The sequence below is a fragment of the Arthrobacter sp. ASL1 genome (assembly GCF_056680475.1).
Window position 1 is genome coordinate 2,369,138 of the sequence record NZ_CM155284.1, and the last position, 225,565, is coordinate 2,594,702.

The 225,565-nt window shown below is 67.0% G+C and carries 214 protein-coding genes, 2 tRNA genes, 4 pseudogenes and 1 riboswitch; of the genes and pseudogenes, 121 read left to right on the forward strand and 99 right to left on the reverse strand.

The genetic code is table 11. The features are described from left to right. Positions 1–41: 41 nt before the first annotated feature. Positions 42–587 carry a peptidylprolyl isomerase gene (locus tag AC1MEQ_RS11210; RefSeq protein ID WP_479790768.1) on the reverse strand — a complete coding sequence of 182 codons (546 nt, stop codon included), beginning with the start codon at positions 585–587 and terminating at the stop codon, positions 42–44. Between the two features lie 170 nt (positions 588–757). On the opposite strand from AC1MEQ_RS11210, the gene AC1MEQ_RS11215 reads away from it, so the two are divergent. Then, positions 758–1,651 carry a hypothetical protein gene (locus AC1MEQ_RS11215; protein ID WP_479790770.1) on the forward strand — a complete coding sequence of 298 codons (894 nt, stop codon included), beginning with the start codon at positions 758–760 and terminating at the stop codon, positions 1,649–1,651. Between the two features lie 57 nt (positions 1,652–1,708). On the opposite strand, the gene AC1MEQ_RS11220 is transcribed toward AC1MEQ_RS11215, so the two are convergent. The 12 genes from AC1MEQ_RS11220 to dnaA all read right to left on the reverse strand — a co-directional run bounded on the left by AC1MEQ_RS11220 (position 1,709) and on the right by dnaA (position 14,544). Continuing rightward, complete coding sequence (locus AC1MEQ_RS11220; RefSeq protein WP_479790771.1) at positions 1,709–2,371, reverse strand: DMT family transporter; 663 nt, start codon at positions 2,369–2,371, stop codon at positions 1,709–1,711. Positions 2,372–2,720: 349 nt separating this feature from the next. Continuing rightward, positions 2,721–2,793: transfer RNA gene (locus tag AC1MEQ_RS11225), tRNA-Ala, on the reverse strand. 10 nt (positions 2,794–2,803) lie between these two features. After that, the gene (locus tag AC1MEQ_RS11230) at positions 2,804–2,920 is read right to left on the reverse strand and encodes a DLW-39 family protein (protein WP_479790772.1); all 117 of its coding nucleotides are present in this window, start codon (positions 2,918–2,920) and stop codon (positions 2,804–2,806) included. 37 nt (positions 2,921–2,957) lie between these two features. Continuing rightward, a tRNA-Ile gene (locus AC1MEQ_RS11235) sits at positions 2,958–3,031 on the reverse strand. Between the two features lie 113 nt (positions 3,032–3,144). Further along, positions 3,145–3,702, reverse strand: coding sequence for a DUF3566 domain-containing protein (locus AC1MEQ_RS11240; RefSeq protein WP_479790775.1), 558 nt, complete (start codon positions 3,700–3,702; stop codon positions 3,145–3,147). Continuing rightward, positions 3,699–6,389 (reverse strand): DNA gyrase subunit A, encoded by a 2,691-nt coding sequence (gyrA, locus tag AC1MEQ_RS11245; RefSeq protein WP_479790777.1) that lies wholly within the window; start codon positions 6,387–6,389, stop codon positions 3,699–3,701. The genes AC1MEQ_RS11240 and gyrA overlap by 4 nt, the downstream gene beginning before the upstream one ends. Positions 6,390–6,439: 50 nt before the next feature. Continuing rightward, positions 6,440–8,590 carry a DNA topoisomerase (ATP-hydrolyzing) subunit B gene (gene gyrB / locus AC1MEQ_RS11250; protein WP_479796112.1) on the reverse strand — a complete coding sequence of 717 codons (2,151 nt, stop codon included), beginning with the start codon at positions 8,588–8,590 and terminating at the stop codon, positions 6,440–6,442. A 317-nt stretch (positions 8,591–8,907) separates the two neighbouring features. Continuing rightward, positions 8,908–9,465, reverse strand: a complete 558-nt coding sequence (locus AC1MEQ_RS11255; RefSeq protein WP_479790779.1) for a DciA family protein — start codon at positions 9,463–9,465, stop codon at positions 8,908–8,910. Next, a complete protein-coding gene (gene recF / locus AC1MEQ_RS11260) occupies positions 9,462–10,655 on the reverse strand; it encodes a DNA replication/repair protein RecF (RefSeq protein WP_479790781.1) in 1,194 nt (397 codons plus the stop codon). Before recF ends, AC1MEQ_RS11255 begins: the two co-directional genes overlap by 4 nt. 16 nt (positions 10,656–10,671) lie before the next feature. Then, positions 10,672–11,559 (reverse strand): phosphogluconate dehydrogenase (NAD(+)-dependent, decarboxylating), encoded by an 888-nt coding sequence (gene gnd / locus AC1MEQ_RS11265; protein ID WP_479790784.1) that lies wholly within the window; start codon positions 11,557–11,559, stop codon positions 10,672–10,674. A 43-nt stretch (positions 11,560–11,602) separates the two neighbouring features. Further along, entirely contained in the window at positions 11,603–12,724 is a 1,122-nt protein-coding gene (dnaN, locus tag AC1MEQ_RS11270; RefSeq protein WP_479790787.1) for a DNA polymerase III subunit beta, read from the reverse strand. Positions 12,725–13,128: 404 nt separating this feature from the next. Further along, complete coding sequence (dnaA, locus tag AC1MEQ_RS11275; protein WP_479790790.1) at positions 13,129–14,544, reverse strand: chromosomal replication initiator protein DnaA; 1,416 nt, start codon at positions 14,542–14,544, stop codon at positions 13,129–13,131. 517 nt (positions 14,545–15,061) lie between these two features. On the opposite strand from dnaA, the gene rpmH reads away from it, so the two are divergent. The 8 genes from rpmH (at position 15,062) to AC1MEQ_RS11315 (ending at position 21,035) form a co-directional block, all read left to right on the forward strand. Beyond that, positions 15,062–15,199, forward strand: a complete 138-nt coding sequence (gene rpmH, locus AC1MEQ_RS11280) for a 50S ribosomal protein L34 (RefSeq protein ID WP_055854070.1) — start codon at positions 15,062–15,064, stop codon at positions 15,197–15,199. 72 nt (positions 15,200–15,271) lie between these two features. Further along, positions 15,272–15,667, forward strand: a complete 396-nt coding sequence (gene rnpA, locus AC1MEQ_RS11285) for a ribonuclease P protein component (RefSeq protein ID WP_479790793.1) — start codon at positions 15,272–15,274, stop codon at positions 15,665–15,667. Then, positions 15,660–16,025, forward strand: a complete 366-nt coding sequence (yidD, locus tag AC1MEQ_RS11290; RefSeq protein ID WP_479790795.1) for a membrane protein insertion efficiency factor YidD — start codon at positions 15,660–15,662, stop codon at positions 16,023–16,025. Before rnpA ends, yidD begins: the two co-directional genes overlap by 8 nt. A 6-nt stretch (positions 16,026–16,031) precedes the next feature. Continuing rightward, complete coding sequence (gene yidC / locus AC1MEQ_RS11295; protein ID WP_479790797.1) at positions 16,032–16,991, forward strand: membrane protein insertase YidC; 960 nt, start codon at positions 16,032–16,034, stop codon at positions 16,989–16,991. A 3-nt stretch (positions 16,992–16,994) separates the two neighbouring features. After that, complete coding sequence (locus AC1MEQ_RS11300) at positions 16,995–17,567, forward strand: Jag family protein (protein WP_479790799.1); 573 nt, start codon at positions 16,995–16,997, stop codon at positions 17,565–17,567. A 49-nt stretch (positions 17,568–17,616) separates the two neighbouring features. Beyond that, entirely contained in the window at positions 17,617–18,267 is a 651-nt protein-coding gene (rsmG, locus tag AC1MEQ_RS11305) for a 16S rRNA (guanine(527)-N(7))-methyltransferase RsmG (RefSeq protein WP_479790803.1), read from the forward strand. 213 nt (positions 18,268–18,480) lie between these two features. Continuing rightward, on the forward strand, positions 18,481–19,437 hold the full coding sequence (locus AC1MEQ_RS11310; RefSeq protein WP_479796113.1) for a ParA family protein: 957 nt from the start codon (positions 18,481–18,483) through the stop codon (positions 19,435–19,437). A 212-nt stretch (positions 19,438–19,649) separates the two neighbouring features. Further along, a complete protein-coding gene (locus tag AC1MEQ_RS11315) occupies positions 19,650–21,035 on the forward strand; it encodes a ParB/RepB/Spo0J family partition protein (RefSeq protein WP_479790805.1) in 1,386 nt (461 codons plus the stop codon). A gap of 983 nt (positions 21,036–22,018) precedes the next feature. Here the strand turns inward: AC1MEQ_RS11315 and AC1MEQ_RS11320 are convergent. The 7 genes and pseudogenes from AC1MEQ_RS11320 to AC1MEQ_RS11350 form a co-directional block, all read right to left on the reverse strand. Beyond that, positions 22,019–22,120, reverse strand: a pseudogene (locus AC1MEQ_RS11320) (ATP-binding protein); the annotation flags it as partial. A gap of 59 nt (positions 22,121–22,179) precedes the next feature. Next, a complete protein-coding gene (locus AC1MEQ_RS11325) occupies positions 22,180–23,427 on the reverse strand; it encodes an IS256 family transposase (protein WP_479790807.1) in 1,248 nt (415 codons plus the stop codon). Positions 23,428–24,165: 738 nt separating this feature from the next. Continuing rightward, positions 24,166–24,489, reverse strand: coding sequence for a thioredoxin (gene trxA, locus AC1MEQ_RS11330; protein ID WP_479790809.1), 324 nt, complete (start codon positions 24,487–24,489; stop codon positions 24,166–24,168). Positions 24,490–24,514: 25 nt separating this feature from the next. Beyond that, a complete protein-coding gene (gene trxB, locus AC1MEQ_RS11335) occupies positions 24,515–25,495 on the reverse strand; it encodes a thioredoxin-disulfide reductase (protein WP_479790811.1) in 981 nt (326 codons plus the stop codon). 115 nt (positions 25,496–25,610) lie between these two features. Continuing rightward, complete coding sequence (locus AC1MEQ_RS11340) at positions 25,611–27,284, reverse strand: ABC transporter substrate-binding protein (RefSeq protein ID WP_479790813.1); 1,674 nt, start codon at positions 27,282–27,284, stop codon at positions 25,611–25,613. Between the two features lie 98 nt (positions 27,285–27,382). After that, positions 27,383–29,026, reverse strand: coding sequence for a murein biosynthesis integral membrane protein MurJ (gene murJ, locus AC1MEQ_RS11345; RefSeq protein ID WP_479790815.1), 1,644 nt, complete (start codon positions 29,024–29,026; stop codon positions 27,383–27,385). A gap of 49 nt (positions 29,027–29,075) precedes the next feature. Continuing rightward, a complete protein-coding gene (locus tag AC1MEQ_RS11350) occupies positions 29,076–29,603 on the reverse strand; it encodes an NUDIX hydrolase (protein WP_479790817.1) in 528 nt (175 codons plus the stop codon). Positions 29,604–29,700: 97 nt separating this feature from the next. On the opposite strand from AC1MEQ_RS11350, the gene AC1MEQ_RS11355 reads away from it, so the two are divergent. The 4 genes from AC1MEQ_RS11355 (at position 29,701) to AC1MEQ_RS11370 (ending at position 34,370) form a co-directional block, all read left to right on the forward strand. Continuing rightward, positions 29,701–31,209 (forward strand): CCA tRNA nucleotidyltransferase, encoded by a 1,509-nt coding sequence (locus tag AC1MEQ_RS11355; RefSeq protein ID WP_479790819.1) that lies wholly within the window; start codon positions 29,701–29,703, stop codon positions 31,207–31,209. Beyond that, positions 31,202–31,792, forward strand: a complete 591-nt coding sequence (locus AC1MEQ_RS11360; RefSeq protein ID WP_479790821.1) for a histidine phosphatase family protein — start codon at positions 31,202–31,204, stop codon at positions 31,790–31,792. The genes AC1MEQ_RS11355 and AC1MEQ_RS11360 overlap by 8 nt, the downstream gene beginning before the upstream one ends. A gap of 362 nt (positions 31,793–32,154) precedes the next feature. After that, positions 32,155–32,307, forward strand: a complete 153-nt coding sequence (locus AC1MEQ_RS11365) for a hypothetical protein (protein ID WP_479790823.1) — start codon at positions 32,155–32,157, stop codon at positions 32,305–32,307. Between the two features lie 401 nt (positions 32,308–32,708). Next, on the forward strand, positions 32,709–34,370 hold the full coding sequence (locus tag AC1MEQ_RS11370) for a formate--tetrahydrofolate ligase (RefSeq protein WP_479796114.1): 1,662 nt from the start codon (positions 32,709–32,711) through the stop codon (positions 34,368–34,370). 58 nt (positions 34,371–34,428) lie between these two features. Here AC1MEQ_RS11370 and AC1MEQ_RS11375 read toward each other — a convergent pair whose 3' ends face one another. The 7 genes from AC1MEQ_RS11375 to AC1MEQ_RS11405 form a co-directional block, all read right to left on the reverse strand. Then, positions 34,429–35,514 carry an inositol-3-phosphate synthase gene (locus AC1MEQ_RS11375; RefSeq protein ID WP_479790825.1) on the reverse strand — a complete coding sequence of 362 codons (1,086 nt, stop codon included), beginning with the start codon at positions 35,512–35,514 and terminating at the stop codon, positions 34,429–34,431. Positions 35,515–35,624: 110 nt separating this feature from the next. After that, positions 35,625–36,995: a DUF6716 putative glycosyltransferase gene (locus AC1MEQ_RS11380; protein ID WP_479790828.1), complete on the reverse strand. Its 1,371-nt coding sequence runs from the start codon at positions 36,993–36,995 to the stop codon at positions 35,625–35,627. Next, positions 36,992–38,026 carry a hypothetical protein gene (locus AC1MEQ_RS11385; protein ID WP_479790831.1) on the reverse strand — a complete coding sequence of 345 codons (1,035 nt, stop codon included), beginning with the start codon at positions 38,024–38,026 and terminating at the stop codon, positions 36,992–36,994. The genes AC1MEQ_RS11380 and AC1MEQ_RS11385 overlap by 4 nt, the downstream gene beginning before the upstream one ends. Positions 38,027–38,044: 18 nt before the next feature. Next, complete coding sequence (locus tag AC1MEQ_RS11390; RefSeq protein ID WP_479790835.1) at positions 38,045–39,448, reverse strand: polysialyltransferase family glycosyltransferase; 1,404 nt, start codon at positions 39,446–39,448, stop codon at positions 38,045–38,047. Further along, on the reverse strand, positions 39,445–40,467 hold the full coding sequence (locus tag AC1MEQ_RS11395; protein ID WP_479790838.1) for a glycosyltransferase family 2 protein: 1,023 nt from the start codon (positions 40,465–40,467) through the stop codon (positions 39,445–39,447). Before AC1MEQ_RS11395 ends, AC1MEQ_RS11390 begins: the two co-directional genes overlap by 4 nt. Before the next feature lie 15 nt (positions 40,468–40,482). Further along, positions 40,483–41,379 (reverse strand): N-acetylneuraminate synthase family protein, encoded by an 897-nt coding sequence (locus AC1MEQ_RS11400; RefSeq protein WP_479790840.1) that lies wholly within the window; start codon positions 41,377–41,379, stop codon positions 40,483–40,485. Positions 41,380–41,406: 27 nt separating this feature from the next. After that, positions 41,407–42,618 carry a cytidylyltransferase domain-containing protein gene (locus AC1MEQ_RS11405; protein WP_479790842.1) on the reverse strand — a complete coding sequence of 404 codons (1,212 nt, stop codon included), beginning with the start codon at positions 42,616–42,618 and terminating at the stop codon, positions 41,407–41,409. 119 nt (positions 42,619–42,737) lie between these two features. Between AC1MEQ_RS11405 and AC1MEQ_RS11410 the strand changes: the two genes are divergently transcribed. From AC1MEQ_RS11410 to AC1MEQ_RS11480, 15 genes are all read left to right on the forward strand, one after another. Further along, positions 42,738–44,291, forward strand: coding sequence for a glycosyltransferase family 87 protein (locus AC1MEQ_RS11410; RefSeq protein WP_479790844.1), 1,554 nt, complete (start codon positions 42,738–42,740; stop codon positions 44,289–44,291). Positions 44,292–44,301: 10 nt separating this feature from the next. Continuing rightward, positions 44,302–45,594: a sensor histidine kinase gene (locus AC1MEQ_RS11415; protein WP_479790846.1), complete on the forward strand. Its 1,293-nt coding sequence runs from the start codon at positions 44,302–44,304 to the stop codon at positions 45,592–45,594. Next, positions 45,587–46,222 (forward strand): response regulator, encoded by a 636-nt coding sequence (locus tag AC1MEQ_RS11420; protein ID WP_479790849.1) that lies wholly within the window; start codon positions 45,587–45,589, stop codon positions 46,220–46,222. The genes AC1MEQ_RS11415 and AC1MEQ_RS11420 overlap by 8 nt, the downstream gene beginning before the upstream one ends. A 95-nt stretch (positions 46,223–46,317) precedes the next feature. Beyond that, a complete protein-coding gene (locus AC1MEQ_RS11425) occupies positions 46,318–47,271 on the forward strand; it encodes an ABC transporter ATP-binding protein (protein ID WP_479790853.1) in 954 nt (317 codons plus the stop codon). Then, positions 47,268–48,128 (forward strand): ABC transporter permease, encoded by an 861-nt coding sequence (locus AC1MEQ_RS11430; protein WP_479790858.1) that lies wholly within the window; start codon positions 47,268–47,270, stop codon positions 48,126–48,128. The genes AC1MEQ_RS11425 and AC1MEQ_RS11430 overlap by 4 nt, the downstream gene beginning before the upstream one ends. A 132-nt stretch (positions 48,129–48,260) precedes the next feature. Continuing rightward, positions 48,261–49,565 carry a sensor histidine kinase gene (locus tag AC1MEQ_RS11435; RefSeq protein ID WP_479790863.1) on the forward strand — a complete coding sequence of 435 codons (1,305 nt, stop codon included), beginning with the start codon at positions 48,261–48,263 and terminating at the stop codon, positions 49,563–49,565. Continuing rightward, the gene (locus tag AC1MEQ_RS11440) at positions 49,562–50,344 is read left to right on the forward strand and encodes a response regulator (protein WP_479790865.1); all 783 of its coding nucleotides are present in this window, start codon (positions 49,562–49,564) and stop codon (positions 50,342–50,344) included. The genes AC1MEQ_RS11435 and AC1MEQ_RS11440 overlap by 4 nt, the downstream gene beginning before the upstream one ends. 6 nt (positions 50,345–50,350) lie before the next feature. Then, positions 50,351–50,536 carry a hypothetical protein gene (locus AC1MEQ_RS11445; protein WP_479790869.1) on the forward strand — a complete coding sequence of 62 codons (186 nt, stop codon included), beginning with the start codon at positions 50,351–50,353 and terminating at the stop codon, positions 50,534–50,536. 34 nt (positions 50,537–50,570) lie between these two features. Beyond that, positions 50,571–51,884: a M18 family aminopeptidase gene (locus AC1MEQ_RS11450; RefSeq protein ID WP_479790873.1), complete on the forward strand. Its 1,314-nt coding sequence runs from the start codon at positions 50,571–50,573 to the stop codon at positions 51,882–51,884. Between the two features lie 103 nt (positions 51,885–51,987). Beyond that, complete coding sequence (locus AC1MEQ_RS11455; RefSeq protein WP_479790874.1) at positions 51,988–54,120, forward strand: acyltransferase family protein; 2,133 nt, start codon at positions 51,988–51,990, stop codon at positions 54,118–54,120. A gap of 224 nt (positions 54,121–54,344) precedes the next feature. Continuing rightward, the gene (gene rpsF / locus AC1MEQ_RS11460) at positions 54,345–54,650 is read left to right on the forward strand and encodes a 30S ribosomal protein S6 (RefSeq protein WP_444554431.1); all 306 of its coding nucleotides are present in this window, start codon (positions 54,345–54,347) and stop codon (positions 54,648–54,650) included. A gap of 41 nt (positions 54,651–54,691) precedes the next feature. After that, a complete protein-coding gene (locus AC1MEQ_RS11465) occupies positions 54,692–55,282 on the forward strand; it encodes a single-stranded DNA-binding protein (protein ID WP_479790875.1) in 591 nt (196 codons plus the stop codon). Positions 55,283–55,350: 68 nt separating this feature from the next. Then, entirely contained in the window at positions 55,351–55,590 is a 240-nt protein-coding gene (rpsR, locus tag AC1MEQ_RS11470) for a 30S ribosomal protein S18 (RefSeq protein WP_007269381.1), read from the forward strand. Positions 55,591–55,605: 15 nt separating this feature from the next. Then, positions 55,606–56,061, forward strand: a complete 456-nt coding sequence (gene rplI, locus AC1MEQ_RS11475; RefSeq protein ID WP_479790876.1) for a 50S ribosomal protein L9 — start codon at positions 55,606–55,608, stop codon at positions 56,059–56,061. 204 nt (positions 56,062–56,265) lie between these two features. Continuing rightward, positions 56,266–56,380: riboswitch (SAM riboswitch) on the forward strand. A 52-nt stretch (positions 56,381–56,432) separates the two neighbouring features. Continuing rightward, positions 56,433–56,939, forward strand: a complete 507-nt coding sequence (locus AC1MEQ_RS11480) for a flavin reductase family protein (RefSeq protein WP_479790877.1) — start codon at positions 56,433–56,435, stop codon at positions 56,937–56,939. A gap of 12 nt (positions 56,940–56,951) precedes the next feature. On the opposite strand, the gene AC1MEQ_RS11485 is transcribed toward AC1MEQ_RS11480, so the two are convergent. Continuing rightward, positions 56,952–57,398 carry a hypothetical protein gene (locus AC1MEQ_RS11485; RefSeq protein WP_479790878.1) on the reverse strand — a complete coding sequence of 149 codons (447 nt, stop codon included), beginning with the start codon at positions 57,396–57,398 and terminating at the stop codon, positions 56,952–56,954. Positions 57,399–57,478: 80 nt separating this feature from the next. Continuing rightward, complete coding sequence (locus AC1MEQ_RS11490; protein ID WP_479790879.1) at positions 57,479–57,901, reverse strand: DUF1801 domain-containing protein; 423 nt, start codon at positions 57,899–57,901, stop codon at positions 57,479–57,481. Between the two features lie 523 nt (positions 57,902–58,424). Here AC1MEQ_RS11490 and dnaB point away from each other — a divergent pair. After that, a complete protein-coding gene (gene dnaB, locus AC1MEQ_RS11495; protein WP_479790880.1) occupies positions 58,425–59,801 on the forward strand; it encodes a replicative DNA helicase in 1,377 nt (458 codons plus the stop codon). Positions 59,802–59,881: 80 nt separating this feature from the next. On the opposite strand, the gene AC1MEQ_RS11500 is transcribed toward dnaB, so the two are convergent. The 4 genes from AC1MEQ_RS11500 to AC1MEQ_RS11515 are packed head-to-tail and all read right to left on the reverse strand — an operon-like array spanning position 59,882 to position 63,495. Continuing rightward, complete coding sequence (locus tag AC1MEQ_RS11500) at positions 59,882–60,931, reverse strand: pirin family protein (RefSeq protein ID WP_479790881.1); 1,050 nt, start codon at positions 60,929–60,931, stop codon at positions 59,882–59,884. A 9-nt stretch (positions 60,932–60,940) separates the two neighbouring features. Beyond that, complete coding sequence (locus AC1MEQ_RS11505) at positions 60,941–62,053, reverse strand: tellurite resistance/C4-dicarboxylate transporter family protein (protein ID WP_479790882.1); 1,113 nt, start codon at positions 62,051–62,053, stop codon at positions 60,941–60,943. Positions 62,054–62,110: 57 nt separating this feature from the next. Continuing rightward, positions 62,111–62,398, reverse strand: coding sequence for a MoaD/ThiS family protein (locus AC1MEQ_RS11510; protein ID WP_479796115.1), 288 nt, complete (start codon positions 62,396–62,398; stop codon positions 62,111–62,113). A gap of 5 nt (positions 62,399–62,403) precedes the next feature. Further along, entirely contained in the window at positions 62,404–63,495 is a 1,092-nt protein-coding gene (locus AC1MEQ_RS11515) for a WD40/YVTN/BNR-like repeat-containing protein (protein ID WP_479790883.1), read from the reverse strand. A 199-nt stretch (positions 63,496–63,694) separates the two neighbouring features. On the opposite strand from AC1MEQ_RS11515, the gene aceE reads away from it, so the two are divergent. After that, positions 63,695–66,388 carry a pyruvate dehydrogenase (acetyl-transferring), homodimeric type gene (aceE, locus tag AC1MEQ_RS11520; protein ID WP_479790884.1) on the forward strand — a complete coding sequence of 898 codons (2,694 nt, stop codon included), beginning with the start codon at positions 63,695–63,697 and terminating at the stop codon, positions 66,386–66,388. 47 nt (positions 66,389–66,435) lie between these two features. On the opposite strand, the gene AC1MEQ_RS11525 is transcribed toward aceE, so the two are convergent. The 3 genes from AC1MEQ_RS11525 to AC1MEQ_RS11535 all read right to left on the reverse strand — a co-directional run bounded on the left by AC1MEQ_RS11525 (position 66,436) and on the right by AC1MEQ_RS11535 (position 68,413). After that, positions 66,436–67,785: a permease prefix domain 1-containing protein gene (locus AC1MEQ_RS11525; protein WP_479790885.1), complete on the reverse strand. Its 1,350-nt coding sequence runs from the start codon at positions 67,783–67,785 to the stop codon at positions 66,436–66,438. Then, entirely contained in the window at positions 67,785–68,147 is a 363-nt protein-coding gene (locus AC1MEQ_RS11530; RefSeq protein ID WP_479790886.1) for a PadR family transcriptional regulator, read from the reverse strand. Before AC1MEQ_RS11530 ends, AC1MEQ_RS11525 begins: the two co-directional genes overlap by 1 nt. A 74-nt stretch (positions 68,148–68,221) precedes the next feature. Next, positions 68,222–68,413, reverse strand: coding sequence for a hypothetical protein (locus AC1MEQ_RS11535; RefSeq protein ID WP_479790887.1), 192 nt, complete (start codon positions 68,411–68,413; stop codon positions 68,222–68,224). Positions 68,414–68,683: 270 nt separating this feature from the next. Between AC1MEQ_RS11535 and uraD the strand changes: the two genes are divergently transcribed. From uraD to AC1MEQ_RS11555, 4 genes are all read left to right on the forward strand, one after another. Further along, positions 68,684–69,181 (forward strand): 2-oxo-4-hydroxy-4-carboxy-5-ureidoimidazoline decarboxylase, encoded by a 498-nt coding sequence (gene uraD, locus AC1MEQ_RS11540; protein ID WP_479790888.1) that lies wholly within the window; start codon positions 68,684–68,686, stop codon positions 69,179–69,181. Positions 69,182–69,255: 74 nt separating this feature from the next. Next, entirely contained in the window at positions 69,256–69,609 is a 354-nt protein-coding gene (gene uraH, locus AC1MEQ_RS11545) for a hydroxyisourate hydrolase (protein ID WP_479790889.1), read from the forward strand. A gap of 4 nt (positions 69,610–69,613) precedes the next feature. Then, a complete protein-coding gene (pucL, locus tag AC1MEQ_RS11550; protein WP_479790890.1) occupies positions 69,614–70,552 on the forward strand; it encodes a factor-independent urate hydroxylase in 939 nt (312 codons plus the stop codon). Between the two features lie 74 nt (positions 70,553–70,626). Further along, on the forward strand, positions 70,627–72,243 hold the full coding sequence (locus AC1MEQ_RS11555) for a nucleobase:cation symporter-2 family protein (RefSeq protein ID WP_479790891.1): 1,617 nt from the start codon (positions 70,627–70,629) through the stop codon (positions 72,241–72,243). Between the two features lie 98 nt (positions 72,244–72,341). Here AC1MEQ_RS11555 and AC1MEQ_RS11560 read toward each other — a convergent pair whose 3' ends face one another. After that, positions 72,342–73,103, reverse strand: coding sequence for an IclR family transcriptional regulator (locus AC1MEQ_RS11560; RefSeq protein ID WP_479790892.1), 762 nt, complete (start codon positions 73,101–73,103; stop codon positions 72,342–72,344). 240 nt (positions 73,104–73,343) lie between these two features. Between AC1MEQ_RS11560 and AC1MEQ_RS11565 the strand changes: the two genes are divergently transcribed. The 4 genes from AC1MEQ_RS11565 to AC1MEQ_RS11580 are packed head-to-tail and all read left to right on the forward strand — an operon-like array spanning position 73,344 to position 78,478. After that, positions 73,344–74,735: an NAD-dependent malic enzyme gene (locus AC1MEQ_RS11565; RefSeq protein ID WP_479790893.1), complete on the forward strand. Its 1,392-nt coding sequence runs from the start codon at positions 73,344–73,346 to the stop codon at positions 74,733–74,735. Between the two features lie 11 nt (positions 74,736–74,746). Next, complete coding sequence (gene aceB, locus AC1MEQ_RS11570) at positions 74,747–76,372, forward strand: malate synthase A (protein ID WP_479790894.1); 1,626 nt, start codon at positions 74,747–74,749, stop codon at positions 76,370–76,372. After that, complete coding sequence (locus AC1MEQ_RS11575) at positions 76,369–77,640, forward strand: DUF6986 family protein (protein WP_479790895.1); 1,272 nt, start codon at positions 76,369–76,371, stop codon at positions 77,638–77,640. Before aceB ends, AC1MEQ_RS11575 begins: the two co-directional genes overlap by 4 nt. Continuing rightward, complete coding sequence (locus tag AC1MEQ_RS11580; RefSeq protein WP_479790897.1) at positions 77,633–78,478, forward strand: bifunctional allantoicase/(S)-ureidoglycine aminohydrolase; 846 nt, start codon at positions 77,633–77,635, stop codon at positions 78,476–78,478. Before AC1MEQ_RS11575 ends, AC1MEQ_RS11580 begins: the two co-directional genes overlap by 8 nt. Positions 78,479–78,558: 80 nt before the next feature. Here the strand turns inward: AC1MEQ_RS11580 and AC1MEQ_RS11585 are convergent, their stop codons facing one another. From AC1MEQ_RS11585 to AC1MEQ_RS11595, 3 genes are all read right to left on the reverse strand, one after another. After that, positions 78,559–78,897, reverse strand: a complete 339-nt coding sequence (locus AC1MEQ_RS11585) for a hypothetical protein (RefSeq protein ID WP_479790899.1) — start codon at positions 78,895–78,897, stop codon at positions 78,559–78,561. Next, positions 78,894–79,274 carry a type II toxin-antitoxin system Phd/YefM family antitoxin gene (locus AC1MEQ_RS11590; RefSeq protein WP_479790901.1) on the reverse strand — a complete coding sequence of 127 codons (381 nt, stop codon included), beginning with the start codon at positions 79,272–79,274 and terminating at the stop codon, positions 78,894–78,896. Before AC1MEQ_RS11590 ends, AC1MEQ_RS11585 begins: the two co-directional genes overlap by 4 nt. 181 nt (positions 79,275–79,455) lie before the next feature. After that, on the reverse strand, positions 79,456–80,145 hold the full coding sequence (locus AC1MEQ_RS11595) for a maleylpyruvate isomerase family mycothiol-dependent enzyme (RefSeq protein ID WP_479790903.1): 690 nt from the start codon (positions 80,143–80,145) through the stop codon (positions 79,456–79,458). 220 nt (positions 80,146–80,365) lie between these two features. On the opposite strand from AC1MEQ_RS11595, the pseudogene AC1MEQ_RS11600 reads away from it, so the two are divergent. Next, positions 80,366–80,560 (forward strand): annotated as a pseudogene (locus tag AC1MEQ_RS11600) ((S)-ureidoglycine aminohydrolase); the annotation flags it as partial. A gap of 153 nt (positions 80,561–80,713) precedes the next feature. On the opposite strand, the gene AC1MEQ_RS11605 reads toward AC1MEQ_RS11600, so the two are convergent. Both AC1MEQ_RS11605 and AC1MEQ_RS11610 read right to left on the reverse strand, forming a co-directional pair. Beyond that, positions 80,714–81,412, reverse strand: a complete 699-nt coding sequence (locus tag AC1MEQ_RS11605; RefSeq protein WP_479790905.1) for a maleylpyruvate isomerase family mycothiol-dependent enzyme — start codon at positions 81,410–81,412, stop codon at positions 80,714–80,716. A gap of 107 nt (positions 81,413–81,519) precedes the next feature. Beyond that, positions 81,520–82,701: an MFS transporter gene (locus tag AC1MEQ_RS11610; protein ID WP_479790907.1), complete on the reverse strand. Its 1,182-nt coding sequence runs from the start codon at positions 82,699–82,701 to the stop codon at positions 81,520–81,522. A 37-nt stretch (positions 82,702–82,738) separates the two neighbouring features. Between AC1MEQ_RS11610 and AC1MEQ_RS11615 the strand changes: the two genes are divergently transcribed. Then, positions 82,739–83,338, forward strand: a complete 600-nt coding sequence (locus AC1MEQ_RS11615) for a TetR/AcrR family transcriptional regulator (protein ID WP_479790909.1) — start codon at positions 82,739–82,741, stop codon at positions 83,336–83,338. A gap of 45 nt (positions 83,339–83,383) precedes the next feature. Here AC1MEQ_RS11615 and AC1MEQ_RS11620 read toward each other — a convergent pair whose 3' ends face one another. The 4 genes from AC1MEQ_RS11620 to AC1MEQ_RS11635 all read right to left on the reverse strand — a co-directional run bounded on the left by AC1MEQ_RS11620 (position 83,384) and on the right by AC1MEQ_RS11635 (position 86,593). Then, complete coding sequence (locus AC1MEQ_RS11620) at positions 83,384–83,788, reverse strand: VOC family protein (RefSeq protein WP_479790911.1); 405 nt, start codon at positions 83,786–83,788, stop codon at positions 83,384–83,386. Between the two features lie 107 nt (positions 83,789–83,895). After that, positions 83,896–84,267 (reverse strand): maleylpyruvate isomerase family mycothiol-dependent enzyme, encoded by a 372-nt coding sequence (locus AC1MEQ_RS11625; protein WP_479790913.1) that lies wholly within the window; start codon positions 84,265–84,267, stop codon positions 83,896–83,898. A gap of 48 nt (positions 84,268–84,315) precedes the next feature. Beyond that, a complete protein-coding gene (locus AC1MEQ_RS11630; RefSeq protein WP_479790915.1) occupies positions 84,316–85,041 on the reverse strand; it encodes an aspartate/glutamate racemase family protein in 726 nt (241 codons plus the stop codon). A 28-nt stretch (positions 85,042–85,069) separates the two neighbouring features. Further along, on the reverse strand, positions 85,070–86,593 hold the full coding sequence (locus AC1MEQ_RS11635; protein ID WP_479790917.1) for an NCS1 family nucleobase:cation symporter-1: 1,524 nt from the start codon (positions 86,591–86,593) through the stop codon (positions 85,070–85,072). A 304-nt stretch (positions 86,594–86,897) separates the two neighbouring features. On the opposite strand from AC1MEQ_RS11635, the gene AC1MEQ_RS11640 reads away from it, so the two are divergent. From AC1MEQ_RS11640 to allB, 4 genes are all read left to right on the forward strand, one after another. After that, positions 86,898–87,689: a hydroxypyruvate isomerase family protein gene (locus AC1MEQ_RS11640; protein ID WP_479790919.1), complete on the forward strand. Its 792-nt coding sequence runs from the start codon at positions 86,898–86,900 to the stop codon at positions 87,687–87,689. A 37-nt stretch (positions 87,690–87,726) separates the two neighbouring features. After that, complete coding sequence (locus AC1MEQ_RS11645) at positions 87,727–88,644, forward strand: 2-hydroxy-3-oxopropionate reductase (protein WP_479790921.1); 918 nt, start codon at positions 87,727–87,729, stop codon at positions 88,642–88,644. 136 nt (positions 88,645–88,780) lie between these two features. After that, on the forward strand, positions 88,781–90,592 hold the full coding sequence (gcl, locus tag AC1MEQ_RS11650; RefSeq protein ID WP_479790923.1) for a glyoxylate carboligase: 1,812 nt from the start codon (positions 88,781–88,783) through the stop codon (positions 90,590–90,592). Between the two features lie 34 nt (positions 90,593–90,626). Then, on the forward strand, positions 90,627–92,012 hold the full coding sequence (gene allB, locus AC1MEQ_RS11655) for an allantoinase AllB (protein WP_479790925.1): 1,386 nt from the start codon (positions 90,627–90,629) through the stop codon (positions 92,010–92,012). A gap of 48 nt (positions 92,013–92,060) precedes the next feature. Here allB and AC1MEQ_RS11660 read toward each other — a convergent pair whose 3' ends face one another. After that, complete coding sequence (locus AC1MEQ_RS11660) at positions 92,061–92,651, reverse strand: CGNR zinc finger domain-containing protein (RefSeq protein WP_479790927.1); 591 nt, start codon at positions 92,649–92,651, stop codon at positions 92,061–92,063. Between the two features lie 84 nt (positions 92,652–92,735). Here AC1MEQ_RS11660 and AC1MEQ_RS11665 point away from each other — a divergent pair, with 84 nt between their 5' ends. Both AC1MEQ_RS11665 and AC1MEQ_RS11670 read left to right on the forward strand, forming a co-directional pair. Next, the gene (locus AC1MEQ_RS11665) at positions 92,736–93,803 is read left to right on the forward strand and encodes an LLM class flavin-dependent oxidoreductase (RefSeq protein WP_479790929.1); all 1,068 of its coding nucleotides are present in this window, start codon (positions 92,736–92,738) and stop codon (positions 93,801–93,803) included. 139 nt (positions 93,804–93,942) lie between these two features. After that, entirely contained in the window at positions 93,943–94,497 is a 555-nt protein-coding gene (locus tag AC1MEQ_RS11670; RefSeq protein ID WP_479796116.1) for an isochorismatase family protein, read from the forward strand. 209 nt (positions 94,498–94,706) lie between these two features. Here AC1MEQ_RS11670 and AC1MEQ_RS11675 read toward each other — a convergent pair whose 3' ends face one another. From AC1MEQ_RS11675 to AC1MEQ_RS11685, 3 genes are all read right to left on the reverse strand, one after another. Continuing rightward, positions 94,707–96,461: an IS1634 family transposase gene (locus AC1MEQ_RS11675; RefSeq protein WP_479790931.1), complete on the reverse strand. Its 1,755-nt coding sequence runs from the start codon at positions 96,459–96,461 to the stop codon at positions 94,707–94,709. A 136-nt stretch (positions 96,462–96,597) separates the two neighbouring features. Continuing rightward, the gene (locus tag AC1MEQ_RS11680) at positions 96,598–96,984 is read right to left on the reverse strand and encodes a DUF1304 domain-containing protein (protein ID WP_479790933.1); all 387 of its coding nucleotides are present in this window, start codon (positions 96,982–96,984) and stop codon (positions 96,598–96,600) included. Positions 96,985–97,587: 603 nt separating this feature from the next. Then, entirely contained in the window at positions 97,588–98,064 is a 477-nt protein-coding gene (locus AC1MEQ_RS11685; protein ID WP_479790935.1) for a peroxiredoxin, read from the reverse strand. Between the two features lie 219 nt (positions 98,065–98,283). On the opposite strand from AC1MEQ_RS11685, the gene AC1MEQ_RS11690 reads away from it, so the two are divergent. The 8 genes from AC1MEQ_RS11690 (at position 98,284) to AC1MEQ_RS11725 (ending at position 107,249) form a co-directional block, all read left to right on the forward strand. Then, complete coding sequence (locus AC1MEQ_RS11690; RefSeq protein ID WP_479790937.1) at positions 98,284–100,017, forward strand: ABC transporter ATP-binding protein; 1,734 nt, start codon at positions 98,284–98,286, stop codon at positions 100,015–100,017. A gap of 144 nt (positions 100,018–100,161) precedes the next feature. Continuing rightward, complete coding sequence (locus AC1MEQ_RS11695; protein WP_479796117.1) at positions 100,162–102,201, forward strand: ABC transporter ATP-binding protein; 2,040 nt, start codon at positions 100,162–100,164, stop codon at positions 102,199–102,201. A 58-nt stretch (positions 102,202–102,259) separates the two neighbouring features. Then, a complete protein-coding gene (locus tag AC1MEQ_RS11700; protein ID WP_479790939.1) occupies positions 102,260–102,922 on the forward strand; it encodes a pentapeptide repeat-containing protein in 663 nt (220 codons plus the stop codon). A gap of 19 nt (positions 102,923–102,941) precedes the next feature. Continuing rightward, positions 102,942–103,721: a CPBP family intramembrane glutamic endopeptidase gene (locus AC1MEQ_RS11705; RefSeq protein WP_479790941.1), complete on the forward strand. Its 780-nt coding sequence runs from the start codon at positions 102,942–102,944 to the stop codon at positions 103,719–103,721. Then, on the forward strand, positions 103,718–104,962 hold the full coding sequence (locus AC1MEQ_RS11710; RefSeq protein WP_479790943.1) for an MFS transporter: 1,245 nt from the start codon (positions 103,718–103,720) through the stop codon (positions 104,960–104,962). Before AC1MEQ_RS11705 ends, AC1MEQ_RS11710 begins: the two co-directional genes overlap by 4 nt. Beyond that, on the forward strand, positions 104,952–106,307 hold the full coding sequence (locus AC1MEQ_RS11715) for an MATE family efflux transporter (protein ID WP_479790945.1): 1,356 nt from the start codon (positions 104,952–104,954) through the stop codon (positions 106,305–106,307). The genes AC1MEQ_RS11710 and AC1MEQ_RS11715 overlap by 11 nt, the downstream gene beginning before the upstream one ends. A gap of 35 nt (positions 106,308–106,342) precedes the next feature. Beyond that, positions 106,343–106,909: a DUF308 domain-containing protein gene (locus AC1MEQ_RS11720; RefSeq protein WP_479790947.1), complete on the forward strand. Its 567-nt coding sequence runs from the start codon at positions 106,343–106,345 to the stop codon at positions 106,907–106,909. 37 nt (positions 106,910–106,946) lie between these two features. Further along, complete coding sequence (locus tag AC1MEQ_RS11725; protein WP_479790949.1) at positions 106,947–107,249, forward strand: hypothetical protein; 303 nt, start codon at positions 106,947–106,949, stop codon at positions 107,247–107,249. A gap of 19 nt (positions 107,250–107,268) precedes the next feature. On the opposite strand, the gene AC1MEQ_RS11730 is transcribed toward AC1MEQ_RS11725, so the two are convergent. Both AC1MEQ_RS11730 and AC1MEQ_RS11735 read right to left on the reverse strand, forming a co-directional pair. After that, positions 107,269–107,598 carry a hypothetical protein gene (locus AC1MEQ_RS11730; protein WP_479790951.1) on the reverse strand — a complete coding sequence of 110 codons (330 nt, stop codon included), beginning with the start codon at positions 107,596–107,598 and terminating at the stop codon, positions 107,269–107,271. Between the two features lie 50 nt (positions 107,599–107,648). Next, positions 107,649–108,197, reverse strand: coding sequence for a CGNR zinc finger domain-containing protein (locus AC1MEQ_RS11735; RefSeq protein ID WP_479790953.1), 549 nt, complete (start codon positions 108,195–108,197; stop codon positions 107,649–107,651). 141 nt (positions 108,198–108,338) lie between these two features. Between AC1MEQ_RS11735 and AC1MEQ_RS11740 the strand changes: the two genes are divergently transcribed. The 4 genes from AC1MEQ_RS11740 (at position 108,339) to AC1MEQ_RS11755 (ending at position 114,079) form a co-directional block, all read left to right on the forward strand. Beyond that, positions 108,339–109,283, forward strand: a complete 945-nt coding sequence (locus AC1MEQ_RS11740; protein WP_479790955.1) for an EamA family transporter — start codon at positions 108,339–108,341, stop codon at positions 109,281–109,283. A 185-nt stretch (positions 109,284–109,468) separates the two neighbouring features. Further along, the gene (locus AC1MEQ_RS11745; protein WP_479790957.1) at positions 109,469–110,689 is read left to right on the forward strand and encodes a glycine cleavage T C-terminal barrel domain-containing protein; all 1,221 of its coding nucleotides are present in this window, start codon (positions 109,469–109,471) and stop codon (positions 110,687–110,689) included. Positions 110,690–110,717: 28 nt separating this feature from the next. Next, positions 110,718–113,261 (forward strand): GcvT family protein, encoded by a 2,544-nt coding sequence (locus AC1MEQ_RS11750; RefSeq protein ID WP_479790959.1) that lies wholly within the window; start codon positions 110,718–110,720, stop codon positions 113,259–113,261. 56 nt (positions 113,262–113,317) lie between these two features. Next, positions 113,318–114,079: an IclR family transcriptional regulator gene (locus tag AC1MEQ_RS11755; protein ID WP_479790962.1), complete on the forward strand. Its 762-nt coding sequence runs from the start codon at positions 113,318–113,320 to the stop codon at positions 114,077–114,079. Positions 114,080–114,412: 333 nt separating this feature from the next. Here AC1MEQ_RS11755 and AC1MEQ_RS11760 read toward each other — a convergent pair whose 3' ends face one another. The 4 genes from AC1MEQ_RS11760 to AC1MEQ_RS11775 form a co-directional block, all read right to left on the reverse strand. Continuing rightward, a complete protein-coding gene (locus AC1MEQ_RS11760) occupies positions 114,413–116,701 on the reverse strand; it encodes a heavy metal translocating P-type ATPase (protein ID WP_479790964.1) in 2,289 nt (762 codons plus the stop codon). A 69-nt stretch (positions 116,702–116,770) separates the two neighbouring features. Further along, a complete protein-coding gene (locus tag AC1MEQ_RS11765) occupies positions 116,771–116,992 on the reverse strand; it encodes a heavy-metal-associated domain-containing protein (RefSeq protein ID WP_479790966.1) in 222 nt (73 codons plus the stop codon). A 43-nt stretch (positions 116,993–117,035) separates the two neighbouring features. After that, positions 117,036–117,365 (reverse strand): metal-sensitive transcriptional regulator, encoded by a 330-nt coding sequence (locus AC1MEQ_RS11770; RefSeq protein WP_479790968.1) that lies wholly within the window; start codon positions 117,363–117,365, stop codon positions 117,036–117,038. A gap of 369 nt (positions 117,366–117,734) precedes the next feature. Further along, the gene (locus AC1MEQ_RS11775; RefSeq protein ID WP_479790970.1) at positions 117,735–118,733 is read right to left on the reverse strand and encodes a zinc-binding dehydrogenase; all 999 of its coding nucleotides are present in this window, start codon (positions 118,731–118,733) and stop codon (positions 117,735–117,737) included. A gap of 511 nt (positions 118,734–119,244) precedes the next feature. Between AC1MEQ_RS11775 and AC1MEQ_RS11780 the strand changes: the two genes are divergently transcribed. Beyond that, positions 119,245–120,393, forward strand: coding sequence for a lipid II:glycine glycyltransferase FemX (locus AC1MEQ_RS11780; RefSeq protein WP_479790972.1), 1,149 nt, complete (start codon positions 119,245–119,247; stop codon positions 120,391–120,393). A 70-nt stretch (positions 120,394–120,463) separates the two neighbouring features. Further along, positions 120,464–120,631: a hypothetical protein gene (locus tag AC1MEQ_RS11785; RefSeq protein WP_479790974.1), complete on the forward strand. Its 168-nt coding sequence runs from the start codon at positions 120,464–120,466 to the stop codon at positions 120,629–120,631. An 8-nt stretch (positions 120,632–120,639) separates the two neighbouring features. On the opposite strand, the gene AC1MEQ_RS11790 is transcribed toward AC1MEQ_RS11785, so the two are convergent. After that, on the reverse strand, positions 120,640–121,044 hold the full coding sequence (locus AC1MEQ_RS11790; protein ID WP_479790976.1) for a VOC family protein: 405 nt from the start codon (positions 121,042–121,044) through the stop codon (positions 120,640–120,642). Between the two features lie 237 nt (positions 121,045–121,281). On the opposite strand from AC1MEQ_RS11790, the gene AC1MEQ_RS11795 reads away from it, so the two are divergent. The 12 genes from AC1MEQ_RS11795 to AC1MEQ_RS11850 all read left to right on the forward strand — a co-directional run bounded on the left by AC1MEQ_RS11795 (position 121,282) and on the right by AC1MEQ_RS11850 (position 133,588). After that, a complete protein-coding gene (locus AC1MEQ_RS11795) occupies positions 121,282–122,586 on the forward strand; it encodes a GAF domain-containing protein (protein ID WP_479790978.1) in 1,305 nt (434 codons plus the stop codon). A gap of 135 nt (positions 122,587–122,721) precedes the next feature. Then, a complete protein-coding gene (gene exaC, locus AC1MEQ_RS11800; protein ID WP_479790980.1) occupies positions 122,722–124,245 on the forward strand; it encodes an acetaldehyde dehydrogenase ExaC in 1,524 nt (507 codons plus the stop codon). An 88-nt stretch (positions 124,246–124,333) separates the two neighbouring features. Beyond that, positions 124,334–125,365, forward strand: a complete 1,032-nt coding sequence (gene adhP / locus AC1MEQ_RS11805; protein ID WP_479790982.1) for an alcohol dehydrogenase AdhP — start codon at positions 124,334–124,336, stop codon at positions 125,363–125,365. Between the two features lie 91 nt (positions 125,366–125,456). After that, positions 125,457–125,861, forward strand: coding sequence for a DUF779 domain-containing protein (locus tag AC1MEQ_RS11810; protein ID WP_479790984.1), 405 nt, complete (start codon positions 125,457–125,459; stop codon positions 125,859–125,861). Positions 125,862–126,118: 257 nt separating this feature from the next. Beyond that, entirely contained in the window at positions 126,119–127,054 is a 936-nt protein-coding gene (locus tag AC1MEQ_RS11815; RefSeq protein ID WP_479790986.1) for an SGNH/GDSL hydrolase family protein, read from the forward strand. Positions 127,055–127,207: 153 nt separating this feature from the next. Further along, positions 127,208–128,668, forward strand: a complete 1,461-nt coding sequence (locus tag AC1MEQ_RS11820; RefSeq protein WP_479790988.1) for an aldehyde dehydrogenase family protein — start codon at positions 127,208–127,210, stop codon at positions 128,666–128,668. 85 nt (positions 128,669–128,753) lie between these two features. Continuing rightward, complete coding sequence (locus AC1MEQ_RS11825; protein WP_479790990.1) at positions 128,754–129,959, forward strand: hypothetical protein; 1,206 nt, start codon at positions 128,754–128,756, stop codon at positions 129,957–129,959. A 241-nt stretch (positions 129,960–130,200) separates the two neighbouring features. Continuing rightward, positions 130,201–130,677, forward strand: coding sequence for a diaminobutyrate acetyltransferase (ectA, locus tag AC1MEQ_RS11830; protein WP_479790992.1), 477 nt, complete (start codon positions 130,201–130,203; stop codon positions 130,675–130,677). Positions 130,678–130,760: 83 nt separating this feature from the next. Next, the gene (ectB, locus tag AC1MEQ_RS11835; protein ID WP_479790994.1) at positions 130,761–132,029 is read left to right on the forward strand and encodes a diaminobutyrate--2-oxoglutarate transaminase; all 1,269 of its coding nucleotides are present in this window, start codon (positions 130,761–130,763) and stop codon (positions 132,027–132,029) included. Positions 132,030–132,138: 109 nt separating this feature from the next. Beyond that, the gene (locus AC1MEQ_RS11840) at positions 132,139–132,540 is read left to right on the forward strand and encodes an ectoine synthase (RefSeq protein ID WP_479790996.1); all 402 of its coding nucleotides are present in this window, start codon (positions 132,139–132,141) and stop codon (positions 132,538–132,540) included. 148 nt (positions 132,541–132,688) lie between these two features. Then, positions 132,689–132,967 (forward strand): hypothetical protein, encoded by a 279-nt coding sequence (locus AC1MEQ_RS11845; protein ID WP_479790998.1) that lies wholly within the window; start codon positions 132,689–132,691, stop codon positions 132,965–132,967. A gap of 3 nt (positions 132,968–132,970) precedes the next feature. Further along, positions 132,971–133,588, forward strand: a complete 618-nt coding sequence (locus AC1MEQ_RS11850) for a phytanoyl-CoA dioxygenase family protein (protein ID WP_479791000.1) — start codon at positions 132,971–132,973, stop codon at positions 133,586–133,588. Between the two features lie 69 nt (positions 133,589–133,657). Here AC1MEQ_RS11850 and AC1MEQ_RS11855 read toward each other — a convergent pair whose 3' ends face one another. The 12 genes from AC1MEQ_RS11855 to AC1MEQ_RS11910 form a co-directional block, all read right to left on the reverse strand. Beyond that, positions 133,658–134,107 carry a pyrimidine dimer DNA glycosylase/endonuclease V gene (locus AC1MEQ_RS11855; protein WP_479791001.1) on the reverse strand — a complete coding sequence of 150 codons (450 nt, stop codon included), beginning with the start codon at positions 134,105–134,107 and terminating at the stop codon, positions 133,658–133,660. Positions 134,108–134,166: 59 nt separating this feature from the next. Next, complete coding sequence (locus AC1MEQ_RS11860; RefSeq protein WP_479791002.1) at positions 134,167–134,763, reverse strand: VanZ family protein; 597 nt, start codon at positions 134,761–134,763, stop codon at positions 134,167–134,169. 78 nt (positions 134,764–134,841) lie between these two features. After that, positions 134,842–136,350 carry an aldehyde dehydrogenase family protein gene (locus AC1MEQ_RS11865; protein WP_479791003.1) on the reverse strand — a complete coding sequence of 503 codons (1,509 nt, stop codon included), beginning with the start codon at positions 136,348–136,350 and terminating at the stop codon, positions 134,842–134,844. Next, positions 136,347–137,105, reverse strand: a complete 759-nt coding sequence (locus AC1MEQ_RS11870) for an HD domain-containing protein (protein ID WP_479791004.1) — start codon at positions 137,103–137,105, stop codon at positions 136,347–136,349. Before AC1MEQ_RS11870 ends, AC1MEQ_RS11865 begins: the two co-directional genes overlap by 4 nt. After that, complete coding sequence (locus AC1MEQ_RS11875) at positions 137,102–138,409, reverse strand: NAD(P)/FAD-dependent oxidoreductase (protein WP_479791005.1); 1,308 nt, start codon at positions 138,407–138,409, stop codon at positions 137,102–137,104. The genes AC1MEQ_RS11870 and AC1MEQ_RS11875 overlap by 4 nt, the downstream gene beginning before the upstream one ends. Before the next feature lie 2 nt (positions 138,410–138,411). After that, a complete protein-coding gene (locus AC1MEQ_RS11880; protein WP_479791006.1) occupies positions 138,412–138,732 on the reverse strand; it encodes a 2Fe-2S iron-sulfur cluster-binding protein in 321 nt (106 codons plus the stop codon). A gap of 33 nt (positions 138,733–138,765) precedes the next feature. Beyond that, complete coding sequence (locus tag AC1MEQ_RS11885) at positions 138,766–139,551, reverse strand: SDR family NAD(P)-dependent oxidoreductase (protein WP_479791007.1); 786 nt, start codon at positions 139,549–139,551, stop codon at positions 138,766–138,768. Further along, positions 139,544–141,448, reverse strand: coding sequence for a PEP-utilizing enzyme (locus AC1MEQ_RS11890; RefSeq protein WP_479791008.1), 1,905 nt, complete (start codon positions 141,446–141,448; stop codon positions 139,544–139,546). The genes AC1MEQ_RS11885 and AC1MEQ_RS11890 overlap by 8 nt, the downstream gene beginning before the upstream one ends. Positions 141,449–141,535: 87 nt before the next feature. Further along, positions 141,536–142,615, reverse strand: a complete 1,080-nt coding sequence (locus AC1MEQ_RS11895) for a PEP/pyruvate-binding domain-containing protein (protein WP_479791009.1) — start codon at positions 142,613–142,615, stop codon at positions 141,536–141,538. Positions 142,616–142,619: 4 nt separating this feature from the next. Beyond that, positions 142,620–143,900, reverse strand: a complete 1,281-nt coding sequence (locus tag AC1MEQ_RS11900; protein ID WP_479791010.1) for a cytochrome P450 — start codon at positions 143,898–143,900, stop codon at positions 142,620–142,622. 142 nt (positions 143,901–144,042) lie between these two features. Continuing rightward, positions 144,043–144,867 carry an IclR family transcriptional regulator gene (locus AC1MEQ_RS11905; RefSeq protein WP_479791011.1) on the reverse strand — a complete coding sequence of 275 codons (825 nt, stop codon included), beginning with the start codon at positions 144,865–144,867 and terminating at the stop codon, positions 144,043–144,045. An 841-nt stretch (positions 144,868–145,708) separates the two neighbouring features. Then, a complete protein-coding gene (locus AC1MEQ_RS11910; protein ID WP_479791012.1) occupies positions 145,709–147,592 on the reverse strand; it encodes an FAD-dependent monooxygenase in 1,884 nt (627 codons plus the stop codon). 293 nt (positions 147,593–147,885) lie between these two features. On the opposite strand from AC1MEQ_RS11910, the gene AC1MEQ_RS11915 reads away from it, so the two are divergent. After that, complete coding sequence (locus AC1MEQ_RS11915) at positions 147,886–148,011, forward strand: hypothetical protein (RefSeq protein WP_479791013.1); 126 nt, start codon at positions 147,886–147,888, stop codon at positions 148,009–148,011. Between the two features lie 103 nt (positions 148,012–148,114). Continuing rightward, the gene (locus AC1MEQ_RS11920; RefSeq protein ID WP_479791014.1) at positions 148,115–148,285 is read left to right on the forward strand and encodes a hypothetical protein; all 171 of its coding nucleotides are present in this window, start codon (positions 148,115–148,117) and stop codon (positions 148,283–148,285) included. Here AC1MEQ_RS11920 and AC1MEQ_RS11925 read toward each other — a convergent pair. Beyond that, complete coding sequence (locus tag AC1MEQ_RS11925) at positions 148,282–148,965, reverse strand: HD domain-containing protein (protein WP_479791015.1); 684 nt, start codon at positions 148,963–148,965, stop codon at positions 148,282–148,284. The two genes, AC1MEQ_RS11920 and AC1MEQ_RS11925, sit on opposite strands and share 4 nt — an antisense overlap. Before the next feature lie 142 nt (positions 148,966–149,107). On the opposite strand from AC1MEQ_RS11925, the gene AC1MEQ_RS11930 reads away from it, so the two are divergent. Next, entirely contained in the window at positions 149,108–149,839 is a 732-nt protein-coding gene (locus tag AC1MEQ_RS11930; RefSeq protein ID WP_479791016.1) for a DedA family protein, read from the forward strand. Between the two features lie 67 nt (positions 149,840–149,906). Further along, complete coding sequence (gene rlmN, locus AC1MEQ_RS11935; protein ID WP_479791017.1) at positions 149,907–151,241, forward strand: dual-specificity RNA methyltransferase RlmN; 1,335 nt, start codon at positions 149,907–149,909, stop codon at positions 151,239–151,241. Positions 151,242–151,256: 15 nt separating this feature from the next. Here the strand turns inward: rlmN and AC1MEQ_RS11940 are convergent, their stop codons facing one another. Next, positions 151,257–151,745 (reverse strand): septum formation family protein, encoded by a 489-nt coding sequence (locus AC1MEQ_RS11940; protein ID WP_479791018.1) that lies wholly within the window; start codon positions 151,743–151,745, stop codon positions 151,257–151,259. Positions 151,746–151,852: 107 nt separating this feature from the next. Between AC1MEQ_RS11940 and AC1MEQ_RS11945 the strand changes: the two genes are divergently transcribed. The 3 genes from AC1MEQ_RS11945 (at position 151,853) to AC1MEQ_RS11955 (ending at position 154,514) form a co-directional block, all read left to right on the forward strand. Continuing rightward, positions 151,853–152,662 carry an oxygenase MpaB family protein gene (locus AC1MEQ_RS11945; protein ID WP_479791019.1) on the forward strand — a complete coding sequence of 270 codons (810 nt, stop codon included), beginning with the start codon at positions 151,853–151,855 and terminating at the stop codon, positions 152,660–152,662. A 181-nt stretch (positions 152,663–152,843) separates the two neighbouring features. Then, positions 152,844–153,215, forward strand: coding sequence for a hypothetical protein (locus tag AC1MEQ_RS11950; RefSeq protein WP_479791020.1), 372 nt, complete (start codon positions 152,844–152,846; stop codon positions 153,213–153,215). 66 nt (positions 153,216–153,281) lie between these two features. Next, a complete protein-coding gene (locus AC1MEQ_RS11955; RefSeq protein WP_479791021.1) occupies positions 153,282–154,514 on the forward strand; it encodes an aminotransferase class I/II-fold pyridoxal phosphate-dependent enzyme in 1,233 nt (410 codons plus the stop codon). A 43-nt stretch (positions 154,515–154,557) separates the two neighbouring features. On the opposite strand, the gene AC1MEQ_RS11960 is transcribed toward AC1MEQ_RS11955, so the two are convergent. Next, positions 154,558–154,959, reverse strand: a complete 402-nt coding sequence (locus AC1MEQ_RS11960; protein WP_479791022.1) for a hypothetical protein — start codon at positions 154,957–154,959, stop codon at positions 154,558–154,560. Positions 154,960–155,097: 138 nt separating this feature from the next. On the opposite strand from AC1MEQ_RS11960, the gene AC1MEQ_RS11965 reads away from it, so the two are divergent. The 9 genes from AC1MEQ_RS11965 to AC1MEQ_RS12005 all read left to right on the forward strand — a co-directional run bounded on the left by AC1MEQ_RS11965 (position 155,098) and on the right by AC1MEQ_RS12005 (position 163,413). Beyond that, the gene (locus AC1MEQ_RS11965) at positions 155,098–155,694 is read left to right on the forward strand and encodes a MerR family transcriptional regulator (protein ID WP_479791023.1); all 597 of its coding nucleotides are present in this window, start codon (positions 155,098–155,100) and stop codon (positions 155,692–155,694) included. A 68-nt stretch (positions 155,695–155,762) separates the two neighbouring features. Beyond that, positions 155,763–156,719 carry an ABC transporter ATP-binding protein gene (locus AC1MEQ_RS11970; RefSeq protein ID WP_479791024.1) on the forward strand — a complete coding sequence of 319 codons (957 nt, stop codon included), beginning with the start codon at positions 155,763–155,765 and terminating at the stop codon, positions 156,717–156,719. A 30-nt stretch (positions 156,720–156,749) separates the two neighbouring features. Further along, positions 156,750–157,502 (forward strand): ABC transporter permease, encoded by a 753-nt coding sequence (locus AC1MEQ_RS11975; protein WP_479791025.1) that lies wholly within the window; start codon positions 156,750–156,752, stop codon positions 157,500–157,502. Between the two features lie 11 nt (positions 157,503–157,513). Continuing rightward, the gene (locus AC1MEQ_RS11980; RefSeq protein WP_479791026.1) at positions 157,514–158,623 is read left to right on the forward strand and encodes a sensor histidine kinase; all 1,110 of its coding nucleotides are present in this window, start codon (positions 157,514–157,516) and stop codon (positions 158,621–158,623) included. Beyond that, the gene (locus tag AC1MEQ_RS11985) at positions 158,617–159,228 is read left to right on the forward strand and encodes a response regulator transcription factor (RefSeq protein ID WP_479796118.1); all 612 of its coding nucleotides are present in this window, start codon (positions 158,617–158,619) and stop codon (positions 159,226–159,228) included. The genes AC1MEQ_RS11980 and AC1MEQ_RS11985 overlap by 7 nt, the downstream gene beginning before the upstream one ends. Before the next feature lie 139 nt (positions 159,229–159,367). Further along, positions 159,368–160,405: an iron-siderophore ABC transporter substrate-binding protein gene (locus AC1MEQ_RS11990; protein ID WP_479791027.1), complete on the forward strand. Its 1,038-nt coding sequence runs from the start codon at positions 159,368–159,370 to the stop codon at positions 160,403–160,405. A gap of 70 nt (positions 160,406–160,475) precedes the next feature. Beyond that, positions 160,476–161,462, forward strand: coding sequence for a FecCD family ABC transporter permease (locus AC1MEQ_RS11995; protein WP_479791028.1), 987 nt, complete (start codon positions 160,476–160,478; stop codon positions 161,460–161,462). Beyond that, positions 161,459–162,616: a FecCD family ABC transporter permease gene (locus tag AC1MEQ_RS12000; RefSeq protein ID WP_479791029.1), complete on the forward strand. Its 1,158-nt coding sequence runs from the start codon at positions 161,459–161,461 to the stop codon at positions 162,614–162,616. The genes AC1MEQ_RS11995 and AC1MEQ_RS12000 overlap by 4 nt, the downstream gene beginning before the upstream one ends. Then, a complete protein-coding gene (locus AC1MEQ_RS12005) occupies positions 162,613–163,413 on the forward strand; it encodes an ABC transporter ATP-binding protein (protein ID WP_479791030.1) in 801 nt (266 codons plus the stop codon). The genes AC1MEQ_RS12000 and AC1MEQ_RS12005 overlap by 4 nt, the downstream gene beginning before the upstream one ends. Positions 163,414–163,518: 105 nt before the next feature. Here AC1MEQ_RS12005 and AC1MEQ_RS12010 read toward each other — a convergent pair whose 3' ends face one another. From AC1MEQ_RS12010 to purB, 3 genes are all read right to left on the reverse strand, one after another. Further along, positions 163,519–164,916: an MFS transporter gene (locus tag AC1MEQ_RS12010; RefSeq protein ID WP_479791031.1), complete on the reverse strand. Its 1,398-nt coding sequence runs from the start codon at positions 164,914–164,916 to the stop codon at positions 163,519–163,521. A 159-nt stretch (positions 164,917–165,075) separates the two neighbouring features. Then, positions 165,076–166,473 carry an MFS transporter gene (locus AC1MEQ_RS12015; protein WP_479791032.1) on the reverse strand — a complete coding sequence of 466 codons (1,398 nt, stop codon included), beginning with the start codon at positions 166,471–166,473 and terminating at the stop codon, positions 165,076–165,078. 10 nt (positions 166,474–166,483) lie between these two features. Beyond that, positions 166,484–167,890, reverse strand: coding sequence for an adenylosuccinate lyase (gene purB, locus AC1MEQ_RS12020; RefSeq protein ID WP_479791033.1), 1,407 nt, complete (start codon positions 167,888–167,890; stop codon positions 166,484–166,486). A gap of 169 nt (positions 167,891–168,059) precedes the next feature. Here purB and AC1MEQ_RS12025 point away from each other — a divergent pair, with 169 nt between their 5' ends. Both AC1MEQ_RS12025 and AC1MEQ_RS12030 read left to right on the forward strand, forming a co-directional pair. After that, positions 168,060–168,296, forward strand: coding sequence for a hypothetical protein (locus AC1MEQ_RS12025; protein WP_479791034.1), 237 nt, complete (start codon positions 168,060–168,062; stop codon positions 168,294–168,296). Then, positions 168,293–169,750, forward strand: a complete 1,458-nt coding sequence (locus tag AC1MEQ_RS12030) for a hypothetical protein (RefSeq protein WP_479791035.1) — start codon at positions 168,293–168,295, stop codon at positions 169,748–169,750. The genes AC1MEQ_RS12025 and AC1MEQ_RS12030 overlap by 4 nt, the downstream gene beginning before the upstream one ends. 35 nt (positions 169,751–169,785) lie before the next feature. Here AC1MEQ_RS12030 and AC1MEQ_RS12035 read toward each other — a convergent pair whose 3' ends face one another. Then, positions 169,786–170,193 (reverse strand): phage holin family protein, encoded by a 408-nt coding sequence (locus AC1MEQ_RS12035; protein ID WP_479791036.1) that lies wholly within the window; start codon positions 170,191–170,193, stop codon positions 169,786–169,788. 66 nt (positions 170,194–170,259) lie between these two features. Here AC1MEQ_RS12035 and AC1MEQ_RS12040 point away from each other — a divergent pair, with 66 nt between their 5' ends. The 4 genes from AC1MEQ_RS12040 to AC1MEQ_RS12055 all read left to right on the forward strand — a co-directional run bounded on the left by AC1MEQ_RS12040 (position 170,260) and on the right by AC1MEQ_RS12055 (position 175,162). Further along, positions 170,260–171,381, forward strand: a complete 1,122-nt coding sequence (locus AC1MEQ_RS12040; RefSeq protein ID WP_479791037.1) for a histidinol-phosphate transaminase — start codon at positions 170,260–170,262, stop codon at positions 171,379–171,381. Between the two features lie 122 nt (positions 171,382–171,503). Then, positions 171,504–172,667, forward strand: coding sequence for a pyruvate dehydrogenase (acetyl-transferring) E1 component subunit alpha (gene pdhA, locus AC1MEQ_RS12045; protein ID WP_479791038.1), 1,164 nt, complete (start codon positions 171,504–171,506; stop codon positions 172,665–172,667). Then, positions 172,664–173,638 (forward strand): alpha-ketoacid dehydrogenase subunit beta, encoded by a 975-nt coding sequence (locus AC1MEQ_RS12050; RefSeq protein ID WP_479791039.1) that lies wholly within the window; start codon positions 172,664–172,666, stop codon positions 173,636–173,638. Before pdhA ends, AC1MEQ_RS12050 begins: the two co-directional genes overlap by 4 nt. A gap of 42 nt (positions 173,639–173,680) precedes the next feature. Continuing rightward, on the forward strand, positions 173,681–175,162 hold the full coding sequence (locus tag AC1MEQ_RS12055) for a dihydrolipoamide acetyltransferase family protein (protein ID WP_479791040.1): 1,482 nt from the start codon (positions 173,681–173,683) through the stop codon (positions 175,160–175,162). Positions 175,163–175,461: 299 nt separating this feature from the next. On the opposite strand, the gene AC1MEQ_RS12060 is transcribed toward AC1MEQ_RS12055, so the two are convergent. The 3 genes from AC1MEQ_RS12060 to AC1MEQ_RS12070 are packed head-to-tail and all read right to left on the reverse strand — an operon-like array spanning position 175,462 to position 179,012. After that, positions 175,462–176,247, reverse strand: coding sequence for an IclR family transcriptional regulator domain-containing protein (locus tag AC1MEQ_RS12060; protein ID WP_479791041.1), 786 nt, complete (start codon positions 176,245–176,247; stop codon positions 175,462–175,464). A gap of 27 nt (positions 176,248–176,274) precedes the next feature. After that, positions 176,275–178,137 (reverse strand): bifunctional sugar phosphate isomerase/epimerase/4-hydroxyphenylpyruvate dioxygenase family protein, encoded by a 1,863-nt coding sequence (locus AC1MEQ_RS12065; RefSeq protein ID WP_479791042.1) that lies wholly within the window; start codon positions 178,135–178,137, stop codon positions 176,275–176,277. Positions 178,138–178,139: 2 nt separating this feature from the next. Next, entirely contained in the window at positions 178,140–179,012 is an 873-nt protein-coding gene (locus AC1MEQ_RS12070) for a shikimate dehydrogenase (protein ID WP_479791043.1), read from the reverse strand. Between the two features lie 173 nt (positions 179,013–179,185). On the opposite strand from AC1MEQ_RS12070, the gene AC1MEQ_RS12075 reads away from it, so the two are divergent. Continuing rightward, the gene (locus AC1MEQ_RS12075; protein WP_479791044.1) at positions 179,186–179,329 is read left to right on the forward strand and encodes a hypothetical protein; all 144 of its coding nucleotides are present in this window, start codon (positions 179,186–179,188) and stop codon (positions 179,327–179,329) included. Positions 179,330–179,468: 139 nt separating this feature from the next. Then, the gene (gene idi, locus AC1MEQ_RS12080; protein WP_479796119.1) at positions 179,469–180,026 is read left to right on the forward strand and encodes an isopentenyl-diphosphate Delta-isomerase; all 558 of its coding nucleotides are present in this window, start codon (positions 179,469–179,471) and stop codon (positions 180,024–180,026) included. 37 nt (positions 180,027–180,063) lie between these two features. On the opposite strand, the gene AC1MEQ_RS12085 is transcribed toward idi, so the two are convergent. After that, positions 180,064–181,617, reverse strand: coding sequence for an SLC13 family permease (locus AC1MEQ_RS12085; RefSeq protein ID WP_479791045.1), 1,554 nt, complete (start codon positions 181,615–181,617; stop codon positions 180,064–180,066). Positions 181,618–181,761: 144 nt separating this feature from the next. Next, positions 181,762–182,364 carry an NAD(P)-dependent oxidoreductase gene (locus AC1MEQ_RS12090; protein ID WP_479791046.1) on the reverse strand — a complete coding sequence of 201 codons (603 nt, stop codon included), beginning with the start codon at positions 182,362–182,364 and terminating at the stop codon, positions 181,762–181,764. Positions 182,365–182,444: 80 nt separating this feature from the next. Here AC1MEQ_RS12090 and AC1MEQ_RS12095 point away from each other — a divergent pair, with 80 nt between their 5' ends. From AC1MEQ_RS12095 to AC1MEQ_RS12115, 5 genes are all read left to right on the forward strand, one after another. After that, the gene (locus AC1MEQ_RS12095) at positions 182,445–182,831 is read left to right on the forward strand and encodes a winged helix-turn-helix transcriptional regulator (protein ID WP_479791047.1); all 387 of its coding nucleotides are present in this window, start codon (positions 182,445–182,447) and stop codon (positions 182,829–182,831) included. Then, a complete protein-coding gene (locus tag AC1MEQ_RS12100) occupies positions 182,824–183,555 on the forward strand; it encodes an NUDIX hydrolase (RefSeq protein WP_479791048.1) in 732 nt (243 codons plus the stop codon). The genes AC1MEQ_RS12095 and AC1MEQ_RS12100 overlap by 8 nt, the downstream gene beginning before the upstream one ends. A 147-nt stretch (positions 183,556–183,702) precedes the next feature. Further along, complete coding sequence (locus tag AC1MEQ_RS12105) at positions 183,703–184,545, forward strand: ABC transporter ATP-binding protein (RefSeq protein WP_479791049.1); 843 nt, start codon at positions 183,703–183,705, stop codon at positions 184,543–184,545. Further along, positions 184,542–185,378 carry an ABC transporter permease gene (locus tag AC1MEQ_RS12110; protein ID WP_479791050.1) on the forward strand — a complete coding sequence of 279 codons (837 nt, stop codon included), beginning with the start codon at positions 184,542–184,544 and terminating at the stop codon, positions 185,376–185,378. The genes AC1MEQ_RS12105 and AC1MEQ_RS12110 overlap by 4 nt, the downstream gene beginning before the upstream one ends. Before the next feature lie 42 nt (positions 185,379–185,420). Next, the gene (locus AC1MEQ_RS12115) at positions 185,421–186,500 is read left to right on the forward strand and encodes an ABC transporter substrate-binding protein (protein WP_479791051.1); all 1,080 of its coding nucleotides are present in this window, start codon (positions 185,421–185,423) and stop codon (positions 186,498–186,500) included. Between the two features lie 86 nt (positions 186,501–186,586). Here AC1MEQ_RS12115 and AC1MEQ_RS12120 read toward each other — a convergent pair whose 3' ends face one another. Both AC1MEQ_RS12120 and AC1MEQ_RS12125 read right to left on the reverse strand, forming a co-directional pair. Further along, a complete protein-coding gene (locus tag AC1MEQ_RS12120; RefSeq protein ID WP_479791052.1) occupies positions 186,587–187,882 on the reverse strand; it encodes an aminotransferase-like domain-containing protein in 1,296 nt (431 codons plus the stop codon). A gap of 59 nt (positions 187,883–187,941) precedes the next feature. Next, the gene (locus AC1MEQ_RS12125; protein WP_479791053.1) at positions 187,942–188,352 is read right to left on the reverse strand and encodes a helix-turn-helix domain-containing protein; all 411 of its coding nucleotides are present in this window, start codon (positions 188,350–188,352) and stop codon (positions 187,942–187,944) included. Between the two features lie 67 nt (positions 188,353–188,419). On the opposite strand from AC1MEQ_RS12125, the gene AC1MEQ_RS12130 reads away from it, so the two are divergent. Both AC1MEQ_RS12130 and AC1MEQ_RS12135 read left to right on the forward strand, forming a co-directional pair. Beyond that, positions 188,420–189,262, forward strand: coding sequence for a carbon-nitrogen hydrolase family protein (locus AC1MEQ_RS12130; protein WP_479796120.1), 843 nt, complete (start codon positions 188,420–188,422; stop codon positions 189,260–189,262). Positions 189,263–189,491: 229 nt separating this feature from the next. Then, positions 189,492–190,673 (forward strand): NAD(P)-dependent malic enzyme, encoded by a 1,182-nt coding sequence (locus tag AC1MEQ_RS12135; RefSeq protein ID WP_479791054.1) that lies wholly within the window; start codon positions 189,492–189,494, stop codon positions 190,671–190,673. Positions 190,674–190,722: 49 nt separating this feature from the next. On the opposite strand, the gene AC1MEQ_RS12140 is transcribed toward AC1MEQ_RS12135, so the two are convergent. Continuing rightward, entirely contained in the window at positions 190,723–191,019 is a 297-nt protein-coding gene (locus tag AC1MEQ_RS12140) for a DUF503 domain-containing protein (RefSeq protein ID WP_479791055.1), read from the reverse strand. Between the two features lie 92 nt (positions 191,020–191,111). On the opposite strand from AC1MEQ_RS12140, the gene AC1MEQ_RS12145 reads away from it, so the two are divergent. The 8 genes and pseudogenes from AC1MEQ_RS12145 to AC1MEQ_RS12180 all read left to right on the forward strand — a co-directional run bounded on the left by AC1MEQ_RS12145 (position 191,112) and on the right by AC1MEQ_RS12180 (position 201,617). Continuing rightward, entirely contained in the window at positions 191,112–191,726 is a 615-nt protein-coding gene (locus AC1MEQ_RS12145) for a flavodoxin family protein (protein WP_479791056.1), read from the forward strand. A gap of 115 nt (positions 191,727–191,841) precedes the next feature. After that, a complete protein-coding gene (gene betT / locus AC1MEQ_RS12150; RefSeq protein ID WP_479791057.1) occupies positions 191,842–194,112 on the forward strand; it encodes a choline BCCT transporter BetT in 2,271 nt (756 codons plus the stop codon). Between the two features lie 2 nt (positions 194,113–194,114). After that, positions 194,115–195,632 (forward strand): aldehyde dehydrogenase family protein, encoded by a 1,518-nt coding sequence (locus AC1MEQ_RS12155; RefSeq protein ID WP_479791058.1) that lies wholly within the window; start codon positions 194,115–194,117, stop codon positions 195,630–195,632. Between the two features lie 39 nt (positions 195,633–195,671). After that, a complete protein-coding gene (locus AC1MEQ_RS12160) occupies positions 195,672–197,267 on the forward strand; it encodes a GMC family oxidoreductase (protein WP_479791059.1) in 1,596 nt (531 codons plus the stop codon). A gap of 202 nt (positions 197,268–197,469) precedes the next feature. Further along, entirely contained in the window at positions 197,470–198,453 is a 984-nt protein-coding gene (locus tag AC1MEQ_RS12165; protein WP_479796121.1) for a formylglycine-generating enzyme family protein, read from the forward strand. 82 nt (positions 198,454–198,535) lie between these two features. Continuing rightward, complete coding sequence (gene betC, locus AC1MEQ_RS12170) at positions 198,536–200,071, forward strand: choline-sulfatase (RefSeq protein ID WP_479791060.1); 1,536 nt, start codon at positions 198,536–198,538, stop codon at positions 200,069–200,071. Between the two features lie 154 nt (positions 200,072–200,225). After that, positions 200,226–200,396 (forward strand): annotated as a pseudogene (locus tag AC1MEQ_RS12175) (GMC oxidoreductase); the annotation flags it as partial. A 45-nt stretch (positions 200,397–200,441) separates the two neighbouring features. Continuing rightward, a complete protein-coding gene (locus AC1MEQ_RS12180; RefSeq protein WP_479791061.1) occupies positions 200,442–201,617 on the forward strand; it encodes a DUF4232 domain-containing protein in 1,176 nt (391 codons plus the stop codon). Here the strand turns inward: AC1MEQ_RS12180 and AC1MEQ_RS12185 are convergent. After that, positions 201,614–202,063 carry a LapA family protein gene (locus AC1MEQ_RS12185; RefSeq protein WP_479791062.1) on the reverse strand — a complete coding sequence of 150 codons (450 nt, stop codon included), beginning with the start codon at positions 202,061–202,063 and terminating at the stop codon, positions 201,614–201,616. The genes AC1MEQ_RS12180 and AC1MEQ_RS12185 overlap by 4 nt on opposite strands. Before the next feature lie 125 nt (positions 202,064–202,188). On the opposite strand from AC1MEQ_RS12185, the gene AC1MEQ_RS12190 reads away from it, so the two are divergent. Then, positions 202,189–203,247 carry a Gfo/Idh/MocA family protein gene (locus AC1MEQ_RS12190; protein ID WP_479791063.1) on the forward strand — a complete coding sequence of 353 codons (1,059 nt, stop codon included), beginning with the start codon at positions 202,189–202,191 and terminating at the stop codon, positions 203,245–203,247. On the opposite strand, the gene AC1MEQ_RS12195 is transcribed toward AC1MEQ_RS12190, so the two are convergent. Genes AC1MEQ_RS12195 through AC1MEQ_RS12205 form a run of 3 tightly spaced genes read right to left on the reverse strand, consistent with a single transcriptional unit; the run spans position 203,244 to position 205,904 of the window. Further along, the gene (locus AC1MEQ_RS12195; protein ID WP_479791064.1) at positions 203,244–204,011 is read right to left on the reverse strand and encodes an amino acid ABC transporter ATP-binding protein; all 768 of its coding nucleotides are present in this window, start codon (positions 204,009–204,011) and stop codon (positions 203,244–203,246) included. The genes AC1MEQ_RS12190 and AC1MEQ_RS12195 overlap by 4 nt on opposite strands. Beyond that, positions 204,008–204,991, reverse strand: coding sequence for an amino acid ABC transporter permease (locus tag AC1MEQ_RS12200; RefSeq protein ID WP_479791065.1), 984 nt, complete (start codon positions 204,989–204,991; stop codon positions 204,008–204,010). Before AC1MEQ_RS12200 ends, AC1MEQ_RS12195 begins: the two co-directional genes overlap by 4 nt. A 7-nt stretch (positions 204,992–204,998) precedes the next feature. Further along, a complete protein-coding gene (locus AC1MEQ_RS12205) occupies positions 204,999–205,904 on the reverse strand; it encodes an ABC transporter substrate-binding protein (RefSeq protein WP_479791066.1) in 906 nt (301 codons plus the stop codon). 385 nt (positions 205,905–206,289) lie between these two features. Between AC1MEQ_RS12205 and AC1MEQ_RS12210 the strand changes: the two genes are divergently transcribed. Further along, positions 206,290–207,546, forward strand: a complete 1,257-nt coding sequence (locus tag AC1MEQ_RS12210) for an NAD(P)/FAD-dependent oxidoreductase (RefSeq protein ID WP_479791067.1) — start codon at positions 206,290–206,292, stop codon at positions 207,544–207,546. Here AC1MEQ_RS12210 and AC1MEQ_RS12215 read toward each other — a convergent pair. Next, complete coding sequence (locus tag AC1MEQ_RS12215; protein ID WP_479791068.1) at positions 207,543–208,655, reverse strand: YihY/virulence factor BrkB family protein; 1,113 nt, start codon at positions 208,653–208,655, stop codon at positions 207,543–207,545. The two genes, AC1MEQ_RS12210 and AC1MEQ_RS12215, sit on opposite strands and share 4 nt — an antisense overlap. A 362-nt stretch (positions 208,656–209,017) precedes the next feature. Here AC1MEQ_RS12215 and AC1MEQ_RS12220 point away from each other — a divergent pair, with 362 nt between their 5' ends. After that, positions 209,018–209,557, forward strand: a complete 540-nt coding sequence (locus tag AC1MEQ_RS12220; RefSeq protein ID WP_479791069.1) for a hypothetical protein — start codon at positions 209,018–209,020, stop codon at positions 209,555–209,557. Continuing rightward, a pseudogene (locus tag AC1MEQ_RS12225) lies at positions 209,554–210,942 on the forward strand (NtaA/DmoA family FMN-dependent monooxygenase). Before AC1MEQ_RS12220 ends, AC1MEQ_RS12225 begins: the two are co-directional and overlap by 4 nt. A 92-nt stretch (positions 210,943–211,034) precedes the next feature. Here AC1MEQ_RS12225 and cycA read toward each other — a convergent pair. Next, entirely contained in the window at positions 211,035–212,510 is a 1,476-nt protein-coding gene (gene cycA, locus AC1MEQ_RS12230; RefSeq protein WP_479791070.1) for a D-serine/D-alanine/glycine transporter, read from the reverse strand. A gap of 199 nt (positions 212,511–212,709) precedes the next feature. On the opposite strand from cycA, the gene AC1MEQ_RS12235 reads away from it, so the two are divergent. Then, positions 212,710–213,555: an HpcH/HpaI aldolase/citrate lyase family protein gene (locus AC1MEQ_RS12235; protein WP_479791071.1), complete on the forward strand. Its 846-nt coding sequence runs from the start codon at positions 212,710–212,712 to the stop codon at positions 213,553–213,555. A 6-nt stretch (positions 213,556–213,561) separates the two neighbouring features. On the opposite strand, the gene AC1MEQ_RS12240 is transcribed toward AC1MEQ_RS12235, so the two are convergent. From AC1MEQ_RS12240 to rraA, 4 genes are all read right to left on the reverse strand, one after another. Then, entirely contained in the window at positions 213,562–214,125 is a 564-nt protein-coding gene (locus AC1MEQ_RS12240; protein ID WP_479791072.1) for a copper resistance CopC family protein, read from the reverse strand. Positions 214,126–214,153: 28 nt separating this feature from the next. Continuing rightward, complete coding sequence (locus AC1MEQ_RS12245) at positions 214,154–214,894, reverse strand: YcnI family copper-binding membrane protein (protein WP_479791073.1); 741 nt, start codon at positions 214,892–214,894, stop codon at positions 214,154–214,156. 104 nt (positions 214,895–214,998) lie between these two features. Continuing rightward, positions 214,999–215,640 (reverse strand): hypothetical protein, encoded by a 642-nt coding sequence (locus AC1MEQ_RS12250; protein WP_479791074.1) that lies wholly within the window; start codon positions 215,638–215,640, stop codon positions 214,999–215,001. A gap of 103 nt (positions 215,641–215,743) precedes the next feature. Beyond that, entirely contained in the window at positions 215,744–216,208 is a 465-nt protein-coding gene (gene rraA, locus AC1MEQ_RS12255) for a ribonuclease E activity regulator RraA (RefSeq protein ID WP_479791075.1), read from the reverse strand. A 72-nt stretch (positions 216,209–216,280) separates the two neighbouring features. Here rraA and AC1MEQ_RS12260 point away from each other — a divergent pair, with 72 nt between their 5' ends. After that, positions 216,281–217,555 (forward strand): MFS transporter, encoded by a 1,275-nt coding sequence (locus AC1MEQ_RS12260; protein ID WP_479791076.1) that lies wholly within the window; start codon positions 216,281–216,283, stop codon positions 217,553–217,555. Continuing rightward, positions 217,552–218,229 carry a FadR/GntR family transcriptional regulator gene (locus AC1MEQ_RS12265; protein ID WP_479791077.1) on the forward strand — a complete coding sequence of 226 codons (678 nt, stop codon included), beginning with the start codon at positions 217,552–217,554 and terminating at the stop codon, positions 218,227–218,229. Before AC1MEQ_RS12260 ends, AC1MEQ_RS12265 begins: the two co-directional genes overlap by 4 nt. 6 nt (positions 218,230–218,235) lie before the next feature. Here AC1MEQ_RS12265 and AC1MEQ_RS12270 read toward each other — a convergent pair whose 3' ends face one another. From AC1MEQ_RS12270 to uriH, 4 genes are read right to left on the reverse strand one after another with little or no spacing between them, the layout of a single operon-like run. Then, positions 218,236–219,090 (reverse strand): fumarylacetoacetate hydrolase family protein, encoded by an 855-nt coding sequence (locus tag AC1MEQ_RS12270; RefSeq protein WP_479791078.1) that lies wholly within the window; start codon positions 219,088–219,090, stop codon positions 218,236–218,238. Positions 219,091–219,132: 42 nt separating this feature from the next. Then, positions 219,133–220,131, reverse strand: a complete 999-nt coding sequence (locus AC1MEQ_RS12275) for a ribokinase (protein ID WP_479791079.1) — start codon at positions 220,129–220,131, stop codon at positions 219,133–219,135. Next, the gene (gene uriT / locus AC1MEQ_RS12280; RefSeq protein WP_479791080.1) at positions 220,128–221,552 is read right to left on the reverse strand and encodes a uridine transporter UriT; all 1,425 of its coding nucleotides are present in this window, start codon (positions 221,550–221,552) and stop codon (positions 220,128–220,130) included. The genes AC1MEQ_RS12275 and uriT overlap by 4 nt, the downstream gene beginning before the upstream one ends. Continuing rightward, entirely contained in the window at positions 221,549–222,547 is a 999-nt protein-coding gene (uriH, locus tag AC1MEQ_RS12285; RefSeq protein ID WP_479791081.1) for a uridine-preferring nucleoside hydrolase UriH, read from the reverse strand. The genes uriT and uriH overlap by 4 nt, the downstream gene beginning before the upstream one ends. A 176-nt stretch (positions 222,548–222,723) precedes the next feature. Here uriH and AC1MEQ_RS12290 point away from each other — a divergent pair, with 176 nt between their 5' ends. Together AC1MEQ_RS12290 and AC1MEQ_RS12295 are read left to right on the forward strand one after the other, a co-directional pair. Then, positions 222,724–223,776 (forward strand): LacI family DNA-binding transcriptional regulator, encoded by a 1,053-nt coding sequence (locus AC1MEQ_RS12290; RefSeq protein WP_479791082.1) that lies wholly within the window; start codon positions 222,724–222,726, stop codon positions 223,774–223,776. Between the two features lie 57 nt (positions 223,777–223,833). After that, positions 223,834–224,814, forward strand: coding sequence for a prenyltransferase/squalene oxidase repeat-containing protein (locus tag AC1MEQ_RS12295; RefSeq protein ID WP_479791083.1), 981 nt, complete (start codon positions 223,834–223,836; stop codon positions 224,812–224,814). Here AC1MEQ_RS12295 and AC1MEQ_RS12300 read toward each other — a convergent pair. After that, positions 224,811–224,999, reverse strand: a complete 189-nt coding sequence (locus AC1MEQ_RS12300) for a hypothetical protein (RefSeq protein ID WP_479791084.1) — start codon at positions 224,997–224,999, stop codon at positions 224,811–224,813. The genes AC1MEQ_RS12295 and AC1MEQ_RS12300 overlap by 4 nt on opposite strands. Before the next feature lie 149 nt (positions 225,000–225,148). Between AC1MEQ_RS12300 and AC1MEQ_RS12305 the strand changes: the two genes are divergently transcribed. Then, a complete protein-coding gene (locus tag AC1MEQ_RS12305) occupies positions 225,149–225,541 on the forward strand; it encodes a hypothetical protein (protein ID WP_479791085.1) in 393 nt (130 codons plus the stop codon). Positions 225,542–225,565 lie beyond the last annotated feature (24 nt).

Consider the following 225,565-nt stretch of genomic DNA (forward strand, 5'->3'; position numbering starts at 1 on the left):
CCCTCACTGCGCAGGGATGGGCCCTGCGACATCTTCAGGTGTCAGAGCGACTCGACGTCGATGCTCGAAATCACGACATCTTCGAGTGGCTTGTCACGGCCGTCGGTAGGGACATTGTTCAATGCCGAAACGATCTCTCGCGACTTCTCGTCGGTGACGTCGCCGAATACGGTGTGCTTGCCCTGCAACCACGTGGTGGGGATCGTGGTGATGAAGAACTGCGAACCGTTCGTACCGCGCCCCATCTGTAGACCGGCGTTGGCCATGGCCAACTTGTAGGGCTCGGTGAAGTCCAGGTCGGGATTGATCTCGTCGTCGAAGCGGTAGCCGGGACCGCCGACGCCCTGACCCAGCGGATCGCCGCCCTGGATCATGAAGTCGGAGATGATGCGGTGGAAGATGGTCCCGTCGTACAACGGTGCGCCCGTCTTCTCCTCGCCGGACTCGGGGTGGGTCCAAGCCTGTTCGCCAGTCGCCAGACCGACGAAGTTCTTGACCGTCTTCGGCGCATGGTTGCCGAACAGGTTGACCACGATGTCGCCGTGGTTCGTGTGGATGGTGGCCTTGTGCGTGGGGATTGCAGTCATGCGTCCATTCTTCCACCTTGGGCAACTCCTCAGCAGGCCCCCGAGCCCTGTGGACTACGCGGACAGTGAACATCCGGGGATCGCAGTAACGTGGCTCACATAGCGAATGGCTCGGGCACAGTCCAACGCGTAGGCTAGGCGGGGATACTCCAACTACTTGGGAGGAACGTGTGAAAAAGAAGAAGCGAATTGCCCGCGATTTAAGTGGAACTGTTAATGCCGGAGTCGAATCGGCCCGCGATTGGGCGGGACCGCGTGTCGACGCAGCCGTGAATTGGGCGGTCCCGCGTTTCGAAAAAGGCATGGAAACGGCCTCCCCCAGAATCCAGGAGGGGTTGCATCGTGCGGCCTCCGAGATTGCCGGCGGAGTCACCGAGGTAACGCCAAAGATCCAGGGCGGCCTCGACAAGGTAGCTCCGCGTATCTCACAGGTCGTTGATGACGCCTCCCCCCGAATTCAGCAAACACTCGATAAGGCTGCGCCCGCACTGCAACATGCACGCGATGTCGTGGTCAATGAGTACATCCCGACAGCCAGCGCCCGTCTCGGGAGTGCGGCCGACTACGCGGCCCGCCGCCTGGACGGCGTCCGGGTGCCGGCACAAGTGGAGAAGGCAGTCGCCAGAGTATCCGGTGACAAGAAGGCCCTGAAGCGCGCGCAGCAGGCCGCCGTCTCCGCTGCCAAGGAGGCCAGCAAGCAGCTTAAGCGAGAGAAGGCCCGTCAGGGACGCAAACGCGGTCTTCTGGTGTTCGGCATCATCGCGGCCGTTGTGACCGCCGGGGTGGCCGCGTGGCGCGCGTCAAAGCCAGTCGAGGACCCTTGGAAGACCCCGGTCGAGCCAGCACCGGTACCGGCTCCCAAGCCCGAAACCGAGGCCAAGGTCGAAGACGTGCGTGCACACATCGCCGCAGCTGAGTCGGAGACGGTTGCTCCGGCACCAGTCTCCGCGGACCCTGATCTGCGGTCACCGGAGGCAGCCGAGGAAGGCACCGACCACGATGCACCCAAGCCGGGTCCTCGGGGTGCCGCCCGTCGTCGTGCCGACGATGCGGACGCGAACTAGGAGCTAATCCGGCTGAGGTGCCTACCGAAGCCGGACGGGGCGGTGATCCACACAGGGTCACCGCCCCTTGCGTGTCCCCGGGCGGGTGCTGCCGTCGCGGTCTCGCGGTCGTACAAGTGGTTGACGGCTTTGTCCGCGGATGACGGCGAGCAGCCCGCCCAGGATCAACGCCACCCCCAAATAGGTCCAGACCGGGGGCGTTTGGCCGAGAAAGATGCCAGCAAGGATCGCGGCCCCGGGAATTTCCAGCAAGATGATCATCGAAACCACCAGCGGCCCCAGGGCCACCACCAGGTGGTTGAAAATCGTGTGGCCCAACAACTGCGAGGCCACTGTCAGCGCGACGATGCCGGCCCACCCGACGACCGGGAACCCGATGATGGGTTCATCCGCCAACCACACCATGGCGAGCAGGATCGTCGCTGTCATCGCGTAGCACAGTGTCGTGTAGCTGCCGGTATCCATGGTCGCGCGGGCCTTGCTCCCCGCCAGTGTGTAGGCTCCGGCCATGGCTCCACCTGCCAGTGCCAGCAAGTCACCCACAAGGGCCTCAGGAGACCGGCCAATGTCGAATCCCGTGATCAGTAGCGCCCCAGCCAGCGCCAAGCCCATGCCTCCAATCACCATCCGCCCGATGATGGCACCTCGTAGACGCTGGAAGCCGGCAATCCATACCGATTGCAGGCACACCAGGGCTGTCGCCGCAGCCACCGTAGTCATTCGGACGGAGACCATGAAGCAGGCGAAGTGGAGGGCCAGCGCGACCGATGCCGTAACGCAGTATCTCCATTCAGCCGGTGCTGGCCAGCGACGAATTCCCCGCGCCCGGATGACTGCCCCGGTCCCTATCGTGACCGCTCCCAGTCCGTTCCGCCAGAAGGCCATCACCAGCGGCGGAACGCTCGGTGTCGCAGCAACGATCGGACCCGAGGCAGATACCCCGAGGACGCCCACCAGGGCCAATAGGACGATCATGGGAACACCGTGGCTCCGCGACCATCTGCACTCGGAAGGGGAACGCACATGACAGAGTCCCGAACCGATGGTCCGGGACTCTGTACTGATTGGGTGGAGGTAAGGGGACTCGAACCCCTAACCCCCTGCTTGCAAAGCAGGTGCGCTACCAATTGCGCCATACCCCCGTGTTGAGGATCAGTCGAGATGATCCGTCGACGCCTTCCATACGGATTTCTCCGTTTCGGAGGCCTTCCACTTACGGTATGCCAGGAACGACACGGCGGCCATGGCTGCTACCAGCAATTTTCGCATGTGTTCCCCGATCTACCGTGAAGGTGGAGGGATTCCGTGGGCGTACCAGGACTTGAACCTGGGACCTCTTCGTTATCAGCGAAGCGCTCTAACCGCCTGAGCTATACGCCCTCAGTGTCCCTTCAGGACGAGATATGACTTTACCCGACCGTCCACTGGGAAACCAAATCGGGTCTCCGGCGAGTGGTACACGCCACTTTCCGGAGACCCGAAACGGTTGGGGTTCAGTCGTCCGTCAGGGTGACTCCGATGCCGCCGACAAGAGTCGACGAAATGTTGTAGAGCACGGCTGCGAGCATCGACAGCGCCGTCAACAGGACGACGTTGACGACCGCGATGATCGTGGCGAAAGAAGCCACCTGCCCAAGGGAAATGAGCTCCTTGAGATTGAAGCCTGATTCCGTGCCGATGACCTGGCCGAGCAGGTCATTCACGCGGTCGAAGATACCCGTCAGATCAAGGACGGTCCACAATACGACGGCGGCGACCACGGTGACGATGCCAAGTGCCACCGAAAGTAGGAATGCCATCTTCAGCACGGACCACGGATCGACTTTGCTAACGAGCAGCCGTGCCTTGCGGACCTTCGCCTTTGGCGCCGGACGGACGAGCTGCTGGGGGCGCTGTCCCGCCCGCTGCTGGCCTTGGTTCTTGCCCTGCGTGGCCTGGCCGGAAGACCGTGGAGAACCCGATGCCGGGCGCTGCGCCGAAGCAGTGGGCCGCCCCTGTCCACTCGGTTTCTGGCGCGGCGCCGCAGGGCGCGGATTATTCGGGGTGCTCACGCATTACCTCCGTCAGTATCGGTCTCGTCAGGGGCCGGGACGGCGTCCACGTCATCGGTGGATACCACTTCGGCCCCGCCATCGGCGGGCAAGTCGGCCGCTACCGGTGCGCTTTCCTGAGAATCGTCAGAATCCAACGGTACTGCATCACCATCTTCATCAGTTCCCAGCCCACGCTCAGTATTTTTGGCCACGGCGATGATCCGGTCCTTCTTGTCCGGCTTGGCGAAGATCACCCCCATGGTGTCGCGCCCCTTCGCAGGAACCTGCGAGACCTGGGAACGTACGACCTTTCCACCCTGCATGACGACAAGGACCTCGTCGCTTTCCTGAACGATGAGTGCACCGGCGAGGTTGCCGCGTTCGTCCGCGAGCTTGGCTACCTTGATGCCGATGCCACCACGTGACTGCACCCTGTATTCCTGGGCAGAAGTCCGCTTGGCGTACCCGCCTTCGGTGACGACAAACACATACGAATCCTCGCCGACGACCTCGGCTGCCAGCAGTTCGTCGTCCTCACGGAACTTCATACCGGTGACGCCGGACGTGTTGCGGCCCATAGGGCGAAGGGCCTGGTCGGTGGCCGTAAAACGCACCGACTGGCCCTTCCGGGAAACCAACATCATGTCGTCGGTTTCGGACACCAGTTGCGCCGAAACCAATTCGTCGCCGTCGCGCAGGTTGAGGGCGATGACTCCTGCCGACCGGTTCGTGTCGTAGTCGGTGAGGCGCGTCTTCTTGACCAACCCGCGACGGGTGGCCAGGACAAGGTACGGTGCCTGTTCATAGTCGCGGAGGTCCAGGACCTGGGCGATGTGTTCGTCCGGCTGGAACGCCATCAGGTTCGCGACGTGCTGGCCCTTTGCATCGCGCCCACCCTCGGCCAGTTCGTAGCACTTGGCCCGGTAGACACGTCCGTGGTTGGTGAAGAAGAGCAGCCAATTGTGCGTGGTGGTGACGAAGAAGTGCTCAACGACGTCGTCCCCCCGCAGCTGGGCTCCCCGAATGCCCTTGCCCCCGCGGTTTTGCGACCTGTAGTTGTCGCTGCGCGTGCGCTTGACGTAGCCGCCACGGGTAATGGTGACGACCATTTCCTCTTCGGGAATGAGGTCTTCCATGGACATGTCGCCGTCGTAACCGGCGACGATCTGTGTCCGGCGGTCATCACCGTGGCGCTGAACGATGTCGGCAAGCTCCTCGGAGATGATCTGCCGCTGTCGCACGGGGTCACCCAAGATGATCTTGTATTCGGCGATTTCCGCCTCGAGTTTGGCATGCTGGTCCTGGATCTTCTGGCGTTCCAGAGCGGCGAGCCTGCGCAGCTGCATGTCCAGGATGGCCTGGGCCTGGAGATCATCGATCTCGAGCAGATCCTTCAGGCCATTGCGTGCGTCCTCGACAGTCGACGATCGCCGGATGAGCGCGATAACCTCATCCAGTGCATCAAGCGCCTTGAGTAGACCTCGCAGGATATGTGCCTGTTCTTCTGCCTTGCGCAGCCGGAACTGTGTGCGCCGCACGATGACGTCGATCTGGTGTGTCACCCAGTGACGAATGAAGGCGTCCAAGGAAAGGGTTCGTGGCACGCCATCGACGATCGCAAGCATGTTGGCCGAGAAGTTGCTCTGCAACTCCGTGTGCTTGTAGAGGTTGTTCAGCACCACCTTTGCGACGGCATCGCGTTTGAGCACGATGACCAGTCGCTGCCCCGTACGACCTGAGGTCTCGTCACGCAGGTCCGCGATCCCCTGCATCTTGCCGTCCTTGACCAGTTCGGCAATTTTGATGGACAGGTTGTCGGGGTTGGCCTGATAGGGCAGTTCGGTGACGACGAGGCAGGTGCGGCCTTGCAGCTCCTCGACATTGACCACTGCGCGCATCGTTACGGATCCGCGGCCCGTCCGGTAGGCATCCTCAATGCCGCGGCGTCCCAGGATGAGTGCCCCGGTCGGGAAGTCCGGTCCCTTGACATGCAGCAGGAGTTCCTCAAGGAGCTCCTCCTTGGTGGCTGTCGGGTTTTCCAGATACCACTGGACTCCCGAGGCAACTTCCCGCAGATTGTGCGGCGGAATATTCGTGGCCATACCGACTGCAATGCCCGATGAGCCGTTGACCAGCAGGTTCGGGAACCGTGCCGGCAGGATCGTCGGTTCTTGGTTCTTTCCGTCGTAGTTGTCCTGGAAGTCGACGGTTTCCTCGTCGATATCCCTGACCATTTCCATGGCCAGCGGAGCCATCTTGGTCTCGGTGTAACGCGGGGCGGCCGCGCCATCGTTGCCGGGCGAACCGAAGTTCCCTTGCCCCAGTGCCAGCGGGTAGCGCATGGTCCAGTCCTGGATCAGGCGTACCAGGGCATCATAGATCGCGGAATCCCCATGGGGGTGGTACTGCCCCATGACTTCGCCCACGACGCGGGCGCATTTGTTGTATGAGCGCTCGGGACGATAGCCGCCGTCGAACATCGCGTAGAGAACGCGGCGGTGCACCGGCTTCAGTCCGTCGCGGACATCCGGCAATGCGCGGCCGACGATCACGGCCATGGCGTAGTCCAGATAGGACCGCTGCATCTCGGTTTGCAGGTCGATTGGTTCGATCCTGTCGATAGTCGCCGCTGCCATCGGCTGCTCCGGGAGGATGTCTTCTCCGTTCTCCGGATCCTGGGGGTTTTCGGGCGTTTCGTCGCTCATCGGGTTTTTCCTCTACTCAAAGCTGCTGGGAACGAAAGGGGCGGTGTCTCTCAGATATCGAGGAAGCGCACGTCCTTGGCGTTCTGCTGAATGAAGTTGCGGCGGGATTCGACGTCCTCGCCCATGAGGACCGCGAATATCTGATCGGCTGCAGCTGCGTCCTCCATGGTGATCTGGCGTAGCGTGCGTCGGTCCGGATCCATCGTGGTGTCCCACAACTCCGAATAGTCCATTTCTCCCAGGCCCTTGTAGCGCTGGATGCCGTTGTCCTTGGGCAGCCGCTTGTTGGAAGCTGCGCCGGCGGTCAGGGCGGCGTCGCGTTCGGCATCCGAGAAGACGTAGTCATGCGCCGAGTTGGACCACTTGATCCGGTACAGCGGAGGCTGTGCCAGGTAGACGTAGCCGTTCTCAATCAGCGGGCGCATGTATCGGAAAAGCAGGGTGAGCAGCAAGGTGGTGATGTGCTGACCGTCGACGTCTGCATCGGCCATGAGCACGATCTTGTGGTAGCGGAGTTTGGCCAGATCGAATTCCTCGCCGATTCCACTACCGAAGGCGGTGATCATGGATTGGACCTCGGCGTTGCCCAGGGCCCGGTCCAGACGTGCCCGCTCGACGTTGAGGATTTTGCCGCGCAGGGGGAGGATCGCTTGGGTTCGTGGATCGCGGCCACGCTTGGCAGAGCCCCCGGCTGAATCACCCTCCACGATGTAGACCTCGCATTCGGCGGGGTTCTTCGAGGAGCAATCCGAGAGCTTTCCCGGCATCCCGAAGGATTCCAGCGGCGACTTTCGCCGGGCGTTGTCCCGGGCCTTACGTGCAGCCATCCGGGCTTGCGCAGCAAAAAGCGACTTTCGGATGATGTCCTTGGCGGTCACGGGGTTCCGCTCTAGCCAGTCGCCGAGTTCGTCGTTGACGACTCCCTGGACGAAGCCCTTGGCCATGGAGTTGCCCAACTTGGTCTTCGTTTGTCCCTCGAACTGCGGTTCGCCCAACTTGATGGAAATGACCGCGGTGAGGCCTTCGCGGATGTCATCACCGGTGAGGTTGTCATCCTTGTCCTTGAGGATGCCCTTTTCCTTGGCGTAGCGGTTGATCAGCGACGTCATGGCCGCACGGAATCCTTCTTCGTGCGTGCCACCCTCGTGGGTGTTAATCGTATTCGCGTAAGTGTGGACCGACTCCGAGTAAGCGGTGGTCCACTGCATCGCGATTTCGACAGATATCATGCGGTCGGGATCTTCGCTCTCGAACGCGATGACATCCGGGTGCACCAAGTCGACCTTTTTGGAGGCGTTCAGGTACTTGACGTAGTCGAGCAGGCCATCCCGGTAGCAGTAGTCGACGAACCGGTGTTTGGGTTCCGCTGCTTCATCAGCACGCTCCTGGCTGGAGTCCTCGGCGATCTCGTCGGCCGAATCATCCAGCGTGCGCTCATCAGTCAGCGTGATGCGCAGGCCCTTGTTCAGGAAGGCCATCTGCTGGAAACGCGCGCGGAGGGTTTCGAAATCGAATTCAACGGTATCGAATATCTCGGGGTCCGGGTAAAAGGTCTGTGTGGTTCCGGTTTCCGATGTTTCCTCGCCCTTAACCAACCCCGTCTGCGGCTTGCCGCCGTCGGCGAATGTCATCCGGTAGACGTTCCCTTGCTGGCGGATCTCGGTGTCCACTCGCCGCGACAGGGCGTTCACAACAGAGATCCCGACTCCGTGCAAACCGCCGGAGACGGCATAAGCTCCTCCGCCGAATTTGCCGCCTGCGTGCAGGATGGTCATGACGACCTCGACGGTGGGCTTTCCCTCAGTCGGGTGCACATCCACTGGAATGCCACGGCCGTTGTCCTGGACCCGGACGCCGCCATCTTCACGGAGGGCCACGCTGATGGTGTCGCAATACCCGGCCAGCGCCTCGTCAACGGAGTTGTCAACCACCTCGTAGACCAGGTGGTGCAAGCCGCGGGGGCCGGTGGAACCGATATACATACCGGGACGCTTACGGACAGCTTCGAGTCCTTCGAGCACGGTGATGTCGTTGGCACCATAGGCATGTTCTACACGGTGGGGATTTTCTTGCGGTTGATGCTCCACAACCGGTACCAACGCCGGATCTTGAACGGAAGCGGTCTCCTGTGGGGCTTCGGAATTCTCTTCCTCGGGGGTGGTGTTCTCAGTATCCACAGGCGGTGCAGGCTCCTTGTGCATTCTCGGCGGAAACCAATCAGATTGACCGGCCTTCCATGAAACGGTGCCTTGGCTATCGCCGGGTGGACACCATGTCCTCAATTCTACCGCGAATCTTCGGATCGGTGGGGCAAATCGGGTGCCAAATGCCTCTCATTGGCAAAATAACCGCCCTAGAACGTCCTCCATGGGCACCGGGTGATCCCCTATGTGCCGACGGGCCCAGCAGAGCGCCTGCAGGCAGTTCCCTGTCGGTAACTTCGGTTCGTGTAGACGACTACCCATGCTGAAGAACCCGGCCGGCACGCCCCTGCCAGTGTGGTGATCGTCCGGAAGTTCTACCCGTACGTGTCCCGTGGGCCTCGTCCAGCTACACGGCGCATCCCCTTTTTCCAGCTCGGAGCGGCAGGTCCCAGAACTTGGATGGTGGTGACGACTCCGACGCCGAGCTTCTCATCGAAGGTCTTGAGCAAACTGTGACTGAGCAAACGCACCTGTGTCGCCCAGGCCGTGGAATCGCACCGAACGACGACGGTGGTGTCCTCAAAGCTCTCTGCGGTGCAATGGGCACTGATCTGCGGTCCAACCAATTCAGTCCATCTGGACATGACCGAGCCCACGGCGACCGGGGAGGTCCATCCCCGGTCGCGGACCATGCGTCCGAACACGGTTCCAATGCCTTGTGGATCACGTCCGTCGTCGTATGCCGGCCCCGCCGAAGAGCGGCGCCGCATCTCCCGAGCCTGGGCGCCGCGTTCACCGGCGCGCCGGGCCTTGGCCGCATCGATTCGAACCTCCCCGCGTGCAATCGCCGATTGTCGCATCCTGTTCAGCATGGCCCGCGCCGCGTCGAGCTCGTCCGCGCCCTCCTGCGGCCCGCCCAGCCCTGTACTCATGCTGAGACCGTTCCGGGACCAACGGTGAGAATCCTTCCGTTGAGCTCGTCGGGGACATCCTCGACAACTGCCGCAGTCACGATCACCTGTTCGGCATCCGACACAACGGCGGCCAGTTTCCGTCGTCGGGAAACATCGAGCTCGGCGAACACATCGTCGAGTATGAGTATCGGTTTGGAACCAGGACGTGAGTCGTCCTCGCACAAGGCGCGGTAGACGGCCAGCCGCAGGGACAGGGCCAATGACCACGTCTCTCCGTGCGAGGCATAGCCCTTGGCAGGGGCGTTTCCGAGACCGAGAACCAATTCATCCCGATGCGGTCCGACCAGCGTCAATCCACGGTCCAGCTCCTTCCTCCTTTGAAGGGCGAGCGCCTCGAGAAATGCCTCATGCATTCCTTCCTCGTCGAGTCCCATCAGCTGGCTCCGTGGAGTCCCGGACGTCTCGTTGCCCTGAATCCCCGGGTCCCCCCCGTCGCCAATTCCACCGCCCACAGTCGACATGTATCTCGCCGTGGCGGGTTTCGATCCGTCAGTCAGCCCGTCATACGCATCGGCAATATGCCCCTCGAGTGCACCGAGGACTTCAAGCCTTCCGCGCAGTAGCTTCGAGCCCGCTGTTGCAAGGTGCTCGTCCCATACCGACAGGGTCGCCTCGTGGGATGAAGAGAGCCGTCCGGCTGCACGGGCAGATTTCAACAAGGCATTGCGCTGTTTCAGGACTCGGTCGTAGTCGGACCGCGTGGCCGCGTGGTGAGGTTGCAAAGCAACGAGTACATCGTCAAGGTAACGACGTCGTTCTGAGGGATCCCCCTTGACGAGAGCCAGGTCCTCAGGTGCGAAGAGCACCGTTCGCACGATGCCCAAAATGTCGCGTGCCCGGACGGGATTGGCGCGGTTGATCCTGGCGCGGTTGGCTTTTCCGGCAGCGATCTCCAACTCGAGTCCAACGCCTTGGTCCCCACGGTGGACGCGTGCCCTCACCAACGCCTGGTCGGCTCCGAAATAGATGAGGGGTGCGTCATTGGAAACACGATGCGACGACAGCGAGGCCAGATATCCCAATGCCTCCGCGATGTTTGTCTTACCTATGCCATTGGGGCCGGTAAAGACAGTTGTCCCCGGAACCAATTCGAGATCGACCTGCCGATATGAACGAAAGTCGGTCAGCGATACATGCGATATGTACAACTGTGGGTGATCCTAGCTATTCGCCCGGCCGGCGCACCGCATGCCCGCCGAACTGATTGCGCAGGGCTGCGACCATTTTCATGGCCGGGGCGTCATCCTGGCGCGAAGCAAAGCGCGCGAAGACCGACGCAGTAATGGCAGGAGCGGGGACCGCATTGGCGATAGCCTCCTCCACAGTCCAACGGCCTTCGCCGGAATCTTCCACATAACCGGCAACTGCACTCAGGTTCGGGTCTTCCTTCAGGGCCTTGACCAGCAGGTCGAGCAACCACGACCTGATGACCGTCCCTTCTTGCCAGGCGCCAAAAGTTCCCGGGACGTCCTTGATGATTCCCTTGGCCGCGAGGAGCTCGTATCCCTCTGCGTAGGACTGCATGATGCCGTATTCAATGCCGTTGTGAACCATCTTGGCGTAGTGTCCGGCACCGATTTCGCCCACGTGGACGAAACTCTGTGCTCGATCCCCTTCGGGACGGAGCGCATCGAAAACCGGCAGAAGCTCCTCGATGTCCTCTTCCGTGCCACCGGCCATCAGCCCATAGCCATTCTCCAATCCCCAGACTCCACCGGAAACACCGCAGTCAACAAAACGAATCCCCGCCTTGGCCAGGTCAACGCCGTGCCGGATGTCATCGCTGAATCGGGTGTTGCCACCGTCTACGAGTAGGTCGCCCTGGCCCAGCTTTCCAGCGAGTTCGTAGACGAGCGCATCGGTAATCGGGCCAGCCGGCACCATGATCCAAACGATTTTGCGCGGTGGGAGGGCCGTCAAGAGTGCGTCCACCGACGCGACATCGGAGACCTCAGGATTGCGGTCGTAGCCGGTGACTTCGATGCCACCCTGACGCAATCGGGCACGCATGTTGGACCCCATCTTGCCCAGGCCGATCAATCCGATATGCATGGATTCCTCCTACTGTAGTCGCGGCCCAGCAACCGAAAGCTTGTCAGTTGGGCAAGCGAACGGGCATGACCAGGTAGCGGTAATCGTCCTCGTCGTTTCCGTCGAGAGCCTTCTGTGCCGTCATCATCGCGGGCTTTGGCGCGGTGGTGAACGAGAAGCGAACGAATTCGCTGCTGAAAGCGTTCAAGCCCTCGGAAAGGTAGGCAGGGTTGAAGGCAACTGTGATGTCCTCGCCATCGAGTTGGGCCTCGATGGCCTCCTCGGCCTGGGCGTCCTCGCCGGTGCCCGCGTCAAGGGCAAGCTGGGAATCGGTAAACGTCAATCGGACCGGCGTATTGCGCTCGGCAACAACGGCTACACGGCGAACTGCCTCAACCAGCTCGTGGGTGCGTACGGTCGCGTGAATTGGCGTGTTCTCCGGAAACAGCGACCGAATCTTGGGGTAGTCGCCATCGACAAGAAGCGACGTCGTCCGTCGGCTTCCGCTCTCGAAGCCGATCAGGTCGCTGCTTTCTCCGAGGGCAATCCTCAGTTCGCCAGCGCCTCCCAGGGTCTTGGCCACTTCGCTCAGCGTCTTGGCCTTTACCAGTGTGGAGGTGGAAATACCTGGGGTGGTCGGCTTCCAATGGACTTCACGCATGGCAAGCCGGTAACGGTCGGTTGCGAGAAAGGTGATGAGGTCGTCTTCGATCTCCATTTTGACGCCGGTGAGGATCGGCAGTGTGTCGTCCTTGGATGCGGCGACGATGACTTGGCTAACCGCCTCCGAAAAGGCTGCACCGTCCACGGTTCCGGCGATTTCTGGCAAAACAGGAAGATCCGGGTAGTCCGCCACGGGCATCGTGGCCAAATGGAACCGGCTTCGCCCACAAGTGACGGTGACCTTCGAGGCCTCCGTTTCGATAGTCACGTTGGCTTGGGGCAGGTTTCGGCAAATTTCGGCCAGAAGCTTCCCGGAAACAAGGATTGTGCCCTGGTCGATGACTTCGGCGGCGATTTCAAGATGCGCCGAGATCTCATAGTCGAATCCCGCCAGCGAAACGACGGAGTCCCCGGCGGTAATTAGGATTCCGGAAAGGACGGGAGAGGGCGGTCGCTGTGACAGCGAACGGGCAGTCCAGGACACGGCATCTGCCAGGACGTCCCTTTCGACACTGAACTTCACGTAGTGATCCGCCTTTCACAGCTTTTGGTGACAACTTTCCGGTGCAAGCTTAGCCCGAGTGCTGAAGCTGGGGATACCGGAGTGTTCTTGGAACATCATGTGGTGGAACAGGGATCCGGTTAGGGAACTTGTTATTTGGATTCTTCTAGAAATGGGGATTCGTAGTGTTAATAAGTGCTGTGGATACTGTGGATAACCGAGTCTGATGATGCATCCGGCGGTTTTGGACTGTGTACAACCTGTGTGTTCAGTTCCGGTGAATCTCAACAGGGCGGTGGACAACTTTTTTGAGAATTTTGGGGATCCACAGGGCACCCCGGACTTATCCGCAGGGAAACCGACTCGTCCACTTAACTATCCACAGATTTATCCACAGGCGTGCATATCGGCGTGATTCCGGGAAACTAGCCTTCGCGTTGCTGCTGTTTGATCCTGTTGGTGAGCTCAGTCACCTGGTTGAATATCGCTCGACGTTCGGCCATGAGTTCTCTAATTTTCCGGTCCGCGTGGATCACCGTGGTGTGGTCGCGGCCGCCTAGTACGGCCCCGATCTTCGGAAGTGACATGTCCGTGAGCTCCCGCAGGAGGTACATGGCAATCTGCCGGGCTGTCACCAAGGTCCGCGTCCGCGACTTGCTATTCAATTCCTCGATACTGAGATTGAAGTAGTCCGCGGTCTGGGCGATGATCGCCGCCGGTGTGATCTCCTGGGCACCTTCGTCGGTTATTAAGTCCTTCAACACCTGCTCTGCCAAAGTGAGATCAACCGTTTGGTTATTCAAGGAGGCAAACGCGGTGACTCTAATGAGCGCGCCCTCGAGTTCCCGAATGTTTGTCGAGATCTTCGAGGCGATGTATTCCATGACGTCGTCCGGTGCGGAGAGACCCTCCGCTGTGGCCTTTTTGCGCAGGATGGCAATGCGTGTTTCCAGCTCTGGTGGCTGGATATCCGTGAGGAGTCCCCACTCAAATCGGGAGCGCATCCGATCCTCGAAGCCGGCCAATTGCTTGGGAGGAAGATCGGATGTGATGACCACTTGCTTGTTGTGGTTATGCAACGCATTGAAAGTGTGGAAGAACTCCTCCTGCGTCGCATCCTTGTTCGCCAAGAATTGGATGTCATCGATCAGGAGAATATCGACGTTGCGGTAGGTCTGCTTGAAACTGGCGCCCTCGTCGTCTCGGATCGAGTTGATGAAGTCGTTGGTGAACTCCTCGGAGTTGACGTAGCGCACCCGTATGCCGTTGTAGAGGTGCCGGGCATAGTGGCCAATTGCATGTAGAAGGTGCGTCTTTCCCAAACCGGAATCGCCATATATGAAGAGCGGGTTATATGCCTTGGCAGGCGCTTCGGCGACGGCCACAGCTGCAGCGTGGGCGAATCTGTTGGAGGAACCGATCACAAAGGTATCGAAGATATATTTGGGATTTAGACGGCCAAATTCCTGGGAGTTTGAAGGAGGAGAGGGCTGCGGGCGATTATCGCTGATCCGCTCCTTTGGCACTGGGGCCGGCTCCGGTTGAGCGGGCTCGGGTTCGGTCGCGGGAACCAAATCGGCATCGATACTGAAGGCGCAGAGAATGTCATCCTGGAACACGTGACGCAGCGCGGCATCAAGGGAATTCTTGAGTTGGGTCTGTAGGACTTCCCGAGTCAGCTCATTGGGGACCGCGAGCAGCAACGTGGTGCCGATCAGCCCGAGTGGCCGGGCAAGGACGACGAAACCGCGCTGGCGCGGGGTAACGCGATCGTCCTGCTCGAGAATACGAACTACCTGGCGCCACGCGCTCCCGACACTGTTTGATTCGTCCGTGCTCACTGCCGACTCCCCCTTCAAGGTCTCATCGTTCGGCGACAAGTTCCGCTGGTCCGCGCCGTAGGGAAAACGACCAACAGGTATTGATTCTAGCGGTCATCCACAATGTTATTCACAGACCGTGGATAACTCGGGTGCGCTGGCATCGATCAAGCGAATCCCTTGAAAATGCCGCTGGAGACCGCCACGAGCGCGATCGAGCGGCCCGACACACCCCCGCGAAAGATAGGAATTCCTTGCACGTTGTCCACAACTGTGGATTAATGAATACGAAGTTATTCACAGCCCTCGACCCTCAGGTGCGTGCCTCGGTGGGCGTGCCGGTTTGACCTGCCTCCCGCACGTCGCCTATCGTTGTTTAGTCCTGTGTGTGTGCTTTGGAACCAGGGAGTAGAACTGCTACGGCTAGTTCGCGCTCTGGAAATCCACATGCGCCGCATGAAATACGAGCGTCAGCCTGTTCTTCCCCCTTGTAGCAACGGGTTAAGGCGCATCCTTTGATCGTCTTGGAGTTACTACTGTGAGCAAGCGGACTTTTCAGCCGAATAACCGCCGTCGTGCCAAGAAGCACGGCTTCCGTCTTCGTATGCGCACCCGTGCGGGTCGCGCCATACTTTCAGCTCGTCGGTCCAAGGGCCGTACCGAGCTGTCTGCATAGCACCGAGCAATTCCCACGGACCGCGCGCGTTGTTGACGTGAACATGGCCTCCGGCATCGCCGGGTACTGATCATGTTGCCTAAGAAACATCGCCTGCGTTCCGCTGCGGAATTCTCCGCCACCGTACGTTCCGGCGCCCGTTCTGGGCGCCGGAACGTCGTGCTATATGCAGTCATTCGTCCTGACGCGGCATTTAGGAACCCCTCGAGGTACGGATTCATCGTTTCGAAGGCCGTCGGGAACGCAGTGACCCGAAATCTCGTTAAACGGAGACTAAGGGCGATTGCGGCGGAACATCTGGCCAAATCGGACACCGGATTCGACATAGTGCTGCGGGCACTTCCGGCCTCGGCGCATGCGTCGTGGTCGGATTTGTCTATGGACACCCGCCATGCCCTCGACAATGCCTGCGCGCTGGCTTCGAAGAATAGCGCCGCGGCAGGGCGAAAGGGATACCGCGATGCATGAGTCAACGGGGACGGGCCGTATTGTCTGGTGGCTAGTCGATATCCCGCGGAAACTGCTGATCGGACTGATCATCGGATACCGAAAGGCTGTTTCGCCTCTGTACGGTGATGTCTGCCGGTATTTTCCAAGCTGTTCCGCCTACGGTCTTGAAGCGGTGACAGTGCATGGTGCAGTCAAAGGAAGCGGACTCGCTGTCTGGAGGATACTCCGCTGCAATCCGTGGAGCCATGGAGGTATCGACCATGTGCCAGCCGGGCGACGGATTTGGCCGGAAGGCAAGGCCCCAAAGATCATGGTGTTGAATCATCCGCCGATTCCCGCCGACGACGATGCCGCTGACGTGGCACGAGGAGCATAACCGGTAATGAATTTCCTAGACACAATCCTGTGGCCATTCACGCAGGTAGTCTCGTGGATCCTTCGGGCATTTCACGCAGTCTTCACCTTCGTGGGTATGGATCCGGATTCGGGATGGACCTGGACGCTGTCCATCATCTTCCTGGTATTGCTCATTCGTACTGCGCTTATCCCTGTTTTTGTGAAGCAAATCAAAGCCCAACGGGCTATGCAGGTTCTGCAGCCAGACCTTCGAAAGCTCCAAGCCAAGTACAAGGGCAAGAAGGACCAGCTCTCTCAGCAGGCCATGATCGCGGAACAACGGGAGCTGTTCAAGAAGCACAAGACGAATCCGTTGGCCTCCTGCCTACCGATTCTCGTACAGATGCCTTTCTTCTTCGCCCTCTTCCGGGTCCTGAATAACGCCTCTCGGGCCAGCGCCGAGGGCCACTCAGTCGGTGCGCTGTCAGTGGACCACGTCCGGAGCTTCGACGCCTCGACGATTTTTGGGGCCGGTCTTTCGGAGACGTTCCTGGGCACCATCAATTCCGGCGATCCGAAGATTGCCGTCATCATCACCGCTGTCGTCATGATCGTTGCGATGTCTGCAAGCCAGTTCATTACCCAGCGCCAGATCATGACGAAGAACATGACTAAGGAGGCCCTGGAAGGTCCCTTCATGCAGCAACAGAAAATGATGATGTACATCCTCCCGCTCGTGTTCGGCATCGGCGGTATCAACTTCCCCATTGGCGTACTCATCTACTGGACTGCCACCAACGTTTGGACGCTTGGACAGCAGTTCTATGTCATTCGTAACAACCCGACGCCGGGTTCGCAGGCGGAACGTGAACTCAACGCAAGGCGTGCTGCCAAGGGACTGCCACCCGTGGGGCACAAGAAGAATGATGAAGTGGCTGAACCCGAGGTCATTGAACCCAAGAGCCAGCGTGAGCAGCCGCAGCGTAAGAACAGGAAAAGGAAGTAGACGATGAGCACCGTCGATGCGAATGCCAATGGGATTGCCCAGACACTTGGCGGCCCGGTAGAGGAGGCACCGGAGTCCACCTCGTTGCCCCATGAGACCGCCAGCCGTGTGGAGGAAGAGGGGGACATCGCTGCAGATTACCTCGAGGAACTCCTCGATATTGCTGATCTCGACGGTGATATCGATATAGAAATCCGCAGCGGGCGCACATATATCTCGATTGTCAGCGAGACTGGCGACGACGCTGCGCTGAAGGACCTTCTCGGGCGTGATGGCGAAGGCCTCGAAGCATTGCAGGAATTGGCACGCCTTGCGGTCCTATCCGCGACAGGTAATCGTTCACGTCTTGTTCTGGACATCGCTGGTTATCGGGATGGCCGCGCAGGCGAGCTAAAGAAGATTGCCGAGGACGCGGTAGCCACGGTAAAAGCCAATGGTGAGGAAGTTGCGTTACAACCTATGAGTGCGTACGAGCGCAAGCTTGTTCACGACACGGTCGCGGACCTGGGATTGCACAGCGAGTCCGAAGGCGAAGGTGGAGGGCGGCATATCGTCGTCTCTGACCAACCTTCCTAATTCCGCGGGACCGAGATTGAATTAGCTGCTAGCTAGAACCGGGAGCAATGTGAGCCAGGAAGTACTGCCGACCGATGCCGAGAACAATGCAGCCCAAGCGGTGTTTGGGCAACGATTGTCGGTGGCTAGGCGCTACGTAGAACACCTGGCTACCTCGGGCATGGAAAGGGGCCTGCTTGGGCCACGAGAGGTTCCGCGCCTATGGAGCCGTCACGTTCTCAATTGCGCCGTCGTAGCCGATTTGATTCCGCAGGATGCCGAAGTCGCTGACGTTGGTAGCGGGGCCGGTCTGCCGGGGCTTACCTTTGCCATTGCCCGACCCGACCTGACGTTGACGCTCATCGAACCATTAGAGCGGCGCTGCATTTGGCTGAATGAAGTAGTTGAGGATCTCGAACTCGAAAACGTCACCGTATACCGGTCACGGGCCGAACAGGCTGTTGGTCATGTCAATGCGGATGTGGTCACTGCCCGTGCGGTTTCCGCATTAGGCAACTTGGCTCGGCTTACGATTCCGCTCCTGCACGGCAAAGGGGAGGTCTTGGCAATCAAAGGACGAAGTGCCGCAGAAGAAGTCCAGAAGGCATCGAAAGTACTCCGGAGTTTGGGCGCAAGCCATACCGAGGTAGTTAACGCTGGAGCCGACATTCTGGAAGAGCCGACTACTGTCGTGCGTATCAGCGTCGGCCGGCGAAGCTAAACGGTAGGCTGTACGGGGGGCAATAACCGCAAGCGAAGTGGTCAGGAGCGTGTGGGGTGAACAGGAAGGTGATCTGTATTTCGGCACCTAACGTCATCTGTCGTGCGCAGCCGCACTTGTCGCTCTCAATGCAACTTAAAGAAGTTGATCTCCACGTTTCACGTGAAACGCCAGGGGGCCTCCACCGCAGGAAGACCCCGTGATCACAGTTTTCTGGAGGACGACACCATCAAGCACCAAGAAACAGTTCAGTCTGAAGCGAAGGCACCGGTCCGGGACATGATGGACAGCATCGATGAAAGCACACCGCTGGCAAGCCAGTTGGCCGATGAAAACAATCGTCGCGAACGGCTGAACGGACGGTTATTGCCCAAGCCGGAGACGACCCGGTTCCTCACCGTTAGCAATCAAAAGGGCGGTGTCGGGAAGACAACCACTACCGTCAACATCGCCGCAGCGTTGGCGAAGGCCGGCATGAATGTACTCGTGGTCGACATCGACCCCCAGGGGAACGCGTCCACCGCCCTGGGAATCGAGCACCACGCCGAGGTCGAAAGCATCTACGATGTCCTGATTAATGATGTTCCATTGGCCGATGTCCTGGCTCCGTGCCCCCAATTCGCGAATCTTTTGGTTGCCCCGGCTACCATTCATTTGGCTGGCGCGGAGATCGAACTGGTATCCCTCGTAGCACGCGAACAGCGCCTCCGGAGAGCTTTAGATGTCTATCGGAAGAATCGGGAGGAGGTTGGCCTGGAGCGGATCGACTACGTCTTCATCGATTGCCCGCCCAGTCTCGGCCTTTTGACGGTCAACGCTTTCGTAGCAGCGCGGGAGGTGTTGATTCCCATCCAGTGCGAGTACTACGCGCTGGAAGGGCTTAGCCAGCTGCTGAGCAACATTGAATTGATTCAGAAGCACCTGAACTCTGATTTGGTTGTTTCAACTATTCTGCTCACCATGTACGACGGTCGAACAAACTTGGCCTCGCAAGTCGCAGCCGAAGTCCGAGAACATTTCCCCAACCAAGTCCTGGGTGCGTTGATTCCGCGTAGTGTGAGGATCTCCGAGGCTCCGAGTTACCAGCAGACTGTGGTTACGTACGATCCGAGTTCCACGGGCGCACTGTCGTACCTCGAAGCGGCCGCAGAGATCGCGGAACGCGCGTAGCTGTCGACACCGGAGGCATTTCTTGCCAGTAGACTCTTGACTGAGCAATGGACGCCTAACGTGGCGGACTGGGACAGTCGAGAGGACAAGAGATGGCGGAGAAGCGACGCGGATTGGGGCGAGGGCTTGGCGCTCTCATTTCGGGTAGTCCGACAGCAGGCGATGGAGTAGAGGCAGAGCAGACAGAGACAGCTGGAACTGTCTCATCATTGGTGAGTGACCGTGTCGCCCAGGATGATGTGCTGTCGAGCGCGGGACCGCAGTCCACGACCGTCGATGTTTCACGTGAAACGGATGTCGACTCGTCCATGGCCGAGGTTTCACGTGAAACCCGGAAGGGCCCGTCCAAGGGTGACGCCAAGCAAACCACAGGCAATCCGACTGTCACGGATAACGGAAGCAAGACGCCTACTATGCGTGCGAATTCCGTCGAGTCAAGTGTCAGCGGGAAGGCCTCGCCGGCTCGCGGTAAAGAGCAGGAGCGGAAGTCCCGCCCCGTGGACATGTTCTTTGCCCCGGGGCGTCCAGAAGCGGACGCGTCGGGAGAACAGGGGGACGACAGCAGCGTCACGAAGAGACCTTCGTCCAGCAGCCGTAACCGAAGAGTTGCTGTACCGGACGTTCTGGCGCAGGTCATGCAGCAAAAGGATGACAAAGAAGCCAAGAGTAGCTCTGCACTTGAAACTGCGACGCAAACAGGTGAGTCCCCTATATCCGCTTCCTCGCCCACGGATGCCACCGCGACCTCTGATGATGTTCCACGTGAAACGCTCGTAGCTGTGCCTGGTGCGACCTTTGCAGAAGTCTCGGTTGGTGACATCCACCCGAATCGAAAGCAGCCAAGGAGCACTTTCGACGAGGACGAGATGGCCGAGCTTGTCCACTCGATTCGCGAGGTAGGACTACTTCAGCCGATCGTCGTGCGCCCATCCGACGAAGGGGGCGCCGAACAATATGAGCTGGTTATGGGCGAGCGCCGCTGGCGGGCAGTCCAGGCTGCAGGGCTAGCCTCCATCCCGGCGATCATCCGAATTACCTCAGACACGGATCTTCTTCGCGACGCGCTCCTTGAGAACCTGCACCGGGCACAGTTGAATCCCCTGGAGGAGGCAGCCGCATACCAGCAGCTCATGCAAGAGTTCGATTGCACGCAAGACGAGCTATCAGCACGGATTGGCCGTTCGCGGCCGCAAATTTCCAATACCATTCGCCTCATGAAACTACCGGCGTTGATTCAGCGTCGCGTAGCTGCCGGTGTACTCTCCGCGGGGCACGCGCGGGCCCTTCTTGGTCTTGTAGACACAGCGGAGATGGAGCGGCTGGCACAAAGAATTGTTAATGAGGGTCTATCAGTCCGTGCTACAGAAGAAGTCGTCGCCATGAATGATGGCCTGCGACGCCCTGGACGTGAAAAGGCACCGCGTGTCACCGCTCGTCATGAACGATTGGACTACTTGGCCAACTCTCTGTCCGATCAATTGGACACAAGCGTCAAGATCACCCTTGGTGCAAAGAAAGGCCGCGTGAGCATCGAATTCGGTAGTGTCGATGATTTGAATAGGATCATGAGCGTTATTTCGCCGACGTCGGACAAGTAGTCGGCCATGTCCCCTGCGTTTCACGTGAAACGGTGGAGACAAGAAGATTTGCATTCGTAATGATGTCGAGGATTCTGTTTAAGCCGCAATTCCAGCCGTTGTCCGTATCGATCTTTCGCTACACCTATCCCTTTTGACGGGCACATGATCTGTGTTCATCAAGTACGGGATGGCCGAGGACTCGTCGGCATTCGGCTTGTCGACCAAATGGGAACTTTGAGGTATCCATCATTGAACGTCCCCCATGACAGAACATTCCAAGGCGCAGAGCCTCTCCAAATGTGGTCGATCGGTCTCCACGAGCCGACGCTGGCTTCCAGAGGAGCGTAGTTGGGCAACCAAGTACCCAAATGTTCCACGTGAAACCTAGCCAATGACCACTTGAGAGGCTTTCTACAGCGGGCCAGGGATGACGGGGCATCGAGGTGGTGCAGAACTGGTTTGGGTACCCGACGTAGGGGCATCGCCCCTGAGTCCTCGTGGGCGCGGATTCGTTCAGCGACACATGATGGACGTCGCAGTTTCTCGTAGTGTCGCCTGCCCCTCGGACGACACTACGCCATGGAGTGGTAGGGGTTGGCGCGGGCCATGAGGTAGGAGTTCCGTGGGCGTTTCGCCGGGGCAATACGTGTTGATCACGGCTGCTCATGAGAGCCGGCTCCGGTGAACCAGAACACGCGTAAGTACCGCGGACTTGGGTGTACAGAACAGGAAGTCGTCGCGACTGAATTCGCCAATGGCTTGACCTCACGAGCCATTACCAGATTTTTCGACTGATATAAGTTGGGAATCCGTTGGACTCTTAAGAACGGACAGTAAGCAGTGTCCCTTCGGGGAGTGGGTATTTGTTGGTTTGGGGGCCCCTCGAAATTGCCTTTCGAGTCCAGTGATATTGCCGGTGGGGCCAGTTACCGCGGTGATGGGGGCCACCGGCTTCCACCGGCACTTTCTCACTGCTTCATTGTGGCGTGTTCGCGCATATTCTAAACACCGGTCTCAACCCAGATGGTGTTGCGCACGATCCGGTCCATGATCGCGTCGACATGGACCCCGGAACCCAGGCCCTGGTGCCGGTCCGTCTTGGCGGGTCACGTCCCGTGGAGTGGTGGAGTTTACCTCGACACCGTGCGGGTCAGTGATCTGATTATGCGGCAGTGAGTTCGGGGATCAAAATCGCCTCCTCGACCTCTGCCGCGGGCGCCGCCTCGACGGTCTGGAGCGCGGCCATGGACGCCTCCGAGAGATAGCGGCGGTCCCCGGCTTCCCACTCGTCGTGCTGCTCCACCAGGACCGCGCCGGCGAGCCGGAGCAGGGCCGCGGGGTTGGGGAATACCCCGACGACATCGGTCCGTCTCTTGATCTCCTTATTGACCCGCTCCATGGGATTCGTGCTCCAGATCTGGCGCCAATGCCGGTTCGGGAATCCGGTGAACGCGAGCACGTCGTCGCGGGCATCGCCGAGCATCCCGGCAACCTTCGGATGGGACTTGGCAAGCATCCGGATGACCTCGTCGAACTGGGTGTTCACGTGCTCGGCGTCGGGCTGGGCGAAGGCGGTGCGGATGATCGAGGCGACCATCTCCTGGGAGCCCTTCGGCACGATCGAGAGCACGTTTCGCATGAAATGGACCCGGCAACGCTGCCACGCCGCCCCTTGGAACACGGTCGCAATGGCCTTCTTAAGCCCCGTGTGCGCGTCGGAGATGGCGAGCTTGACCCCGTCCAGGCCGCGGGCCTTCAGGTGCCGCAGGAACGCCGTCCAAAAGCCCTCGTTCTCACTGTCCCCGACGTCGAAGCCCAGGACCTCGCGGCGACCGTCGGCGGCGACGCCGAAGGCGACCACGATCGCCTGGGAGACGACGCGGTGCCCGACGCGGGCCTTGCAGTACGTGGCATCGAGGAAGACGTACGGGTAGCCCAGAGCGGAGAGGTCGCGGTCCCGGAAGGCGGCGACCTCGTGGTCCAGGTCCTGGCAGATCCGCGAGACCTCGGACTTCGAGACCCCGGTATCGGCGCCCAGGGCCTTGACCAGGTCATCGACCTTGCGGGTGGAGACGCCGTGCAGGTAGGCCTCCATCACCACGGCGTAGAGGGCCTGGTCCACGCGGCGTCGGCGTTCGAGCAGGGCCGGGAAGAACGAGCCGTTGCGCAGCTTGGGGATCTTCAGGTTCAGGTCCCCGGCGGTGGTGCTCAGCGTCCTGGGCCGGGAGCCGTTTCGCTGATTGGTGCGGCCCTCGGAGCGCTCGAAGGGGGCGGCGCCGATGAACGCGGTCGCCTCCGCCTCGATGAGCTGCTGGTATAGGGTTTCGGTCGCGGTGCGGATCCGGTCGGGGACATCGGTGAGCTTGAGTTGTCCGAGGAGTTCGAGAAGGGCAGACTGGTCTAGAGCCATCGTGTGTTTGTGTCTTTCCGTGAGTTCTTTGATCGGTACTCACTGACCATCGCACGATGGCTCGCTACTTTAAGCGTGCAACTCGCTGACTAGGGAAATTACACCACTCCAGGGGACGCAACCTCTTGGCGTACCGGGTGCAGTCCGCGGTCGCGGGAGTGTCATCGCGGCGCTCGAGCAGCTCCAGCACCGCCGTGATTTTCTTGAGCGACATGCCCTGCGACGCAGAGACTGCCTGGCCGGACAAGCTCTCGGGGCGTAGATGCATGATGAGCTTTGACCTGATCTTTCGGGCCATTGATGGTTGCTCCTTCCGTCGTGCGCCCTTTACACGCGATGGAAGGAGCCTAAGGACAGTGGTCCCCGAGTACGCCAGTACCGGCCCCGAGGTCCGCTAACGCGCGTGGAGCGTACTGGCCTCCTAACGCTCGACCGGTGGACCCCAACGTAGCGACTATTTAGGGAGGAAGGAACACCGAGGTCGGTGCGTCCACACTGGGCAATCGGGCGCGGACCCACGACTTGATCCGCCGGCGCCCACTGGTGCATCCCTGTTGGCAGCGCCGAGTTCGATGCCCGCATCGGGACGACAATAGACGCGGCAGATACTTCTGCAGGATGAGACCTGGCACCATCACGGCGGCCGCTGACGCAGAAGGGACCGCCACCGCTCGAAAGCGGCAGCGGTCCCCTCACGCCACGGGGACGTCGCTCATGGACGACCGCAGGCAAACCGACTTACAGGTAGGCGGAAAATTCCTGTTCGAGGGCCTGTTTGGGTTTGGCACCGATCGAAGTCGCGACGTGATCCCCGTTTTCGAAGACGTACACTGCTGGGATGCTGGTGATGCCGTACTTGGCGGCGATCCCCGGATTTTCGTCGACGTTGACCTTCACCACGTCAATCTTTTCGGCATGCTCGGCGGCGATCTGATCGAGAATCGGTGAGAGCATGCGGCATGGCCCGCACCATTCGGCCCAGAAGTCCACCATGACTGGCTTCGACGAATCCAGCACATCGGCTTGGAAGGAACTATCGGTAACGTCCTTTGCCTGACTCATGTTTATACTCCCTTTCTTGAGGAGACTAGTTGGCTACTGCTGCGCCGTTCTCGGCCGGCACAGGAAGATTCGAGAGGTAGTGCTCAACGTCGAGCGCTGCGACACAACCGGACCCGGCGGCGGTGACTGCCTGCCTGTAAGTCGGATCGATGACATCCCCAGCTGCGAACACCCCGGGCAGATTAGTCCTCGACGTCCTGCCCTGCACGGCAATGGTCCCCTCCGGTGTCAATTCCAGATGATCCTTCACCAATTCCGTACGCGGGTCATTTCCGATCGCCACGAAAACGCCGGTTACGGGCAGCTCCGAAGCATGGCCGTCAACCAAATTCATGAGTTGCAGAGCAGAAACCTTGTCCGTACCGACCACATCGGCCACTGCCGTGTTCCAGATAAATTCAATTTTGGGGTGTGCCAGGGCGCGGTCCGCCATGATCTTGGATGCACGAAGCTCGTCGCGTCGGTGAACAACGGTTACCTTTGAAGCGAATTTTGTCAGGAAGAGTGCCTCTTCCATGGCCGAGTCCCCACCGCCGATCACGGCGATTTCTTGCTGACGGAAGAAGAAGCCGTCACAAGTGGCGCACCACGAGACTCCATGACCGGACAGCCTCTTCTCGTTGGGCAGGCCAAGCTCCCGGTAGGCGGATCCCGTCGAAATGATGACCGCACGTGATCTGTACACCGTTCCATCGGCGAGAACGACGGTTTTCACCTCGTCCGAGAAATCGACGGAGGCAACGTCTTCATATTGGATCTCGGCACCGAATCGTTCGGCCTGCGCCTGCATGTTGTCCATCAGGTCAGGCCCAAGGATGCCTTCGCGGAACCCGGGGAAGTTTTCTACGTCCGTCGTGTTCATCAGCTCCCCGCCTGCCGTGACTGAACCGGCGATCACGAGGGGCTCAAGGTTGGCACGGGCCGTGTACACGGCCGCCGTGTAGCCCGCGGGGCCCGAACCGATGATGATGACATTGCGAATGGCATCGGATGTTTCTGTGGCCACGCTGCGTGTACCTCCGGGTTTGGGCCGTGCAGGGTGTCGATGCCCCGCACGGGGATGTTCGTATTCTCTTGACCAGCACAACGGCGTCGTACTGGTCTGTATTCCCTGCCTGGTATCAGGACACCTTGATCTCGGCAATCTGTAGTCCGTAGGGACGCGAGCTATTGGAGGTCGAAGCCAGCCGCGGGAGTTCCGTCACGTTGATGAAAACGTACTTTCCCTTCACACCCTCGTCTCCGTTACCCGAGACTGGCACCGATACCGTCGGACCCGTGAAGGAACCCGACGCTACTTCCTGGGCGGAGCCGAGGTCCTCGCTATCGCCGACACTGACCTGGAAGGAGCCCCCGGTTGCATTGAGGCCGGTCAGTTGGACCTCGGAGACGGTTGCCTCCTCCTTGAGCTCGACCACGAGCACCATGTTCGAGGCGAACCCGCCGAACTCGGGAGTCGTGTAGGAGTATGACCGGTACATGCTTCCCTGGCTGCCATCGATGGCCTTGGCCAAGGTCGAGTCGGTTTCGGCGTTCAGCGATTGGTCCCCGGGGACCACGCGTGTGAGACCGGTGATTTCCGGCTTCACCGTGGGCGCGCTGGACGCCGGTTTCGAAGCGTCCGACGTGTTAGCTCCGCCCGCGGAGCTAGGGCCTTGGCTGGACGCCCCGGCAACAGGTGGGGCGTCGTTCTTGCCCAAGGTATTGAAGGCGAAAATCACCGCGACCACGAGGACTACGACGAGCAGGGCCCCGACGAGAAGACGGGTCAACTTGCCCCCGCCGGCGGGCTCGTCGTCCTCGGGATAGTCATCGGCATACTCCGGCTCCTCGTGGGAACCGGAAAAGTTGCGTGCGGCCGCCGGGAAAACGGCCGCCGGACGTTCGTAGGACGCATCCTGTCGGGGCTCCGCCGACTGATTGGAGACCTCGGCACCCGTAGCCGTCACCGCAGCAGGGCCCACGATGTCGCCGTTGGCGGTGTCTACGTCAAGGTGCGACGGGCCGGTCTCAGTGGCTTCAGTCTCGGCGGCGCCCCAGTGGGTCACCGCATTCGGACCCGTCGCCTCGTCGGTGTTCGCCGGCGTGACGGGATGAGCAGTGGTTGTCGGTGTCGCCGGTGGTACTTGTGGCCGATCCGGAATACCTGGTGCAGCTGCAGTGGGCGGATTTGTATCGGCAACCCGCTCGCTCCGATCCGGCGATTCGGAGTCGGGACCGGTGCCGCCAGCGCCGTTGAGAGCCGCCGCCGAGCCGGCACCGGCTGCGCCTTCCTCCGCGCCCCCATCCTTCTTGCCTCGTCCCAAGCGATTGGTGAGGCCCGTCAGACGCTTGGCTACCCTCCCCCCGACATTGCGGTCCTCATTGGCCTGCAGCTCTTCCCAGTATTCGTCCTCGTCCTCGTAGACTTCGGGCTCGGCGCTGCGGGTCACCCCGAAGATCTCTGATCCGAGGGTGTCGGTGTAGAACGGCTCGACAAACGGGGCATCACGCTGGATCACGAGATCGAGCAGGTCGGCTGAACTGGCCGTGTTGGTGATGAGGTAGGTGCTGCCATCGGAGATTCCCAGGTCCAGGACCTGCATCGTTCCGAACCGTTCACCTGTGGCGATTTCACGGGCGCTGGTGGCTACCTGGCTCGCGTTTTCGGGAGCGGCAACGAGGATGCTCACCGGGCGGTTTAGTACCTGATCCATCCCGCCCAAGACGGCGTCGCCGTCGGCGGAGGTCAAAACCAGTTCGGTGACCTTGTAACGGCCTCCAAGGATGGTTCCGACATCGATGGGCTGCGACACTATTGACTCCCGGGATTGATGGTGGGTACCTGGGCACCCTCGTACTTTGCTGTGTCCATGCTACCGGTGACCGCACTTGCGCCGTATGTCATCGGCCTCTATCGGTGCAACCTTCTGCCTAAATCCGGGATGCGTCGCGCGACGGGTCCCATGAAATTCTCCAGCTCGGGGACGCGGGCCGCCTTCAGCAGGAGCAGGAAGACGATGGACATGATGCTGCCGACGACGGCGATGGTCCCCAGTGCCGTCATGATCGATTGCCAGGCAAAACCGTTCGTGAATCCGCCCATGGCCCAGAGCACGACGGTACCTACGGCACCGGATACCACCGAGAGCCACCCGATGCGGATATAGCTGTCGAGGACATCGCGTGCACCGTAGTCCCCGTAGCGACGCACCACCAGGACATGGGCAAGAGCTGCGGATGCGATGTTGGTGACCCCGAAGAGTAGCGCGATTCCCAAGGCGATCTTTGTGGCCGGCAGCACCGCAGCCAGTCCGTAGGCAAGCACGACGCCGATGACGGCGATGCTGGTTTGGATCACCATCGGTGTCCTGGTGTCTTCTTCAGCGAAGAAGACACGAATGAGGAAGAAGTGGATGCTCTTGAAGGGCAGCCCCAGCACCGTTAGCAAGAGCAGTTGTCCAATGGCCGCTCCGGCGATGGCCGCGTTCGGCCCCGACCCGGCGAACAATCGTCCCAGCTGTCCAGCCAGGACAATGAAGGCCACGGTAGCGAACACGACCGGGATCGCAGTGGTGCGCAATCCGAGTGAGAGGGTTGGGGCGACTTTTTCGGGCTTGCCTTCGGCAAATGCGCGCGAGAGCTCATTGAAGAGGACCGTGGCCAGGGACAGGGCGAAGATCGAGTGGGGCAGGACCGTCACCAGCTGCATCGCATTGAGTGCCTGTTCGCCAGGGACGGCAGCGGCTTCGGCACGCGGGAGTGCATCGCGGGCGCCGACGGTACTAGATACCAGCCGGGCATACACCAGCGACGCGACGTTGCCCACCGTCATCGAGACCAGGGTCCAGGTGGCCAGCTTTCCCACGTGGCGCAGGCCCATGCCGCGCCAGTTGAACTTGGGGCGGATGCGTAGGCCGGAGCGTGCCAGGGGGATGAACAAGACGATTGCCTGGATCGCAATTCCCAGGGTCGAACCGCCGGCGAGCCAAACCGTCTGTCCCGTCGTCCAGTTCCCAACGGTGTGCGGATTGCTGCCGTTGGCTCCAAACGAGGCCATGAACAGAATGATGACCAGGATCTGCACGACGTTGTTGGCTACGGGCGCCCACATGTAGGAACCGAAACGACCATGGGCGTTCAGTGCCTGGCCGACCACCGCGTAGACACCATAGAAGAAGACCTGTGGCAGGCACCAGTACGCGAAGGCAGTGCCCAGTTCGATCGCGGCAGGCGACCAGCCCTTGGTGAGGACCGTGATGATGGGCGCGGCCCCCAAGGTCAGCAGGACCGTGAAGGCACCCATCACCAAGATCGTCAAGGTGATGAGCCGGCTGGTGTAGTCGGAGCCCCTGTCCGCTGCCCGTGAGGCCTTGATCAGTTGGGGGACGAGGACGACATTGAAAATGCCGCCCGCCAACAGCATGAAAATGATGTTCGGGATGACATTGGCTTTTTCGAAGATGTCGGCGACGTTGGCGTTCGAGCCGATGGCAATGGCCAGCAGGGCGGTCCGCACGAAGCCCAGGACACGGGAAACCATGGTCCCGGATGCCATGAGGGCATACGCCTTCGCATGCGAACCACTATTCTGGTCCGTGGCGGTCTCAGTTGCCATGTTGCGGGAGGACTTCACGGGCCAATTCCGCGATGCGACGCTCGTTGGGGAAGGAGAGTTTCCTGCCCAGTTCGGCGATCGGGATCCACGCGACATCGACTGCTTCGTGGTCGGGGTCGTTTTCGATGGTCAGTTCGCCGCCGGTGGCCTCCAGCAGGAAGTGGTGGACCGTTTTGTGCACCCGGTAGTTCGACACGGTGAACCAGTAGTCGATGCTGCCCAGCGGTGCGAGGATCCTGCCGGCAATGCCGGTTTCCTCGTCGACCTCGCGGACAGCTGCCTCCTCGTTGGTTTCCTCGCCCTCGGGATGCCCTTTGGGCAGGCACCACTCGAGCCGTCCGCCACGGTTGTACCGGGCGATGATGGCCACGGGCAGAACGGGCAGCGAGGTATCAACGATCACTCCACCGGAGGAAACCTCCTCCACGGTGGGCAACGCGTGATGGCCCGGCTGCGCAGACGCCATGGAGGCGTTCAGCGGAGTGCGCTTCGGGGCGCGGGGAACTGGATGGGCCATGGAAGCCACTCTATCCATCTTTGGTACGCACATGCTTCCGCCCCGCACATGACGCGCGTCAGGCACGCCCCGAAAAATCTGACAAGCTTAATGGACTATGCAGCAGTTACCCGCACCAACCGCCCTCAGAGCGCTCCTCCCCGCCGTCGTCTTCGAGCTCACCGACCGTTTCACGGCAGCCGGCCATGAGATTTCGCTCGTCGGGGGCCCGGTGCGCGATTTGTTCCTGGGTCGCGTGTCGCCGGATCTCGATTTCACCACGGATGCGGATCCCGACCAGACGCTGGCCGTGGTCGCCGGCTGGGCGGATGCCACCTGGGAGGTCGGCCGGGCGTTCGGCACCATCGCATTGCGTCGTGGGGAGCACACCATCGAGGTCACGACCTATCGGGCCGATGCCTACGATCCAGATTCCCGAAAGCCCGCCGTCGCGTTTGGCACATCGCTGCACGAGGACCTCCGGCGCCGCGATTTCACGATGAACTCGATGGCCTTGCGGCTCCCGGACCTCGAGTTGGTTGACCCCTATGGGGGGTTTGCCGATCTGGAGCAGGGCCTGATCCGCACTCCGGGCACCCCGGCGTCGTCTTTCTCCGATGACCCCTTACGGATGATGCGCGCCGCCCGATTTGCCTCCCAGCTCGGTGTCACGGTCGCCCCGGAGGTCGAGGAGGCGATGGCCGACATGGCGGGTCGGATCGACATCATCTCCGCCGAACGCGTCCGGGACGAACTGGTGAAGCTGATCCTGGGCGCGGAGCCACGGGCCGGCGTAGACCTGCTCGTGTCCACCGGATTGGCGGACCACGTGCTGCCCGAGGTCTCCGCCCTGCGTCTGGAGGTCGACGAGCACCACCGGCACAAGGACGTCTACCAGCATTCCCTGCAGGTGCTCGAACAGGCTGCCGCACTGGAGACCGGACCGGACGGGGAGGTGCCCGGCCCTGATTTCGCGCTGCGCTTCGCCGCCTTGCTGCATGACATCGGCAAACCGGCCACCCGGCGGTTTGAACCCAACGGGGCCGTGAGCTTCCGCCACCACGATGCCGTCGGCGCGAAGTTGGCCAAGAAGCGCATGCGCGCCCTGCGCTTCGACAACGACACCATCAAGGCCGTCGCCCGCCTCGTCGAACTCCACATGCGCTTCTACGGCTACGGTGAAGCGGGGTGGACCGACTCGGCTGTGCGCCGCTATGTCACGGACGCGGGCCCGGTCCTGGAACGGCTGCTGCGGTTGACCCGCTCGGATGTGACCACCCGCAACCGCCGCAAGGCCGAACACCTGGCCTTCGCCTGCGACGACCTGGAACGACGCATGGCCGAGCTGGCCGAGCAGGAGGAGATGCAGGCCATGCGGCCCGATCTCGATGGCGGCCAGATCATGGAGCTGCTGGGGATCGGCCCGGGGCCGGCCGTGGGACGTGCCTACAAGTTCCTGTTGGAATTGCGCCTGGACCAGGGACAACTGGGACCCGAAGCGGCGTCGAAGGCCCTCTTGGAGTGGTGGGCCGGACAGGACCACGACGACGCCCGTGTTTCAGGAACACGCGATGCCGCCCGGGCCGCAGCGCAATCCACGGATGAGATGAGGAACCACGATGAATGATCTGCCCCGCCTGTGGTTGGTGCGTCACGGCGAGACCGAATGGTCGCGCAGCGGCCAGTACACCGGCCTGACCGACCTGCCGCTGACGCCGCGGGGTGAAGCCCAGGCCCGGAAGGCCGGGGAAACCCTGGCGTCCGTCCGGGACGCGGGAACGGAGTTCTCCCTGGTCATGACCAGTCCGCTGCGCCGCGCGCGGCACACCGCCGAACTCGCGGGATTTCCGGACGCCGAACCCGTTGGTGACGCCCATGAGTGGGACTACGGCGACTACGAGGGCATCCGGTCAGCCGACATCCGGGTGAAGAACCCGGACTACCTGATCTGGGACCAGGGCGTCCCCGGTGGCGAAACCATCGAGCAGGTCGGCGCCCGGGCCGAGCGGATCGTCCAGCGCGTCCGTACCGAGTTGGCCGATGGCGGGAACGCCATCCTCTTCTCCCACGGCCACTTCAGCCGCATCCTTGCGGCGACCTGGTTGGGCCTCGGTGCGGGCCAGGGCCGCCACTTCCTCCTCGGAACCGCGGAGGTCTGCCGACTCGGCTGGGACAAGAAGACGCCCGCCATCGAAGTCTGGGGCCTGTAGGAAACGGCCCGGCACGGCGTGTCGGGCCGGACGCACCGCGCGCTGCAAAGAATTCAAAGAATTTCCGGGCCAGGACTGGCGCCCCGGCCCAACCTGGGTTAGTTTTAACCTTGTGATTGAGACATCTCAATGAGAATGTTTCGATCCGCGGACCTATAAGCCGCCGGTTTGCCGGCCTGTTCACCGAAGGAGGTGGGAATTGTGATGATCATCCAGAACACGAATGCAGTGGCTACCACTGCGCACGTTGGCGGATTCCGTGATCGTGCCTATGTCCCCGCCTCCGGAACGGCGAACCGCTAGAAACCAGCGCCGCTGTTCCAGACCTCCCCATCCCGAGGTTTTCGAACGAAAGAACAGCGATGTCCGCGCAATCCAGCAACACCCGCTCCTCCGGCCTCCGTTCCGCCGAGCTCTTCCTCACCGGCCCCGACGTCCTCCGCGCCAGGCCCCTGGTGAACGAGCCGGTTGTCCGGGCGTCCTCCCACCCCGATACGCACAGGGGAGGTGAATGACATGCAAAAGAAGCGCAGCAAGCTCAACAGCCCGCAATGGTTGGCCACCCGGTACAACCCGCAGCCGAAGAGCCGCTACGAGTCCCAGCTTCCTCCGGAAATGCTCTTCCGCCTTCGGTAGTCAGGTACGCCGCCGGTCCAACCGGCCAGTTCAGCGACCGACCGCCAGGAGGATGAGCATGATTGACATATCCCGCCCCACCGCAAAGCCCGCCGGCTTCACCGGCGGGCTTTGCCGCTTAAATCGGCGGCCGGGATCCCGGGACGACGGCGGTCCATCGCTGGTAGCTTGGGGAAGAACGGCGTGACAACGTGGTTCGCCGGTGGCACAACGGCCCTTGGCCGGAAAGGTCCGTGGGCAGATGACCAACAGCAGTGGACAGCAGGATGACGTCGAGACCATGAATGACCTGGTCATTTCGCAACGCGCGACGTTGAAGCCCATCGAGGCCATCGCCGCGACGGCAGGAATCCCCGCCGAAGCCCTCGAGAACTACGGCCGCTACAAGGCCAAGATCAACCTGGCGGACCTGCCGCCGGCCACCGGGGCGCCAGGACGCGTGGTGCTGGTCAGCGGAATGTCGCCGACCCCGGCCGGCGAGGGGAAGTCGACGGTGACCGTCGGACTTGGGGACGCGCTGGCCGCGACGGGCACACGCACCATGATCGCGTTGCGGGAACCGTCCCTGGGGCCGATCTTCGGGATGAAGGGCGGGGCCGCCGGGGGCGGCTACTCGCAGGTCCTGCCCATGGAGGACATCAATACGCACTTCACCGGGGACTTCCACGCCATCACCAGCGCGAACAACCTGTTGATGGCCCTGGTCGACAACCACATCCAGCAGGGCAACGAATTGGGCATCGACCCACGACGAGTGACGTTCAAACGCGTCATGGACATCAACGACCGCGCGCTGCGCAGCATCGTCATCGGTTTGGGCGGACCGTCCGAGGGCACACCCCGTCAGGACGGGTTCGACATTACCGTCGCGTCGGAGGTCATGGCCGTGTTCTGCCTGGCCACCGACCTGGCGGATCTGCGCGAGCGGTTGGGGCGGATGACCGTCGGGTACACCTTTGACCGCAGCCCCGTGACGGTGGCGGACCTCGGCGTCCAGGGGGCCCTGACGCTGTTGCTCAAGGACGCGATCAAGCCCAACCTGGTGCAGACCATCGCCGGGACGCCCGCGTTGGTGCACGGGGGGCCGTTCGCCAACATCGCCCACGGCTGCAATTCGGCCATCGCCACCAATACCGGGCGCCGGCTGGCCGACATCGTGGTCACCGAGGCAGGCTTCGGCGCCGACCTCGGGGCCGAGAAGTTCATGGACATCAAGGCGCGCTACGCGCAGTGCCAGCCCTCCGCCGTCGTCCTCGTGGCCACCATCCGAGCCTTGAAGATGCACGGGGGCGTGCCCAAGGACGGGCTGGGCCCCGAGAACGTCGGGGCGGTGCGCGCCGGGTTGCCGAACCTGGCCCGGCATGTGCGCAACATCGGGCGGTTCGGGCTCTCGCCCGTCGTCGCGATCAACCGGTTCAGCGGCGACACGCCGGCGGAACTGGACGCAGTGCTTCAATGGTGCGCCGACGAGGGGGTCGAGGCGGCGGTGGCCGACGTGTGGGCGCGCGGCGGCGGGGGGGCGACCGAACTGGCGGCCAAGGTGCTCGAGGCGGTGGATCGCGGCCACGGGTTCCACCACCTGTACGAGCTGGACCTGCCCGTCAAGGAGAAGATCCGCAAGATCGTGCGGGAAATCTATGGTGGCGCCGACGTCGAGTTCTCCGCAGCGGCCCGCAAGCGGCTGGCCGAGATCGTCGAAAACGGGTGGGATGACCTGCCCGTCTGCATGGCCAAGACCCAGTACTCGTTCTCCGACGACGCGACCCTGCTGGGGGCACCCGAGGGGTTCACCCTGCAGGTGCGCGACCTCATCCCGAAGACCGGGGCCGGCTTCATCGTGGCGCTGACCGGGGCGGTCATGACCATGCCCGGCCTGCCCAAGGTCCCGGCGGCGATGCGCATGGACGTGGACTCCGAGGGGAACGCCGTGGGGCTGTTCTAGGCACAACGGCGGCCCGCCCGAGGGGGCGGACCGCCGTTCCGCGGGGGAATTGGGGCTTCTAGCGCTCGAGGTCGCCGCGGATGAACGCCTCGACGTTCTCGTGGGCTGCCTCGTCGTTGAACTGCTGCGGCGGGGACTTCATGAAGTAGGAGGAGGCCGACAGCAGCGGCCCGCCGATGCCGCGGTCCAGGGCGACCTTCGCGGCGCGGATGGCGTCGATGATCACGCCTGCGGAGTTCGGGGAGTCCCAGACCTCGAGCTTGTACTCCAGGGAGACCGGGGCATCGCCGAAGTTGCGGCCCTCAAGGCGGACGAAGGCCCACTTGCGGTCATCAAGCCAGGCCACGTAGTCCGACGGGCCGATGTGGACGTCGTCCGCGCCGAGCTTCGCCGAGGTGTTCGACGTGACAGCCTGCGTCTTGGAGACCTTCTTGGATTCGAGCCGGTCGCGCTCGAGCATGTTCTTGAAGTCCATGTTGCCGCCGACGTTGAGCTGGTACGTGCGGTCCAGCGTGACGCCGCGGTCCTCGAACAGCTTGGCCATGACGCGGTGCGTGATGGTCGCCCCGATCTGGCTCTTGATGTCGTCGCCGACGATGGGGACGCCCGCGGCGGTGAACTTGTCGGCCCACTCCTGGGTGCCGGCGATGAAGACGGGCAGGGCGTTGACGAACGCGACACCGGCGTCGATGGCGCACTGGGCGTAGAACTTCGCGGCCGCCTCGGACCCGACCGGGAGGTAGCAGACGAGGACATCGGCGCGTGAGTCCTTCAGGGCGGCGACCATGTCCACCGGTTCGGCGGCGGACTCGGTGATCGTCTCGCGGTAGTACTTGCCCAGGCCGTCCAGGGTGTGTCCGCGCTGCACGGTGATGCCGGTGGTGGGGACGTCGGCGATCTTGATGGTGTTGTTCTCGCTGGCGGTGATGGCCTCGGCCAGGTCCAGGCCGACCTTCTTGTCATCGACGTCGAAGGCCGCGACGAACTCGACGTCGTTGACGTGGTACGGGCCGAACTTCACGTGCATCAGGCCGGGAATCTTCGTCTCCGCGTCCGCATCCTTGTAGTACTCGACGCCCTGGATGAGCGACGTGGCGCAGTTTCCCACGCCAATGATTGCGACCCGAATGGGGTTTCCCGACACAGTGTCTCCTACAGCAGAAAGTTTCTTGGGTGGCCAAGGGCCATAAAGAGTCTAAGTGACGCGCGGCCCGTCGTATTCCCGGCACCCACCCGGTGACGCCGTCGCGGGCGTCAGCGGCGCAGCGCCCGGACCAGTCGCAGGGCGGGCGCGGGCAAGGCGGTGCGCAGCCGATTGCGCAGCGCCAGGCCCCGCGCCGTGGCCACCGCATCCGGCGAGGTGGACAGCCGGCCCGCACGGCCGAGCCCGGCCAGGTGGAGCAGTCCGGCCGTCGATGCCGGCGACGACGGGTGGAAGTAATGGTCCTGCAGCCATTCGGCCACCGGGTGCCGGACGGTGAGCGCCTCGACATCACCCAGGCTCCCGATCAGCCCGCTTCCGGCGAAGACCCCGTTGTACAGCGCCGGGCCGACCCCGAAGTCGCCGAGCACGACGGCCGGCAAACCACGGTCGATGGCCTCCAGCACCGCCGTGGAGGAGACGGTCACCACCAGGGTGCCCGGCCGCAGCACGGCGGCCATCGGGCCGGTGGCGAATCGCACGTCGCCGGATCCCACGCGTCCCCGGGCCACCAGGTCATCCCACAAGCGGTCGTAGGGGAATTCCTCGCGGTGGGTCTGCGGTTCGCCGGCCCTGGCCCGCAGCTTCACGATGACCTCGACGCCGGGATGGGCTCGGCGCGTGCGGGCCAACGCCTCCAGCACCTGCTCGCGCTGCGCGCGCTCGAGGGGGAACTTGGCCTGCGCGGCGAAGACCACCGTGTGCACCCCCGTCGCATCCCGCACCGGTTCGCCCACCGACTCCAGGAACGGCAGCCGTGCGGTGAGAACGGTCTGGGGGCTGCCCAGGGAGGTGAGCACCCCGGTGAAATCCCGGGCCTCGGCGTGGCTGTGCGTGAGGAACGCGTCGCCCAGGGCGCGGAAACGCATTGCCTTCTCGGTCGCCGGGTAGGCGACGCCGGGCAGCGCCGAAACCAGCGCCGTCGTGCGTCCGCCGGCCGCCGCGACCGGGCGCGGCGTGGGGGACGACGACGGCGTCAACGGTTCGCTGGACCGTCGCCGGAGGCGGGAGATGGCCCAGGCCAGCGGGTATGCCGACGGTCCCAGGTGGCGCGCCGCGACCCGGTGGAAGACCTGTTGGACGACGGGTCCCGTGGCTGCAGCCAGGACCACATCGGCTCCGTCGAGGAGGGGCCCGAGCGAGGCGACCGGCAGCACCCGGACCGGTGGTCCGTCGTGCAGGAATGTCCCGGCCACGGCCGTCTCCCGCTGCTCGGCCGTGGGCAGGATCGGGGTGCGGGCCAGGACCACCCGGCGGTCCCAGCCGGGTCCCAACGCGTCCAGGGTGGCGCAGGCGAACTTGAAGTACGAGTCGCTGTCGGCCACGGCGACGATGCGCGGGCGGCCCGGTGTGGGCGCGCCGGTTCCGGTGGTGGAGCGGGGGGTGCGCACGTCCGCCGGGGTTGCTGGCAGGTGCGCGTTCACGAGGTGGGGTCCTCCAGCGAGCTGCTCAGGTGCGCGCGCAGTGCGGGGGAAGCGGCAGTGGTCCACCAGCCCTCCGGGACCGGCTGGCCGATGATCCGCACCCGGTTGGGGCCCAGGAGCAACCGCAGGGACGGCAGGACCGTGGAGGGCAGGGCGCGCACGCTCTGGCCGTGGCGCAGCCCGCGCAGCCGCATTTCCACGGGAATCGTATTCGGGTGGACCGTGATCAGCGGATGTTCGGCCAGCCGCGCCAGGAAGCCGGGTTGCTCGCGCCGGTGCGGAAAATACCCGACCGGGCCGTCCTCGGCCTGCCCGACCACCCAGTCCAGGTAGGGTTGCTCGCCGATCAGGCCGTCGGCGGCCATGGCGGATCCGATGACCATCGTGGGTTCGGAGAACTGCTCATCGACGGGCTGGGTGCTCAGCCATTCGAACCGGTGGTGCTCCAGGTGCCCGCCGAGGTCCCGGAATGCCTCCTCGACCCCGAGGTGGATCGGCAGGGCGGTCAGGGCCATGAGCCGGCCCTGGCGCGCGAGTGAGCGCAGCCGGTACCAGGCCGCCAGGCCCAGGGCGGTGCGGGTGGTGCTGCGGGGCGCCCGTGGCCGGACCAGCGGCGTCGGCCGGTCGCTGACCAGGGTGTCCAGCAGTTTCACGGTGGCCAGGCCGTCGTCGATGATGACGACCTCGTCGGCCCGGATGGGGCCCATGAGCTCGCGCTGGATGCGGCCGGAGAACGCATCGCCGGTCACCCAGCGGTTGGTGCCCCGGGCGCGGGCCGGCGGAACCTGCAGACCCGTTTCCCCGAACCTGACGCCCAACGGTGCCTGGCCCATGAGGGTGCGCAGGGTGGTGTCCATGCCGGCGGTGCCGCCGCGGGGGTGGATCGTGGTCCGCCGCCCCAGCAATCCGGCCCCGTGGGCCTCGATCGCGCTGAGCATTTGCAGGGGTGATTCGACCCACACCTGGGCGGTGCCGAATCGGGGGCGTTGCACCTGGGGCACCAGGCGCGTCCTGCGGGGACGGGAGGTCATGGTCGAGGGGTGCATGGGTCAGGAACGGCCAACTCGGGTTGCCCCCTGGATGAAACGGCGGGGGATGCGCCGCATCGTGCGTCGCAGGGGCCGGTGGAGGGGTGCCGGCAGATGCCGCTTCAGCCGGAGGGCGAAACCCAACGCCCCGGTGCGCGGCGGCAGGCCGCCGGGCAGTGCCAGCCGGGTCAACCGGCGGCGCTTGAAGTATTCCGCGTACCGCAGGTAGTCGGTCGCCAGGAATTGGCGGGCCGTTTCCCCGTCGGCGGCGAGACGCAGCGGCTGCATGCAGTATCCGACGGTGGTGACCAGCTGGGTCAGGACGCCGGCACTTCCGGCCGGGTCGTCGACGGGAAGCGGGACGCCGCGACGGAAGAGGGCGTCAATGAGGGTGACCGGGATGCGGTTCGAGTTCTCGTAGGGGGCCAGCCGCTCGAGCATCGTCTCGGTGCCCACCGCCGCACAGTCGATCCCGAACAGGGCACGGATGGACAGCAAGGCGGTCGAGAAGCAGCTGATCACGACGCCGGGGCGCACGATGGCGACTGCCACCTCCGCCAACACGGGATCCCGCAGCACGGTGAACCCCATGCCCAGTTCGACGGCGTCGCGTTCCATCTCGCGGCCGGAGGCCGGCCCCGCCGAGGGGTGGGGTTTGAAGACGATCCGGGTTGCGCCGCGGCGGTGCGCCTCATGCACCATGTCGCGGTGCAGGGCGCTCTCCTCCTGGTCGTCCATGAGTCCCAGGTGGGCCAGGTACTGGCCGAGGATCATGGCCGTCGATGAACGGTTCGTGCCCGCCGGACGCTCATGGGGGGCGGGCCATGACAGGGGGGTCGAGCGGGCGAGGTCGTCGATGATGTCGGCCAGCGGCTGGGTGGGGACCGGGACCAGCCGGGGGGCGAACTCGCGCAACAGCAGGGGCTCCAGGCCGGGAACCAGCTCGACGTAGAGCAGTCCGTCCAACCGCTGGCGCAGGGCGGGCGGCAAGAGGTTCCGGGTGGGGCCGTAGGACATGAGTCCGTCCGAATGGACCATGAACGGCGCATCGTGGAAAATCCGCAGTATGGCCCGGGTCGGGTTGACCTGGATGGAATCGACGAACAACATCAGGCGCTCGTCGCCGAGGTCGAAGTAGCGGCGCAGTAGCCGTTCCCACAGGTAGAGGTCCTCCTCCCGGGGGTTGAATTGCGTCGGACGCCGCGGGAAGAGCAGTTGCCCGAGGTCCACGACGCGGTCGAACCGCCGGGCCAGGTCGGTGAATCCCGGGGAATCCTGGATGCGGCCCGTCAGTTCGGGTTGCTGGGAGCCGTCGACCAGGAGCAGGACCCGTTCACCGTCGGTGGCGGGAAGCGCGTCGGCGTCGACCATGGCGGCCAGCGAGGCGACCTGGAACAAGGTGGAAGCCGTGAGCAGCTGGATCATCGGGCTCCTTCCAGCGCGGTGGTCGGTGGGGTGGTACGTGCGGCGGAGACCCGGCCCGTCGGCCGCAGGGGAAGCAGCACCCGCCGGCGCTTGGCATCGAGTGCCGCAAAAGCGTCGGTGAGCATCGGCCCGGGTACGGACGCCATCGTATCGGTGATGGCCCGATCCAGCGCCGTCTTCACCTCGGGGGTCATCTGCTTGCTGCGGGAGAGATGGTGGCACGAGACCGCCAGGAATTGGCGGATCACCTTGGGCCAGTATCTTTCCGCTTCGGGGTCCGCGGCGACCACCTGGAAGGAGAGGGCGAAGGCGCGGGCGAAGTCGAGTTGGCGCCGATCGTAGATCTGCGTCAGGGACGTCGCGACTCCGCGCCGGTACATGATGCCCAGCGAACTCAGGACCGCGTACGAACGGGCCTGCAAATGCAGTTTCCAGATCCAGGGACGGTCTTCGGCCGTGAAGAGGCCGTCGGGAAAATGGAGCAGGCCGGCATCGGCCAGACGGCGGTGGAAGAGTCCCGCCCAGGCGAACGGGTAGTCGATCATCGTGGTCTCGGTGTGCGGGAGAACGGACTCGCGCGGATCGAGGACCGTGTTGCGCCGGGCCTGCGGTGCCCGGTGGATGGCGCGCCGCCCTGTGGTCACGCGGACGTGGTCGACGCGGACGAAGTCGACGTCCAGCCGGGTCAACTCGGCCAGGCAATACGCCAGGTGCCCCGGCGCCAGCCAGTCGTCTCCGTCAAGGAACGCGATGGTCGTCCCGGTGGCCTGGTCCAGACCCTGGTTGCGGGCCGTTGCCAGGCCACGGGCCTCGTCGTTGCGCAGGGTCTTCAGGCCGGGGAGCCGGCCGGCGAATGCCTCGACCAGCTCCCCGGTGCCGTCGCTCGACCCGTCGTCGACGAAGATCACCTCCAGTGCCGTCGGATCATCGAACTGGTCCAGGAGGCTCGTCATCGTGTCGCGGATGAATGGAGCCTGGTCCTTCGCCGGAATGATGATGCTGAGCAGGGGGGTGTCCATACGTGTCCTTCGTGGCTAGGCGTCGACGCGGCGCAGGCGGGACAGCGGTGCCAACTCGCCCGGGAAGACCTTCTTGACGCCGTCGCCCATGGCCTCCTGCAGGATGCGGATGTCACGGATGAGGGACTCGAAGCCCTTCGGCTCCAGCGAGGAGGCCTGGTCGGAACCCCACATGGTGCGGTCCAGGGTGATGTGCCGCTCGACGGTGACGGCGCCCAGGGCGACGGCGGCCAGCGAGATCTGCAGGCCGCGCTCGTGGCCCGAGTAGCCGACCGGGACGCCGTAGCGCTCCCGCAGCGTCGGGATCATGCGCAGGTTGGCCTCTTCGGGGGGCAGCGGGTAGGTGGACGTGGCGTGCATGATCACCAGGTTGTCGGTGCCCAGCGTCTCGACCGCGGTGTCGATCTGCTCGATCGTGGACATGCCGGTGGAGAGGAGGACCGGTTTGCCCGTCTCGCGCAGCGCACGCAGCAGCTCGAGGTCGGTGACCGATGCCGAGGCGACCTTGTGGGTCGCCGCGCCCTGCTCCTCCATGAACTCGACCGAGGGCACGTCCCACGGCGAGGCGAAGGCCTCCAGGCCCTGGCTGCGGGCGTAGGAGATGATGTCGCGGTACTGCTCGGCACCGAACTCGACCTTGTAGCGGTAGTCCAGGTAGGTCATCTCGCCCCACGGGGTGGAGCGCATCTTGTCGCGCATGTCCTTCGGGGTGGAGATCTCCGGGGTGCGCTTCTGGAACTTCACGGCGTTGGCGCCGGCGGCTGCGGAGATGTCGATGAGCTGCTTCGCCACGTCGACGTCACCGTTGTGGTTGATGCCGATCTCGCCGATGACGTAGACGGGCTGGCCGGTGCCGACCTGGGCGTCGCCGATCCGGACGGGGGATGCCTGCTGGGTGGCTTCGATGGTCATGATGGGTCCCTTTCGTTGGAATTGGGTTCAGGGGGTTGTGGCCAGCAGCTGGGATGCCGCCGGTCGGGTCTGTGATGCGAGGATGCGTTCGCATGCCTCGCGGACGGCGCCTTGGCCGCCGGGTTTGTGGAGCACGACGCGTGCCGCGGCCAGGGCCTCCGGCCGCGCATCGGCAACGGCAATCGGCCATCCGACCGAGTCCATGGCCCCGACGTCGTTCACGTCGTTGCCGACGTAGGCGACGCGTGCCGGGTCGAGGCCCTGCTCGGCCATCCAGGACGTGAGGCGGGCGGCCTTGTCATCGACACCGTGGATGACCTGCACGCCGAGCTTGGCGGCGCGGACAGCGACCACGGTGTTGGTCTCGGTGGAGAGGATCAGCACCGGCACGCCCGCCCGGCGCAGCCGGGAGACGCCCATGCCGTCGGAGCGGGACACCGTCACGAACTCGCTGCCGTCCTGCGCGAGGAGCGCGAGGTCGTTGGTGTGGACGCCGTCGAAGTCGGTGACCAGGGCATCGGCGTCGATCCCCGGTACCGGAGGGGAGACCGGTCCGGCCTCGCGGCGTAGTGCCTGGGCGGAGACGAGCGCCAGGTCATCGAATGAATCGACCTCGGGGGCGTCCGCCGGTGGGACGACCTGGAACTTCAAGGTGCCGAAGAAGCGGTGGCCAGCCGCCCGGAACCCGGCGGTGCGCATCGCGTAGAAGGCCCCCGTCTCGCGGTACTGCGGCTCGCGGTCCTGCCGGCGCGGGCGGTGCGCCGCGCTGTGGCCGACGGCTTCCACGGAGCCCTCCGGGGCAGTCCACAGGAACGAGTGGTCATCGGTGACGCTGAAACAGACGTCCGCTTCGCCGTCGAGCACCGCGCGGATGGAGGCCTCCAGGTGGACCGGGTCGATGAAGGGCGAGGTGCACTGCAGGAGCACGACGACGTCGGGCTCGGTCTCGAGGGTGCCGAGGGCATGCTGCACCGCCGATTCGCTGCTGGCCTGGTCGGAGGCCAGGGCGGCGGGTCGGTCGATGACGCGGGCGCCGTGGGCGGAGGCCTCATTGCGGATCTGCGAGTGGTCGGTGCTCACGACCACGTCGGTGACCGAGGGGGCAGCCCAGGCCGCGTCGACACCGCGGGCCAGCAGCGAGCGGCCACCCACCGGGCGGAGGTTCTTCAGGGGGATGCCCTTCGAACCGCCGCGGGCGGGAATGACCACCAGCACGTGGTGACTCTGTGTCGTTTTCATTCAATTGACAGTAGGGAGGCGATGTAAAGCACGAACCACCTGCGGGTTAACGGCGGGTGATGGGATCGGGGCCATCCGGTGCCCCCGGTGGGACCGCGCTGGCGGATAGGCTGAATCCCATGAGCGAGAAGCCGCAGGACCCGCCCCGGCACCTCACCGGCCAGCACGCCCGGCCCGGGCCGCGGCGCGGCCCCCTGCGCATCACGGTGCCCAGCCGGAACGATCCGCTGCTGCGCCGCCTCACCGAGGTGATCGGCGGACCACTGGGCCGCTTCACCGCCCCCGGTCGCGTCGATCCGGGTTTCCTGACGGTCGAGCGGGTGCTGGTGGTCCTCACCGTGGTCGCCGCCATCGTGGCCGTGTTGGCCAAGAACATGTGCCGGACCCTCGGGTGGGGTGGCTCCAACGGATACCTCTGGGCCTGCTACTCGGACTGGTCGGCCCTATTCCACGCCCGCGGGTTCGACGCCAACGCCTTCGCCCCCTTCGCCGACGGGGCGCAGTTCGAGTACCCCGTGCTCATGTCGGCGGTCGCGTCGTTCGCTGCACTGCTCGTGGTCCCCGGCGACTACAACCGGACCCTGGCCTTCTTCGACGTGAACCTGCTGCTGGTGGTCATCCTGTGGTTCGTCATCGTCATCGCCACGGCCCGGACCGCGGGCCGGCGGCCCTGGGATGCCGCGATGGTGGCGTTGGCCCCGGGCATCATCCTCGCCTCGACCATCAACTGGGATATGTGGGCGGTGATGTTCCTGGCGTTGGCCCTGTTGGCCTTCGCCCGGAACCGGCCGGTGCTGGCCGGGATCCTGATCGGGTTGGGCGCCTCGATGAAGGTCTATCCGGTCCTGTTCCTGGGCGTGGTGCTCGTGTTGGCGCTGCGGACCGGGCGGTGGCGGCCGCTGCTGCAGGTTGCCGGGGGAACGGCCGGCGCCTGGCTGGTGGTGAACCTGCCGTTCATGATCACGAATTACGCCTCGTGGAGCTATTTCCTGGAGTTCACCCGCGACCGTGGGGCCGGATTGTCCTCCCTTTGGCACGCCTGGAACGTCACGGCAGGTGTGCTGCCCGGTGCCCCCGAATTCACCCCGGACGTCATCAACGCCGCCGGATTCTGGCTGTTCGCGGCCAGCTGCGCCGGGATCTGCGCGCTCGGCCTGTTCGCCCCGCGGCGGCCCCGGGTCGCCTCGCTGCTCTTCCTCGTGGTGGCGGCCTTCGTGCTGTTCAACAAGGTCTATTCCCCGCAGTTCGTCGTCTGGCTCGTCCCGTTGGCCGCCCTGGCGTGGCCGCGGTGGCGGGATTTCCTGATCTGGCAGCTCGTCGAGGCCCTGCACTTCTGGGCCATCTGGATGTACCTCTACTCGGGCAGCACCGACATCAAGGCGCAGAACACGTTCCCCGAGGCGTTCTACGTGCTGGCCGTCGTCGGGCACATGGTCGCCACCGCCTACCTGATGTTCCGGGTGGCGCGCAGTGCCTGGGATCCGGATACCGACCCGGTCCGCCGGGTGGGCCAGGACGATCCGCAGGCGGGCCCCTATGCCGGGACCGAGCGTGATCCGCTGCCACGGTTGCCGTGGATCGGCCGCCCGGTCGTCGGCGGGCACGGCGGTCTGGAGGGCCGGGGGACCGATATCCACCGAACGGTTGAACCGCCGTCCTCCGGTGCGACCTAGGCTGGGACCCATGGAGGCGATGACGACGCCGGCACCGGCAGCCGGGGAACACGCCGGGACCACCGCTGGCGACGTGGTGCTGCGCGTGCTGCGGGTGTCCCTGCACGTGGGGTTCGCGCTGCTGCTCGCCGTCGGCATCGTCCGGGTGCTCGTCACCGACACGACCGCCGCCACCCGCATCTGCTCGGTGGCCCTGGCCGGGGTGCTGGCCGCCGTCTACCTGCTGGGCACCGGCTGGGAAAACCGGCACGCCCGCCGGCTGGCACCCGATCCCAGCCGCTACGCGCGCGCCTGGCTGCTCATCGTCGTCGTGCTCTGGCTGGCGTTGATGTGGCTGCACCCCGACTTCAGCTGGCTCGCCTTCCCGCTCTTCTTTTTGCAATTGCACCTGCTGCGGACCCAGACGGCACTGGTCGCCATCGTCGGATCGACCATCGTGGTCATCGCCGCCCAATGGACCCACGCCGGGACCGTGTCGGTGGCCGCCGTCATCGGGCCGCTGTTCGGTGCCGCGTTCGCGGTGGTCATGGGGTTCGCCTACCAGGCCCTGTATACCGAGGGCGTCAACCAGCGCCGCGCCCTGGACGAACTGCGCCGCACCCGGACCGCCCTGGCCGGTGAGCAGCACCGCGCCGGGGTGCTGGCCGAACGCGAACGGCTCGCCCGCGACATCCACGACACGCTCGCCCAGGGATTCTCCAGCATCGTGCTGGTCGCCCGTTCGGCCCGTGCCGCGCTCGACGCCGGCGACACCGACCTGGCCGCCCAACGCCTGGACACGGTGGCCACCACCGCCTCCGACAACCTCGGGGAGGCTCGTGACTTCGTGCGCGGCCTCCCGGCGGGCAACCTGGAGGCGGCCGCCGGGGCGCTGGCCGGGCGATTCACCCGCCTGTGCGCCGCCACCGAGCGCACCGCGCGGGCCGCCGGGACGGACCTGGAATGCCGCTTCCGCGAGGACGGCGAGCCGCTCGCGGTGCCCACCGACGTCTCCGGTGCCCTGCTGCGCACCGCCCAGTCCTGCCTGGCCAACGTGCTGGCCCACGCCGCCGCCACCCGGGCGGTGCTCAGCCTGGGGTACCTGGCCGGGGAGGTCACCCTGGATGTGTACGACGACGGCGCCGGACTTGATCCGGCGGCGCTGCCCACCGAGGCCAGGCCCGACGGGACGGGGTCCGGGCTGCTGGGCCTCCGGGCACGGATCGCGGCCCTGGGTGGCAGCGTCGACGTCGAGTCCGCGCCCGGCGAGGGCACCGTCGTTGCCGTGAGGATCCCGTTGCAGATGGAGGATGGACATGGATGAGCTGAACCTGCTGCTGGTGGATGACCACCCCGTGGTCCGGGCGGGCCTGAAGGCGGTGCTGACCGAGCAGGCCGGGCTGCACGTGGTCGCCGAAGCCGCCGACGGGGCGGCGGCGATCGCCCAGCTGCACCGCCTGCAGACCCTCGGCGAACGCGTCGACGTGGTGCTGATGGACCTGCAGATGGACGGCATGGATGGTGTCGAGGCCACCGGCAGGATCCGCGCCGCCGGTGGCCCACCGGTTCTGATCCTCACGACCTACGACTCGGACACCGACATCCGGGCCGCCCTCGACGCCGGGGCGGCCGGGTACCTGCTCAAGGATGCGCCGCTGGACCGGCTGACCGCGGCCGTGGGCGATGCAGCCCGGGGCCGCCGGGTCCTCTCCGACGAGGTGGCGGCCCGCATCGACCCCGCGGGACGCAATGCCGCCACCGAGCTGAGCCCCCGCGAGCTCGAACTCGTGGGACTGCTGGCCCGCGGACTGGTCAACCGGCAGATTGCCCGCGAATTGTTCATCTCGGAATCGACGGTGAAGACCCACCTCATCCACATCTACTCCAAGCTCGGCGTCGAGACCCGGACCGCGGCCATCGACCGCGCACGCTCGCTGCGCCTCATCCGTTAGGGGGCCGGCGTCGTCCTGAAGTCGTACGGCGGCGGTGGCGAAGATCATCCGCAGGGGCGGCGACAGGACCGCCGGTGGTCCGTAGCGTTGGACGCATGATCCAGGCAACCTCTCTCGCCAAGAACTATGGCTCCAAACGCGCGGTGGACGACGTGTCCTTCACCGTCCAACCCGGGAAGGTCACCGGGTTCCTGGGGCCGAACGGCGCCGGTAAATCCACCACCATGCGCATGATCATGGGGCTCGACCGCCCCAGCTCCGGTGACGTCACCGTCAACGGGAAACGCTATGCGGAGCACGGCGCACCGATCCGCGAGGTCGGCGCCCTGCTGGAGGCCAAGGCCGTCCACAAGTCGCGCTCGGCCCGCAACCACCTGCGCGTGCTGGCCGCCACCCACGGCATCCCCAACAGCCGGGTCGACGAGGTCATCGAGATCACCGGCCTGGCGCCGGTGGCCCGCAAACGCGTCGGCGGCTTCTCCCTCGGCATGGGCCAGCGGCTCGGCATCGCCGCAGCCCTGCTCGGGGACCCGCACACCCTGATCCTCGATGAACCCGTCAACGGCCTCGATCCGGAGGGCGTCCTCTGGGTGCGCAACATGGCCAAGGGCCTCGCCGCCGAGGGCCGCACGGTCTTCCTCTCCTCGCACCTGATGAGCGAGATGTCGCTGACCGCCGACCACCTGATCGTCATCGGCCGCGGCCGCCTGCTGGCCGACGCCCCGATGGCCGACGTCCTCTCCGGCGCCGGGGCCGCCCGCACCCGCGTGCGTACCGATACCCCGGATGAACTGGTCAGGGCGCTGGCGGCACCGGACGTCACCACGACGACGACGGGGCCCGACACCCTGGAAATCCAGGGTGCCTCACCACGGGACATCGCCCGGCGGGCGCTCGACGCCCGGGTCCTGGTGTTTGAGCTGACCCCTCTGCAGGCCTCCCTCGAGGACGTCTACATGGACATGACCCGCGACGAGGTCGAGTACCACTCCGGCCCCGTGGCCGGCGCCGAAGCACCCCTGGAATCCGGAAGGCGGGCCAGCAAATGAGCACCGAGACCCAGCAGGCGACCACGCCGCAACGTCCACGCACCACCTCCGGCAAGGGGACGTCCTTCGGGCGGGCCCTGGGCGCCGAGATGCGCAAGTTCACCACCGTCCCCTCATCGTTGATCCTGCTGCTGACGACCCTCGTGGTCATGGTCGGCATCGGGGCGCTGGCCGCCTGGGGCATCGGGTCGATGACCGAGGTCATGGCCGATGACCCAGAAGCCGCCGCGGCGATGGGCGGGGACCCCTCCAGCCTGGCCAACACGATTGCCCCTTCCGGCATCATGCTCGCCCAGCTGATCGTTGGTTCCCTGGCCGTGCTGGTGATGAGTTCCGAATTCACCACGGGCATGGCCCGGGCGACCTTCGCCGCCGTCCCGAAGCGGTTCCCCGTCGTGTTGGCCAAGGCGGTGCTCGTGGCCGTCATGGCGATCGTGGTCACCGTGGTCTCGACGCTGGTCTCCGCAGTGGTCATCATGCCGATCTTGTCGAACTACTCGATGGAGCAGGACTTCGCATCCGAGATCTTCCAGCGCAACCTCTGGTTCGGGGCGGCGTACGTGGCAGTGGTGGCGCTGATCGGCATGGCCCTGGGCGGTCTGCTCCGCAACTCCGCGGGAGCCATTGTCACCCTGGTGGGGCTCATCTTCGTCCTGCCGATGGTGTTGAGCTTTTTCGCCAACGACTTCATCACCGACATCAAGCGGTTCCTGCCGGATGCGGCCTACTCCAACCTGATCGCCGCCACGCCACCGGACGGCGGGCTGGAGCACTGGCAGGCCGGCCTGACGCTGGGCCTGTGGGCGGTCATCCCGCTGGTGGTCACCGTGTTCGTGGTCCAGCGCCGCGACGTCTGAGCAGAATCCGGGTCCGCCGGCCATCCGGTCGGCGGACCACACCAAACCACCGCGGGTGGTGGCGGAACGAACGGCCGCCACCACCCGCGGTTTGCCCGGGGCGGCCGTGGATCTGAAAGATAAGCTGGACTCATGAGCACAGAACCGCAGGGGGAGGGCCCGGAGGCACCGGCGCCGACCTTTGCCGAGCTCACCGAGAAGCGCCGCGGGCCGGTGCGCCGTTTCATGCGCTCGCACCGCACGATCGTGGACGTGCTGCTGGCCCTGGCCTACTTCCTCATCTCGACCCCTGCCGGGCTCGAATCGGCGACCAATGGGCGGGGCGCTCCGTGGGCCGGCGTCGTCGTCATCTCGCTCCTGCTGACCGTACGACATCGCTGGCCCATGGTGGTTTTGGGGTTGGTGTTCCTCTGCGAGATCGGGATGCAGCTGTTCGACCCCTACTTCTCGGCCACCTCGATCGCGGTCTGGCTGGTGTTGTATACGACCGCAACGTTATATGCCAGCAAGCGCATGTTCATGATGGCCGGCCTGATCAGCGCCATGCAGCTGCTGGTGCAGTTCGTCGTCGTCCTTCCCGCCTTCCGGGCGCCCGAAGCCGCCGGGCGGCTATTGCTCGAGGATGTCCCGGAAGCGAATATCTTCATCTGGATGATGGCGGCCCTGACCGTGCTCTCGAACTTCGCGGTCGTCGGGATCGGGGCGGCCGTGCGCAACAACCGGCTCCACGAGGCCGAGCTGGCCAACTGGGGGGCGCGGGTCCAGGGGCTGGCCCAGGTCGCCGAACGCAACCGCATCGCCCGGGAGATGCACGATGTCGTCGCCCATTCACTGTCGGTGATGATCGCGCTCTCCGATGGGGCCCAGGTGGCCATGGCACGCGACCCCGGCAAGGCCGCGGGCGTGCTGGGCGAGCTCTCCTCCACCGGCCGCAGCGCCCTGGCCGACATGCGACGGGTGATCGGGGTCCTGCGCGATGGCAGCGACGCGCCCCTGGCACCCCAACCCGCCTCGTCCTCGCTGGCCGAGATGCTCGAGGGCTTCCGGGTTGCCGGGCTGCCGCTGCAGGTCACCCACACCGGGCCGGCCCTGCCCGGCGACGCGGCCTTCCAGCTCACCGTGTACCGGATCGTGCAGGAATCGTTGACGAACGTGCTGCGCTACGGCCGGGCCGTCACCCGCGTCCACGTGGAGCTCTCCCGCGACGAGGACACCGTCAGGATCAAGGTCACCGACAACGGCCAGCTCCCCGACGCGAAACGCGACGCCATTGGCAGCGGCCAGGGCATCAGGGGGATGGGCGAGCGCGCTGCCATCTATGAGGGGTTCGTCTACGCCGGGCCGGGCCCGCGCGGTGGATGGGTCGTCCACGCGATCCTCACCGTCCCGCAGCAGGCAGCTCAACACCAGCAAATCCAGGGGGAAACCACATCATGAACCACCCAGCAGCCACCGCCTTGCACGAACGCCAGCCCGGGGACCCGATCAGCATCCTGCTGGTCGATGACCAGCCCCTGCTGCGCATGGGGTTCCGCCTCATCCTTGAGGGCGAGGACGACCTGACCATCGTCGGGGAGGCCTCCGACGGCCAGGAGGGTGTTGCCCTGGCGGTCGAATCCGCCCCCGACGTCGTGCTCATGGACGTGCGCATGCCCAAGATGGATGGGATCGAGGCCACCCGCCGCATCGCCGAGGCCGTCCCGTGCGCCAAGATCATCATCCTGACCACCTTCGACCTGGATGAGTACGCGTTCGCGGGCCTGCAGGCCGGCGCCTCGGCGTTCCTGCTCAAGGACGTCGCGCCCGCCGAACTGGTCAACGCCGTCCGCCTCGTTGCCAGCGGCGATGCGGTCGTGGCCCCGCGGATCACCGCCCGCCTGCTGGAAACCTATGTGCGTCGACCCGGCCCGGCGGCGGACGGCACCCGAAGCAGCCCGGGCGGGGCACCCGCCCAGGCACCGGCGTCGAACCCCGCGGCCCCGGAGCGCGACCCCCTCCTGCAGGACCTGACCCCCCGGGAACTGGAGGTCCTCGGGGCAATGTCCGAGGGGCTCTCCAACGCCGAGATCGCCCACCGGTTCTTCCTTTCGGAGGCCACGGTCAAGACCCATGTGCGCCGGATCCTGACCAAGCTGCACCTGCGCGACCGCGTGCAGGCCGTGGTCTACGCGTACGAGACCGGCCTGGTCGTGCCCAGCCAGGGACTGGACTACTAGGGCCCCATGAACATCGAATTCCTGCGCAACCCCTGGTTCCTGCTCGCCGTGGTGCTCATCGGATCCGGGGCGTTCCTGGCCGTCGTGCTGCACCAGACGGTGGCCGGGCCGGTGCTGATGGGACTCGGGGTGGTGGCGGTGGCATTTGCCGTTTACCGCCACGGCGGGTGGAATGGCAGAAGCCGCGGCTGAACCGCGGACCGCAGACGCACACACGAGGATGGGCATGACCACGCCGACAGCACGCGAATTCGTCACCGACCTGGGCAGCTTCGTCACGGCATCGCCCTCCAGCTTCCACGCCGCCGCCGAGGTCGCCCGCCGGCTGGACGCCGCGGGGTTCTCCGGGCAGGTCGAGGCCGACGCCTGGGACACGGCGGCGGGAGGCCACTACATCGTGCGCGACGGCGCGGTGATCGCCTGGCATGTCCCCGTCGGGGCGACGGCAACGACCGGATTCCACATCCTCGGCTCCCACACCGATTCCCCCGGATTCAAGCTCAAGCCCCAGCCGACCACCGGCCGCGAGGGGTGGCTGCAGGCCGGGGTGGAGGTCTACGGGGGGCCGCTGCTGAACTCCTGGCTCGACCGCGAACTCATCCTCTCCGGCCGTCTGGTCACCGAAGATGGGGCCGAGCACCTGGTGCGCACCGGCCCGTTGCTGCGCTTCCCCCAGCTGGCCATCCACCTGGACCGTGCGGTCAACGACGGCCTGACGCTGGACAAGCAGCAGCACATGCATCCAGTGTGGGGCCTGGGCGACCCGTCCGAAGCCGACCTGTTGGCCGTGCTCGCCGCGGACGCCGGCATCGATCCGGCGCACATCACCGGTTACGACATCGTCACCACCATCGCCCAGGAGCCCGAGGTCTTTGGCGCCAACGGCGAATTCCTTGCCTCCCCGCGGCTGGACAACCTCACCTCGGTGCACGCCTCGGTGAGCGCACTCATCGCGCACGCCCAGCGTCTTTCCGGCGCCGACACCGACACCGGGAACGACGACGGCGCGGGCCACATCGCGGTCATGGCGGCCTTCGACCACGAGGAGGTGGGATCCGCCTCCCGCTCCGGCGCCTCCGGGCCCTTCCTGCAGGACGTGCTCGAACGCATCGTCGACGCCGCCGGTGGCGGGATCCAGGAGCGGGCCCGTGCCTATGCCGCATCCGTCTGCGTCTCGGCCGATGCCGGTCATGCCGTGCACCCGAACTACCCCGAACGCCACGACCCGGCCAACCGCCCGGTCCTCGGCGGCGGCCCGTTGCTGAAGATCAACGCCAACCAGCGCTACACCACCGATGCCGTCGGTGCCGGGCTCTGGGCGCGGCTGTGTGCCGTGGCCGGCGTCCCCTACCAGGAGTTCGTCTCCAACAACGTCATGCCCTGCGGTTCGACGATCGGCCCGTTGACGGCGACGCGGCTGGGGATCCGCACCGTGGACGTGGGCATCGCCCTGCTCTCGATGCACTCCGCCCGGGAAATGTGCGCCGTGGAGGACCCGCTGCGCCTGTCCCGTGTCGCCGAGGGGTTCTTCGCCGCCTGACACGCCGGGAGATGCGACGGACGCAGACCTGCACAGCGGATCGCCGCACGACATCCACCCGCCCGTAACCGTCGATTCACCTGGGCGTGGTGTGCTCTCGGGCATGAGTTCGCAGCAGGCCGCACCCCGCAAGTTCCTCCCGGAAGTCCAGGCTCTCCGCGCCCTGGCCGTCCTGGTCGTCGTCGCCTACCACCTCGAACCGCGGGTGGTGCCCGGCGGCTTCGTGGGAGTCGACGTGTTCTTCGTGATCTCGGGTTTTTTGATTACCGGCCACCTGGTCCGCGAGGCCCGGCGGGAGGGGCGCATCAGCCTGCCCGGGTTCTGGGCGGGCCGGGTCCGGCGCATCCTTCCGGCGGCCCTGGTGGCCATCGCCGCCGTCGTCGCCGGCACGTTGGCCTTCGCCCCGGTCACCCAGTGGGGGACCATCGGCAAACAGGCCCTTGCCTCCGTCTTCTCCGTGCAGAACTGGGTGTTGGCATCCGACTCGGTGGACTACCTCGCGGCGGAGAACCCGCCCACCGCGCTGCAACACTTCTGGTCCCTCGGCGTCGAGGAGCAGTTCTACCTCATCTGGCCGCTGCTCGTCGTGGCCGCGCTGCTCCTGGGCCGCGCCGCGGTCCGCGGGGGCCGGAGGATGTCGGGCACCCGGAACCTGCGGCCGACGCTGCTGGCCTTCTTCGGCGTCGTCACCCTCGTCTCCCTGGCCGCCAGCATGTGGATGACCGCCGCCGGGGATCCCGCGGCCTATTTCGTCACCCCCACGCGCATGTGGGAACTCGGCATCGGCGGCCTGCTCGCCGTCGCCATGGCCGGACGCGCTGACGGCCGGCCCGAACGCGTACCGCGCGTGCTGGCCTCCCCGGGAGCCCGCTCACTGCTGGTGCTGGCCGGGCTGGCGGCCATCGGCTATTCGGTGATCAGGTACGACGGCGCCACCCCCTTCCCGGGGTATGCCGCCGCGCTGCCGGTGCTGGGCACCGCAGCGGTGATCCTGGCCGGGCGGACCTCCGGGCCGCTGAGCCTGAACTGGCTCGGCGACCACCCCGCGATCCAATGGGTCGGCAACGCCTCGTATTCCCTCTACCTCTGGCACTGGCCCATCCTCACGTTCTTCATCCTCATCGGCGACCGGGAACCCCGACCGGTGGAGAGCATCGGGCTGCTGGGCATCAGCCTTGTCGCCGCCTGGCTGAGCCTGCGGTTCATCGAAACCCCGGCCAGGACCTGGCGTCCGCTGGCCCACAGCAATGTCCGAGCCCTGGCCCTGGGTGCAGCGGCAGTGGTCCTGGCCGCCGCCATCGCCCTGGTCCCCAGCCTGGGACAGCAGCAGGTCGTCGCCGCGGAGAAGGGGGCGGTCCAGCAGCTCATGACCTCGCCGCCCGAGGGACTCGGGGCGGCCTCCATCGCCACCGGGGCGGCGTTCACGTCGAACAACCACCAGATCATCCCCACCCCGGCGACCGCGAACAAGGACTACCCGGATCTGGGCACGTGCGTCGCCAGCGGCGGTGCGAAGTCGTCGCACATGTGCGAATTCGGTGCGAAGAAGGCCGACGCCGACTTCACCATCGCGCTCGTCGGGGACTCCCATGCCACCCAATGGTGGGAGGCCCTGGAGCCCCTGGCCACCAAGCACAACTGGAGGATCGTCACCCACCTGAAGAACTCCTGCGCCTTCACCGGAGCCGTGCGGGAGGCACAGAAGGCCGGTCACATCGACTGCGTCGATGCAAACAAGGGACGACTCGACGACCTGGTCAAGGCGCCGGACATCGACGCGGTGTTCATCGCCGGCTGGACCGGAGCCGCGTTCAAGGGCGGCGGCAAGGCCGCGGCACGTGGTGCCGTCGACTACTGGAGCAAGGTGCAGGACTCCGGCAAGCAGGTCATCCTCGTCCGCGACACCCCCAATCCCAGCCAGGACCCCCTGGCGCGCGACTGCGTGGCCAAACACCCCGACAAGCTACGCCAGTGCGGAAAGGACCGGGACGAGGCCCTGTCCAACGACGACTGGATCGCCGCAGCCCACGACATCGACCCCCGGCTGGCCCTGATGGATTTCACCGACCAATTCTGCACGGAGAAGCTCTGCCCGGCAGTCGTCGGGAACGTGCTGGTCTATCGCGACCAGAACCATATTTCGGACACCTACATGGCCACCGTGGCCCCGGAATTCGAGAAGCAGATGTCCGAGGCGCTGCGGGACCACGGGCTGGCCCGGCAGGCAGGTCTCTAGACGGGTGAACGTGCGGCGCCGACGCCGCCGCGTGGGGAGGTCCACAGTCTGCCGTGACCCCTCGGCACCCGCGCCGGAGCCGGTTAGGGTGGGGGAACCGGCATCGGGTAGGATGGCTCAGGCTGTTTGTGTCGTTTCTGATCCCTGAAGCGGCCGCAACCAACGCACAGAACCTCCTGTTACGGAAAGACCGTGACCGTTTAGCCCAAAGGAGGTGGGTTCACATGCGTGCATACGAACTGATGGTACTGATCGACCCCGAGGTCGACGAGCGTACCGTGGAACCGACTCTTGGCAAGTTCCTCGATGTCGTCCGCAACGACGGTGGCACCGTCGACAACGTTGATATCTGGGGCCGCCGTCGGCTGGCCTACGAAATCAAGAAGAAGGCAGAAGCCATCTACGCGGTAGTCACCTTCACCGCTACCCCGGCCACTTCCGCGGAACTTGACCGCCAGCTGTCGCTCAATGAGACGATCCTGCGCACCAAGATCACCCGCCCGGAAGACCAGAAGGTCGTAGCAGAGTAATCTGCCGCGATCATTCGTAGAAACCGACCCTAGGAGGCACCATGGCAGGCGAAACCGTCATCACGGTCATCGGAAATCTCACCGCTGATCCGGAACTGCGTTTCACCCCGTCGGGTTCGGCGGTGGCGAACTTCACCATCGCCTCGACCCCTCGGACCTTCGACCGCCAGACCAACGAGTGGAAGGACGGCGAAACGCTGTTCCTCCGTGCATCGGTGTGGCGTGAGGCTGCCGAAAATGTCGCCGAAACGCTGACCAAGGGCATGCGAGTCGTCGCCCAGGGTCGGCTGAAGTCGCGTTCCTTCGAAACCAAGGAAGGCGAGAAGCGCACCGTCATGGAGCTGGAGGCCGACGAAATCGGCCCCTCGCTGCGTTACGCTTCCGCCAAGGTCACCCGTACCCAGCGCAACAACGCGGGTGGCGGTGGATTCGGCGGCGGCGCCTCCGGGGGAAACTTCGGCGGTGCTGGCAACCAGGGCGGCAACGGTGGATTCGGCGGAGGCAACTCCGGTGGAAACAGCGGCGGCTCCTGGAACGCTCCGGCCGAGGACCCCTGGTCCTCGTCGTCCTCTTCCTCCTCCAATAGCGGGGGATGGGGCAACTCCGGCGGATCAGACGAACCGCCTTTCTAAAGCACCACCATTTATTCACCATCCCGCAGAAGAATTCTGCGGGCTCCACTAGATAAAGGAGCTCCACGATGGCTAAGGCTGAACTCCGTAAGCCCAAACCAAAGTCCAATCCCTTGAAGGCCGCTGACATCACCGTCATCGACTACAAGGACGTCGCATTGCTGCGCAAGTTCATTTCCGATCGCGGAAAGATCCGTGCCCGTCGCGTGACCGGCGTCTCCGTCCAGGAGCAGCGCAAGATCGCCCAGGCCATCAAGAACGCGCGCGAAGTTGCCCTGCTGCCTTACTCCGGCGCTGGCCGCGGCTAAGGAAGGGATAACACCATGGCAAAGCTCATTCTGACCCACGAAGTAACCGGTCTCGGCACCGCCGGCCAAGTTGTCGAGGTGAAGGACGGTTACGCACGTAACTACCTGCTGCCCCGCGGCTTCGCACTGACCTGGTCCAAGGGGGGCGAGAAGCAGGTCGAGTCCATCAAGGCCGCCCGCACCGCCCGCGCCGTCGCATCCCTCGAGGATGCCCAGGCGCTGGCCAACAAGCTGGCCTCCCAGCCGGTCAAGATCACGGTCAAGGCGGGCCAGGGCGGACGCCTGTTCGGCACCGTCAAGACCGTTGACATCGCCAACGCCGTCGAGGCCGCAGGCCTCGGTTCGATCGACAAGCGCACGGTGGAAATCCCCGAGCACATCAAGTCGACGGGCAACTACCAGGCAACGGTCCGTCTGCACGAGGACGTCTCCGCGACCATCGACCTGCAGGTCGTCGCCGCGAAGAAGTAGCCGCCACGCATCACCGGCGGCCGCCCCTTGGGCGGCTACCGGTGATGCGTGCACCCGAGGGGCCCCGCGCTGAAAAAGCGCGGGGCCCCTCGGCGCTTTAACGGGAACTGCGGATCGGCGCTGGCGCGCGAGATGGACGACACCTTGCGAAATGTTGCGTTGACCTTTGACGGGTGCGGACCGGCACGCATAGCGTAGTTGGTGAATCAAGAGCGTCAACATACAAGCCCTGGCTCGTTGGCCGGCAACCCTCTCACGGTAGTGGGGTGCTCCAGGTGATGATTCGGCCCTCCGGGTCCCCGGGGGGCAAGTACCGCACACCCAGCGTGGCCCCGGCCCGGGTGGTGTGCCCTACGCCGGAGGTAGACCAGATGACACTGTCCACCGATCTTCAGCCCGACGCCCTACGCAAGGCCTTTGCCCTGCACCCCTCGGGGATTGCCGCGCTCTGCGCCATCATCGACGGGGAGCCTCAAGGCATTGTCGCCTCGTCGTTCACTGTCGGGGTCTCCATGGACCCGCCCTTGGTGATGTTCGCGGTGCAGAACACGTCGCGTACCTGGCCGGTCGTCCGCCAGGCAGGCAGGATTGGAGTCTCCGTCCTGGGCGAAGCCCACGACGGCGTCTGCCGGCAGATCGCATCGAAATCCGGAGACCGATTCGCCGGATTGCGGCTCGATTCCACCGACGATGGCGCATTGTTCCTCCACGAAGCCGCACTATGGCTCGATTGCAGCGTCGAACAGGAGATCCCCGCGGGCGACCACCACGTGGTCCTGCTACGCGTTCACGGGCATGCCACCCACGACGGCGTGCACGCGCCGCTGGTCTTCCACGGCTCGGCGTTCCGCACTTTGAAGGCCGAGGCGTTCGCCTGAGTTCCCGGGGAGCTACTTCCCGCGCAGCGACTCCACATACCGCTTGGCCTCGGCCAGGCCGATCCCGGTGTCCTGCCTGACCTTCTTCATGGCCGCGATCGGATTGCCGCTGCGTACCAGTTGCAGGACCCGTTCATAGTCGGGGTTCCCCGGGCCGGCAGGCATGCCCGCCAGTTCGGGGTGGCTGACCCCGGTGCTTTGTCCGGTGCGCCCCGGTGAACTGCTCGCGGCCCTGGCGGCCCGGGCGGTGGTAGCGGCCCTGATCTTCTCTGCCTTTTGCGCTTCGAGCTGCTGGTGGCGTGCGGCGTCGGCGTTGAGCCGGGCGATATAGAGGTCGGCCTCGTTCACCTGGTGGCCGGGCCGTGTTGTAAACACCCACGACAGCGCACCGAACACCGCGAGGATCGCCACAACTGCAATAACGAGGACGAGCAGCGTCTCGCCGTTGAAGTCCAACATGTCCACTCCTGGGGTCCCGGCCGCCGCGGTACGGCGGGCTGGTCTCCATCATGCCACCGGTCCGCCCTGTAGGAGCGGGATCAGGGCTGGTGGAGCTCCGTGGTGATGTGGTGGTAGCCCGAAGCCATGAGCTGCCCGAGGATGTCCAGGTCGACATCGGCGAGCTTGTTGACGTAGAGGCAGGCAGCTCCCATCCTGTGCTTGCCGAGCCGGATGAGCAGCTCTGCAGACCCGGGACCGGCGGTCATGCCGTAGAGCGAGAGGGATGCCTTGCGAGGGGAAAATCCGATGGCGGCGGCGTCACCCTCGCGCCCAGTCGGGTAGCGGTAGTGGTAGCTGCCGAAACCGACGATCGTCGGGCCCCACATCACCGGGGGCTGGCCGCTCGTTTCCTGCATCATCTCCAGGAGCACCAGGCCGTCGGCCCGCCGGACGGGATGCTCGAGGGCCTCGATGAAATCGAGTGGTTTCAGGCCCGTTGGCCGGGTTTTCGCCTCTGACATGGCGACAGTATCGCAGCGCGCACAAGAGGCGGCAAGATGGCACCGCGTCCTGCCGCGGGAGCAAGATGTCAAAGTCCTCCACCGACGGCGGCGTGTCTGTGGATAACACTGTTCGGGTTGTGGATAAAAGTGGTGTACACGCTCTTGGGCTGGTTGGCAACCTCCAAGTAGGGGCTGAATGTTGGGGGTAGAAGATTTTTTGCCAATTCTTATACACACATATAAGCCCTAGTCAGCATTATGTTTACTGATTTTCTTGAGAGTAATCCACAGGTTCATCCCCAGTCTGTGCACACAACACGCCGCGTCGCCCACAGGTTCTCCACACCACCTGTGGATAACTCTCTTTGGTTCTGTGGGTATTGGGCATAGGGTGACAGGGTCCCCGGCTCCATCCGGGCCGATCACCCAGTGGGCCACCGCCCCTCACCGCCTCGTCCGTGAGCCGTTTCCACTGCGATACTGGAGGGACTCCGCGATGCAAGCAGCTCATGCAACGCGCTGAAGAGGGAAGGAACCTAACGTGACGCTCACGCACGCCGATTCAAGGTCGTCGAATTCATCGGACATGGCCAGGACGCCGCCCCAGGACCTGGTGGCGGAGCAGAGTGTGCTCGGTGGCATGATGCTCTCCAAGGACGCCATCGCGGACTGCGTCGAGGTCCTTCGGGGCGTCGATTTCTATCGCCCGGCCCATGAGGCGATCTTTGAGGCGATCATCGACCTCTATGGACGGGGAGAGCCCGCGGATGCCGTGACGGTATCGGACCTGCTCACCAAACGTGGCGAGATCTCCCGTGTGGGCGGGCCCGCCTACCTGCACACCCTCATCCAGTCGGTGCCGACGGCCGCGAACGCGGGCTTCTATGCGGAAATCGTCCGTGAACGTGCCGTACTGCGCCGGCTGGTCGAGGCCGGCACCAAGATCGTGCAGATGGGCTACAGCCAAGACGGCGAAGTCGATGCCATCGTCAACGATGCGCAGGCCCAGATCTACGCCGTGGCAGAACGTCGCACCGCCGAGGACTACGTTCCGCTGCGGGACATCATCGAGGGCACCGTCGACGAGATCGAGTCGGCGGGCCAACGCGGCGAGGGCATGATCGGCGTCCCGACAGGCTTGTACGAACTGGACGAACTCACGCAGGGCCTGCATGGCGGCCAGATGATCGTGGTGGCGGCACGGCCGGCCGTCGGCAAATCGGTGTTCGCCCTGGACATCGCCCGGTCGGCGTCGATCAAGAACAACATGACCACCGTCGTCTTCTCGTTGGAAATGGGCCGCAACGAGATCGCCATGCGCCTGCTCTCCGCCGAGGCGAGCATCGGACTGCAGGACCTGCGCAAGGGGTCCATCAAGGACGAGCAGTGGGGCAAGATCGCCACCACCATGGGACGGCTGAACGAGGCGCCGCTGTTCATCGACGACTCGCCCAACATGTCCCTGATGGAGATCCGCGCCAAATGCCGGCGGCTCAAGCAACGCCATGACCTCAAGCTGGTTGTCTTGGACTACCTGCAGCTGATGAGCTCGGGCAAGCGCGTGGAGTCACGACAGCAGGAGGTCTCCGAATTCTCGCGTGCCCTGAAGCTGCTGGCCAAGGAGCTCGACGTCCCCGTCGTCGCGCTTTCGCAGCTCAACCGTGGATCCGAACAACGCACCGACAAGAAGCCCATGGTCTCGGACCTGCGCGAGTCCGGCTCGATCGAGCAGGACGCCGACCTGGTCATCTTGCTGCACCGCGAGGACATCTACGACAAGGAATCGGCCCGCGCCGGCGAAGCCGACATCATCGTGGCCAAGAACCGTAATGGTCCCACCAAAACGATCGTCGTGGCGTTCCAGGGCCATTACCAGCGGTTCAACAACATGGCCACCGAGGGTGGCGGCGGGTTCTGACCCGCGGGCGGGAATTCCCCGCCGTGCGCACCGGCCGGCCCTGAACTGGGCGCGGGCCGGGCGGGTCGGCGTGGCTGGGCTCAGCCGCGTGGCCGCATGCGCGCATTCGGCAGGGCCGGCGCGGGCAGGGCCGCCGGTTGGCCCGGGGGAAACGGGCCGAAGTGGGGGCGGTGCCCTGCGGCCTTCGATGCGGCTGCCGCGCCCTCCTCGGCCGGCGGCCGCTCCTCGCCCGCCGAGGCGCCGATCTCCTCCTGCCAGATCCTGCGGTATTCGACGATCTCCTCGTGTGAACGGCCCACGAAGTTCCACCACATGACAATCTGCTCGTCCATCGGCGGCCCCCCGATGAGCAGCAGGCGTGTGCCGCCGTCGTGAGCCGTCATGGTCAGCGGGCGTCCGCCGGGGGGCAGGTAGGCCAGGTGGCCAGCCGGAACGTCCTGGCCGTTGAGGAGCAGGGACCCGGTGTCGAGCAGGACGCCGTGCTCGAAGCCGGCGTCGGGCTCGACCGTGAGCGAGGCGCCGTCGTCCAGGAGGATCTCGACGCCGAGCAGCGGGGTATGCGAGGCCACCGGTGAGGTGCTGCCCAGCAGTGTTCCGAGGAAGACACGGGCGGTCCAGCCATCGCCGACGACGGGCTCGGGGCGGTAGTGCTCGAATCCGGGGGTGGAGCCGCGGGTGGCGTCGGGCAGGGCGACCCACAACTGGGCCCCGTGCAGGATGGTGGTTTCCGGGGTGGAGAACTCGGAGTGGCTGATGCCGCTGCCGGCGGTCATGAGGTTCAGTTCCCCGGGCCTGACCATGGCGTGCGCACCGGTGGAGTCGCGGTGCTCGATCTCGCCGGTGAACAGCCAGCTGACGGTCTGCAGCCCGGTGTGCGGATGGCGGGGCACGTTCATGCCGGCCCGGCCCGAGATGTCCTGGGGACCGTAGTGGTCCAGGAAGCACCACGCTCCGATGAGGCTGCGGCGGCGTTGGGGCAGGGTGCGGCGCACGTTCATCGCCCGTGGCCCCCCGAGTGGAACGTCGCGTGGAACCAGAAGTTCCAGTGGTTCCAGGGGTTCGGCACTCTTCGGGGCATCGGGATCCCCGGTGCAGACGACCTCTTGCGGCCGGAATTCGAGGTTGCTCATGGGGTCAGCCTAGGCCGTGGCTGTCTGGCCGTCATCAGCCCGGCGACGCATCCACCCTGCGGCGGCCGCGAGCATGAGGACCACGACAACGGCCCAAGCCGGAACCGCCACCCAGACCGCGGCCTGGCCGATGGCCTCGACGACCGGCATCCCCTGCACCTTGCCGAATGCCATGGACGACGTGGCGAGCATGCCCAGGGGGAAGACGATCGACCAGAGGGCCGTTTCGTAGCGGAAATGGTGGCGGTGGACGACATGGCGCCAGATGCCGAAGATGATGAGCAGCGGGACCCACCACAATCCCGTGGACCAGAGGATGAGGCCCGCCCCGGTGAGGAAGCCGCGCATCGCGGCAACTGCCGGAAAGGCGTCCGGAAGCTCCAGTAGGCTGCTGCAGGCCAACACGGAGATCGCCGTGGCTCCCATGAAGATCCAGTAGGTGGGGCTCAGGTCCTCGGGCCGGTTCGCCCGGGTGATCAACCGCAAGGTGACGAGCGTCCCGACCAACAGATACAGCACCACGCCCACGCTCCACAGGGCGGCAGCCACCGCAGCGTAGGCGGAGCTGTGGTGCACCCCGGCGGCGGATGCGGCGGCGGCAGCCATTGACTGGGTCGCCACGACCCACAGGAACCAGCTGCCGTTGGCATCTGAGAGGACGGGCCGCTCATGCGGCCGGAGCAACAGGATGCACGGGATGAGGTAGTTGAGCACCAGCCAGGCGATCGCGGCGATGACCGCCAGCACGAGTCCTGCGGTGGGGCGGCCGGTCATGTCGAAATGCAGGCCGATGACGTTCATGCCCGCGACGAAGCTGAAGAAGCCGAACGTGGTTGCCGGTGACAAGGCGTCCGCCGCGAACCGGCCGGGGGACGTGGCCGCCCGCCAAAGGGTCGCCACCAGCAAGATGCCGAATGCCGACAGGGCCACCCAGAACAGGATTTCGGCCGGGACCGGACGCCCGGACGCCAGCAACGCGGTGGAGACGATCCCCGTGGCCATCACGAAGGCGAAGCACGACGGCGGCAACCCGGCCACCGCGGTCCTGATCCTCCCGCCTCCGCCACGGGCGGCTTTGCCCGGGGCATGTGGCCCGTGCGGCGGTGTGGGGGCTGCGGGCATGTGGCTGGTTCCTTCGGGACGCTGGCGGGGTTTCCAGCTTATCGCCGGTCGCGGAGCTCAGCCTCCGGCGACGGATTGGATGACCATGACGCGTGCTCCGTCCGGCACCACGGTGTCCAGGCCGGCCATGGCCCGGATGTTCTCGCCGTCGACGAAGACGTTGACGTACCTGCGCACGGCACCGGTCTCGTCACGGATGCGCCTGCCAAAACGCGGGTGGTCCGCACCGGCCACATCCAGGAACGTCGCCACGGAGGAGCCGGCGGAGTAGTCGATCACGGCGCTGCGGCGATCTCCCCAGACCGGGGCAAGGGTTCCCGGAATCTCGAGGACAGCGGTGGCCACGGTGCTCAACCCACGGATGCTGCGCGCACGCTGAGCACGTCGGGCAGCCGGTCGGCAACCTGCAGGAACGTTTCCCCCTCGTCGTTGCTGGCGTACACCTCGCCACCGCGGGTCCCGAAGTAGAGCCCTGCGGTGCCCTCGGGGCCGGGAAGGTCGATGTCGGCGGCATCGCGCAGGACGACGTTGAACTCGTTGCCGGGCAGGCCCGTGTGCTGCTCGGTCCAGTTGGCGCCGGCGTCGGAGGTGCGGTAGAGGCTGAGACGGCCATCGGGCGGGATGCGCTGGGAGTCGGCCTGCAGCGGGAGGGTCCAGGCGGTGTCCGCGGTGCGCGGGTGCGCGAGGAACGTGAACCCGAAGTCCGCGGGCAGCCCGCTGCCGATGTCGACCCACCGGTCCCCGCCGTCGTCGCTACGGTAGACGCCCCCGTGGTTCTGCGCATAGAGCCGTTCGGGATTGGCCGCGTCGGCGGTGATGCGGTGGACACACTGGCCGAACTCCGGCTCCTCGCCCGGCAGGAAGCCCGCAGAGATGCCCCGGTTCTTTGCCTCCCACGTCGTTCCGCCGTCGCGGGTACGGTACACCCCTCCCGTGCTCATGGCGATGTGCACCGTCTGGTCATCGAGGGGATTCGGCAGGATGGTGTGGGCCGCTGCGCCGCCGAAACCCTCGCCCCATTCGGGGCGGTGCGGGTGGTCCCAGAGGCCACGGTTCAACTCGAAGTTCTCTCCGCCGTCGGTCGACTTCCAGACCGAGATGGGTTCACAGCCTGCCCACACGACGCCGGGACGGTCGGCGGTGTCCGGATGCAGGTGCCACACGCGTCCCAGCGCGGCTCCGGTGTCCTCGGGGAATTTGATGGCCCCATGCTCCGGTTCGGACCAGGTGGCACCGAGGTCGTCGGAGTAGACGACGGTGGGCCCCCAATGCCAGTCGTTGACGCCGGCGAGGATCCGCGGGGTCGGCCCGCGGGTATCGATGGCGACCGAGGGCACTTCCAGGTTCAGGAAGTGGGGCTCGCTCAGAGTGTAGGTGCGGCGGTCCTGGCTCGTGGCGAGCCAGAGGCCCTTCTTCGTTCCAATGGCGATGACGGTGGTCATGGGAAACAGTGCAGCACCCCGCCGGGACGTGGGCAAGAGTTGTTTGGGAAATGCTTTCCGGCGGGCAGGGATTTTTCCGGAGAAGACCGGGGAACGTCACCTGATATTGTCAGATGAGATTTTTATTCCACATCGTGATAGTTTACGTCATGTTGACCGTGGACCCTCGACGGGCCCCCGCCGCTGCAGAGAGGCACGCATGAGCATCATCGACGATTCCCCCACCCTGGCCGCCCCCGACCCCGAGGAGACCGCCGAATGGATCGAATCCCTTGACGGGCTCGTCCGCCACCGGGGGACGCGACAGGCCGGCGAGATCCTGCGCAGCCTCTGGGACCGTGCCTCCACCCACAGCGTCGATGTCCCGCGACCCCAGACCACTGATTATGTGAATACGATTCCGGTGGACCAGGAACCCGAGTTCCCGGGCAACGAGGAGATCGAGCGCCGGTACCGGGCCTGGATGCGCTGGAACGCGGCGATCATGGTCCACCGCGGCCAGCACCCTGACATCGGGGTCGGCGGACACATCTCCACCTACGCCGGTGCCGCGACGTTGTACGAGGTCGGGTTCAACCACTTCTTCCGCGGCAAGGACCACCCCGGCGGCGGTGACCAGGTCTTCTTCCAGGGCCACGCCTCCCCCGGCATGTACGCCCGCGCCTTCATGGAAGGCCGCCTGAGCGAGATCGACCTCGACGGGTTCCGGCAGGAGAAGTCCAAGGCCGGCCACGCCCTGCCGTCCTACCCACACCCGCGCTCGATGCCCGACTTCTGGGAATTCCCCACCGTGTCCATGGGCATCGGACCGGCCAACGCGATCTACCAGGCCCAGCTCAACCGCTACCTGGACAACCGCGGGATCAAGGACACCTCCGACCAGCACGTCTGGGCGTTCCTCGGCGACGGTGAAATGGACGAACCCGACTCGCGCGGCTTCCTGCAGCTGGCCGCGAACGAGCAGCTGGACAACCTCACCTTCGTGATCAACTGCAACCTCCAGCGCCTCGACGGGCCGGTGCGTGGCAACGGGAAGATCATGCAGGAACTCGAGGCCTTCTTCCGCGGTGCCGGTTGGAACGTGATCAAGGTCGTCTGGGGCCGGGAGTGGGATGAGCTGCTGGACAAGGACGACGACGGGTCCCTGGTGGACATCATGAACCAGACCCCCGACGGGGACTACCAGACCTACAAGGCCGAATCCGGTGGGTTCGTGCGCGAGCACTTCTTCGGCAAGTCCCCGCAGACCAAGGAAATGGTCGCTGACCTGAATGACGCGCAGATCTGGAACCTCAAGCGCGGCGGGCATGACTACCACAAGATGTATGCCGCCTACAAGGCTGCCACCGAGTTCAAGGGCAAGCCCACGGTCATCCTGACCAAGACCGTCAAGGGCTACGGGCTGGGCCCGCACTTCGAGGGCCGCAACGCGACCCACCAGATGAAGAAGCTGACCCTGGAGGACCTCAAGGCCTTCCGCGACCACCTGCGCATCCCGATCAGCGACGAACAGCTCGAGGCCGACCCGTATTCCCCGCCGTACTACCACCCCGGTGCCGATGCCCCGGAGATCAAGTACATGATGGAACGCCGTGCCGCCCTGGGCGGGTCGGTTCCGGAACGCCGGACGAAGCACCAACCGCTGCACCTGCCCGACGACAAGGCCTACGAGGTCGCCAAACGTGGATCCGGCAAGCAACAAGCCGCGACCACCATGGCCTTCGTCCGCCTGCTCAAGGACCTCATGCGCGACAAGGAATTCGGCCGGAGGATCGTGCCCATCGTCCCGGATGAATCCAGGACGTTCGGGATGGATGCCTTCTTCCCGAGCGCCAAGATCTACAACCCCGGCGGCCAGTCGTATTTGTCCGTCGACCGGGAGCTGGTGCTCGCCTACAAGGAGTCGGCGCAGGGCCAACTCATCCATCCGGGGATCAATGAAGCGGGCGCCGTTTCGATGTTCACCGCGGCCGGGACGGCCTATGCGACCCAGGGCGAACCGCTCATCCCCGTCTATGTCTTCTATTCGATGTTCGGGTTCCAGCGCACCGGCGACTATTTCTGGGCGGCGGGGGACCAGATGGCCCGCGGGTTCGTCATCGGCGCCACCGCCGGGCGCACCACGCTCACCGGCGAGGGCCTGCAGCACGCCGACGGCCACTCCCCGATGCTCGCGGCGACGAACCCGGCAGTGGTCACCTACGACCCTGCCTACGGGTACGAGATCGGCCACATCATCAAGGACGGCCTGCGGCGCATGTATGGGGGCGAACACGCCGACCCCAACGTCATGTACTACATCACCGTCTACAACGAGCCGATCCTCCAGCCCGCCGAACCGGCGGACCTGGACGTCGAGGGCCTGCTCAAGGGCATCTACCTTCTTGCCCCGGCTACCGTCGACGGACCGCGCACCCAGCTGCTGGCCTCCGGCGTCTCAGTCCCCTGGGCCCTGGAAGCCCAGAGGATCCTCGCCGAGGAATGGGGCGTCTCGGCCGACGTGTGGTCCGTCACCAGCTGGAACGAACTACGCCGCGACGGCGTCGCCGCCGAGCGCGAGGCCTTCCTGAACCCCGATGTGTCCGCGCGTCGTGCCTATGTCACCGAGAAGCTGGCCGGCGCCACCGGCCCGGTCGTCGCGGTGAGCGACTATGCCAGCCAGGTCCCGGACCAGATCCGGCAGTTCGTACCGAACGATTTCGCGACCCTGGGCGCCGACGGTTTCGGCTTCTCCGACACGCGCGCAGCAGCCCGCCGGTACTTCGCGATCGACGCGCACTCCGTCGTCGTGCGTGCCTTGCAGATGCTGGCCGCCCGTGGCGAGGTCGACGCGGAGGCGCCCCGTCAGGCCTTCGAAAGGTACCAGCTGGCGGACGTCAACGCGGTGCGGTGAGCGGTCCGGGGGTGCCGACCTGGCGCCCCCGCCCGCTGTCTTGCGTGTTAGGTGAAGGCGAAGACGGGTGGGAAGACGGCAACCACGAGCAGCGCCCACGCGCCGTAGGCCGGCAGGTACCTGGTCTGCCAGCGTTCCAGTTCTGGGAATGCGCGCCGCCGACGCAGGAATCCAAAGCCAAGCCAGGCCGACCGGAGCAGGTGGACCAGCAGCAACAGGTTCAGGCCCACGGCGGCGATCTTGTTCGGGCTGGTGCCGAATTCGGCGATGCGGGTGAGCATGGCAACCAACATCACCGCGTCGACGGCAACGGCGGTCAGGACCAACACCAGCTGGAGCGCGTCGAACAGGCCCGGCGGTGCCAGGGAATCCCGCGCGGAGACCGCGTAGAGCAGCAGGCACAGGACCAGCACCAGGATGGCGTTCATCAGGATGAGCAGCTCGCGGTCGACGTCCACGAGTCCCCCGGAGACCGTGAGGGCCGCGAGCAGGGACAGCAGCATGAGCAGCGTCAGGGGCGTGAACACCTTGGTGAGCACCGGGGCGATGTTCTCCACGACATTCTGCTTGGCTTCCACGAGCCACGCAGCCACCACCAGCGCCCCCGGAACGGCAAAGGGCAGGATCCAGGCCTCCATGGCCGGTTCGAGGTCCACGTCCACCAATTGCAGGACCGCGAACGTAAGCCCGATCAGGACGGCGCCGCCCAGTGCCAGCAAAACGAAGTAGATCGCGAGTTCCCCGGTAAACCTCACGAAGTCCATTCGCCGCGCGTCGGAGCGCCACCGGCCGCCGGCGTAGACGGCCCCGGCCAGCATCCACAGGACCACCGGGGCGTGCAGAATGACCAACAGCTCGGTGGAACCACCGGCGACCACCGGATAGGCATTGAGTAGGACGGCCAGGGTGGCGAAGGCCAGCGCGATGATTCCCACGCTGCGCGCGCTCAGACGGCGCTTCCAGGCGAAGTAGGCGGCCGGGAACGGGACGACCAGCAGCCCGATGTTCCGGGCCAGCACCGATTCCTGGTCGAACAAGGAAGCCCCCGTCTTCACGGCAAGTCCGGCTCCGACCGCGAGCCCCAGGACCACGGCGAGCTCCCGCCAGGCCGGCGTGCTGGCGGATCCACGGTCCGCCGGTACGAGGACGAGCTGCTTCCACAGCCGGTCGGAGTGCTCGCGGGCGAATTCGCGGGAGACGGCATCCAGGTTGCCCATCCGCTTGATCGCGACGAGGAAGGACTCGTCATCGTCGAGCCCGCTGGATCGCCGGTCGGCGATTTCGCCGCGGAGATGGTCCTCGAGCTCGTCGAGGTCGGCCGGGGCAATGGCCTGGCGCCGCTGCACATAGGTGCGCCAGCGCTCGATCTGCGCCTCCAGCGGGGCGTGGGCGTCCATCAGGCCCATCCCGTGGCGGGGGCGGTTGATTGCCCTGTGGATCGCCAGGCTTGGCGCAGGGTACCGGCGACCACGGCCCACTGATGCTGCCGCTCGGCCAGTGCGGCCTCGCCGCTGCTGGTGATGGAGTAGTGCTTGCGGCGTCGGCCGGCGTCGGAGGTGCCCCACGACGCGGAGAGGTATCCGAGGCGTTCGAGTCGGTGGAGCAACGGGTAGAGCATGCCGTCGGTCCACTGCATGTCCCCCTCCGAGAGCTCACCGACGCGCTTGATGATCGCGTAGCCGTGCAGCTCCCCTTCCGAGAGGATCCCCAGAACCAGCGGGGTGGCCGCCGCGGCGACCAGGTCCTTGTCGATGTGCATGACGCCTCCATACCTAGAACTACTAGGTAGTGAAGCATAGCGGTGCTAGGTATGGCAATGCCGAGCGGGCGGGACTACCTCCGGCGGCCGGGGGTGAAGATCCGTGCCCAGATCCCGGGGTGCCGGGCGTCGCGGCGTGGGGGGAGCGCGAAATCGGGGTCGGCGCCGCCGACGGCGTAGAACGGCACGGTCGGATCGTGGGCCGGCCGGGGAGTCGGGGGCTGGCCTCCGGCCTCCGGGCGGGTGGCCTTGTCGAGAGTCGTCACGGTGCACATCCTGTCTCATTTTCTCGAAGTGCGGAAAAAGATTTTTGAGGTATGGAAACAGTGTGAGGCCTTGGTGTCGGCTAATCAAGGGGTCAGGCCCGAATGCATGAATCCTCCGGCGACCCTTGACAGCCGGGGTGTGAACTGGCTTACAGTATTCGCGGAAGCAAAATTCCACGATACAGAAGCATCGAATCAAGTTGGCGTCCGCGCCAATGGTCAAGGGTGTTCAGTGCCGCGACGACGCGGTCCGACTGAAAGAGCACCCCGATGGACCTGATGGACTTCAACCAGACGACCGCCGAGCAGGCCTCGGCCACAGTGCGCCCCTGCGTGGACATTGACCGGTGGGTCGACGCCGTCGTCTCCTGTCGCCCCTACGCAAGCGTGGACGAGCTGCTGGCTACCGCGCATTCCGCGGCCGCACCCTTCGAGCCCCACGAGGTCGACGCCGCGCTGGCGCACCATCCACGCATCGGCGAGCGTGCCGCCGGAAACACGGCCGAGGCCACGCTGAGCCACGGCGAGCAGTCGGGGCTGGGCATCGACGCCGACATCACCGAACGTCTCGCCGCAGCCAATGCCGCCTATGAATCCCGCTTCAACCGCGTCTTCCTCATCCGTGCGGCCGGCAGGACCTCGGCCGAGATCCTCGCGGAGATCGACCGGCGCCTGGAGAACACTCCGGAGCGCGAAACGCAGGAAGCCGCCACCCAGCTACGCGAAATCGCCCTGCTGCGCCTGCGAGGCCTCCTCTCGCCCGGCTGAGCAGCACCGCCGTCGTGCCTTGTTCTTCCCCGCGGCGGGCGCCGCGACCCACGCCACCACCCCAGGAGCAGCAGATGAATGCACCGCAGCATCGCAGCCACATCACCACCCATGTACTCGACACCGGGACCGGGAGGCCCGCCTCCGGTGTCAGGACCACGCTGGAGGCCAAGACGGCCACCGGCTGGCAGGAACTCGGATCAGGCACCACCGACGGCGATGGCCGGATCGGCGGCCTGGGCCCGACACAGGTTGAACCAGGCCACTACCGGATCACCTTCGACACCGGGGCCTATTTCGGGAAGAAGGGCACGGAAACCTTCTTCCCCGAGGTCGTACTCGGCTTCAGCGTCGCCGATCCCACCGAGCACTACCACGTACCTCTGCTCATCAGCCCGTTTGCATATTCCACCTACCGAGGGAGCTAGAACCATGACCGCCACCGCAGCCGATACCGGCACGACCACGAACCAGGGAACCAAGATCGTGTTGGCCAAGAACCAGTACGGCAAGGCCGAGGTCCGCCTGGTGAAGATCACCCGCGACACCGCACGCCACCAGATCGAGGACCTCAACGTCACCTCGCAACTACACGGCGACTTCGAGGCCGCCCACACCGAGGGCGACAACGCCCACGTGGTGGCCACCGACACCCAGAAGAACACCGTCTACGGACTCGCCCGCGACGGCGTCGGTTCCCCCGAGGAGTTCCTGGTCCGCCTGGGCAAGCACTTCACCGGCAACTTCGACTGGGTCACCGGTGGCCGCTGGGCCGCCGAGCAATACACCTGGGACCGCATCGAGGACCACGACCATGCCTTCTCACGCAACATGAGCGAGGTCCGCACCGCGGTCCTGGAGATCGCCGACGGGCGCCAGGAGATCCTCGGCGGCCTCAGCGGGCTGACCGTGCTGAAGTCCACCGGCAGCGAGTTCCACGGCTTCCCGCGTGACCAGTACACGACCCTGCAGGAGACCTCCGAGCGGATCCTGGCCACCGACGTCAACGCCCGCTGGCGCTACAACGCCAACGCCGTCGCCGCCGGGGACCTGGACTACAACGCGCTCTACGCCTCGGTGCGCACCCAGCTGCTCCGCGGATTCGCGCAGACCCACTCGCTGGCCCTGCAGCAGACGATGTTCGAGATGGGCCGGCTGGTCCTGGAGGCGCATCCGGAGATCGAGGAGATCCGGATGTCCCTTCCGAACAAGCACCACTTCCTGGTGGACCTGGAGCCGTTCGGGCAGGACAACCCGCATGAGGTGTTCTTCGCCGCCGACCGCCCCTACGGACTGATCGAGGCGACCATCCAGCGCGAGGGCGTAGCGCCGACCCATCCGATCTGGGAGAACGCCGCAGGCTTCTGCTAGGCAGGACCCCCGGGGCGCCCGCGCGAGAGCGCGGGCGCCCCCTTTCCCCCCACCGTCCCTTGAGGAGGTCTGCCGTGAAGGCTGCACAACGTCGAACCCGTCGAACCACCGGCACCCCGCCACGTCCCGAGGACGAGCGCCTCCCGTGGGGCAAGACCCTGGCCTACGGGTTCCAGCATGTCCTGACCATGTATGGCGGCATCATCGCCCCGCCGCTGATCATCGGAGCCGCGGCGGGCCTGGACACTGCAGACCAGGCGATGCTGGTGGCCTGTTGCCTGTTTGTCGGAGGGCTGGCCACCATCCTGCAAACGCTGGGGATCCCGTTCTTCGGTGCCCAGCTCCCGCTGATCCAGGGGACCTCGTTCGCCTCGGTGGCCACCCTGGTGGCCATCGTCAACGGCGACGGCGGAATCCAGGCCGTGTTCGGCTCCGTCCTGGCCGCCGCCGTCATCGGATTCCTGCTCGCCCCGTTCTTCGCCCGGATCGTCCGCTTCTTCCCGCCGGTGGTCACCGGGATCGTCATCACCATGATCGGCCTGTCCCTGACCCCGGTGGCCGCCAGCTGGGCCATGGGCGGTGACGAAAAGGCCGACGGGTACGGGGGACTGGCGAACATCGGGCTGGCCGCCTTCACGCTCGTGCTGGTGCTGCTGCTGAGCAAGGTCGGCAACGCCGCGATCTCCCGCCTGTCCATCCTGCTGGCGATCGTCATCGGGACGCTCGTCGCCTGGGCTTTGGGCACGGCCGACTTCTCCGCCGTGGGCCACGGTCCAATCTTCGCCCTGCCCCAACCGCTGGCGTTCGGGGCGCCCGTCTTCGAGATTGGCGGCATCATCTCCATGACGATCGTCGTGATGGTCATCCTCACCGAGACGACTGCCGACATCCTGGCCATCGGCGAGATCACGGGAAGCAAGGTCGACAAGAAGCGCATTGCCAACGGATTGCGCGCCGACATGGTCTCCAGCATCGCCGCACCGTTCCTGAACACGTTCACGCAGAGCGCCTTTGCCCAGAATGTGGGCCTGGTGGCCATCACCGGCATCAAGAGCCGCTTCGTGGTCACCGCGGGCGGCGGCATCCTCGTGGTGTTGGGCCTGCTGCCGATCCTGGGCAGGGTCGTCGCCGCCGTGCCGACGCCAGTGCTCGGGGGCGCAGGCATCGTGTTGTTCGGCACCGTCGCGGCCAGCGGCATCCGCACCCTGTCCAAGGTCAAGTACGACCAGGGCATGAACATGATCATCGTTTCCGCGTCGTTGGCCTTCGGCATGGTCCCGATCGTCATGCCCGAGTTCTACTCCGGGTTCCCCGGGTGGCTCTCGACGATCCTGCACTCCGGCATCAGCTCCGCCGCCATCATGGCCGTTGCCCTGAACCTGCTCTTCAATGAACTGAAATTCGGCAATCCGAAGAAGGACGCCTCGGTTTTCGTGGCCTCGCCGCCACGGATGGTGCGCCGGGACCAGCTGTTGGGGTTGCGCGACGGGGACCGTCTCGACGACGGCAAGGTCGTCGACGTCGATGGCGAGGAGGTCCCGGTGGTCACCTCCGAGCAGTACACCGTGGCCCTGGCCGAACACGTCAAGGCCTGCGAGGCGGCAGGCGTCCGTGCCGAACTGCCCGATGGCCTCGAGCCCGCCGGCGTCTTGCGGGCGGCGGAATCGGTCCCGCCTGCCCCGAGGGGCTGAACGGCACTCCCGCGGCCCCGAGGGGCTCCCGGATGCAGCGACCGGCTCCCCGGACTACCGGGGAGCCGTTCGCGTCGCCTGAACCAGCGCGGCGGCCTCTACTCCTGGGCTCCGGTCAGCGCCTCGGAGATGCTGCGGGTCGCCGCGGTCAGTGCGGGGATCGCCCGCTCGGCCAACGAGTCGTCCACCCGGGTGACGGGGCCGGAAATGGAGACCGCCATCGGAGTCGGGGCGCCGGGGACCGCCATGGCGAAGCACCGCACGCCCACTTCCTGTTCCTCCTCGTCCACGGCGAAGCCCACGCTGCGGATCTTCTCGATTTCATCGTGCAGGGCAGGCAACGAGGTGATCGCATTCGGGGTCGGTCCGGGCATGCCGGCCTGTCCGACGAGCCGATCGATGCGTGCATCGTCCAAGACCGAGAGGATGGCCTTGCCGGCTCCCGTGTTGTGTAGACCGGCCCGGCGCCCGACCTCGGTGAACATGCGCATGCTGTGGGGGGAGGGAGCCTGGCTGACGTAGGTGATCCTGTCGCCGTCGAGCACCGCCAGGTTGGCCGACTCGCCGAGTTGCTGCACCAGCTGGCGCAGCAACGGCGAAGCCACCGCACCGAGCTGGCGGTTCGCCACCTCGCCCAGGCGGATCAGGCGCGGCCCGAGGGCGTAGCGGCGGTTCGGCAGTTGGCGGACGTAGCCAATACCCACGAGCGTGCGCAGCAATCGATGGATTGTCGGCAACGGCAGTGGCGTCTCCTGGGACAGCTCGCTCAGGGTGCATTCCCCACCGGCCCGTGCAATGAGTTCAAGCAGCTCGAAGGCGCGCTCGACGGACTGGACGCCGTTGGCGGGTTTGGCAGGCATGGGGTCTCCTGGGTTTGGACGACGACGGCGATCGTCGGCGGTTGGTGAAGAGGCAATTGCTCGCCACACTACCGGAATCGGGGAAGGCTTTTCCGTCAGGCGAGAAGACCGGACGGAAAATAGTCCCAATTTCTTGTCTGGAATGGTTGCATTTCCATTCCTCAAATAATAATGTCCACTATACGGAAACAAATTTTCACGACGACGGTCTGTCGTTCATCGAGCAACAGGAGGAATCGCATGGCGAGTCCCAGCCCCGGGTATTCACTCACACTTCGCGTCGAGACGCCGGCGACATTCACGGCGACCAGCGAACTCGCCGCGGCCGTCGGCGCGGCCGGCGGATCCATCACGGCCCTGGATGTCACCGAATCGACCCACCTTTCCATGGTCGTGGACGTCAGCTGCAACACCACCGACGCAGCCCATGGGGAACGCGTCCGCGCCGCGCTTGATGCCCTCGAGGACGTCACGGTCCGCCAGGTCAGTGACCGCACCTTCCTGATGCATCTCGGCGGCAAACTCGAGGTCACCCCCAAGGTCCCGCTGCGCAACCGCGACGACCTCTCCCGTGCCTACACCCCCGGGGTCGCCCGGGTGTGCATGGCCATCGCCGAGAACCCCGCCGATGCCCGCCGCCTGACCATCAAGCGCAACACCATCGCCGTTGTCACCGACGGCTCCGCCGTCCTGGGCCTGGGCAACATCGGGCCCGAGGCGGCTCTGCCGGTCATGGAGGGCAAGGCCGCGCTGTTCAAGCAATTCGCCGGCGTCGACGCCTGGCCCGTCTGCCTGGCCACCCAGGACACCGACGAGATCGTGAACATCGTCAAGGCGATCGCCCCCGTCTACGGCGGCGTCAACCTGGAGGACATCGCCGCGCCCCGTTGCTTCGAAATCGAGGCCAGGCTGCGCGAGGAACTGGACATCCCCGTTTTCCACGACGACCAGCACGGCACGGCCATCGTGACCCTGGCCGCCCTGGAGAACGCGCTGAAGGTCGTGGGCAAGACCATGGACCAGGTCCGCATCGTCGTCTCCGGCGTCGGGGCCGCCGGCAACGCGATCATCCAGCTGCTGCTGGCCCGCGGTGCCACCCAGATCATCGCGTGCGGACGCAACGGTGCGATCTCCCGTGCCGACGCGCACGCCGAAGGCCACCGCGCCTGGCTCGCCGAGAACACCAACCCCGAGAACTTCAGCGGCACCCTCCACGAGGCCCTCGTCGGAAGCGACGTCTTCATCGGCGTCTCGGCCCCGGGGATCATCACCGGAGAGCACGTCGCCACCATGGCCGACGACGCCATCGTCTTCGCCATGGCCAACCCCGACCCCGAGGTCGATCCGGTCGAAGCCGGGCGCCATGCGGCCGTCGTGGCCACGGGCCGCAGCGACTTCCCCAACCAGATCAACAACGTCCTGGCGTTCCCGGGGTTCTTCCGCGGCCTGCTCGACGCAGGAGCCGTGGACATCATCCCGGAGATGCTGGTGGCCGCCGCCGAGGCCATCGCAGCCCGCGTCTCCCCGGAGGAACTGAACCCCGGATACATCATCCCGAGTGTCTTCGACCCGCACGTCGCCGCCGACGTCGCCGAGGCCGTTGCCACCGCCGCCCGTACCAGCACGAAGTAAGGACAGCCACCATGAGCATCAGCCTGACCCACACACCCCACGTCGCCGGAGCCGATGACATTCTTACCGACGAGGCGCTGGCCTTCGTGGAAAAGCTGCACCAGCGCTTCACCGGGACCCGTGACGCACTGCTGGCCGCCCGGGCCTCCAGCCGCCGGGCAGCCTCGGCCAGCGGGACCATGGACTTCCTCCCCGACACCGCCGACGTGCGCGCCGGGGACTGGAGGGTCGCCGAGGCCCCGGAGCAGCTGCGCGACCGCCGCGTGGAGATCACCGGCCCGGCCAGCCCGGCCAAGATGGCGATCAACGCCTTGAACTCCGGCGCCAAGGTCTGGCTGGCCGACCTCGAGGACGCTTCCACGCCCACTTGGCACAACGTGGTCGATGCGCTGGCCAACCTGGGGGCTGCCGCACGCGGCACGCTGTCGTTCCGGTCCCCGGAGGGCAAGGAATACACGCTGCGCCAGGACGCGCCGCTGGCCACCGTCGTCGTGCGGCCCCGCGGCTGGCACCTGCCCGAGGCTAACCTGATCATTGACGGCAAACCCGCCGTCGGCGCACTGGTGGACTTCGGCCTGCATTTCTTCCACAACGCCGCCCACCTGGCCGCCTCCGGCGACGGCCCCTTCTACTACCTGCCAAAGATGGAATCCCACCTCGAGGCCCGGTTGTGGAACGACGTGTTCACCTTCGCGCAGAACGAACTGGGCATCCCGCACGGCACGGTCCGTGCGACGGTGCTCATCGAGACCATTCCGGCCGCCTTCGAGATGGATGAGATCCTTTACGAACTGCGCGATCACGCTTCCGGCCTCAATGCGGGCCGCTGGGACTACCTGTTCAGCATGATCAAGTACTTCCGTGAGGCCGGGCCGAAGTTCATCATGCCCGACCGCGCCGACGTGGCCATGACCGCCCCCATGATGCGCGCCTACACCGACCTGCTGGTCGCCACCTGCCATAAGCGGGGGGCGTTCGCCATGGGCGGCATGGCCGCGGTCATCCCCAACCGACGCGAACCCGAGGTCACCGCCGCGGCTTTCGCGAAGGTCCACGCCGACAAGGCCCGCGAGGCCGGCGACGGATTCGACGGCTCCTGGGTCGCCCACCCGGACCTGGTTGAGGTCTGCGAGGAGGAATTCAACGCGGTGCTGGGCGAGAAGCCCAACCAGCTGGAGAGGCAGCGCCCCGGGGTCGAGGTCACCTCGGCGATGCTGCTGGACGTCGAGTCGGCGCCCGGTGCGGTCACGGAGGCCGGGGTGCACGCCAACCTGTACGTCGCCGTCGCCTACACCGCAGTGTGGCTCTCCGGCAACGGCGCGGTGGCCATCCACAACCTGATGGAGGACGCGGCCACGGCGGAGATATCCCGCTCCCAGGTGTGGCAGCAAATCCGCAACCAGGTCGTCGCCGAGGACACCGGCAACACGATCACCGCCGAGCTGGCCGCCTCCATCCTGGCCGAGGAGGTCGAGCGGCTGCGCGGCGAGGTCGACAACGCGGAGACCTTCTCCAGCTACTACCAGCCCGCCGCCGAGCTCATCGGCCGGCTGGTCAGCGGCCGCGAGGAGGACTTTGAGGACTTCCTGACGCTGCCGGCCTATCGACTGCTCTCCACCGAACTGGCAAAGAAATGAGTACCGGGACCGTGCTCGACGAGGGGGCCCGCTCCGCCGTGGAGGTTCGGCTGGCCGCCACCGACCGGCTGCTCGCCCGCGCCTACCCCGGCCCATCCCCGGCCCGCCAGCCGATCCACACCGCCTACGTCCCCGCCGACGTCTTCACCGCGGACCTGGCCGCCGACTGGGGGCGGCAGGCACTGGCCGCGGCCGAGGCTACCGGCGGTATTTCCGCCCTGGCCCGCGAGATCGGCGTCGAGGTCTCCGCGGACCTTGTGGAGGCCAAACTCGCCGCCGAACCCATCGAGGACCTCCGCCTGGATTTCGAGGACGGATACGGCAACCGCCCCGACGCCGAGGAGGACGCCGACGCCGCCCGCGCCGCCCACGCGGTCAACCAGGCCGTCGCCGCCGGAACCGCACCACCCTTCATCGGCATCCGCTTCAAGTGCTTGGAGGCCTCGACCCGGGCCCGCGGCCTGCGCACCCTGGACCTGTTCCTCGGCGCCCTGATGGAAAGCGGTGGACTGCCCGACGGGTTGGTCCTGACGCTGCCCAAGGTCAGCACCGTCGCCCAGGTCGAGGCCATGGTCTACGTCTGCGAACGCCTTGAGGCCGCCCACCAGCTCCCGCCCCGGCGGCTGCGCTTCGAGGTGCAAATGGAGACACCGCAGCTGATCCTCGGGGCCGACGGGACGGTGCCCTGCGCGCAGGTCATCCATGCCGGCGCCGGACGCGTGAGCTCCCTGCACTACGGGACCTACGACTACTCGGCCTCCCTGGGGATCGCCGCTGCCTACCAGTCCATGGAGCACCCGGCGGCCGACTATGCCAAGTCCGTCATGCAGGTCGCCGTCGCCGGTACCGGCGTCCACCTCTCCGACGGGTCCACGAACATCCTGCCGGTCGGCGACCCGGAGCACGCGCTGGAGGCCTGGAAGCTGCACGCACGGCTGGTGCGCCGGCACCTTGAACGCGGGATCTACCAGGGCTGGGACCTTCATCCGGCCCAGCTGCCAACCCGCTACCTGGCGACCTATGCGTTCTACCGTGACGGGTTCGCCGCCGCCGCGGCGCGCCTGCGCAACTACGTGCACCGGATCGAGTCCTCGATCATGGACGAGCCGGCGACCGCGAAGGCGCTCGCCGGCTTCATCCACCGCGGGCTGGCCTGTGGCGCCCTGACGGCGGCCGAGGTCGAGTCCGCCGTGGAGATCGGCAGCGAGCAGCTGCGTACCCTGGCCCTCGGCCGCCCCACGCAACCAGCAAAGGAATCCCATGTCTGAGACCAGCATTGCCCGCGCCACCACCGCGTCGCCGTCGTACTCCGGAGCCCAGGGCGGGCATCCGCCGCAGACGGACCTGCTCACCGACCGGGCCGTTGTCACCGAGGCCTACACCGTCATCCCGCGCGGGGTCCTGCGCGACATCGTCACCTCGGTGCTGCCCGAATGGACCGGAACCCGCGCCTGGGTGCTCAACCGCCCGGTTGCCGGCGGCGCCACCACGTTCTCCCAGACGATCATGGAGGTCGCAGCGGGCGGCGGCTCCGAACACCCCGAACCACAGCCGGAGGTCGAGGGCTTCGTCTTCGTCATGGAGGGCGAGCTCAAGCTCGTCATCGACGGCGAACGGCACGTCCTCACCCCGGGCGGCTTCGCCTTCGTTCCCGCGGGCACCCTGTGGAGTGCGCAGAACGACGGCGTCGATCCCACCCAGTTCCACTGGATCCGCAAGCGCTACCAGCCGCTCGCCGGGCACACCGCCCGCCCGGTGGTCGGCAACGAACGCGACCTCGCCCCCGGGGCCATGCCCGGTACCGACAACAAATGGCGCACCACCCGCATGCTGGACCCGCAGGACCTGGCGTTCGACATGCACGTCAACATCGTCACATTCGAACCCGGCGCCTCGATCCCGTTCGCCGAGACCCACGTGATGGAACACGGGCTCTACGTGCTCGAGGGCAAGGCGGTCTACCGCCTCAATGCCGACTGGGTCGAGGTCCAGGCCGGAGACTACATGTCACTGCGCGCCTTCTGCCCGCAGGCCTGCTATGCCGGCGGGCCGTCCAACTTCCGCTACCTGCTCTACAAGGACGTCAACCGCCAGGTCGTCCTCTAGGCGCTCCTCCGGACACTGCACATCGGCGGAACTGAAGCAGCCGGGCCACCTCCTGTCGGGGGTGCCCGGCTGTCTTGCTGCTATTTTGTCGCGTTCGGGTGATGAGTGTGAATGTCGATGAGGACGACCTCGCGCGCTTCGACGTAGAACCAGGTCCTCGCCCCGTTGCGCAACTCATACTGCCGACGACGGTGAGCCGAGCCCTGGTGCATGACCCATTCGAGGTCGCCCTTCAGCCCGTGGCAGGTGGTGTCGTCGGCCAGGGGACTCGATGCCAGCCGCTCCCATGCCTCCACTATCGCGTTGCGTTGAACGGCGAGCAGGTCCCGCCAGGCCTTGTTGGCGTTGGAGGTCCCAAAGAATATCTTGTATTCGTTTTTCCTGAGCGGCCGCGGGACGGCATCGCCCTTGGGGGTCACGCGACGTCCCGGGGATCCTGGACGGTTACGGGGGTGTCGAGCCAGTCGAGGTCCTCGTCGGGCGTATAGCCGGCAGCCAGCGCTTCCGCCGTGGCCTTCCATTCAGACAGGACAACGAAGAGCCGGTCGTAGTTCGCGATGGACGCGCAGGCGCGGGATATTTGGACGAGCTCCCGGGCAAAGGCCTCGCGTTGGTCATCCGGCAGGAAAGTGGACCACGGGAAGGGGTCGATCAGGCGCTCGGAGAAACTGGTGTCACTGGAGGCGATGGAAACCGAAACCAGTCGAGATACGAGTTCAAGCGCCTCGTGCTCACGTTCCACGAGGCTGGAACGCAGGAGTGTCAGGGATTCTCCGTCCCGGCGGGTGATGGTCACGGGACCGTCGTCAGCCGCACGGAAGACCTCGGCAGGGTTCCGTGACAGGTCAGACGAGCTCGCCGACCGGTCGCCTAATGCGTGGGTTATCATTCACTCATTATTCTGAATGTGTTCAGAAAATACAAGAGGATGGGTGTCGCCGCACCGTGACCTGAGGTTTCCGGGTGCGCGTCTGAGCTCACCAGGACGGCAGCTGGGGCAATTCACCCTCGGTTTGCACGTGGTCGGCCTGGCTTCGGGCCAGCCAGGCGAGCAGGCCGTCGCGGTCGGACTCCACGCGGACCGCATCGTCGCCGATGACCCATTCGTCGCCTTCTTCGCTCACCAGGGTCATGCCCGGGGCCTTCTTGGCCCGCATGGTCCGCACTGCTGCCTCGACGCCTGAGAGCTGGGCGTCCAGGTCGGCCTCCTCGAGGGTCCATGCGGTGTCCGGGTCGTGGTGGTGCGCGATGACCTCGGAGATGCGCAGGGCCAGGATGGAGGTGGCGGGGATCTGCATTCCGTGCAGGTGCACCTCGTCGACGGCGAGGTCGCCGGTCAGTCGCCGGGCCTGTTCGGCGAAGTATGCCGCGGAGGCCCGGAACCGGTCGACCAGCTGCTGGCGCGGAAGGCCTGCGATCTCTTCATCGCGGGCTTCCGGGGACGCGAAGAGCTGCTGCTTCTCGCAGGGGGCGGCCCAGCCGACGAGCCTGACCCAGGCGCGGTCGTTGGAGGACAAGTGGGCGAGGATGTCGGCCCGTATCCAGCCCTCGCAGAGGGTGGCAGCGGTCATTTCATCACCGGACAGGGACGCGACCGTCGCCAGCATCATGCCGGTTTCGCGGCTGAGGAGGGCCAGGTCCGAGTGGAGGCGGGCGGTATTGATCATGACGCCGCCTCATCCGGAGGCCGGCTGGCCCATGCCCCCTGACGGATCGATATCGAACGGGTACCGACCCATAGGCGGCGGGTTCCCGTGGGCGAACACTGCCTGCACCGGGCTCAGGTGCCACTGCGTCCATTCGGCGTCGCTGCGGAGGATTCAGAACCTGTTGCTCTCGTGGGCGGCGAGGAACACCACCCCGATCCGTCGGGCATCGACCGTGTGAACCCACGTGATGGAACACGGCCTCTACGTGCTGGAGGGCAAGGCCGTGTACCGCCTCAATGCCGACTGGGTCGAGGTCCAGGCCGGCGACTACATGTCACTGCGCGCCTTCTGCCCGCAGGCCTGCTATGCCGGCGGGCCGTCCAACTTCCGCTACCTGCTCTACAAGGACGTCAACCGCCAAGTCGTCCTGTAGGAACGCCCACGCACCATCCTCCGGACACTGCACGACGGCGGATCCAGGCTGCCGGGCACCTCCCGTGGGGAAGTGCCCGGCTGCCGCGCCATCTGCTCGTCTGGGGCCGTATAAGGAATTTCTTATACGAGGTTATCGGCCCTTATGCGCGCGTCACCACGACGGCAACACCGGCAATGGGCCGTCGGCGTCGACATGGTCGGCGTTGCCGCGGGCCAGCCAGGCGAGCAGGCCCTCGCGGTCGGAGTCCACGCGTACCGCGCCGTCGCCGATGACCCATTCATCCCCTTCCTCGGTCACCAGGGTCATTCCCGGTGCGTTCTTGGCCCGCATGGTCCGCACCGCGGCCTCGACGCCGTAGAGCTGCGCGTCCAAATCCGCTTCGTCGAGGGTCCAGGTGGTGTCCAGGTCGTGGTGGTGGATGACGACCTCGGCAATGCGCAGGGCCACGATGGAGGTGGCAGGGATCTGCTTGCCGTGCAGGTGCACCTCGTCGACCGCGAGTTCCCCGGTCAGCCGCTGGGCCTGCTCGGCGAAATACGTGGCGTTGTCCCGGAAGAGGTCGACCAGTTCCTTGCGGGGCAAGGCGGCGAGCTCGGAGATCTCCGCGTCGCGCGCCTCCCGGGAGGCATAGAGCTGCTGCTCCTCGCCGGTGGTCGCCCAGTCGACGAGCTTGACGAGGGCGCGCCCGTTGGAGGCCAGATGCGCGATGACATCCGCCCGGGTCCAGCCCTCGCACAACGAGGCAGCGGTCATTTCGTCGTCGGAGAGGGACTCGACCGTGGCCAGCATCATGCCGGTTTCGCGGCCGAGGAGCGATAGATCGGAACGGAGGCGGGCGGTGTTGATCATGGGGTCACACTACCGGGCGGCGGGGTGGCGTGGGCCACTGCGACGCATACATATCGAACGGGTACCAACCCAGACGCAGGGGGTCCGGAGCCCTCCGGGAAGCTGCTTCAGCGGCGGCCCAGCAGGGCCACCAGGCCACCCAGGACACACCATCCAGCGGCAACTGCAGCCAGCAGCACCGGGTCCAGGGCTTCCCGAACGACGCCGAAACCGGCTGAGCCCGCGGCCTGACCGGTCGCCACGGCGATGAACAGGACCGAGGTTCCGGCACCCGGATGACGCGGCCACACCCGTCGCGCCCACAGGATGAGCACTCCGGTCAGACCCATGTAGCCGGCACCGAAGAGGGCCATGGCGGCGTAGGCCACCCAGGTGCCGCCCGGACCGACGGACCACGCCACCCCGGCACTGGCGAGGGCCAGCGCGCCCGCACAGGTGCCCCACGCGCCGCGGAGCCCGGCGCGTTCGACCAGCCTCCCGGTGAAGGCCCCGAGGAAGCCGCCCAGACCCAGTGCAATCCACAACCACCCGACCTGCTCGGGGTCCACGGTCCCTGATGTGGTGACCAGCAGGGGGCCGAAGGTCCAGGTCAATGCCGAACCGACCCCGGTGACGACTGCGGCTGCACCGGGGATGGCCACCGCCCTCCAGGCTCCGGCCGGCGGCGCGGGGGACGTCCCTGCCTCTGGTATCGGCCGGAGATCGCCGCGCGCCCGGAGCTGGAACCAGATGGCGGCCCAGGCCGCCGCGCACACCAGCGCCATGAACAGCCAGGCCGGGCCGATGGCGCTGGCCCCGAAGGCCACCAATCCCGCGCCGATGACGCCGATGGCGGTGCCCGTATTCACCAGCGATTGCGCGGTGGCTGCTGACTCGGGTGCGACCATGGCGTCCAGGACCGGCACCAGCGCCGGGGAGGCGAAACCGCCGCCGAGCCCGGCAACGAGGACGGAGGCGATGTAGGCGGCCGGATCCGTTGCCGCCGCGATCCCCACGCAGCCCAGCGTCGCGGTGGCCCCGGCGAGGGCCAGTCCCCGCCGGGGGTGGTGGTCCGCCCAGCGGATGGACAGTGCTGCAGCCAGCGAATACGAGGTGAACTGGGCGGCAGCCGCCCAACCGAGCACCCCCACGAGTTCAGGCCGCTCCGCCGCCAGATACGGGGCAAACAGGCCGACCCCGAACCGGGCCATGCCATAGGTGGCGGCGATCAGGAGCATTCCGGCGACCGCCACGCCGAGCCCACTCCCCTTGGGCCGTGCCGCCGTTGGGGCGATCGTATCGCGTTGCATAACGACCGTTATACCATAACGTGCGTTATCCTTGAGCATGGCCAGCGCTCAGAACACCCGCGAACGCCTTCTTGACGCAGCCGAGGGGCTGTTCTTCCGGGAGGGCATCGCCGTCACCGGCGTGGACCGGGTCGCCGAAGCGGCCGGCGTGGCCATCGTGACGCTGTACAAGCACTTCGGTTCCAAGGACAACCTCCTGCATGAGGTGCTCGCCCGTCGTTTGGAGGCATGGACCCGGCACTGGGATGCAGCGCTCGCCGCTGCCGCCACTCCCGGCGAACGCCTGCTGTCGGTCTTCGATGCCATCAAGTCGTTCCGGGCAGTGGCCGGCGAAACCCAGTGGTGCTGCTTCCTGGCCACCGCCTCCGAGCGGGCGGTCCCCGATGCCGGGGCCGGCGATCCGGTGTTCGCGCTCATCCAACAGGACACCCGGCTGGTGGCCGGGCGGCTCGGGAACCTGGCCCGTGAAGCACTTTGCGCCGATCCGGAGGGTGTCGCCGCGTCGATCCTGCTGCTCTACAACGGGGTGCTCAGCAGCCTGCTGCGGGGGGAGCCGGCTGAGCCCGTGGCCCATGCCCGCGCCGTGGCGCGGGCCGTCATCGACGCCTCGCCCATGGAACCCGCGTCCGGCGCGTAGCCCACGGTCCACGCAGGTGGCACCGGTAGCGGAAAGGTTGAAGGCCTAGATGGGGTGCGGCTGCCCCTGGACCCGTTCGGCGGCGCTGCGTAGGATGCAGAACTCGTTCCCCTCTGGATCGGCGAGGACGACCCACCCCGTTCCGTTGGCCATCCTCCGGTCGTCGACCGTGCGGGCGCCCAGTTCGTGCAAGCGCGCCAGCTCCTGGTCCCGGGTGCCCTCGGCGGGGACGAGGTCCAGGTGCAGACGGTTCTTGACCAGTTTCGGTTCGGGGACCTCGATGAACAGCAGCCGCTGCGTGCCGTCGGGGGAGAAGATCATGCACTCCTCGTCGCCCGGCCCGTCGGGGTTGTCGGCGTCGGGGGCGAAGCCGAGGACCTCCGCCCAGAAGAGGGACAACGAGTAGGCGTCACGGCAGTCGAACGATGTATGCGATATCAGGGAGGTCATGCCGGTCATGCTGCAGCGCCGGGGCTGGCTGGTCAACCGCGCCAGTCGATCGGGTCCGCCGGCCTACGGCTTGAGCCGCTCCTGGAGGATCCGGGCGCCGGGACCCGTCAGGTCCGCGGCAGCCGGATGTCCTGCTGGTGGATCAGGCCGCCGACCAGACCGACTCGGCCCCCGAAACGTGCCGTGGATCCCCGCGGATCGAGGTGGTCGCGGAGGAACGCCAGCAGCGCGTCGGGGCTCATATCCCGGTATTCCGCCAGAGCGGCGTCGTTAAGCCGCTGCGGGCGGAAGCGGGCGTGGCCCAACCGGTTCAGCAGATCGGCCGGGCCGTGCTCCTCGTAGCTGACGATGTGGGCGACCACCTCGCGCACGTTCCAGCCGGCGCACAGGCTGGGGGACTCCCACTGTTCTGGCCGCAGTGTGGCGAGGAATCGGGCCAATTCCGATCGCTCGGCCCGGGCCATGGCCATGACGTCCATGCCTGCTCCTTCATCGAACGATTCGGGGCGGAACCGACCGCGGTCCGGCTAATCTACCGTGAACGGCCACCCGGTGACCTGCTTGGGCCGTGGCGGGGCGTAGGTGCGGACCTTGGAGGTCTTCAGGCCCATCCGCACCAGCGATTCGGTGATGCCGACTGCGGAGCGGACCCCGTCGACGATCGGCACCCCGGTGGCCGCGGCGACGGCCTCCTCGAGTTCGGCCATGCCACCGCAGCCCAGGCAGATGACCTCGGCCTTGTCCTGCTCGACGGCGAGGCGCGATTGCTCGGCGATGGCCGTGACGGCCCGCTCGGGATCGGACTCCAACTCCAGCACGCCCAGGCCGCTGGCCCGCACCGACGCGCAGCGGTCGTCGAGCCCGGCCAGCTTGAGCCGATCCTCGATTAAGGGCACGGTCCGGTCCAGCGTGGTCACCACCGAGTAGCGGTGGCCCAGGAACATGGCGGTGGTGGCGGCGGCCTCGGTGATGTCCACGACCGGGACCTCGAGCAGTTCCTGCAGGCCCTCGCGGCCGTGTTCGCCGTAGCCGGCCTGGATGACGGCGTCGTACTCGCCCTCGTACCGCTGGACGGCGTCCATCACCCCCAGGGCCGCGAGATAGCTCTCGAAGTTCCCCTCGCAGCTCTCGGCACCGAACCGCGGGGTCAGTTCCACGATCTCGGTCCCCGCGGAGGCCGCCGAGCGGGCGGAATCGCCGATCGCACGGGTCATGGAGGCGGTGGTGTTCACGTTGACGACGAGGATGCGCATGAGTGCCTGCCTTTCGGTACGAGTGGATTCAGTGCGAGGGGGTGATGGCGATGTCCTCGCCGCTGACGTCGTCGTACTCTTTTCCGCGGGGAGCCACCAGCAGGTAGACCACCGAACCGACGGCGGCACCGATGAACCAGGAAAAGTGCGAGACCACGGCGAACGCGGGGACGAATGCGAAGACCAGTGCCAGCACCGCCGCCGGGACCAGGGCGGCGATGGCCCGGCGGTTGAAGCCGCCGGTGAAGTAGTAGGTGGAGTGCCCGTGGTCGCGGTACAGGTCCGGGACGTTGATGCGGGTGCGGCGGATCAGCCAGTAGTCGGCCATGATGATGCCGAACAGCGGGCCCAGCAGTGCGCCGAGGCCGCCGAGGAAGTACGTGATGACCACCGGGTTGTTGTAGAGGTTCCAGGGCAGGATCACCAGGCCGATGACCCCGGAGATCAGCCCGGCCCGGCGGAAGTTCAGCACCTTCGGGAAGAGGTTGTTCAGCGCGTAGATCGGGGCCACGAAGTTCGCCATGAGGTTCACCGCAATGGTCAGCACCAGCAGCGCCAGGCAGGCGGCGGAGAGCAGGAACGTGTTCGGGATGGCCTGCACGATGTCAGCGGGGCTCTCGATCACGCGGCCGTCGATGCGGAACTGGGCTCCGGCGAGCACGACGACGATGCCCCCGAAGAGGAGCATGTTCAGCGGGATGCCGAAGAAGTTGCCGCGCACGATGGAGCCCTTGGAGCGGGCGCTGCGGGTGAAGTCGCAGAAGTTCAGCACGAACGTCGAGTAGATGGCCACCCAGAGGGCGCCGCCGCCGAGGATGGTCAGCCACATGTCCAGGCCGGTCTTCGATTCCGGGGTGGTCCAGGCGATCGCCCCACCGGCGCGGGCGAACATCCAGATGGCCAGCGCCGCCATGGTGACCAGGATGACCGGTCCGGCGAACGCCTCGTACTTGCGGATCATCTCCATGCCGTAGCTGACGATGACCAGCTGCAGGGCCCACAGGGCGACGAAGCTGATCCAACCCAACGTGGACAGGCCCAGAAACGAGTTGTTGTCCAGCCCGGCGGCGCCGGGGGCGATCGCGATGATCATGATGCGCAGCACCACGGAGGCCAGGTAGGTCTGGACGCCGAACCAGGCGACGGCGACGGACCCGCGGATCAGCGCCGGGATCTGGGCACCGCGGATGCCGAAGGCGATCCGGCTCATCACCGGGAACGGGACGCCGGTCTTCTCACCCATGAACCCGGAAAGATTCAGCAGCAGGAAGAGCAGGGCGGCGCCGACGGCGAGGGCGGTGAGGATCTGCCAGCCTCCGAGGCCGAGCGAGAACAGGCCGATGGCGAACGCGTAGTTGCCCAGGCTGTGCACATCGTTGGCCCAGAGGGTGAAGATGCTGTACGCGCTCCAGGTCCGACCCGTGCGGGTCGTCGGGGCGAGGTCCTCGTTGTAGAGGCCGGCGCTGAGATCGTGCGGATTGGAGGACTGCAGGTCGTGGCGGACCGGGGTGGACACAGGTGGTCCGGGGATTTCATCGCGCAGTGCGCTCATGGGGGTTGACCCTTCTATTCATGCCGGGAGCAGGGTGGAACGGCTGAGAGGGAGCGGCGTCGAAGATGGTGAGCGAGCGTCGTTGCTTCTCGTATGGCGGAAAAAAGATTTCAGAACGATGTGTTCGAGATAACACCTCCGGAACCGCTGCTGTCAATGGTTATCCAGTTCGTGACCGAAAAAACCCTGTCGCGAAGCCGGTTCTGCGCAACTCTTGACAGCGTCGTGTGACACTTCTAATGTTTTCAGTGTGCAGAAGAAAACTTCCACGATTCGGAATCAATCGTTTCGAAAGGACCATGCGATGTCGTACACCGTGAACTGCTCCATCCTGTTGACCGAGCTGCCGTTGCTCGAGCGTCCGGCCGCGGCCAAGAACGCGGGCTTCGACAACGTCGAGTTCTGGTGGCCCTTCGCCGAGGCCGTGCCGGCCGACGCCGACGTCCAGGCCTTCACCTCCGCCCTGGCCGACGCCGGGGTCCAGCTCACCGGGCTGAACTTCCTCGCAGGCGACATGCCGGCCGGGGATCGCGGCCTGGTTTCGTGGACCGGCCGCGAGGCCGAGTTCCGCGACAACGTCGACGTCGTCACCGCCATCGGCGAGGTGACGGGCTGCCGCGGATTCAATGCCCTCTACGGCAACCGCCTCGCCGGCGTCGAGGCAGCAGCGCAGGACGAGCTCGCCGTCGAGAACCTCGTCGCCGCAGCCCGCGGGATCGCCCGCATCGGCGGGACCGTCCTGCTCGAACCCGTCTCCGGCACTCCGGCCTACCCGCTGAAGACCGCCGCCGACACCCTGGATGTCATCACCGCGACCCGCACTGCCGGGGTGGAGAACGTCAAGCTGCTCGCCGATTTCTACCACCTGGCCGTCAACGGCGACGACGTCGACGCCGTCATCGAGGCCCACGCCCACGAATTCGGGCACATCCAGATCGCTGATAACCCCGGTCGCGGCGCCCCCGGAAGCGGGGAGCTGCCGTTGGGCGAATGGATCACCCGCAGCCGCGAACGCGGCTACCACGGCCCCATCGGGCTCGAATACAAGGCAGCAGCCGCCACGGCCTTCGACTGGCTCATCCGCCAGCCCGTGTAGTACCGGCTCACCACCCCAACTTCCCCAGGAGCACCACATGAGCACCACGAACATCGCCTTCATCGGCCTCGGCATCATGGGCCTGCCCATGGCCAAGAACCTCGCGGCCGCCGGCTTCCACGTCACCGGCTACAACCGCAGCCCGGAAAAAGCCGCCGACCTGGCGGCGCACGGCGGGCACGCCGCGGCGAACATCGCCGAGGCCGTCGCCGACGCCGACGTCATCATCACCATGGTCCCCGATTCGCCCGATGTCGAGGGCGTCGTGACCGGCGAGAGCGGCGTCTTCGCCCACGCGAAGGACGGCGCCCTGTGGATCGACAACTCCACCATCCGCCCCGACGTCGCCGTCGCGCTCGCCGAGGAGGCCCGTGCCGCCGGCCTTCGCCCGCTGGACGGACCCGTCTCCGGCGGTGAGCAGGGGGCCATCGACGCCGCGCTGTCGATCATGGTCGGAGGCGACAAGGCCGACTTCGACGATGCCTCACCGGTCCTCGCCGCCATCGGCAAGACGATCGTCCACGTCGGACCCTCCGGCTCCGGACAGACCGTCAAGGCCGCCAACCAGCTCATCGTCGCCGCCAACATCCAGGCGCTCTCGGAGGCCGTCGTCTTCCTCGAGGCGTACGGCGTCGATACGAGCGCGGCCCTGCAGGTCCTGGGCGGCGGACTGGCCGGTTCCAAGGTGCTGGACCAGAAGGGCCAGAAGATCCTGGACCGCAACTTCGACCCCGGCTTCCGCCTCGCCCTGCACCACAAGGACATGGGCATCGTCACCGCCGCCGCCCGCGAAGCCGGCGTCGTCCTGCCCCTCGGGGCGCTGGTCGCCCAGCTGGTGGCCTCCACCGTCGCCACCGGTGACGGCTCCCTGGACCACTCCGGGCTCTTCCGCGGCGTCGAACGTCTCTCCGGTGCCCCCAGCACGACGCCGGAACCGGCTCCCGCCGCCGGCTGACCCCACCTGCCTACCCCCTCGGCGGGTCCAGCCCCACCAGACCCGGCCGCCGGTACCTGTATTCGGCCCGTACCGGCGGCCGTACCACTTCACACCCTTTTCCAGCCCGCACCGCGGGCCTCCCAAGGAGATCACCATGACCACCATGCGCACCGTGGACGCCGTCGTCCTCATCCTCGAGAAGGAACGTGCCACCGAGGCCTTCGGCCTGCCCGGTGCCGCCATCAACCCGCTCTACTCCGCGATGAAGGCCCATGGTGGCATCCGCCACACGCTGGCCCGCCACGTCGAGGGCGCTTCCCATATGGCCGACGGGTACTCCCGTGCCGCCGCCGGGAACATCGGCGTCTGCCTGGGCACGTCCGGCCCCGCCGGCACCGACATGATCACCGGCCTCTACGCCGCCTGGGCCGACTCCGTGCCGATCCTGTGCATCACCGGCCAGGCGCCGGTGGCGAAGCTGCACAAGGAGGACTTCCAGGCCGTCGACATCGAGACGATCGCCCGCCCGCTGACCAAGCTGGCCTCCACTGTGCTCGAACCCGGGCAGGTCCCGGGGACCTTCCAGAAGGCGTTCCAGCTGATGCGCACCGGGCGCCCCGGACCCGTGCTGATCGACCTGCCGATCGACGTGCAGATGGCGCAGATCGAATTCGACATCGACGCCTACGAGCCGCTCGAGGTCTCCAAACCACGGGCCAGCCGCGCCCAGGCCAACAAGATCCTGGACCTGCTCACCGCGTCGGCGCACCCGCTGATCGTCGCCGGCGGTGGCATCGTCAATGCCGACGCCTCCGACGACCTGGTCCGCCTCGCCGAACTGCTCAATGTCCCCGTCGTCCCGACCCTGATGGGCTGGGGCGCCATCCCCGACGACCACCGCCTGATGGCCGGCATGGTCGGGCTGCAGACCCACCACCGATACGGCAACGCCAATTTCCTGGACTCCGACTTCGTCCTGGGCATCGGCAACCGCTGGGCCAACCGCCACACCGGCGGACTGGACACCTACCGTGCGGGCCGAAAGTTCGTGCACGTGGACGTCGAGCCGACCCAGATCGGCCGCGTCTTCTCACCGGACCTCGGGGTCGTCTCCGACGCCGGGGCAGCCCTCCAGGTCCTGCTCGAGGTCGCCGGGGAGCGCAAGGCTGCCGGCACGCTGCCCGACTACACCGTCTGGGCCGACACGACGACGGCCCGCAAGGGCGAGGGCCACCGCAAGACCAACTTCGACAACGTGCCGATCAAGCCGCAGCGCGTCTACCAGGAGATGAACACCGCCTTCGGCCGGGACACCACCTACGTCTCCACGATCGGCCTGAGCCAGATCGCCGGAGCCCAGATGCTGCATGTCTTCGGGCCGCGCCGCTGGATCAACGCCGGCCAGGCCGGGCCATTGGGCTGGACCGGCCCCGCCGCCCTGGGCGTGGTGCGTGGCAAGCCCGGCCAGCGGGTCGTCGCCCTGTCCGGGGACTACGACTTCCAGTTCATGATCGAGGAACTCGCAGTCGGCGCCCAGTTCAAGCTCCCCTACATCCACGTGGTGGTGAACAACTCCTACCTGGGCCTGATCCGCCAGTCGCAGCGCGGCTTCGAGATGGACTACCACGTGTCCTTGGCCTTCGACAATGTGAACTCCCCGGAGACCGAGGGGTATGGTGTGGATCACGTCAAGGTGGCCGAGGGATTGGGCTGCAAGGCGGTCCGCGTCACGGACCCGGAGAAGTTGGCCGATGGTTTCGCGGAAGCGGGGCGGCTGGCCGAGGAGTTCTCCGTGCCCGTCGTCGTCGAGGTCATCCTGGAGCGCATCACCAACATCTCCATGGGCACCGAACTGGACAACGTCAACGAGTTCGAGGACCTGGCGGTGGACGCAGCGGATGCCCCCACGTCCCTGGTCCCGCTGGCCGCGTCACCGACCCAGGTGCCCGTCGGCGCCACCGCCTAGCACCGTCCGCAGCGCACACGAAGGAGTGGAAGCCATGGGAAGCAGCCCCAGCAACACGACCACGGCCGGCACCGCCGAAGCCACCGGGACCTACGATCTGGTCGTGCGCGGCGAGCGCGTCGCGCTACCGGAGGGCATCGGCCCGGCAGAGGTGGGCATCAGTGGCGGGAGGATCACCGCCGTGGTGCCCCTCGGCGAGGCATTGGCCGGGGGGGACGTCATCGACCTGGCCCCCGGCCAGGTCCTGATCCCCGGGCTCGTCGACACGCACGTGCACGTCAACGAGCCGGGCCGCACCGAGTGGGAGGGCTTCGACTCCGCCACCCGGGCCGCCGCCGCCGGCGGGGTGACGACGCTGATCGACATGCCGCTGAACTCCATCCCGCCCACAGTTGACGTCGAGGCGCTCGGGCTCAAGCGCGAGGTCGCGGCGGGCCAGGCCCACATCGACGTCGGCTTCTGGGGCGGCGCCATCCCGGGAAACCGCGGCCAGCTGCGCAAGCTCCACGACGAGGGCGTCTACGGATTCAAGTGCTTCCTGCTGCACTCCGGCGTCGACGAGTTCCCCGCGTTGGAGCCCGAGGAGATGGAAGCGGACATGGCCGAGTTGGCCGGGTTCGACGGGCTGATGATTGTCCACGCCGAGGACGCCCACACCATCGACGCCGCCCCGCACCAGGGCGGCCGCGCCTACTCGGACTTCCTGGCCTCCCGGCCGCGTGACGCCGAGAACCGGGCCATCCAGCGGGTCATCGACGCCGCCCGGCGCACCGGGGCCCGCGCGCACATCCTGCACCTGTCCTCCTCCGACTCGCTGCCGGTGATCGCCGCCGCCAAGGCCGAGGGCATCCGCCTGACGGTGGAGACCTGCCCGCACTACCTCACGCTGCTCTCCGAGGAGATCGCGGATGGGGCGACCGCGTTCAAGTGCTGCCCGCCGATCCGTGAGGACGCCAACCGCGAACTGCTGTGGCAGGGGCTCATCGACGGGACGATCGACTTCATTGTCTCGGACCATTCGCCCTCCACGGTGGACCTCAAGGAGGTTGAATCCGGGGATTTCGGCACCGCCTGGGGTGGGGTGGCCTCGCTGCAGCTGGGCCTGTCGCTGATCTGGACCGAGGCACGACGGCGGGGCGTCACCCTGGAGACCGTGCTGGGCTGGATGTCCCGCAACCCCGCGGAACTGGCCGGGCTCGAGGGCAAGGGCCGGCTCGAGGTCGGGGCCGACGCCGACTTCGCCATCTTCTCCCCGGAGGACACCTACACGGTTGAGGTCGGATCGCTGTACCACCGCAACCCCATCTCGCCGTACCAGGGCAAGGAGCTCACCGGTAAGGTCTCCGGAACGTATGTGCGGGGAACGCAGGTCGATTTCACGACGCCGCACGGGAAGCTGCTGCGCCGCGGGGAGCGGTAGCGGTTTCATGCCGCGTAGCCGATGGCGTATCGGGGCACGGGCGTTGTCCTAGGCTTCGCTGCCCCGGTCGTGTTTGCGTGCGTAGGCACGTGCAGCCCGCACGCGGTCGCCGCAGCGAGTCGAGCACCATTGCCTGCGGGCATGGGTGCGCAGCAGGAACCTATCGCACGAGGAGGCCTCGCAGCGGCTGACCTGTGCGGCGAGTTCTCCCGTGAGCAGTCCGACGGCGTCTTCCGCGATGACCGCCATGGCGTGTTCGACGACCTGGGTCGCGGGGTGCGCCGCGATGCGGGTGAAGCCCGTGGTCGGATCGTGCCGTAGCAGCAGTGCCCCGGGGGCGCTGCTCAAGGCCTGGTTGATAGCCGTCAGCGCCCCGGGGTCGGGGGCGTCACCGGCCACATGTGCCTCGAACACCGCGCGAAGGTCATCGCGGAGTCCGGCCAGTCTGCTGCGGCAGTACTCCTGCACTGCGGCGTCCGGCGAGGCCAGGTCCCGCTGCACCATCCAAGCGGTCGCCGCCTCGGGACTGCTCAGCTCGTCAGAACGCCTGTCTCCGGGACGTTGCGCAGCGCTGTTGACCAGCGCGAGGCAGGGGTGGTCGTCTGACCCCGGTGCGGGCTGTAGTGGGAGATCTACCATGGTTGTCATGGTATCAGGTGATGTTTTCCGTGATAGCATTTTGTCACGAGAAAACATTACCTTTTCCATGAGAGTTGAGATTGCATGTCTACTGTTTCCCCATCCGGAGCCGCCCCTTTCGCCCTGTCCGTCCTTGCCAACGGCAGCACGGGGGTCGGGGTGACCGCCGTGGAGGGGCTCGAGCGAACCATCTCGCTCGCCCGGACAGCTGACCGGCGGGGATACCACCGGTTGTGGATGTCGGAGCACCACGCGATGGCCGCCACGGCGGTCTCCTCGCCGCAATTGATGGTCGCCCGGCTGGTTGGCGAAACCTCGAGCATTCGCCTGGGCGCGGGTGGCATCATGCTCCCTAACCACGCGCCGCTGGTGATCGCCGATCAGTTCGGGATGCTCGAGGCCCTGGCACCGGGGAGGATCGACCTCGGCCTGGGCCGCGCTCCCGGCACGGATGGGGCGACCGCGGCAGCGCTACGCCGTGGGGCAGAAGCCAACGACCAATTCCCACAACAGGTCATGGAACTGATGGGCTTCCTCGGTGATGATTTCCCGGAGGGACACCCATATCGAGACGTCCACGCCGTGCCGGGGCCGTGGCAGGCCGCCGAGAACCGCGTGCCCGTCTCGTCGACTGGACCGCAGATCTGGGTCCTGGGCTCCTCGCAGTACTCGGCCCTGCTGGCAGCGAAGCTGGGAAGGCCCTACGCGTTCGCTCTCCAGTTCGGCGACGCGGACGTGGACACCGCCCTGCGCATCTACCGTGAAAACTTCAGCCCCTCCGACACGCTTGCGGCACCACGCACGCTGGTCAGCGTCCCCGTGGCCATCGACGACGACCCCGGTGAGGCAAAAAGGCAGGCGGCAACCTCGGCCATGGCGATGCTGCGGATGTTCCAGCGCAAGGGCTATCTGCTGCTGCCGCCAGACGAGGTGGCCGCCTATGCTGCCGCCGCGCAGGAGCGGCAGATCATCGACTTGTATACGCACCGCAGCCTCCACGGAACTGCTGCCACCGTTGCCGACCGTCTCGAAGCCCTGCATGAACGCACCGGAGTCGACGAGGTCATGCTGGTGGTCGGTGGCCATTCGGCCACCCGCGACGAACGGGGGATCGAACTCATCGCAGACCACTACTCGCTGCCCGTCCACTGACCGCCCGAGGCCGGGCCACCCGCCACGTCGCCACCAACGCACCCCCGATCGAAAGAGAGACCCCCATGACCGCCCCACGCCGAGCCCTCATTGTCATCGACGCCCAACAGGAGTACTTTGACGGCCTGCTGCCCATCCAATACCCTCCCCGCGACGCCTCGATCGCCCGCATCCGAACTGCGATGGACACCGCCGATCAGGCCAGCATCCCGATGGTCGTCGTACAACACGAGCTCCCCGAAGGGGCCCCGTATTCGGGGCCGGTTCCGCCACGTGGCAGAACCACTCCCTCGTCGCCGAGCGGCAGGACGCGGCCGCGAAGCGCGTCTCCAAGGGCTTCGCCAGTGTCTTCGCCGGCACGGACCTTGAGTCCTGGCTGCGCGAGAACGACGTGGATACCCTCACGCTCGTCGGCTACCAGACGAACAACTGCGTGATCGCCTCCGCTGCCGCGGCCGAACCTCTCGGCTTCACCGTGGAGGTCATCTCCGACGCGACCGGCGCGATCGATCTGTCCAACGACGCCGGAGTTGCCGGAGCACGCCAGGTTCACGAGACGCTCATGGCATTGCTGCACTCAAACTGGGCAGCCGTTGCCGACACCGATGCCTGGACGTCCGCCGTGGCGGCCGGCGTGCCTCTGTCCAAGAGCGACTTGGTCACCTCCGCGGCCCACGGCCGAACCGCCGACTGACACCCCAGAGCGGTTCGCCCACCGGCTTCGCGAGGACGCCGGGCCCCGGCACATGTGGCTGGGCCGGGGGTCGACCCCCGGCCCCAACCGGACAGTTTTGTGGGTCGGTTCGCCGGGGTCGAGGACAGCTAGACTGAAGTTACGTTTGTCAGAACGCCAGGATCCCCGGATTGTCGGGGATCCTGGCGTTTTTGGTTCTGGGTGTCTGGCTACTTTCTGTGGTGTTGGGCGTGGTGGTCGATGAGGTCCATGGCCTTTTGCTGGCGGGGTGTGGGTAGGGAGAGTAGTTCGAAGGTCGTCTTGGTGCCGGGCACGTTGGTGGTGTTCCGGGTCCGTGTTGCCATGTGGGCCAGGAGGTCCTGGTAGCTGGTGTCGGTGGTTCCGTCGTCGAGTTTGCCGGTGCTGGCCTTGCGTGCCGCGGCTGCGGAGCGCTGGACCTTCGCGACGGGTTCCTCGGGTACGGGCCGGTTCTCGTCGGTGAATGTCAGTGGTGCCCAGGCGGTGCGCAGGTGCCAGGTGAGGTGGGCTGCGAGCATGCAGAGGAAGACGTGGGCGCGGGTGCGGTTCTCGGTGTGGTGGCGGATGGGGCGGATGCCCAGGTCCCGGGTTTTGAGGGTCTTGAAGACCTTTTCCACGTTGGCCAGGGACTTGTAGGTCCGCACCGTTTCGGGGGCGTCCATGTCCGTGGCGGGGACGTTGGTTCGGATGACGTAGATCCCGTCCAGGTCCGCTTCGCGCTTGATGGATTCGGTGTTGCGTACGTAGGTGAACTTCTCGTCGGTGATGCCCAGGTCGAAGTGCTTGGCCATGTTGTATTTGCCGACGGTCTTGCCGACCTTGACGCCGATCTTCCCTGCCGTGGTGAGCCGGCCTGCCGCCACGGCTTTCTTGATGGTTTCGAGTTGTTCCTCGGTGGCTTCGAGCAGGCTGGTGCGTTTGTGGGCGCGTTTTGCTGCCAGGGCGGGGTTGCGGCAGGCGATGAGGCGTTCGCCGGGGTACTTCGGGTGGCTGATCTCGGCGAGGTTCTGTTCATCGAACAGGCTCATCTGCAGGGGCCCGTCGTCCTCGGCGAGCTTCTGGATGTCGGTGTTGCGCAGGGCGGTGACCCAGCTGAACCGGGTGTCCTTTTTCAGGTCCTGGACCCGGGCGTTGGTGATCATTCCGCGGTCCCCGACCATGACCAGGTCCTGGACTCCGGAGAGGTCGTGGATCTCCTCGGCGATCTGGATGAACGCGGCCGGGTCCGCGGTGTTGCCGGGGAAGACCCGCACCGCGATGGGCAGTCCTGCCCGGGTGGCGAGCATGCCGTATTCGATTTGTTCGCAGCCGCGTTTCCTGTCCCTGGAGTAGCCGAATTTGGCCAGGGGGTTGTGGGTTCCGGTGACCCAGGAGGAGGAGAGGTCGAACAGCGCCAGGCCCCCGGGGTTGTCTTCGGGTCCGAGGTGGGTGCGGGCGAGTTGTTTTTCGATGCGTGGTTGCTGTTCGAGCAGCCAGTCCATCGCGGAGTAGAGATCATCGGCGCTGACCGGTCCGAGGTCGGTGCCCAGGGTCGTGTCGGCGAACCAGTTCAGGGTGGCGAGCTTGGAGGTCGGGTTGCAGATCCGTGCCGCGAGCAGGCCCATGACGAGGTCCCGGTGCCGGCAGGCGGGGCCGAGCAGGGCTTCGAAGCGCAGCGACCGGGCCATGGTGTAGACGGCGTCGAGGTGGCCGTGGGGCAGGGTGCGCAGGATCTGCATCCGGGCGGTCGCCTCCACCATGGTCTTGCCCTTCAGGGAGGCCTGCAGGTCCTTGATGGCGTGCTGGGGAAGGTAGGAGACGTTGCCCAGGGTCTCGTGCTTGACCTTCCCGCCGTCACGGTAGGAGCGGCGTATCAGTGCCGATTGGTACTCGACCTCGACGCCGGCCTTGTTGATCCGGTGAGAGGTGTTGATGGCTACGTGCATGGCCGGAGCGCCTTGTTTCATGACAACAAACTACTCCACCGAAATGGAAATTGGAAGAAGAATTCTCAACATTTTAGTGGCTACACATTTTGGTCTTAAAGGAAGAATTGCCCCGGAACCATGCGGTTCCGGAGCAATTCACTAACGTAACTTCAGGCTAGATGGCCTGTCCAATCAAGATGAACACCACCGCGAGCAAGGGAATGAGCCCTTGCTTCAATGCGGCGGACCGCTTGTCGGGGGAGGAGAGGAACAGCACCATGGCCGCTGCCGCCATGGACCCTTCGCCCACGTAGAGAAGGGCCGGACCGGCCGTGGCATGCCCGGTGGACGTCAGGACGACGCCGAGCGCCGCCACCACAGCCAGGAACAGGTTGTAGAAGCCCTGGTTGAAGGCCAGTTCCTTGGTGGCCACGGCTTGGTCGTGGGTGGTCCCGAAAGCCGCGCGGGCCTTCGGTGCCGTCCAGGCGATGGATTCCATGTAGAAGATGTAGACGTGCACGAGCGCCGCGATGGCCGCGAGCACCAATCCGGTCATAAGCATGCGGTGATCCTTCGCGTAGTGGGCCGTGGGAGTCAACACCCTATCCGGAGCTGCCCATCCCCGATGCCCAGCGTGCTACCGGCTTCATGCAGCCACGGATCCCCGGTTCTCGACCGGCCGACCCGGCCGATGAGTGCTTCCAGGTCGTTGGCGACGGCGGCCAACTATCCGGTGAGCTGGTGGCCACCGGAATCGTGGGTGCGCACGGCTGCTGGGGACCGGTCCTGGGGCTCATCGAGAGTCCGACGGGCACCACCGCATCCTCCCGGCAATGAGCGAGCAGGTCGGCACCTTCGAGGGCAGCGGGGCATGCGACGGAAGCGCATATTCGTCGACGCACCAACCGTTCGGGCTCCAGGTAGGTATTGCCAGGAGGACCATTCCCCCAGGGCGCATGCCCCCCGAACTTGCTGCCAGGTCGAGGAGCGCATTGGAGGCCCCGAACGGGTGGCCGTCGACGACCAGGTCACGGTCGTCGGCGCTCCGGTGGCGGTCCCAGGAGGCGCGCCATGCGCTGGCCGACATGGAGAGGATCCTCCTGCGCAGCCTTTTTACCCGAAGCGTTCTGCCCGAATGCGCCCCGAATGCGCCCCGGCGGGGCCCCTAGACCCTGAGCTCGTCGCGCAACCGCGCGACGTGGCCCTGGGCATCGACGTTGTACTCCGCCGACTTCACCGTGCCGTCCGGGTTCACCACGATCGTCGAGCGCAACGGTCCGGTGGAGACCTCCCCGTTGCGTTCCTTTTCGCCATAGGCTCCGTAGGCCTTCGCCGTGGCGTGGCCGGGGTCGGAGAGCAAGGGGAAGGTCAGGGACTCGTCGGCGGCGAAGGCCTGGAGGTCCTCCAGGGGGTCGGACGAGATCCCGACGACGTCGTAGCCCGCCGCGGCCAGGGACGACAGGTTGTCGCGGAAGTCGCACGCCTCGGTGGTGCAGCCCGGGGTGGCTGCCTTCGGGTAAAAGTAGACGACGGCGGAGCGGCCGGCGAAGTCCGAAAGGCTGACGGTGGTTCCCCGGGCGTCGGAGAGGCTGAAGGCGGGTGCCTTCTCGCCCGGCTGGAGCTGCTGCGTGGTCTCGGTCATGATGACTCCCTTGGCTGTCATATCGTGGTAGTTAATTTCCATTATACGAATATGGAAAGTGTTGGGTAGGGGTTCACCAAGAATCATCCGAACGACGGATTGAATTGTCCGAATGGCAGAGTAATGTTTTTAGTGTCCCGGACGGCTGCAGCCGCCCGGACCATACCCCGCCGACGCGATCCAGCCACCGGCGGAGCCTGTTCCGAAGGACTTTCCTGCATGCTGTTGCGCCTCATCCTCAACTATTCAAAACCCTACGCCCCGTGGATCATCGCGGTTCTGGTCTTCCAGCTTGCCACGACGATGGCCACCTTGTTCCTCCCCAGCCTCAACGCCCGCATCATCGACGAGGGCGTGACCAAGGGCAACACCGACTTCATCTGGCACACCGGCGCCATCATGCTCGCCGTGGCGTTCATCCAGGTGCTGACCGCAATCGCCGCCGTCTACTTCGGGGCCAAGACATCGATGGCCGTCGGACGCGATATCCGCCGCGGTGTCTTCCACTCGGTCGCCGGGTTCTCCGCTCGCGAGGTCAACCAGTTCGGCGCGCCGACGCTGATCACCCGCGGCACCAATGACGTCCAGCAGGTCCAGATGCTGGTGCTGATGGGCCTGAATTTCATGGTCTCGGCCCCGATCATGTGCGTGGGCGGCATCATCATGGCGTTGCGGGAGGACGCAGGTCTGTCCTGGCTTGTCTGGGTCTCGGTCCCGGTGCTGGTCATCATCGTCGGCATCCTCATCCGATTCCTCATGCCGCTGTTCCGCCTCATGCAGGACCGGATCGACAAGATCAACGGCGTGTTGCGCGAACAGATCATCGGCATCCGCGTGGTCCGCGCCTTCGTTCGCGAACCCTACGAGACCGAGCGCTTCCGCACCGCCAACGAACGCCTGACCGAGGTCGGCGTGAAAGTCGGCCAGCTCTTCGTGCTGATGTTCCCCATCATCGGCATGATCCTGCATCTGGCCACTGCCGCGGTGCTGTGGTTCGGCGGCCATCGTGTGGCGGACGGCAACATGGAGGTCGGCTCCCTGACCGCCTTCCTGCAGTACCTCCTGCAAATCCTCATGGCCGTCATGATGGGCACGTTCATGGCCATGATGATCCCGCGCGCTGCGGTCTGCGCCGAGCGCATCGACGAGGTCCTGAACGTCGAGCCCTCGCTGCGCGACCCCGAAACCCCGGCGCCCGATGCCCCGATGCGCGGCGTCGTGGAATTCCGCGGCGTCTCCTTCGGGTACCCCGGAGCCGAGGAGCCCGTCCTGAAGAACCTGGACTTCACCGCCGAACCCGGCCAGATGACCGCGATCATCGGCTCCACCGGTGCCGGCAAGACCACTTTGCTGAACCTGATCCCCCGCCTGTACGACGCCGATGCCGGCCAGGTGCTCATCGATGGCATCCGGGTCTCCAGCCTCACCCGCGACCAGCTCTCCGAGCGGATCGCCTCCGTGCCGCAGCGGCCGTACCTGTTCTCCGGCACGGTCGGCTCCAACCTGCGCTTTGGCGCCCAGGATGCGACCGATGAGCAATTGTGGGAAGCCCTGCGGATTGCCCAAGCCGAGAACTTCGTGCACGCCAAGCAAGGCGGGCTCGAGTCCGCGATCGCCCAGGGCGGCACCAACGTCTCGGGTGGCCAGCGCCAGCGGCTGTGCATCGCCCGCGCCCTGGCGGCCCGACCCAAGGTCTACCTCTTCGACGACTCGTTCTCGGCGCTGGACGTTTCCACCGACGCGCGCCTGCGGGCGGCACTGAAGGGCACCACCCGCGATGCGACGGTCATCATCGTCGCCCAACGCGTTTCCACCATCATCGAGGCCGACCAGATCCTGGTGCTTGACGACGGCGAGATCGTGGACCGCGGCACGCACGAGGAGCTGTTGGCATCCTCGGAGACCTACCAGGAAATCGTCGAATCCCAGATCAGCGCGGAGGAGGTGGCCTAGATGGCACGCAACGACAAGCGCGCACGCCGCTCGCCGCAGAAACCGGGCGAGGCGGCAGACGCGACGCCGCAGGAAGCAGCAGCCCAGGGTGCAGGCCCGGTAGCGGTGGACACCGCCGTCGCGCCCGACGAGGAATTCGCGGACATGTCGATGGACGACGGTTTCGGCGGACAACAGTCGGTGCGCAAGGCCAAGCAGTTCTGGCCTTCCGCCAAGCGCCTCGTGGGCCTGCTGGCCCCCGAGAAGGCGGGCATCGCCGTCGTTCTGCTGTTCGTCACCGCAGGCGTCGTGCTCAACGTCATCGCCCCGAAGATCCTCGGCAGGGCCATGGACGTCATCTTCTCCGGCGCCATCGGCGCCCAGATGCCTGCCGGGGCGACGAAGGAGCAGGTCGTCCAGGGGCTGCAGGCCCAGGGGCAGGACAATCTTGCCGACATGCTGGGCCGGATGAACCTGGTTCCCGGCGTCGGGATCGACTTTCACGAGCTGGGCATCATCATCTCGATCGTGGTGGCCATGTACTTCGTATCCAACGTGTTCATGTGGGCGCAGGGTTTCCTGTTGAACACGCTCGTCATGCGCGTGGTCTACAAGCTGCGCAAGGACGTCGAGGACAAGCTCAACCGGCTGCCACTGAACTATTTCGACACCCGCCAACGCGGCGACCTGCTCTCGCGGGTGACCAATGACGTGGACAACATCCAGACGGCGCTGCAGCAGGCGTTCTCCCAACTGATCCAGTCCGTGCTGACCGTCATCGGCATCGTCATCATGATGTTCATCGTTTCCTGGCAGCTGGCGCTCATCGCGTTGGTCGCGCTCCCGCTGTCCGCCGTGGCGGCCGCGGTCATCGGCGGCAGGGCGCAGGGGTTGTTCGCCGCCCAGTGGAAATCCACCGGGTCGCTGAACGGGCAGATCGAGGAATCCTTCTCCGGGCACGACCTGATGAAGGTCTTCGGCCGCGAGGACGATTCGGTGGCACGCTTCGACGAGCGCAACGAGGAACTCTACAAGGCCTCCTTTGGCGCCCAGTTCGTCTCCGGCACGATCTTCCCGGTCATGCAGTTCATCTCCTACTTGGCCTACGTGGGAATCGCCGTCGTTGGCGGGTTGCGCGTGGCCTCGGGGCAGATGAGCCTGGGCGACGCGACCGCGTTCATCCAGTACTCGCGCGAGTTCACCCAGCCGCTGGGCCAGATCGCCGGCATGGCCAACCAGGTCCAGTCCGGTGTCGCCTCGGCCGAGCGCACGTTCGAGTTGCTCGACGCCGAGGAGCAGGACCCCGAAACTGCGACGGCCCACCTGGCCGCCCGCACCGAGGGCCACGTCGAGTTCAACGGCGTCACGTTCTCCTACGACCCGGCCAAGCCGCTCATCGAGGACCTCTCCTTCGAGGCGCACCCGGGCCACACCGTCGCCATCGTCGGTCCGACCGGCGCCGGCAAGACGACCCTGGTGAACCTGGTGATGCGCTTCTACGAGCTCGACGGCGGGAACATCACCCTGGACGGGGTGGACATCACCGCGCTCTCGCGCGCCGAACTGCGCTCGAAGGTCGGCATGGTGCTGCAGGACGCCTGGCTGTTCAACGGCTCCATCATGGACAACATCCGCTATGGCCGCCTCGACGCCACCGACGAGGAGGTCTACGAGGCGGCCCGCGCCACCTACGTCGACCGCTTCGTGAAGGCGCTGCCGGATGGTTACGACTCGATCATCGACGACGAGGGCACCAACGTCTCCGCCGGCGAGAAGCAGCTGATCACCATCGCCCGCGCCTTTTTGGCAAATCCCTCGCTGCTCATCCTCGACGAGGCCACCTCCTCGGTCGATACGCGCACCGAGGTGCTGGTCCAGCACGCCATGGCGGCGCTGCGCACCGACCGGACCAGCTTCGTGATCGCCCACCGCCTGTCGACGATCCGCGACGCCGACACCATCCTGGTGATGGAGGCCGGCCGGATCGTCGAGCAGGGGGACCACGAGGCACTGCTCCAGGCACGCGGGGCCTACCACCGCCTGTACATGTCCCAGTTCGCCGGGCCGGCGGAGGACCCGGATGCGGAGGCCGACGCCGACGCCGCGGCGGCCACTCCTGCAGGAGTCGCCGCCGGAATGGGCGCACAGGGTGGGGCTCCCGCGGGCGACACCGAGGGCCCATCGGCTCCAGGAACTGCGACCTGACCCTCGGTCTCGGCGGGGGCGTTCCGTCGTGATGGCCCGCTGCCGGTAGCATCGGCGGATGACACAGAGCCCGGCCCCTCGTCCTCCCCGCCTCCCCGCCTTTGACGCTCCGGAGTCCCGCCCAGCCGGGGACCTCACCGCAGTGGACCTGGACGGACGCAGCGACGGGCTGCTCTTCGACTCCGACGACGCGGACGGCCAGGATCTGGAGGACACCGTCTTCACGGACTGCACGTTGCGCCGGGTCTCGTTCCAGGGGGCCGAGTTGAACCGTGCCACGTTCGGCAACTGCGAGATCGCCGACCTCTCCGCTGCCTCCCTGCGCGCACCCGAAAGCGGCTGGTGGAACACCCGCCTCGAGCGGACACGCATTGGATCGGCCGAGCTGCATGGGGCCAACCTCCGCGCGGTCCTCTTCGATGGCGGGAAGCTGGACCTCGTGAACCTGCGCGGATCCAAACTGCGCGACGTCGTCTTCCGCTCGCTGATCATCGACGAACTGGATCTGGGCGACGTCCAGGCCGAGCGCGTCGCCTTCGAGGACTGCCGCATCGGAATGCTCGCCCTCCATGGCGCCCGGCTCAAGGACGTTGATCTGCGGGGAGCCGCCCTGGCCGGGGTGGCCGGGGTGGCCGGTTTGCGCGGAGCGACCGTCGGAGAGCTCCAGCTCCAGGACCTTGCGCCCCTGCTGGCCGCCGAAGCCGGGCTGCGGGTCCTCTAACGTTCGCTAGGCTGGAACCATGCAATCCACCCCGCAGCCGGCCGCGCCGGGTCCCTCGTCCCGTGCGCCGCGTCCGCGCCGGCGGGGACGTTTCGCGCCGGACCGCTTCCGCATCGGCGATGCCGTCATGGTGCTGGCGTACGTGGTCCTCTTCGTCGCCGGGGCCGCGGCCCTGCTGACCCTCATCCCCGGATTCAAGGAGACGTTCAACACCGCGGAAAGAGCCGCCGCCGCGGTGAACTTCATCGTCTACGCCGTGCTGTTCACGGGCGCCATGATCATGGCGTTCCCCACCCTGGTTCGCTCTTTCCGCACGTTCGCCCACCACCCGTGGGCCAAGGCGTTCATGGTGCCCGGGGCCTGGGTGGTGAACCTGGTCATCACCACCATCGTCATCGTCTCATTGGGAGGCGCGGTCAAGAGCGAGAACCAGCTGGCCATCGAGGGCATGACCACGTCGGTGCCGTTCCCCACCATGCTGGTCATGGCGGCCATCATGGGCCCGTTCGTGGAGGAGTACGTCTTCCGCCACCTGCTGATCGGCAAGCTCAGCCGCAAGGTCAACGTCTGGGTGTGTGTGGTGATCTCGATCGTGCTGTTCGCCGGGATGCACTTCCTGGGCAGCGGATCCTTCGACCCGATGGCCGCGATCCCGTATGTGAGCCTGGGCGCGGTCATCAGCGTCGCCTACGTACTCACCGGACGGTCGCTGGCCTACTCGTACCTCATCCACGTGCTGAACAACCTGATTGCCCTCTCCGTCGCCTACTTCCTGCTGCCGCTGGTCCCCTCCGCATGAACGGTGCGGTCCCCTTCGCCGGGCACGCCCGCGGGTCGGCCGGCTACCGGCGGATGATCCTCGCGTTGTTTGCCGCCGGTGTCGCGACCTTCTCGCAGCTCTATTCGGTGCAGGGCGTGCTCCCGGCGCTGGCCCGCGCGCAAGGCGTCTCCGAGGCCCGGGCCGCGCTCGCCGTTTCCGCAGCGACCCTGGGCCTGGCGGTCTCGGTGATCGGCTGGTCCGTCGTTGCGGACCGGGTGGGCCGGCTGAGGGCCATGCAGACGGCGGTCGTTGCCGCCGTCGTGCTGGGCCTGCTGGTCCCCGCCTCGCCGGGATTCGAGGCCCTGCTGGGACTGCGTTTCCTGGAGGGCGTCGCGCTCGGCGGGATCCCCGCCGTCGCCCTGGCCTACCTGAGCGAGGAGATCCACGCCATGCACTCGGCCATCGCAGCCGGGACCTATATTTCCGGCACGACGCTCGGGGGGCTGGCCGGGCGGTTGATTGCCGGGCCGCTCTCCGAACTGGTGAGCTGGCGGGTCGGGACGCTGGCCGTCTCGCTGCTGGCCGCCGTGGCCGCGGTAGCGTTCATCGCCCTGGCCCCGAAACCACTCGGCTTCACCCCCGTGCCGCGGCGTACCCCCGGCGAACCCGGGCTGGCGCGCAAATTGTGGACGAACCTGGCGAACATCCGGCTGCTCGCCCTGTATGCGCAGGGCCTGCTGCTGATGGGCGGTTTCGTGGCCGTCTACAATTTCCTGGGCTTCCGGCTCGAGGCGCCGCCGTTCCTTATCCCGGCTTCGCTGACCTCGTTGGTCTTCATCGCCTACCTCTCCGGCACGTGGTCCTCCCGGCAGGCGGGCCTGCTGGTCAACCGGTTTGGCCGGCTGCCGGCACTGCTCGGCTCGATCGGCACGATGGCGGCGGGGGCCTGCGTGACCCTGGCGCCGAACATCGTCGTCGTCCTGGCCGGTTTGGTGTTGTTCACTGCCGGGTTCTTCTCCGCCCACGCCATCGCCAGCGGCTGGGTTCCGCTGATTGGCCGGACCGGACGTGCCCAGTCGGCGAGCCTGTACAACCTCGCCTACTACACCGGGTCGAGCCTGTTCGGCTGGGCGGTTGGACTGGCATTCGCCCCGTTCGGCTGGGGCGGTGCCGTGCTCTTCGTGCTCCTGTTGCAGGGCCTCGCCGCCGGGGTGGCCGCGCTCTTCCTGCGCGCCTCCGGTGCCCGCCCCGTTGGAACGGGGCCCGTCCGTGGCCGGTGACCCAGACGCGAAACCGCCGCATGTCCCCGCCGGGCTGGGCCGGACGATCCTCGCGCTCGCCGTCCCCGCCTTGGGCGCGCTCATCGCCGAACCCCTGTTCCTCATGGCCGACACCGCGATCGTCGGGCACCTCGGCCTCAACGAACTCGCCGGGGCCGGGTTGGGCACCACGGTGCTGCAGACCGCCGTCGGGCTGATGGTCTTCCTCGCCTATTCCACCACCCCCGCCGTCGCCCGGTGGCTGGGAGCCAAGCGCCTGGACCTGGCGCTGGCCGCCGGACGCGACGGGCTGTGGCTGGCGCTGGCCCTCGGCGTACTGCTGGCCGCTGCCGGCTGGTTCGCCGGACCGGCGCTGCTGTCCGGCATGGGGGCCACGGGGCCGGTATTCGGCTTCGCGCTGGACTACCTGCGCTGGTCCATGCCCGGGCTGCCCGCCATGCTGCTGGTCCTGGCCGCCACCGGGGTGCTGCGCGGGCTGCAGGACACCAAGACCCCGCTGCTGGTCGCCGGCGGTGGCTTCGGGGTCAACATCGTGCTGAACTTCAGCCTGGTCTACGGGGCCGGGTTGTCCGTGGCCGGCTCGGCCATCGGTACCTCGATCGCCCAGTGGGCCATGGCCGCGGTGTACCTGGTGCTGCTGGTGCCCCGACTGCGGGCCGCCGGGGTGCCCCTGCGCCCGCACGTGGCGGGGGTGATCGGCACCGGAAAGGTCGGCAGCTGGCTGATGCTGCGTACCCTGAGCCTGCGGGTCGGGATCCTGGCCACCGTCTGGGTCGCCACCTCCGATGGCGCCCTGACCCTGGCCGCGCATCAGCTCGTGTTCACCATCTTCACGTTCATGGCCTTCGCGCTCGATGCGCTGGCCATCGCCGCCCAGGCGCTGATCGGCAAGGAGCTCGGTGCGGGCGAGAAGGCCACCGCCGGCGCCCTGACCCGGGTGATGACCCGGTGGGGGCTGCTCTTCGGGGTGGGCACCGGCGTCGTCCTGGCGCTGGTGGCTCCCGTCCTGGGGGCGCTGTTCACCTCCGACACCGAGGTCCAGCGTGCGGCGGCGATCGGATTGTGGGTGCTGGCCGCCTCCCAGCCCTTGGCCGGGCTGGTGTTCGTCCTCGACGGGGTCCTCATCGGCGCCGGAGATGCCCGGTACCTGGCCGTCGCCGGGGTGGTCGCCCTGGTGCTCTATGCGCCGCTGCTGGCCGCGGCCGCCCGGCTGCCGCTGGTCCCCGATCTGCCGATCCTCTGGCTGTGGTGCGCCTTCGGCGTCGGCTACATGGCGCTGCGCGCCCTGACCCTGCTGTGGCGCATCCGCAACGACCGGTGGATGTCCGTCGGCGCCCCGGCCTGAATCCCGGCCGTCCCGATTCCCATTAGGATCGTAGGGTGCCTGCCGTAACCGCCCCCCGTGAAGTAGCCGCCGCCGTCTGGAAACCGATCATGTTCCGTGCCGTCGTGGCGGTGGCCTTCGGCGCCGTGTCGGTGTTCTGGCAGCATCCGAGCGAGGCCGTCGTCGCCTACTCGTTCGCCGCCTACCTGGTCCTGACGTCCAAGTCGGCCTGGGATTTCGCCGTGGCCCGGGTCGTGCCCTCGCCCGTCCGCGGCTTGCTGGGCGGGGCGGCCATTGCCTGGTCGTTCTGCGCGATCTTCATGCTCATCTTCGCCAGCACGACGGCGATGACCCTCGCCGGCGGCATTGGGCTCGCGATCGCCGGGGTGCTCGAGCTCGTCGTCTACTTCCGCCACCGTCGCGATCTGGTGCCGATTCGGGAGTTCCTCATCACCGGGGCCGTTTCCACGGTCTCGGGCATCCTGCTGCTGGCGTGGCCGGGGTTGGACCAGCACGGTGTCTTTGGCGTGGCCGGAGGCGGGGCGATCATCATCGCGGTGTTCCTGCTGATCGCTGCGTTCGGATACCGGCACGATGCACGCGAGCGGGTCGGCGGGCGGTAGACTGGAGCCGTTCCAAATTCTTCCAGGAGGCATCCCCGTGGGTTCCAACCCGTCCCAGCAGAAGCGCTCGTGGCAGCAGAGCATCAAGGCGCCGTTGATCTTCTCCCTGGTCGCGGGCATCGTCGCCGGCGTGGTCGCCTCCATCTCGGCCACCGGCGGAGGAGACAACCCCCTGCGCATGGACATCGGCCTCATCGCGTTCGGCATCGCATTCATCGCCAGCCTGCTGGTCATCTCGGTGCTGTCCATGGCTGGCAAGGAGAACCCCGACGCGCTCAGCAAGGGCTCGGGAGTGAACCTCTCATCGGACAAGCCGAATAAGAAGCCCGGCCAGAAGTAGCCGGTCCGTTGGTGGCCGGCTAGACGGTCTCGACGCCGTCCTTGCCGCCCCATTCCTCGAGGAACTGCTCGCGGCCCATCTCCGCCAGATCCCGGCGGATCAACGCGACCAGCCCCTCGGCCTCGTCGATGTTGTTCCCCGTGATGCGCAGGATCTCCGCGTCGTTGTCGATGCGCCGGACGACAGCGGTCGCGCCCATCGCGTCGGTTCCGTCGCCACCGAGGACTGCGTCCGCCAGCCCGACGAACCAGCGGCCCGCCGCCTTGAGCGTCCCGTCCGACGCGTGTTCCAGGTCCACATCGTAGTTCTCGGAGGCGTGGTGCTCCTGCGGTTGTTCAAAGGTGTTCACGGTCTCTTCCTTCCTGGCCGGTGCGTGCGGGCGTGCCGCATGGGAACAGTCTAGGACCGGTTGGCCGCCTGGCGCTGGCGGTAGGCGCGCACATGCTCGCGGTTGGCGCAGTTTCCTGTCTCGCAGTACAGCTTCGAGCGGTTGCGCGAGAGGTCCAGCACGGCGGCGTCGCAGTCCCGGGCAGCGCAGATCCGCAGGCGTTCCAGTTCGCCTGAGCGCAGCACGTCCACAATGGCCATCGCGGCCTCCACCGCCATGCGCTCGGCCAACGGGGCAGATGGACTGGTGGCATGCAGGTGATAATCCCAGTGGTCGTGCCTGACCAGTTGGGGCAGGGCGCGGGCATTGCGCAGGATGTTGTTCGCGATCACCACCGCCTCGTCCTCGCCAGCGACCCACAGGGTGCGCAGTGTTCCGCGCACATGGCGGACGCTGCGTAGTTCCGGGGCGTCGTGTGTCCTCGACCCGGTGAACCCCTCCTGGTCGACGAAGACGTCGAGATCGGCCCCGGTGAGGAGCGCATCGGTGCCGCCATGCAGCGTGTTGACCAGGTGAACTACCGTCTGCAGGGACTGCTCGGTGTCAGGGGCAAACATCATGTTGACTCCTTCTTCTCCATGCCACGTCCGCAGAGTATGCTCATGTCAGTAGTATACGGAGTTTTACCCCTGACGGCGGTTTTCGGAGAAATCCGATCCCCTGAGCGAATACTCCAACCCACCGCCGACCCGAGGAGCAGCATGTCCACGCAGACCACGAGCCGTGCTCGGGGAACGACCAACCCGGCGGCCGCCGGCATCTGGATCGCCTTGTTCTCCTCCGCCGTGTTCGGCATCTCCGGCTCGTTCGCCACCTCGTTGCTCGAAGCCGGCTGGAGCAGCGGGGCGGCCGTGGCTGCCCGCATGCTCGGCGCCTTCCTGGTCCTGCTGCTGCCGACGCTGCTGGCGCTGCGCGGACGCTGGGGTTCGGTGGCCGCGAATTGGAAGCCGATCCTGCTCTTCGGCATCTTCGGCGTCGGCATCTGCCAGTTCGCCTATTTCCAGGCGGTTGGCCGTCTCAGTGTCGGGGTGGCCCTGCTGCTCGAGTACATGGCCCCGGTGCTCATCGTCCTGGCCCTGTGGGTGCATACCCGCCGCGTGCCCCGTGTCCTGACCATCGCCGGAACCCTGCTCTCCCTGGGTGGGCTGGTGCTGGTCCTGGACCTGACCGGGCCGCAGCGGGTCGATCCGATCGGCGTACTCTGGGGCCTGGGGGCAGCCGTCGGCTTGGCCGTGTACTTTTTCGTCACCGCCAAGGCCAACGACTCGTTGCCGCCGCTGGTGCTCGCCACCGGCGGGCTGCTGGTCGGTGCCCTGCTCATGCTCCTGCTCGGTGCCACGAGATTGCTGCCCTTCACGGCGACGTTTGGCCCGGTGGGCTTCGCCGGGTTCGAGGCGCCATGGTGGGCCGCCCTGGCAGGGCTGGTCATCCTCGCCACCGTTTTGGCCTATGTCTCGGGGATCATGGCCGCCCGGGCCCTCGGATCCAAGGTGGCCTCGTTCATTTCATTGACGGAGGTCCTTTTTGCCGTCCTCTGGGCCTGGCTGCTGCTCGGCCAGATGCCCGCGCCCATCCAGCTGCTCGGCGGGGTGGCCATCGTCGGGGGAGTGCTGTTGGTCCGGGCGGATGAGCTCAAATCGCCCTGACAAGGCACGCCGCGTTGGTGTCGAGGGCCCCAGGCCCGGGTCCGGAAACTGGTTTGGATTCCGGGTCTAACTACCCTTGACCCCGCCTGCGCCGACGCCCACACTGGTTGCACATGGCGCAGAGTTGCGCACCATGCGCAACGATTGGCACGACGCCGGCGCCGGGATCCGATCAGGGAGTGATCATGTCCGAGGCCACCGATACAGGCGCATTCCAACTACCCAGCACAGGCTCCAACGTCAATCCGCATCCCGAGGTGACGCTCTACACGCGACTGCGCAAGTCACCGTACTTCTGGAAGTCCAGGGAGCACGGCGTCGCTGCCTACAGCGTCTACAACCACACCTACCACCCGCGCCACTACGGTGATCCGGTCTCCGAGTACTGGTCGCTCCTCAACGACGTGACCCTCTGGGATGTCGGCGTGGAACGCCAACTGGAGATCAGCGGGCCCGATGCCTTCGACTTCACCAACTACCTGATCCCGCGCGACCTGGGCCAATGCGCCGTCGGGCAGTGCAAGTACGTCTTCATCACCGCCGCCGACGGCGGCATCATCAACGACCCGATCCTGCTGCGCGTCGAGGAGAACCGCTTCTGGCTCTCGCTCGCGGACAGCGACGTCCACCTCTGGGCCATGGGCCTGGCCACGGCCGGCAACTGGGACGTGACCGTCAAGGAAATCGACGTCGCACCGGTCCAGATCCAGGGACCGAAGGCCAAGGGCCTGATGGCCGACCTCTTCGGCGAGGACATCCTGGACCTGGGCTACTACTGGCTGCAACGCCGCAGGCTGGGCGACCTCTCCGTCGTCGTATCCCGCACCGGGTACACCGGCGAGACCGGCTACGAGATCTACCTGGAGAACGCCAGCCGTGACGGGGGCAAGCTCTGGGACATGGTGTGGGAGGCCGGGCGGGCGCACGACCTGCGCGTCATCGGCCCCTGCCACATCCGCCGCATCGAAGCCGGCATGCTGGCCTACGGCTGCGACATCACGTTGGACACCAACCCGCTGGAGGTCGGCTACGACTACAACTGGATGGTCAACCTGGACCAGTCGGCCGATTTCGTCGGCAAGGAGGCGCTGGGGCGCATCCGCGCCGAGGGCATCGACCGCCTCATGGTGGGACTGGAAATCGGCGGCCCACCGCTGGGCAGCTACAACGACGGGTCCATGATCGAGCCCTTTGCCGTCTCCGAAGCGGGAGGCGACGAACTCGGCCAGGTCACCAGCGCCTGCTTCTCGCCCCGGCTGGAGCGCAACATCGGGCTGGCCATGGTCCCCATCGGCCTCAGTGCCGAAGGCACCACCGTTGCCGTCCACACGCCCGAGGGCGTACGGCAGGGGGTAGTGGTCCGCAAGCCGTTCATCGACCCGACCAAGGAGACACCCAAGGCCTGAGACGGCGATCGACCCGGAGGAGAAGACCATGAGCCAGCCCACGGAGCCCACCACCCTGCCCGACAGCGCCGACGTCGTCGTCATCGGTGCGGGCATCGTGGGCAGTTCACTGGTCAAGCACCTCGCCGAGGCCGGGTGGCGGAACCTGCTCCTGCTGGAGCAGGGCCCGCTGCCCGACCCGGGAGGTTCCACCGGCCACGCCTCCAACTTCATCTTCCCCGTCGACCACCACCGCAACGTCACCGAACTGACCGTGGAATCCATGCACCAGTTCGAGGCGCTCGGGGTGCTGACCACCTGCGGGGGAATCGAGGTCGCCCGTGACGACGCCGGCCGGGACGAACTGCGCCGCCGCCTCGCCTCCGCAAAATCCTGGGGCGTCGACGCCGAACTCATCGATCCCGCGCGGGTCGGCGAACTGGTCCCGATGGTCGATACCTCGCTGATCACCGGCGGCTTCCACACCCCCTCGGCCGCCGTGGTCGACCCGGTGCGCGCCGGCCGGCTGCTGCGCCAGTCGGCGTTGGACGCCGGTGCGCTGCGGATCGCCGACAACGTGGAGGTCATCGGCCTGCTGACCGAACAGCCCGCCTCCGGGGGCCCGGCCCGCATCACCGGGGTGCGCACGAGCGCGGGCGACGTTGCCGCGCCGATGGTGGTCATCGCCTGCGGGGTCTGGTCGCCGAAGGTCGGGGCCATGGCCGGTGCCCGCATCCCGTTGACCCCCGCGGTCCACCAGATGATCAACCTCGGCCCCATCGCCGCGTTCGCGGCCAGCGGCGTGGAGATCGACACCCCGATCATCCGCGACATGACCGCCAAGATGTACGAACGCCAACGCTGGGGCGAACTGCAGATCGGCTCGTATGCCCACCGCGGCATCCTGCACGACGCCGAATCCCTGGCCCGGGTGGGCACTGTTCCCCTCTCGCCGACCCAGCTGCCGCTGAGCGAGGGCGACTTCACGGGGCCGCTGGAGCACGCCCGGCAGATGTTCCCGATGCTGCGCGACCCGGCGTTGCGGCGGACCCTGGCCATCGACGGCCTGCTCTCGCTGACGCCCGACGGTGGTGCGCTGCTCGGCCCCACGCCTGAGGTCGACGGGCTGTGGTCCGCCGCCGCCGTCTGGATCCGTGAGGCACCGGCCGTCGGCAAGTACCTGGCGCAGTGGATGACCGACGGGTCCGCCGAAGTCGACCTCCACGCCGATGACATCACCCGGTTCCACCCGTCCCAGCGCACGCATTCCTTCGTGCGGGCGAGGGCGGCCGAGGGGTTCCCGAAGACCTACGGGATCGTGCATCCGCGCGAACAGTACGCCAGCGCCCGTGGGCTGCGGCGCTCGCCGATGCATCCCCGGCACATCGAGAATGGTGCCGAGTTCTTCGAGGCTGCCGGGTGGGAGCGGCCGCAATGGTTCGCCTCCAACGCGGACCTGCTCCAGGAGTTCGGCGATGCGGTGCCCCAACGCGGACACGAATGGGATGCCCGCTGGCATTCGCCGATCAGCGTCGCCGAGCACCTCTGCCTGCGCGAACGCGGCGCCATGATCGACCTGTCCGCCTTCGCCCAATTCGACATCGCCGGGCATGGTGCCATGGACTTCCTGCAATCGCTGGCCATGGCCCAGGTCGACCGGCCGGTGGGGCGGATCATCTACACCCCGCTGCTGGACCCGCGCGGCGGATTCCGTTCCGACCTGACCTTGGTGCGCCTGGGTACCGGGCACTACCGGGTCATCACGGGCGCCACCGACGCCGGCCGTGATTTCGCCTGGCTGCGGACCCACCTCCCCTCCGATGGCTCCGTCCACCTGGCCGACCTGACCTCCGCGACCGCGACCGTCGGGCTCTGGGGGCCGAAGGCCCGCGACGTCCTGGCCTCGGTGAGCGCCGATGACGTCTCCGACGCGGCCTTCCATTTCGGCACGGCACGGAACATCACCGTCGGCGACATCCCCGTCCTTGCCTTGCGCATCTCCTACGTCGGCGAACTCGGCTGGGAACTGCACGCCGGCGTCGACCAGGGCCTGAGGCTCTGGGACGCACTCGCCGAGGCCGCCCGTCCCGCTGGCATCCGCCCGGCGGGTATTGGCGTCTACGGGACCAGCGCCAGGATCGAGAAGGGATACCGGTTGATGGGGGCCGAACTCTCCGCCGACTACAACCCCGTCGAGGCGGGACTGGCCCTGCCGCGGGTCAAGGAGGCGGAATTCGTCGGGAAGGACTCGTATGTACGGGCCCGGGAGGAGGACACCGTCGCCGTGCTGTGCACCCTGCGACTGGATGACCAGACGTCAACGCCTGCACGCTATCCCACCGGCAACGAGCCGATCCTCGACTCCGACGGCAGGACCATCACCGACGCCCGGGGGCGCCGATCCTACGTCACCAGTGCTGGCGACGGGCCATCGGCCGGCTGCTACCTGCTGATGGGCTATCTGCCTCCCGAGCATGCGCGGGACGGCAACCATCTGCAGGTCGAGTACTTCGGCCACCACTATCCGGTCACGGTGCTCAGTGCCGGGCGGACTCCGGTGTTCGATCCGGAGAACCTCAGGATGAAGGGCTGAGCCATGTCTTCGCGCCCCGGGCATCCGCCGGGAACCCTGCTGATAGCGTGATCGCCATGACGGCACAGGGCGAGCGCGTGAACAGGGGCGGGATCCAATCGGTGGATCGGGCCGCCGTCGTACTGGAATTCCTGGCCAGCGAGGGCGCCAGTACCGTCAGCGCCGTCGGCCAGGAACTCGACGTGCACAAGTCCACCGCATTCCGCATCCTCAACACCTTGCTGGACCATGGTCTCGTGGAACAGCGTTCCGACAGCACCGAATACCAACTGGGGCAAGGGCTGGTCCGTCTGGCCCAATCCGTCCCGGCGACCCGCAGCTTCAGTCCCCAAGTCCACGAGGCCTGCGTCTGGTTGGCCGCCGAATGCGGGGAAACCGTCACGCTGAACGTGACCGAAGGCGGGGAGTCCGTCACGATCGACCAGATCCTGCCGACGAGTTCGGTGGTGAGCCGCAGCTGGCTGGGGCGGCGCACCCCGCTGCACTGCACCTCCCCGGGCAAGGTCTCGCTCGCCCATCAGGAAGAGGCGACGCGCCGGCAGTTGCTGGCCGGGCGGCTGAAGCGGTACACGCCGGCGACGATCACCGACCGGAAGCAGCTCGCCGGCGAGCTGGTGGCCACCGCGGAACGCGGCTACGCGCTCGCCTTGGAGGAGTTCGAGGAGGGCCTGAGCTCGGCGGCAGCACCCGTTTTCGGGGCCGACGGTTCGATGATCGCGCAGATCGGCGTGGCCGGGCCGTCCTACCGTTTGGGCGACGACGCATTGGCCGCCACCGTCGTGCTGGTGCAGGAGGCCGGGCGCCGGGCTTCGGCCTAGTTTTCGGGCGACGGCCCCGAGGGCGCGGCGCTACCCGGCCAGCGAGGACGTCCCGCGGCCCCTCGTGGGCGGCTGGCACGTCATCTTCCTCCAGTTCAACCCTGCGACGTCCGGCGCCCGTGACCCAGATCCGGAAGGCGGCCACCAACAGCACGAGCCATGCCGTGGCGACGTACAGTGCGGTCCGGGTGTCCTCGAGGGGCCCGAGCACCACCCCGACGAGCATCGTGCAGGCGATGATGGCCGCGGTCAGCAGCGGGACGCCGATTTTGGGGACCTGGGCGAAAGCCTGCGGAGCGGTCTGGGATGCCAGACGATGGAGCTGTCCGGCCGCTACTTCCCGAAGCCGCGCAGCCGTAGGCTGTTCAGCACCACCAGCACGGAGCTGGCGGCCATCGCGGCACCGGCGATCATCGGGTTCAGGAACCCCAGCGCGGCGACCGGGATGCCGATCGTGTTGTAGAGGAACGCCCAGAACAGGTTCGTCTTGATCGTGCCCAGCGTCTTGCGCGAGAGCTCGATGGCCTGCGGGACCTGGGCCAGGTCGTTGCCCATCACCGTGATGTCCGCGGCGGCGATCGCCACGTCGGTGCCCGATCCCATGGCCAGGCCGAGATCGGCCTGGGCCAGGGCCGGAGCGTCGTTGACGCCGTCGCCGACCATCGCCACCACGGCCCCGGCGGCCTGCAGTTCGGCGACCTTGTCGACCTTGCCCGACGGAAGCACGTCGGCGAACACATCCTCAGGGCGGATGCCAACCTCGCTGGCCACCAGCCGGGCGACTTCGGCGTTGTCGCCGGTCAGCAGCACCGGCCGCAATCCGAGCGAGCGCAGGCGTTCGATCGCTGCGGGGGAGCTGGCCCGGATGGTGTCGCGCAGCCCGATGACGCCCACGGAGGCCCCGTCGACGGCGATGAGCACCGCCGTCGTGCCCTGCTCTTGGGCCTGACGGAGGGCCGCCAGGGCGGCCTCGTCGGGTTCGACGTTGTTCTCGCGCAGCCAGGCGGGTTGCCCGGCGAGGACGACGGCGGTGTCCACCGTGGCGCGCACGCCGCCACCGGGGGAGGAGGTGAAACCGGAGACCGCGGGGGCCGGTGTGCCGGAGCGTTCCGCCGCTGCGGTGATGGCGTGGGCGATGGGGTGTTCGGAGCCGGATTCGGCGGCACCGGCCAGGGCCAGGAGCCCGTCCTCGCCGAGGCTGCCGGTGGCGATGGTGTCGGTGACCGCGAGGCGGCCCTCGGTGACCGTGCCGGTCTTGTCCAGCAGGACGGTATCGACCCGGCGGGTGTCCTCGAGGACCTCGGGCCCGCGGATGAGGATGCCCAGCTGGGCGCCGCGGCCGGTGCCGACGAGCAGGCCGATGGGGGTGGCCAGGCCCAGGGCGCAGGGGCAGGCGATGACGAGGACCGAGACGGCGGCGGTGAACGCGGACTGCACGTCGCCGGTGAAGACCAGCCAGAGGATGAAGGTCACCACGGCGATCACCAGCACGATCGGCACGAACACCGCGGAGATCCGGTCGGCCAGCCGGGCGATCGGCGCCTTGCCGGTCTGCGCGTCGGAGACCATGCGGCCCATCTGCGCCAGGGTGGTGTCGGCGCCGACGCGGGTGGCGCGGACCAGGAGCCGGCCGGAGGTGTTGATGGTGGCACCGGTGACGGTGTCGTCCACCCCGACCTCGGTGGGCGCGGATTCGCCGGTGATGAGCGACGTGTCGATGGCGGAGGCGCCCTCGAGGATGTAGCCGTCGGTGGCGATCTTCTCCCCGGGTCGGACCACGATCTCATCGCCCGGCATCAGGTCCGCGGCCGGGATGCGGACCTCGGCGCCGTCGCGCAGGACGGTCGCCTCCTTGGCGCCGAGGCTGAGCAGGGTCTTCAGCGCGTCGCCGGCCGAGGTCTTGGCGCGGGCCTCCAGCCAGCGGCCGAGCAGCAGGAAGGTCGCGACGACACCGGCGGTCTCGAAGTAGAGCTGGTGCTCGGTCATGTCCATCGCCGCCCCGTGGGCGGTCACGGCCGGGTCGATGATGAGCTGCCACAGGGAGAAGAGGTAGGCGGCCAGCACGCCGATCGAAACCAGCGTGTCCATGGTGGAGGACAGGTGCCGGGCATTGACGGCGGCGGCACGGTGGAATGGCCAGGCCGACCACCAGGTCACCGGGGTAGCCAGTGCCAGGGCCACCCAGCCCCAGTGCGGGAACTGCAGGGCCGGGACCATGGAGATGAGGAACAGCGGGATGGTGAAGACGGCGCCGACGATCAGGCGGGGACGCAGTTCGTCCGCCGTGCCGCCGTGGCTCATGTGGTCGGTGTGGTCCTCCGGGGCGCCGGAGTCGTCGTGGTCGGCGTGCTCGCCGTGCCCGGTCCCGGCGGCGTGCGGATCGGCCTTCAGCCGGGCCCCGTAGCCGGCGGCCTGGATGGTCTCCAGGAGGTCGGCGTCGGACACCCCGGCCGGGGCGGTGACGCGCGCCGACTCCAGCGGCAGGTTGACGCTGGCCGCCACGCCCTCGATCTTGCCGAGCTTGCGTTCGATCCGCCCCACGCACGAGGCGCAGCTCATGCCCTGGATGTCCAGGTCGATGACCCGGGATCCGTCGGTGGTGAGGGATTCGTGCTGTTCCATGGGGTGCTGCTCCTGGTGCGGTGGGGCGTTCGGGGTCGGGGCGGCGAGCTGGGGTTCTCGGCCCAGGGGTCAGGCGTTGTTGCCGACGACCGTGTAGCCGGCCTCGGCGACGGCCTCCGAGAGAGTGGCCTCGCTGATCGGGCCGGTGGATTGGATGCGGGCCGTTGAGATGCCGCCGGCGTTGAGGTCGACGTCGACCGTCGAGACGCCGTCGATCGCGGAGATCTCCTCGGTGACGGCGGCGACGCAGTGTCCGCAGGTCATGCCGTCGATGCTGATGGTGGTGTCCATGGTGGTGCTCCTTGCAGGGGGTGGGTGTGGATGGTGGAACGGGTCAGCGCAGCAGGCGGCCAATGGCGGCCGAGGCCTCGCGGACCTTGTTGTTGACGATGTCGGGGTTGCCGGTTTCCAGGGATTCCTGGGCGGCCCCGACGACGCAGTGGCCGATGTGCTCCTCGACCAGGCCGAGGCTGACCTTGTGCAGGGCCGCGTTGACCGCGGAGATCTGCGTGAGGATGTCGATGCAGTACTTCTCCTCATCGACCATGCGCGCGATCCCGCGGACCTGCCCCTCGATGCGGCCGAGCCGCTTGAGCAGTGCCTGCTTGTCGGCGGTGTAGCCGTGTTCGCGGTGTTCGTCGGTGGTGGTCGTCGCGGTGTCCATGCCCCGAAGATATACCCCTGGAGGGTATCTCGTCAAGTACCCCCTAGGGGTATCAGGGCGAGATGACGACGGCGGGGTCCGGCCGCCGTCGTGCCCGGGGCCGGCAGGACCCTGTCCTCGACGACCAAGCGGATAGGCGGGCGAACAGCCACCCTGGACTGGGACGGCGAGAACATAGCGTTCGCGAAGACCGGTCGTGAGGTCATCGCCGAAGGGTTCTGGTCGCCGCAGGGCACCGCCTACGTCGGGATCGGAAAATGCGTGCCCCGTTCCGCAAAAAGACGGCCGCAAGCCGGAACCTTCACCGATGTCCCGATGCACCGAATGCCACCACTGACCTGGGGCGTCCGCGGCAGTTCCGGCGGTTTCCTACTTCACGTCGAGCACGATCTTTCCGATGTGCGTATTCTTCGCGAGTTCGGTTTGCGCTTCCAGCGCCTGGGTCCAGTCGTAGATTTGGTGGATCAGGGGGCGTAGGCCATTTGTGGCGTTCTCGAAGTCGACATCTCGACGCAACGCCGCTACGACCTCAGCCTTTTCGGCGGGCGTTCGCGTGCGGAATGTGACACCGATGATCGAGACCCGTTTGCGGGCAAGTTCTTCCAGGTCAAGCGTCGCATCGGCTCCGCCGAGTCTGCCGATGCCGATAATTCGGCCGCCGATTGCCGAGGCTTCGAGATTTCCTGCCAGGTACGGTCCGCCCACGTGGTCGAGAATGATATCGGCACCGTTGCCGTTCGTCAGGTCCCGTATTCCCGTGGCGAAGTTGCCGTTGGAGGTGTCGATCAAAGCGTCGGCACCGAGGCCGGTGAGGACGTCTTCCGCGCGCATGGACCGCCCCGTCGCGAGGATCCGTCCTGCACCCAAGTATTTGGCGAGCTGGATTCCCTGGGTGGCGACTCCTGATGTGGCGGCGTGTACGACGACCACATCACCCTTGGCCAGCCCGCCGGCCGTCACCAGGGCATTGTGCTCCGTCATGAGTCCAAGCACCGCGGCTGCGCCCTCGACGTACGACCAACCAGCAGGAACCGGGACGGCCATATCGGCGTTGACGACGATTTCTTCGGCGAGCCCGCCGCCGGCCATCACCATCACCCGGTCACCGACCTCAATCCCGGTCACATCCGAACCGACCTCGATGACATCCCCTGACGCGTCGAGACCGACGACCTGGGGCGTATCGTCGGCCGTAGCCGGCGCATGGAGCCCGGCGCGAGTCAAGAGGTCCGCGCGATTCACGGACCCGGCGCGAACTGCGATGCGAATCTGGGCGGGGGAGAGCCGCGGAGGCTCGATATTCTGCAACTCCAGCGAGGCAAGCCCGGCGATGTCGCCCGCGGTCGGGGTGATAACGATTGCCCTCATGTGTCTGCCTTTCGATGGTCCGCTAGGTTGCTGCGGGAGTTGTTGTCCAATCGGATCCGGCCCGGTTTGAATTCTGGATTCGTGCGTCGCTTCCGTTGAATTCCTGTGGGACGCCGCGCGCCTTTGAATTCACGTCAGGGTAGCGACCGCATCATCTGTCGTGAACGTAGACCATTCTGGCTGTGCCTTTTCGCTACGTAAAGGAGCATGCCGACACATCCAAGGTGCAGTAATGCACAGCTGGCGGGTGGAGGGGTTGCCAGGTGCTGGCCCTGAACGGATGCCATCGCCTCGACCCGGATCCGCGATGGGGAGACGGGAGTCCTCCGGCGCGTCAAGCAGATCAGTGTCCCCTGGGCGATGGCGGGCATCGACGGTGGATACGGACTGGGCGGTACCTGGCGGAGTGGGCCGAAAGAAGCTGCTGATGCCGTCGTGCCCCGCATCACCCCTGTTGTCGCGGCGGTGTCGGGCCCCGAACGCCGGGGGGCGCGTTGCTATGCTGGCTGGCGTGACATCCACCCAGCTTTCGGTTCGCCAGATCCCCGCCGACGACCACTTGGCCCACCTCGCCTCCCACCCGGAGGCCAGCTTCATGCAACTTCCGGCCTGGTCGAAGGTGAAGGGCGAATGGCGTCCCGAGTACCTCGGCTGGTTCGATCCCGCCGGGACGATGCGGGCCTCCGTGCAGGTGCTGCACCGCCCCGTCCCCGTGCTCAAGTACACGCTGGCCTACCTGCCCGAGGGGCCCGTCGCCGACTGGAATGAGCTGGACCCGACCGATGTCACGACCCCGATGCTGGCCCATTTCAAGGCCACGAAGGTCTTCCTGGTGCGCATGGGCCTGCCCGCCGTGGAGCGCAGCTGGGCCGCCGGCGTGGTCCGCAAGGCCCTGTCAGCCGGTGGGCATTCGCTGATGACCGAACTCGACCCGCTGCACACCGACGCCCGCGCCGTCGCGCTCGCCGGCGCCCTGCGCGCCGACGGCTGGACCAAGCAGGAGGTCAGCGAGGACTTCAACGCCGGCCAGCCCGAGTTCCAGGCGCGCATCCCGCTGGTCGGTGCCGACGGTGGGGCGCTGGACGTTGACGGCGTGCTGGCGCAGATGAACCAGAATGCGCGGCGCGAGACCCGCAAGGCGGCCTCCAGTCCGCTCGAGGTGCAGGTCGGCGGCGTCGGGGACATCGAACGCTTCCATGCCCTGTATCGGGAGACCGCCGAACGCGATGGCTTCACCGGCCGCCCCGCCCGGTATTTCACCACGATGTTCAACGCGCTCAACGCCCACGCATCGGGGACTTGCACCGTCTACTTCGCGGTGCACGAGGGTCGCGACCTGGCCTCGGCCATCCGCGTGTCGAGCGGGCAGGGCGCCTGGTACGTCTACGGCGCCTCCTCGGCGTCCGAGCGCAAGCTCTTCGCCCCGAAGGCCCTGATTCACCGCATGATCACCGACTCGCTGGACGAGGGCTGCGCGTTCCTGGACCACGGCGGCGTCTCCGCGACCCTGGACAAGGAACACGCCCTCGCCGGATTGACCCTGTTCAAGACGACCCTGGGCTGCAACGTCGTGCAGACGCTGGGGGAGTGGGACAGGGCCCTGAACAAGCCGATGACCGCGGCCTTCAACCTCTACATGCGGGCCCGCGACCGGCACTGACCGGGAGGGTACCGCCACTCCGGCTTCCGACATAGAGTGGCGCCATAGGCACCAACACCGGGAGGCAGCAATGGGCGATTACCGTGCATACACCGACGAGGAAAAGGCCAGCTACGTGGCCCCCGCGTGCAACTCGTGCGGCCAGCACCGACACATCGTCTGGGAGGAAAAGGGGACCGACGCGGCGCATTGGGTGCCTCGTGACGCCGGCTGCTCCAACGAGGCCTGCACCGCCTGAACGACGGGCTACGCCGACTGCTCCATCCACATGAGCTCCCACGCATGGCCATCCGGGTCGGTGACTGCCGAGCCGTACATGCCGGGCATCTCCTCGGCCGGCGCCCGGTAGACCGCGCCGCCGTGCTCGACCGCCGCGTGGGTCAGGCGGTCGACCTCCTCCCGCGAATCGCAGCTGAAGCCCAGTAGGGACTCCTTGGTGCCCTGCCCGAACGATGTCTTGTCGCCGCCGCGCAGGAACGTCTCGTAGTATCCGGCCGTGATCGACATCAGCCAGACCTCCGGGGTGATGAACCAGGCGGTGGCCTGTTCGTTGGAGAAGTCGGGGTTCTTCTCGAATCCGAGGGCCGCATGGAACTTGTCCGCTGCGGCGAGGTCGTTGGTCGGCAGGCTGATGAACGTGTTGCGGCCCATGGCGGGACCCCCGTCTGTGGCGTGCCGCGGGGTGGCGGTCGGCACTGGTGGCGACCAGCTTTCCACCACCGATGGGGGTACGCAAGGTTTCGCCGGCGACCCGCCCGGAGCTACCGTGGTCAGCCGTTGTGGCCCTACACTGTGGCCAGGGCCATATTCCAGGTCCGGTCCACCCGTGGCGACGGTACGTATCGTCGCGCCGGTGACGCATGCCAGACGCAGGGGAGGTGGGACGTCATGGTCGCGACCTCGCCGGCATCGCCGGCGCTGCAGAGATTCGCCGAGCGTGCCCACGCCCACCTTGCCTCGGGCGCCATGGCGCCAGCCTACCTCGACGGTCCCGACGTCCCGCGGTTGCGGCCCGTCGTCCACGACTCATGGATCCGCTCGTTGGCATTCCTGCGCGATCCGTCCGGCGCCAGGGCACTCAGTGGACTGAGCGATCCCCAATTGGCCGAGTTCCGCCGCACCCACCCACTGGCATCGGTGATGCCGGTCTTCGATCGACTGCTGGTCCAGCCGGCACGTGACACCGGTCTGCTGGTCGCCGTCGGGGATGATGCCGGCCGCCTGCTGTGGGTCGAAGGCGACCCCGCAGCCCGGAGCGCCGCCGAACGCATGGCCTTCGCCCCCGGGGCGGACTGGTCGGAGCGCGCCGTGGGTACCTCGGCTCCCGGCACGGCTCTGGCCACCGGTGCGGGCGTCCAGGTCAGCGGGGCCGAGCACTTCAGTCCCGAGGCGCATCGCTGGAGTTGTACCGCGGTGCCCATCCACGACCCCGTGACCGGCCGGCTGCTCGGCGTGGTCGACTTGACCGGCAATGACGAGGCCGTCGCCAGCCACTCCCTGGCCCTCCTGCACGCCGCCGTTGCCGCCGCCGAAGCCCAGTTGCGGATCGATGCCCTGGACCAGACCGTCCGAAGCCGGCCGCCACGGGCCGGCATCCCGGCGGCACCCCGACTCACCGTGCTCGGGTACGACGGCGGTGCCTTGGTATGCGGGTCGAACCACCGTGAGGTGGGGGGCAGGCACGCCGAGATGCTGGCCTTGCTGGCCTGGCGCCGGGGTGGGTTGGATGCCAGCGAGCTGGCCGAACTGCTTTTTGGCGATGCCGGACAGCAGGTGAGCGTGCGCGCCGAGATGGTCCGTCTGCGCAAGGCGCTGGGTCCCGACGCGGTGGCCATCGGATTGGAATCGCGGCCCTATCGGGTCGGCCCCACCGTCGCCCTGGATGCTCGCGACGTTCTGCGACACCTCGGCGCCGGCCGGCTCCGCCAGGCCCTGGACGCCTACGCCGGCCCCGTCCTGCCCAAGTCAGAGGCACCGGGGATCCAGGATATCCGCCTGGAGGTCTCCGGGACTTTGCGTGAGGCCATGCTCAACGATGCCGACCCCGAAGTGCTGCTGGATTACCTGGATCTCCCCGAGGCGTCGGAGGACGTGGACGGGTTGCGCACCGCGCTTCAAGTGCTCCCTGCCCGCTCGCCGGGACGTTCCGTGGTGGTCTCCCGTCTCCAGCGACTGGAGCGCGAATTCGGGTGAGCGTCCCGGCCGATGGCCGTGCAACGTTGGTGCAACCTGCCCTGGAGTAGCGTGATCCACATCACGCGGAAATGTTCGCCAGGGCCCGGTCCGCCGGCCCGGGAGCCGCAGCAGGAAGCCAACAAAGGAGTTGCCATGACCGTCTACGCCAATCCCGGCACCGAGGGTTCGCTCGTCACCTTCAAGCCCCGCTACGACCACTTCATCGGCGGTGAATGGAAGGCGCCCGTGAAGGGCGAGTATTTCGAGAACATCACCCCCGTGACCGGCCAGGTCTTCTGCGAGGTCGGACGCGGCACCGCGGAGGACATCGAGGCGGCCATCGACGCCGCCGAGGGTGCCGCCCCGGCATGGGGCCGAACGTCACCGGCCGAACGAGCCCAGGTGCTGAACAAGATCGCCGACCGCATCGAGGAGAACCTCGAGATGCTCGCCGTCGCCGAGACCTGGGACAACGGCAAGGCCGTCCGTGAGACGCTCAACGCCGACATGCCGCTGGCCGTGGACCACTACCGCTACTACGCCGGGGCCATCCGCGCCCAGGAGGGAAGCCTCTCCCAGCTGGACGAGAACACCACCGCCTACCACTTCCACGAACCGCTCGGCGTGGTCGGGCAGATCATCCCGTGGAACTTCCCGATCCTGATGGCCACTTGGAAGCTCGCCCCGGCACTCGCGGCGGGCAACGCCGTCGTCCTCAAACCGGCCGAGCAGACGCCCGTGTCCATCCTGGTGCTCATGGAACTGATCGGAGACCTGCTCCCGCCCGGTGTGCTGAACGTGGTCAACGGGTTCGGGCTGGAGGCGGGCAAGCCGCTGGCCTCGAACAAGCGCATCCGCAAGATCGCCTTCACCGGCGAGACCACCACGGGCCGGCTGATCTCCCAGTACGCCTCGCAGAACCTCATCCCCGTCACCCTGGAGCTGGGCGGCAAGAGCCCGAACATCTTCTTCGAGGACGTCGCCGCGCAGAACGACGCCTTCTACGACAAGGCGCAGGAGGGCTTCACCATGTTCGCGCTGAACCAGGGCGAGGTCTGCACCAGCCCGTCCCGGGCGCTGGTGCAGGAGTCGATCTACGATCGCTTCCTGACCGACGTCACCGCCCGCACCCAGGCGATCAAGCAGGGCCACCCGCTGGACACCGACACGATGATGGGCGCCCAGGCCTCCAACGACCAGCTGGAGAAGATCCTCTCCTACATCGACATCGGCAAGCAGGAGGGTGCCAAGGTCCGCACCGGCGGCGGCCGCGCCGACCTCGGGGGCGACCTGGCGGGCGGCTATTACGTCCAGCCGACGATTTTCGAGGGAGACAACTCGATGCGCATCTTCCAGGAGGAGATCTTCGGGCCGGTCGTCTCGGTGGCCAAGTTCGGCGGCTACGACGACGCGATGAAGATGGCCAACGACACCCTCTACGGTCTCGGAGCCGGCGTGTGGTCCCGCGACGGATCCACTGCCTACCGGGCCGGACGCGAGATCCAGGCGGGCCGTGTCTGGGTGAACAACTACCATGCCTACCCGGCCCACGCCGCGTTCGGCGGGTACAAGTCCTCGGGCATCGGGCGGGAAAACCACCTGATGATGCTGGACCACTACCAGCAGACCAAGAACCTGCTGGTCTCCTACAACCCCAACAAGCAGGGGTTCTTCTAAACCGCGCATTTCCCCATTCGACGGCCGTCGGCGTGCGCCGACAGCGTTGCCTGCGCACGCCTGCGGCCCACAACGACAGGAAATACCCATGAGCACCATGAAAGCAGCCATCGTCCGCGAGTTCGGCCAGGAGCTGGACATCGACACCCTCGAGATCCCCGAGCCCGGTCCCGGACAGGCACTGGTGAAGCTGGTCGCCTCCGGCGTCTGCCATACCGACCTGCACGCCGCCGGCGGGGACTGGCCGGTCAAGCCCAACCTCCCCATCGTTCCCGGGCATGAGGGCGTTGGCTACGTCGAAAAGATCGGGGACGGCGTGACGGAGGTCAAGATCGGCGACCTGGTCGGCAACGCCTGGCTCGGCAGCGCCTGCGGAAGCTGCGAGTTCTGCGGCACCGGTTGGGAAACCCTCTGTGAATCCCAGACCAACGGCGGCTACTCCACGAACGGATCCTTCGGCGAGTACATGCTGGTGGAGGCCAAGTTCGCCGCGCACATCCCCGAAGGCGCCGACCCGTACGAGATCGCCCCGGTGCTCTGCGCCGGAGTCACCGTCTACAAGGGACTCAAGCGCACCGAGGTCAAGCCCGGTCAATGGGTCGTCATCTCCGGCATCGGCGGACTCGGCCACATCGCGGTGCAGTATGCCGTCGCGATGGGCATGCGGGTCGCAGCGGTCGACGTTGCCGAGGAGAAGCTGGCCCTGGCCCGCAGCCACGGCGCCGAGGTCACGGTCAACGCCTTCGCCGACGACCCGGCGGAGGCGATCCAGAAGGCCACGGGCGGCGCCCACGGCGTTCTGGTCACCGCAGTGCACCCGGCGGCCTTCGGCCAGGCCATCGGCATGACCCGCCGCGGTGGGACCATCGTCTTCAATGGTCTGCCGCCGGGTGAATTCCCTGCCCCGATCTTCGACATCGTGCTCAAGGGACTGACCATCAGGGGCTCGATCGTCGGCACCCGCCAGGACATGATCGAGGCCCTGGAGTTCTATGCCGCAGGCAAGATCAAGCCCACGTTCCACACCCGGCCCCTGGAGGACGTGAACGCCGTCTTCGACGAGATGCGGCACGCCAAGATCGACGGCCGCGTCGTCATTGACTACATCGGCGCCCCGTAGCCGGCATCCAACGGCAGCGGGGCCCCGGCCCGGGGGCGTCAAGTGACGCCGCCGGGCCGGGGCATCTGCCCCATCAGGAAGGGAGAACGCCATGGACACGGTGCTCGATGCCCGCCCCACCATTGACGGCGAGCGCTTCACCCGCGTGCGACTGAGCGCAGACGCCCAGTCGCTGCTGCGCATGCTTTGGGCCCGCCACGGACCCCTGATGTTCCACCAGTCCGGGGGTTGCTGCGACGGCTCCTCGCCCATGTGCTTCCCCGACGGCGACTTCATCACCGCCGAAGCCGACATCCGCCTGGGCGTCTTCGACCTGGCGGACGACGCCGGTGCGCCGCTGGGCGAAATCGACTTCTGGATGTCGCGGGAACAGTTCGAATACTGGAAGCACACCCGCCTGACCGTCGATGTGGTGGACGGGCGTGGTTCGGGTTTCTCGGTCGAGGCTCCGGAGGGCAAGCGCTTTTTGATCCGCAGCGAGATCATGGGCGGCTGAACCGGCTGCAGCGCGGGGCCGGGCAAGACTTCCCTCCGCCGGGGCGCCGTCCTACGATGACAGCACGCGCGCGCCCCGCATCCGGTGGCGCGTGGCCTGCTGCGCCGACCCCGAGGCATCCGGGTCGACGGCCGGTGGTTCCCCCAGGGGGCGGAACCACGCGGGACGTCCCGGCGTCCCGCACGACGCCGCCCGACCCGTCGGGACCACCCCCTCCGCACGGCTTCCGCGGAGGGGACATGTGAAGGACGCCCATCATGCACCGCACCCAGCCACATCGACTCAGCACCCTGCTCTACACGACCGCCGCAGCACTGGCCCTCGTGGCCACCGGCGTCGGCCCCGCCGCCGCGGCGGCACCCGCCGCACCCACCGTTGCGGTGTCCGCCACCCACGCGACCGGCTCGCATGGAGCCGCCGGAAAACACCACCACCACCGCCACCACGCGCAGCGGATCGACTACGTCAACCTCGGCGACTCGTATTCGGCAGGCTTCGGCTCCGGAAACATCACCGCAGGGCCCTTCCCGAACTGCCTGCAAGGCGATGGGCCCACCCACGTGACCCAGCTGGATGCCCAGCCCGGTGTGCGCCTGATCGCCAACGCCGCCTGCGCCGGGGCCACCCCCGCAGACGTGGCCCTCGCAGCGGCGCAACTGGCACCCCAACTGGCCGCCGCCGAGCTCGTGACCCTGACCCTGGGCGGAAACGACCTGGACCTCGGCGGGATCGTGGGAGCCTGCAGCACGCAGGGCACCGCCCCGGCCTGCACCCAGGCGGTGACGGCCGCGCGGCAGGCCATGCCGGGCATCACCACCTCCGTGCGCTCCACGCTGCGGCAGATCGACCGGGCCACCCGCGGCCGCATCCTCGTGCTGGGCTACCCGCGGCTGTTCTCCCCGCAATTCGGCGACAACGCCGTGATCACCGCCGCCAACGCCCGGCAGCTGAACCGGCTCGCCGACCAGCTCAACCGCGCCGTCCGCGCCGGGACCCGGGGCAACCATGCGAGCTTCGTCCAGGTAACCAGCGCGTTCATCGGGCACGGCATCGGTTCCCCGGCACCCTGGATCCGCCTCAACCCGCTGGACCCCGACGACCCGCTGAACCTGCACCCGACGACCGCCGGGTACCTGCACGGCTACTATCCGGCGGTGCTGCGCCACGCACATCTGCACCAGTTGGCGCGCTAGGCCGGCAACCGGGAACGGGCCGCAGCCCGGGCGTGGGGGCGCCCGGGCTGCGGCCCGTTCCCCACCCCTGCCCATGCGGGCGCAAACGTGGGCACAATGGGGCCAAGGGACCCCACTTCGGATTCCCGCCCCACCGACCGAAAGGCTGTCACCATGACCTTCCTTGGCGATTCACTCTGGGACGCGAAGATCTACTCCGACGGCTGGAAGGCCGGGCGGGGCGGCGAGTCGGCCGCACTCGAACCGGCCACGGGCGACACGTTGGCCACCTACGGGGTGGCCTCGCGCGAGGACGTCCATGAGGCGTCCCGGCTGGCGGCCGTCGCGCAAAGGGACTGGGCCGCCCGGAAACCGGAGGAGCGTGCCGCTGTCCTGCGTCGGGCCGGGGCGTTGTGGGAGGAACACGCGGCGGAACTCGATGGCTGGATCGTGCGGGAATCCGGGGGCATCCCCGCCAAGGCCGGTCTGGAGACCCACACCGCGGCCAACGAATGCTACGAGGCCTCGGCCCTGCCCGGGCTGCCTGCCGGTGACGTGTTGACGACCAACGAGGACCGCTGGTCGTTCGCCCGCCGCCGCCCGGCCGGCGTCGTCTCGGTCATCTCCCCGTTCAACTTCCCGCTGATCCTGGGTATCCGTGCCGTGGCCCCGGCCCTGGCGCTGGGCAACGCCGTGCTGCTCAAGCCCGATCCGCGCACCACCGTCTGTGCCGGGGTGTCGATCATGCGGGTCTTCGAGGAGGCCGGCCTACCCCCGGGACTGCTCTCGCTGCTGCCCGGCGGTGCCGACGTCGGCGCCGCCCTGGTCGAGGCCCCCGAAGTGCGGGTCATCGCGTTCACCGGCTCCACGGCGGCCGGCCGCAAGATCGGGGAGTCCGCCGCCCGGCTGCTCAAGCGGGCCCACCTGGAACTGGGCGGGAACTCCGCGATGATCGTGCTGCCCGGGGCGGACCTGGCCAAGGCGGCCTCTGCGGCCGCGTTCGGATCCTTCATGCACCAGGGCCAGATCTGCATGGCCACCGGCCGCCACCTGGTGCACCAGGACCTCTACGAGGACTACGTGGCCGCCCTGGCGGAGAAGGCCCGGAACCTGCCGATGGGCGATCCGAAGTCCGGGACCGTGGCCCTCGGGCCGGTCATCGACGCCGGCCAGCTGGCGCGGATCGACGGGCTCGTGAAATCCGCGGTCTCCTCAGGTGCCCGGCTGGCAGCGGGCGGATCGGTCCGCGACGGCCTGTTCTACCACCCCACCGTCCTGGCCGACCTGGACGACGAGCAGGATGCCTGGCGCGAGGAGATCTTCGGCCCCGTCGCCCCGGTCCGCAGCTTCTCCACCCTCGACGAGGCAGTCCGGATGGCCAACAACAGCAGCTACGGGCTGTCGATATCGATCCTCGGCGACGTCGGCGACGCGATGAAGCTGGCCGACCGGCTCGACTCGGGCAAGATCCACATCAACGAGCAGACCGTCTCGGACGAGCCGAACTCTCCGTTCGGCGGGGTGAAGGACTCCGGAAACGGCGGAAGGATCGGCGGTGCGGCGGCGAACATGGAGGCGTTCACCGAGGTCCAGTGGCTGACGATGCGGCCGGAGATCGCTCCGTACCCCTTCTAGGCACTCCGGCCCCGGCGGCGGCAACCATGACAGAATCAAGATGCCCGCCACCCGCGTCCAGATGCCGACAGGAGGCCATCGAGCGATGCACGACCAGGGAACGCCACCCGTTGCCCGGCGGCAGCTGGACATCGAGTCCCGATCCATCTGGGCCGGTGTCGCCGCGGCCGCCGTCGCCGTGGTCGTCGGGCTCATCGCCTTCCGGGGCTACCGGCCGCCGCTGGCCGGGGACGGGTCGGTGGCCATCTACGCCTCCGTCGTCGCCGGGGCCATGGCCGGGGCCGCCTTCGTGGCCGGCTACGTCCAGAACATCCGCACGGTCCACCTCTGGCTCGGGGCCCGACCGGTGGTGCGCCAGATTGTCGACGTCGCCGCCCTGCTCGTCGTCCACGCCTCCATCGCCACCATGTCCGCGCTCGTGCTGTTCCGGCTCTTCCAACAGGCTTTTTCCGGGCTGACCGTCGATCCGGTGGCGGGGACCGTGATGCTGGCGGTCTCCGCCGGCGTGGCCGGCTATTTCGGGTACACGTCCGGGGCGCGGATCACGGCGGTCGCCCTGTCCGTCATGCTGGCCGTCTTCATGGCCTCCGGGATGCTCGTGAGCATGCTCTACGCCGAGAACCCGCTGTGGTGGCACTCCATGTTCAGCGAATTGGGCACCGGCCAGGCCGGGCTGACCTCGTTCTGGACGTTCAACACCACGATCACCACGTCGGGGATCATCATGACCACCCTCTCGGCGTTCATCACCCGCGACCTGAAGCACTGGGCGGAGATCGTCGCCGCGCGCCGGCACGACGCCGGTGCCTCCCGCCGCTGGCACCGGGCCCTGGGCGGCAGGTTCCTCCGGCCGCGACCGGCGGTCATCCGTTCCTGCCTGGTGATCGGCGGGATGTGCATGGTCGGGATCGGCCTGTTCCCGGTGAACACCTTCGTGAGGGTGCACACCTCGTTCGTGCAGGTGCTGGCCGTCGTCCTGGTGGTCCTGCTGGCCGGCGTCCCGTTCTGGTTGCCGGGCTTCCCGAAGGCGTTCTACCTGCTCACGTATATTTCGGTGGCGGCACTCATCGCGGCCGCCCTCTTGTGGCGGCCGGTGCAGTACTACAACCTCACCGCGCTCGAGCTCGCGGCGGCCGGAATCGTGTTTGCCTGGCTCGTCGTTTTCATCCGCAACACGACCGCCGTCGTGGCCTCCGCCGGCGTCGCCCCAGCGGTCCCCGGGCTCCCGGCAGGCGTCCCAGCGGGCTCGGAAGGCCCCGAAGAAGCCGTGGGTAATATAACGAAAAGGTAACGATGGTAGGCGGGGGGACACGCCCGGGGGTGATCGGCGGCATCCCTTGGCATCTTTGGGATCCCTCCGATTGGGCCGACGACGGCGAAAGTGTCCTCTTGGGGGGATTCGGTGTCAAATCCCCGCAGCTCGGGTTGATCGAAAATCTCAGCTTGTTACGTTGGAGGGGATGGAAAATGAACTCGTAAACACACAGTCCGAGGCTACATTTCGCCACCCAATCACCGAAGATGGAGCCGCCATGTGGACCATGGCGAAGGATTCCGAGGTGTTGGATCTCAATTCGTCCTACTCCTACCTCCTCTGGGGCCGCGACTTCGCGCAGAGCTCGATCATGGCCGAGATCGACGGCCGTGCCGCCGGTTACGTCACCGGCTACATGCGCCCTGACGAGCCCGCCACGCTGATGATCTGGCAGGTCGCCGTGGGAGCCGATTTCCAGAAGCGCGGTCTGGCCGCCGCCATGCTGGACGAGCTCGCCGCCCGCACCAACGCCGATCGCCTGGAGACGACGATCACCGCGGACAACGCCGCGTCCAACCGGCTCTTCCAGCGCTTTGCAGAGCGCCACGGGGCCGAGTGCGACCGCGAGCCGCTGTTCACCCCCGCGATGTACCCGGACGGCCATGACACCGAGTACCTGTACCGGATCGCCCCGCTGGGTCTGGACGCGGACCTGCGCTCGCTGAACCTCGCGGCCAGCCGCTCCGAGTCCTAGCTCCACCGAATTTAGACGCCGGGGCGCCACAGCGCGCCCACGCCGTCATCACGCCTGTCATCGCACCTACGAAGGGAATGACCATGACTGACATCTTTGAAACGCTCGAATCCGAGGTCCGCGGCTACAGCCGCAGCTGGCCCGCCGTCTTCACCCACGCCTCCGGAGCCATCCAGACCGCCGAGGACGGCACGGAGTACATCGACTTCTTCGCCGGAGCCGGTGCGCTGAACTACGGGCACAACAACCCGGCCCTCACCGCCCCGCTGATGGACTACCTGGCCAGTGGCGCCGTCGTGCACTCGCTTGACATGATGACCCCGGCCAAGCGGGAGTTCCTGGAGACCTTCCAGGAACTGATCCTCAAGCCGCGGAACCTGGACTTCAAGGTCATGTTCCCCGGCCCCACGGGGACCAACACGGTCGAGGCCGCGCTCAAGCTGGCCCGCAAGGTCACCGGACGCCAGAACATCATCTCCTTCACCAACGCCTTCCACGGCATGACCCTGGGCGCGCTCTCGGTGACCGGCAACGCCATGAAGCGCCAAGGCGCGGGCGTCCCGCTGGGCAACACGTCCAAGATGCCCTACGACAACTACCTGGAAGGGGCCGGCTCCGACCTGGCCTTCCTGGAGCGCTCCCTCGAGGACACGAGCTCGGGCATTGACAAGCCCGCCGCCGTCATCGTGGAAACCGTGCAGGGTGAAGGCGGCCTGCGTGCCGCCCGGGCCGAATGGCTGCGCAACCTCGCGGCGCTGCTCAAGCGCCACGACGTCCTGCTGATCGTCGACGATGTCCAGGCCGGCTGCGGCCGCACGGGCACGTTCTTCAGCTTCGAGGAGGCGGGCATCGAGCCGGACATCGTGTGCGTATCCAAGTCGATCTCCGGCTATGGCCTGCCCATGGCGTTGACCCTGTTCCGCCGTGAACTGGATGTGTGGGGTGCGGGGGAGCACAACGGCACGTTCCGCGGCCACAACCCGGCCTTCGTCACCGCGACCGCGGCGCTGAAGAAGTATTGGGCCAACGATGACTTCCAGAACGAGCTGGCCGGCACCATCGCCGCGCTGCACCAGGGCCTGGCCGACATCGCCGGCCTGGTCGACGGCGCCGAGATCCGCGGTCGCGGCATGCTGGCCGGTGTCGTCTTCCCCGATAAGGACACCGCCTCGAAGGTGGCCGCCGAGGCCTTCGCCCACGGCGTCCTCGTGGAGACCTCCGGCTCGGAGGACGAGGTCCTGAAGGTCATGCCGCCGCTGACCATCACCGATGACGTGCTCCAGCGTGGCCTCACGGTCATCATCGATGCCGTACGCACCGTCACCGGAGCACCCGTGCTGGCCGCCGTCTAGGCCAGCCCCCAGATTCCACCCCGGGGAAATGCCAACCCATTGCCCCGGGGTGAATGACCAGGGTGCCCACCACGGCACCGTCAACCATCATGAATTCCCAGGAGGACCCATGCAGGTAGTGAACCTGAACGACCTGAACGAGACCGAGCGCGACATCAAGTCCGAGACGTGGCGCAGCCGCCGCATGGTGCTGGCACGCGAGGGCGTCGGCTTCTCGTTCCACGACACCGTGATCTACGCCGGCACCACCTCGACGTTCCACTACGCGAACCACATCGAGGCCGTGTACTGCGTCCAGGGCGAGGGCACGCTGACCAACGAGGTGACCGGCGAGGTCCACGAGATCAGCGATGGCACCATGTACCTGCTGGACGGCAATGAGAAGCACACTGTGCGCGCCACCACCGAGCTGCGCATGGCCTGCGTCTTCAACCCGCCGGTGACCGGCCGCGAAGTCCACGACGAGAACGGCGTGTACCCGCTGGTCGTCGAGGAGCCTGCCCAGGCCTAGGCCCCGGCAACAGCTTGCGCGAAGCGCGGCACGGACCTCGGTCCGGGCCGCGCTTCGGCATATCCCCGGCCGGACGCCTCGTCCGGCCGAGGCAACCGCAGCCGGGACATGGTGGTTCCGGCGGCATACCATCGAGGAGGACATGGACATGACGGAAACCCTTCGTCGCCAGATTGACCAGTATCCAACGCGAACGGACGACGACGTCCGGGTGATCGACCGGGAAGGCCCGGTGGTCTGGGGCGATCCGGAAGACGGCCCCCTCGACGCGGCCACGCTCGCCGGGTTCGACGCCTATGGCTACCTCTCCATCGAGAAGCTCGTCAGCGACGAGGAGCTGGAGGAACTCCGCGGCGAACTGCGCCGCCTCTGCGACGACCCCATCGTGAGGGCCGACGAGCGCACCATCGTCGAGGCCGCCTCGTAGGAGGTGCGCTCGGTCTTCGACGTCCACCGCACCAGCGACGTGCTCCAGAAGTTCGCCAACGACCCCCGCGTCGTCGGCCGCGCCCGGCAGATCCTCGGCTCAGACGTCTACATCCACCAGTCACGGGTGAACTTCAAGCCCGGGTTCGAGGGCAAGGAGTTCGCCTGGCACTCGGACTTCGAGACCTGGCACGCCGAGGATGGCATGCCTGCCCCGCGTGCGGTCAGCATCTCGATCTCGTTGACCGACAACCATTCGTTCAACGGCCCGCTGATGATCATGCCCGGAACCCATCGCAAGTACGTCTCCTGCGACGGGGCCACCCCCGAAGCCAACTACAAGAAGTCGCTCGTCATGCAGGGCGCCGGCGTCCCCGACAAGGAAACGCTCACCCGCTTCGCCGACGAGCACGGCATCGACGTGCTGGAGGGCCAGGCCGGAGGCGCCATCATGTTCGACTCGAACTGCATGCACGCCTCCAACGGCAACGTGACCCCGTTCGCCCGCTCCAACGTGTTCATCGTCTTCAACTCGGTCGAGAACACCCTGGTCGAGCCGTTCTCCGCACCCGAGCGGCGCCCGGACTTCGCCGGATCCCGGGACTTCACCCCCGCAGGCTAACGGAAACTGAAGACACAGCACGACGGCGGCTGGAACCACGGGTTCCGGCCGCTGGCTCTGTCCGGGGTGCTACCCCTCCGCAGAGATGACTTCCCACGGTTCCACCGGACCGGGCACCACCGAAAACAAGGGATGGGTGTCCGGCGGTTCCGGCGGGGCAGGAAGGGCTGCCACGCGTTCGGGCGCGCGGACGGCCAGCTTGGCCAGCAGGTGATCCCGTTCATGGTCCAGCTGGCCCGTGGTTACGTCCAGGGGCTGCAATCCTGCTGTCGGCGCGCGCAGGATCAGCGCGCGGTTGAACCGATAGCCACGGGCGTCGGCCTCCACGGCGAGCCCCTCCAGGTAGGAGCCGATGAGAACCAGCGGGTCGTCGCCGGCCCGAAAGCGCACCAGTTGGGGGTGGTTGCGGTAGCCCGTGGTTTTTCCGTCCAAGACCTTTTGCGCCAGAAGAGTCTCCCGCCAGCAGGCCACGAGCCCCTTGGCGTCGAGGTATCGGGGGTGCAGGGACCAGATGCGCATACGCAATGGTAGCCATGTCTGCACGGTGCGCGGCGGAAGAAAATTTCCGTTTGCCGGGCTCATCCGCCGCTTCGGGCGTCCTTCATCAGCAGCTGCTGCGAGCCGCCGTCCGCGTGCTTCTGCGGGCCATAGTCCAGGGGAGACACGATGAGGGCGCCGACAGCGAGCACGGCGAGAACCGTCACCCACGCGCAGACCCGCACCATGACCGCCGTCGTCCTCTCCCGCAGTCCGCGCCGGACGCAGGCCAGGATCCAGATTCCGGTCAGGGCGCCGACGGTGTTGACGATGATGTCGGTGCCATCGGCGACCCCGATGGCCAGGGCGTATTGGGAGACTTCGAACAGCAGGCTCGTTCCCGCGACGACGCCGGCGGCCTTCCACCACGGCCACCGAGCCGCGAGGAGTCCGAGGTAGATGCCGAAGGGCAGGAACAGCAGCACGTTGATGCCGAGTTCGACGGGGGTGTTGGCGCCGACCCCACCGCCGGCGGCGAAGGGTGCGAGCTTGAGGCGGCGCAGGTCGCCCGTCCCGAGGAACGGAACCTCGAGCTTCCACAGCACCACCCAGACGAGCAGGACGAGGTAGACCGCGAACAACACGGCCAGCAAGAGACGCCCGTCCCCGGCGGACGGCTTCCGGGCGGCGGCTGGCATGCGGATCCCCTCGATGGACGGCGTCGACCCTCATCCTATGTGCGGTGCCGGCCGGCCTGAAGACAGGTCGAGGCTGCCTCAGCGCCGGTGGATCGACTTGTAGCTCAGGTAGGCCGCCAGCCCCTCTTCGCCGTATTCGGTTCCCAGCCCGGAATCGTGTCGCCCCCCGAAGGGCGCCGAATGGTTGGAGGCGAAGAAGTTCAGACCCACGGAACCGGAATCGATCCGGTCCGCCACCGCCAGGGCGGCGTCCTGGTCCTCGCCGAAGACGAGGCCGCCGAGCCCGAACTGCGTGTTGTTGGCCAGCGCCACCGCGTCGTCGACGTCGTCATAGCGCAGGATGGAGAGGACGGGGCCGAAAATCTCCTCGCGGGCGATCCGCATGGAGGGGTCCACGTCGGCGAACACCGTCGGCTCGATGAAGTACCCGTTCTCCAGACCGCCGCCCAGGCGGGCCGGCCGGCCGCCGGTGGTCGCCCGGGCACCCTCTGCGTGGGCAGACTCCACGTACTCCATCACCGTGTCGTACTGCGCGGACGTCGCGCAGGGACCGAAAACCGTGTCCGGGTCCAGCGGATCGCCCTGTCGGCCCGCGGCGATGGTCGCGGTCACCCGGTCCACGACCTCGTCGTACCGGGAGGCCGGGGCGAGGATGCGGGTGGAGATGTAGCAGGTCTGGCCGGTGTTGCGCATGCAGGAGCGGACCAGAACCGATGACATCGATTCGAGGTCCGCATCCGGCAGCACGATGGCGCTGGATTTCCCGCCAAGTTCCAGCGTGACCGGGCGCAGTAATTCGCCGGCAGCGGCCGCGATCTTCCGCCCGACAGGAGTCGACCCCGTAAAAGCCACCTTGTCGACTCCCGGATGCCGGACCAGGGCATCGCCGAGCCGACCGGAGCCGGTCACGAGGTTCACCACGCCCGCGGGAACCCCCGCAGCGGCGACCGCGTCCACGATGAACCGGAACGAGAGCGGCGTGGGTGAGGCCGGCTTCATGACCACCGAACATCCGGCCAGCAGGGCGGGGGCCAGCTTGATGGCCATCAGGTTGATCGGAAAGTTCCACGGCGCGATCAGAGCACAGACGCCGATCGGGTCACGACGGACCACCGATTCGCCGATGCCCGACGGGAACGGCCGCACGTCCTCGGTGTCCAGCCGCGGGGCCAAGGTGGCGAAATAGCGCAGGATGGAAGCAGCATTGGCCGCCGCACCCCGGGATTCGGCCACCGGGGAACCGTTTTCGCGGGTGTTGGCCAGGGCGATGTCTTCCGCACGGGCTTCGACTTCTTCGGCGATGCGCACCAGGTAGCCGGCCCGTTCGGAAGCGGTCAAACGTCGCCACGGTCCGGTCTCGAATGACCGCCGCGCCGCGCCAACTGCCGCGTCGACGTCGTCGGCATTACCATCGGGAACCGAACCCCAGACTTCGCCGGTGGCCGGATCGGTCACCGGGTTTCGAGCCGTCCCCCGCGCGGTGGTCCACTGTCCGTCGATGAAGACGTCGTCCACATGGGTGTACCGCAGGTCCAGTCCCGCACGGATTGCGCGGGCGTCGGGGGTAGCGGGTGCCGGGGCGCTCATCGGATGACCTCGGTCCGCAGCAACGCCACGGAGCGGTCCAGGTCGGAGGTGCCCATCCGGACCGCCGCCTCGGTGATCAGCTCGGGGATGATCTCGGCACGGAGCCGGTCGCTGTACACGGCCGGGTCCATCCCAAACCATGAGGAGGCCAAGGCGATGCCTGCGTGGTCGAAGCGCCAGAGCCGGTCGGCGTCGCGCACCAGTGCGTCCTCCAGCGAGAACGCGACGGGCCGGGTGTCGTGGCCGTCGATGATGGTGCAGACCTGTTCGATGAAGTCCTGTCCATATCCGAGCCCGGGGAGGACCCGGCGGGCCACGGTGCAGCCTTCGGCCTCATGTTCGTAGCGGATGGCGGCCTTGCGCCAGTCGCCGCTGAATCCCTCCGACAGGATGCGGGACTCGTCGACGTGGGCCCATCCGGTGTCGTGGAGGATGATGGCCACCGACACCAGCTCGCGGTCCGCCGCCGGGTAGGCGTCGCAGAGCCGGGTGGCGAACGCCAGCGAGATCGGCAGGTGGATGTCGTTGCCCCGGGTGCGGGTCTCGGGAACGACGGCGGCAAAAAGCTCGGCATATCCGGTCGCCGGGGTGCCCGCGATAGGGGAGGCATCAACCGGCCGCGCCGCCGGAATGGGCCGCACGGGGTGGGCATCGACGAAGGCGAGGGCCCGGGGGTCGGAAGCATGATCGGACGGGTCATGGGAGGCCCAGGCGGTGGTTCCGCCGGGAGCCGGGCCGGTGGGTTGCGCTGTCATGATGCTCCTTCGAGGCGGGTGGCGTCAGCCGGATCGGTGGTGAGGGTCTTGAGCTGGACCGCGGGGTCGGCAGCGGCGTTGGAGGGGATGTTCTGGCCCTTGCCCAGGGCGTTCTTGACCGCCATGAAGTCCAGTGGGGCGTTGACGCAGTCGGCGGCGATGATCTGCCCGTCGCGGTAATAGAGGACGGTGAACTTTCCGCGCTCTGCGACGCGGCGGACCACTGTCTGGTCGAAGCCCATCGACAATCCGGCGATCTGCAGTTTCAGGTCGGCTTGGTTGGACCAGAACCAGGGGATCCCGGCGTAGTCCTCGCGGTGGCCCATCAAGGAGTAGGCGGCCACCTTGGCGTGCTCGATGGCGTTGTTCACGCTTTCCAGCCGCAGGCGTTCGCCGGCCGGGGCGCCGGGGAGCGGGTTGGGCATGTTGGCCACGTCGCCCACGGCGACCGTGGTTCCGTCGGAGGCGAGCGCGTTGGCGTCGACGACGATCCCGTTGTCAACGGCCAGGCCCATCTGCTCGGCCAGCTCGGTGTTGGGGATGACCCCGATGCCGATCAGCACGATCTGGGCGCCCAGGACGGTCCCGTCCTCGAGTTCGACACCGGAGACGGCACCGGTGCCGCCGTCGACCATCCGGGAGATCCTCGCGTTGAGGTGGATGTCCAGGCCGCGCGCCCGGTGGGCGTCCAGGAAGAACTCGGCGGTTTCCTCGCCCACGGCCCGTCCGACCAGACGCGGCCCATATTCGAGGACGGTGACGTTCTTGCCCATGCCCTGCAGGCTGGCCGCGGCCTCGAGGCCGATGAATCCGCCGCCGACGACCACCACATCGCTGGCGGGGCCGACGATGTCCTTCAGGTGCAGGGCGTCGTCTGCGTTGCGCAGGTAGACGACACCGGCGAGGTTGCCGCCCTCGACGTCCATGCGCCGGGCACGGGCGCCGACTGCCAGGGCCAGTCGGCGGAAGGGGAATTCGGTTCCGGAGGCCGCGTGCGCCACCCCGGAGCCGTCGTCGTTCTTGTCCACGGCGGTGATCCGCTCGCCCTTGACGAGGGCCACGCCGTGTTCGGCCCAGTATTCGTTGGACCGGAAGATCAGGTTCTCCTTGTCGACCTTGTCCTGCAGGAACTCCTTGGACAGGGCGGGCCGCTGGTAGGGGCGGTGGTCTTCGTCGCCGAGCAGGGTGATGGGCTCCTCGAAGCCCAGGGCGCGCAGCGAGATGGCCAGCTGGACGCCGGCTTGACTGGCGCCGATGACCAGCAGGCCGGTTGGATCGGCCGTCGTGGTGCCGGGGGTGGACATGGCTACACCTGCGTTTCGGGGGTGGTGACGTGGAGGTCCTGGCCGTCGCAGAGCTTCAGCTGGCAGGACAGGCGCGAGTTCTCCTCGCGGTCCACTGCGGTGCCGTAGAGCATCTCGTCCTCCATGTCCTCCATGGCGGGCAGTTGCGCGAGGTCGTCGTCGCGGACGAAGACGTGGCAGGTGGCGCAGGACAGGGAGCCGCCGCATTCGGCGACGATGCCCGGGAGCCCGTTGCGGACCGCGGTCTCCATGACCGAGTCCCCGACGTTGCCCGTGATGTCGCGGACGTCCCCGTCGGCGTCGGTGAAATGTACCGTAGGCATGATTCCTCCTGTGGTTGATGCAGGTCTGGGTGGCTAGATGAACTGGCGGCCGCCGTCGACGACCAGTGTCTGGCCCGTGACGTACGAGCTTTCGGATCCGGCGAGGAACAGGGCGGCGCCGACGATGTCGTCGGGCTGGCTGGCCCGTTTGAGCGCCCCACGGTCCACGCCGTAGGTGGCGGCGTCGTCCATGAGCCCGTAGCTGGCCTCGGTGAGGGTGAAACCCGGCGCGATCGCGTTGACCGTGATGTTGCGCCGGCCCAGCTCCTTGGCCAGGACCCGGGTCATCGCCACCACTCCGCCCTTGGAGGCGACGTAGTGCATCCACTGTTCGGATCCCGAGAAGATGGTGGCCGAGGAGAGGTTGATGACCCGCCCGCCGTCGGGCAGGTACGGGCTGGCCGCGCGGGTGACGAGCCAGGGACCCTTGAGGTTCACGTTCATCACCAGGTCCCACTCGGCCGGGTCGATGTCCTCGAACGGGCTGCGGGTGACGGTCGCGTAGATCGCCGCGTTGTTGATGACGACGTCGATGCTCCCCTGGCCGAGCTCGGCGGCCTGCCGGGCGAGTTCTTCGGTGGAGGCCGGGTCGGTGACGTCGGCGGTCAAGGCAGCGGCCTCCATGCCGGATGCCCGGACCAGTTCCGCCGTTTCACGGACGCCGGCTTCGTTGACGTCGGCGACCGCGACCCGGTAGCCGCGGGCGGCGAAACCCAAGGCGAAGGCGCGGCCCAGGCCCCCCGCCCCGCCGGTGATCAGCACCGTGCGGGTGGGGGCATCCCGGGATTCCGGTGCGCCCGGGGCGGGCGCATCAGACATGGCTGGTACCTGCACCGGCTGCTGCCGGGACATCGCCGGCGTGGTTGTGGCTGTGCGCGCCGGGGCCGCTCACTGGCTCGTGGTCCAGGATCTCCACGGTGCCTGCAGTCCCGTTCACGCGCAGCCACTGGCCGGTGGTGATGGTGGTCGAACCGGAACCGGTCCCGGTGACCGCCGGCAGCGCGTACTCGCGGCAGACGATGGCCGCGTGGCTCATCATGCCTCCGATGTCGGTGACCGCTGCGGCGATCTTGCCGAAGATCGGACCCCAGCTCGGTGCCGTGACGGTGGCGACCAGGATCTCGCCGGGCTGGACCTCCGAGAGCTGGTCGGAATCATGGATGACGCGGGCGCGTCCTTCCACGGTGCCGGGGGATGCGGCCATGCCGCGCAAGCCCCCTCCTTCGACGGCCTCGCCGCCGCCGAGCCACTGCTCGACCTGTTCGGTGGTGATGCCCCACAGCATGCGGGTGAAGGGCTCGGTGATCGATTCCGGCGGGGTGTTCAGTGCCGGAGCCGGCCGCGCGGTCTTCAGGGCCGAGACAATGGCCCGGCGTTCCTCGATGATCTCGGGCCAGTAGATCGGGCCGATCGGTGCCTGTGCGCCAACGCCCCAACCAGTGACCAGGTCGAACAGGACATCGCGGACCTCGTTACGGCCCAGGTAAAGCAGGTCGTCGGGTTCGGTCCAGAATCCCTCGTCGTGCAGCATGCGGGAGAGCTCGCGGATCTTGCGCCAGAACACGCCCATGGTCCAGTGCTCGATGTAGAAGTTGTGGTTCTCCACGTACGGGTACGCGGTGGCCGCCAGTTCGCGCTTGGCATCGAAGGCGGCCTGGTTGTCGCCGTCGAGCAAATCGCGGTATTCGCCGACGATGCGTTCCTTCTCGGCGATCAGCGCCTCCTTGGGGCGCATGATGTCCTGGCCGTCGTCGAGCCGGCGGATGTAGTCCGCGATGTACCCCAGCGGGATCTCCTGGTGCTCGTACCAGTACTTGTCGTGGCCGTAGAAGCCGTTTCCCACGGTGAAGTTGAACCACGGGTCCTTGGCTTCCTCGTACTGCTTCAGCCAGCGTTCCCCACCGTCTTGGGCGGCGATCGAGGCCAGGGTGGCGTTGGGGTCGTCCGGGTTGGAGAAGGCGCCCTGCATGCCGAGCTCGACGGCGAGCTTGGCCAGCCCCTTGAGCTCATCGTCGGGACGGAAAAGCTCCATGTCCACGCCCTGGACCATCGTGGCGATGGACTGGTCGGGGATGTTGGGGAAGACCGCCTTGCAGAAGTTGAAGAAGTCCAGGTATGCGATGTAGCCCAGGTTCAGGAACTCGAAGTGGTACTGCCAGTTCTGGTATGCCAGCTGGATCAGCCGGTCGTAGTTTTCCAGGAGCACCTCGGAACCGTCCTTGGCCTTGCCGGAGGTGATGTCTTCCAGCGGCACCATGTCGGGGAGCTTCTTGAAGCTCAGCGTCTCCATTTCGTCGATGGTTCCGCGTACCTTGATGTGCCACTGGTCGAGCTTTTCGGCCCAGTTGGCGAAGTAGTGTCCGACGCGCTCCTCGAAGTGCGGCACCCGTTCGGCGATTTGGTCCTCGGGAACCGGGATCGGTGACATGTAGAGATAGCCCAGGTGGACCCGGAACTCGATGCCGTTGGCATTGGGGATCATCAGGTGCCGTGCGTTGTACTGGCCCAGGCACTTGACCGCGAATTCCCCGCCGATGGTCTCGAAGGGTTTGAAGACGGTGGGCCAGTGCGCCGAATCGCAGAACCAGAACTTGGCGTCCTCGGCGTCCTTGAGCTTGTCCTGGAAAACCAGGTAGTAGGGGTAGATCTTTTCCCAGCCTTCGGCTCCGGGGGGAACCGCGAGTTCGGAGGGTTTGGGGAAGGATTTCATGGACATGGGGTGTCCTTTCGGTGTGGCTCGACGGTGAGCCGGGGGGAGGGGAGAGATTCCGTGGAGGCGGTTGGGGGCGTGAGCCGAGTGGGTTCAGGCCCCCTGTTTCAGCGTGTTGGGACCGAGGCCGAGGGCTGCAGCGAAGCCGCCGCCGAGTACCGGGGTTGGCGCGGTCTGCGGTTTGGAGGAGTGGACCGTTTCCGGGCGGGATTGGAGGAGCAGGAGGTTCTCACCGTGCGGCAGGTTGGCGTCCAGGGCCCATTCGATGTCTTGCGGGCAGCCGTAGTGTTTTTCTGCCCGTTTGGCCATGGATGCGACAGCGGAGACTTCGTCGTCAGTCAGGCAGCGGCGGGCCCGTCGGTCGGCGTCGACCTCGCGTTCAACCAGGGAGTGGGCTCCCGTGTCGGGGATGAGCTCGGCGTGCTTTGCACCGATGTGTTCCTGGACGATCGCGAGGGTGACCTTGTCGAGTTGCAGGTTGTCCGGGGTCACGGTTCCCGACACCACCATTTCGCCCACGCCGTAGGAGGCATCGATGGTGATCTTTGACCGGTCGCCGGTGGCCGGGTCCAGGGTCATGGCCACCCCGGAAGTCCGGGCGTTGACCATCTTTTGAATGACGACGGCGATGGAGAGCCCCTCGTCGGGGATGTTGTTCTTCAACCGGTACAGGATTGCTCGCGAGGTGTAGAGCGATGCCCAGCACTGGCGGATGTGCTCGCCGACTGCGTCGAAGCCCTCGAGCCACAGGTAGGTGTCCTGTTGTCCTGCAAAGGAGGCATCGGGAAGGTCCTCCGCGGTGGCCGATGAACGCACGGCCACCGGAACGGGGCCCTCGAAGCGGGCCATGAGGTCGTCGTACGCCCCGCGGGTGGCATTGCGGGCCTCTTCCGGGACGGGCCGGGAGCAGATGGCCTCGCGGATCCGGGCGGAGATGGCATCGACGGCGGCGACGTCATCGGGGTCGATGCCGGAGAGGTGTTCGGAGATCTTCCCGGCAATGCCGGTGGAGTCCATGAACAAGTTGAACTGATCGGTGGTGACGACGAATCCCGGGGGAACGGGCATGCCGGCGGCGGTCATGGTGACCAGCGAGGCGCCCTTGCCGCCGAGGCGTTCGAGCGAGGCAGCAGCGCCGTCGTCGAAGAACTGGATATGGCGGGTGGTGGTCATGGTGTCAGGCCTCCCAGGTGACGGGGACGGATTCGGGGACGCGGAAGGATAGGTTCTTGCGGAAACCGATCTCCTCGGGGGCGTCGAGTTGTAGGTTCGGTGCCAGCCGGGCGATTTCCTCAAGGCAGATCTTCGCTTGCAGCTTGGCGAGCATGTTGCCCAGGCAGTAGTGGATCCCAAACCCGAAGGAAAGGTGCTCGCGCGCATTGTCGCGGGTGATGTCGAATTCCTCTGGTTTTTCGAATCGCGAGGAGTCACGGTTTGCCGAACCCATCAGGAGAAGCAGGCCAGCGCCCTGGGGGATGTCGATCCCGCCAACGGTGGTGTCGGCGAGGGCCTTGCGACGCCATCCGACGATGGAGCCGGAATAGCGCAGGATCTCGTCGATCGCCTTGGGGATCAGCTTCGGATCGGCGACCACTTGCTGCCACTGGTCCGGATGGGCCATCAGCACCCGCACGCAGTTGGAAATCAGCGTGGTGGTGGTTTCGTGGCCGGCGAAGAGCATGCTGTAGAGCACGGAAGCGATCTCGTGGTCGCTGATCTCCGCCCCATCCTGTTGGGCGGCGACGAGGTCTGCCGTGAGGCTGTTGCCGCCCTCGGCATGGGCAGAGGCGACCAGATGCAGGCACTCCTGCCAGTACTCCACGAGATTGTGGGCATGGGGGACTTGCTCGTCGTCGCTGAGATCGCCCCAGGTCATGGCGGCACGCGAGTCCGACCATCGCTTGTAGGTGTCGATCTGGGAGGTATCCCCGCCGATCAGTGTGAGGATCGTGATGGTCGGGATGTCATAGGCGAGGTCGTGGACCATGTCGCCTCGGCGCTCGGGACGTGCCAGCATCGATTCGAGCCGGGTCACGACATTTTCCCGGATTGCGGGTTCGAGTTGCTTGAACCGACGTGGGGTGAAGGCCTTCTGGACCACGGTACGAATCCGGGTGTGCTCTGGGGGAACTCGTGCCGACAAGCCGGAGTATGCGGTGAAACCGCCATCGGTCATGATCTGTTTTGCCTCGGGTCCACGTTCGCGGACCGGCGCTTGTGCGTTCTCGCTGGAGAAGGTCTCCCAGTCGTCGAAGACGGCCTTGATGTCGTCGTAACGGGTGACGACGTAGTAGTTGATCCGTTCGTCGAACATCACCGGCTGTTCCTCGCGGAGTTCGGCGTAGGAGGGGAACGGGTCCTTCATGTCGAATGGCTCGTAGCCGTGGTGGCCAGCCGGTGCCGCTGCGGCCCCGTGGCCGAAGGGGCAGCCCGTTGCCGTATCCGAAGGGGAAGACATGTGTACTCCTGGTGGGTCTGCGGTGCGGCATGATGTGCCGCCGTCGTCCTACCAGTGTCGTCCACATCACATCGCAAAGCTCATGTTTTCTTCCACTGAACGGAAGGCGTATGTGCCGGCGCTCGCAGTGCGAAGAGTCGGTTCAGTGTTCCGGGGGAGCCGGCGGCAATGGATCGATAAGGCTCCCGAGCAGCGTCTCCAACGGGATGTGGGCCGTGGCCCGCTGGATCTGGGCGGCGATGCCGTTGAGGACGGGGAGATGTCGGTTCATCGCAGATGCCTGCCCGGCGGGGAGCACCAGGCCGATCGAGCAGCCGATCTTTCCGGTGTGGAAAACCGGTACTGCGATCGAGCACAAACCCATGCGCATCTCCTCGAAGGTGGTGGCATAACCCTGGTTGCGGACTTCCGAGAGTTCAACTTCCAGTCGCTCCGGGTTGACGTGGGTGCGCATAGTGGGCTGTTCCAGGGTGCGTTGGAGATATCCCAAGCGAACCCAGTCCTCATCGTAAGCGAGCAGCACCTTGCCGCAGGCAGTGGCGTGCAGGGGCAGCCGGCCACCGACGCGCGAGGCGCGGGGCACCCGCTTGGTTCCGTATACGCGGTCGATGTAAAGCGCGCTCGCCCCGTCGCGGACCACCAACTGGCTGGTTTCGCCGGTCAACGAGAAGAGATCCTGGACGAAGGGGCGAGCCGTTTCGCGTAGCTGCCGGCCTGCGTTCTGGGCTATGGCCCAAAGCCGGAGTCCCAGCTGGATGCGTCCATTCGGGCCGCGGGAGAGGAAGCCCCAATCGACCAGTTCGCCCACCAGGCGGTGCGTGGTGCTCAGGGGAAGACCCGAGTGCGTGGAAATCTCTGTGAGCGTCATGGATCGGCGAGTGGTCTCGAAAACCTCGAGGATCCCCAGCACCTTGGACGTGACGCTACGTCCGTCCGCCTTGCTGCCGCCCGCCATTACTGCCGCCATTCTGGATTGTTCCTCGATTGGCGGTGCCACGGGGGTGCCGCCATGCTTGATTCTAGGGCGCGCGAATCGTCGCGTGGCCATTTCGTTCGACTGTGGCCACCGTTGCACTCTTGGCCCCATGACTCCCAAGCCGATCGTGACATCAGATTGCCGAAGTTCTCCACCGACAGAATTCCGTCTGGTGGCCGGGTCTGGTTGTGGTCGCAGGACAATACGCAGGTATTGAGTTGGCTGAATGTCCGCGTCAGGGGGCCAGCCCCTGCTAAGCGGCGGAAACCATCCTGACATTGCCGTAGCTGAGGCTGACTTCAGGAAAAGTCAGTGCCCGAGTGGGCGAGCGCAGTGGGGAATTCATCCGGCGTGAGGAGGTCGATGCCTTTTTCTGCCATCAGGGCGGGATGGGGACGCCGTGGCCGGGTAAACCCGTCATCTATGACGGCGACCGTCCGTTCCTGCGGGGATTCAGCACTGGCGTCCGGGAGATAGTTCTGAGGATTTCGCGGGAGGACTGCCGGGAGATCACCGGGGCTCGTCGGGCCATTGAGGAGCCCTCTCAGGCTTCCAGCGGCGACACCGGGCTGGGCCAAAGCCGAGGTCATACGCCGGCATGGGAGAAGGATCAGGATCCATGGATGGCTCCTGATCCTTCGGACCACCATGGAAATAGTCAGTCCAGCGACACAGGGGCGGGTGGGTAAAGAAGTTGCAGGACTGAAACAGAGTTCCTTATCTCACGCATCCCTCCGCGACGCGGACCCTTGTTCCGGGGCGGCAGAATATCGGGCCGGCGGGACGGCGTGCATCCGGCGGCCCGATACTCTGCTTCCAAACGGTGCGCAGGTCAGGAGAAATTCGGCACCTTAGGGCGCGCCATATTCTGTGCAAAGAACTCCGTGATTTCCGCGCGCGCATTCAAGGGCAGAACGTGCGCCACATACATGTCCGGTCGGACGATGACCAGTGCACCTGAGCGGTCGATTTTGCGTGCTTCGAAGATGTCATCCTGGGGCATCGCCGCGTAGACCTTCTCCCAGTCAGTCACTTTGTGGTGGCCCACCTTGGGCATGAAAAGACTTGGAACCTTGGCCAAGTCCACGTCACGGTATGACTGTTGGTAGATCACCTTGGCGTCAAAGACGCTGTCGATATCGGACCCTTCGGCGGTGAAGTGGGTAACTGGGGATTCATCGGAGGTTTCCAGCCATGCGGCCAGATCGGTTACGGCCTGGCCCGAATTGTCCGCGAAGGCGTAGAGCCGCCAGCGACCGTCCGCGCGGAAATGATAACCGAGTTGAACCGTCGTCGTATCGGCAAATCGTGAAACCTGGGCCGACTTGAAACGCATCCCAATGGGGAAGCCCTGGGCGAGTTCTTGGTGCTGGGGGGTGCCGATCAGTGTGGAGGGCTGGTATTTCGTGTCGAAGCCGCCAGGGAAGTTTGCGGTGTTCACGAAGAAGTCAACGATCTCGTGCGGCCCCTGCATTTCCTCAGGTCGCCGAGACATCATGGCCGACCATTCCTTGTCGTACTCGATGAGTTTCTGCGCCACGTCCTGCCGCTCCTCATGATAAGTCTTCAGCAGGGACTCGTCGCTGCGTCCCTCCAGGACTTGGCCAAGCTTCCATGCGAGATTCCAGCCGTCCTGAATAGAGACGTTCATACCCTGACCTGCCTTGGCGCTGTGCGTATGGCAGGCATCGCCCGCGATGAAAACATGCGGACTTAGGCGCGGATCCTGACGAGCAGCCACATCGTCGAAGCTCTGCGCGACCGAATGGCGGACCTCGTAGATGCTGAACCACGTCACCTGACGGACATCGACAGAGTAGGGGTGCAGGATGCGATTGGCACGTTTGATGGCGTCCTCAGCAGTCGTGGCCCGGATCCGTTCCCTGTTCTCCGCAGTGGGGGCATCAAGCGAGACATAGAATCGGGTCAGGAAGCCACCCTCACGGGGGATGAGAAGGATTGAGCCCTCTTTGTCGGACAGGATGCCGCTTCTGGTGCGGAAATCGGGGAAATCGGTGTTGGCCATCATGTCAATGACTGCCCACGCCTGATCGGCCGGATCCGTGACAACGTCCACATCGATGCAATCGCGCACCTTGCTGCGTGCTCCATCGCAGCCCACCACATACTTCGTGTGCACGGTGCGTTCGTTGCCGAGTTCGTCTTTGATTCTCACCTCAACGGGATACTCGCCGCTGTCTCGAACCGTCAGGTCGAGGAACTCGACGCCGTAGTTGATGTCAATTCGGGCAGGTCCATTGGCAGCGCGCTCGGCAAAATAGTCGATGACCCTGGCCTGATTGACCGTGAGGATGGGGAATTCACTGACGTAGGACGGCGGATCATCTGCCCGCGCTCCCCGTGCGATCTCTGTGGGCCGATCAGGATTGGGGCCCCAGAAGCTCATTTCCCGCATGTGTGCAGCTTCGTGGGCGATCTCATCATAGAATTCGAACGCCTGGAACGTCTCGCAGCTCCGGGGAAAGAGCCCATCGGCGCGGCCGGCCACGAGTCGGTCAGGGCGCCGTTCGATGATCCTCGTGTGAACATCTGGGTAGTCCGTCAACTGGGCCGCCTGAACGATGCCAGCGGGGCCGGCTCCCACGATGAGTACGTCCATGGTGTCTGGAAGTTCAGCGGTGCGATCAACACCAGAGCCTGCCGCATCCCTGATGCGAGGGTTGCGTCCGATGTAACCGTCGTGGTGGTACTGCATCCCATGAGCTCCTTAGCTGGGGGATTGGTCCTCAAGTGGGGATGGGCTATCACTGCTAGGCATGTGAAAGTGCATTCCAGTAGCTGGTGTAATAGTGACGTGCAACACGTCGAGGACTGCTAGCAATCGTGCGTCCGTGACAGGCGAATCGCCATCCTGCGCTTCCGCCCAGCGGAAGTGCTTTAGCAAACCGATCTTTTAGAGGGGGTCCTACTGCAGGAAGTTTGGTGGATACTCGCCGTGAGGACACCGGAAGTCGGTCTGATCAAGGGCACCAAGGCCAGGCACGGACAATGACGCCGGAGCGTTTGCTGATCTACGTGAAGTTGTCGGCACTGGACCTCGAGACCCCGGAGCTTCGCCCGCACCTGGGCAAGTGCATCCGTGGCGAGGAGGGGTCCAGGCGGTGGACCGGGTGAAGCTGGTGAAGCTGCGCAGGCAAGCCATCTGTACTGAGTTCGGGGGCGGCACGAGATCTACGAGCGCAACTGGGCCGGCAACCACGAAAGCGTCAAGATCGAGATGCTCTTCGCCGCACGGGCCCAGGGCGCGACCGACATGATGACCGGCTTCGCCGAGACCTGCGGGTCGGAAGATGTTCTGGACGGCTGGGCGGCACCGGACCTCATCGACAACGACGACGTGAGCATCTTCCGCAAGCGCCGCTGGGCCCAGCAGGCGGCAGCGGCCTAACGTTCCAGCAGCGCCCGGCGTTGCGACCAGAGGTTCGCGGACTCGAGTGCCGACAACGACCTGGCCGCGGCACGCGCCTCGTCGGTGAACAGATGCCCGTGGACCCGCGCGCTGCACAGGCGCAGGGCATGGTCCCGGTCCAAGCCGAACCAGTCCATGATGGTATCCAGCCCATGGGGGCTCAGGCGCCAGGTCTTGTCGGCGTCCTTCACGATCGCATCGTCGATGTCGAGGGCTTCGCGGCGGGAATCGTGGCCGTCGATGATCTCGAGGATCCGCACGCTGCGTCCGGCGTCGTAGTCGAGATCTGAGAGGATCTGCTCGGCCAGGCGGCGACCCTCGCGCTCGTGCAGCAGGACGAGATCGGGTCGCCCGCCACTGGGCGAGATAGCGGACAGCACTTCGTCCGGAGGGACCTGCGACCAGCCGATGTCATGCAGGAGGATCGCCGGGCCGACCACTTCGGGATCCGCCTCGGGATGACCGGACAGGAACGACATCGCCAGTGCGTACGCATAAAGGGTATGTGCATCGTTGTCCCTGACGGCGAGCAGGGGCGCTGCGTGCTCCCAGATAAGGGCATCCTGGTCTCGGAGGGCGATGACACCGTCCGGGGAAGCCGGAACGTCGGCCGACACGTCGGACCCGTAGAGGTTGGCGAGTGGCTGGAGTTTCGTCATCCGCCCAGCGTCACACCCATCTGGTCATCGGCCAAGTCGCTCCTGCCGCTGGACGGAAGGCGTCATGCGCCAGGCGACGCCGGGAGCACGACTGGCATAGGATCGATGCCCGAACGCATCATTGACAACGAAAGGCCGACCCGTGGACGAGTTGGGCGAGGGACTTCGCTCCCTCGACGACATCTGGGTCTATGCCGTCGGCGCCCTGTTCGTGACGGTATCGGCGCTCATCCCCCCGGTTCCCAGCACGACGCTTTTCGTGGCATTGGGGGCCCTGGCCGCGAATTCCGACACGTTGAATCCGGTGCTGCTCGGTGTCGCGATGCTCATCGGCGCCCTCGCCGGGGACATGGCGACCTACGCGCTGGCCTTGCGCTTCGACGTCGTGCATTGGCGCATCCTCTCCGGCCGCCGATGGCAATCCGCCCTGGCCGCGGCGCGCGGCCGACTGAAGGACAACGACCTGCCCCTGGTCATGACCTCGCGGTTCATCCCGCTGGGACGGCTGACCCTGAACGTCGGGTCCGCGCTGATCCCGCATCCGTGGAGCGTCTTCGTGCGGCAGTCGCTGATCGCCGGCATCGTCTGGTCGATCTACTCGGTCGGTGTCGGCGTGCTCTCCGGCATCTGGGACGGCCTCGACACGGAGGTGGCCGTCCTGCTGGCCATCATCGTGTCGCTGGTGCTCGGGCGCCTGATCTCCACGGTCATCCAGTGGTGGGAGACGCGCAACATGCCGTCGGCCGTCGTGAACGCGCGGACGGGGCTGCGGGCTCGCCACACACGCCGTCTCGACGGTCGCGCCGCGAAGGCGTCCGCCCGCGACGCGGCACCGGGGTCCGGCGGCCCGGGGCACGACGGCGGTGCCGGATAACGTCCCAATTGTGAGCGGCGCCATGGGGCCCGGGTGTCGGCTGGACAAGCATGGGACAATGGGGGTAATGACTACTTCCCACAACTCCGCAGTTCCCGACTCCGCCGAGCACGCCCGCAGCCGGACCTCGGAGGCCGTCGCCGCGCGCGCCGATCGCACCTCCAAGCACGTCGAGTCCGAGACGCGCCGCATCTCCGAGCGCCGCGCCGAGCAGGAGGGGCGCACCCAGGTCCGTCCCACGGCGGAGGGTTGGACGCAGGCCATGGCGCCCGACGGCCGACCCAAGCTCGAATTCAAGTCCAAGCCGCGCGTCTCGCAGCCGCCCGTGCACCTCGCCGACCTCTCACTGGCCGAACGCCAGGCCAAGCTCAAGGAGCTCGGGTTGCCGGCGTTCCGGGCCAAGCAGCTCTCGGTCCACTACTTCCAGCACTACAGCACCGACCCCGAGCGCATGAGCGACCTCCCCAAGGAACGCCGTGCCGAACTGGTCGATGCCATGTTCCCGACGCTGCTCACCGAGGTCAAGCGGCTGACCACCGACAACGGGGACACCATCAAGTTCCTCTGGCGCCTCTTCGACGGCTCACTCGTCGAATCCGTGCTGATGCGCTACCCGGGACGCGTCACGCTGTGCGTGTCCAGCCAGTGCGGTTGCGGCATGAACTGCCCGTTCTGCGCGACCGGCCAGGCGGGGTTGACCCGCAACATGTCTGCCGCGGAGATCCTCGACCAGATCGTCCAGGCCAACCGGGTCATCGCCGAAGGCGGGCTGAAGGGTGGACGGCGCGACGGCGGGCACGACGCCGAGCGCGTCACCAACATCGTCTTCATGGGCATGGGCGAACCGCTGGCCAACTACAAGCGCGTGATGACGGCGGTGCACCGCATGATCGACGACGCCCCCGAGGGGCTGGGCATGAGCGCTCGCAACATCACCGTCTCCACCGTGGGCCTGGTCCCGGCCATCAACAAGCTGGCCGCCGAAAACATCCCGATCACCTTCGCGCTGAGCCTGCACGCCCCCGATGACGAGCTGCGCGACGAGCTCATCCCGGTGAACTCGCGCTGGAAGGCCGATGAGGCGATCGACGCGGCCTACAACTACTACCGGACCACCGGGCGCCGCGTCTCCATCGAGTACGCGCTGATCAAGGACATGAACGACCACGGTTGGCGCGCGGACCTGCTGGCCAAGAAGCTCAATGCGCGTGGCCGCGGCTGGGTCCACGTGAACCCGATCCCGCTGAACCCCACCCCGGGGTCGGTCTGGACCTCCTCGGAGCCGGACGTCACCGACGAGTTCATCAACCGCCTGATCGACGCCGGGATCCCCACCACGCTGCGTGACACCCGCGGCAAGGAGATCGACGGGGCCTGCGGGCAGCTCGCCGCCGCCGAATAGCGGGGCCGGGCCGGATCAGCGGTGGCTGCCGCGGAGGCTGCCCGTCACCGGTGTAAGGTCCACCTCGCCAATGACGCACTGCACTGTGCGGTCGCCGCCGACCCACGTCTCCTCGGTGGGGGTGAAGGGGAGCGCGTCGAGTTCTGATTCGTCGTAGGCGACACCGACGAACTCGGTGTACTTCTGCGCGTAGCACGGTTCGGTCAGCTCGTCCCACTGGTCGTCGTCGGGAAAGGCCATGCCAGCTACGGTGAAAGCGTGGAAGAGCTCGTATTCATGCGGGTCGCCGCAGGGCACTGCGCCCACGGTTTCGAACTCCTCGCTGTCCGGATCGTCCAGGCAATCGCCGACCTTGAGGATGTTGGCATCGACCGCCCCGGCTGAGACCACTGCACCGGCGGTGTCCCGGGGTGCGTCGCGGGCGGGCCCCCACCCCGAGCATCCCGACAGGGCCATGGCCAGAGCCACCCCCGCGGTGATGCGGCACGCCACGTCGATCTTCATGTTCCCCCCTGGATGGTCATGCTGGATTGAGCATAGGGCACGATGCCAGCCGCCACCGAGCGCCGGGGCCCACCAGCCCGGTGTCCGGGGGCGCTAGCATCGAAGGCATGGGCATCTTCGGCACGGGCACCGGTTCACCGCCAACGATCGCCGACATGGCCCCGGAGTCCGTCCTGCTCGCCGGGGCCGGCCGGGCCATCCTGCTGCAATTGGCCTACCCGCCGGTCGGCCACGGCGTCGCCCGCCATTCGGGGTTCGTCGAGGACCCGCTGGCCCGGCTGCACGGGACCCTGACCTACATCTACGCGCTCACCAACGGCACCCCGGCCCAGGCCGACGCCGCCCGCCGCTGGGTCGAACGCGCCCACGCACCCGTGCACGCCGACGCCGCGCCCGACGGCAGCCACCCCGCCTACGACGCCAACGACCCCGACGCCCAGCTGTGGGTCGCCGCCACCCTCTACGACTCGGCGATGGTGGTCCACGACGCCCTGTTCCCGCCCTTGCCGGCAGCGACGGCGGAGCGGATCTACCGCGAGTACGCCGTCCTGGGGACGGCCCTGCACATGCCGGCAGATGCCTGGCCGGCCACCCGCGCCGACTTCGCCGCCTACTGGGACCGGATGAGCGCACAGCTCTCCGTGGACCGGACGATCCTGCGGGTCGGCCGCAACCTGCTCGCGGCCCGCAAAGCGCCGACCTGGGCGCGGATGCTCATGCCCACTGCGCGACTGCTCACGGCCGGCCTGCTCACCCCCGAACTCCGGGCGGGCTTCGGGCTGCCCTATGGGCCAGTGCACGACGGCGTCTTCCGGGCCCTGCTGCGCACGGCGGCACTCGTCTATCCCCGCCTCCCCGAGCGGCTGCGCCACGCACCCCTGCACTTCTACCTGCGGCGGCTCGACGCCTTCTCATAGGTCGGCGACGTTTCCTCCACAGTGGATCCCACGGCCCGGCTATCCACTTCCGGTTCGCCACGCGCTGGCAGCTGTTGAGGGGCGGCGGAGTGTGGTGTTGTCGAGAGGGGACACCATGACCGGCACCAGGCGGCCAGTGCGGAGGGAAGTCCCGCCAATGCGGATCCGGGACATTCCGCCGTTGTCCAGGATCCCGGAATGGCGCGAGTGCCTGCTCTGCTATGTCTACCGGATGTGGAGGTGCCATGGCTGCGGCGATGACCTGTCACTGGTGGGGCTGTACCAAGAGTTCTCGGGACGGCAGGACCTCCGTCTGCACGACAGGCTGACCGGGGCCGGGGTACGTGACGCTTCCGGCCTCGTTTTCGGGGCCCACCAGCCCAACGCCGACCATTGGAATCCTGACGCACCCGGGTATGCGGGTTCCACGCCGGACGGGGTGCCGGATTGCCTGCACGTGGCCACCGGATCGACGGCGGCCTGTCACCTGTGGGTCCGCACCACGACGTGGAGGATTTCCGGGGCGGGCCGCCGGCTCACCCTCTGGGCGTAGGGCCGGCAGGGAGGCTTCGCCGGAGGTGGCGTGTGTCAGGCTAGGGGAATCGACCGAGAACCGAGCATGAGGAGCAACCCAGTGAACCAGCGACCACTCACCGTTGCCTCCCGCGCCCAGGTTCCGCCGTTCCAGGTGATGGACATCCTGGCCCGCGTGGCCGAACTGCGTGCCGCCGGCCGGGACGTCATCTCCCTGTGCGCCGGCGAGCCCAGTGGTGGCGCTCCGACAGGAGTATCGGAACGTGCGGCCGCCATCCACGGTTCGGGCGTGCCCCTGACCTATACGCCGGCGCTCGGCATCGCGGAACTCCGCGGGGCCATCGCGGAACACTACCGGCGCTGGTACGGGATCGACGTGCCGGCAGCCAATGTCGCGGTGACCACAGGATCCTCCGGCGCCTTCATGCTCACCTTCCTGGCCGCATTCAATCCCGGCGACCGCGTGGCACTCGCGCGGCCCGGTTATCCCGCCTACCGGAACATCCTGCGTGCGCTGGGGGTCGAGGTAGTCGAGCTGGACTGCGGGCCGGAGACCAGATACCAGCCCACCCCGCAACAGCTCGATGCCGCGGCGGCCGAACACGGTCCCCTCAGTGGCCTGATGCTTGCCTCGCCGGCCAACCCCACCGGCACCATGGTCTCCCGGGGCGAGCTCACCGATCTCACCGCGTGGTGCTTGCGCCACGCGGTGCGGCTGGTCAGCGACGAGATCTACCACGGCATCACCTACCCCGCCATCGGAGACCCGGACCCGCGGGGCGTCTGTGCCTGGGAACTGGACCGTTCCGGCGTCGTGATTTCCAGCTTCTCCAAGTACTGGGGCATGACGGGGTGGCGGCTCGGCTGGGCGATCGTTCCCGACGACCTGCTTCCGGCCGTCGACGCGCTCGCCGGCAACGTTGCCCTCTGCCCTCCGGCCCCGGCCCAGATGGCCGCTGTGGAGGCCTTCACCGAGGACTCCTACCGCCAGGCGCAAGGATTCGTCGACGAGTTCACCGTGACCCGCTCCGTCCTGCTGGAGAACCTGCCGCAGCTGGGCTGGGGCCCGGCAGCTCCTGCCGACGGGGCGTTCTACCTCTATGCCGATCTGGGCGACGCCCTGGGCGGTTTCGAGGACTCCACCGCCTACTGCGCGGCGTTGCTCGAGGAGGAAGGCGTGGCACTCGTCCCGGGTGGGGACTTCGACGGTTCCGGGGGCCGGCGAGCGGTGCGGCTGAGCTTCGCTGCGGGACGTGAAGCGGTCGCCGAAGCCGTGGGGCGAATCATGCGGTTTCAAGGAGGGAGCCAGAGCGCTTGAGGGAAGGCCAACGCGTCGGGGTCGACGACCGCGCTGGTGGCCCTCAACCGGCCCTGATCAACCCAATGCCACCGACGACAAGGCTCACCGTCAGCAGCGCGGCCCCCGCCCACAACAGCGCGATGAACCCGTTGGGCTTTGCCGGATTCCGGCCGATAACCGAGAGGAAGAATCCCGCAGGCATCAGGATCGCCGAGAACAGGATGCCGTCGGCCGCGTAGCGGAACGGGGCTGCCACGGCGGCGGCGTCCATGAGCAGCAGTACGACCAGTCCGAGGATGACGAGCACCCCGGCGTGGGCATGTCCGGCCCGGAAGAAGGACTGCTGCAAGTCGTTGGCGGGCTGTTTACCCGAGACCACGCGCAGCACGAACGTTCCCCCATAGGCGATGGTGACCACCGCCAACAAGACGATCCCTGCGGTGAGGGTGCTTCCCGTATCCATGATGTCTCCTGAGGATGGGTCCTGGTTCTGCGACCAATTGGATAGTGCTAGTACCTAAGATTGGATACTGTTACTATCCAATAGTCAAGGGAGGCGACCATCCGCATTTCAGAACTTGCCGCCGCCGCCGGCAGCAGCGTGTCCACCATTAAGTACTACCTGCGCGAAGGGTTGATTCCGCCCGGCGCCTCCCGGGGCGCCACGCAGGCCGACTACGGGCCCGCCCATGTGCACAGGATCCGGGTGATCAAAGCGCTGGCCGAGGTGGCCGGCTTGCCGATCCAAAAGGTCCGGGTCGTGTTGGGACTCATGGACGAGCCGGGGGAGAGCACCTTCGACACGCTCGGCCGTGCGGTTGCGGCGCTGCCGCCCTATCTGCAGGAATCCGGGGCAGGAGACGGTTCTGGTGCCGCCTACCCGTTGGCCCGGGAGGCGCTGGAGTCGCTGGGGCAGGTCCTCGATCCAGGTTATGCGGCCGTGGCACAGCTCGAGCGTGCCTTGCAGGCCGTCGCGGACGCGGGAATCCCGATGGGCCCGGAACGCCTGAGGGTCTATGGCCGTTCCCTGATGGAGATGGCCGAGTACGACGTCGCAGGGATGCCCGGGGAGCCGGCGGCCACGGTGGAGCACGCCGTCTTGGGCACCGCGCTCTACGAACCCGTCATCCTGGCGCTGCGCCGGCTGGCCCACCAGGACGCCGCGTCGCGGCGGCTGGATGGCCCTCCCGGCCCATGACAACGGTCATGGGCAGATCGTGAGCGCTGCCAGAGGTGCGGAAGCTGGACTGCGGCAAGACTTACCTCATGGACAATCCGACACCAGCCCTTGAGCTGCAGGACCTGCGCAAGACCTTCCCCTCCGATGGAGGGCGACTCCATGCGGTCGACGGCATCGACCTGACGGTCAATGCCGGGGAAATCGTGGCACTGCTCGGCCCCAACGGTGCCGGGAAGACCACCACCATCGATATGGCCCTGGGGCTAACGAGCCCCAGCTCCGGGACCGTCAGCGTCTTCGGCCAGCGGCCCCAGGCCGCGGTCCGCGCCGGCCGGATGTCCGCTCTCCTGCAGACCGGCGGGCTCCTGCGCGACCTCACCGTGCAGGAGACCGTCCTGGCCATCGCCTCCCTGCATGGGGCCAAGGGGCGGGTGGAGGAGGTCATGGCGGCCACCGATACCGCCCGGTTGGCCCGCCGGAAGGTGGTCAAGTGTTCCGGAGGCGAACAGCAGCGGCTGAAATTCGCGCTGGCACTGCTGCCGGACCCCGACATCCTGATCCTCGACGAGCCCACGGCGGGCATGGACGTCAACGCCCGGCGCGATTTCTGGGCCACCATGCGCCGTGATGCCTCGGCAGGGCGCACCGTCATCTTCGCCACGCACTACCTCGAGGAAGCCGAGAGCTTCGCCCAGCGCATCGTGCTCATGAATGCCGGCAAGATCATCGCCGACGGCAGCACGTCCAGCGTCCGGGCGTTGGCCGCCGGCCGGACCGTGGCAGCGACGCTCCAGGACCATGGCGCCATCGACCCCGACGATCCTCGACTTGCCGAACTCCGCGCCATCGCCGGCGTAACCGACGTGCAGGTCAACGGCACCCGGGCCACCATCACCACCACCGATTCCGACGCCGTGGCCCGGCACCTGCTCAATGGCGGGCAGGGGGCCGAGCTGGAGATCTCCGCCCCCAGTCTGGAGAGCGCCTTCGTCCAGATGACCCGGACGCCCGCCACCACACCGGCCGACGCCGTCGGCGCCTGACCCGGCATCCCGAACCCCGAAGGAAACACCATGAACGCGACCTTTGTCCGCATCGACCTGACCCGCCAATTGCGCGATGTCATGAACCTGATGTTCGTCCTCGTCCTGCCCACCCTGATGTACGTCATCTTCGGCCTGTCGTTCAGCTATGCGAACGAAAGCGCCGGCAACGGCAACGTGAAGTTCTACATCATGGCCTCGATGGCCGCCTATGGCGCATCGGTCGCCGCCACCACGGTCACCGGCGTCTCCGCGGTCGAGCAAATGCAGGGATGGGGCCGGCAGATTGGCCTGACGCCCCTGCGGCCGGCCGGTTTCGTCGCCGGAAAGGCGGTGGTCGCACTCGTCGTCACGGCACTGTCGATCGCCGTCGTCTTCATCGTCGGTGCCCTCACCGGCGCGCACGCCGACCATGGCTGGATGTGGGCCGCCACGTTCGCCATCGCGCTGGTCGGATCGATCCTGTTCGCGTTGTTCGGCTACGCCATCGCCATGCTGTTCAAGAGCGAGTCGGCGATGGGCATTGCCTCCGGGCTGTTGGTGGTGCTCTCGTTCCTCGGGAACGTCTTCGTCCCGTTGTCCGGCACCCTGCTCGACGTCGCCCGGTTCACCCCGATGTACGGTTTCGTCGGCCTCGTGAGGTGGCCCGTCCTGGAGGGCGCCCAATCCGGTTCCACGAATGTGGACCCCTTATGGGCGCTGATCGCTAATCTAGTGGCATGGCTACTCATCTTCGGGCTCGTCGCGGTCCTGGCCGTGCGCCGCGGCCGCGCCCGCCGGTAGGAGGACCCGCCATGACCCGGCTAGCAGCCGCCCGCGGACCCGCCGAGGCGTCCGCCGACCGGTGGGCCCAACGCGGGTGGCTCCTCTCGGCGATCTGGCTGGTCTTCCTGGGGTACACCATCGTGGCCATGCTCCAGGCGGGCCTCGGGCCTGTCCGGATGACCCTGGGCTACCTGCTGATCGGACTCTTCGTCGGGGTCTACCTGTTGGCCTTTATCGGGGGGAACCGGCTGGACCCCGATGCCCCCTGGGCCCGGTTCAACCCCGCGGGGTTTGCTGTTCTGGCGGTCATCATCCTGGCCATGGGGGTGCTCATCGGCCTCGACGCCCTGTACATGACGCCCTTCCTGATCGGGTATGCCTGTTTTCTGCTGCCGCGTCCGGCCGCCTGGGCCGTGGGGGTTGTGTGCATCGGGCTCACCTTCGGGCTGCCGGCGCTCGCGGGTGACGCGTGGGAGTACGTCTACATTGCGGCGATCCAACTGGGGATCTTCGTGCTGAACATGGTGACGTTCGCGCTGATCCAGGCGGGCAACCGCAGCGACCGAATCCAGGCCGATCTCGCCCTCGTCTCCGAACGCGAACGCCTCGCCCGGGACGTCCACGACATCCTGGGCCACACGCTGACCGTCGTTGCCGTGAAGGCCGAGCTGGCCGAACGACTCATCGAGGGCGACCCGGAGCGCAGCCGGTCGGAAATCGCCGACATCAGGGCGCTGGTGCGCGGTGCGCTCGCCGATGTGCGGGCCACGGTCGGCGGACTACGCGGCAACGACCTGTCCACCCAGCTCGAGGCGATCCGCCTGACGCTGGGCGGGGCCGGGGTCGCGGTCGAGGTCGAGGGCGACCACGCCGGGCAGGTCCCCGACCGGCTGCGGGACCCGCTGGGGTGGCTGGTCCGCGAGGCGGGCACGAACGTGCTGCGCCATGCCCGGGCCACCCGCTGCCGCATCCGCTTCGCGTCGGGATCCCTGGTCATCGAGGACGACGGCGTGGGGCTGGGTGCGAGCACCGCAGGTAATGGCATGTGCGGCATGAGCGAGCGCATGGCCGAGGCGGGTGCCACCTTCCACGTGGGGGCGGCCGCCCTCGGCGGAACCCGGGTGGAGGCCAGCTGGTGAGCATCCGCATCCTCGTCGCCGACGACCAGGCGTTGGTGCGTGGTGCCCTGGTGGCCCTGCTCAACCTGGAATCCGACCTCCAGGTCGTGGCCGAGGCCGAGAACGGGGCGGCAGCGGTGGAACTGGCCGGCCGGCTTTCCGTGGACGTCTGTGTTCTGGACATCCAGATGCCGGGTGTCGACGGCATCGAGGCCGCGCGCCGCATCCGCGCCGGTGTGCCCGGGTGCCGAACGCTCATGGTCACCACCTTTGGGCGCACCGGTTACCTGCGCGAGGCACTCCAGTCCGGGGCCAGCGGGTTCGTCGTCAAGGACACCCCCGCTTCCGAGCTGGCCGAGGCCATCCGCAAGGTCCATGCCGGGCTGCGGGTCGTGGACCCGGAACTGGCCGCGGCCTCGCTGTCCGAAGGGGAGAACCCGTTGACGGAACGCGAGCGCCAGGCCCTGGCCCTGGCCCGTGACGGGAAGGCGGTGGCGGCGATTTCCGCCACCCTGCACCTGTCGGCGGGCACCGTCCGGAACCACCTGTCGTCGGCGATCGGCAAGACGGGGGCGGTCAACCGCATCGAGGCCGCGGGCATTGCCGCCGAGCGCGGCTGGCTGTAGGGCCGATCCGGAATAATTACGCGACAACTTCGTGACGTTGCAACCCGATGGTTAGGTTGGGGTAGCCTTACCTTGCACGTCATTCGAGTAGTGGCGGAGCCGGCCACGTTGCCCGGCCCGCATCAGCGTAAGGAAAACCATGACCTTTGCACGTCTGCGTTCCCTCGGGGCCGGTGTCGCCCTCCTGGCCGCCTCGGCCCTCGCCCTGGCAGGATGCGCCGGCGGCGATGCATCCGGTGACGGCGGCAGCGCCCCCGCGTCGGAGGCCGCCGGCTTCCCGGTGACGATCAAGAGTGCGCTGGGCACCGCCGAGATCCCGAAGAAGCCCGAACGCGTCATCACGCTGGGGCAGGGGTCCGCGGAGACCTCCATCGCGCTTGGCACCATCCCCGTGGGCATGGAGGAGTACGCCTGGGCAGCCGACGAAACCGGCTACCTGCCCTGGATCCACCAAGCCGTGGAGAAGGACGGCGGGAAGCTGCCCGAGCTCGTCGGCTCCGGCGAGCAGCTGGACATGGAAAAGATCGTGGAGCTCGATCCCGACGTCATCCTTGCCCCCTGGTCCGGCCTGACCCAGGAACAGTTCGACACGCTGAACGCCATCGCCCCGACAGTTGCCTACCCGGACCAGGCCTGGAGCATCGACTGGGACCAGCAGATCGACATCGTCGGCAAGGCCCTCGGACAGGAATCCGACGCCCAGGGCCTGGTCGCCGACCTCAGGAAGCAGCTGGCCGACGCGGCGAAGGCCCACCCGGAGTATGCCGACTACACGTTCTCCTACGTCTACACGACGCCCGATACCCTCGGCGTCTTCCTGCCCACCGAACAGCGCGCCGCCATGGTCGGTGCCCTCGGGCTGAAGCCCGACCCCGCGGTGGAGAAGATGAAGGAGACCGAAGGCACCGACTCGGCAGTCATCGGCTACGAGAACGCCGACCAACTCAACGACAGCGACCTGGTCTTCACGTTCTACTCCGATGCCGCCGCCCGCAAGCAGGCGCTGTCGAACAAGCTCTACGCCCAGATCCCGGCCATCAAACAGGGTGCCGTGGTCGCCAGCGACGACAACGCCTTCGTCACCGCCTCCTCGATGATCAACCCGCTGACCGTCCCGTATGCCCTGGACCGGTACGTGCCGATGATCGACGAGGCCATCTCCCACGCCAAGAAGTAGGGACCCCATCCTGAGCACCACCCCCCTGGCCACCAGCCCGCAGCAGACCCGGACCCGGCGTCCGGGGCTGTTGCGGGCTGCGCCCGTTTACCTGGCATGCCTGCTGGTGCTCGCCGGCGTCGTGATCGCCAGCCTGGTCCTCGGGTCCAAACCCACCACCGTCACCGAGCTGTTCGACTCGTGGACCGGGCACGGAGACCCCTATCTGGCGGCAGTCTTCGACTCGCGCTACCAGCGCACCCTGCTTGGCATCGCCGTCGGGGCGGCCCTGGCCCTGGCCGGGACCCTGATGCAATCCGTCACGGCGAACCCGCTGGCCGACCCCGGACTGTTGGGTATCAACGCCGGCGCCGCGGCCGCCATGGTCACCTGCACCGCCCTGTTCGGCCTCACCCTGGGCTCCCCGGCCGCCGTGTGGGTCGCCCTCGTTGGCGCCGGACTTGCCGCGGTCGCCGTCTATGTCGTGGGCACCGCCGGTTCCAGCGGCGCCAATCTCGTGCGGCTCATCCTCGCCGGCGCCGTCGTCACCGCCGTGCTGACCGCCTACGTCCAGGGCATCGCGCTCAGCCTGCCGCAGACCTTCGACAACTACCGCTTCTGGGTCGTCGGCTCGCTGCACCACGGCGCCTACAGCCAGCTGTTCTCCGTCCTGCCGTTCCTGCTGCTGGGGCTGCTGATCGCGTTCGCCGTCTCCGGCGCGATGAACGCCCTGGCACTGGGTACCGACGCCGCCACCGGGCTGGGAGTGCGCACCGGGCTGGTCCGCGCCACAGGGCTCGGGGCTGCGACCCTGATGAGCGCCGCGGCCACCGCCGCCGTCGGCCCCATCGCCTTCATCGGGCTGGCCGTGCCCCACATCGTCCGTGCCCTCGTCGGGCTCGACATGCGCCGCCAGCTGCTAGGCGCCCTACTCGTCGGGCCGATCGTCCTGCTCGGGGCCGACGTCATCGGCCGGGTGCTGCTGCGCCCCCAGGAACTCATGGTCGGCGTCGTCACCGCCTTCGTCGGCGCGCCGATCCTGCTGCTGGTCGTGCGCCGGCTGGGGGACCGGTCATGAGCGGGCTCACCACGCAACGCACCGACCCGGAGCACGACGGCGGGGCCCTCCCGGGTGCCCCACCGGCACCGGGCGCCCCGCAAGGACCGCACCCGAGGCGGGCACCGGCGTCGTCCGCTGCCGGAGGGCCGGTGTTGCGCCTGGGCTCGCGCATCGCCCTGCCGGTGGCGCCGCGCCCGGTGGCCGTGGCCGCCATCCTGGTGCTGCTCCTGTTGGCCGGGGCCTTCGGGACGCTGACGATGGGCGGGCTCGGGATCGAACCGTCCCGGCTGTTCGGCGCCCTGTTCGGCGGGGCCGCGGACGGCAAGCAGGCCTTCGTGCTCGGGCATCTGCGCGGTCCGCGCCTGGTCGTGGCCGTTGGCGCCGGGATCGCGCTGGGCCTCTCCGGCGCGCTGTTCCAATCCGTAACCCGCAACCCGCTGGGCAGCCCGGACGTCATCGGCGTCAGCGCCGGGGCCGGTGCGGGTGCCGCGTTCTTCGGCCTGCTGCTGCCCGGCGCCGCCTCGATCCCGCTCGGCTCGGTGCTCGGCGCCGCCGCGGCGGTCGGCCTCGTCGCGCTGGGCACCGGCACCGGGTTCGGCAATCCGCTGCGCATGATCCTGGCCGGCATCGGCGTCTCCGCCATGGCCGCCGCGTTCACCCAGTACGTGGTCTACGTGGTGGCCCGCGACCAGGCGACCATGCTCTCCTCCTACCTCAACGGGTCCCTGGAGGCCCGCTCGTGGGAGCATGCCGCGACCATCGGGGTGGTCCTGCTGGTCTGCGCCGCCCCGTTGGCCCTGCTGAGCGTGCCGTTGGCGTTGAGTGAAATGGGCGACGACGTCGCGCGGGCCCTCGGATCCCCTGCGGTCACGACGCGGCGGTGGGCGGTCCTGCTTTCCGTCGTGCTGGCCGGCGGTGCCGTCGCGGTCGCCGGGCCCATCGCCTTCGTCGCGCTGACCGCCCCGCACATCGCCCGGCGGCTGGCCCACAGCGGGCGTCCGCAAATGCTGCTCTCCGGGCTGACCGGCGCGCTGCTGCTGGTCGCCGCCGACCTCGTCGCCCAGCAGGCGCCGTGGGCGCACTCGCTGCCGGTCGGCATCCTCACCCTGGCCATCGGCGGCGTGTACCTGGGCGCGCTGCTAGTCCGCGAATTCAGAAAGGGGCTGGCATGAGCCACAACGCCCAACCCGTCCTCTCCGCCGCGGGCATCAGCCTCGGCTACGGCACCCGCACCATCGTGGAGGAGCTGGACCTGGACATCCACGCCGGGGATTTCAAGGTCATCGTCGGCCCCAACGGGTGTGGCAAGTCCACGCTCCTGAAGGCCTTCGCCCGCGTCAACAAGCCCACCGCCGGGCGGATCATGCTCGACGGTGCCGCCGTCGCGTCGATGAACGGCCGGGCCGTCGCCCGTCGGGTCTCGCTGCTGCCCCAGGGTGCCGTGGCGCCGGAGGGCATCACCGTCAGCGACCTGGTCGCCCGTGGCCGCCACCCCCACCACACGCTGCTGCGCCAGTGGTCCCGGGCCGACGACGCGGCCATCGCCGCAGCCCTGGGACGGACCCGGTTGGACGGCCTGGAGAAGGAACAGGTGTCCTCGCTGTCCGGCGGCCAGCGCCAGCGGGCCTGGCTGGCCATGGTCCTGGCTCAGGACACCGACATCATCCTGCTCGACGAGCCGACGACGTTCCTGGACATCGCCCACCAGTACGACCTGCTCGAGCTCTTCGCCGAACTCAACCGCGAGGGGCGCACCATCGTGGCGGTGCTGCACGACCTGAACCAGGCGGCACGTTTCGCCTCCGACCTGGTGGTTATGAAGGACGGGGCGATCCAGGCCCACGGGTCGCCCCGGGACATCCTCACCCCCGGCCTGGTGCAGGGGATCTTCGGGCTCGACGCCGACGTCATCGACGATCCACAAGCAGGGACGCCGATGGTCGTGCCCCACGTGCGCCCGGCCGCCTGAGCCACCGCGGCAGCCGGTCGTTCCGGAGCCCGGACGCACGGCGGGGCCGCCCGGCCCCTAAAAACCAAGGTGGTCGGACGGACCCGCAGCGTTCGGTGCCCGGGATCAGCCCGCGACGTGCCGGTGCCCCGAGGTGGCCGGCATGTCCTGCGGGTCGGCCTCCGGATGGTGCACGTGGTTGCCCAGCTGCTCCATCGGGGTCTGGTAGGTTTCCCGGGCCCACCAGGCGCCGACGACGGCGATGATCGAGGATCCGGCGACGATCCACGCGGCGGGGCCCCAGTTGGCATGGACGCCCCCGACCAGCGCGGTGCCCAGCAGCGGGGTAAACCCGGCGCAGACAATGCCCACCTGCAGCCCGATCGCCACGCCCGAGTAGCGCACGCGCACATTGAACAGCTCGGAGAACCAGGCCGGGTAGATGGCGTTGGACATGGCGTAGGTGCCGGCGGTGATGGCCGTGCTGACCACGAAGACCAGGCCGATCTGCGCCGTCGAAATCGCCCAGAAGTAGACCCAGATCAGACCGCCGGACCCCAGGACACCGGCGATGAAGATCGGACGGCGGCCGTACTTGTCGGAGAACAGGGCGCACAGCGGCTGGGTGGCCATGGCCAGGACATTGCCCACGATGCTGACCATCAGCATGGTCGAGGCGGGGATCCCGACGCTGACCGCATAGGCCAGTCCGAACGCCTGCATGAACGTGTTGGTCACGGTCTCGAACGACATCATCGAGATCTGCAGGAACTGTGCCGGGTGGGTCTTGAACATGTCCATGAACGGCAGCTTGACCAGGTCGTTCTTTTCGGCCTTGGCCTCGAAGATCTCCGGTTCGTCGAGCGAGCGGCGGACCAGGAACGCGACGACGAGCACGACGACGGAGAGCAGGAACGGGATGCGCCAGCCCCACGCCAGGCGGTCCGCCTCGCTCATGGCGGCCACGGGCAGGAAGACCAGGGACGCCAGCACGATGCCGGCCGAGATGCCGCTCATCGCGAACGACGGGAAGAACCCGCGCCGGCCCACCGGGGATTCCTCCATGGTCAGCGCGGAGGCACCGGCGGTCTCGGCACCGGCCGACAGGCCCTGGCATAGGCGCAGGAAGACCAGCAGGGCCGGGGCGAGGTAGCCAGCGGTGTGGAAGTCGGGCAGCACGCCGATCAGGAAGGTGGACCCGCCCATGACCACCAGCGTCAGCACCAGGGTGTTCTTGCGGCCGATCCGGTCGCCCAGGTGGCCGAAGACGACGGCGCCAAACGGCCGGGCGACATAGGCGACGCCGAAGGTCGCGAACGACGCCAGCAGGGCGATGGTCGGGTCCCCTCCCGGGAAGAAGATGTGGGAGAAGACCAGGGAAGCGGCCGTCGCGTAGACGAAGAAGTCGTAGTACTCGAGCATGCCGCCCAGGAAGGCGGCCAAGGCCGCTTTGCGGGCGCGACGCAGGCGTCGGGCCTGATCCGAGCCTGGAACTGCGGGGGAGGTGGCGGGTTTCGGTGCCATGGGGGAGTCCTTTGGAGCTGGTGCTGATACATGATCACACGTGGGGTGTTGTGCGTATTCCGAACAGTCGTGCGGTATCTGACTAATTCGATGATAAAGCACGTGACCCCAATCACCAAGGGGGCAGGTCATGTTGGCGTTGATTCGTTCAGGGGCTGACTATCTGGAGCTGGCCCCTCGGCCTCGCACGTGGATTATCCGGTGGACGAACAGCACGAGGAAGACCACAGTGCACAGTGCGGCACCGAGCGCGAAGGCCGCGGTGATCCCGTCGCCGCTCGGGCGCAGGTCCGGTTCCAGATGCGTGGCGAAGATAGCCGCCGAAACCGCGGTGCCAAAGGAGCTGCCGACTGTGCGCAGAACCTGGTTGAAGCTGACGGAACTGCCGAGTTCGGAGGTGGCCACACTGCGTTCGATCAGTGCCGGCATGGCCGCGTAGCTGGCTCCCATGCCGAGGCCGAACACGAGCATGCCCACCAGGATCTCCCACAGTTGGGAGTGGGCAAGCCAGAGCATCGTCCCCGAGGCGGCCATCAGCGCGGTGCCCAGTGGCAGGAGCGTGGTGAGGCCGACCCGGCCCACCAGTCGCCGCACCAGGCGGTTCGCGGCGAAGCTGCCCACCGAGAGCGGGAACATGACGAATCCGGCCCAGAAGACGGGGAGTGCGATCCCGTAGCCGGTGGAGGCCGGAGCCTGGGCGACCAGGCTGGAAATGGACAGGGCGATGTACATGGCGGCCCCCAGCCCAACGGCCGTGCCGTTGGCCAGCAGGACATCGCCGGTGCGCAGGACCCGCAAGTTGACCAGGGGGTGGGGCAATCGTAGTTCGGTGAAAACCCAGGCGGTGAGCACCACGGCGGCACCGATGAAGGTGCCGACGGTCCGGGTCGATCCCCAACCCCAGGTGGGACCCTCGCTGACGGCCAGCAACAAGGCGCCCAGCCCCAGGCCCAGCAGGGCTGCGCCCCCGAAGTCGAAGGGCAGGCGCGGCGCCCGCTCGTCCGGCCCGGCCGGAACCGTGCGCAGGACCACGACGATGGCGCTTAGCACGAACAGCGCGGCGAACCAGAACGCGACCTGGAACTGGAAGAGACCGGCGATGATGCCGGTCAGCGGGTAGCCGATGCCGATTCCGGTCGAGACGGTCACGGACAGGCTGGAAATCGAGGGCTGGACCTTTGGTGCCTCCACGTAGCGCCTGGCCAGGGAGATCGTCACCGGGACGATCCCGTAGCTCAGTCCCTGCAGGGCGCGCCCGACCAGGAACAGGGGGAAGGTGGTGGCCAGGGCGGCGATGACCGACCCGAGCAGGATGACGCCCAGGGAGACCAGCAGCAGCCGACGCTTGTGCGGCCCGTCGCTCAACCGGCCCATGACCGGTGTGGCGATCGCCCCCACCAGGAGGTTCACGGTCAGCATCCACTGCGCGGTGTTGACTGAGACGTCCAACTCCTGGGACACCGTGGGCACCAGGAGCATGCCCAGCGAGCTCACGATCGCCGTGGACAGGGCGGCGTAGACCAGGCCGGGGACGAGCCTTGACTCCGGGCTCGTCAACGGCCCGACCTCACTTGAGGTGGTCCACCAGCTCCGCGGCAATGCCGTTGTAGGTCCCCGGTGTCAGGGCCTTCAGCCGGGCTGCCGCCTCGTCGCCCAGGCCCAGCCCGGCGACGAACTCCTGCATGCGCGCGGCGTCGACGCGGTTGCCCCGGGTGAGCTCCTTGAGCCGCTCGTAGGGGTTCTCCATGCCCGCCGTCCCGGCGATGGCCTCGGCGCGCATGACCATCTGGATGGCCTCGCCGAGCACCTCCCAGTTGTGCTCCAGGTCCTCGGCCAGCACGTCCTCGGCGACGTCCAGGCGCTCCAGGCCCTTGGCGACATTGGAGATCGACAGCAGCGAATGGCCGAACGCGGTGCCGATGTTGCGCTGCGAGGACGAATCGGTGAGGTCTCGCTGCCAGCGGCTGGTCACCAGGGTGGCGGCCAGGGTGTCGAACAACCCGTTGGAGATCTCCAGGTTCGCCTCGGCATTCTCGAAGCGGATCGGGTTGACCTTGTGTGGCATCGTCGAGGATCCCGTGGCGCCGGCGACCGGTACCTGCTTGAAGTAGCCGATGGAGATGTAGCTCCACACGTCGGTGCAGAAGTTGTGCAGGATCCGGTTGAACCGCGTGACATCGGCATAGAGCTCGGCCTGCCAGTCGTGGGATTCGATCTGCGTGGTCAGCGGGTTCCAGTCCAGCCCGAGGCCCTCGACGAACGTCCGCGAGACCTGCTGCCAGGCGGCCCCGGGCACGGAGGCGTAGTGCGCGGCGTAGGTGCCGGTGGCCCCGTTGATCTTGCCCAGGTACTCGGTGCGCGCGATCCGCTCCAGCTGGCGGGTCAGCCGCCAGGCGGTGACGGCGAGCTCCTTGCCCAGCGTCGTCGGGGTTGCCGGCTGCCCGTGCGTACGCGAGAGCATCGGCACGGCACGGGTCGTCTCGGCCATGGCCGTGATCTGCTGAACCAGGGCGCGGGCCGCTGGCATCCAGACGTCCTCGACCGCGTCCTTGACACCCAGGGCGTAGGAGAGGTTGTTGATGTCCTCGCTGGTGCAGCCGAAGTGCACCAGCGGGGTCAGCGCCTCGATGCCGATGCCCGGCAGGCGGCGGTTGATGTAGTACTCCACGGCCTTGACGTCGTGGACGGTGATGGCCTCGATCTCGGACAGTTCAGACACCGAAGCGGCGTTGAATTCGGTGACGATCCGGCGCAGCGCGGCCGCCTGGTCCGCGGACAACGGGGAGGTGCCCGGCAACACGGAATGCGACGTGAGGTGGATCAGCCACTCGACCTCCACATGGACGCGGTTGCGGTTCAGCGCCGCCTCCGAGAGGTGGTCCACCAGCGGGGCGATCGCCGACCGGTAGCGGCCGTCGAGGGCACCAAGTGCCAGCGGTTCGGAAGCAAGGGATGTGCGCGCGGATTCAGCCATGGTGCCCATTCTTTCATGGCCCGCCCGGCCACCGGCACCGCATGACGCGGGACGGCCCCTGCCCCCGCCGTCCGCCGGGCGCCGATATCCACAGGCACGACGCCGGCTCCTGCGTTGGTGGGAGAGCCCGCCTAGCGTTGGGGATATCCGGGGCGGCAAGGGAGGCGTGGTGTACAACTGGGATCTGCTGGAGCGCAGGACGCGGCACGCGCTGGCCGAGCTGTCCGTTGCCCGGGCCGGACTGTTGTCGGCACTGGGCGTGCAATGGCGCTCGCCGGCCGGGATCGCCTACCGTCGCCGGCTGGAGGAGTGCCTGGGCCGGCTGGATGCCATTCCGCGTGAGCTCGAGGATGTCTTGGCGGCGATCCAGCAGGGCCGGGAGCGATTTCCGGGGGACGGACGGTGAGCCATAGCAGTTCCGGTGGAGTGTCCAGCGTGGACTACCAGCTCGACGAGTTCGAACGGGCCGCCGCGCTGCTCGGGCGGGCCGGCGACGGATTGGCCATGGTTCGGATGCTCGTCTCGTCCGCCTTGGCCGATGCCGGGCCGCCTTCTTCCCCGGAGACATGGCAGTTCTCCCGGGCCGCCGAGGAACACCTGCGGAACTCGAACTCGCTGGCGATCGACGTGGGTGACCGTCTTGCGGAATGCCGCACCGGGCTCGAGGCCAGCCGCGCTGGCTATGAGGACGCCGAGCGACGGGCCCGGCAGCAGGCCTACCAGGTGCGTGCCGCGACGGTCGTTGACCGGCTGGGTGGTGAGGTGGCTTCCAACCACGGCCACCCGGACGGGCAAACGACCGAGGACCTGATCAATGCCGCCCCCGGGTACGCCCTGGCCTGGCTGGCCCTGGGGGGCAAGCCGGAGTCCCAGCCGGTCGCGGCATCGACACTGCGGGTCGTGGCGCGACTGGTGGCCGACCGGGAACATGGCGGTCCATTCCGCACCGGAATCGCCGAGCGTCTGGGCACCGGTCTGGCCTCGATGGCGGCCGTGCGCCTGCTGTTCAACATCCGCCGGATCCGCAGCGTCTCGATCTCCCGCGCCGCTCCGAAACCCTTCACCGGCACCTTGCCGAACCTGATGGACTTGCAGCGTCGGGCCGAAGCGCCGATCTCCGGCGAGGGTGCCATCCTGGTGTCCACGGCTCAGACGCCGAGCGGGCCGGTCCACGTCCTCACCTTGCCCGGGACGGAGCCTGCGGGCGATCGCCGTGCGTCGCTGCCGTTGAATCCGTTCGATGAGGGCGGAATCGTGGAGGCCGCCGGGCTCGACAGCCTGTATGTCGGTGAGGCGGCCGCCGAGGCGTTGCATGCCGTGGGGGCCCAACCTGGGGACCGGCTGGTCATCACGGGCTATAGCCAGGGTGGAATACACGCCGCCAACCTGGCGGTTGACCCGCGGATCGCGCGAACCTACGACGTCGAATATGTGGTGACCACCGGTGCGCCCGTCGGGGGAACCCCGCTGCCCGACGGCGTTCGCGGACTGCATCTCGAGCATCAGGACGACATGGTCCCGGGACTCGACGGTCGGCCCAATCCCGAGACCAGCAACCAGGTCACCGTGCACTTCAACGGCTATGCGGCCGGCACCGACATGAATGCCGGCGGCTTTGGCGCGGCGCACCAGCTGGGTAACTACAGTGCGCTCGCGGGTGAATTGGCGACCAGTACCGAGCCCAACGTCGTCGAGGCCCGGCAAGCACTGGGTGCTGTGTTCGCAGGGGCCACAGCCGTTTCGGTGACGACCGTGGGTCTGCGGCGCGGGCGTGCCCGGACCGCCGGTCGGATCAAGCCGGTGCGCCGCCCGCTGCGCGGATCCTTACGGCAGGGCCTGCATGCGGCACCGGCGCACTGACCGCCCCACCATGCCGTGGGGCGCAGGGGCGGCGCCTAGCGCTCCTTGTCGGGGATGACCCAGCCGATCACTGCCGAGACGACGCTGATGATGATCGCGCCGAGAACCGCGTCCCAGAAGAATGTGTCGATGTGCAGGCCAATGGGCGTGTAGCTGCTCAGCCACGAGGTGAGCACCAACATGGCCGCATTGATCACGATCGCGAAGAGCCCCAGCGTCAGACAGGTGATCGGCAGCGAGAGGAACCCGATGATGGGCCTGACCACCGCATTGACGATGCCGAAGATCAGGCCGATGAACAGGTAGGCGACGACCGTGCCGACCGAGTCGTTCCCGGTGGCTTCGCTGACGGCGCTGGAACCGACGGTGATGCCCGGCAACAGCCAGGTCGCGGCGGCCAAGGCCAGGGCATTGACGATGACTTTGACGATGAATCGGAACATGGGCACATCCTCGCATACGGTCCTGTGCCGGCCCCGGGGGATCGTCCGCGGCGATAGGCTAGGACCATGAGCAACGAGAACCCCGTCACGCCCGTCGAGGTGCAACCACGTCCCGTACTGGACCTGCTTCCGAAGTACGCAGCGGGCAAACCCCCGGCCGCCGTGTCAGGCCTGACCTCCTACAAGCTGTCCTCCAACGAGAACCCGCAGCCGCCGGTGCCGGCCGTGCTGGAGGCCATCCGCGAGGGCGTCGACTTCAACCGCTACCCGGACCCGCTGGCAACGAAGCTGCGCGAGGCCCTGGCCGGATATCTCGATGTGCCCGCCGAGGACATCGTCACGGGTGCCGGGAGCCTGGGCGCACTGACCCAGATCCTGCAGACGTTCGCAGGCCAGAACGACGACGATGTCGCGGACGAGGTCATCTACGCCTGGCGCTCCTTCGAGGCCTACCCCATCGTCGTGCAGACCACCGGGGCGGATGCCATCGAGATCCCGAACCTGCCGGACGGCCGGCACGATCTGGACGCCATGGCCGCTGCGGTGAACGCCCAGACCTCCGTCGTGCTGCTGTGCACGCCCAACAACCCCACGGGCCCGGTGCTGACTACCGCCGAGGTTGAGAAGTTCATCAACTCCGTTCCCGCGAACGTGCTGATCGTCATCGACGAGGCCTACAACGAATTCGTCCGCAGGGACGACGCCGTAAACGGCATCGAGATGTACCGGAAGTACCCCAACGTCGTGGTCCTGCGGACGTTCTCCAAGGCCCACGGTCTGGCCAACCTGCGGGTGGGATATTCCATTTCCCACCCGTCGATCACCCAGTACCTGCGCGTTATCGCCACCCCGTTCGCCGTTTCGAGCCTGGCGGAAAAGGCGGCCGTGGCATCGATAGAGAGCATCGACGATGTTGTCGAAAGCGTACAACGCGTCGTTGACGAACGAACCCGCGTGGTCGAGGGACTGCGAAAGCTCGGGTGGGAGATTCCCGACGCCCAGGGCAACTTCGTCTGGCTCGCCTTTGGCGACGAGACCCCCGAGTTTGCCAGGGTCGCCGGGGAGCATGCGCTCTCCGTCCGCGCCTTCGGCACCGAGGGGCTCAGGGTGACCATTGGCGAGGAGGAGGCCAACACGCGTTTCCTCGAGCTTTGTAGCAACTATCCAAAACGACCCGCCCTTTCCTAGCCGGTCACCATTTCCGGCCGGAAGCCCCCTGCCCAGTAGGCTGGAGGGGTATTTCCGTTATATGCCTCCCACGGTATGCATTCCGTAGGCGGCATATATCCGAGCGAAGGGTATCCACGCGCATGACCTCAACCGCACAGGCGACGGCGGCAACCGACATGGTCCAGTTGCTCACGCCAGACGGAGAGCTTCGGCAGGATGGCGTGTACTCGCCCTATCTGGCAGACGTCGATGCCGAGCGGGTGCGCGGCTTCTACCGTGACATGGCCCTGACCCGGCGGTTCGACGAGGAGGCCACGGCCCTGCAGCGCCAGGGCCAGCTGGCCCTCTGGGTGCCGCTGCGCGGACAGGAAGCCGCCCAGATCGGTTCGGGGCGGGCCACCGAGGCGCGCGACTACATCTTCCCCACCTACCGCGAGCACGGCGTTGCGCTGACCCGCGACGTGGACTTCCCGCAGATGCTGCGGATCTTCCGCGGCATCTCCAATGGCGGGTGGGATCCCCGGGAGAACAACTTCCACATGTACACCATGGTGCTCGCCGCCCAGATGCCGCACGCCGCCGGATACGCCATGGGCATCCAGCGCGATCAGGCGGGCTGGGATGCCGAACGGCTCGCCGCCGAAGGCACCGCCGTGGTCGCCTACTTCGGCGACGGCTCATCATCCGAGGGCGACACCCATGAATCCATGGTCTTCGCCGCGAGCAACCAGGCGCCGGTGGTCTTCTTCTGCCAGAACAACCAGTGGGCCATCTCGGTGCCGTTCGAGGTCCAGTCCCGCGTGCCTCTGGTGCAGCGCGCCGCCGGGTACGGATTCCCGGGCATCCGCGTGGATGGCAATGACGTCTTGGCCGTGCATGCCGTCACCCGCTGGGCCCTCGAGCACGCCAGATCCGGCCGCGGGCCGGTACTCATTGAGGCCGAGACCTACCGGGTCGGCGCGCACACGACGGCCGATGACCCCACCAAATACCGCACGGCGGTCGAGGAGGAGACCTGGGGGCCGAAGGACCCCCTGACCCGCGTGGAAAAGTACCTGCGTGCCCAGAACCTGGTCGATGAGGACTTCTTCGTGCAGCTCGCCTCCGACGGCGATGAGATGGCCGCCCGGGTCCGCCGCGAGGCATTGGCCTTCCCGGCACCGACCCTGGCGCAATCGTTCGCCAATGTCTATGCAGAAGCCCACCCGCTGATCCGCGAGGAACTGGAGTTCCACCTCCGGTACGAGGCCGGGTTCACCGATGCCGACGTGACGTCCACTGAGCCGCAGGGAGATGCCCGATGACCACGATGACCATCGCCAAGGCCCTCTCCTCCGGCCTGCGCCGCGTACTGGACGAGAATCCGAAGTCCCTGCTGATCGGCGAGGATATCGGCCGGCTCGGCGGCGTCTACCGCGTCACCGAGGGCCTGATGGCCGATTTCGGAACCGACCGGGTCGTCGACTCGCCACTGGCCGAATCCGGCATCATCGGCGCCTCGATCGGCATGAGTCTGCGCGGCTACGCCCCGATCGCCGAGATCCAGTTCGACGGCTTCGTCTTCCCGGGGTTCAACCAGATCACCACCCAGCTGGCCAAGATGCGCGCCCGCTCCGAAGGCCGGTTCGGTGCCCCCGTCGTCGTGCGCATCCCGTATGGCGGCGGGATCGGCTCCATCGAACACCACTCGGAATCGCCAGAAGCGCTCTTCGCCCACACCCCCGGCCTGCGCATCATCACCCCGTCCAACCCTAACGACGCCTATTGGATGATCCAGCAGGCTGCCGCCTGCCAGGACCCGGTGATCTTCTTCGAACCCAAGCGCCGTTATTGGCTCAAGGGCGAGGTCGATACCGAGACCCCGGCCCAGGACGCCTTCAGCGCGCAGGTCATCCGCGAGGGAACCGACGCCACGATCGTCACTTACGGGCCGCTCGTCCCGGTGGCGCTGGCCGCCGCCGAGGCTGCCACGGAGGACGGACGCAGCATCGAGGTCATCGATCTGCGGTCGATCAGCCCCATCGATTTCGCCACGGTGATCGCCTCGGTGGAGAAGACCGGCCGGCTGATCGTGACCCATGAGGCCCCCACCTTCGGGGGTATCGGCGGCGAAATCGCAGCCCGCGTCTCCGAACGGGCATTCCTCTCGCTCGAGGCACCCGTGATCCGGGTTGGTGGTTTCCACATGCCCTACCCCGTGGCCAAGGTCGAGGAACAGTACCTGCCGGACATCGACAAGCTGCTCGATGCGTTGGACCGTTCCTTCGAGTACTAAGCCATCCGGCACCCCGAACAGCACGCGCCCAAGGAGCCATCCATGAGTACCTTCAAACTGCCGGACGTCGGAGAGGGCCTGACCGAGGCCGACATCGCCTCCTGGAAGGTCAAACCCGGTGACACCGTGGCGATCAACCAGGTTTTCGTGGAGATCGAGACGGCCAAGTCCCTCGTCGAGTTGCCCAGCCCGTTTGCCGGAGTGGTGACCGAGCTGCACGCCTCCGAAGGACAGACCGTCGAGGTCGGCCAGCCGCTCTTCAGTGTCGACGAAACCGGGCAGGAGGTCCCTGTCCCGCAGGAACCCGGCACCGAGTCCGCGCCCTTCGCCGTCGATCAGGTCGTCGAGCCACCGGCGGTGGTAGACGCCGCCTCAGAGGAGAAGGCGCCGGGGCCGTTGGTCGGCTCCGGGCCGAAGGCGGATCCCGTACGACGCCGGCCGCGCAACCACCGCGGCACCCAGGCTGCAGCTCCGGCTCCGGCCACTGCCATCCGCCCGGTGCCCGCGGCTCCCCGGGTACCGTCCACCGGGACTCCGGCCGCGGCACCGCAGCCGGCGTCGGCTCCGGTCGGCACGGCAACCAGCGCCGGTGCCCGCGCGGTCGCCGCCCGCCAGTCGGTCTCCCAGCTTCTTGACCGTGTGCTGGCCAAACCGCCGGTTCGCAAGATCGCCAAGGAGCTGGGCATCGACCTGGCCAAGATCAGCGGAACCGGATTGCGTGGGGAGATCACCCGCGAGGACCTCATCTCCTACCAGGGCCAACGCGAGGCCGAGCAGGACCAGGCCGGGACCTTTTGGATGCCTGGAACCGTCGACGAGGACCGGGTGACCCGCGAACCCGTCCGCGGTGTGCGCAAAGCCACCGCCAAGGCCATGGTGGAGTCCGCCTTCAGCGCTCCGCATGTGAGCATCTTTGTCGACGTCGACGCATCCCGCACCATGGAGTTCACCCAGCGGCTCAAGAAGTCCCGGGACTTCGAGGGCATCAAGGTCTCCCCACTGCTGATCCTGGCCAAGGCCGTCATCTGGGCCGCAGCCCGCAATCCCAGCGTCAACGCCAGCTGGGTTGACCAGCCCGATGGCGCCGCGGAGATCCACGTCAAGCACTACATGAACCTGGGCATCGCCGCGGCCACCCCGCGTGGACTCCTGGTCCCGAACATCAAGGACGCCCAGGACCTGAGCCTGAAGGAACTCGCCGTCGCCCTCAATGGCCTGGCCGTCACGGCCCGCGAAGGCAAGACCAAGCCTGAGGACATGCGCGGCGGCTCGCTCACGGTGACCAATATCGGTGCCCTCGGCATCGATACCGGCACGCCGATCATCAACCCGGGCGAGGTGGCCATCGTCGCTTTCGGCACGATCCGGCAAAAGCCGTGGGTCGTCTCCGGTGAAGTCATCCCGAGGTGGATCACCACCCTCGGCGGCAGCTTCGACCACCGCGTCGTCGACGGGGACCTCTCGGCGCGGTTCATGGCTGATGTCGCGGCCATTATGGAGGAACCGGCGCTCCTGCTCGACTGACCGACGCCTGCCGCGCCTCCTGGACTCCTCAGATGTACTGCAGAAGCCGGCGCCGCGGTCGGCGGAAGAGAATTGCCGTTCTCAGTATGGAACGGGGCCCTCGGCGTTGACCTGTGACCGCTCGTTGCCCAAACTCGAGTGCTGGAGACAGGTTCTAAACCGATGGTGGCGCACTTCTGGAGGGCGATGCTCGCGATCGTCCTCATCGTAGTGCTCACGGACAAGGAAACATCCACAAGGAACCTGGCGTACCAAGCCTCACGGGGAGCCGGGGCATCACGTACCGGCTCCTGCTGGCCCTAGACGGTACGGCCGCCGAAGTCGTCGGCAATCCGTGCCGCAGCCTCCTGCAGCACCGGAACAAGGTCGTCCTGGACATCGGGAGCGCCCTGGCGGCCTGACTGGATCGATACGTTCAGCGCGGCGATGACATCGTCGCCCCGTCGCACCGGGACGGCCAGGCCGCGCAGCCCCACGTCGAGCTCCTGCGAGACGAGCGACCAGCCCCGGCCACGGACCAGTTCGATTTCCTCGCGCAGCTTCTGCATGCTGGTAATCGTGTTGGACGTGTAGCCGACCAGCTCGGCTCCGGCGAAGAAGCGTTCGCGGGCCGGTTCGGGCAGCGCGGCGACCAGCACACGGCCCATCGAGGTTCCCCAGGCCGGCAGCCGGTTGCCCAGGTTCACTGTCACGCTGTGCAGGCGCGGCGCGGCGACCCGGGCGATGTAGATGACGTTCTGCCCGTCGAGGGTGGACAGCGTGGCCGTCTCGTCCAGCCGGTGGGCCAGCTCGGTCAGGTGCGGCCGGGCGATGTCGGGCAGGTTCAGCGAGGACAGGTAGCTGGCGCCCAAGTCCAGCACTCGCGGGGTCTGGGTGAACGTGGCGCCGTCAGTGCGCAGGTAGCCCAGGTCGGTCAGCGTGAGCAGGAACCGGCGGGCCGCGGCACGCGACATCGAGGTCGCCGCCGCCGCCTGCGAGACGGTCAGCGTCGGCGAGGCCGAGGTGAACGCCAACAGGATCTGCAGCACCTTGTCCGCTGACTTCACGAAGTAGTCGGGCACCGCGTCGTCGGTGTCGGCAATCATGGCATCCTCGCTCTTCGTGGTGGTCTGTCAGCCCGCCCGCAGCCGGTTATGCTCGAACTGGGAGGCGAGGCGGACCGGCGCGTTGGGCGCACCATAGCCATCGTACCCATCGAGGCGCTGCACGACCTCCAGGAACAACCGGCCCACGGTCCCCGTGTAGAAGTGCAGGAACGCGCCGTATTCGTCGTGGTCGTAAAGCAGCTGCAATCCGCGCAGCGTGTCCAGCATCCCCGCCTCCAGCCCGAAGCGGGCGGCCAGGTCCTCATAGTAGTTCTCCGGGATCGGCAGGAACTCCATGCCCGACTCTTGGGCTTGCCGCGCCAAGGTCACGATGTCGGTGGTCGCAAACGCCACGTGTTCGGCATACGGGTGCCGGTGGTCCCCGGGCCCGCCGCCGTCCAGGACCTGGGGCACCAGGTTCAACGCCAGCCGGACGGCCCCGTCGTCGGTGCGCATGACCTGGCTACGGACCAGGCCCAGCGGGCTGGGGACCTCGGTGGCCGGGCGGGTCGAGAGCCGCAGCGCCGATTCGTAGAAGAGCACCGCCTCGTCGAACGCCTGCCAGGGCTGGGCCAGGTTCACGTGGTCGATTCCGGTGACCAGGCACGACGCCGGTGCCTCCCCGGCTCCCGGGCCCACCGTGGCGCCGAACTCCTGGACCCAGGCGGGCGTGGGGGTATCGGCGCCGAAGAAGACTTCGGTGCCATCGGGGGCGATCACTCCGCGCAGCACGGCCTCGTCGGCGGTGTTCTGTCTCGGGACCGGCGCGGCGCGCAGGCCGCGCGTTCGCGCGAGACTGGTATCCGGGTTAGCGACCTGGAACCCCAGCGCGGAGATCGATGCCGCGGCATCGGTGGCGCGTTGGCCATTGATGATGATGCGGGCCGCCCCCTGGGTCCAGAGCTGGACGGGTTTTCGGCGGTGCTGGCCCACGAATGTGAAGCCCAGATGGTCCAGCAGGTCGGCGACCGATTCGGCGTCCTCGGTGCGGATCTCGGCGAAGTCCATGCTGGTGGGTGCCGCCGCAGGGGGCAGGGAGGCCAACCGCATCGGAAATCCGGAAGCCGTCTCGCCGAGCAGGGCCGCGGTGCGGTCCTGCAGCCACAGCAGCGAGCGCATCGCATCGATGGCCGTGCGCTGGACGTTGGACTGGCGGAAGGTGTCGTTGAAAATCTCCAGTGACACGGCGCCGTCGTAACCGCTGTTCACCAGGTGGGCCATGAACCCGGGCAGGTCGAATCCGCCCTGCCCCGGGAAGACGCGGTAGTGGCGGCTCCAGGACAGGATGTCCAGCGAAAGGACGGGCGCATCGGCGAGTTGGACGAAGAAGATCCGCGCCGGGTCCAGGTCGGCGATGGCAGCCGGGTTGTCGGCGCGCGAGAGGATGTGGAAGGAATCCAGACAGGTGCCGACGGCGGGGTGGTCGGCGAGTTGGACGATGCGGTAGGCGTGACGGTACGTGTTGACGAAGCGGCCCCAGGCCAGCGCCTCGTAGGCCAACTTGATGCCATGGCTTTGGGCCGCCTCGCCGAGGCGGCGCAGCTGGGCGGCGGCCACCGCGTCGTCGTCGAGGGTGGCGGTTGAGACGTTGCTGCACACCAGCAAGGTGTCGATGCCCAGACGGTCCATCAGCTCGAACTTGGCTTCGGCGCGGCGCAGGTTCTCCGCCAGAACGTCCTCGGCGACGCCCTCGAAGTCGCGGAAGGGCTGGTACAGGTCCAGGGTAAGGCCGAGCCGGTCGGCCAGGGCACGGACCTCATCGGGGGACCTCGGGCTGACCACCAGGTCCTGTTCGAAGATCTCGATGCCGTCGAACCCTGCCCGGGCGCAGGCGAGCATCTTCTCCTCGAGGGTGCCGGAGAGGCAGACCGTGGCGATGGACGTGCGCATGGTCAGAGCCCCCGGTCGATCATGTCAAGGAAGTGGGCGCGCATCCGGTCGGCGTTCGGCTCGATTCCGGTGATGAGTGTGAAGGCGCCGACCGCCTGGCCAACGGCCATATAGCCGCCGTCCAAGGTCCGGCAACCGAGGGCTGCCGCGGCGAGGATCAGCTCGGTGTCGACGGGGCGGTAGATGACGTCGGCTACCCAGTGGCGCGGTTCCAGGGCCGCGATATCCAGCGGCAGGCCGGGATGCTGGTGCATGCCGATCGGGGTGGCATTGACCAGGCCGTCGGCGGCCTTCAGCAGTGCCGGGACCTCGCCGGGGGCGTGGGCGGTGATGGTGGCCACGGGGAAGTGCTCGGTCAGGGCGGCGGCGCACGCGGTCCCGCGGGCTGCGTCGGTGTCCACAAGAGCCAAGTGTCCGACGCCGGCCTCGAGCAGGGCATGGGCGACTGCGGAGCCGGCGCCGCCGGCGCCGAGCTGGAGTACGCTGCCCAGCGGGGCGTCGGGCAAACCGGTACGCAGCCCGAAGCCGAAGCCTGAGAAGTCCGTGTTCTCGCCGTGGAACTTGCCGTCACGGATGAAGACCGTGTTCACGGCACCGAGGCGTTGGGCGTGTGCTGAGATCGAGTCGAGTTCCGCTATCGCCACCTGCTTGCAGGGGTGGGTGATGTTGAAGGCGTTGTAGCCCAGATCGCGCCCGGCGCGCAGCAGTTCGCCGACGGCGGAGGCGTCGCGGCCGAGCGCCAACAGGTCGATGGGCCGGTAGAGGTAGCGCAGGCCGTGCGCGTCGGCGGCGGCCTCATGCATCGAGGGACTGAGTGAGGGCTCGACGCCTTCGCCGATCAGGCCGACCAGATAGGACTGTTCGATGGTGCTCAACGCTATCAACCTCACTCGGGACTGGATGTTGTCACCGCCGACGGTGACCTGCGTCCCATTCTAAGCCGTTGTACGCATTACGTACAGTTGCCCGCAATGCGCACGTCGTTCGGCCGGTGTTCGCCCCGATCGTGCGTGCGCACTGTGGTCCCGAAGGATCACGGCAGCTGCTTGTGGACCAGCAGCTCGTTGCCATCAAGACCAAAAACGTGCGACTTGATGCGAATACGCAGCACGCGCCCGAAGGCCCCAATTCGCCAGAGGCGGCCGCGACGGTGATCAATGGCGCCACCGGGAGATGGTTCGCGGGGAACTAGACCCGTGGGGACCGCCCATCGCCTCTGGTGAATTTTTGCTCGAAGGAAGTTCCGTATGTCTACGTATCGGCTATGGTTCCGAGTGGACCTCCGGATGATGCCGGCACAACCACGGGTAGGAGCACACGTGACGGGGCAGATGCCGCGACGGGAAGCGCGTGAGTGCGTCGTGTTGCTGGACGCCGGGCACCGCGAGATCGGCACGGCACTCAAATCGGAAGTGCATACCAGCACGACGCCTTTGCATCTCGCCTTTTCCTGCCACGTCTTCGCCGAGGACGGGCGGGTTCTGGTCACGCGCCGTTCGCTGGAGAAGCGGGCTTGGCCGGGGGTGTGGACCAACTCGGTCTGCGGGCATCCGGCACCGGGGGAGTCGAGCCAGGAGGCGGTCCGGCGTCGTGCCGGCTACGAGCTGGGACTGGATCTCGGCGTGGTCCACGAGGTCTTGCCCGACTTCGCCTACCGGGCCGTGGACGCCTCGGGGATCGTGGAGAACGAGTTCTGCCCCGTCCATTTCGCGGTTGCCCCGGGAGACCCGGCGCCGCGGGACAGCGAGGTGGCCGAGTACCACTGGGTGGCCCCGGCGAACCTCGCTGCCGCCGTCGCCGCGACGCCGTGGGCCTTCAGCCCGTGGCTGGTCCTGCAGCTGGGGGTCCTGGCCGCGCGCGGCATCGAATACACCGCACCGCGGCACTGATCGTCGGCGTGCATCCGCCCCGGGCCACCGGGCATCGTTAGACGGAGGTGCCGAAAACCAGCGGCAGCAACGTGAACAGCACCACCGTGATCAGCACGATGGAGACCAGGTTCAGCCAAAGGCCGGCACGGACCATCTGCTTGATGGATACCTCCCCGGAGCCGAAGGCGACCGCGTTGGACGGGGTGGCCACCGGCAGCATGTAGGCCGAGCACACCGCCAGGGTCATCACGATGGTCATCAAGATCGGATCAAGTCCCACTCCGACCGCCACGGCTCCCATGATCGGGAAGAATGCCGCGGCCGTCGCGGTATTGCTCGTCAGCTCCGTCAGGCCGAGGCCGACCACGGCGGCCACGAGCAGGATCACGACCGGAGGCAGCCCCGCCAGGCCGCCGACCTGGTCGCCGATCCAGGTGGACAGGCCGGTCTTGGTGAACATTGCCGACAGGCTCAGGCCGCCACCGAACAACAGGAGCAGGCCCCACGGGATGTCCCGCGCTGATTCCCAGCCGAGGAGCGGGACCGTACCCAGGTTCTCGGAGCGCTTGCGGGCCGGGACAAGGAACGTGGCGACCGCGGCAGCCATGGCCACCTGCGTGTCATTAATGGTGCCGAGGAACGGGAGCGCCTGCGCCACGGCGGGGATCTGCGCGATGAAAGGCACTGCCACCCAGAAGAAGATCGCCAGCAGGAAGATCGCGCCGACCCGGCGTTCCGGGGTCGTGAGGCGGCCCAGTTTGGCCAGCTCGTTGCGGATGAGTTCCGTGCCGCCGGGGATCTGCTCCAGGGCGGTGCGGAAGACGATTTTGGTCAGGACGAGCCAGGCGACGAACAGCATCACGGCGGCGACCGGGACGCTGACGAGCATCCACTTGCCGAAGCCCATGTCGTATCCCTGTTCGGAGCCGAGGTACGCCTTCATCAGGGCCATCGGCGGCTGGCCGATCAGCGTGGCCATCGAACCGATGGTCACGCCGTAGGCGATGCCCAACATCATCGAGGCGGAGAACTTGGCATCCACTGCGTCCTTGTCGATGCTGCGCACCAATTGCAGGATGGAAACGCCGATGGGGACCATGATGACGGCCGTGGCCGTGTTAGATACCCAGGCGGAGATGAATGCCGAGGCCAGCATGAGCCCGAAGACGATCTGGCTTGGCCGGGTCCCCACCATCTTGATGGTCAGCAACGCAATCCTCAGGTGGAGGTTGCTTTTCTCGGTCGCCAACCCCAGGATCACGCCGCCCATGACCAGGAAGACCACGGGGTTGGCGTAGGGGGAGGCAACGTTCGCCATGGTGTCCATCCCGAAGAGCGGGAACAACACCAGCGGCAACAGCGAGGTGACCGGAATCGGGGCGGCTTCGGTCATCCACCAGATGGCCATCCAGAGTGCACACCCGGCCACGGCCCGCCCCTCGAAGGCCAGCGACCCGGGCAGGACCAGCGCGAGCGCCAGCCCCGCCAGGGGCCCTGCCAACAGCGCCATCCATCGGCGGCCGCCCCGGCCCTCCGCGTCTGAGGGCGTGGTCGGGGCGGCGGGGGTGGGGGCCACCCGTGGTGACGGGCTCTGGATCTCGGTACTCATGTATTCCTCATCAGGTGACGTGGTGCACCGGATGGGGTGCCGGCCAACGTTAGACCCTATAGAGGTGATCTAGACAACAGAAGTATCCATTTTGCTTTGATTCAGAGGTTACGCATATGGATGCAGGTCATTGCCCCCGCACGCTCAATTCGCGACGGTGAAGCGACGGTGGCGGTGCTTCGGATCCTCCAGTTCGTCGAGCACCGCGACGGCGAAGTCCTGGGTGGAGATGCGTTCGCCCACCGGGGAGTCGGCACCGAGTTTGTAGGTGCCGGTGCGCTCGCCCGGTGCGATCACCGGGGCCGGGGCCAGCATCGTCCAGTCCAGGCCGGAGGCGGAGTTGTAGTTCTCCATGACCGTGACCATCGCGCGGGACTCGGCCTCGTATTCCGGCGGGAAGCCAGGCTGGTCCACGAGCAGGCCGCCGTCGACCATCGTGCTGCCCGCTCCGCCGACGATGAACACCCGCGCGGGAACCAGGGTCTCGCTGATCTGTTCGTGCGCGTCGATGAAGTCCTGCGGGTCCCCGCCCTCACGTGATGGGGGGACCGAGAAGACGACGACGTCATGGTCGGCCGCCAGTGCCCGGTAGGCTGCGAGGTCACCGAGGTCGGCGGTGGCGGAGGCCGCGCGGTCGACCGGCGTCCCCTTCCGGGATACGGCGGTGACCTCGTGGCCGCGGCCGAGTGCCTCGTTGACGATCTGGCTGCCGACCATGCCGGTGGCTCCGTAGATGGCAATCTTCATGGTGAATCCCTTTCGTGAATGGCTCGTCTCATGATGGTATGCATTTGATACCCAGTACCTCAACGTCATAAGGTATCCAGATGGATACCAATGGCCGACCCTTCGATGTCATGGACGCCGACTGCCCCTCCCGTCTGGTGCTGCAACGCATTGGCGACAAGTGGACGCCCCTGGTCATGCAGGCGCTGAAGGCCGGACCTGGCCGGTTCACCGCGGTCCGCTCCGCAGTCGGCGGCGTTACCCCCAAGGTACTGACGCAGACGCTGCGCACGCTCGAACGTGACGGGCTTGTTGCGCGCACCGTCTATGCGCAGGTCCCGCCACGCGTCGACTATGCCCTCACCGACCTCGGTGCCACCTTGCTGGAACCCCTCGATACGGTCCGCCGCTGGGCCGAGGAGCATGCCGGTGCGATCCTCGAATCCCGCGACGCCTACGACGACCGCCAGGAGGCGGTCCGTGCCTGAAGCCATCTCGACGCCTGGGCTGCACGGGGATGCGGCCACCGTGGTCCTGCTGCGTGAATCACCCGGCGGGCCGCAGGTGCTCCTGCTTGAACGCCCCTCGAACCGGGGCTCCTTCGCCGGGGCCTGGGTCTTCCCGGGTGGTTACGTGGACCCCGAGGATCGCGACATGCCCCCGATGAACGACGGCGAGGCCCTCGATCCGCTGGTCGCCGCGGCCCTGCGGGCCGGAGTGCGCGAGACACGTGAGGAGACCGGGCTGGAGGTCCGTGAGGCCGAACTGGCCGCCCTCTCGGTTTGGACGCCGCCGCCGACCGCCCCGAAACGCCTGCGCACCTGGTTTTTCCTGGCTGTCCTCGAGGCCCCGGTCGGCGGCCAGATCACCCTGAGCGCCGACGAGCACGTGGACCACGCCTGGTTGACACCGGCCGAGGCGCTGGTACGCCACGGTGAGGGCAGGATCAGCCTGGTGCCCCCCACCTGGATGACGCTGCGCTGGCTCGACCGCCAAGCCACCGCCGCCGACGCGCTGGAAGCGGCGCGGAGCCAACCCCCGGCCGACTTCAGGAGCCTGCGCACCCTCGACGGCGACGGCCAACCCATCGTGGTGTGGGCCGGCGATGAGGCCTATGACCTTGACGGCTTGGCCGGGCCCGTCGGTGCGCGCAACCGCGTCCGCCTCGGCTCGTTGCCGTGGGTGCGCGAGTGGACGCCGCACATCGCGTAACGCTGCAGAAAACCGTTGAGTGTGATCTGTGTTACTGCTAGTCTCAACACCGCAATATGAAACTGAACCCACATCGTGGGGCGAGTCGGTCGTTCTTGAGGCTGATGGCCCCGGGGTTTCGAGGGTCCAACGCGGGGAAGAGCAGTCATGAGGCAGCCGGATCAACTGGAAGCACCGGAATACGCGGTGGAACTGAACGCATGCAGCAAGGAGTTCACAACGCCCCAGGGCGGCACCTACCAGGCGGTGCAGGACATCGACTTGAAGGTCGAGCCCGGTCGTTTTGTCTCGATCGTTGGTCCGACGGGGTCCGGGAAGTCCACGATCCTGCACATGGCCGCCGGCCTGCTGGAGCCGAGTACGGGCACCGCGGCGAGCTTCGGCGCCCCTGTTCAGGGCGTGAACCGCCGGGCCTCCTACATGTTCCAACAAGACGCCCTTCTGCCGTGGAAAACGGTGATCGACAACGTCAGCCTGGGATTGACCATGGCCGGTGTGCCCAAGGCGGAGGCGAGCGACCGTGCCCGCGGGTGGCTCGAAAAGGTGGGGCTGAGAAATTTCGCCGACCGATATCCGCACCAGCTCAGCGGCGGCATGCGCAAGCGCACCTCGCTGGCACAGGCATGGATCGTCGATCCCGACATCCTGCTCATGGATGAGCCGTTCTCCGCACTGGACGTCCAGACCCGCCAGATCATGGAGAACGAATTGCTGGCCTTGTGGCAGGAATCCGGCAAGGCGGTCGTGTTCATCACCCACGACCTCGACGAGGCCATCGCCCTCTCGGACGAGGTGGTCGTCCTGGGTGCCGGCCCCGGCAGCACCGTCGTCGGTCGGTACGACATCACCATTCCCCGCCCGCGAGACCTGCTGGAAATCCGCGATGACCCCCAGTTCGTCGAACTGCACCGGGAAATCTGGGGGCGTTTGAAAGTCGAGGTTTCCCGCACCTACCAATCGACGATTCGCCAGGAAGGCGGCGCAGCATGAGCACCACGACCGAACGGGCCGGGCAGGACGCCATCGTGGCCCGCCGGAGCCCCCGCCGACGGGCCGGGGTCACGGGGCCGGGAGTGCGCGCCGGGCAGGTCGGGCTCACCATCCTCGTCCTGGTTGCCTGGGAGCTGTTGTGCCGGGTCGGGATCATCGACGACTTCTTCTTTCCGCGGCCCTCGGAGATCCTGAAGACGGTCTGGGAATGGGTGGGCTCCGGATTCGTCTTCCCCCACCTGCTCATCACCCTCGAGGAAGCGGCCTTGGCCTTCGCCACGGGTGCCGCGGTCGGGCTGTTGCTCGGTTTCCTGCTCGCCCGGGTGCGCTTCCTCGAGCAGCTTTTCGAGCCGTTCCTGAAGATGTTCAACGCACTGCCACGCGTGGTGCTTGCGCCGATCTTCCTGCTCTGGTTCGGCCTGGGCATCTGGTCGAAGGTCGCGTTCGGGTTCACCCTGGTGTTCTTCATCGTCTTCTTCAACACCTTGGAGGGTGTCAAGAGCGTCGATCGGGTCTTGATCGACAACGCCCGCATGCTCGGAGCCAGCGAACGCCAGCTACTGCGCCACGTCTTCATCCCCAGTGCGCTGACGTGGATATTCTCCAGCCTGCACATCAGCGTGGGATTCGCCATCACCGGCGCGGTGGTCGGCGAATACCTCGGGGCCTCCGCGGGCATGGGGTACGCCATCGCCCAGGCCCAGGGGGTCTTCGACACCACAGGCGTCTTCGCGGGGATGTTCATCCTCATGTTCGTGGTCCTGATCATCGACCTTCTCGTCAATCGCGTCGAACGGCACCTGCTGCGCTGGCGCCCTACCAACAACGGATAGCCCGACCATCCCGGCCGGAACGCCACCTTGAAAGGAAGCCCCATGAAACAGCACACGAAACCAGGTGCCCCCCGCCGCCGGATGGCCAAGGGGGCAGCTCTGGCCGCCGGACTGGCACTGCTGCTCTCGGCCTGCGGAACCCCCGCCACTGCACCGCCGGGGCAATCGTCCGGCGGAGAAGCCGGTGGGGGCGGTGAAAAGGTCACCATTGGCATTGGCGGCCAGACGCTCCTGACGTATCTCCCCACCACCCTGGCGGAGCAGTTGGGCTTCTACAAGAAACAGGGGCTCGACGTCGACCTGCAGGACCTGCAGGGTGGATCCAAGGCGCTGACCGCAATGATCGGCGGCAGCACGGACGTCACCAACGGATACTACGAGCACACCATCCAGATGCAGGCCAAGAAGCAGCCCATCGAGGCCTTCGTGAACGAGAACCTGTCGTCCGGGCTGGCCCTCGTCGTCGCGCCCAAGAACGAGGACAGCATCACCTCGCTGAAGGACCTGAAGGGGAAGAACGTCGGTGTCACCTCACCGGGCTCATCGACCGACATGTTCGTGAAGTACCTGCTGACCAAGAATGGGATGAAGGGGACGGACGCCGCAGTGTCCGCGATCGGTGCCGGCTCATCAGCCGTCGCGGCCGTGGAAAACGGCCAGGTGGATGCCGCCGTCATGCTCGAGCCGGACATCTCGGTGCTGGCCAAGAGGATCGGCCACGATCCGAAGATCATCGCCGACGTCAGGACGCCGGAGGGCCTCAAGGAGGTCTTCGGCGCCTCTGCCTGGCCGTCGTCGAGCCTCTACGCGAAGACTGACTGGCTGCAGAAGAACCCGGAGACCGCGAAGAAGCTTGCTGCGGCGATCAAGGAGACCCTGCAGTGGATCGCCGACCACAGCGGCGAGGAGATCGCGGCGAAGATGCCCAAGAAGTTCTCCGGCGGCGACGAGAAGCAGTATGCCAAGGTCATCGGCGACCTCAAGGAGACGCTGAGCACCAACGGCGAATTCACCGAAGAGGGCGCCCAAGCGGTGTTGGAGACCCAGCGGGTCGCCAACCCCGAGGTGGGGGACAAGGAGATTGACCTGTCCAAGACCTACACCAATGAATTCCTGAAATAGGAATCCGGACGGAAGCGGAGCCGGGACCCGGGTACAGCGTGCCCGGGTCCCGGCTCTGCTGCGCCGTGTGCGGGTGGAATCGCGGGTCAGGCAGCGGCGATGGCCCGCTTCAGCACGCCGGCCAGGCGCTTGACGCCCTCGGTGATCTTCCTCGGTTCGACCGCGCTGAAGGCCAGCCGCAGCCGGTTGTTCGGCTCGTCGTCCGGGGTGAATGCGGCACCGGGGATGAAGACGACGCCGTCATCGATCGCTTGCGTCAGCAATGGGTAGGTGTCGATCCCCGCCGGGAGGGTGACCCAAATGAAGAAGCCGCCCTCCGGCGTCGTCCATTCCACGCCGTCGGGCATGTGCTCCTCCAACGCGGCGAGCATGCTGGCGCAGCGATCTGCATAGAGGCCGCGGTAGGTGGAGATCTGCGCGCGCCAGTCGTGCCCGTCCAGGTATCGGGTGATCAGCAATTGGTTCAAAGTCGCCGGGCAGAGGATCACGGCCTCACTGGCCAGGTAGAAGCGCCGGGTGAGGTGGGAGGGCAGCAGGGCCCAGCCGATCCGCAGGCCCGGGGCCAGGATCTTGGAGAACGACCCCATGTAGATCACGTCGTCGGGGTTGCCGGCGCGGAGTGGGACGTACGGGTCGCCGTCGAATTTCAGCAGGCCGTAAGGGTTGTCCTCGAGGACCAGGATGTTGGCCTCGCGGCAGATGTCCACGATCTCCTGGCGGCGGTCGGCGCCCAGTGAGATGCCCGAGGGGTTGTTGAAGTTCGGGATCGTGTAGAGGAACTTGATGCGCTTGCCGGTGGCGTTCACCTCGGCGATGCGGGCGCGCAACACGTCGGGGACGAGCCCGTGCTCGTCCATCGCGACGGGTTCGACCTGGATTTGGTGGGCCTCGAAGGTGTTCAGGGCCCCCACGTAGGTCGGGTCCTCGCACAACACCACGTCGCCGGGGTCGCAGAAGACCTTGCAGGCCACATCCTGGGCGGACTGCGAGCCGGTGGTGACCACGATGTCCTCCGGGTCCACGCCGGTGATGCCTTCTTCGGCCATGACCTCCCGGATGTGTTCGCGCAGCTCGATGGTCCCCTTGCCGCCGCCATACTGCAGCGCGGTCAGGCCTTCTTCGGCGATGATCTGGTGGGCCATCTGTCCGATCTTCTCCAGCGGGAGCGAGGCCAGATAGGGGTTGCCGCCGGCAAGTGAGACCAGGCCGGGGCGCAGCGAGATGTCGAAGACGTCGCGCACGGCGGACTGCCTAATGCTGGCTGCCCGCGCGGAGAACAGGCTCTCGTGGCGGGCCGAGGCCTGCGCGCGTTCGAGGGCGACCTCCGATTCGGTCGGCAGCGATTCGGGATCCTGTGCGGTGCTGTTCTGGTAGGTGCTCACCCTCACATGGTAACAACATGGGTTCACCATGAGGCAACAGTTGTTCCCGAAATGATTCTTTAGATTTCGGGTTGCGTGGCGGCCTGCCGTGCGGCATCGCGGGCGGCCACCCAGGCCGCGACATCGGCCGGCTTGATGCGCCGGTGGCTGCCGCGGTACTCCACGGGGATCGTTCCGGCATCGGTGAGGTTGCGCAGGTAGGTGCTGGAGACCCCCGCCAACCGTGCGGCCTGGGAGGTGTTCAGCCAGCGTTCGGCGGTGCTGAGCACGACCGCCTCCCCGCCGGCCAGCCGTCCCAGCAGGTCCATCACGGCCTCGGCCGCCACCGGTGGGAGGCGCACCGCAGTGCCATTGACGAACACGGTGGCGTCGGACGACTCGGCCAGCGCGGCGGCCAGCCGTGTGGCATCGGCGCCCGTCAGCGCCTCGTGCTGGGTGGTCTTCGTCAAGGCGGTGGTCTCCTGTGGCATGTCTCCATCATGCCGTGCCGGGGGAGTCGAAGGCAGACCCCGGATATGGCACAGTCGGGACATGACGTTGAAAATCGCCCTTGCCCAGATCAATTCCACCGCGGATCTGGACGCCAACTTCGAGCTCGTCCGCGACCACGCGACCCGCGCCCGTGAGGCCGGCGCCGCCGTCGTGGTCTTCCCCGAGGCGACCATGTGCGCCTTCGGGCACCCGCTGGCCGAGGTCGCCGAGCCGCTGGACGGGCCCTGGGCGAACCGTGTCCGGACCCTGTCCGCGGAGCTCGGCATCGTCACCGTCCACGGCATGTTCACGCCCGGCGAGGGCGACCGGGTGCGCAACACCCTGCTCGCGACGGGTCCCGAAGTCGAGGCCAGCTACGACAAGATCCACCTCTACGACGCCTTTGGATACGCCGAATCCGACGCCGTGACGGCCGGGGATTCGATCGCCACGTTCGAGGTTGACGGCGCAGTGTTCGGGCTCTCGACCTGCTACGACGTGCGGTTCCCGGACCTGTACCAGGCCACCACCGCCGCGGGAGCAGCCGTGAACATCGTCTGTGCTTCCTGGGGTGACGGCCCGGGCAAGGCCGAACAATGGGACGCCCTGGTCCGCGCACGCGCGCTGGACACCACGACGTTCGTCGTCGCCTGCGACCAGGCCGACCCCGCCGCCGGCCATCCGGCCACCGACAGCACCCCGTTGGGGGTCGGCCACAGCGCCGTGATCTCACCGCTGGGCCAGACCCTGGCCTCCACCCCGACGGGTCCCTCGCTGACCGTCGTGGACCTGGACCTCGGTAGCCTCGACGCGGCACGCGCGAAGCTCCCGGTACTCGCCAACGCGCGTCGGTTCGACGCCGACGGCCACGCGGCAGCCCCGGCGGGACCCGGTACGGAGCACCCGTAAGATTCCCGCCGAGAGGTTGGGCCGACCCGTCCGATGCCCTACTGTGGGTGCAACGGTCTAAAGAAAGTACTGACCACTGCGCAAGCGCCGCAAGCCAACACCCCTGGCCGGCCTCCGCAGAGCAGGGCAGGTTGCCCGCCGCTCGTCGACCCAGTCGCCGGCGCCGCAGCCCGCGGAATCCGTGCCACGCCCGCTTCCCGATCAGCTGACTTTCCCCAGGAGCATCCCCATGTCCACCGTGACCCCCGAAACCACCCCCACGACGACCGCGCCCATCAGCGAAGCTGACATCTTCTCCGCCCACGAGGGCGGCAAGCTGTCCGTGGAATCGACGATGCCGCTGGATTCCAAGCGCGCCCTGTCCATTGCCTACACCCCCGGCGTCGCGCAGGTCTGCCGCGCCATCGCGGCCGATCCCGCCAAGCACGCCACCCATACCTGGGCGTCCCGCCTGGTCGCCGTGGTCTCGGACGGCACGGCGGTCCTGGGCCTGGGCAACATCGGTGCCGCAGCCTCGCTGCCTGTGATGGAGGGCAAGTCCGCGCTGTTCAAGAACTTCGGCGGGCTCAATTCCATCCCGCTGGTCCTGGAGACCACCAATGTCGACGAGATCATCGAGACCCTCGTGCGGCTGCGCCCCAGCTTCGGCGCGGTCAACCTCGAGGACATCTCCGCACCACGCTGCTTCGAACTCGAGGAACGGCTCATCGAGGCCCTCGACTGCCCCGTGATGCACGATGACCAGCACGGCACCGCCGTCGTCGTCCTGGCGGCGCTGACCAACGCGGCCCGCGTCGTCGGCAAGCAGCTCGCCGACCTGCGCGTGGTCGTCTCCGGCGCCGGTGCCGCCGGCATCGCCATCGCCGACATCCTGGTCAACGTGGGCGTCGGAGACGTCGTGCTGCTGGACTCCCAGGGCGTCATCCACCGCGACCGCGACGACCTGAACCCGATCAAGGCCAAGTACGCGGCCATCACCAACCGCGAGGGGATCATGGGCGGAACCCGCGAGGCCCTCGATGGCGCGGACGCCTTCGTCGGGGTCTCCTCCTCGACCGTCCCCGAGGAGGACCTCGCCGGGATGAACGAGGATGCCATCATCTTCGGCCTCTCCAACCCGGACCCCGAGGTCATGCCCGATGTGGCCGCCCGCTACGCCACCGTCGTCGCCACCGGACGCAGCGATTTCCCGAACCAGATCAACAACGTGCTCGCCTTCCCCGGCATCTTCCGCGGCGCGCTGGATGCGGGCGCGCGCCGCATCACCGGGGAGATGAAGATCGCCGCCGCCATGGCCATCGCCGATCTGGCCGCCGAGGACCTGGCACCGGACTTCATCGTCCCCTCCCCGCTGGATCCGCGGGTCGCCGACGCCGTCGCCGCGGCGGTGGAAGCCGCCTCCGGGCACTAGCACGACGCGCGGGCGGGGCACCGATGTGCCCCGCCCACGGTGCGCCGGGCTACTCGTCTTCGGAGGAGTGCATCCGGCGCCGGGCACTGAGTAGTTCCAGCTCCGGCCGGTAGGCGACCAGCCGTTCGATGCCGTCGAGCACCTCGACCACGTGGGCCGCATCCGCGGAGACGAGCCCCGCTGCCAACGATGCGCGACGGTGCAGGTCCTGCTGGCCGGTTTCCGCCACGGACACCTCGAAACGGCGCCGCACCTCCGCCAGGACGGGGCGGATGACGGCACGCTTGGCCTTCAGCGAGTGGACATCGCCGAGGAGCACGTCGAATTCGATCCAGCCGAACCACATGCACCCATCATCGAACACGCCGGCTGTCGCGCCAAGGGCCGGTACCGGCGGAAACGCTGGTCAGCGGCCGCGCGTCCGGGCAGACTGGCGCCATGAGCGAAGATCCGTTGAAGGCCCTGGTCCTGGTCTGCACACTCACCCCTTCCCCGCAGGACTCGAGCAGCGACTTGCTCGGCCGCCAGGTAGCCGAGGAGCTCGCGGTGCACGGCGTCGACAGCGAGGTGGTGCGGATCGTTGACCACGATGTGAAACCCGGAGTGAAGACGGACATGGGTGCCGGGGACGAATGGCCCGCCATCCGCGAAAAGCTGCTGGCCTCCCACATTTTGGTGCTCGCGACCCCCATCTGGGTGGGCCATCCGGCAAGCCCGGCACAGCAGGTGCTGGAGCGGCTAGACGCGGAGCTCTCAGAAACCGATGAGCGGGGGCGGCCGATCCTCTTCGACAAGGTCGCGATGGTCGCCGTCGTCGGCAACGAGGACGGAGCCCACCACGTCGTAGCCGACGTGTCCCAGGGATTGAGTGAAGTCGGCTTCACCGTCGCCGGGCAGGGGGCGACCTATTGGGTCGGGGAGGCGATGCACGGCACCGACTACCAGGATCTGGAGGAGACCCCGGAGGCTACAGCCAAGGCGACGCGTGTCTCCGCAAGGAACACGGCGCACCTGGCGGCACTGCTGCGGGACCACCCCTTCCCTGCCGGCTGAGGACTGCCGTGCCCGGCGGATCGAGTGTGGCAATTGTGGGTTTCCTCACCCAGATCGTGTGTTAACCTGCGCGCACACGCGGGGCGAAAAATGACCTCTTGTTACTGTCGAGTGCATGACTTCGAGCAATCCGCCTGAATCAGCAGTCCAACAGTCCGCTCCGGAAACCGGAAAACCGCAGGACCCGGGCCGGAGACCCATCAACAAGGTCGTCTTCTTCGGTGCCGCCGGCGCTGTCCTGGCTATCGCCTTGTGGGCCATCATCGACCAGCCCGGCGCAGACCGGGTCATCGGTGCCGGCGTCGAGTTCGTCGGCAAGACCTTCGGCTGGTGGTACTCGCTGATCGTTGTGGTGGTGCTCGCATTCGTCATCGCGGTGGCCATCAGCAAGGTCGGCAAGACCCGTTTGGGGCCGGATCATTCGCGGCCGACCTTCAACCTGTTCACCTGGACGGCCATGCTGTTCGCTGCGGGCATCGGCATCGACCTGATGTTCTTCTCCGTCTCGGAACCGGTCAGCCAGTTCCTCGCCCCGCCGCGCGGGGACGGCGGTACCGCGGAGGCTGCCCGGCAGGCCATGGTGTGGACGCTGTTCCACTACGGCATCCTCGGCTGGGGCCTCTACGCACTGATGGGCATGGCCCTGGCCTATTTCGCCTACCGCCACAACCTGCCGCTGAGCATCCGCTCAGCACTGTTCCCCATCCTCGGCAAACGGATCCACGGGTGGATGGGCAACGCCGTGGACATCGCCGCGGTCATGGGCACGATCTTCGGCATCGCCACCTCCCTGGGCATTGGCGTGGCCCAGCTGAACTTCGGCCTGGAGTTCATGTTTGGCATCCCGCAAACCAAGGGGACCCAGATCGCCCTGATCGCCTTGGCCGTCATCATGGCCACGATCTCCGTGCTGACAGGCGTCGAGAAGGGCATCCGCCGGCTCTCCGAACTCAACGTCCTGCTGGCGATCTCTTTGATGCTCTTCGTCCTGCTCGGCGGCAAGACCCGGTTCCTGCTCGACGGCATCATCACCAACATTGGTGATTCGCTCTCGAGGTTCCCGTCGATGGCGCTCGATACCTTCGCCTACGATCGGCCCGATGCCTGGCTGAACGGCTGGACGCTGTTCTTCTGGGCCTGGTGGATCGCCTGGGCCCCGTTCGTCGGCCTGTTCCTGGCGCGTATCTCGCGTGGCCGGACGCTGCGCGAATTCGTGGGCGGCGTGCTTGTGGTGCCCTTTGCCTTCATCCTGTTGTGGATCTCGATCTTCGGGAACAGCGCCCTGGACATGGTCATGAGCGGCAACCAGGCCTTCGGAGACGTGGCCATGAACACCCCGGAGCAGGGCTTCTACGCACTGCTCGAGCAATACCCGTTCGTCCCGTTCAGCGCGGCCATCGCCACCTTCACCGGCCTGCTGTTCTACGTCACCAGCGCCGACTCCGGCGCCCTGGTCATGGCAAACTTCACCTCCAACCTCAAGGATCCCGAACAGGACGGGGCGAAGTGGGTGCGCGTCTTCTGGGCAGTGGCCACCGGGCTGCTCACCCTGGCCATGCTGCTGGTCGGCGGCGTGACGACCCTCCAGAACGCCACGGTGATCATGGGCCTGCCGTTCTCGGTGGTGCTCGTGTTCATCATGCTCGGCCTCTACAAGGCCCTGCGCATGGAGAACGCCCTGGCCGGCAGTTTCCGGACGGGACTGCATGGCGTCCTTTCATCCCGCGCCCACGCCGGCGGCGGGGACTCGAGGCGGGGCTGGCGCCAACGCCTGGCCCGTGCGGTCAGCTACCCGGGCAAGCGCTCCGCCCAACGATTCATCACCGAGGTGGCACGTCCGTCGCTCGAGGAGATGCGCGAGGAATTTGCCGGGCAGGGCATTGACGCCACCCTGGACACCGAAACGGTGGAACTGGTCGGCATCGACTCGATCAACCTGGTCGTCCACCACGGTCAGGAGCGTGCCTTCAAGTACCAGATCTTCCCCGTACAGCTGGACGTCCCGACCTACGCGACGGCCTCCGTGAAGGCCGAGAAGTACTACCGCATGGAGGTCTTCTCACTCGAAGGCAGCCACGGCTATGACTTGCTCGGCTGCAGCCGCGAGCAGGTCATCGCCGACGTGCTGGACCAGTACGAGGTCCACTTGGCCTTCCTGCACGAGAACAACGGTGGCCTCGGCGGTAGCAAGATCGCCGAGGACACCGAGGCGATTACCGCCTGGGAAGACGACTTCACCATGGTCAAGGAGGGTGCAGGGCCCGACCACCAACTCGAGTCCGCCGAACCGGCCAGCCCGGCTCCGCCGTCGGGCACCTCCAACGAAACCACCGATCCGACGGATTCCCGCGGGTCAACGAGCAAGCCCGGAACTGAAAAGGAGTAACCATGTCAGCCATCCCGCAGACCACCTACCCGGATACGAACACCCTCTTCATCGACGGTGCCTGGGAACCCGCAGCCTCCGGGGAGACCCGGAAGATCATCTGCCCGGCGGATGGCACCCACGTCTCCACGGTCTCCGAGGCGGGGGCCGCGGATGCCGAACGCGCCATCGCCGCCGCCCGGAAGGCCTTCGACGCCGGCGTCTGGTCCTCGGTGCCCGCTCCGGAACGTGGTGCGTTCCTGCTGAAGGTCGCCGCCCGGCTGCGTGAACGCAAGGAGGAATTTGCCCGCGCCGAAACCGGCGACACCGGCAAGCGGATCCTCGAATCGCGCATCGACATGGACGACATCACCAACTGCTTCGAGTACTTCGGCCGGCTGGCAGGCCATGATGCCGGGCGCATCGTCGACGCGGGGGACAACACCGTCGTCTCGCGGATCGCCTACGAGCCGGTCGGTGTCTGCGGGATGATCACGCCGTGGAACTACCCGCTGCTGCAGGCTGCCTGGAAGATGGCCCCGGCGATCGCCGCCGGTTGCTCGTTCATCCTCAAGCCCGCCGAGCTGACGCCCTCGACCTCGATCCTCATGATGGACGTCTTCGCCGAACTCGGCCTGCCCGCCGGGGTGGCGAACCTGGTCACCGGGGCCGGCGCGACCGCCGGTGCGCCGCTTTCCTCGCACCCCGACGTCGACATGGTCTCCTTCACCGGCGGCCTGGTGACCGGCCGGGTCATTGCCGCCAGCGCCGCGGCGACCGTGAAGAAGGTGGCCCTGGAGCTCGGCGGCAAGAACCCCAATGTCGTCTTCGCGGACGCCGATTTCAACGCCGCCGTTGACAACGCCCTGAATGGCGCGTTCGTGCACTCCGGCCAGGTCTGCTCCGCCGGGGCCCGCCTGGTGGTCCACGAGTCCATCGCCGAACGCTTCGTCGACGAGCTGGTGCGCCGGGCCGAGGACATCCGCATCGGGGGACCCTACGACGAGGCGGCCGAGACCGGCCCGTTGATCTCCGCCGCCCACCTCCAGAAGGTCGATGCCTACGTCAAGCGCGGCGTCGCCGAAGGGGCACGGGTGCGCACCGGCGGCCGCGCGGCCACGGACGACGACGGCCCGGGCCTGGGGCAGGGCCACTACTACCTGCCGACCATCCTCGACCAGGTCACCCGCGGCATGTCGGTCGTCACCGACGAGGCCTTCGGCCCGACGGTGACGGTCGAGACGTTCTCCACCGAGGACGAGGCGGTGGCCATCGCCAACGACACCATCTACGGCCTCGCCGGGGCCGTCTGGACCCACGACGCCGGACGCGCCCAGCGCGTGGCCGGGCGGCTGCGCCACGGCACCATCTGGATCAACGACTTCCACCCCTACCTGCCGCAGGCCGAATGGGGCGGCTACGGCCAGTCCGGCGTCGGCCGCGAGCTCGGGCCGACCGGCCTCGGCGAATACCAGGAGGCCAAGCACATCTACCAGAACACGGCCCCGCAGGTCACCGGCTGGTTCGCCGACCGCGCCTGACCCCCTACCCATCGGATCCTGAGCAAGGAGAGAACTGACATGACAGATTTCGATACGCTGGATGGTTCCAGCTACGACTACATCGTCGTCGGCGGCGGCTCCGCCGGCGCGGCAGTGGCTGCCCGCCTGAGTGAGGACCCCTCTCTCGAGGTGGCCCTGGTGGAGGCGGGCCCCGACGACCGGGGAATCGACGAGATCCTGCAGCTGGACCGCTGGATGGAGCTGCTTGAATCCGGCTACGACTGGGACTACCCGATCGAACCGCAGGAAAACGGCAACTCGTTCATGCGCCACGCCCGCGCCAAGGTGATGGGCGGCTGCTCCAGCCACAACTCCTGCATCGCCTTCTGGGCCCCGCGCGAGGACCTGGATGAATGGGAGTCGAAGTTCGGTGCCACCGGCTGGAACTCCGAGACCGCGTACCGGCTGTACAAGCAGCTGGAGACCAACGAGGATGCGGGCCCGGAAGCACCGCACCACGGCGACTCCGGCCCGGTGCACTTGATGAACGTCCCACCGGCGGACCCCAGCGGCGTGGCCTTGCTCGATGCCGCCGAGCAGGCAGGCATTCCGCGGGTGATGTTCAACAACAACGAAACCGTCACCAACGGGGCGAACTTCTTCCAGATCAACCGGCGGGCCGATGGCACCCGTTCCTCCAGCTCGGTCTCCTACATCCACCCGATCTCCGGGCGGAAGAACTTCCATCTGCTCACGGGCCTGCGGGCCCGGGTGCTGGATTTCGACGACGACAACCGGTGCACCGGGGTTAGCGTCGTGGATAACGCCTTCGGCAAGACCTTCCACCTGAAGGCCCGCCACGAGGTCATCGTCTCCGCCGGGGCCATCGATTCGCCGAAGCTGCTGATGCTCTCCGGCATCGGCCCGGCCGCGCACCTGTCCGAGCACCAGGTACCCGTCCGCGTGGACTCGCCCGGTGTCGGCGAGCACCTGCAGGACCACCCCGAGGGCGTCATCCAGTGGGAGGCCAAGCAGCCGATGGTCACCGAATCGACCCAGTGGTGGGAAATCGGGCTCTTCACGCAGACCACCGATGGGCTGGACCGGCCGGACCTGATGATGCACTACGGGTCGGTGCCGTTCGACATGCACACCCTGCGTCAGGGATACCCGACCACGGAGAACGGCTTCTGCCTGACGCCGAACGTCACGCATGCCCAGTCACGCGGCACCGTGCGGCTGCGAAGCAGCGACTACCGCGACAAGCCCATGGTCGATCCACGCTACTTCACGGACGCGGAAGGCCACGACATGCGGGTCATGGTCGCGGGCATCCGCAAGGCCCGCGAGATCGTCGCCCAGCCGGCCATGGCCGAGTGGGCCGGCCCCGAGCTCTACCCGGGAGTGGAAGCGCAGTCTGACGAGGAGATCGCCGACTACATCCGCCGGACGCACAACACGGTGTACCACCCGGCCGGCAGCGTGCGGATGGGTGCCGCGGAAGACGCCATGTCGCCGCTGGATCCCGAACTACGGGTCAAGGGAGTCACCGGGCTGCGCGTCGCCGATGCCTCGGTCATGCCCGAGCTGGTCACCGTGAACCCGAACATCACCACCATGATGATCGGCGAGCGGTGCGCCGAAATGATTCGTGAATCTCGGCAGTCTGCCTAGCAGGTCGTCGGACCGATGGACCCGTAGCGGACGCTGCTGGCATACCGATACAAAATTCCACGAAGCTTGTAGCGTGATCAAAGTAGTCCGTCGGGGCTCTCGTCTCGGAGCACGTGCAGTAGGGAACCTTTCCCTGAAAAGTCGGGCTTCGACATATGTACCCACCATGCCGACGGACATTCTGAAAGAGGACTCCGAACATATGGAAGCGCCCAAAGACGCACAACCAATCAGCTGTTGTTCGCCAGCACGCCTTGATACAGAATCCAAAGCTGTTGAACGTTGTATGCCATCATCAGGGCTCCCAGCGTCGGAGGATCTTCATGTCGATGTTCAGATCCCCGGGGGACTCTTTCGGATGGGTGATGCCTTCAACGAGGGGTATGGTGCCGATGGTGAAATCCCCGTCCACGAGGTTTCAGTGGATGATTACCGGATAGATGCGACCACGGTAACGAATAAAATGTTCGCATCGTTCGTCGATGACACCGGCTACCAAACTGAGGCCCAGTTTTATGGTTCCTCGGCCGTTTTCCATCTTTCGGCTACAGCGACCCGTCGTGAGATCGTGGGTCCCATCGCAGGAGCCCCATGGTGGCTAAATATTCGCGGCGCCAATTGGTTCCGGCCCACCGGTTCGGGGTCCACCTGGGAGGACATACCTGAGCACCCAGTGGTTCACATCTCGTATCATGACGCTCTTGCCTACTGCAGGTGGTCAAAGCGGCGGCTCCCCACCGAAGCTGAATGGGAATATGCGGCACGGGGAGGACTCGACCAACAGCGCTATCCATGGGGCAACGACCTGGAACCGCAGGGGGAACATGCATGCAACATCTGGCAAGGAAAATTCCCAACAATGAACTCCGAAGAAGACGGGTACCTGGGTACGGCACCGGTCAAGTCGTTCGCGCCGAATGGATTCGGGCTGTGCGAGGTTGCGGGAAACGTATGGGAATGGTGCGCTGACTGGTTCTCGCCCGAATACTATCGAAACTCACCGCGACATGATCCACAGGGGCCCACGAGGGGTGCCAGACGCGTCATGCGCGGGGGGTCGTTTCTATGCCACGACTCATATTGCAACAGATATCGCGTCGCAGCCCGCACTGCAAATACGCCAGATTCGTCCAGCGGAAATTGCGGCTTTCGGACCGCTGCCGTGCCAGAAAGACTCAACGTTTGAGATTTTGACCCCGGAGGCGATTGCCCACGGCCACAATTGCCGATCGAAATTTTCTTGCCCACCTTAACCGAGGGGAATTTCCATGACCCAGAAACGACCGAACATCGTGGTCATCCAAGCTGACCAGATGGCAGCCCAGGCGCTTGGTGCCTACGGCGACAACGCAGCTAAGACTCCGAACATCGACGCATTGGCCGAAAGCGGTGCGGTGTTCGAAAGGGCCTACTGCAATACCCCGTTATGTGCGCCGTCCCGCGCGTCGATGATGGTGGGCGAGCTGCCCTCGGAAATCGGATGCTTTGACAACGGGGATGAGTTCGCGGCCTCCTCGCCGACCTTTGCGCATCGCCTACGGGACGTTGGCTATCACACCGCTTTAATCGGGCGCATGCATTTCATCGGCCCCGACCAGCTGCACGGGTTCGAGGAACGTTTGACGACCGACGTCTACCCTGCAGATCTGGACATGGTTCCGGACTGGACCCGGCCGCTGGAGCAGCGGATGCAGTGGTATCACGATGCTGATGCCGTCTTCAACGCAGGAGTCTCGAAGGCCACTGTGCAACAGGATTTCGACGATGAAGTCGGGTTTCGTGCGATCCGTCATTTGAACGACAGGGTACGGGTAAATCAGGCCGCGGGCGAAGACATTCCATTTCTCATGGTGGCCTCATTCATCCACCCGCACGACCCGTACGAACCACCGCGCGAACACTGGGACCGTTTCGAGGAAGGAACGATCCCGGATCCCAAGAACCCCGCGGTAGCCACTGCCGACCAGGATCCGCATAGTCACCGGTTGAGGGCCATGAGTGGGTTCGACAAGCGTGACCCAAGCATCGATTTGGTACGTAGGGCGCGCCGCGCGTACTACGCGGCAGTCAGCTACATTGATGACCACATAGGTCGAATCCAAGAGCGGCTCAAGGAGCTGGGGCTGGCCGATAACACCGTCATCTTCATTACCAGCGACCACGGCGACATGCTCGGTGAAAAGGGGCTGTGGTTCAAGATGTCACCCTACGAGCAGTCGTCCCGGGTGCCGCTGATCATGCATGGTGCAGAAGAACTGGTGCCGAGGGGGCGATTTGCAAACCCGGTGTGCCTCCTTGATCTCATGCCGACGCTGGTCGAGCTCTCTGGTGCCCCAGAGGCAAGATCAACAGGCATTTCTTTACTGGAATCCATTCGTCGTGAGATATCTGGAGCGGCCACTCCCGAGGACCGGGACGTCTTTATCGAGTACCTGGCGGAAGGCACCTACCGGCCCCAGATCACTCTCGTCCGCGGCCGGTTCAAGTACATCGTGTGCCCTGGAGATCCGGATCAGCTATTCGATCTGAACGACGACCCGGACGAATTGCAGAACCGGGCCGCGGACCACGATTACGCGGACGTGCTCGGGCAGTTGCGCAAGGCGCTCGATGCCCGGTACGACCTTGCCACGCTGGAGTCCGGGGTCCTGGCCAGTCAAAGCAGCCGGCAGCTTGTGGCCCGAGCGCTGCAGCAGGGGCGGGCGCACCACTGGGACTTTGAACCCAGATCCGAGCAGCGCTACGTCCGTGGTGACTTCTGGAATGCCCTTGGCTACGGGACGATACCCGATCCGACAGTGTGATCCAGAAATTGCACCAGCTCAGCCTCGTTCCCCCGCGCGGCCGGTTGCATGAGGGACACCAGGGCATCGGCAGGCCGTGACGATAGAAGCATCCATTCCCGCAGCAAGGTTCTTGCGCAGCGCTCGCACGGCCTTCCTCCAAACTAAATGAGCCGAAGACGAGATGTCGCCGCTGGATCCCGAGCTGCGGGTCAAGGAGGGCACCGGGCTGCGCGTCGCCGACGCCTCGGCCATGCCCGAACTGGTCACCGTGAACCCGAACGCCACCACCATGATGATCGGCGAACGCCGCGCCGGGATGATCCGCCAGATGCACCGGGGCTGATGCGGGGCGCGGCAGCGGTGCCATGCCGTCGGTAGGCTCGGAGGCATGACATCGCCGCGACCAGCCTCCGCACGCCCATCGGTCGCCGTCATCGCGGGGTGGGCCGTCGCCGCGGCGTGGCTGGCCGCCACGTTGGCCAACCATCTCGTGGCCACCGTCGGCACCGGCCCGGTCAAGGCGGGGATCCGGCCACTGCTGCCGGACACGGGGCCGTCCTGGATCGCCACATCCGCAGCCCCGTGGCCAGTGCTGGTTCCCATCGTCGCCGCCCTCGCCATCGGGGCGATCGTGCTGGCCGTCGTTCCGCCGGTGCTGCGCGCCGTGGCCCGGCCCGGGCGCGTTCCGGTCTTCCTGGTGGTGTGGGCGTGCGTCGTGGCCGCCTCGGCCGTGCTCGGATTCCTCTGGGCCGTCGGCGGCATCGTCGTGGACTGGCCACCGGCCCGCCTGGCCTTCCTCGCCCGCGGCATCCAGCCCGAGATCGGGGCCGGGGCCTACTGGGGGTTGGCATGGGGGTGGGCTCCCGCGTGGGCCGCTGCCGCCGTCGGACGTTGGCCGGGTCGGGACCGCTCCGGCAGCCACCGGGCCACCGGGGTCCTGCGGCTGTTGCCGGCCGTGGGCTTCGCCGTCGTTCTGATGGCCGTCCTTCCGCTGGCATCGGACGCCCACCGCGCCCCCGCGCCACAGCTACCGGCCGCGGAGCCGGCAACCGCCCCGATCCCCATCGGCCAGCCCACCGTTTCCTACGCCATCGAGGATGGCGCGCCGGGTTCGGCCCATCCGGCCGGAGGGACCTGGTGCGCCGGAAACGACGTGCGCACGGAGCTCGGCACGGGCGACGCGGCCACCGGCCACCGTGCCCAGCAGCTGCGCACCACGAACACCTCGGAGAAGCCGTGCCGGCTGGGCGGCTACCCGGATGTGGCCTTCGACGATCCGGCCGGCAACGCGATGAACGTGCTGTTCTACCGGGGCGGGTCGTTCATGACCACTGACCAGGGACCCACCGCAGTGGTGCTGCGGCCCGGGGAGACTGCGACGGCGATGCTGGGCTGGAACGCGATGGCCGCCGCAGGGGACACCACCGCCGGGACGATCCTCATCGCCCCGTACGCCGGCACCGAACGGACACGGCTCACCGCAGGACTCGACGCGGATGGCCCGGGGCTGGACATCCTCGACGGCAGCGCCGTCGCGATCACCGCCTGGGCGGCCGACCGCTAGCGCTTCTTCGGTGCCTTCGGCTTCACCTTGCCCTTGCGGGCGATGGAGCGCAGCTGGATGATCCGCGCGGCCCCGGCGATCGCCACGACGATGCCGCCACCCACAGCGGCGACGAACAACGCCAGGCCCAGCTGGACCGTGCCCTTGAGGCCGAAGTACTGCAGGGCCACCGTGTTGGTGTTCTGGGCGATGAAGATGATCAAGAGGACCAGCAGCACGAGCGCCAACACCGTGGCCGTCCACATGACGCCGCTGCGGGTTACCCGCATCGGATCCTCGGTCGAATTCGGTGGCGTCCCTGCAGGTCGTCCGCCGCCGGTCACGGCGCCACCGCCGGCGGTCTCTGCGCCGGGACGCCCGGCCACGGCCCCGCCGACGAGGTCGCCCTCGGCGGGGTCGCGCGGGTCCTGGTGCGGCGTCGGGTTCTGCTGCGGGTTCTTCGACATGTGGGTGCCTTTCCTCGACATGTGGTGGCCAGGCCACCGGGCTCTGGGCAACAGCATACGGTCCACAGCCAGTCGGGGCAGCCGGATTGGTAGGGTTTGGCTGTATCCGCCCCGAAGGAGCCGTCGTGAACCAGCGCCCCGCATTGCGCACCGCAGTCATCGGATTCGGCCTGTCCGGCCGGGTCTTCCACACCCCGCTCATCGCCGCGGACCCCGCTTACTCACTGGACGCCATCGTCACCGGTAACCCCGAGCGCGCCGCCCGGGCCGCCGCCCTGCACCCCGCGGCGGCGATCCTGCCCGACGCCGATGCCCTGCTGGCGCGCGCACACGACTTCGACGTCGTGGTCATCGGCACCCCGCCGGCCACCCACGCCGACCTGGCGTTGGCCGCCATCGGCCACGGCCTGCACGTGGTGATCGACAAGCCCTTCGCCACCAGCAGCAGCGCTGGCCGCGAGGTCGCCGACGCGGCCCGGGCGGCCGGCGTCTTGCTCTCCGTGTTCCAGAACCGCAGGTGGGACGCCGATTTCCTGACCGTCGCACGGCTTGTCGCCGACGGTTCGCTGGGCAGGGTGCACACGTTCGAGTCGAGGTTCGAGCGGTGGAAACCCGCGGGCCTGCGGGAATGGAAGGACACCGCGGGCATCGCCGGGGGTGGGGGCATCCTGTTCGACCTGGGCACCCACGTCATCGACCAGGCGCTGGCGCTCTTCGGGCCGGCCGCTTCCGTCTACGGGGAAACCCGCCGGCACAGCGGCGGGGGATCGGACGCAGACGAGGACGCGTTCGTCGCCATCCGCCACGCGTCCGGTGTGGATTCGCATTTGTCCCTCGGCCTGCACTTCGCCGTCCCCGCGCCGCGCTTCCGCGTGTTGGGAACCGAGGCCGGCTACGAGGTGTGGGGCACGGACGGGCAGGAAGCGGCGCTCGATGGCGGGGCCTCACCCGGCGATCCCGGTTACGGGGAGGTGCCCGAGGACCAGTGGGGACACCTCGGGGTGCCCGGTGCCCTCGAACCGGTGCCCGCCGCGGCGGGGGACTACCCGGCGTTCTACCGCGGGTTTGCCGCCGCCGTGCACGGCAAGGGGCCGGCCCCGGTGGACCCGGCCGAGGCCATCGCCACGCTGGAGATCATCGAGCAGGTCCACCGGGCGAACCGCACCCGCGCAACATCCGGTTAGAGCACCTTGGAGAGGAAGGCCTTCGTCCGGTCGTGTGCGGGCGCCGTGAGCACTTGACGGGGGTCGCCGGACTCGACGACGACGCCGTCGTCCATGAAGACCAGGGAGTCGGCCACCTCGCGGGCGAAGCCCATTTCATGCGTGACCACGATCATGGTCATCCCGCTGGCGGCCAGCTCCTTCATCACCTCCAGGACTTCGCCGACCAGTTCCGGATCCAGCGCACTGGTGGGCTCGTCGAAGAGCATCAGCTTGGGGTCCATGGCCAATGCCCGGGCGATGGCGACGCGCTGTTGCTGTCCGCCGGAAAGATGTGCCGGAAAGTGGTCCCCCTTGTCGCCGAGCCCGACACGTTCCAGCAGTTCGTTGGCTCGCTTGGTCGCGGCGGTCTTGGAGAGCCGCTTAACCCGCATAGGTGCCTGGATGATGTTCTCCAGCGCCGTGAGATGGGGAAAGAGGTTGAACCGCTGGAAGACCATGCCGATCTCCCGCCGTTGAAAGGCCGCTTCCTTGGGGCGGAGCTCATAGAGCTTTTCACCCTTCTCCCGGTAACCCACCAATTGCCCCTGCACGGAAAGTCGACCTGCGTCGACGCGCTCCAGGTGGTTGATGCAGCGCAAGAACGTGGATTTTCCCGAACCGCTGGGCCCGACGATGCACAGGACCTCCCCGGTGTTCACCGTGAGGCTGATGCTGCGCAGAACCTGGTTGCTGCCGAAACTCTTGGACACGCGATCGGCGTGCACCATGGCGGTGGAATTCATCCCTTTCCTCCTACGTCGTTGCCGATTGGCGCGGTGGTGGCGGCCGCGACTCCCGGCGGAACCGGCCCCTGTGTGTCCTTGCGCCGGCCCGTTCCCCGGGAGTATCGCTTTTCGATGAAGTGCTGCCCGATCATCAGGAGTGAGGTGAACAGCAGATACCAGATGGAGGCGACGATCAGCAGGGGAACCGGGGTGAACGTGACCGCCGAAATACCCCGGGAGACCCCGTACAAGTCGATGCTCAGCGGAATCGCTGCCACCAGGGACGTGGTCTTCAGCATGGAGATCACCTCGTTGCCGGTGGGTGGGATGATGATCTTCATGGCCTGGGGGACCACGATGTGGCGCATGGTCTGGCCCCATGACATGGCCAGGGCCTTCGATGCCTCTTCCTGCCCCTCGTCGACGGAGAGCAATCCGGCGCGCACGATCTCCGACATGTAGGCCGCTTCGTTCAGGGCCAGGCCGATGATCGCGGTGATGAACAGATTGGTGAAGATGTCGTTGGGCACCGTGAACCAGGGGTCCATGAACGGGATGCCGAAGGTGAAGACCGGGTAGATCAGGGCAACGATGCCCCAGAACACCAACTGCACATACACCGGCGTGCCGCGGAAAATCCACAGGTACAGCCAGGCAACGCTCTTGACCACGGGGTTCGGGGAGAGCCGCATGATGGCGAGCAGCAGTCCCAGCGAGATCGCGATGACCATGGAATACACGGTGAGTTGCAAGGTGACCAGGGCGGCCGCGCTGATGCGCCGGTCGAAGAGGTATTTGCCGACGTCGGCCCACCCGTAGTCCTCGCGTTGGGCCGCATCGATCACGAAGATGGCCAGCCCCAGGACCAGGACGACGGCGACGAACATGCGCCAGGGATGGCGCAGGGGTATTGCCCGGATGGCCTCGCCCTCGGACAGATCCGAGGGGGCGGCCGGCACCGTGGGGGCCGGGTCTGCCGCCACGGGGTCGGGGGTCACCCCCGGCCTACTTGTCCGCGGCGACGTTGAGGGCGGCCTTGTCGACCCCGCCGCTCTCGACGCCCCACTGGGAGAGGATCCTGGTGTAGGTCCCATCGTCGATCAGCGCCTGGAGCGCTTTCTGCAGCACTGGGGTGAAGGCACTGTCCTTGGCGACGGGGATGCCGTACGGGGCCACCTCGAAGGCGTCGCCCGCGGTCTGGAGCTTCTCCTTGGTCTTCGAGATCGCATACAGGGTCACGGGCGAGTCGGCGCTCATGGCATCGACTTGTCCGATGACCAGCGCATTGGTCGCCTGGTCCTGCGCGTCGTACTTGAAGATCTCGATTGGCTTCTTGCCCGCCTTCACGCAGGCCTTCGACTTGGCCGGCACCTCGTGGGTGTCCTCGTAGGTGGTGGCCTGGACGGCAACTTTCAACCCGCAGGCATTATGCGGATCCACCGTCTTGCCGACCGGCGACGCCCACTGGATGCCGGCGGAGTAGTAGTTCACGAAGTCTGCCTGCTTCTCCCGTTCGAGCGTATCGGTGAAGGAGGACATGCCCATGTCGTCCTTGCCGGCATTGACGGCGGGCAGGATGTTGTCGAAGGTTCCGATATCGAAGTTCACTTTCAGGCCCAACGAAGCACCAATGGCGTTCGTCAGGTCAACGGACCAGCCGGCCGGTTCCCCGTTGCCGTCCTTGAACTCATTCGGTGGATAGTTGTTGGCCATTCCCACATTCAGTACGCCGGCCTTCTGCATCTTCTCCGGCAGCAACGCGGCCAGTTCGTCGTTCTTCTTCACGGCCACCTCCGTGGAGGTGCCGTCGGCGGCCCCCGTCGGGGCATCGGAGGCACTGTTGTCCACACAGCCTGTCAGCAGGAGGATCGCGGCGGCGGTCAGGGCGGGGAAGGCAAATCGGGTTCTCATGGTGTGTCCTCGGCGTGGAAGGACCCGCTTCATCGTTGAACGCGGGCACAGCAGGAACTGCGGGAGGTGCTGGTGATGTTGACCCGTCGGCCCGGCACATGCGGCAGCGGTGGTTGCGAACGGGGGCGTAGGGAGTCGGGAGCGGCAGTGTGTCGTTCCAACCCGGTGGTCGACCCGGAGGGTCCGAGCTCTGTGGCCGCGTACGTGGCGTTCCGGTTGACGTGGGGTCCCATAGCCCAGGACCCCATGATGGGGGGATGCGCCTCTGGGCTCATGCTACGCTGCGGCCGGCTGATACCGGCCAGCCGAGACCAGATCGGAGTGTCTGCACTCATCCTCGGTACGCTTGCAGTGGCGGATGGCGCCGGAGATGAGGATTGATGCGATGACTGATGCTGGTTCCCCTGAACCGATTCCTGCGGCGGCTCCCGGCCCCGAAACATCGGTTCTGGTCATCGGCGGCGGCCTGGCCGGCTTCTCCACCGCCCGGCAGCTGCGCGCACTCGGCCACACCGGGGACATCCGGATCGTGGACCCCGACGGACTGCCCTACGACCGCCCCCCGCTGAGCAAGGCCTACCTGCTGGGGCACACGGACCAGGCGGGCCTGCTGTTGGCCGATGCCGCCTGGTGTGCCGAACACGATGTCGAGATCACCACCAGTTCCGTGGTGGCCCTGCACCCCGACGCCGGTGCGGCGGAGCTGGCCGACGGGACGGTACTGCATGCCGATGTCCTGGTGCTGGCCACCGGCGGGACCGCCCGACGGCTGCCGATCCCCGGCGGCGACCTGGACACCGTGCTGGAACTGCGCACCCGCGCCGACGCGGACCGGCTCCGCGCGGTGCTGCGGCCCGGTTTGCGGCTGGCGGTCATCGGGGCCGGCCTGATCGGCGCCGAAACCGCCTCGGCAGCCCGGGAACTGGGGGCCGACGTCGTCCTCATCGACCCCATGGACCCGCCACTGGTGCCCGCCGTGGGTCCCGAACTGGCACGCCGCCTCCACGGCATGCACGCCGACCGCGGACTGGAGGTGGTCACGGGCGTCCCCGTCTCGATCACCCGCGGCGACGGCACGCACACCATCACGCTCGAGGACGGGCGGGAAATCACCGCCGATGCCGTCCTGGTCGGGGTCGGCATCGCCGCCAACACGGCGCTGGCCGAGGCCGCCGGCCTGGAAGCGGACGCCGGGATCGTCGTCGATGACCACCAGCGCACCAGCCATCCGCGCGTCTACGCCGTGGGTGACGCCGCACGGATCCGTGCCGGCGACGGCACCCTCCAACGCAGGGCCGAACACTGGGAGAGTGCGATGAACTCCGGCCATACGGCGGCCGCCGCCATCGCCGGCGTCGGGCTTCCCGCCCACGGTGCCAGCTGGTTCTGGTCCGACCGCCACGGCGTGCACGTCGAGGGTGTCGGCTCGATGACGGCACCGGGCGCCACCGTCATCCGGGAGATCGACGGAGCCCCGGCCATCGCCTTCCGTGTGGACGACGACGGCCACCTCCTCGGATGCGCCGCGATCGACGGCGGGCTCGCGGTCCGGGCGGCACGGCGGATCATCGACCGGCGGATCCGCGTGGACCCCGCCCAGCTGGCCGATCCGGCGGTGAACCTGAAGAAGCTGGCCCGCTAACCGCGGCCGGTGCCATCGCCGCGGTCGTCGCGTTCGGCTTCCTGCCGGAGTTCGCGTCCCTGTTCGATGTCGCGCTCCTCTTGAAGTGCGAGCTTGTCGCTGGCCTTGGTGTCGCGGGGAGGCAGCTGCAGCGAAGCCTCGGCGGCGATGCCACCTTGCAGTTGCCGCCCGCGTTCGAGTTCGGCATCGAACTCGGCGCCGAGCAGCAGCGAGAGGTTCGCGATCCAGATCCACAGCAGCATGACGATCACGCCGCCGATGGCCCCGTAGGTCTTGTTGTAGTTCGAGAAGTTGCTGATGTAGAAGAAGAACCCCAGGGTGGCCAGGGCGAGGACGATCAGCGCCACCAGCGATCCCAGGCTCATCCACCGGAACCTGGGCTGCTTGACGTTGGGCGTCCCGTAGTAGAGGACGGCGATGAGCACGACGGCGAAGACCACCAGCACCGGCCATTTGGCGATGTTCCAGATCGTCACCGCCGTCCCGCCCAGCCCCACGGCGTCGCCGACGGTCTGCGCGATGGGCCCCGAAACCACCAGCAGGCCCGCCATGACCACGGCGAGCAGGAGCATGACGAGCGTGACGAGGAGCATCAGCGGGCGCAGCTTGTAGAACGGACGTCCCTCCTCGACCCCGTAGATGCGGTTCATGGCCCGGCCGAACGCCCCGACATAGCCGGATGCCGACCACAGGGCGCCCAACAGGCCAGCGATCAGCGCGAAGCCGGCGGACGGCGCGCTGGCCAGCTGCTCGATCGGCTGGCGCAGGACCTTGGCGACTTCCGGGCTCGCGAAGCCCTCGATCGCCTGCATCATCGTCTGGGTGGTCGATTCCGCCTGGCCCACGACGCCGAGCAGCGATACGAGCGCCAGCAGTGCGGGGAAGATCGAAAGCACGGCGTAGTAGGTCAGTGACGCGGCCAGGTCGGTGCACTTGTCGCGGGAGAACTCCCGGATCGTGCGCTTGAGCACGTACTTCCATGAACTCCCGGTCAGGTCCGACGGCGCCGTCGGCTTACGGGCGTCGTCGGGGTCCGGGGCGGTCTCCGACGTGGTCGCCTTGCCGCGGGCGGCCCGGTAGTCCGGACCTGCGTGATCTTGGTGGGACATGGGAACCCTCCACTAGGTCTAGGAACGGTGGCTGTCCTTCGTCCAGTGAAAGTCAAGCATGCAGCCGGCCGCGCAACAACCATCCGGGTCGCCGTGGTCGCGCCCGGTTGACAACGAGCAGGTAGCCGGATTGGCCCCCACCCGTCAAGGATGAGTCCGGACATGACGTCCCGCGACAGGGCGCGGCGCGGGCGAAGGCCGTGAGACGGCCGGAACGGGGGGCAAACGCGCGTCATATGACCCGAAACGACGTCGGTTTCCAGCACATGACGGCGCCCTTGAGCCCCGGGCCGCACATGGCTTCCAATCGATGCACGGCACCCATCGATCCCCGGTGGGGCCGCCAACCTCGAGGAGCATCCGTGGAAAACCGCCAGCCGGCGTTCGAGGCACCACCCCGTCTGAGTCCCGGAAGCAGACCCCGACCCGTAGCCGGGATGCCGCGCCGTTTCCGGGGGTTGGCCACCCTTTTGATGGTGCCCGCGCTCGCCCTGAAGGAGGTCATCGGCCGCCTCTCGAGCTCGGTCTCCGCCATCGACGCGGTGCTCGACGGTGTGGGCGAGCGGATCGAGGCCGCGGCCACCCGGCAGAAAGGAGGCCAGCTGGACGAGGCCGCAACCCAGGAGCTCGACGCGGCCGTTTCCGAGGCCCAGGTCTTCGTCGTGGAGCATACGTTGGCCGTCACCAACCAGCTGTTCGAGGTCGGCGGCGCCTCCGCCGTCTCCCAGGGGCGCGGCCTGGACCGCCACTGGCGCAACGCCCGCGTCCTGGGCCAGCACAACCCCGTCATCTACCGTGCGCGGGAGGTCGGCCAGCACCTGCTCACCGGCGACCAGCGCACCACCGCCATCTACGTCGGCACCCCGGCCCCGGCCGCCGCCCCCGAAGGAGACACCGCATGACCACGCCCCTGCTCTTCAACGCCTTCCTCATGAATACCGCCTCGCACATCCACCATGGCTAGTGGCGGCACCCGGAGGCCCGCCAGCACGAGTTCAACGACCTCTCCCTCTGGACGGACCTGGCCCGGACGCTCGAGGAGGGGCTGTTCGACGCGATGTTCTTCGCCGACGTCACCGGGCTCTATGGCCCGGCCGGCGGGCAGTACGCCGACAATGTCACCGAAGGTCTGCAGATCCCCTCGAACGACCCCGCAGTGCTGCTCGGGGCCCTGGCGGCCGTCACGAAGGACATCGGACTGGCCTACACCTCCAACGTCATGCAGAACCACCCGTTCAACTTCGCCCGCCAGGTCTCCACGCTGGACCACCTCTCCCGCGGCCGGGTCGCGTGGAACATCGTGACCAGCACACAGGAGAATGCGGCCCGGAACTTCGGGCTTCCTTCGCTGGTGGAGCACGATGCCCGGTACGACTGGGCCGACGAGTACCTGGACGTCGCCTACAAGCTGTGGGAGGGATCCTGGGACGAGGATGCCGTCCTGGTCGACAAGGCCGGCGGCCGGCACGCGGACCCGTCGCGCATCCACAAGATCCACCACGTGGGCCCGCGCTACTCGGTGGAGGGCCCCCATCTGCCGGCCCCGTCACCGCAGCGCACGCCGCTGCTCTTCCAAGCCGGCGGCTCCGAACGCGGCATCGGCTTCGCCGCGAAGCACGCCGAGGCCGTCTTCATCGGCCCGCCGGACCCCGAGGGGGCGCGGAAGCACATCGAGATCGCGCAGGCCGCCGCCCTAGCTGCCGGGCGTCGCCGCGAGGACATCAAGTTCTTCCAGGGGCTGAGCTTCATCGTGGGGGCCACCCACGCCGAGGTTGCCCGCCGGCGCGCCGATTTCGAGGAGTATTCATCGGTCACCGGCTACCTCACCCATTCCTCGCTGGGCATCCTTCCGGACGGATCGCGGCTGCCCGAGGACACCGAATTGCGCGATATCCCGAACAATGGTGGGCAGGGCTTCGTGGACTGGCTGCGCCGCGCGCATCCGGACCGGGAGCCGACCCTGGCCGATCTTGCCCGGAACCGGATCCAACGCGGCATCGTCGCCGGCACGCCGGACGAGATCGCCGACCAGCTGGCGCACTGGCAGCAGGCGGGCATCGATGGGGTCAACGTCATCAACTGGCGCCTGCCCGGCAGCTACCTCGAGTTCAACGAACGGATCCTGCCCACGCTGCAACGCCGGGGGCTGGCCAAGACCGCGTACTCGCCGGGGACGCTGCGCCGCAAGATCTTCGGCCACGACCGGCTGTCGGAGAACCACCCGGGCGCCCGGTACCGGGGAGCCTTCAGCGCCGAAGGGGACCGGGTGGGTGCCGCGATCGGCTGAACTGCGGGTCAAGCTGTGCCGGAGTACGACGACGGAGGGCGGGTTCCAACTGGAACCCGCCCTCCGTCGTCGTACCCAGGAAGACCCGGAGGTCAGGCGTCGATGCGGGCGCGGCGCTCCTCGTGCTCGCGGGCGACCTTCGCGTTGTGCTCGGCGCGGATGCGCACGTGCAGCGGGTTGCGCCGGATCACCAGGTAGCCGATGGCCAGGGCCGCGAACCAGAGCGGGGTGAACAGCAGCGCCTGCAGGGTATCGGGCTGGGTGGTCAGCGCCCAGAGGATGAAGGCGAAGAACGCCATCACCACGTAGGGCATGAACGTGCCACCGGGCATCTTGAACTTGCTCTCCTCGTGCAGGTGCGGCCGACGACGGCGGTAGACGACGTAGCTGAGCAGGATGATCGTCCAGACGAACATGAAGCACAACGCGGAGATCGTGGTGACCAGGGTGAACGCCTCGGCCACCGAGCCCTCCGCATACAGCAGCACGACGCCGGCGAGCAGGAACATGCACGAGAACAACAGGGCGTTCTTGGGGACCTTGCGGCTGGACAGGCGGCCGAAGGCCTTCGGCGCGTCACCCTCGCGCGAGAGGCCGTAGACCATGCGCGAGGTCGAGTAGATGCCCGAGTTGGCGCTGGAGGTCGCGGAGGTCAGCACCACGAAGTTCACCACGCCGGCAGCGCCAACCAGTCCGGCCAGGGCGAACATGCCCACGAACGGGGATTCGTTGGCGGTGTAACCGGTCCACGGGCGGACGGCCATGAGGATGATCAGGGCGCCCACGTAGAAGAGCAGCACGCGGATCGGGATCGAGTTCACCGCGCGCGGCAGGTTCTTCTCGGGGTCCTTGGTCTCGGCGGCGGCGGTGCCGACCAGCTCGATGCCCACGAACGCGAAGACGGCGATCTGGAATCCGGCGACGAAGCCCATGAAGCCGGTCGGGAACATGCCGCCGTGCTCCCACAGGTTGGAGAAGGAGGCGCGGGCGCCCTCGGATTCGAAGCCCATGATGATCATGACGAGGCCGACGACGATGAGCGCCAGGATGGCCACGATCTTGATCAGTGCGAACCAGAACTCGGTCTCGCCGAAGGCCTTCACCGTGGGCAGGTTCAGCCCGAGCAGGATGAGGATGCAGGCAATGGCAGGAATCCACAGCGGCAGCTCCGGCCACCAGAACGCGACGTAGTGGGCGATCGCCACGACGTCGGCGATGCCGGTGACGACCCAGCAGAACCAGTAGGTCCAGCCGGTGAAGAACGCGGCCCAGGGCCCGAGGATGTCGCCGGCGAAGTCGCCGAAGTTCTTGTAGGTCAGGTTGCTCAGCAGCAGCTCGCCCATGGCACGCATGACGAAGAAGAGCATGAAGCCGATGACCATGTAGACGAAGATGACCGACGGGCCGGCCGCGGAGATGGTCTTGCCGGAGCCCATGAACAGGCCGGTGCCGATGGCGCCGCCGATCGCGATGAGCTGGATGTGCCGGTTGGAGAGGGCGCGTTCGAGCTTCGGCTCGTCTGGCCGGTTGCCGGGGGTACCGGACTCGGCCTGGGTGTGTGTGGACATGGGTGCTTCCTTGTTTTCGAACATGATGGTGCCACCGTGGGGTGGGGGGCGGCCTGTGATCAGCGATACACCGCAGGTTCACTGTAGCGGGAAGTGCGGCCGTCGTATCAACTGGGGATGGGCCGGGGAGGCACAGCGGCCGGGGTGATCGGCGTCCCGGCGGTGGAACGCCGGGCTGTGGACTCGGTAATGTGGAGGCATGTCCCTTCGTAACCGCCGCGCCGCGTCCCTGCCTGCCAAACTCTCCCGCTCCTGGCTGCTGGTCAACGCCTCGAAGCCCGAGGCCTACGCGGCGGCGCTGGCATCGGAAGCGGATTCGGTCATCTTCGACATGGAGGCGGCGGTTCCGGACGCCCAGAAGGCCGCCGCCCGGGCTGCAGTGGTCGAGGCGTTGAACTCCGGCATGACCGCCTGGGTTCGCGTCAACGGCATCGAAACGGACTTCTGGGCCGACGATCTGGCCGCCCTATCCAAGACCAAGGGCCTGCGGGGGGTCATGTTGGCCATGACGGAGAAGCCCGAACAGGTGACCTATACGGCCATGCGCCTGCAGGCCGGCACCCCGGTGCTCGCCTTGATCGAGTCGGCTGTGGGCATCGAGAACGCCACCGCGATCGCGTCCGCGCCCGGCACGTTCCGCTTGGCGTTCGGCACCAACGACTTCCGCAAGGACACCGGCGTCTCGGAGGACCCGCTGGCGCTGGCCTACGCCCGCGGCAAGCTCGTGGTCGCCTCCCGCGTCGGCCAGCTTCCCGGTGCCATCGACGGCCCGGCCGCGGCGGCGGCCGCCTCCGCGGACGTGCATGCCGGCTGCCGGGTCACCGCGTCGATGGGCATGACCGGGAAGCTGAGCCTCTCGCCCTCCCAGGTGGAGGACATCAACCAGGGGCTCTCGCCCAGCACGGACGAGCTGTCCTGGGCCCACGAACTGCTCGAGGCCCACGCGGCAGGTGCAGCCGTGGGTGACGGCTCCTACCTGCCGCGTCTGGCCCGCGCCCAGAAGATCGCGGATCTCGCCGACTCCTACGGCCTCTGGAACGCCTGATCCGGTTCAGTCGGTGCCGAGGCGCCGCCACGCGATGGCGGCTCCTGCACCGATGAGGATCAGCACTGCCACGCCGACGGGGATGACCCACGGCGGAAGACCCGGCGTGGCATCTTGGTGTTCCGCGGGAGCCGAGGCCTCAGCGGAGGGGGTGGCGGCTCCGGGTGCCGCGCCGGTCCGGGTGGTGAAGGTGAACTTCCCCTGGATGGGGTGCCCGTCGGAGGAGACGACCCGCCACTGCACGGTATAGGTGCCGGGCGGAGTGCCCGACTGGACACCCTGGTTGACAACACGGTTCGTGACCTTGGCCGGGCCCTGTGCCCAGTTGTTGCCGTCGGCGTCGACGATGCGGATCTCCGACCCCATGGCAATGGGGATGTTGTCGTAGGTCAGTCCGATCTTCTGCGGCATTTTCTGGAGGATCGTGCCCGCGGCCGGGTCGGTGGACACGAGCGTGTCATGCGCGCTGGCGGCGCCGATCGGAATCAGGAGCGCCAGCAGGACGGCAGCCAGGACGGCACCGGCGCGGGAGGTGGTGGGCCGGCGGCGCCGGCTGGAGTGGTGGTTCATGGGGTTCGCTTTCGAGGGGTGCCGGTGGCTAGTTCTTGCGGTTTCCGAACGTCCTGACCAGGGCGAACGCGCCAACGAGCAGGCCGACCACACCGATCCACAGCCCGGCCATACCGACGCCGTTGCCCGTGGCGCCGGTATCGGCAGGGGCCGCAGTAGCCGGCGATGACGACGCCGCGGACCCGCCGTGCGGGTCGTCGACTGCAGCGGGGGTCGTGGTGAACGACGGGGCGGGGTGCTCCGCCTCCTGCCCGTCGGTCGTGGCAGGGTCGTCCCACTTCACGACCGAGCCGTCGGTGTAGTGCTGGACGGCGGGCAGGACCACGTCCGTCCCCGCCGCCGGAAGCGTGCCCAGGGAGACGGTGAAGGTCTGGAACTGGTCCGGCCCGATCTGGTGGGCCTTGTCGGCGGTCCACGTGATGGAGGTCGCGGCCTCGGTGACCGTTGTTCCGTGCACCTGGACGGGCGTGTCGAGCTTGCCCTGGTTCACCCTCACGGTCCAGCCTTCCACCGGCTGGACGCTGACCGAGGTGAAGGGGATGTCCTCGGGCAGCGACACGGTGAGCTTGTCGGTCTTCGCGCTGTCTGATTCGTTGGGCACGCTGAAGGTGGCGTGGGCGTAGGCGCCTTCGTTGGTTTTGTTCGGGCTCACCGTCACGTGGGCCGAGGCCATGCCGGTGCCGAGGACCATCATCGCGAGGGTGGCCCCGGCGGCCGCCGTGGTGGTGAGCACGCGGTGGCGTACAGGGGTGGTGTTGTTCGTCGTCAAGAGTCGTTCCTTTGCACGGGCCGCGCACGGCGCGGCCAAGGTGTGGTGGTTCGGGAACCGGAGGGAGGGGCCCACCGGTGGGAATGTCCCGGGCCGCCCCTGTGTCAGGAAACGGCGGGTACCGGGAAGCGGAACGACGGCGGTCCCCGCAGACGGTCCGCACGGGCGGGGCACCGGGCCCGCAACACGGGCAAGGAGTGCATGGCCTGCAGGCGTGGAGCCGGTGCGGCGACGACTTCGGTTCGGGGGAGGGAGGCCAGTGGTCGCAGCCAGGCCACGAGCAGCCAGAGGGCGTCCTCGCCTCGGGAGAGCGCGAGCGCGGTGAGCACGATGGCCAGCAGATGGGCCGCCAGCATGGGCGGGCCCCAACCGGTGGCGTGGAGGTCGGGGAGGGCGGCGGACCCGTCGCCCGCGGCGCACGAGGCCACCACTGTCTGGGCGTGGTGGGCGTTTCCCCCGGCGCCGTGGGCGGACCCTCCGGTGCATGTCGAACTGGCGCCGAACCACGCGAACGCCTGGTGCAGCGACCATTGGCCCAGCCCGAGGAGCGGGACCAACGTCCGCATTCCCATCCGGTGACCGGCCAGCAACACGATGGGCACGTTGACCAGCGCGGCGAGTAGGACCAGCACAGGCAGGCCAGGCAGGGGTGCTCCACCGAGGACGTGTGCGCCGGCAGCCAGGGACAGCACGGTCGTGGTCACAGCGGCGGAACGCCACAGGCGCAAGGGGGCCGGGGTGCCCATGGGATCCCCTTTCGCCGTCGGATTGCAGGTGCAGCCCCCACCAAATTATCGAATCCCACCCACCGGAAACGAATCGGGGCCCGCCAGGTTTTGGCGGCCCGGATCAAGCCTCGACGAGGATCCCGTCCTCATCACTGTGGAGCATGGCCCCGGGACGGAAGGTCACTCCACCGAAGTCCAGGACGGCGTCGAGCTCCCCGGCCCCGTCCTTGGCCGACTTGCGCGGGTTGGACCCCAGCGCCTTCACACCGAGGTCGAGCCCGGCCACCTCGACACGGTCGCGGATGACTCCGTTGATGACGACGCCGGCCCAGCCGTTGGCCACGGCGGCGGCGGCGATCATGTCGCCCATGAGGGCGGACTCGAGGGAACCTGCACCGTCGACCACCAGGACGGCGCCGTCGCCGGGGCCGTTGAGGATCTGCTTGACCATCCCGTTGTCCCGGTGGCACCGGATGGTGCGGATCCGGCCGCGGAACCGCGGGCGGCCACCGAGGTTCTGCAGTTGCAGCGACACCGACTGCAGGGTCTCGTCGGCGTCGTACAGGTCGCAGGTGGTGAACGTCATGACATCAGCTTACGGGTGAAGATTGGTCACACAATGCGTCCTCCGAAACATCAGACGTCTAATGTTTGACGTATGCCCGCACCATCACCCTCCCCCGTCACGCCCGTCGCCGGTCCCGGCACCGATCCGGTGGGCGCCCCGGCCCCGCGCACCCGATTCGTCGTCGTGTTGGGTGTTGTCGCCGTCGTGCTGGTGGGGCTGAACCTGCGTGCCGGCATTGCCAGCGCCGCGGCACTCTTCCACGACCTGCAGGCCGTGCTGGGATACGGCCCGTTCGTGGCCGCGGTGCTGCCGTCGATCCCGACGCTGACCTTCGCCTTCGCCGGTGCGGCCACCGCGTGGCTGGTGCGCCGGATCGGGGTGGAGCGCACCATCCTGCTGGCCCTGGTGATCCTCGCGGCCGGCCTGGCGGTCCGGGCGATCCCCTCGGTGGGGATGCTGCTGGCGGGGACGGTCGCCGGCATGTGCGGCATCGCGTTGTGCAACGTGGCCATGCCCTCGTTCATCCGCGAGCACTACGCGCACCGGACCTCGTTGCTGACCGGAACCTACACGATCACCATGTCCGTCGGGGCCACGGCTGCCTCCGCCCTCGGCGTGCCGCTGGCCCTCCAGCTCGATTCCCCGACCCTGGGGTTGGCCGCATGGTCCCTGCTGGCAGCGGTCTCCGCCCTGATCTTCATCCCGCTGGCCATCGGCGGCCGCCCACGCGAACTGGCCACCACGGGCCCCAGCCTCTCGCCGCTGCAGGTGTTGCGCACCCGCAAGGGGCTGTTGATCACCGGCCTGTTCACCGTCCAGGCGCTGCTGGCCTATTCCCTGATCAGCTGGCTGCCGGTCATCCTGATCTCCCGCGGCATGGATCCGGCCTTCGCCGGCTTGCTGCTGGCCGGCATGCAACTGGTGACCGTCCCGTTCACGCTCATCCTGCTGCCGCTGTCCACCCGCCCCCACGGCCTGCGCCGGGCATTCATGCTGTGTTGCCTGACGGTGATGACCGGGCTGGTGGGCCTGGCGTTGCTTCCGCCATCGCTGTCCATGCTGGCGGTCCTCTTCCTGGGGCTGGGCATCTCGGTGTTCCCGCTGGTGCTGGTGGTGATCAGCCGCAGCGGCAACAACGCCGCGGAGACGACGGCGATCTCCACGGTGGCGCAATCGGTGGGTTACCTCGTGGCCACCGTGGGCCCGTTCGGCATGGGGCTGCTGCATGGGCTGACCGGCGCCTGGGGCTTGCCCCTATGGCTGTTGTTCGCCGTCGCCGTCGCACAAATGGTGCTGTGCCTGGCCCTGACGACCGAACGCCCGAAGCGACCGGCCCGGCCGCGGGCCCGGCGGGTGGACGCATGAGCACGGTCATCCGCACCCCGCTGGCGCAGGAGGTCACCGAGGCGCTGCGCGCCGCCATCGCCAGCGGCGAATGGCCGGTTGGGGAGCGCATCCCCGCCGAACCGGCGCTGGTGGAACGGTTCTCGGTCTCCCGTGGGACCCTGCGGGAGGCCGTCAAGGCCCTGGCCCACGCGGGCATGCTCGAAGTGCGCCGCGGGGACGGCACCTACGTGCGCACCCGGAGCGAGATCCAGGGCGCCGTCCGACAGGCCTACGACCGCCACACCGACGACGATGTCCTGCAGGTGCGCTTTGCCCTGGACGCCCAGGCGGCGCGTCTGGCGGCCACCGCCGCCGGCGGCCCGGCCGTCCGGGAGCTTGACGCTGTCCTCGCCGAACGCCGCCGGGCCTGGGAGGCGCAGGACATCCAGGCGTGGATCGCCGCGGACTGGCAGTTCCACCTCGGCGTCGCCCGGGCCTCCGGCAACGCGCTGTTGGCGGAACTCTATGCCAGTTTCGGCGACGTGTTCCATGGCACGAAAATGGCCCAGCGCCTGCACGCCGGATTCGACGGCTGCCGGACCGCCGGCCACGAAGAGGTCGTGGAGGCGATCGCCGCCGGTGACGCCGAAGCCGCCGCCCGCAGCACCACGGTGAACCTGACGTACTGCCTGTCCTTCACCGCCGGCGGCTGAAACGCGCTAGACGATCTCGTTGCGCTGGGCGCCCAGGCCGTCGATCTCGGTTTCCAGGACATCGCCGGCGGTCAACCAGGGATGCCGGCCGGCCTCGTTGCGCCGGCCCAGCGCGACGCCGGCGGGGGTGCCGGTCAGGATGAGGTCCCCGGGCACGAGCGTGATCATGGTCGAGAGGTAGGCGACCAGCGTCGCCGGCCCGAACACCAGATCGGACGTCGAGTCCTCCTGGACCACCTCGCCGTTGACCTTCGTGCGGATCCTCGCCCCGGCGGGGAACCCGTCGGCGGAGACCAGGAACGGGCCCACCGGGGTCGAGGCCTCCCAGGCCTTGCCCTGCATCCATTCGGTGGTCCGGCCCTGCCAGCCGCGCATCGACACATCGTTGGAGACGGCGTACCCGGCGATGTGGTCTGCGGCGTCCTCCTCGGCGATGCGCCGCCCGGCCGTGCCGATGACGATGGCCAGTTCGCCCTCCCAGTCCAGCCGGTGGTCCTCCTGCGGCACGGCGATGTCATCGGCCGCGCCGGTGAGCGAGCGGGCGAATTTCGTGAAGACCGTCGGGTAGGCGGGTAGTTCCTGACCGGTCTCGAGGATGTGGTTGCGGTAGTTCAACCCGATGCAGAAGACCTTCTCGGGGGCCGGAACCAGCGTGCCGAAGGCGGCATCGGCCACGGGCACGACGGCGGAGGGGTCCCGGGACGCGGAGGCGGCCTCCACCGCAGCGGCACGGGTGGCGTCGTCGGCTGCCAGGAAGGCCCCGACGTCGGGGAACCCCGCGAGCTCGTGGGCGGAGTCCCCCAGGACGACAGCGGCGAACGTCTGTGCGGCACCGGGCCGGCGAATGGTGGCAAGTTTCATGCCACCATCCCACCACATGCCCGGCATCGGGACGTCGGGGCGTTACGCGGGATTCGACACCCGGGCGGTCTCCACCTCGGCGGCCGTCGGATAGGCGGCCTGCGTGCCCTTCTTCGTCGCCGCCAGCGCGGCGGCGACGGAGGCGAAAGCCGCCGCGCCGGCCAGCTGGTCACCGGAGGCCAACCGGGTGGCGAGGGCGCCGGTGAAGGCATCGCCCGCTCCGGTGGTGTCCACCGCAACCACCCGCGTGGGTGCGATCCGGGTGAAGGGGGCATCGGCGTCGTGCGTTCGATCGAGCACGACGGAACCGTGCGCGCCCAGGGTGACGACGACGCGGTCCACCCCCCGTTCCGCGAAGCGCGTGGAGACCGGTTCCCAGGCGGCCGCCGGAGCCCCGGGGCCGGGGATGTCGGCGCCGTCGAGGAATTGCGAGGCCTCGTGCGCGTTGACCAGCAGCACCGATGTGGCCTGCGCCAGGTCCGGGGTGATGGGGGCGTAGGGGGAGAGGTTCAGGACGACCGTGGCACCGGCGTCGTGCCCGGCACGTGCGGCCGCCAGCACCGTCTCCGGGGCGACCTCCAGGCACAGGCAGAGGACCGAGGCACCGGCGAACAGGTGCGCGGCGTCCTCCACGTCGGCAGGCGTGAGGGTGCCGTTGGCCCCGGCGGAGATGACGATGCTGTTCTCGCCGGTGGCGTCCACGGTGACGACGGCGACGCCGGTCTCCACCCCGTCGGCGGTGCGCACGGCGGAGACGTCGACCCCGGCCGCGGTGCAGGAATCGCGCAGCATGGCGCCGTTCGCATCGTCCCCGACGGCACCGAGCAGCGCCACGTCGGCGCCGAGCCGGCCGGCGGCGACGGCCTGGTTGGCGCTCTTGCCCCCGGGGTTCACGCCGAACCCGGAGCCCTGCAGGGTCTCGCCGGGGCCGGGGAGGCGCTGCGTGTAGATCGTCAGGTCCGCGTTCAGCGAGCCGACGACGACGATGCGCCCGCCTGCTGCCTTCTCCGGGGCGGCCCCGGGCGGAGGTGTGGCGTTCATGCGGTGACCTCCGCTTCGAGGGGCTTCGGGATGAGCAGCGAGGCGGCCAGGGCCGCGAGGGTGATGACCAGGCCGGTGACGATGACCGCCAGGTAGGAGCCGTGCGCGCCGAGGGATGCGGTGCCGACCTGCACGGCGGGCAGGACCAGGAAGCTCAGTCCGGCGCCGAGGTTGAAGGCCCCGGCGTTCATGCCCGGCAGGAAGCCGGGGTTGCCCGCGGGGGAGAGGACGACGCCGAGCCCGTTGAGCATGATGTTCGCGGTGCCGGCATACATGATGCCCAGCAGCGCGGTGCCGACGACCATCAGGGGCAGGCTGTCCAGCCCGAGGAACAGGATGAGCAGCAGGGCCACGACGGATCCGATCATGCCGATGCGCAGCACCCGGGTGTAGCCCATCACGGGGGCGAGCCGGCCGCTGACCGGGCCGAAGATCCACCCGAGCAGCGCGTAGGGGGTGAGGATGAGCAGTGCGGTCTCGGTCGGGCCGATGCCGAAGCCAGGATCCGCTGCCTGCACGTAGGCGGGCACGATCCCGTTGATGACGGCGAAGATGCCCGTCATGGTCAGCACCGTGGTCAGCAGCGGCGCCCAGGTCGAGCGCTGGCGCAGGTGCACGATCTCGACCATCGGCTGCCTGGTGCGCTTTTCGGTGGCCCAGAACGCGGCGAATGCGGCGATCGCCACGACCAGCAGGACCAGCGAGAGCACCAGGGCGGACGTGGAGTAGGAGCCGACCAGCCCGGCCGCCTCGTTCAGGGCGGTCAACAGCGCGCCGACGGCGATGACGATGCAGAACACGCCGCGCCAGTCCATCGTGGTGCCGGCCTGCGGCTTGGTTTCGCTGGTCTTCCACCAGACCGCGGCGGCGGCCAGCACCGACAGGACGACCATGAACCAGAAGATGCTGCGGAACCCGAAGTTCTCCGCCATGTACCCGCCGAGGAACGAGTCGACGCCGGCTACCCCGCCGTTGACGGCGAGGATCAGCCCCATCATGGTGCCGTAGCGGCGCTGGTCGGTCACTGCGGAGCGCAACATGATCAGGCACATCGGCACGGTGGGGCCGGAAATGCCCTGGATGATCCGGCCGACGAACAGCCAGCCGATGTTCGGGGCCAACGCGGCGACCACGGAGCCGACGGCGGTGAGCACGAGCATGATCACCAGGATGCGCTTGCGCCCCACGATGTCGCTCAGCCGTGGCAGGAACAGCGAGAACAGTGCGGCCGTGGTGAAGAACCAGGTCTGCGACAGTCCGATGGCCGCCTGGTCGGTGTGCAGTTCCTCGCCCATCGTGACCAGGGCGGGGCTGAGCATGGAGGCGTTGAGCTGGAAGGCGATGCAGGCGGCCAACAGGGCGAACAGCAGGGTGCCCGTTCCGCCCGTGGTGGCGGTTCGGCGCGTGGAGGTGGTGCTCATCGGGCGGCCACCTGTCCTGCGCCGGCCAGCTCGACCTCGCCGATACGCTCCAGGGCGTCGGTGACCAGGTCCCAGAAGCGGGCGTGGTCCAGCTCGACGGCGACCGAGGTGTGGCAGTCCGCCGGGGCGGGGGCGCGGAAATCGGCGACCGTCATGCCCAAGGTCAGCTTTCCGGCCAGCTCGATGTCGACGGGCACCTTGCGGGTGGTGACGATGGTCGGGTCGATGATGTAGGCGACGGCGCAGGGGTCGTGCACCGGGGGGTGGTCGAAGCCCTGGGCGTCCTTGTAGGTTGCCTTGAAGAAGTCCATCAGCTCGCGCACGAACCGAGCCGGACCGGTGCCCACCGCTTCGATCTGGGCGACGACCTCGTCGGTGGCCAGGGCCTGGTGGGTCAGGTCCAGCCCGACCATGACCACGGGCCAGGGCTCGTTGAAGACGATGTGGGCGGCCTCGGGGTCGATGATGATGTTGAATTCGGCCACGGCGCTCCAGTTGCCCACGTGGTAGCCGCCGCCCATCAGCACGACCTCGCGGACGCGTTCGACGATGCGCGGTTCCTTGCGGGCGGCCATCGCGATGTTGGTCAACCCGCCGGTGGGGACCAGGGTGACGGTCCCGGGCTCATGCGCCATGACGGTCTCGATGATCAGGTCCACCGCGTGGCGGGGGTCCAGCTCGATGGCGGGCTCCGGCTGGGCGGGTCCGTCCAAGCCGGATTCGCCATGGATGTCCGGGGCGTTCTCGATGGTGCGCACCAGCGGCCGGTCGCAGCCGGCGGCGAACGGGACGCCCGTCATCCCGGCGATCGTGCCGACCGCGAGGGCGTTCTGGGTGACCTTGGCCAGCGTCTGGTTGCCGACCACGGTGGTGACCGCCAGCAGCTCGATGTCCGGGTTGCCGTGTGCCAGCAGGATGGCCACGGCGTCGTCGTGCCCGGGGTCGCAGTCGAGGATGATCTTGCGGGGTCCGTCGGTCGCGGGGTGTGCGCCCATGTTTTTCTCCACGTCATTGGGGTCGCCGGAAGGGTCCCGGCGGGTCAGGGGGTTCAGGAAGATTCTGCACCTCCCCGGCCGCTGACGTCAAGCGCTTAACGTCACAGTGCACGACGCCGGCATCAAGCGCTTGATCCCGCGACCCGCCACGGGCGCGGACTCGCTAGGATAAGACGATGGAATCCGCCGACGCTCCAGCCAGCCCGCCGCCTGCCGCGGCGTCGGCACCACGCCGCGTCACCGCCGCGCTGGTCGCCGAGCGGGCCGGGGTCTCCACGGCCACCGTCTCCCTGGTGGCCAACGGCAAATCCGCGGGCCGGGTCTCCACCGCCAACGAGGAACGCGTCCGCGCGGCCATCCAGGAGCTGGGCTACGTCGTGGACGGCATCGGCTCCTCGCTCTCCCGCGGGGTCAGCTCCACGGTCATCCTGGTCGCCCCGGACATCTCGAACCCGTTCTTCGCCCGCGTGATCGCCGGTGTGCGGTCGGCGCTCGGTGCCGACTACCAGCTGCTGCTCTCCGTCACCGACGCCGGCCAGTTCCCCAGCGCCGGGGAAACCCGCAAACTGCTCTCGCTGCGGCCGGCCGGGCTGCTGGTCGATGCCCCCGACGAGGCCTTCCTCCAGGAACTCTCCGCCCCCGGCCCGGTGGTCCTGCTCGACGCACCGGGCGTGGGCGCCGGACTGGCCGCCGTGGACCTGGACGTCGCCGGAGGGGCCCGCGAACTGGCGGCCCACCTGGCAGCCCGGGGGCATCGCCGCATCGCCTACGTCGACGGCATCACCGGCACGGAGACCTTCGCGCTCCGGCGGACGGCCTTCCTCGAGGAGGCCGCGGCCCGCGGCATGGAGGTCCCCCCGGAGGGGCGGGTGGCCACGACCATCGACGTGGGTGTGGCGGCCGCCCAATTCGCGGCCTCCTGGCCCGCATGGCAACGGGCCGGGATCACCGCCGTCGTCTGCGCCACCGACACCCATGCGTACGGGATCCTGCAGGAGGCCCGGGTGGCCGGCCTGCGGATCCCCGAGGAGCTGGCCGTCGCCGGGTTCGACGACCTGCCCTATTCGCAGACCAGCAACCCCGCACTGACCAGCGTGCACCTTCCCGCCGGGGAGCTGGGGCGGCGTGCGGCCGGACAACTGCGCGGCCTCATGGACGGCCTGCCGTTGGATGAGCCGCGACTGACCCTGGCGACGTCGCTCATGGTGCGCGGTTCGACGGCCCCCTGACACGACGTCGAGCCCGGGGTATTCCCCGCCGGTCCGGCGCGTGCTAGCGTCCGCTCCGTGGAACGCGAAATCCTCGAATGGACGGCAGACTCGGACCCATCGCTGCGGTGGCAGGTGGAACGCGACCTGATGGGCGCCCCGGACAGCCAATGGCAGAAGACGCGCGCCCGCGTCGCCACGGAAGGCTTCGGCGCCCGCCTGCTGGCACAGCAGGATCCCGACGGCCAATGGGCCGGTGGAGCCTACTTCCCCAGCAACTTCGACGACAGCTGGCCGGAGGCCCGGGAGGGTGGCGGGCAGCCGTGGACGGCGACGACCTGGAGCCTGAACGCCCTGCGCGAGTTCGGCCTGGATCCCCGCGAACTGTCGGAAACTGCAGAACTCCTCGCGGCGCATTCACGGTGGGAATACGAGGGCCTGCCCTATTGGGGCGGTGAGGTCGATTGCTGCATCAACTCGTGGACGCTCTCGAACGGGCTATGGCTCGGAGCCGACGTCGACGGCCTCGTGGACTGGTTCCTGGAGCACCGGCTGCCCGACGGCGGCTGGAACTGCGAGTGGGTGAACGGATCCACCCGCTCATCGTTCCACTCGACCCTGAATTCACTGGAAGGCCTGTTGGACTACCAGCTGGTGACCGGCGACGCCGACCGTGTGCGGGAGGCCCGGCGCGGGGCGGAGGAGTACCTGCTGGTCCGCCGCCTGTGCCGACGGCTCTCCACCGGGGACGACGTCGCTCCGTGGACCGGGCACTTCGCCTACCCGTTCCGCTGGATATACAGCGTGCTCCACGCCGCCAACTATTTCCGTGCGGCCTCCCTTGCGGACGGAACGCCTCCCGACCCTCGTCTGGCGGAGGCGATCGACCGGATCCGCGATGCCCGGCAGCCCGACGGCACCTGGCTCCAGGAACGGCGCCACCCGGGCACCGTGTGGTTCGAGGTCGACGTCGAGGTGGGGGAACCCTCCAAGTGGCTCACCTTCCACGCGCTGAGGGTGCTCGAGTGGTGGGATGCCGCTGCCGTGCGTCCCGCCTAGAAGACGACGAAGAGCAGCACCACCACGACCGAAACCGCGGTCACCAACCCGACCACCAGGGGCAGGAGACGCTGGGGTCCGGCCTGCGGATCGAACGGTTCCCTGGATGCCGGGGTGACCGGGTTGCCGCCGAGCAGCGGCTGCTGGTCGGCCGGGGGGACCCGGCGTCCATCGTGGTCCTGCATGGCGCGCTCCTTGCCTCGGGGTGTGGCGCCGAGCCTACCTCGGACCGCCGCCGGGCGGAGACGGTGCGCCGGTGCTTGTGCGCCGCCGAGCACCGCGCGTAGCGTGGCGGCAACAACGTCGTAGACACCAAATCAAAGGGGAATCCATCATGGCGATCGTTCTTTCCGCCGTCCGCCTGTTCTTTACCATCGTGGTGGTCTGCTCCCTGGTGGCCTTGGGCATGGTGGTCTTCGGGCACGCCGGAATGGCACTGCACCACGACGACATGAACCGATGGTCCGGTCTGGCGGGCATGCTGCTGGTCGGATCGGCTGCTCCCGCCGCCGCGGGGCTGGCTTCCCCGAGGTGGGTCCTGGCCAACCCGCTCGCGCTGGGCCTGGCCGTGGTTCCGCTCGTCGCTCTGCTGCTCATCCAATTGTCGGATGTCATCGACCCGGCCGCACAGGTATGGGCGCTGATCGGCGCCGTCGGCGCTGCCCTGGCCGTGCTGTCCCTGCCGGCAGCGGGCTTTGCCGTCCGACGCCAGCGGCACCCCGCCTAAACCAGTCCGGCGGAAGGCGCGGAC

Coding starts and splice junctions, on each gene's coding strand:
- idi (WP_479796119.1), top strand. CDS start 179,469: ATGCCGCGACGGGAAGCGCGTGAGTGCGTCGTGTTGCTGGACGCCGGG.
- rpsR (WP_007269381.1), top strand. CDS start 55,351: ATGGCTAAGGCTGAACTCCGTAAGCCCAAACCAAAGTCCAATCCCTTG.
- AC1MEQ_RS11740 (WP_479790955.1), top strand. CDS start 108,339: ATGTCCACGCAGACCACGAGCCGTGCTCGGGGAACGACCAACCCGGCG.
- AC1MEQ_RS11685 (WP_479790935.1), bottom strand. CDS start 98,064: ATGACCGAGACCACGCAGCAGCTCCAGCCGGGCGAGAAGGCACCCGCC.
- yidD (WP_479790795.1), top strand. CDS start 15,660: ATGCATGAGTCAACGGGGACGGGCCGTATTGTCTGGTGGCTAGTCGAT.
- AC1MEQ_RS12160 (WP_479791059.1), top strand. CDS start 195,672: ATGACAGATTTCGATACGCTGGATGGTTCCAGCTACGACTACATCGTC.
- AC1MEQ_RS11745 (WP_479790957.1), top strand. CDS start 109,469: ATGTCCGAGGCCACCGATACAGGCGCATTCCAACTACCCAGCACAGGC.
- AC1MEQ_RS11465 (WP_479790875.1), top strand. CDS start 54,692: ATGGCAGGCGAAACCGTCATCACGGTCATCGGAAATCTCACCGCTGAT.
- allB (WP_479790925.1), top strand. CDS start 90,627: ATGGGAAGCAGCCCCAGCAACACGACCACGGCCGGCACCGCCGAAGCC.
- AC1MEQ_RS11450 (WP_479790873.1), top strand. CDS start 50,571: ATGACCACGCCGACAGCACGCGAATTCGTCACCGACCTGGGCAGCTTC.
- AC1MEQ_RS11680 (WP_479790933.1), bottom strand. CDS start 96,984: ATGCTTATGACCGGATTGGTGCTCGCGGCCATCGCGGCGCTCGTGCAC.
- AC1MEQ_RS12095 (WP_479791047.1), top strand. CDS start 182,445: ATGGATACCAATGGCCGACCCTTCGATGTCATGGACGCCGACTGCCCC.
- AC1MEQ_RS11405 (WP_479790842.1), bottom strand. CDS start 42,618: ATGAAAACGACACAGAGTCACCACGTGCTGGTGGTCATTCCCGCCCGC.
- AC1MEQ_RS11675 (WP_479790931.1), bottom strand. CDS start 96,461: ATGAAACAAGGCGCTCCGGCCATGCACGTAGCCATCAACACCTCTCAC.
- AC1MEQ_RS11660 (WP_479790927.1), bottom strand. CDS start 92,651: ATGGTAGATCTCCCACTACAGCCCGCACCGGGGTCAGACGACCACCCC.
- AC1MEQ_RS11440 (WP_479790865.1), top strand. CDS start 49,562: ATGAACCACCCAGCAGCCACCGCCTTGCACGAACGCCAGCCCGGGGAC.
- pucL (WP_479790890.1), top strand. CDS start 69,614: ATGACCGCCACCGCAGCCGATACCGGCACGACCACGAACCAGGGAACC.
- AC1MEQ_RS11505 (WP_479790882.1), bottom strand. CDS start 62,053: ATGCCCGCAGCCCCCACACCGCCGCACGGGCCACATGCCCCGGGCAAA.
- AC1MEQ_RS11385 (WP_479790831.1), bottom strand. CDS start 38,026: ATGACCTCCCGTCCCCGCAGGACGCGCCTGGTGCCCCAGGTGCAACGC.
- AC1MEQ_RS11895 (WP_479791009.1), bottom strand. CDS start 142,615: ATGACCACCACCCGCCATATCCAGTTCTTCGACGACGGCGCTGCTGCC.
- AC1MEQ_RS11595 (WP_479790903.1), bottom strand. CDS start 80,145: ATGATCAATACCGCCCGCCTCCACTCGGACCTGGCCCTCCTCAGCCGC.
- yidC (WP_479790797.1), top strand. CDS start 16,032: ATGAATTTCCTAGACACAATCCTGTGGCCATTCACGCAGGTAGTCTCG.
- AC1MEQ_RS11695 (WP_479796117.1), top strand. CDS start 100,162: ATGTCGATGGACGACGGTTTCGGCGGACAACAGTCGGTGCGCAAGGCC.
- AC1MEQ_RS11735 (WP_479790953.1), bottom strand. CDS start 108,197: ATGATGTTTGCCCCTGACACCGAGCAGTCCCTGCAGACGGTAGTTCAC.
- AC1MEQ_RS11435 (WP_479790863.1), top strand. CDS start 48,261: ATGAGCACAGAACCGCAGGGGGAGGGCCCGGAGGCACCGGCGCCGACC.
- ectB (WP_479790994.1), top strand. CDS start 130,761: ATGACTGACATCTTTGAAACGCTCGAATCCGAGGTCCGCGGCTACAGC.
- AC1MEQ_RS11760 (WP_479790964.1), bottom strand. CDS start 116,701: ATGGAACAGCACGAATCCCTCACCACCGACGGATCCCGGGTCATCGAC.
- gyrA (WP_479790777.1), bottom strand. CDS start 6,389: ATGAGCGACGAAACGCCCGAAAACCCCCAGGATCCGGAGAACGGAGAA.
- betC (WP_479791060.1), top strand. CDS start 198,536: ATGACCCAGAAACGACCGAACATCGTGGTCATCCAAGCTGACCAGATG.
- AC1MEQ_RS12135 (WP_479791054.1), top strand. CDS start 189,492: ATGTCCACCGTGACCCCCGAAACCACCCCCACGACGACCGCGCCCATC.
- betT (WP_479791057.1), top strand. CDS start 191,842: ATGACTTCGAGCAATCCGCCTGAATCAGCAGTCCAACAGTCCGCTCCG.
- AC1MEQ_RS12195 (WP_479791064.1), bottom strand. CDS start 204,011: ATGAATTCCACCGCCATGGTGCACGCCGATCGCGTGTCCAAGAGTTTC.
- AC1MEQ_RS11975 (WP_479791025.1), top strand. CDS start 156,750: ATGAACGCGACCTTTGTCCGCATCGACCTGACCCGCCAATTGCGCGAT.
- AC1MEQ_RS12250 (WP_479791074.1), bottom strand. CDS start 215,640: ATGGGCACCCCGGCCCCCTTGCGCCTGTGGCGTTCCGCCGCTGTGACC.
- AC1MEQ_RS11945 (WP_479791019.1), top strand. CDS start 151,853: ATGGGCATCTTCGGCACGGGCACCGGTTCACCGCCAACGATCGCCGAC.
- AC1MEQ_RS12105 (WP_479791049.1), top strand. CDS start 183,703: ATGAGGCAGCCGGATCAACTGGAAGCACCGGAATACGCGGTGGAACTG.
- AC1MEQ_RS11710 (WP_479790943.1), top strand. CDS start 103,718: ATGAACGGTGCGGTCCCCTTCGCCGGGCACGCCCGCGGGTCGGCCGGC.
- AC1MEQ_RS11415 (WP_479790846.1), top strand. CDS start 44,302: ATGGAGGCGATGACGACGCCGGCACCGGCAGCCGGGGAACACGCCGGG.
- trxA (WP_479790809.1), bottom strand. CDS start 24,489: ATGAGTCAGGCAAAGGACGTTACCGATAGTTCCTTCCAAGCCGATGTG.
- AC1MEQ_RS12035 (WP_479791036.1), bottom strand. CDS start 170,193: ATGTTCCGATTCATCGTCAAAGTCATCGTCAATGCCCTGGCCTTGGCC.
- exaC (WP_479790980.1), top strand. CDS start 122,722: ATGACCGTCTACGCCAATCCCGGCACCGAGGGTTCGCTCGTCACCTTC.
- AC1MEQ_RS11970 (WP_479791024.1), top strand. CDS start 155,763: ATGGACAATCCGACACCAGCCCTTGAGCTGCAGGACCTGCGCAAGACC.
- uraH (WP_479790889.1), top strand. CDS start 69,256: ATGAATGCACCGCAGCATCGCAGCCACATCACCACCCATGTACTCGAC.
- AC1MEQ_RS11360 (WP_479790821.1), top strand. CDS start 31,202: ATGAATGATCTGCCCCGCCTGTGGTTGGTGCGTCACGGCGAGACCGAA.
- AC1MEQ_RS11795 (WP_479790978.1), top strand. CDS start 121,282: ATGGTCGCGACCTCGCCGGCATCGCCGGCGCTGCAGAGATTCGCCGAG.
- AC1MEQ_RS12275 (WP_479791079.1), bottom strand. CDS start 220,131: ATGAACGCCACACCTCCGCCCGGGGCCGCCCCGGAGAAGGCAGCAGGC.
- AC1MEQ_RS11425 (WP_479790853.1), top strand. CDS start 46,318: ATGATCCAGGCAACCTCTCTCGCCAAGAACTATGGCTCCAAACGCGCG.
- AC1MEQ_RS11790 (WP_479790976.1), bottom strand. CDS start 121,044: ATGGGCCGCAACACGTTCATCAGCCTGCCGACCAACGACCTCGCCGCA.
- AC1MEQ_RS11640 (WP_479790919.1), top strand. CDS start 86,898: ATGTCGTACACCGTGAACTGCTCCATCCTGTTGACCGAGCTGCCGTTG.
- AC1MEQ_RS11400 (WP_479790840.1), bottom strand. CDS start 41,379: ATGACCATCGAAGCCACCCAGCAGGCATCCCCCGTCCGGATCGGCGAC.
- AC1MEQ_RS11420 (WP_479790849.1), top strand. CDS start 45,587: ATGGATGAGCTGAACCTGCTGCTGGTGGATGACCACCCCGTGGTCCGG.
- AC1MEQ_RS12125 (WP_479791053.1), bottom strand. CDS start 188,352: ATGCCACAGGAGACCACCGCCTTGACGAAGACCACCCAGCACGAGGCG.
- AC1MEQ_RS11565 (WP_479790893.1), top strand. CDS start 73,344: ATGGCGAGTCCCAGCCCCGGGTATTCACTCACACTTCGCGTCGAGACG.
- adhP (WP_479790982.1), top strand. CDS start 124,334: ATGAGCACCATGAAAGCAGCCATCGTCCGCGAGTTCGGCCAGGAGCTG.
- AC1MEQ_RS11880 (WP_479791006.1), bottom strand. CDS start 138,732: ATGCCTACGGTACATTTCACCGACGCCGACGGGGACGTCCGCGACATC.
- AC1MEQ_RS11220 (WP_479790771.1), bottom strand. CDS start 2,371: ATGACTACGGTGGCTGCGGCGACAGCCCTGGTGTGCCTGCAATCGGTA.
- AC1MEQ_RS11445 (WP_479790869.1), top strand. CDS start 50,351: ATGAACATCGAATTCCTGCGCAACCCCTGGTTCCTGCTCGCCGTGGTG.
- AC1MEQ_RS11635 (WP_479790917.1), bottom strand. CDS start 86,593: ATGAGCGCACTGCGCGATGAAATCCCCGGACCACCTGTGTCCACCCCG.
- AC1MEQ_RS11875 (WP_479791005.1), bottom strand. CDS start 138,409: ATGTCCACCCCCGGCACCACGACGGCCGATCCAACCGGCCTGCTGGTC.
- AC1MEQ_RS11840 (WP_479790996.1), top strand. CDS start 132,139: ATGCAGGTAGTGAACCTGAACGACCTGAACGAGACCGAGCGCGACATC.
- aceE (WP_479790884.1), top strand. CDS start 63,695: ATGAGCATCATCGACGATTCCCCCACCCTGGCCGCCCCCGACCCCGAG.
- AC1MEQ_RS11365 (WP_479790823.1), top strand. CDS start 32,155: ATGTCCGCGCAATCCAGCAACACCCGCTCCTCCGGCCTCCGTTCCGCC.
- AC1MEQ_RS11255 (WP_479790779.1), bottom strand. CDS start 9,465: ATGAGTACAGGGCTGGGCGGGCCGCAGGAGGGCGCGGACGAGCTCGAC.
- AC1MEQ_RS11750 (WP_479790959.1), top strand. CDS start 110,718: ATGAGCCAGCCCACGGAGCCCACCACCCTGCCCGACAGCGCCGACGTC.
- AC1MEQ_RS11455 (WP_479790874.1), top strand. CDS start 51,988: ATGAGTTCGCAGCAGGCCGCACCCCGCAAGTTCCTCCCGGAAGTCCAG.
- AC1MEQ_RS12140 (WP_479791055.1), bottom strand. CDS start 191,019: ATGTGGTTCGGCTGGATCGAATTCGACGTGCTCCTCGGCGATGTCCAC.
- AC1MEQ_RS11865 (WP_479791003.1), bottom strand. CDS start 136,350: ATGAGCGCCCCGGCACCCGCTACCCCCGACGCCCGCGCAATCCGTGCG.
- ectA (WP_479790992.1), top strand. CDS start 130,201: ATGTGGACCATGGCGAAGGATTCCGAGGTGTTGGATCTCAATTCGTCC.
- AC1MEQ_RS11355 (WP_479790819.1), top strand. CDS start 29,701: ATGCAGCAGTTACCCGCACCAACCGCCCTCAGAGCGCTCCTCCCCGCC.
- AC1MEQ_RS12060 (WP_479791041.1), bottom strand. CDS start 176,247: ATGATTGCCGACACCGACGACGCGGTGCCCGACTACTTCGTGAAGTCA.
- AC1MEQ_RS12055 (WP_479791040.1), top strand. CDS start 173,681: ATGAGTACCTTCAAACTGCCGGACGTCGGAGAGGGCCTGACCGAGGCC.
- AC1MEQ_RS11370 (WP_479796114.1), top strand. CDS start 32,709: ATGAATGACCTGGTCATTTCGCAACGCGCGACGTTGAAGCCCATCGAG.
- AC1MEQ_RS11910 (WP_479791012.1), bottom strand. CDS start 147,592: ATGCAGTACCACCACGACGGTTACATCGGACGCAACCCTCGCATCAGG.
- AC1MEQ_RS11940 (WP_479791018.1), bottom strand. CDS start 151,745: ATGAAGATCGACGTGGCGTGCCGCATCACCGCGGGGGTGGCTCTGGCC.
- AC1MEQ_RS12290 (WP_479791082.1), top strand. CDS start 222,724: ATGGAATCCGCCGACGCTCCAGCCAGCCCGCCGCCTGCCGCGGCGTCG.
- AC1MEQ_RS11500 (WP_479790881.1), bottom strand. CDS start 60,931: ATGAGCAACCTCGAATTCCGGCCGCAAGAGGTCGTCTGCACCGGGGAT.
- AC1MEQ_RS12240 (WP_479791072.1), bottom strand. CDS start 214,125: ATGAACCACCACTCCAGCCGGCGCCGCCGGCCCACCACCTCCCGCGCC.
- AC1MEQ_RS11890 (WP_479791008.1), bottom strand. CDS start 141,448: ATGTCCATGAAATCCTTCCCCAAACCCTCCGAACTCGCGGTTCCCCCC.
- AC1MEQ_RS11860 (WP_479791002.1), bottom strand. CDS start 134,763: ATGCCAGCCGCCGCCCGGAAGCCGTCCGCCGGGGACGGGCGTCTCTTG.
- rraA (WP_479791075.1), bottom strand. CDS start 216,208: ATGACGTTCACCACCTGCGACCTGTACGACGCCGACGAGACCCTGCAG.
- AC1MEQ_RS12305 (WP_479791085.1), top strand. CDS start 225,149: ATGGCGATCGTTCTTTCCGCCGTCCGCCTGTTCTTTACCATCGTGGTG.
- AC1MEQ_RS11855 (WP_479791001.1), bottom strand. CDS start 134,107: ATGCGCATCTGGTCCCTGCACCCCCGATACCTCGACGCCAAGGGGCTC.
- AC1MEQ_RS11700 (WP_479790939.1), top strand. CDS start 102,260: ATGACACAGAGCCCGGCCCCTCGTCCTCCCCGCCTCCCCGCCTTTGAC.
- purB (WP_479791033.1), bottom strand. CDS start 167,890: ATGGCTGAATCCGCGCGCACATCCCTTGCTTCCGAACCGCTGGCACTT.
- cycA (WP_479791070.1), bottom strand. CDS start 212,510: ATGTCCACACACACCCAGGCCGAGTCCGGTACCCCCGGCAACCGGCCA.
- AC1MEQ_RS12265 (WP_479791077.1), top strand. CDS start 217,552: ATGAGCACGGTCATCCGCACCCCGCTGGCGCAGGAGGTCACCGAGGCG.
- AC1MEQ_RS12300 (WP_479791084.1), bottom strand. CDS start 224,999: ATGCAGGACCACGATGGACGCCGGGTCCCCCCGGCCGACCAGCAGCCG.
- rpsF (WP_444554431.1), top strand. CDS start 54,345: ATGCGTGCATACGAACTGATGGTACTGATCGACCCCGAGGTCGACGAG.
- AC1MEQ_RS12165 (WP_479796121.1), top strand. CDS start 197,470: ATGGAAGCGCCCAAAGACGCACAACCAATCAGCTGTTGTTCGCCAGCA.
- AC1MEQ_RS11605 (WP_479790905.1), bottom strand. CDS start 81,412: ATGATCAACACCGCCCGCCTCCGTTCCGATCTATCGCTCCTCGGCCGC.
- AC1MEQ_RS11665 (WP_479790929.1), top strand. CDS start 92,736: ATGTCTACTGTTTCCCCATCCGGAGCCGCCCCTTTCGCCCTGTCCGTC.
- uriH (WP_479791081.1), bottom strand. CDS start 222,547: ATGGGCGCACACCCCGCGACCGACGGACCCCGCAAGATCATCCTCGAC.
- AC1MEQ_RS11905 (WP_479791011.1), bottom strand. CDS start 144,867: ATGGCGGCAGTAATGGCGGGCGGCAGCAAGGCGGACGGACGTAGCGTC.
- gyrB (WP_479796112.1), bottom strand. CDS start 8,590: ATGCACAAGGAGCCTGCACCGCCTGTGGATACTGAGAACACCACCCCC.
- AC1MEQ_RS11210 (WP_479790768.1), bottom strand. CDS start 587: ATGACTGCAATCCCCACGCACAAGGCCACCATCCACACGAACCACGGC.
- rlmN (WP_479791017.1), top strand. CDS start 149,907: ATGACTACTTCCCACAACTCCGCAGTTCCCGACTCCGCCGAGCACGCC.
- AC1MEQ_RS11845 (WP_479790998.1), top strand. CDS start 132,689: ATGACGGAAACCCTTCGTCGCCAGATTGACCAGTATCCAACGCGAACG.
- AC1MEQ_RS11645 (WP_479790921.1), top strand. CDS start 87,727: ATGAGCACCACGAACATCGCCTTCATCGGCCTCGGCATCATGGGCCTG.
- AC1MEQ_RS12000 (WP_479791029.1), top strand. CDS start 161,459: ATGAGCGGGCTCACCACGCAACGCACCGACCCGGAGCACGACGGCGGG.
- AC1MEQ_RS12065 (WP_479791042.1), bottom strand. CDS start 178,137: ATGCGCACGTCCATCGCCACGGTCTGCCTCTCCGGCACCCTCGAGGAG.
- AC1MEQ_RS11775 (WP_479790970.1), bottom strand. CDS start 118,733: ATGAGGGCAATCGTTATCACCCCGACCGCGGGCGACATCGCCGGGCTT.
- AC1MEQ_RS11575 (WP_479790895.1), top strand. CDS start 76,369: ATGAGTACCGGGACCGTGCTCGACGAGGGGGCCCGCTCCGCCGTGGAG.
- aceB (WP_479790894.1), top strand. CDS start 74,747: ATGAGCATCAGCCTGACCCACACACCCCACGTCGCCGGAGCCGATGAC.
- AC1MEQ_RS12115 (WP_479791051.1), top strand. CDS start 185,421: ATGAAACAGCACACGAAACCAGGTGCCCCCCGCCGCCGGATGGCCAAG.
- uraD (WP_479790888.1), top strand. CDS start 68,684: ATGGACCTGATGGACTTCAACCAGACGACCGCCGAGCAGGCCTCGGCC.
- AC1MEQ_RS11755 (WP_479790962.1), top strand. CDS start 113,318: ATGACGGCACAGGGCGAGCGCGTGAACAGGGGCGGGATCCAATCGGTG.
- AC1MEQ_RS11920 (WP_479791014.1), top strand. CDS start 148,115: ATGCTCTTCGCCGCACGGGCCCAGGGCGCGACCGACATGATGACCGGC.
- AC1MEQ_RS11430 (WP_479790858.1), top strand. CDS start 47,268: ATGAGCACCGAGACCCAGCAGGCGACCACGCCGCAACGTCCACGCACC.
- AC1MEQ_RS11610 (WP_479790907.1), bottom strand. CDS start 82,701: ATGCAACGCGATACGATCGCCCCAACGGCGGCACGGCCCAAGGGGAGT.
- rplI (WP_479790876.1), top strand. CDS start 55,606: ATGGCAAAGCTCATTCTGACCCACGAAGTAACCGGTCTCGGCACCGCC.
- AC1MEQ_RS12010 (WP_479791031.1), bottom strand. CDS start 164,916: ATGGCACCGAAACCCGCCACCTCCCCCGCAGTTCCAGGCTCGGATCAG.
- AC1MEQ_RS12180 (WP_479791061.1), top strand. CDS start 200,442: ATGACATCGCCGCGACCAGCCTCCGCACGCCCATCGGTCGCCGTCATC.
- pdhA (WP_479791038.1), top strand. CDS start 171,504: ATGACCTCAACCGCACAGGCGACGGCGGCAACCGACATGGTCCAGTTG.
- AC1MEQ_RS11615 (WP_479790909.1), top strand. CDS start 82,739: ATGGCCAGCGCTCAGAACACCCGCGAACGCCTTCTTGACGCAGCCGAG.
- AC1MEQ_RS12205 (WP_479791066.1), bottom strand. CDS start 205,904: ATGAGAACCCGATTTGCCTTCCCCGCCCTGACCGCCGCCGCGATCCTC.
- AC1MEQ_RS12110 (WP_479791050.1), top strand. CDS start 184,542: ATGAGCACCACGACCGAACGGGCCGGGCAGGACGCCATCGTGGCCCGC.
- AC1MEQ_RS11560 (WP_479790892.1), bottom strand. CDS start 73,103: ATGCCTGCCAAACCCGCCAACGGCGTCCAGTCCGTCGAGCGCGCCTTC.
- AC1MEQ_RS12005 (WP_479791030.1), top strand. CDS start 162,613: ATGAGCCACAACGCCCAACCCGTCCTCTCCGCCGCGGGCATCAGCCTC.
- gnd (WP_479790784.1), bottom strand. CDS start 11,559: ATGCATATCGGATTGATCGGCCTGGGCAAGATGGGGTCCAACATGCGT.
- AC1MEQ_RS11620 (WP_479790911.1), bottom strand. CDS start 83,788: ATGACCTCCCTGATATCGCATACATCGTTCGACTGCCGTGACGCCTAC.
- AC1MEQ_RS11900 (WP_479791010.1), bottom strand. CDS start 143,900: ATGTCTTCCCCTTCGGATACGGCAACGGGCTGCCCCTTCGGCCACGGG.
- murJ (WP_479790815.1), bottom strand. CDS start 29,026: ATGGCATCCGGGACCATGGTTTCCCGTGTCCTGGGCTTCGTGCGGACC.
- AC1MEQ_RS12155 (WP_479791058.1), top strand. CDS start 194,115: ATGTCAGCCATCCCGCAGACCACCTACCCGGATACGAACACCCTCTTC.
- uriT (WP_479791080.1), bottom strand. CDS start 221,552: ATGAGCACCACCTCCACGCGCCGAACCGCCACCACGGGCGGAACGGGC.
- AC1MEQ_RS11525 (WP_479790885.1), bottom strand. CDS start 67,785: ATGGACGCCCACGCCCCGCTGGAGGCGCAGATCGAGCGCTGGCGCACC.
- AC1MEQ_RS12085 (WP_479791045.1), bottom strand. CDS start 181,617: ATGAGTACCGAGATCCAGAGCCCGTCACCACGGGTGGCCCCCACCCCC.
- AC1MEQ_RS12210 (WP_479791067.1), top strand. CDS start 206,290: ATGACTGATGCTGGTTCCCCTGAACCGATTCCTGCGGCGGCTCCCGGC.
- AC1MEQ_RS12260 (WP_479791076.1), top strand. CDS start 216,281: ATGCCCGCACCATCACCCTCCCCCGTCACGCCCGTCGCCGGTCCCGGC.
- AC1MEQ_RS11870 (WP_479791004.1), bottom strand. CDS start 137,105: ATGACAGCGCAACCCACCGGCCCGGCTCCCGGCGGAACCACCGCCTGG.
- AC1MEQ_RS11765 (WP_479790966.1), bottom strand. CDS start 116,992: ATGGACACCACCATCAGCATCGACGGCATGACCTGCGGACACTGCGTC.
- AC1MEQ_RS11770 (WP_479790968.1), bottom strand. CDS start 117,365: ATGGACACCGCGACGACCACCACCGACGAACACCGCGAACACGGCTAC.
- AC1MEQ_RS11960 (WP_479791022.1), bottom strand. CDS start 154,959: ATGGATACGGGAAGCACCCTCACCGCAGGGATCGTCTTGTTGGCGGTG.
- AC1MEQ_RS11705 (WP_479790941.1), top strand. CDS start 102,942: ATGCAATCCACCCCGCAGCCGGCCGCGCCGGGTCCCTCGTCCCGTGCG.
- AC1MEQ_RS12090 (WP_479791046.1), bottom strand. CDS start 182,364: ATGAAGATTGCCATCTACGGAGCCACCGGCATGGTCGGCAGCCAGATC.
- AC1MEQ_RS12050 (WP_479791039.1), top strand. CDS start 172,664: ATGACCACGATGACCATCGCCAAGGCCCTCTCCTCCGGCCTGCGCCGC.
- AC1MEQ_RS11230 (WP_479790772.1), bottom strand. CDS start 2,920: ATGCGAAAATTGCTGGTAGCAGCCATGGCCGCCGTGTCGTTCCTGGCA.
- gcl (WP_479790923.1), top strand. CDS start 88,781: ATGACCACCATGCGCACCGTGGACGCCGTCGTCCTCATCCTCGAGAAG.
- AC1MEQ_RS11390 (WP_479790835.1), bottom strand. CDS start 39,448: ATGATCCAGCTGCTCACGGCTTCCACCTTGTTCCAGGTCGCCTCGCTG.
- AC1MEQ_RS11810 (WP_479790984.1), top strand. CDS start 125,457: ATGGACACGGTGCTCGATGCCCGCCCCACCATTGACGGCGAGCGCTTC.
- AC1MEQ_RS12235 (WP_479791071.1), top strand. CDS start 212,710: ATGTCCCTTCGTAACCGCCGCGCCGCGTCCCTGCCTGCCAAACTCTCC.
- AC1MEQ_RS11395 (WP_479790838.1), bottom strand. CDS start 40,467: ATGGACACCCCCCTGCTCAGCATCATCATTCCGGCGAAGGACCAGGCT.
- AC1MEQ_RS12215 (WP_479791068.1), bottom strand. CDS start 208,655: ATGTCCCACCAAGATCACGCAGGTCCGGACTACCGGGCCGCCCGCGGC.
- AC1MEQ_RS11820 (WP_479790988.1), top strand. CDS start 127,208: ATGACCTTCCTTGGCGATTCACTCTGGGACGCGAAGATCTACTCCGAC.
- AC1MEQ_RS11490 (WP_479790879.1), bottom strand. CDS start 57,901: ATGTCAGAGGCGAAAACCCGGCCAACGGGCCTGAAACCACTCGATTTC.
- AC1MEQ_RS11885 (WP_479791007.1), bottom strand. CDS start 139,551: ATGTCTGATGCGCCCGCCCCGGGCGCACCGGAATCCCGGGATGCCCCC.
- AC1MEQ_RS11530 (WP_479790886.1), bottom strand. CDS start 68,147: ATGCACATCGACAAGGACCTGGTCGCCGCGGCGGCCACCCCGCTGGTT.
- AC1MEQ_RS11690 (WP_479790937.1), top strand. CDS start 98,284: ATGCTGTTGCGCCTCATCCTCAACTATTCAAAACCCTACGCCCCGTGG.
- AC1MEQ_RS11480 (WP_479790877.1), top strand. CDS start 56,433: ATGACACTGTCCACCGATCTTCAGCCCGACGCCCTACGCAAGGCCTTT.
- AC1MEQ_RS11410 (WP_479790844.1), top strand. CDS start 42,738: ATGAGCGAGAAGCCGCAGGACCCGCCCCGGCACCTCACCGGCCAGCAC.
- AC1MEQ_RS11990 (WP_479791027.1), top strand. CDS start 159,368: ATGACCTTTGCACGTCTGCGTTCCCTCGGGGCCGGTGTCGCCCTCCTG.
- AC1MEQ_RS12185 (WP_479791062.1), bottom strand. CDS start 202,063: ATGTCGAAGAACCCGCAGCAGAACCCGACGCCGCACCAGGACCCGCGC.
- rnpA (WP_479790793.1), top strand. CDS start 15,272: ATGTTGCCTAAGAAACATCGCCTGCGTTCCGCTGCGGAATTCTCCGCC.
- AC1MEQ_RS11925 (WP_479791015.1), bottom strand. CDS start 148,965: ATGACGAAACTCCAGCCACTCGCCAACCTCTACGGGTCCGACGTGTCG.
- AC1MEQ_RS12145 (WP_479791056.1), top strand. CDS start 191,112: ATGAGCGAAGATCCGTTGAAGGCCCTGGTCCTGGTCTGCACACTCACC.
- AC1MEQ_RS11325 (WP_479790807.1), bottom strand. CDS start 23,427: ATGGCTCTAGACCAGTCTGCCCTTCTCGAACTCCTCGGACAACTCAAG.
- AC1MEQ_RS12270 (WP_479791078.1), bottom strand. CDS start 219,090: ATGAAACTTGCCACCATTCGCCGGCCCGGTGCCGCACAGACGTTCGCC.
- AC1MEQ_RS11785 (WP_479790974.1), top strand. CDS start 120,464: ATGGGCGATTACCGTGCATACACCGACGAGGAAAAGGCCAGCTACGTG.
- AC1MEQ_RS11515 (WP_479790883.1), bottom strand. CDS start 63,495: ATGACCACCGTCATCGCCATTGGAACGAAGAAGGGCCTCTGGCTCGCC.
- AC1MEQ_RS11825 (WP_479790990.1), top strand. CDS start 128,754: ATGCACGACCAGGGAACGCCACCCGTTGCCCGGCGGCAGCTGGACATC.
- AC1MEQ_RS11915 (WP_479791013.1), top strand. CDS start 147,886: ATGACGCCGGAGCGTTTGCTGATCTACGTGAAGTTGTCGGCACTGGAC.
- AC1MEQ_RS11485 (WP_479790878.1), bottom strand. CDS start 57,398: ATGTTGGACTTCAACGGCGAGACGCTGCTCGTCCTCGTTATTGCAGTT.
- AC1MEQ_RS11580 (WP_479790897.1), top strand. CDS start 77,633: ATGTCTGAGACCAGCATTGCCCGCGCCACCACCGCGTCGCCGTCGTAC.
- AC1MEQ_RS11350 (WP_479790817.1), bottom strand. CDS start 29,603: ATGGCCCATCCAGTTCCCCGCGCCCCGAAGCGCACTCCGCTGAACGCC.
- AC1MEQ_RS11955 (WP_479791021.1), top strand. CDS start 153,282: ATGAGGAGCAACCCAGTGAACCAGCGACCACTCACCGTTGCCTCCCGC.
- AC1MEQ_RS11980 (WP_479791026.1), top strand. CDS start 157,514: ATGACCCGGCTAGCAGCCGCCCGCGGACCCGCCGAGGCGTCCGCCGAC.
- AC1MEQ_RS11625 (WP_479790913.1), bottom strand. CDS start 84,267: ATGGACGTCATGGCCATGGCCCGGGCCGAGCGATCGGAATTGGCCCGA.
- AC1MEQ_RS12040 (WP_479791037.1), top strand. CDS start 170,260: ATGAGCAACGAGAACCCCGTCACGCCCGTCGAGGTGCAACCACGTCCC.
- AC1MEQ_RS11300 (WP_479790799.1), top strand. CDS start 16,995: ATGAGCACCGTCGATGCGAATGCCAATGGGATTGCCCAGACACTTGGC.
- AC1MEQ_RS11815 (WP_479790986.1), top strand. CDS start 126,119: ATGCACCGCACCCAGCCACATCGACTCAGCACCCTGCTCTACACGACC.
- AC1MEQ_RS11630 (WP_479790915.1), bottom strand. CDS start 85,041: ATGCGCATCCTCGTCGTCAACGTGAACACCACCGCCTCCATGACCCGT.